Source organism: Actinoplanes sp. CA-030573, assembly GCF_050951115.1.
GTDB lineage: Bacteria > Actinomycetota > Actinomycetes > Mycobacteriales > Micromonosporaceae > Actinoplanes.
The window spans coordinates 486,610-714,601 of record NZ_CP192038.1 but is presented as its reverse complement, the minus strand read 5'-3'; the positions used below and the strand labels follow the sequence as shown (position 1 = coordinate 714,601).

Below are 227,992 nucleotides of genomic sequence, written 5' to 3'. Positions count from 1 at the left end.
GCCGCCGTCGAGCTCGAGCACCTGCTGGCGGCTTCCGGGGCGGGTGGAGCGCAGATATGCGGGCATGGTGAAGCCGCCACCGCCCAGGTGCAGGGCGTCCACCGGGCCGGCGGGCATCGAGTCGGCCACGGCAGCTATCCATTGGATGTATTCGAACTCCAGGTGCCGGGGGTTCTGGAGGTCGACGTACGAGTGGCGGGCCGAGTTCAGGATCAGCGTGCGGCCGCCGGGCACCGCGGAGTCGGTCTGCACCCGGGCGCAGTGGTACGCGGTCTCGACGTCGCAGGGGTTCGGGCCTACCGCTCCCAGGCCGGCCCCGACCAGCCCGATCGCGGCCAGTGTCGCCCTGGTCCGCGGGTTGCCGGGCAACCCCGGCCGGCCCGGCCCCGCATCCCCACCTGGCCCCGCATCCCCACCTGGCCCCGCATCCCCACCTGGCCCCGCATCCCCACCTGGCCCCGCATCCCCACCTGGCCCCGCATCCCCACCTGGCCCCGCGCCCCGGGCCGGCCCGGACTGGCGCCGCAGCCAGAGGTGCAGCGCGATGCCGCCCAGCGCCAGCAGCGCCGCCAGGGTGAGCACGATCCAGCTGGTGCGCATCGCCGCGACGAGGACGAAACCGGTGCCCAGCGTGGCGGTGATCGCGCCGAGGGTGCCGATGCTGGAGAGGCGTCCGACCACCGAGCCCGTGCGTTGGAGGTCGCTGAGCTGGAGCTTCACCACCATCGGCGTGATCGTGGAGAGCACGAACGCGGGCAGGAAGACGGCCAGCGCCGCGAGCAGGAGCACGGCGGGGGCGGCGCCGCCGCGCAGGAGGGCGCCGCCGTAGCGGACCAGCGGCAGCGTCACGGCGGTGCCGATAGCGGCGAGCAACAGGGCCGGCGCGAGCAGCACGCGGGGATCGAACCGGTCGGCCAGGCGGCCGCCGAGCCAGGCGCCGTAGGCGATGGCGGCCAGCGATACGCCGATGACCGAGCTGCTCACCTGCAGCGTCACGCCGACATAGGGTCCGACCAGGCGCAGGGCGACGATCTCCAGGACCAGGGCGGCGCCGCTCGAACAGAAGACCAGCGCCGTCGCAAGGCCGGACGGCAGCGCGCGCGGCGTCACAGTATCGACAGATGGACGTGGTTCGTGTGCACCTCGGACGGGCCGCCGCTCTTGCTGTAGGCCTTCCAGCCGGTTCCGGGCATCCAGATCTGCCGGTACCAGATCACGTACATGACCCCGAGCCTATCCGCGTTCTTCACGAAGAAGGCAGCCAGGTTGTTTCCGTAGGTCTTGTCGGCGCCGGAGGCCGCGACGTTCTGGAAGCCCGACTTGTTGGCCGAGAAGTCGCACGCCCGCCCCTTCGGGTGCTCGCCCGAGGACCGCTGCGACCAGCAGGACGTGTAGTGGGTGAAGCCGGCCGCCCGGGCCTGCTGGTAGGCGTTGAGCAGGCGGGGCGTGATGCACCCGGACGTGGTCGGGTCGTCGACCGTGCACGACTCCTTGGGCCAGGAGCCGTCGGAGTTGCGCGGTGCGGGCTTGGCCAGCGGCGAGTTGGCGCTGACGAAACCGCCGGCCGCGCCGCCGCCGCCGACGCTGCCGAGGGCCAGCTCGGCCTCCTTCTTCTTCTTGGTCAGCGCCGCGACCTGCTTCTGCTGCTCGACGATCTCCCTGTCGACGGCGGCCTTGGCGGCCTGGGCCCGGGCCACGTCGTCGCGGTACTGCTGGAGGATCTGACCGTCGATCTGGCCGAGCATGTCGATCTGCTGGATGCGCTGCAGGAACGAGTCGGGCGACGTGGAGTTGAGCAGCAGGGTCACCGTGCTGGTGCGGCCCAGCCGGTACGAGCGGTTGGCGATCTGGCCGACCTGGGACTCGAGCGCCTTGGCCGAGGCGGTGGCGTTCTTGACCGTGGCCTGGAGCTGGACCTGCCGTTTCTTGGATGCGTTCAGCTTCTGGATCGCGTCGGCCTGACCCTTGGCCGCGGACTCGAGGGCGTCGCGCAGCGTCTTGGTGCCACCCTCGTCCGGGTCGGCCAGCGCGGGCGAGGCGGCGCCTCCCACCCCGAGCACGGACACGGCGATGAGCAGCGCGAAGAAGGCGCTGAGCCGCCGCAGGAAAACCGCCGCCACGGATACCTCCCAAGAGTCAGCGGGGAGACCTTACCGTGCTACGCAAACACGCGGCAGATCGTTCAAGTCGCCGAGTAACCGCCGTCGACGAAGAGTGTTTGGCCGGTTACCGCGACGGCGCCGTCGCCGGCCAGAAAGATCGCACAAGCGCCGAAATCCTGCGGTACGCCGTTTCTGCCGATCATCGTGCGCGCCGCGTGACCGGCGACCTTGGCCTCGTCCGCGAAGACGGCCTCGGTCAGCGGGGTGTGCACGACCCCGGGCGCGATCGCGTTGCAGCAGACGCCGTGCCGCGACCAGGCCTCGGCCTGTGACCGGGTGAGCCCGACCAGGCCGGCCTTGGACGCACCGTAGGCGCCGCTGTTCCCGTACGCGCGAAAGGCCTGCTGGGAGACGACGTTGATGATCCGGCCCCAGCCGCGGGCGGCCATCCGCGGCCCGAAGGCCTGGCCGAGCAGGAACGGCGCGGTCAGGTTGGCGGCGAGGGTCACGTCCCAGTCGTCCTCGGTGAGCGCGTCCAGCGGGGGACGCCGATTCACGCCGGCCGAGTTGACCAGGATGTCGGGCTCGCCGTACGTGCCGAGGATCTGGTCGATGACGGCGGCGACGGCCGCACGGTCGGCGAGGTCCGCGGTGAGCGCGTGGCCCTCGGCGCCGAAGCCGGCCAGCTCGGCGACGACCTCGGCCATCGGCTCCGGCCGGCGCGCGACCAGCAGGACCCGGGCGCCGGCGCGGCCGAGCGCGACGGCCATCGCCCGGCCGATGCCCGAGCTGCCGCCGGTCACGACCGCGGTGCGTCCGCCGAGACCGAAGACCTCTTCGAGATAGGACGACACGCGCGGCCCCTAGAGGATCGACGGGTCGGGGAAGAGGGTGTCCCGGACGGTGTGCCACACGTCGTCGTTGGCCGCCACGAGCAGGCCTCGCTCGCTGTCCGTCGGGTGGTAGGGCGTGCCGTCGAGGTGCCGGGCCGTGCCGCCGGCCTCGCGGATGATCAGGGCGCCGGGCGCGTGGTCCCAGGGCAGGATCCGCCAGAAGAGCGCGAACTGCTGCTCGTCGGTGGCCACGGCCGGGTACTCGTAGCCCGCGCAGTGGTGACCGTTGGTGACCTCGCCCAGCTTCGGCGCGTTGGCGTTCGCGACGTCGCGCAGGTGCTGCGGCAGGTAGTGCCGGGCGACCACGCCGCGGAGCGCCTCGGCCCCGGGGTCGTCGGTGCGGGTCTTCACCCGTACGCCGTCGCGGTAGGCGCCCGATCCGGCCTCGGCCACCGTGAGGTGGTCGCCGGGCACGTCGAGGATCCAGGACGAGGTGAGCTCGCCCGCCCGGACCAGCGCCACCATCACCGCGAACGGGGTCTTGCCGGCGGCGAAGTTGTTGGTGCCGTCGACGGGGTCGACGATCCACACCGGGCCCTCGTCGCCGACCCGGTCGAGCACCCGCGGATCGGCGGCCACGGCCTCCTCACCGACCACGGTCGAGCCGGGCAGCAGCGCGAGCAGCCCCCGGGTCAGGGCCCGCTCGGACTCCTGGTCGGCGATGGTGACGAGGTCGCCGGGCGACTTCTGGTGCACCTCGTCGGTGGACAGGCGGCGGAAGCGCGGCAGCACGATGGTGGCCGCGACCTCCCGGATGAGATCGGCGACCTGATCAAGCACGCGGCGGCAACTTCACGACGCTGACGAAGAACTCGTCGATCTGCCGGATCACCGCGATGAACCGCTCGAAGTCGACGGGCTTGGTGACGTACGCGTTCGCGTGCAGCTGGTAGCTGCGCAGGATGTCCTCGTCGGCGGCCGAGGTGGTCAGCACGACAACCGGGATGCGGCCCAGATCGTCGTCCTTCTTGATCTCCTCGAGCACCTCGCGACCGTCCCGGCGGGGCAGGTTGAGGTCGAGCAGGATCAGGTCGGGACGGACGGCGTCCGCGTACTCGCCCTCGCGCCGCAGGTAGGCCAGCGCCTCGGCGCCGTCGGAGACGACGGTGAGCCGGTTGCGGACCTTGTGCTCCTCGAACGCCTCCTGGGTCATCAGGACGTCGCCGGGGTCGTCCTCGACCAGCAGCACCTCGATCGGCGTGCCGTCGGCACGCGTCGGACTCGTCATGCGGAGACCTCCTGCTTCTCTTCCGGGGAGGGCGCGGGCTCGGGCTCGGGAGCGCCGGGCAGCACCGGAAGGGTGAAGTTGATCGAAGTGCCCTCCTCGACGTCGAGGTCGAGCCAGATCCGACCGCCATGATATTCGACGATCTTTTTCACGATCGCCAAGCCGATGCCGGTGCCCTCGTACGCGTCGCGGGCGTGCAGCCGCTGGAAGATGACGAAGACCTTGTCCGCGAACTCGGCCTCGATGCCGATGCCGTTGTCCCGGACGTTGATGACCCATTCGGACCCGTCGCGGTGGGCGCTGACCCGCACCACCGGGGGCACGTCGGGGCGGCGGAACTTCAGCGAGTTGCCGATCAGGTTGACGAAGAGCGTGGTGAGCAGCGGCTCCTCGCCCTCGACCGTGGGCAGGTCGCGCCAGCTGATCTCGGCGTCCTCGCCGGCCCGGGCCTCGAGCTGGGAGCTGACCTCGGTGAGCACCCGGTCGAGGTCGACGTCGGTGAAGCCGCCGGTGATCCGGCCGATCCGGGAGAACGCCAGCAGGTCGTTGATCAGCCGCTGCATGCGCTGGGCGCCGTCGACCGCGAACGCGATGTACTGGTCGGCGCGCTCGTCGAGCTGACCCGAGTAGCGCCGCTGCAACAGCTGGCAGAAGCTGGCCACCTTGCGCAACGGCTCCTGCAGGTCGTGCGAGGCGACGTAGGCGAACTGCTCGAGGTCGCGGTTGGACCGGGTCAGCTCCTCGGCCTGGGCCTTGAGCTGGTCGTTCACCCACTCGATCTGGCCGCGCGCCTCCCGTACCTCGGCCAGCTCGGCGGAGATCTTGCGCCGCATGCCGTCCACGTCCGCGGCGAGGCTGGCCAGCTCGGGCGAGCCGCGGCTGGAGATGTGCCGGTCGTAGTCGCCGGCCGCCACCGCGCGCACCTGCTCGGCGAGCTCGACGACCGGGCGGCTGACCAGCCGGTCGAGCAGCAGCAGGAGGCCGCCACCGGCCCCGATCACGACCACCGCGGCGGCGATCTGGATCGCGACCATGGTCTGGCTCGAGTCCCGGGCGGCGGCCGCCGACTTGGCCCGCAGCACCGCGATGTCGCCCTGCATGGTCTCGATGGCGGTGCGCAGCGCGTCGAAGTCGGCGGTCGACCCGGCGGTGATCAGCGCTCGCCCGGCCTCCGGCCCCTGCGCGTTGATCGTCTGCACGACCGGGTCGGCGACCCGGGCATGCCAGGTCGCGGCCCGCTGCTTCACCACGTCGAGAGATTGGCGGATCTTGGTGTCGTCGGCGTGCAGCAGGCCCTCGATGCGGGCGATCGTCGCCTTCTCGCTCGCCTGGCCGGAGCGGTAGGGCGCCAGGCTGTCGTCCCGACCGGTGATCGCGTACCCGCGGATGCCGGTCTCCTGGTCGACGAAGGCCGTGTTCAGCGTCTCGCCGGCGGCCCGCATCGGGCTGGCCCGGTTGAGCACGTCGTCGAGCTGCCGGTTGTGCTGCGCCGCGGTGAACGCCGCGAAGACGGCCAGCGCGCCGAGCAGGATGCCGGTCGCGAAACAGAGCGCCGCGATCCGGGAGCGCAGCGTCCAGCCGCGCAGCGTCATCGTCCACCCCCGCGGGAGATCAGCAACATTGCCACGTCGTCGGCGAGCGGGCCGCCGTTGGCCTGCTCGGCCTGCCCGACCAGCCACGCCGGGAGCGCGGGCAGCGGCACGTCCCGGGCGGCCGGCTCGTCGAGCAACCCGCACAGGCCGGCCACGTCGAGCCGCTCCGTCCCGGAACCGGCGTGCCCCTCGATCAGGCCGTCGGTGTACATCAGCAGCGACCAGTCGTCGCCGGGCAGCTGCAGCTCGGAGACGGGCGCGGGCTTGGGCCGCACGCCGAGCACGATGCCCGGGCGGGCGTCGACCGGCGCGGCCCGGCCGCCGGAGAGCAGCACCGGCGGCGGATGCCCGGCCAGCCGCACGGTGGCCCGGCCGGCCGGCAGGTCGAGCACCACGGAGGCGACCGTGGCGAAGACCTCGCGAGCCCGGCGCTCGCTCATCAGCACCTGCTCGAGCGACCCGAGCACCTGATCCTCGGGCACCCCGGCCAGAACCAGCGCGCGCCAGGCGACCCGGAGCTCGACGCCCAGTGCGGCCTCGTCGACGCCGTGGCCGCAGACGTCGCCGACGATCACGTGCAGCTTGTCGTTGCCGACCTGGACGACGTCGAAGAAGTCGCCGCCGAGCAGGCCCATGGCCCGGCCCGAGCGATAGAAGGTGTGCACCTGCACGGCCTCGGTCGACATGAGCGGCTGGGGCAGCAGGCCGCGCTCGAGGCGGGCCGACTCGGCCTGGCGCAGCTCCACCTCGCGCAGCCGCTGCGCGTTCTCGTCGGCGCGCTTGCGCTCGACCGCGTAGCGCAGCGACCGGGTCAGCAGCACCCCGTCGACCTGGCCCTTGACCAGGTAGTCCTGGGCGCCCTCGGCCACCGCGGCGACCCCGAGGTGCTCGTCCGACCGGCCGGTGAGCACGCACACCGCGGCGCTGCCGGCCACCCCCAGCAGCTTGCGCAGCCCGTCGATGCCCTCGGCGTCGGGCAGCCCCAGGTCGAGCAGGATGCAGTTGACGTCGTGCATCATCGACGTCGCCTGACGCAGCGTGGTCGCCACGTCGAGATCGAACGGCGCCTCGGCCTCGGCCAGCAGCTCGCGCACCAGGAACGCGTCACCCTCGTCGTCCTCGACGAGAAGGACACGCAGGCGTTCCGGATATGCCGTAGAGCCGGTTCGCGCGCGCGGGGCGACCGACCGTTCAGTCATGCCTGTTCCCCACTCGCATACACCCGACCGGACTGCACGATGGTGTACCACCGCCGCCGAGCGCACAACTCAGCGAAGATCACGGCGCGTCCTCGGCCGCGACCCGGCGCGCATGATCGGCGATGACCTGGCCGAGGATGCCGTGCAGTCGCCCGCAGTCCGGACAGTGCAGATTCTCGTCGAGGCGACGGCTGCCGCACTCGACGCAGGTGCCGCGGTCCTCGGGGTCGTGGTAGGAGGCCAGGGCCCGGCACATCGCGCGGATCACGTGGTCGCTGACCGGGAAGACGCCCTCGCCGAGCGCGGTGCGGACACCGACGATGGCGACCGGGGCGGCCTCCGGATTCGGGTCGAAAGGGGCAACCGAGTCGATGAACTCCGCGATCACGGCGGCGGGGTCGAACGGCGTGCTCACCCGGACAACGCTATGCCACGCCGGAAACGATCTTCGGCCTACCCGGTGCGCTTAGATGTCCCCCATGAGTGACGCCGCCTCCCTGGTCCCGCACCGGGTCTATGCCGCCCTGGCCGCGGTGGCCGTGCTCGCCCTCGTCGGGCTGGCTTCCGTCTGGTCGGTACGCCCGCCGGCCGCGCACGAGGCGTCCGAGAGCGCGTTCAGCGCCGACCGTGCCTTCGCGACCGTGAAGTCGATGGCCACCGAGCCGCATCCGGTCGGCAGCGCCGCCCAGGACCGGGTCCGCGACTACCTGGTCAGCACCCTGCGGGGCCTTGGCCTCTCCCCCGAGGTGCAGGACACGGTGTCGATCGAGGGCGGCGAGCTGTCCTCGAGCGCGGGCGGCGCCGGCCTCGCGCACGTGCGCAACGTGGTCACGGTCATCCCCGGCACCGCCTCCACCGGCCGCATCTTCCTGGTCGCGCACACCGACTCGGTGCAGGTCGGCCCCGGCGGCAACGACGACGCGGCCGGCACCGCGGCGGTGATCGAGACGGCGCGCGCCCTGCTCAAAAGCCCGCGCCTGCGCAACGACGTGGTGCTGGTGCTCACCGACGGCGAGGAGGCCTGCCTCTGCGGCGCGAAGGCATTCGTCGACCAGCACCCGCTGGCCAAGAACGGCGGCATCGCGCTCAACCTGGAGGCGCGCGGCAGCACCGGCCCGGCGATCATGTTCGAGACGGCGAAGGACAACCGCGCGCTGATCGACGTGTACGCGCACGCGCCCAAGCCGGTCGGCACCTCGTTCGCGGTCGAGATCTACCGGCTGCTGCCCAACGACACCGACTTCACCGCGTTCCGCGAGGCGGGCTTCACCGGGCTGAACGCGGCCTACATCGACGGCGCGGCGGTCTACCATGCCCCGACCGACCTGCCGTCCGCGATGAACCTCGACAGCCTGCAGCACCACGGCGACAACGCGCTGGCCGTGACCCGTGAGCTGGGCGACCGCGACCTGTCGAAGCTCGCGGCCAAGGACGACGCCACCTACTTCCCGGCCCCCGGACTGCTCGTGCGTTACCCGGGCGAGCTGGTCTGGCCGCTCGCGATCCTGGCCCTGATCGCGGTGCTCGTGCTCGGCGGCCTGGCCCGTCGCCGCGGCCTCACCACCGGCCGGCGGCTGGCGGTCGGCGCGGTCGTCACGCTGCTGCCGATCATCGTGGCGCCGGTGCTGGGCCAGGCGTTCTGGACGGTGCTCAAACTCATCCGCCCGGAGTACGCGGCAATGCCGATCGACCCGTACCGGCCGGGCTGGTACCGCCTCGCCGTGCTCGCGCTCACCGCCGCCGTCGTCTTCGGCTGGTACGCGTGGTTCCATCGCAGCCGCCGGGTCGGTCCGGCGGCGCTCGCCATCGCCGGGCTGGGCTGGCTGGCCGTGCTCGGCGTCGCGCTCGCCGCCTTCATGCCCGGCGGCTCCTACCTCGGCGCCCTGCCCGCGCTGGCCGGCGCGTCGGCCGCCATCGTCGCGCTGCTGGTGCCGCACCGCCAGCGCGGACAAAACCGTCGGAATGGCCGCTGGTGGCGGGTGCCGGCGATCACGGCCGGTGCCGCGGTCGCGGTGATCGTCCTGCTGCCGGCCGTGGTCATGCTCTTTCCCGCGCTCGGCATGCCGATGGCCGGCGCCGGCGCCTTCCTGGCCGTGCTGCTCGGCCTCGCCCTGCTGCCGGTAATCGAGATGATCCATCCGGCGCCCGGCGGCCAGCGCGGGCTCGACGCGCTGCGGGCCCGCCGGCGCGGTGCGGCGCCCACCCTGGTCGCGCTTCTCGCGGTGGTGGTCTGCACGGCGGCCGGCCTCTCGGCCGACCGGTTCGACGCCCGGCATCCGGCGCTGACCCATCTGATGTACGCGCTCGACGCCGACACCGGCACGGCGCAGTGGCTGAGCGAGGAGCCGGTCGTCCAGAAATGGACCTCGCAGTACGTCTCCGGCGGCCCGCACGAGGTCAACGCGACGTTGCCCGCCTTCGGCCCCGAGGAGCTGCGCACCGGCAAGGCCGAGGCCGCCGCGCTTCCGGCCCCGAAGCTCACGCTGGAGTCGGACACCCGATCGGGTGACACCCGGGTGCTGAAGCTCCGCCTTCAGCCCCAGCGGCCGGTGCGGCTCACCTCGCTGCACGTCCAGGCCGGCGTGACGGTCACCGAGGCGACCGTCGAGGGGCGCCCGGTGAAGCCCGCCCCGCCGATCAAGGACGATCCGTGGGGCTTCGGGTTCGTCTTCCACGGGCCGCCGGCCGCGGGCGTCGAGGTCACGCTGACGGTCAAGGCGACCGGGCCGGTCAAGTTCCGGGCCATGGACGGCAGCGACGGGCTGACCGCGCTGCCCGGCTTCCACGCGCGGCCCACCGGCGTCGGCATCGTCGGCTCGCACTCCAGCGAGTTGCTCGCGGTCGCGAAGACGTACACGCTCTAGGCCATGGCAAAGGTGCTGTACTCCGCGACCATGTCGCTCGACGGCTTCATCGCCGGGCCGGGCGGTGACATGTCCTGGCTGGCCGACCACCTCGGCCCCAACGAGACCGCCGACCGGATCGTCGAGAAGATCGGGGCGATCCTGGTCGGCCGGCGGACCTTCGAGGGCGACGACCCGAACAAGGGCACCGACAAGGAGGGCGCGTTCGAGGGCGCCTGGCACGGCCCTCAGTTCGTGCTCACCCACCGGCCACCGGACGAACCGGTGCCGGGCACGACCTTCGTCACCGACCTGGCCGAGGGGGTCGCGTTGGCCAAGGACGCGGCCGGCGACAAGTACGTCAACATCCTCGGCGCCGACGTCGCCCGGCAGGCCCTGCAGGCCGGGTTCGTCGACGAGATCCTGGTCTTCGTCGCGCCGGTGCTGCTCGGCGACGGCACCCGCCTGTTCGAGGTGACCGGCGGCGCGAACATCCGGCTGGACCGGCTCAGCCAGTCGGAGTCACCGATGGCGACCGGCATCTGGTACGCCGTGGCCGGAACTTAGGGTCTAGCGCCCCCGGCCCCGGCGGCCGGTGGGAGCGTCGTGGCGGAAGTGCACGAAGAGCCGGCCCCAGTTGTCGCCGTCCTTCTCCACGCGGTGGTAGAGCTGCTTGATCTCGCGCTGGTCGAGGAAGCGCAGCACCTTCTTCTTCAACGCGCCGCTGCCCTTGCCCGGGATGATCTCGACCGTGGCCGCCTTCTTCTCGATGGCCTCGTCGATGATCCCGCGCAGGGCACGGTCGATCTCGTGGCCCTTGTTGAAGATGTCGTGCAGGTCGAGCTTGAGCTTCACGGGTGAATCCTATTCGTGCTCGGATTTGCCGAGCCATTCCTCGACCCGGTGGACGGCCTCGGTGTAGTCGTCGTGCCGCTTCATCGCGGCCGCGAGCCGCAGGTGCGGCAGCGCCTCACGAAAGCGGCCGGCCCGTTCCAGGGTCCGGCCGAGCACGTGGTGCGCGTAGTGATCCGAAGGATCATGCTCGATCAGCGCTCTGAGCTGGGCTTCGGCGCCGGCCAGCTGGGCCGAGTTGAAATACGCGCGAGCCAGCAACTGCCGGACGGCCGTGTTGTGCGGCTCGGCCTCGACGATCGGCTCGAGCAGGCGGGAGGCGCCGAGCGGGTCGCCGGACTCGAAGAAGAAGGTGGCCCTGCGGTACTCCTCGAGAAGATCCACGTGCACGCTCCCCACACGCTCGCACCCGCCGACAGAAGACAACGCTGGCACAACAAGCGGCCAACGGCGAGTGTTCCGATGATCCAAGCTTCCCGACAAATCACCGCATACGGCAACCACCCCGGCGGAGAATGCCTGCGTGGGGGACTTCTCGAGCCATGTCGTGTCCGCTCCGGCCCGCCGATTCGAACGCGCCCGTGCCGGCGCGTTCGGGGTGTTCGCCCTAGTGCTGTGCCTGATGCTGGCGGGCGGAAGCTCGTCGCCGGCACTGCGCTCGCCGGCGTTCCTGATCGCGGGGATGCGCGACATACCGTCGCCGCCCTCGGGGCAACCGTGGACGCCGGCGCCGGTCGACGCCGACGGGCTGACGATGGTGGCGAGCTCGGACGGGCAGCGGTTCGTGCTGCACACCGCGGGCGGGGACCAGACCTTCCTGCCCGGCGTCGACCTCGGCGCCACCACGCCCGGGCACGTGCCGGCCGACGTCTCGATCTCGGCCGCCCAGTACTACGCCTGGTTCGACGCGATGAGCATGCTCGGCATCCGGGTGGTACGGATCTACACGATCCACTCGCCCGCGTTCTACCAGCAGCTCGCCGAGCACAACCGCGACCACCCCGAGCGGCCGCTCTACCTCATGCAGGGCGTGGACCTGCCGGGCGGGTACATCGCCACCAGGAACTTGTACGACAAGCAGGTCACGGACTCGTTCAAGCGCGAGATCAAGGACGCCACGAACGCGGTCGCGGGCCATCTGAGCTCGTCCGGCAGGGCGTGGGACACCGATGTGACCCCGTGGCTGGCCGGCTGGATCATCGGGGCGGAGCTCGACCCGTACGCCGCAAGCGCCTCTGACCAGCGCAACCGGACCGCCCCGCCGGTGTCCGGCAAGTACTTCCGCAGCACCACCGAGGCCAGCCCGACCGAGCGCTGGCTCGCGGCCCGGATGAACGAGCTGGCCGGCTACCAGGCCGCGAAGGGGCTCACCGAGCCGATCGCCTTCGTCAACTGGCCGACGACCGACCCGCTGCGCCATCCCGAGGAGCCGCTCGGCCAGGAGGACATGTACCAGCTCGACGCCAACCACGTGCTACCGACGGCGAACTGGCCGGCCGGGACCTTCGCCAGCTACCACGCGTTCCCGTACTACCCCGATTTCCTGCGCCGGGAGCCGAAGCTGCAGCCGGGCGACGCGTACGGGAACTATCTGACCGCCCTGCACAAGCATCACGCCACCATGCCCACGATGGTCACCGAGTTCGGCGTGCCCTCGTCGATCGGCTCGGCGCACGCCGGGCCGCTCGGCCGCGACCAGGGTGACCACAGCGAGACCGAGGCCATGCGGATCGACGGCGACCTGCTGCGGCTGATCAAGGACCGCGGGCTGGCCGGCGGCTTCCTCTTCGAGTGGACCGACGAGTGGTACCGGCTGGCCTGGAACACCATCACCCACCAGGACGCGAGCCGACGCCAGCTGTGGCACGACGCGATGACCAACGAGCAACACTTCGGCCTGCTGGCGATGGATCCGGCCGGGCTCGCCGGGCACCAGACGGCGACGCTCATCGACGCCGACGGCGGCTGGCCGGCGACCCGGGTGCGCGCGCACGCCGACGAGGCCTATCTGTACCTCGACGTCCGGCTGGGCGATTCGGCGCTGGGCTCGGTGCAGGTCGGCTTCGACGTGCTGCCCTCGGTGAGCGGGACGCCGATGGCCGGCAGCAGCGACCGGCGACCGGACGCGGTGGTCGCGCTCAATCTGGTCGGGCACACCGGGCAGGCGTATTTGCGGGAGCAGCTCGACCCGATGCCGCTCGACCAGGCGGTGCCCGAGTCGCAACGAGGTGCGGCACCGGACGGCTGGCGCCCGTACGCGCTGCTCACCGACCGGGCGAAACCGATCGAGCTGCAGAACGCGGGTCTTTTCCGGTACGGCACCTGGGACCCGGGGAACGACGAGGCCGACAGCCGTACGCTGTGGCGCCTCGACGGCAACGACCTGACCGTCCGGGTGCCGTGGGCGATGCTGGCGTTCGCCGATCCGTCCTCGCGCGCGGTCGGGGTGCCCAAGGGCGGCAAGCTGACCCTTCAGACCAGTCCCGGGGTGACCGTCTCGTTCGCGGCCGCCGGCAAGGATCAGTCGGTCGGCCGGTACACCTGGAACCCGTGGAACCGGCCGCTCTACACCGAGCGGCTCAAGAAGGGCGCCGCGTCGTTCCGGGACGCGGCGCTGTCCGTCACCGCCGGCTGACCATCAGCAGCGTGGTGCCGCCGGCGACCAGCAGCGCGCCGATCGTCACCAGCAGCAGCGGGTTGTGCCCCGGCCGGTACGGGTCCGGATAGCCGGCGCCCCAGCAGAACACGTCGCCGGCCTCGGTCAGCGCGCAGGTGCTGTCCCCGTCGGCGACCAGCTGGACGACGCGACCCTCGAGGCCGACCTGGACCAGCCGGTCCCGGCAGTCCCCGTCGCAGCCGTCCGTCGCGCTCGCCGGGGCGGGCGCCACCAGGAACAGCGTCGCGACCACGGTCAAGATCGCCAATACCCGACGCGTGATCCACATGCAACCATTATGGGCGATTTATACGCTTTAGAGCGTTTTCGACACGCCACCGGTGGCCGCGGCGACCTCGGCGAGGACGGCGTGGCTCGTGATCGTGTCGGCCGCCGTGACCGTCGCATAGCCGGCCTGTTCGCTTGCCGCGCCGAGCCGGGTCGTCGCCAGGGTCTCGGGCCCGAGCGCGGCCGCCACCGCGACCGCCGCACCGAGCGCCGCCAGGCCGGTACGCCGCCGCCAACCGAGCATCTGGTGCTTCATCGTCTGCGTCATGACCACCACGATCACGGCGTCCGGTGTCATCGGGCTATGCGAGATCTTTCCGCTTCCTGTGCATCCGGGTCACAGGTGCTACACAGGAAGCGGAAAGGCGGCGCAAAGCGTGACCCGTGACAGTAGGGGCATGACGATGGCGAACCAAGAATCCGGCACCGAGCTCCGCCGCCCCGACGGCGGCCCGGTTCGAGTCCTCGTGGTCGACGACGAGCCGACGCTGGCCGAGTTGCTCTCGATGGCGCTGCGCTACGAGGGCTGGGAGGTGCGGAGCGCCGGCGACGGCCAGACCGCCGTTCGCACCGCCCGCGACTTCCGGCCGGACGCCGTCGTGCTCGACATGATGCTGCCCGACATCGACGGGCTCGAGGTGCTGCGCCGGCTGCGCGGCGAGTCGCCAGAGGTGCCGGTGCTGTTTCTGACGGCCAAGGACTCGGTGGAGGACCGGATCACGGGGCTGACCGCCGGCGGCGACGACTACGTGACCAAGCCGTTCAGCCTCGAGGAGGTCGTGGCCCGGCTGCGCGGGTTGATGCGCCGGATGGGGCACTCGCCGATGCGTACCGAATCGCAGCTGATCGTCGGAGATCTCTCGCTCGACGAGGACAGCCACGAGGTGCGCCGGGGCGGCGATCTGGTCACGCTCACCGCGACCGAGTTCGAGCTGCTCCGCTACCTGATGCGCAACCCGCGCCGGGTGCTCAGCAAGAGCCAGATCCTCGACCGGGTGTGGAACTACGACTTCGGGGGCCAGGCCAACGTCGTCGAGCTCTACATCTCGTACCTGCGCAAGAAGATCGACGCGGGGCGCGCACCGATGATCCACACGATGCGCGGGGCGGGTTATGTCCTCAAGCCCGCCGACTGAGATCCGCGCGCGCTGGCGCCGCCCGGCGAGCTGGTCGCTGCGTACCCGCATCGTGGCGATCATCATGGTGCTGCTCACCCTGCTGGGACTCGCCGTCGGCGGCACCGCCGAGATCTTCCTGAGCAAGCAGCTGTACGACCAGGTGGACACCCGCCTCGGCCAGGCTCTCCACCCCGTTCACCCGGGCGGCGGCAGCGATCCCGGCGACTATCGGTTCCCGCAGGGTCTCACCCCGAAGTTCGACAACGACCAGCCGTTCGGCGGCGCCGAGGTCGGCTCGATCACGCTCACCTACACCGACGCCACCGATGTCCACGGCGGCATCGTCGTCCCGACCACCGATACCGACGGCAACTACCGGACCAAATATGACGATCTGAACGCCGAGGCCCTGACCCAGCTGCTCGCGGTCAAGACCGACGGCACCAAGAGCGACGTCGATATCGCCGGCTACGGCTCGTATCGGGTCGTCGCCGAAACCACCGCGAGCGGACAGACCCGCGTCATCGCGCTCTCGTTGAGCGACACCCACGACGTGCTGCTGCACGTGGCCGAGGTGACCGGCGGGGTCGTGCTGATCGCCCTGGTCATCGCCGGATGGGCGGGCACGTTCATCGTCCGCGGCACGCTCGCGCCGCTGCGCCGGGTCGCCAACACCGCCACCCGCGTCTCCGAGTTGCGGCTCGACCGGGGCGAGGTGCAGCTGGCCCAGCGGGTGCCCGAGGGCGACACCGACCCGAACACCGAGGTCGGGCAGGTCGGCGCGGCCCTCAACCGGATGCTCGACCACGTCGGCAACGCGCTGGAGGCGCGGCACGCCAGCGAGATGCAGGTACGCCAGTTCGTCGCCGACGCCAGCCACGAGCTGCGCACCCCGCTGGCCGCCATCCGCGGGTACGCCGAGCTCAGCCGCCGCAGCCGGGCACCCATCTCGGAGGAGGTCGCCCACGTGCTCGGCCGGGTCGAGTCCGAGGCGAAGCGGATGACGCTGCTCGTCGAGGACCTGCTGCTGCTCGCCCGGCTCGACGCGGGACGGCCGCTGGCCCACGACCCGGTCGACCTGACCATGCTGGTCGTCGACGCGATGAGCGACGCGCACGCCGCCGGCCCGGGCCATGTCTGGCAGCTCGACGTGCCGGAGGAGCCGGTCTCGGTGATCGGCGACGGGGCCCGGCTGCATCAGGTGCTGGCCAACCTGCTGGCCAACGCGCGTACCCACACGCCCGACGGCACCACCGTCACCGTCTCGGTGCGCGCCGACCAGGAGTCGGCCGTGCTGCAGGTGCGGGACGGCGGCCCCGGGATCCCGGCCGAGCTGCAGCCGCACATCTTCGAGCGGTTCGCGCGCGGAGACAGCTCGCGCTCGCGGGCGGCCGGCAGCACCGGCCTCGGCCTGTCGATCGTGCACGCGGTCGTCACCGCCCACCGCGGTCACGTGTCGGTGCGAAGCGTCCCGGGCGAGACCGTGTTCACCGTGGTCCTGCCGTTGGTGCCGCCGGCCCTCGTCCCAACAACTGGTCACCAACTGGCCCAGCGGGCCCCGTGACCGGTTATGCTTGCCGACGTGTCTTGGACGTATCGGTGGTTTACCGGGCCGGCTCACGCCGGTGCCTCGGTTGTCACCGCATGACCTGAGACACCAGCCAGAGCCGGCCGAGGCAGCGACGACGTCGCTGCCTTTTTGTTTGCCGGCTCTCGCCCGGGCGCCGGCCCGAAATGGAGATGAACCACCGTGACCATCCCCGAGGTCCAGCGCGTCCGTGACCAGCGCATCGCCGCCGTCGTTCCGCTGATGAGCCCCGCGTTGCTGCACCACGAGCTGCCGCTGACCAGCGACCTGCACGACAGCGTGCTCGACGGCCGCCGCCAGGTCGAGGACGTGCTCAACGCCCGAGATCCACGGCTGCTGGTCGTGGTCGGCCCGTGCTCGGTGCACGACCCGGCCGCCGCCGGCGAATACGCCGGTCTGCTGCGCGAGCAGGCCGACCGGCTCGCCGACGATCTGCTCATCGTGATGCGGGTCTACTTCGAGAAGCCGCGGTCGACCGTCGGCTGGAAGGGCCTGATCAACGACCCGGCGCTGGACGGCACCGGCGACGTCGGCACCGGCCTGCGCATCGCCCGCAAGCTGCTGCTCGAGATCGTCGGGCGCGGCCTGCCGACCGCCGTCGAGTTCCTCGACCCGATCACGCCGCAGTACATCGCGGACACGGTGGCCTGGGGTGCGATCGGCGCCCGTACCGTCGAATCGCAGGTCCACCGGCAGCTCGCCTCCGGCCTCTCCATGCCGATCGGCATGAAGAACCGCCCCGACGGCAGCATCAGCACCGCGATCGACGCCATCCAGGCCGCCGCCGTGCCGCACGTCTTCCCCGGCATCGACTACTCGGGCACGCCGGCGATCCTGCACACCACCGGCAACCCGGACACGCACCTGGTGCTGCGCGGTGGCGGCGGCAAGCCCAACTACAGCGCCGCCGACGTCGAGGACGCGCTGCAGCTGCTGCGCAAGTCGTCGCTTCCGGAGCGGCTGGTCATCGACTGCTCGCACGGCAACAGCAACAAGGACCACCTGCGGCAGCCGCTGGTCGCCGACGACGTGGCCGGCCAGGTCGCCGACGGGCAGCGCGGGATCAGCGGCGTGATGCTGGAGAGCTTCCTCGTCCCCGGCCGGCAGGACCTGGGTGGCGAGCTGACCTACGGCCAGTCCGTCACCGACGCGTGCATGGGCTGGGAGCCGACCGTCCAGGTGCTGGAGCGGCTGGCCTCGGCCGCTCACAGCAGGCGCACAGTCGCCGCATAAAGGGGCGACAGCGGGCGCGTCGAGAGTTGGCGCATGACCTCGACGTTGCCCGCCGCTCCGGTGGTTGTCGCCGCCCCCGCACCGCCGGCCCCCGTCCGGCCGCGGTGGGAACGGCCCGCTTTCCTCACTCTTCTGCTGCTCACCGGCGTCCTCTACCTCTGGGGACTCGACAAATCGGGCTGGGCCAACGCCTTCTACTCGGCGGCGGCCCAGGCGGGATCGGCGAGCTGGAAGGCGTTCTTCTACGGCTCGTCCGACGCGGCCAACTCGATCACGGTCGACAAGACGCCGGCCTCGCTCTGGTTCATGGCACTCTCGGCCCGGATCTTCGGGGTCAACTCGTGGAGCATCCTGGTGCCGCAGGCGCTGATGGGCGTGGCCGGCGTCGGCCTGCTGTACGCGACGATCAAGCGCTGGTTCGGCCCGGCGGCCGGCCTCATCGCCGGTGTGACGCTGGCGCTGACCCCGGTCGCCGTGCTGATGTTCCGCTTCAACAACCCGGACGCCCTGCTGGTGCTGATGATGGTGGCCGGCGCGTGGGCGACCACCAGGGCGATCGAGAACGGCAAGACCAAGTGGCTGGTGCTGGCCGGGGCGTTCGTCGGCTTCGGCTTCCTGGCCAAGATGCTGCAGGCGCTGCTCGTGGTGCCGGCGTTCGCGCTGGCCTACCTGATCGCCGGGCCGCCCAAGCTCGGCAGGCGGATCGGGCAGCTGCTGCTCGCGGGCCTCGCGCTGGTGGTCTCGGCCGGGTGGTACATCGCGATCGTCGAGCTGGTGCCGGCCTCGATGCGGCCGTACATCGGCGGGTCGCAGAACAACAGCCTCCTGTCGCTGGCCCTCGGCTACAACGGACTGGGCCGGCTCTCCGGCAACGAGACCGGCAGCGTCGGCGGCGGGGGTGGCGGCAGCGGCTGGGGCGAGACCGGCCTGCTGCGGATGTTCGACAGCTCGCAGGGCGGCCAGATCTCGTGGCTGCTGCCGGGTGCGCTGATCGTGCTGGTGGCGGGGCTGGTGCTGACCGCGCCACGGCTGCGCACCGATCGCGGGCGAGCGGCGCTGGTGCTGTGGGGTGGCTGGCTGGTGGGGACCGGGCTGGTCTTCAGCTACATGCAGGGGATCTTCCACGCGTACTACACGGTGGCGCTCGCGCCGGCCGTGGGCGCGGTGGTCGGCATCGGGTCGGTGATGCTGTGGCGGGCCCGCAGAGAGCCGGTTGCGGCGTGGACGCTGGGCGCGGCGATCGCGGTGACGGCCTGGTGGTGCTATCACCTGCTGGGGCGCACCCCGGACTTCGTTCCCTGGTTGCGCTGGGTGGTGCTGGTCGGCGGGCTGGGCGCGGCGGTCGCGGTGGTGGCCACGCAGCGCCTATCGGCGCGGATCGGACTGGTGGCGGCGGGCGCTGCCTTGGTTGCGGTTCTTTCCGGACCGGCGGCGTACGCGGTGCAGACCGCCTCCGAGGCACATACCGGCTCGATTCCGTCCGCCGGGCCGTCCACCGGTTTCGGCGGCGGCCCGGGCGGCGGCCGCTTCGGTGGAGGCGGCTTCGCTCGCGGGGGCGCCCCAGGGTTCCCCGGCTTCCCTGGTGGGACCTCGCAAAACGGCACCGCCCAGGGCGGTTTTCCCGGCGGTGGCTTCGGTCGCGGTGGCATGGGTGGTCTCCTCGACGCCGTGTCGGTCAGCGACGAGATGAAATCGCTGCTCGAGGCGAACGCGTCGCAGTACACGTGGGTGGCCGCGACCGTCGGCTCGCAGAACGCGTCCGGCTACCAGCTCGCGACCGGCGACCCGGTGATGGCGATCGGCGGCTTCAACGGCACCGACCCCTCCCCGACGCTGGCACAGTTCCAGCAGTACGTCGCCGACGGGAAGATCCACTACTTCATCGGCAACTTCGCCACTACGGGCAGCAGCGACGACAGCTCCGAGATCGCCCAGTGGGTGGCCGACAACTTCACGGCCACGACCGTCGGCTCCGTCACGGTCTACGACCTGACCTCCTGACCGCGTTTCCACGACGGGCGGCACCCTTACCGGGTGCCGCCCGTTTTGCCGTTTTCAGACTCACAGGGCCGCCACAGGACCGCCATACGAATTGCCCAGGGGCGAGCCCGACCTTTGGTGACATGAGCCTGACGACGCTGCCATCGCACGACGCCGACCCGACCCGGCTCGACGCCCCGGTGCTCGACGTGGTCGTTCCCGTCTACAACGAAGAGATCGACCTCGAGCCGTGCGTGCGGCGCCTCCACGCATATCTCGCCACGCATTTCCCGTACCGATTCCGGATCACGATCGCCGACAACGCGAGCACCGACTCGACCGCCGATGTGGCCCGGTGGCTGACCCGGGAGCTGCCCGGCGTGGCCTCGGTGCATCTCACCGAGAAGGGACGAGGGCGCGCCCTCAAGCACGTCTGGACGAGGTCGGACGCGGCCGTCCTCGCGTACATGGACGTGGATCTCTCGACCGACCTCGGCGCCCTCCTTCCGCTGGTCGCCCCCCTGATCTCCGGTCATTCGGACCTCGCGATCGGGTCGCGCCTGGCGCGCGGCTCCCGCGTGGTCCGCGGCGCCAAGCGCGAGTTCATCTCCCGCAGCTACAACCTGATCCTGCGCAGCGCGCTGTCGGCCCGCTTCTCCGACGCCCAGTGCGGCTTCAAGGCGATCCGCGCCGACGTGGCCGAGCGGCTGCTGCCGATGGTCGAGGACACCGGCTGGTTCTTCGACACCGAGATGCTGGTCATCGCCGAGCGCGCCGGCCTGCGGATCCACGAGGTGCCGGTCGACTGGGTGGACGATCCGGACAGCCGGGTGGACATCGTCGCGACCGCCGTCGCCGACCTGAAAGGCATAGCGCGCCTGCTGCGCGCGTTCGGCTCGGGCCGTCTGCCGCTGGCCACGCTGCGCGAGCAGCTGGGCCGCAACCCGCTGCCGATGGCCGGCGTTCCGGCCGGCCTCACCGGCCAACTGATCCGATTCGCCGCGGTCGGGGTGGCAAGCACGCTGGCTTACCTGCTGCTGTACGCGCTCCTGCGCACCGCGATCAGCCCACAGTGGGCCAACCTGGTCGCCCTGCTCGTCACCGCGATCGCCAACACCGCCGTCAACCGCCGAGTGACGTTCGGCGTACGCGGCAACGACGGCGCCTGGCGGCACCAGGCCCAGGGATTGATCGTCTTCGCGATAGGCCTGTCCCTGACCAGCGGTTCCCTGGCGCTGCTCGACGCGGCGTCGGCCCATCCGGCCAAGCACGTCGAGCTGGCCGTCCTGATCCTCGCGAACTTGCTGGCCACCGCGGTCCGCTTCCTGATGCTGCGGATCTGGGTGTTCCGCTCGCGCGCCCGCTCCGGGTCCGTCGCGCCCACCCACCCGGGATTCGTCGCACCTAATCCCTCGGGCACCGGCTCGCCCGCCCACCCGGGATTCGTCGCACCTAATCTCTCAGGCACCGGCTCGCCCACCCACCCGGGATTCGGCTCGCCTGACCGCTCTCACACCCCGTCGGTCGCCCGCTCACACGGCCAGCCGCGCTCTCACCAGGCCGGCCATCCCCAGGCCTGAACGCGCCGCCCTGCCGATGCCGGCCACGCATCACCCTTCCTCTGCCCGCCCGCGCCCCGCCCGGCCATGCCGGCGACGCGCCACCCTCTCAGCCCGCCCGCGCCCTGCCCTGCCGCCACACCCGCCTTCCTTCGCACGCCACGCATCAGCTGCGGTCGGCGGCGGTCGGCGGCGATCGGCGGCGGTCAGCGGCGACGGCGGCGGCGGCGGACTACCCAGACGGCCAACGTGGACACCACGACGGTGGCGCAGAAGGCGGCGATCACGGCGGCGATCCACCAGCCGAGGACGCCGAGAACGACGGCCGCCGCCCAGATCACGGCGGCGGTGAAGATCAGCGACAAGGTCATGCCGCGCCCGGATGGCGCGGACGTGTGCTCGGCGCCGGCGGTCATGCGGGCGCAGAAATCCGGGTCGTCACGCCTCAGCTGGCGCTCCAACTCCGCCAGCCGGCGACTGTCTTCCCTGCTCAGCATGTCGCACCTCCGCTCGGGCCAGGCCTGCCCGTCGATCGAGGAAGAGCATCTCGATCGATGCCATTGTTACTCGCGCGTTGCCTTCCGGACACCTCCATGGATGCCAGTTCCCGTCAATCGCCCGATTTACGCCCAGCGGTAGCGAACCTCGCCACCATCTGTATGACGCGTCAGCCGAAGGAGATCGTTGCCTCCGGCACGCCCCGGCCCCGGGCCACCTCGGCGGCCTCGGCCTCGATCTCTTTTCGGCGGCCGGGCGGCAGCGGGACGAACGTCGTCAGGCTGAGGTCGACCCTCTTGCGGCCGGCCATCTTCGCCCGCCAGACGCCCATGATCTCCCCGTCGAGCAGCAGCACGCCCGGGTTGCCGAGCACCCGCCACACCTCTTTCTGCTGCGCCCGATCGGGCACCAGCAGGTCGCGATCGCGGGCCTGGATCAGCGGATCCATCGCCGGCAGCAGCCGCACCCCGGCCGGCGGCTCGGCCTTCACAAGATCGTCCACGGCGGACTCCGGCAGCCACGCTTTACGGCCGTCGACCCGCACCTCGGCCAGCCCGCTCGACGGCCACACGCCTTTCATCTCGGTCGTCGTGCTGCCCAGGTATTTCCCGACCTCGGCCGGAGTCGCGGGCCCCAGCAGGCGCAGATAGGTCGTGATCAGCTGCTCGATGCCATCGTTCTCGCTGGGCTGCGGTGGAGCGTCGGGAATCGGGCCGAGCATCGCCTCGCGGCCGCGCGACTCGACCTCGACGCCGCCGGCCAGACCCGGGTGCTGCCAGACGTTGCCGGCGATGTGCCGGGCGCCGCAGGACCGGCACTGGTAGGTGAGCTCGCGCGGGACCCGTTTGCTCACCTGCGTGCTGACCTCGCCGCGAGGCATCGAGTCGGTCACCACCTCGCGGAACGCCGACGCGGTGGCGGTGAACGCGGCGATGCCGAGCTTCATGCCCTCGGCGATCTGGGTGCTGCGGATGCGCGCCGACGCGTCGGCGTCGCTGACGGGCCACAGCTGTTTGACCAGGGTCGCGAGATCGGCCCGGCGATGCAGATGGGGTGCGCCGCGGGCGGCCCACACGGTGATCAAACGATCGTCGTCGAGGGCGGCCGACGTGCGGGCGGACAGGGCGACGAACTGCGAACCGGGCGAATACTCCTGGACGCCGAGGTCGAGGACGGCCAGGTCGGCGGGACGTTTCCGGGAGCGCTCGGCCAGGCCCAGAGCGGCCACCCGATATGCCATCACCTGTGCACGGTCGACGCTGACCACGGCACCCTCCCGGGATCGCTGGTGCACCCACCTCCGGGTGCGACTGCTAAGTGCGACGACCGTACCGCCGGGCTGCGACATTTTTCAGGCGATCAAGGCGGGAGCCGCCGCGCACGTCGAGCAGCTCCCACGTGTCCAGGCTGCTCGGGCCGTGCGGGCCGACCTGCAGGATCGGAGGCTCCCCGGTCAGGCGGTAGCCGCAGCGCCGGGCCACGGCGGCGCTGGCCGTATTGGACGGGTCGATCCGCAGGAGAAGGCGGGTAAGTTGCAACGTGCTCCGCGCGTACGAGCTGAGAAGTGAGAGTGACCCCGACGCGAGCCCGCGCCGTCGATCGCGCGCGCCCACCAGATAGCCCAGCTCGGCCTCGCGGAGGCCGGCGTCGACGCCGAAGAGCAGGACCTCCCCGAGCGGGCGACCGCCGTCCTCGGTGATCGCGAGCTGGATTCGCTGGCCGCTGACCCGGCCCTGGTGAGCACGCTTGAGGTAAGCGATGCCGGCCTCGACGTCGAAGGGCGAGGGCATCGGCGTCCAGCGCGCAATGTCCGGTTCGTCGAGCATCGCGACGAGATCATCGAGGTCTTCCGAGCGCCATTCGCGCAGGACGATGCCGTCGCCCGTCAGCGTGAGCGGAAAGGGAAGACGGCTGGCGGACACCTCTTGATCCTGCCCGTAAGGACCCGGTTCCGGCCAGTAGCGATGGTTATGAAGGCCATGAGTGATTCGTCATGGCACATCGCCCGCTATGCGAAGTGGACGATCGCGGACCGCCGTGCGGCAGGACGGCGGAGGAAGGAATACCTTTAGATCTCGTGGACGAGCGGACTGCGTTGGTGACGCGGCGGGGCGAGACTTACGGTGGTCGATCGCGCGAGGAGCGGGCATCGGACCGCCGCGAACGGATTCTCGATTCCGCACTGCACCTCTTCGGCACACGCCACTACGACGACGTCACGGTGGCCGAGGTCTGCGCCGGCGCCAAGGTCTCCAAACGGTACTTCTACGAACATTTCGCCGACCGTGCCGACCTCGTCCGCGCACTGCATCGCCAGCAGAACAAATGGCTGCTCACCGGCGTCGCCGCAGCCACTCCGGAATCACCCACCAGCCTCGACGAAATGCTCCAGCCCGCGGTGCGCCGCCTGCTCGACATGCTGCGCGCCAATCCGGAGCGCGCCAAGGTCATCTACATCAACGCACCCCGCATGGAAACGCGACGGCGGGGCGTGCTCCGCGAGGACGCCCAGTTCCTCGCGCACCTCTTGCGCCGGGTGGGGACTCACCCCACCAACGAGCTCCGGTACGAGCGGATGCTGCTCGCGCTCGTGGCCGGCCTGAGCGAGGTCATCATCGACTGGCTGTCCCAGGGCATGGTGGAGGACCCGGGTCCGCTCGCCGATCATCTGACCGACTACTGCACGGCCGTGCTGCAGCAGCTGTAGCCGTCTCCGCCGCGCCTCGATCAGCCCTCTGCCCGGCTCCGCGCCAGGCGCCCGCCCCACGCCGCCTACGCTGAGCCCGGCTGCTTGGCCCCGCCCTCGGCCTAGGCGCTTCTGCTTGCGGTGATCTCCATTCCGGCTGCTCGGAGGCGGGTCACCAGCGCGTCGCCGAGCGCGGTGGCCGGGGTCAGCACGCCGCCCTCGGACGGCGGCAGCGCATCGCGGTCGTGAACCAGAGCCAAGGCCGACTCGCTCAGCATGACCGCCGTGGCCGCGTAGCCGGGGTCACCCTTGGCCCGGACCCGCGCCGAGTAGCGGGCGCCCGAGGTCGTCGTCGCGAAGATGTCCATCGTGAAGTGCCCGGAGTTGCGCGCCTTCTCGCTCGGTCCCTCCCCCGGTTTGGGCAGCACCCGGTCGAGCACATACCGGGTCGGCGGCAGCGAAAGGCCGGCCATCAGCGCGCCGAGCCCGAGCCGGGTGCCGTGCGCGATCACCGGCGAGAGCGGCGAGGTGCCCACGCTCATCGCTTCGCGGTACCGGAAGGCTCGGCCGTACTCCCACTTCCTCAGCGCGTTGCTTCGCCGCACCACCCGCGTGTTGTAGGACGCCATGACGAACGGGGCCAGCATCCCCCGCAGCCGGGGGTGCACCTTGGACGCGTCGAGCACGGCGGTGTCATCCTGCCGGCCGAGGTCCGGCTCCTTCGCGCGGTCGGGGCTCAGCGAGTACGGGCTGGCCGCGATCTTGCGCAGCTTCCGATCGGTCTTGACCATGTCGAGCTGGTGTCGCATCGAGTCGATCGTGCCGCCGCTGAAGCCGCCCTTCATGCTGGTGACAACCAGCGTGGTGTCGGCGAGCTCGCCGGCGCCGTCGGCCTTGACCTGCTGATCGAGCACATGCACGCCGATGTCCGAGGGGATCGAGTCGAACCCGCACGAATGGACGATCCGGGCGCCGGTCGTGCGGGCGAGCTCGTGGTTCTCGTCGATGCTCTCCCGCGCGAACAGGACTTCACCGGTGAGGTCCACATAGTCGGTGCCGGCCGCGGCGCAGGCCCGGACGAGCGCTTTGCCATATTTGGCGTAGGGCCCGACCGTGGTGATCACAACCTTGGTCGCATTGGCGAGCTTCTCCAGGGCCGGCACGTCGGCGGCGTCGGCCACCAGGATCGGCCAGTCGACGCCCAGACGGCCCCTGACCTCGGACAACTTGCTTTCCGACCGTCCCGCAAGGGCCACGCGCGTGCCCTTCGGGGCGTGCTCGGCCAGATACTTCGCCACGAGCACGCCGACAAAGCCGGACGCACCATAGACGACGATGTCGTGATCACGGACCCGCTCGCTCATGGTCGCTGATTCTCCATCAGGATCCCGCCCCCGTCGCGGCAAGTTACCGATCGGTAATTAAAGATCGGTCGTTATCGGTCATACTCGTCATAAAGAAAGATCAAATAGGGCAATCGGTGAGAACAACGTCACCTTTCCCCTGTCGAGCTTGGCCAATGTCGTGGCCTCGTGGTTACCGTCGGCCGGTCCCGCAGTCGCGGGCACCGCGGGTGGAACGCCGAGTCCCTGCCACCGCCCGCCGGAAATCGAACGCGTGGCAGGGAGCGGGGGACCCAAGTTCCTCGGCGCGGAGATCGCGCCTCGGGGTGAAGCCGCGGAACGAGCGGCCGGGCACCTCAGCCCGAACCCGACAGCTGACCTCGTAGGCGTGGAGGTTTCTCTGTCATGGCACAGATCCGCAAGCATGCCCGCACGTCGCGGGCGCGCAAGCACGCCCGTCTCGCGCTGGGCCTCACGGCCGCCGGCGTGGCGGGCACGGCCGCTCTGCTCGGACCGGCTTCCCCCGCCCAGGCGTCCAGTGTGAACTGGGACGCCGTCGCGCAGTGCGAGTCGGGTGGCAACTGGAGCATCAACACGGGCAACGGCTTCTACGGCGGGCTGCAGTTCACCCGCGGTACGTGGAAGGCCTACGGCGGCGGCAAGTACGCCAGCACCGCCAACAAGGCCAGCCGCTCGGAGCAGATCAGGATCGCCGAGAAGGTCCTGGACGGCCAGGGCATCGGCGCCTGGCCGGTGTGCGGCAAGAAGGCCGGCTCCTCGAAGCACTACAAGGCCAAGCACACCACCGGCTCCAAGTCGTCCTCGACGTCGAAGTCTTCGCACAAGAAGCACTCGACCTCCTCGAAGTCGACCACCCACAAGACGACCAAGAAGTCGTCGAAGTCGTCGCACGTGGTGACCCGTGCGACGACCGCGAAGGCCACCGGCAAGACCTACGTCGTCCGCTCCGGCGACACGCTGTCGGCCATCGCCACCCGCAATCACATCAAGGGCGGCTGGCACACCCTCTACCAGCTGAACCATGGCATTGTCTCCAACCCGAACCTGATCTTCCCCGGTCAGCGCATCGCTCTCTGATCCACCGCTCGCGACCCGGTCGCCACTCCCCCGCGGTGGCCGGGTCGCATCCCCGCGGCATGCCTCAGCCCTTCGGTGTCACGAACTCGGGCTGGTCGAGCACGCGTAGCCAACTGCCGTCCGACTGACGGCGCACCACTTGGGCGCGCGCTCCCGCGCCGTCCTTCGGCGGCGTCGAGGTCAGCGCCAGGTCGCCACTGATCAAAGTGGGCAGCGGCGGCTCCGGCTGGAACGACGGCATCTTCGGCAGCACGTCCTCCCAGAACTTCTGGATCGCCGCCCGGCCAACGGTCTGCTGACCTGGCGGGTAGGCCATGACAGCGTCCTCCTCGTACAGCAGCGCGATGCCCTCGGCATCCTTGGCGTTGGCGCGCTCCACGAAGAGACGGGTCAGGTCTTCCGGCTTCATTGCCTTTGCTCGTTCGGTCATGCCGCCACTCTTCGCCGACCACAAGCAGAAGTCCAACGCATAGTTGTTCTCGTAGCTAGAATCCCCAGTTATGGAACTGCGCCAGCTCGAGTACTTCATCGCCGTGGCCGAGGAGGCCAACTTCACCCGGGCCGCCGAGCGCGTACGCATCAGCCAGTCCGGTGTGAGCGCTCAGATCCGTGCCCTGGAGAAGGAGCTGGGATCGCCGCTGTTCGACCGCTCGGGCCGGGTCGCCCGACTGACCACGGCCGGGAAGGCCGCCTTTCCGTTCGCTCAGGCAGCCCTCGAGAATGCCCAGGCCATGCGCGAGGTGATCGACGCGGTCAACGGGCTGGTCCGCGGTCACCTCACGGTCGGGATGGTCCGCGGCTGCGAGGTCAAGCCGCTGTTCGCGGCCCTCGCGTCGTTCCACGACGAGTACCCGGCGATCGAGCTCGAGCTCGTGGAGGATGACTCGGACTCGCTCATCAAGCGCGTGCTCGCCGGCTTCTCCGACATCGCCCTCGTCGGTGTCGCCGGCGAGCTACCGTCGCAGCTGACCGGCCACGTGATCGCCCGGGAAGGCCTGGTAGCACTGGTTCCGCCCGGCCATCCACAGGCCGGAAAGAAGGACTTACCACTGCTCGAGATCTTGTCGTACGCTCTCATCACGTTGCCCGAGGGAACCGGCATTCGCGCCGCATTTGACGAGGCGTGCTTGGCCGCGGGCAAGTTCCCAGATGTCGCGTTGGTCGCGTCGGCACCCACAGCCGTCGCCGAACTGGCGTCGCGAGGATTGGGCATTGCGGTGTTGAGCGAGTCGATGGCGTCGCTGCATCCGGGTTTGGTGGCCGTGCCGATCTCGGGGGTCGAGCTGCCGGCGCTGCTCGCTCTGGTGTGGCGGGATCGGCCTAGTCCGGCCCTGGCCGCTCTGCTGCCGCATTGCAGACGAGAGTTCGGCGAGAGCCGGACGGAGGTTGGTTGAGAACTCCACAGCGACTACCGGTCATGGAAGGACTGCCGCCACGGAAATCGGTGCCGTCGGGCAGTCATGGCCGGTTACCGTCGCGGCCATGACCGATACCTCACTCCGGCACCGCCTCCGGGCCGCGCTCCCGGCTGCCATGAAATCGCGCGACCGGGCGGCCACGGCGGCACTGCGCGCCACGCTCGCTGCGATCGACAATGCCGAGGCGGTCGTGCCGGCCGATGGCGCGTCGAGGGGGCTCGCCATCGAAGAGGCGCCGACCGGCGTCGGTGCGGCGGAGGTGGAGCGGCGCACGCTGAGCGAGGAAGAGATCGAGCGGATCGTACGGGCGGAGCTCGCCGACCGGGAGACGGCGGCCGACCAATACGAGCGTGCCGGGCACCCGGACCGGGCGGAACAGCTCCGCAGTGAGGTCCGTGCGCTGGCGGCGCACCTGCCGCCGGCCTGACCGTCCTCCCGCACGGCTCAGAACCGCCCGCACGGCTCGAAACCGCCCGCACGGCTCAGAACCGCAGGGCCTCCGCGATCGGGGTCTCGCCGGCGAACAGCTCGAAGGTGACACCAATGGTGGCGGGCGTGGTGAGGCACGCCGCGAGCACGGCCGCGACATCGTCACGGGGGATAGGTCCGCGGTTGCCCAAGGTCCGGGAGACGGTCACGAGACCCGTGCCGGGGTCGTCGGTGAGGTGACCGGGGCGGACAATCGTGTAATCGAGGCCGCTGGCCACCACATAGGCGTCGGCTTCCGCTTTGGCCTCGAGATAGGGCCGCATGGCGCCCGATGAGGCCGGGTCCTGGGCACCGATCGACGAGACCATGACGTAACGATTCACCTTCTGGTCCATGGCGGCGTCGGCGAGCTTGACGGCGCCGCCCAGGTCGACCGTGCGCTTCCGGGCGGGGCCGCTGCCCGGACCGGCGCCGGCCGCGAAGACCACGGCGTCGGCGCCCTCTACGTAAGCGGAGAGGGACGGGTCGTTCTCGAGGTCGCCGATCACCGGGACGGCGCCGACCGCGCGCAGGTCCTCGGCCTGCTCGGGCTTGCGGATAAGGCCGCGTGCGGTGTGGCCGTCGGCGGCGAGCAGCTTCAACAGGCGGAGGGCGACCTGACCGTGGCCGCCGGCTACGAGGATGTCCATCCCTCAGTCATACCCCGGCGTCCCTAAGGGCGATCACCGATTGAGGGTCGCGAATCGGCTGCATAGCGTGACCAGCGTGTCCTTCCTTAACGATCTCCTCGGCGGAATGCCTCCGATCCTGGTTTACGTGGTCGTCGGCGTGCTGGTCGCGGCCGAGTCGGCGATCGTTGCGGGCCTGGTGCTGCCGGCCGCCACGGCGCTGATCGCGCTCGGGTTGCTGGCCAACGCCGGCACCGTGCGGATCGGGCCGGCGCTCCTCGTGGCCGTGTTGGCGGCACTGGCGGGCGGGACGGCGGCCTTCCACTCGGGGCGGCGGCGTGGGCCCCGGCTGCGGACGACCCGGCTCGGGCGGTGGATCGGCGAGAAGCGCTGGCATCGGGCGGAACGGCTCTTCGCCCGGTACGGCGGGCGGGCCGTCTTCCTCGGTCAGTGGATCGTGGGGGCGCGAACCCTCATCCCCCGGCTCGCCGCGATGAACGGGGTCCCGTATCGGCGGTTCGCCGCCTGGCACGCGCCCGCGGCGATCGCGTGGTCACTGTGGATGGTCGGAGCCAGCTACCTGGCGGGTGCGTCCTACGACCTGCTCGTGGCACGGGCCGGCCACGCGGGTGGGGCTCTCGCGGTGCTGGCCGCGATCATCGTCGGATTGATCCTGGCCGGTCGGTGGGTCGGGCGGCACCCACGACCGATGCACGCGCTGGTCGGTATGGTCCGGCCGCGCACGGCCGCCACATTTCGCTCCGGCCCTGGCCCGCGCGCATTGGAGGCAGCTTCCGCCGAGGCGGCTTTGGGTGGAGCGACTTCAGCTGAGGCAGCTACCGCGAAGGCGGCTTCCGCGAACAGGGTGGCGAGCTTCTCGGGGCGGGTGGCAGCGTGGCGGCCGCGGCCGGCGACGGTTGTCGATCTGGCGCTCAGTGTGATGGCACTGTTCGGGCTGGCGGCTCTGCTCGTCGTGGTGGTGCCGGTGGTGGTCCGGTTCAGTGGGCTGGCGGATGCCGATGCGGCGATCGGTGGTTGGGCCCGTGGAGAGTGGACGTCGGACGGCTACCTGTTCGCGCTCGATGCGGCGATGTTCGCGGATCCGGGGGTGCTCTTCGCGGTGGCCGTGCTGGTGTCGGTGGGCCGGTGGCTGCTGCGGCGGTGGCGCGGGGAGAGCGAGGGGCTCCTCATGGCGGTGGGGCCGGTGCTTCCGGTGGTGGTGCTGGCGGCGGCGATCTCCTGGGCCACGCCGCCGAGCTGGGAGGTCTGGGAGACGCCGACTTCGGTGGTGTTCCCGCCGGTGAGCGAGTTCGACGGCTACATCCCGTTCGAGGCGGCCGGGCCCATCGCGTCGATGGCGGCGGGACATACCGCTCAGCTGGCCGCGGCCGTCGGGCTGTTGGCGTGGATGCTGGCGGCACACCTGCCGTGGAAGTGGCGGGTCGCGGTCTGGACCGGAGCCGCGATCTATGTGACGGTTGGCGCGGGGTCGTGGGTTTACCTCGGGTGGAGCCGCACCAGCGAAACGATTGCGGCGGTGCTGATCGGTGCGGCCTGGGCGGCTCTCAACGGTGCCATCTGGACGAGTCCGCGTAAGCGTCCGGCGCCGGAACCGGTCGCGCCGGCGCCCGCGCTTGCCGACAGCCTCGCCGTTCGCTGATCCGGCTCCCGGCAGCGGCCGTTGAGGAAACGGCGGCCGCGACCAAGAGGGCACCTTAAGTGAAGCGGCGGCTCAGGTGAGGCGGCCGACCGCGCCGTAGATGGCGACATCGGACGCCGTCGGCCGCTCGGACTCTGCGCGAGACGGGCGCCAGTCACTGACCGCGACGATGCCCGGGTCGACCAGCTCCAGACCGTCGAAGAACCGGCCGAACTCGGCGGCGTTGCGGGCGCGTGCGTCGGTGCGACCGGAGGCGAGCAACTCCTCGTGCTTGGCGACCTGCTCGGGCGGAGCGAAGTCGAGCGTCAGGTTGCTGGCGACCAGATAGCTGCCGGCGGGCATCGCGTCGAGCAGATGGCGCACGACCGTGGCGGCCTGGTCGTCGTCGTGGATGAAGTGCAGCACGGCGACCAGCAGCAACGCGGCCGGCTGGGCCGGGTCGATCACGGCCCGGAACTCGGGGTGGGTCAGGATCTCGTCGGGTGAGCGGAGGTCGGCCTCGACGTAGCCGGTGCGGCCCTCGGGCGTGCCGACCGTCAGGGCACGGGAGTGGGTCATCACGATCGGGTCGTTGTCCACATAGAGCACCCGCGACTCGGGCGCGACCCGCTGGGCGATCTCGTGCGTGTTGTCGGGGACCGGCAGGCCGGTGCCGACGTCCAGGAACTGCCGAACCCCGGACTCGGCCAGGAACTTGACGCTGCGGCGCAGGAAGTCGCGGTTCTCCCGGGCGGCTATACGCGCGGTGGGAAACGCCTTGGCCAGCAGATCGCCCGACTCGCGATCGGCGGCGAAATGGTCCTTGCCGCCCAGCCAGTAGTTGTACCGGCGAGCTGGGTGCGCCACCGAGGTGTCAATCCGATCCACGATCAAAGTTAACTACGTGACGGGTCCTCATTGGAAGATCACGCCAGGTCCGACAGCGAGACCCCGGGATCCGCGAGCCGGCGCTGGTCGACCACGGCGCCCGAGCGGATCAGGGCCTCGATCGGCTCGGTCACGTCCCAGACGTTGACGTTCATACCGGCCGCGACCTTGCCGCCGACCAGCCAGAACGCGATGAACTCCCGGGTCGCGAGGTCGCCGCGGACGACCACCTCGGCCGACGCGTCCGGCGCGACCCAGCCGGTGTACTCCATGCCGAGGTCGAACTGGTCGGTGTAGAAGTACGGCAGCTTGTCGTAGCTGACGTCCTGGCCGAGCATCGCCTTCGCCGCCGCCGGGCCGGTGTTCAGCGCGGTCGCCCAGTGCTCGACCCGAATGCGGTGCTTGAGCAGCGGATGGTCGATGTTCGCGATGTCGCCGGCCGCAAAGATGTCCGGGTCGCTGGTGGCGAGCCGCCGGTCGACGAGCACGCCGTTGTCGACCGCGAGACCGGCGTCGGCGGCGAGCCCGACGTTCGGCGTGACGCCGATGCCCGCGATCACGACGTCCGCGGTCAGGTTGCTGCCGTCGGCCAGGCGTACGGTGTCGCCGTCGATCGCCTCAAGGCCGGTTCCGAGGTGGAGGGTCACGCCGTTGGCCCGGTGCAGGTCGGCGAAGACCTGGGCGATCTCGTCGCCGAGCACGTTCCGCAGCGGCAACGGGGCCAGCTCGATCACGTCGACGGTCGCGCCACGGGTGCGGGCGGCGGCCGCCACCTCGAGGCCGATCCAGCCGGCGCCGATCACCACGACGCGGGTGCCTTCGGAGATCGCGTCCGAGATCCGCTTCGAGTCGTCGAGCGTGCGCAGGAGGAGGGCGCGATCGCCGCCGGGAACGGGGAGAGGCCGCGGGGTGGCGCCGGTGGCGAGCAGCAGCTTCTCGTACGCGATCTCGTCGCCGCCGTTAGTGCGGACGGTCTTCGCCGAACGGTCCAGGGCGGTGACCGTCGTGCCGGTGCGCAGAGTGATGTCGTGCTCGGCGTACCACTCCGCCGAGTGCACGAAGGGACTGTCCGGCTCGTCCGTCCCGAGCAGCAGGCCCTTGGAGAGCGGCGGTCGCTCGTACGGCCGGACCGCCTCGGCGCCGATGAGCGTGACCGGGCCCGCGAAGCCCTCGTCGCGCAGGGTTTCCACTGCCTTGGCGCCGGCCAGGCCGCCGCCCACCACGACGTACGTCATGGCCCCATCTTCGCAGCAGAAGCGACCGATGGAACCTTGCCGGAAGCGACGGGCGCACGGCCTGGCGCAGCCGGACGACCGCGGCCATTACGCCCGAACGTGCGCGGCCGGCCGGAGGACCGCGGCCATCACGCTCGGCTGCATGATCTCCTGGCACATGCGGGCCATCTCGGCCGGGCCGTGCGGGAAGCCCGCCTTCACCCACCAGCTGAGCAGGCCGACCAGCGCCGACGCATGGTACTGGGCGAGGATCTCCACCGGCTGGCGCGTCCCGTGCTCGGCCAAGTGATCACGCAGGGCGTCGTAGAGCAGCCGATGCAGGTGCGCGGTGCCGACCGCCTGGTAGACGCGCTGGTTGCGGTACGCGTGGGCGAAGATCACGCCGAGCGGGTCGGCTCGGTCGGTGCGGTCCATCCCGCTCAGCTCGCGTTCCAGATCGCCGCGCAGGTCGTCGAAGCAGGAGGCGAAGAGCGCGTCCTTGTCGCGGAAGTGGGCGTAGAACGTGGATCGGCCCACGTCGGCACGGTCGAGCACGTCCTGCACGGTGACCTTGTCGTAGCCGCGTTCGGTGATGAGTCCGACGAGCGCCTCCTGCAGGGAGCGACGGGTGCGCCGTACGCGTCGATCCTGGTTTCCGGCCAATGTCGCCACCTCTGTTCGGTTCGGGACGGATGACCCGGATCAACCGTTGACCCTCCTCAGCGTAATCGAACACGCTGTTCATAAGCGAACGACGAGTTCAGGAGGAACGATGCAGGTGCACATCTTCAGTCACGCCGACACCTACGACCGACACGCCGGCCGGCTGGGCGCCCGGCTCTACGCGCGGGTGGTGGAGGACGCCGCCGCGGAGGATCTGCCCGATGGCGCCCGGGTGCTCGATGTCGGCACCGGACCGGGCCGCATTCCGCGCGCCCTCAAGGCGAAACGCCCTGAGTGGACGGTCGACGGGGTCGACATCGAGCCCAAGATGATCGAGTACGCCCGGGGCCGCGACCCGGAGAACCGGGTGACGTTCACGGTCGGCGACGTAGCGGCCCTTCCCTACCCGGATGCCAGCTTCGATCTGATCGTCTCGTCGATCAGCCAGCACCACTGGGCCGACGTCGAGGGCGGCGTTCGGGACCTGCGGCGGGTGATCCGGCCGGGCGGACAGGTGTGGATCTACGACGCCCGGTTCGCGCTGGGCAAGGCGTTGCGGGCGGCGCAGAAGAGCTTCGATTCGGTGCGGAAGGAGCGGAAGTCACTGTTGATCGCCCGGCTGACCGCCCGCGCGTGACCGGCCCGGCACGAGCGGCCACTCGGGCGGGGGCGAGGTGGGCGCGGGCCAAGAAGACGGCGCGGGCTCGGCGTGAACGCGGCTCACCGGCCGGGTCGGGATGCGGACGGAGATGGACGGTTCGTCGATGACCGAGGAGGGCGAGAAAGCCGGGGTGGCGGGAGGGGACATGCGGTGCCGGCCGATCGCGCGACGATCGTCCCAGCGCCGGTCCGGGCGCGGCCAGTAGCCGGGCTGGGACGAGCGGCGGTCGCCCTCCCGGCGGCGGTCGGGGATGAAGCCGGACATCTCGATCGTGGCGCCCACCCACAGCAGGTCGGTGTCGGTGCGTACGGGCTGGGTGCGCTCGTCGGTGGCCCGGTTCTCGGCCCCAATGGTCAGCAGCACCCGGATGAACCAGACCAGCGTTGCCGCGCCGGCCACGGCTCGCAGAGTGAGGGTGACCGCGTTCTCCGTGACCAGGGCGGAGGCCAGCGTCAGGGCGGCGGCCGCGCCCAGCTGCAACTTGAGCCGCAGTGGAGACGGCGGTACCGCGGCCCGCCGAACTACCAGTTCGAGCCCCAGGTAGAGGAAGGCGTAGGCCGCCAGCGTCGCCAGCGCGCAGCCCTCGAGGCCGAACGACGGCACCAGCCAGAGGTTGAGGGTGACGTTCACAGCGGCGGCCAGCAGCGTGGCGACCGCGGCCGCGCCGGTGCGGCCGTCGGCCATCAGCGTGCGCGTGACGGCGAGCTGGCCGGCGTACGGGATCGCCGTGATCAGCACGAGGCAGACGACGAAGTGCAGGTCCTCGGGGTGATAGGAGGAGGGCGCCCAGACGCGCAGCACGAGCGGGGCGCCGCACGCGAAGCCGGCCACCACCGGCAGCATCAGGCGGTAGAGGGCGTCACGGCTCGACGCCAGCACCGTACGGCGCTCGGCCTCGTCGGAAATGCCGAAGAAGCGGGGCATCCAGGCCGAGTTGAGCACCGACAGCAGCAGCATCGGCATCGAGGCCACGTTGTAGGCGACCTGGTAGCGCGCCACCGCCTCGCTGCCCATCTGGGCCTCGATGATGAGCCGGTCGGAGACGGAGAGGACGAAGGTGCTCAGCGCCGCGGGGACCAGCGGGAGCGCGAATCGCAGCGCACGGTCGAGCACCACACGGTCGCGCCAGAGCATCAGGACCGGCGGGGCCACCGCGAGGCCGAGCAGGGCCGCCACGAACTGGGCCGCGACTTGGCCGCCCAGGAAGACCTCGGCGGTGGACCGGTAGAACTTGACCAGCCCCAGCGCGAGGGCCTCGGCCACCACCGACTGGATGAAGCTGACCGCGCCGAAGAGGGCGAGTTTGTCCAGGCTGCGCAACAGGCCCAGCGAGATGGTCGTGACCGCCGACGACCCGGCCCACAGCACCGCCCAGCGCAGCGCGGCCTGCTGGTCGCCCATCTGCAGCGCCGGCGCCCAGATCGGCACCGTGAAGTAGAAGGCGGCCGAGATACCGGCACTCACCGCCAGCGCCGCGAAGATCAGCTGGTGGGCGCCGCGCGGGTTGCCGAAGGTCGAGTACTCGCGCTGCACGGCGGTCTGCAGGCCGAGTCCGGCGAAGACGAAGAGCACCTGCATGACGGCGTTGGCCGAGGTGATCGTGCCGAACTCGGAGAGGCCCAGCACCCGGGTGGTGACCGGGGTGAGGAGAGCCGCGCAGATGATCTGCACGGCCCACATCAACATGTAGAGCGAGTCACGCCCGAAAAGCTGCGAGACGTGCCCCTTGCCGGCCGTGGGAGGAGGAGCCATCAAGCTCCCGTGTACTCGAACATGACGGTGCCGTCGGAGGAGTAGACCGTCTTCCAGAGCGGGGAGGCGGCGAACGCGTCGCGCAGGGCAGCGAAGCGGGACGGCAGGTGCAGGCCGTACTCCCAGCCGTAGTACGAGGACGTCGGCGACCAGAACGCGTACAGGCGGGAGGTGGGGTCGGTCGAGCCGGAGTAGGTGACCAGTTCCCCGGTGAGGCGCTCGACGTCGGACTGGGTCGGCGCCTGGTTGATGGTGAAGCCGTAGTCGGTGTCGATGTCGCCGCGGTAGAGCGAGATGTGGTCGTCGGGGCCGGTGATCGGTCCGCTCGGCAGGTCACCGGGGCCGATGATCAGGCAGTAGTTGACGGCGCCGGCGGTGGCCGTCTGCGCGTACATCTGGAAGCCCTCGCGATCGGCGCGGCGCATGACGTTGGATGCGTCGAGGCTGAACGTGCCGATCAGGAAGTCGGCGGTCAGCACCGCGATGATCAGGCCGCGCGACCAGGCGAGCCGGAACGGGAAGGCCTGCGCGGCCAGGACCGCCAACCACGGCAGGGCGAAGAGCGTCGCCCGGAAGATGCCCTCTTTTCCGTACGGGTGCGCCACGATGATCGCCACTCCGGCACCGGGCGCGCAGGCCAGCGCCCAGGTCGACAACGAGCGGCGACGACGCCAGAGCGTCACGAGGCTGAGCACGCCGAGGATCATGAGGCTCAGCGCCAGGCCGGCCTCGGTCGCCAGGAACACCGGCAACTTGCCGAGCCCGCTGGTGGAGCCGGGTGTCGGCGGGGCGAGGTTGCCTGTACGGCCGAGGTCCTTGAGGTCGACGAACTTGCTGAGATCGGCCCAGTTGATCGCGGCCCACAGCACCGCGGCGCCGAGGACGATGCCCGGCAGCCACCACGGCTTGATCGCGCGCAGCACGACGAGCACGCAGAGCGCTCCACCGATGATGTAGGGGCTGAGTTGATGGGTGATCGCCACGGTTACGGCCGGCACGGCGATCGCCGGGATCTTGTAACGCAGCGGCAGTGAGGACAGCGCGAAGCCGAAGATCAGGATGCCGAGCGCGAAGCCGACCGACTGCGGCGAGAAGTAGTCCTGGCCGATGGTGTCCGGCAGCAGGACGAAGAGCACGGCCAGCCAGGCCAGGTTGCGGTCCTTGATGAGCTGGCCCGCGAAGAAGCGCATGGCCGCGATCCGGTAGAGGCCGATCAGCACCGGCCAGACGATCGCCAGGTTGATCGAGTCGCGGATGCCGGCCGCCTGCGCCAGCCAGGCCATCCCCGAGAAGAAGCCGGGCCAGCCGTTGTAGACGTCGACGGTCGACTGGAGCACGTGCTGCTGCCGGATCTGCTCGACCAGCTCGACGTGCTTGGCCGCGGACTGGATGCGCGGCAGGTCGTAGAGCAGCGCCGGGGTGCCGGTCAGCACGATCAAGAGCAGGACCACGCCGATTCCGTACGCGCGGTAGATCGCCAACGAGAGAACGATCAGCGCCAGTCCGATGTACCAGAGCGGCCCGATGCGTACCAGGAATCCCCACAGCCCCGGGTCGAGGTGACGGTTCATCATGGCCGCCACCAGGCACAGGATCGCGCCGGTCCCGGCCATGAGCTCGCCCGTGCCGATCTTCGGGAGCAGCGGCCCGGAAATCGATCGAGACTCGCGAGGCAGGCTCCGCCGACTGATGGCCGAGGCGCAGCCGGCGACGTGCAGCCCGGCGGTGACGGCGCCGACGATCCAGGTGGCGAGGGTGGGCTGCCACCAGCCGGCGTCGAGCATGACCGTGGACACGATGACCAGGATGCTGATCGAGGCGCCGGTGCTGAGCGCCAGCCGCAGCGGCAGGCCGATGCGCGGCAGCAGGGCGAACGGCGCCGCGCCGATGCCGAACATGAAGTAGGCGACGAAGCCGGTCGCGCGCATCCAGTCGACGCCGGAAACCAGGCCGACGACGCCGACGAAGAGGGCAAAGAGGCTTGCCGCGGAGATGATCAGGCGGTCGCGGGCGGTGTCGTCGGAGGCGCGGTCCGGCGCGAGGACCGGCGCGGGAGCGAGGAGCGTGGTCACGAGCCCACCGCCCGGCGGGCGCGCAGGTAGAGCACCGGGCCGGCGAGGTAGCCGGCGAACTCGCGCCGCATCGCACCCGACGGCGGGGCGATCGTGTCATTCAGCCGCTTGTTGGTCTGGGTGCGGATCCGGGCGATCTTCACGACCCCGGCCGGCACCCGCATGAGCAGCTGGTTGCGGGTGGCGTTGTTCATCAGCAGCTTCATGAGGTACGCGGTGAGCCCCGTGCCGTAGCCGTACATCTGCTTGAGCAGCGATTGCTCGTCGGCCCGGTGGTGGTGCCAGACGACCGCCGACGGCTCGTAGGCGATGGCACCGCCGTCGAGCAGAACGCGTACGAAGATGTCGAGGTCCTCGCCGCCGCGGGTCAGCGTGCCCGCGCCCAGTGCCTCGTCGAAGCCGCCGATGCGCACCAGGCGCTGCCGGTCGAAGGCGAAGCTGGCGCCGGTGCCGAAGATGCCGGCCGAGAACGGGTAGAGCACGCCGTATTCGTCACGCATGGACAGGTCGAAGAACTGCGGTTCGCACCGGGTCGACCAGGAGGCGAGCCGGGCGTCGAAGTAGGCCTCGGAGCCGTTGCTGATTGCCGCCGTGCAGACGAGTCCGGTCACGCAGGCGACGTCGGGACGACGTTGGAAGCCGCGGACCAGCCCATGGATCCACCGGCTGTCGACCGCCACGTCGTCGTCGGTGTAGGCGACGTACCGCCCCCGGGCCGCCGCGAGACCAGCGTTGCGCGCACGAGAGAGTCCCGGCCGCGGCTCGCGGACGTAGCGGAACCGGCGGTCGGCGGCGGCGTACTTCTCGACCAGCGCCCGGGTCGAGTCGTCGCTCGGCGCGTTGTCGACGATGACGAACTCGACCGACGGATAGCTGACCGCGGCCAGCCGGTCGAGGCAGGCCGGCAGCGACTCGCTGCGGTTGCGGGTGCAGACCACCACCGAGACGAGGTCGTCCGCGGCGACATGGTTGGGGCACGTGCGGGTCGGCGCCGGAGCCCGCCAGCCGGATCGCTCGGCCTCCTCGGGGATCGGCGCGCCCTCTTCGATCAGGTGCGCGACCAGCGGACGGCCGAGCTCACGCCAGGCCGCGTCCCGGATCTGGTCGATGTCGCGGGGCATGCCGGTGCGCGCCAGCGTGACGTAGCCGAGCGGCTCGCCGTGCAGCCGGATCAGCACCCGCATCGCGACCTCGTCGCGCGGCGGCACCATCGACGAGGTGGCGTCGCCGGCCAGGTCGAAGTCGCAGCACCAGATGCCGGTGCCGGTGGAGGGGGTCATCGCGGTGGCTCCATCGGGGTGGAGGGTGCGAACGCGGGCGAGGACGCTGCCGGCAAGACCGAGCAGCTCACGGCGCACGAGATCACGAGGGCTGAGGGTGTACGGGTCGGCCAGCTCGCGCAGGAGCGCGGCCGGCGTGGTGTCCTGCCGTACCTCGACGCGGGGCAGGGCGAACCGGGTGGCGGGTCCGGGCTCACGGACGGTGGTGGTCAGCGCGAAGGCGGCGGAGTATCCGGCCGCGCGGACCCGGGAGCGCACCCGCCGGTCGTGCTCGCCGTGCGGATAGGCCAGGAACCGTGGGGTGCCGAGGCCGAGCCGGCCGACCGCGTGGCGCGATTCGGCGAGGTCGGCGCGCAGCTCGGCGTCGGGCAGGGTGGTGAGATGCGCGTGCCGGCGGGTGTGTGAGGCGACCTCCCATCCCGTACGCCGGAGGCAGCCCAGTTGGTCGGCGGTGAGCAGCTGCAGCTTGGCCGCTCCGCGCGCGACGTCCCAGGCGTTGTATCCGCCGATCTCGTCGCTGACCGCGCAGACGATCGCGGGGATGCCGTGCTTCTCGAGCAGCGGGGCGGCGGTGGTCAGTACGCTCTCGTAGGCGTCGTCGAAGGTCAGCAGCACGCTGCGCGGCTTGAGCGGCCGCCCGTCGAGGTGCTCGAGCAGGTCATCCCCGTCGATGAAGGTGCAGCCGGCCTCCCGCAGGGCCTCGATCTGCCGCTCGAAGAGCTCGGGACCGACGCTGTAGGGGGCGATGTGCGGATCGTCGATGTCCTCGATCGCGTGGTAGGCGAGCACCCGCACGCCGCTGCCCGAGTGCCGGACCAGGCCGCCGTGCGCGCGGGCCCCGCCCCAGTAGGCGATGTCGCGCAGCTTGGCGAAGAGGAACTCGGTGGCGAAGTCCATCCGGCCGCGGTCGACCCGCGCGACCACCCGGTCGACGACCGCCCGGAACGGCGTCGGCGGCAGCATGGACAGCGCCTTGGTCAGCCGGCCGTCGAGGGTGCGGCCCCGGTGACCGCGGTCGAGCACGGCGCCGAGGCCGGGGTGCTTGCGCGAGAGCAGGGCGTCGGAGCGGCCGGCCTGCGCCCACTGGCGGATGTTCTGGGCGGCGGTCACCACGTACCGCTGGTAGGAGACGGCGCGGGGGCTGAACCGCAGGCGGGTGCCCTCCTGCAACAGCCGGTAGACGAGATCGGTGTCCTCGCCGCCGAACGTGCCCTCGGCGGTCAGCAGACCGTCGAAGCCGCGGATTCTCGTGAACCACTCCGCGCGTACGGAAAGCTGGCCGGTGAGGAAGTCCTCGACGCCGAGTTGGCCGCCGGAGAGATCGAGGCGCTGGCGTCGCTCGGCGGCCCACCGCTCCACGCCGCGGGTGAGGATGTTGACCGGTGAGCGCTCGTCGATCCGGATGTGGCCGACGACCGCGTCGGCGCCCGCGAGCAGGGTGCGCTCGTGCTGGATGATCAGGTCCGGCTCGACGGTCATGTCGTCGTCCAGGAACAGCAGGAACTGCCCGCTGGCGGCCGCGGCGCCGGCGTTGCGGGCCGCGGCGGCGCCCTGATTGGCCTGGTCGATCACCTTGAGCGGCAACGGCAGCGCGAGGCCCCGCAGCGCCTCGACGGTGCCGTCGGTCGAGCCGTCGACGACCACGATGAGCTCGCACGGCCACGGCCGGTCCGTCGCGGCGATCGACGCCACGGTGTCCAGCAGGATATTCCGCCGGTTATAGGTGGGAACAATGATGCTGAAGCGGAACGGAGTCGCGTTCACGCCCTGATTCTCCCCGGCATTTCGCGCCATTGTGCGGTTTATCCGGCAGCCGTGGTGAGGGCGCCCCGCCGCAGCGACTCGACCGCGTATCCCAGCACCGTGCTGCCCAGCCCAAGCACGACGACGCCGGCCCGCACCAGGCCGACCGGGTCGCGCGGAGCGGCGGCGACCCCGCGCACGACGGCGGCCGGCAGCGTCTCCCGCACATAGGTGCGCTCGGCGGAAAGGCCGGCGGTGGCGCCGCGCAGCAATGAGACGATCCGCTTGGAGCGTCCCTCGTGATAGCAGCGGCGGACGAAGTAGCCGACCGTCTGCCGGGCCGCCGGCACGTGGTGGTCGACCGCGGCCGACGGGTCGAGCACGACCGTGCGGGCCGGGTCGTGCGCGGTCACCCGGATGCAGAACTCGGTCTCCTCGCAGCCCACCGGCGTGGCGCCGACCCGGCCGATGGCGTCGGAGAAGCCGCCGACCTCGGCGAAGACCGACCGGCGTACGGCCATCGAGGCGCCGATCGGGTTGCGCACGGTGGTCCGGGACTCCGGCTGCCCGCGGTAGCTGCAGCCGACCACCCAGCCGAACTCGGCCGGGAACCAGCGCGGCGGGTGGCCGCCGGCCCAGTCGGCCACGACGGCGGTGCCGGCCACCGCCACCTCGGCGTCGGCGAAGATGCCGCGCAGGGCGTCCAGCCAGCCCGGGCGGGCGACTGCGTCGTCGTCGAGGAAGGCAACCACGTCGCCGCCGGCGGTCTCGACGCCGGTGTTGCGGGCGTCGGAGAGTCCCTGCTCACCGGCGTTGGCGACCACCACCGCGCGCGGAAAATCGGCCCGGGACCGGGCGAGCAGGGCCTCGTTGTGGTCGATGACGACGACGAGCTCGTCGCCCTCGCGCAGCTGCCGCTCGACCGACTCGCACGCGCGGCGGAAGTCGTCCCAGCGCCGTTCCGTGTAGCTGCAGATGACGACGCTGATCGAGAGCATCCGGGCCGTTCCTTCCCGCCGCATTTCCGAATGGCTCCGGGAAATACGGCGGGGCGGCCCGCTTCATGAAGACAACGGCGGAACTATGTACTTTCAGTCGAAGTTCAGGCCACCGGTTCGGGTGCGCTTGAGCTCGAAGAAGTCGGGGTACGAGGCCAGCGCCACCGCGCCGTCGAAGACCTTCAGCGCATCCTCGCCGCGCGGGATGCTGGAGAGCACCGGCCCGAAGAAGGCGACGCCGTCGATGTGAATCGTCGGGGTGCCCACGTCGTCGCCGACCGGGTCCATGCCCTCGTGGTGGCTGCGGCGCAGTTCCTCGTCGTATTCGGTGCTCTGCCCCGCCTCGGCCAGCTCGGCGGGCAACCCGACCTCGGCCAGCGCCTCGCGGACGACCGCCTCGAAGTCCTTGTTGCCCTGGTTGTGGATGCGGGTGCCGAGCGCGGTGTAGAGGTCGGCGAGGACCTCGTCGCCGTGCTTGACCTTGGCGGCGGTCACCACCCGCACGGTGGCGAGCGAGCGGTCGATGAGCTCGCGGTACCACTCGGGCAGGTCGCGGTTCTCGTTGAGCACGTAGAGGCTCATCACGTGGAAGCGGAGATCGACGTCGCGCTGGCGCTTGACCTCGAGCATCCAGCGGGAGGTGATCCAGGCGAAGGGGCAGGCGGGATCGAAATAGAAGTCGACTTTCGTCACGCCTCGAACGTTACGCTCGGGCCGGGTCCTTCGCCCGATCCAATTCCGAGCTTTCCCGTTGGGCCAGTGTGATTGCTGTCGCTTCGACACCGGCCATGATCAGGTCGACGCCGAACCGGTAGTACCGCTCGGTGTCGGGCTCCTTGGCGTAGGTCGCGCCGAAGGCGACCATCATCGGGTACTTGTCGACCGGCAGGCTCTCCAGCGCGAGCCGCTTCTGCCGGCGCCACTCCCCCGCGGCCTCGACCGGCACGCTCATCGGGCAGTCGGGCTGGGCCTGCACCAGGCCGATCGCGGAGTGCAGCAGGTGCGACGCCACCCAGTACGCCTCCTCGACGTCGAAGCCGCCCTGGGTGAGCAGGGCGAGCGCGTCGTTCGAGGCGCGGATGAAGCTGTCGCCCTCGCTCTTGTCGACGGCGAACATGAGATCGGGCAACGAGGGATGCTGGCGCATCACCGTGACGAGCGTCTCCACCATCGCGCGCAGCTGCTTGTTCCACGGGTCGGAGGCCGCGCGGTCGGAGCGGACCGACGCGAGCGCGTGATCGACGATGCCGACCAGCAGCTCGTCCTTGTTCTTGAAATGCCAGTACAGAGCCATCGGCGTGACACCTAGCTCCTGCGCGAGCCGGCGGATGGTCACCGCCTCGACGCCCTCCTCGTCGCCGAGGCGCAACGCCCGCTCGGCCACGGCCGCCTTGCTCAATCTCTCGCTCGCCACTTGACAACCATACAACGTACAGGTCTGATATACGAAGTACATGTACGGCGTACAAGGACGACGTACAAGGACGTTGTACAGGGGGATCCCGTGGAGAAGAACCGCCGGTGGTGGGCGCTCGTGGCGGTGGCGCTCGGCACCTTCATGACCTACCTCGACAACAATGTGGTCAATGTGGCGCTGCCCTCGATCCAGCGAGATCTGCAGCTGAGCATTTCCGGACTCGAGTGGATCGCCAGCGCGTACGTGCTGGTCTTCGCCGGCCTGCTGCTGGCCGGCGGTCGCGTCGCGGACGTGCTCGGCACCCGCACCGCGTTCTTCGACGGCCTCGCGATCTTCACCCTGGCCTCGGTCGCCGCCGGTCTCGCGCAGAACCAGGAGATGCTCATCGGCGCCCGAGCCGTGCAGGGTATCGGCGCCGCGCTGCTGACCCCGGCCTCGTTGGCGCTGATCCCCCAGCTGTTCCCGAACCCACGCGAGCGTGGAACGGCGATTGGCGTCTGGGGTGCGGTCGGCGCGCTCGCCCTCGCGATCGGCCCGTTCACCGGCGGCTGGCTCTCCCAGCACGCCTCGTGGGGCTGGATCTTCCTGATCAACGCGCCGATCGGCGTGGCGACCGCGATCCTGACCGCGGTCAGCATCCCGGCGACCCGGCGGGGCACGGCCCGCGGCTTCGACCTGCCCGGCGTGCTCACCTCGTCGATCGCGTTGTTCGCCCTCACGTACGCCCTGATCGAGGGTGAGTCGCGCGGCTGGACCTCGGGGTTGATCCTGGCGTCGTTCGCCGTTGCCGCCGTCGCCGCGATCGGCTTCGTGGTGGTCGAGCTGCGTTCGGCCAACCCGATGATGGACCTGGGCATCCTGCGGCAGCGCGTCTTCAGCGGCGGGCTGCTCGCGATGGGGCTGTGGGCGTTCGGCGTCTTCGGCATCTACTTCTACACGGCGATCTACCTGCAGAACGTGCTCGGCTTCTCGCCGACCGAGGCGGGCTCGGCCTTCGTCCCGATGGCGCTGGTCATGGCCGTGGTCGCCACCGTCGCGCCGCGGCTCGAGGCCCGCTTCGGCGCCGGTCGCACGGTCGCGCTCGGCCTCGGCATCATGGCCGTGGCGATCTTCGGGATCTCCGGCTACGGCGAAGGCACGACCTACGCCGACCTGTTGCCGTGGTTCCTCTTCTACGGCGTCGGCGGCGGCATGCTGGTCCCGCTGAACAACGTGATCGTCGGCGCGCTGCCGGCCGAGCGGGCCGGCGTCGGATCGGGCATGCTCAACGTCTCCCGCGAGGTCTTCGGCCTGCTGGGCATCACGATCCTCGGCGCCATCCTCACCAACCGCTCGAACGCCGCCAGCGGCGCCGAGCTGCACCGTTACCTCGCCGGCTACCAGTTCTCGCTGGTGGTGGCCGCGGTCCTGGTCGCCGTCGGCGTCCCGGTGGCGCTCTGGTCACTGCGCTCGGTGCGCACCGCCCCGCCGGTTCTCGTCCAGGAGCCGCAGCTCGAAATGGTCTGAGCCGTCATCGGCCCGCGGCGCACCCCCGGCCGCGGGTCGTTGGCGCGGCCCCTTCTTTGGCGCGGCCCCTTCTTTGGCGCGGCCCCTCTTGGCCCGGCCGCCGGCTGGGCGGGACGGCTACGGTGGCTCCATGGAAGATCCGACGGCGCGGGCTCGCCGGGTCTGGGACACGATGGCGCCCCGATACGACGAGGCCATGCGGTTCTTCGAGCGCGTGTGGTTCGCCGGCGGTCGCGAGTGGGTGTGCTCGCGCGCTTCCGGTGCGGTCTTGGAGGTCGCGGTCGGGACCGGTCTCAACTTGTCGCGCTATCCCGCGGGCGTACGCGTAACCGGTGTTGATCTGAGTCCGAAGATGCTGGAGTTGGCGTCCGCCCGGGGCCGCTCGACGAATCTTGCCGTCGCCGACGCCTCGGCCTTGCCGTTCGCTCCGTCCTCCTTCGACGCCGTGGTCTGCACGCTGTCGATGTGCACGATTCCGGATCCGCGGGCGGCGATCGCCGAGATGCACCGCGTCCTGCGCCCCGGGGGAAGCCTGTTGCTGCTTGATCACGTGGGCAGCCGATGGTGGCCGGTGTGGGGGCTGCAGCGAATCGTGGAGCTCTTCACTGCGCGCTCGGGCGAGTATCAGACGCGCCGCCCGCTGCCGTGGGTCATCGAGGGCGGCTTCGAGGTGACCGAGCGCGAACGGCTCAAGCTGGGCACGGTCGAGCGGGTGGCCGCGCGCCGCTCATAGATGCCGCCGGAACCATTCGGTGGCGAGACGGTCGACTTCCCTCGCCTGCGGCGTCTGCGGAGCCGCGTCGGTGCCGGGTTCGTCGGCGAGAGCATGACCCATTTCCGGTACGACGTCCCAGGCCACAATGGCGTCATGTGCCCGGAGTGCCGGCACCGCACGCCCGACCGGCTCGACAATCGCGTCCACCATGTCGTCCGCGCCGGTGATGAACCGGATCGCGGTCCCGCTCAGCTCGCCGGCCCGGCGGACGAAGTCGATGCGATCGGCCACGGCGGCACTGTGGTCGGTCCAGCGGTAGCTCGTGCCGTGCATCGCCGAGATGGCGTCGATGCTGCTCCGCAACTGAACGACGGGGTTGATGAGGACGGCGGCCCTGACGTCGACGCCGCCCTCGGCCATCACGAGTTGCGCCGCGGCCCCGCCCATCGACCCGCCCATGACGCCGACCGGCGCGTCGGCATCGATCCGCAGCTCGTCACGCAGCGCGGCGAACGCCTTCGGAAACTCGGCGAGCGCCCCCAGCGTGACGTGGCGGTGGACGTTCATGACGGCGTCTTCCTGGATGAGGCGCCAGAGCTCGTCCGGGCCGCCCTTGGGAAGACGGCGCCCGCTCATCGGGAGTCCCAAGTAGACGCGCCAGGCGTTGAGGCCGTCGAGCGGGACCGCAGCCGAGAACGCTTCTTCGGTCCTCGGCGCGTCGAGCAGGTGGTACGCGATGATCACCCCTTCGGGCCGCTCAGCGTTGCGCCGCTCTTCCCTGCCCGATTCAACGGGACTTATGGCGACGAAAGGCACGCCCGCCGCCGTGCCGGTCAGCCTCTCCATGCCGCCTCCCGCTTGCGCCGCTTGCGTCCGCGCATCAGCGTCAGCAGCGCCGGCCCTTGCAGTCCCGCGCCGAGGCCGGCGAGCAGGCCACCGGGCAGATAGGTGTCCGTCTTGGCCGGGATGGCGTACATCATGAGACCGATGCCGGTGAGATAGACGGCTCCGCCGACGATGGCGCGGGCGAGGGTCCGCCTCCGTGGGAGACTCACCTGGGCCAGACTAGTGCGCCTCGTCCGGATAGATCTTCACCCAGTCGACATCCATCGAAACTTTCTTCGGCGTCGCTGCGTTCCGGCAGGGAATGAAATCGTTGCAGCCCTGGTCGAGCTGCAGCGCAAGGTGCATCTTCGACTCGGTGGGCAGTCCACCGTCGAAGGTCTGGCCGGTGACCCGGAAGGTCTCCACACCGTCCAGGTAGTAGACGACCCGGTCCGCCCGCCAGTCGACCGCCACCGTGTGGAACTGGGTGAAGTCGACCGGCGTCGAGCTGCCGATCTTGTCGTCGTCCTCCCCGTGATGCAGGTAGTGCAACACGGATTGCCGCTGAGGGTCGTTGACCTCGGCCACGTCGATCTCCCCCACCCGCGGCCAGTCCTCGTTCTCCAACGGCCAGAGCAACACTTCGGCGCTGTAGCCCGCCCCCTTGTCAACCCGGAAGCGAACCTCCCAGCGGCCGTACTTGAGCTGCGTGGTCGACATGAGCCCGGCCCCGACGTCCTTGCCGGCAGCAGCGTCGAAGCCGCCGGTGAGATGCAACATGCCCCCGCCCACGCTGACGGCCGCACTGCTACGCGGCGGCTCCTTGTCCGGCGAGTCATAGACGAGCCAGTCCTGCCCGTCGAGCTCCGAGCCGTTGAAGTCCTCAACAATCACCCGGGGCGCGGCGGATTGCTCGGTGGCGTCGTTCCCGACAAAGGCAGCGGTAACGCCGGCAACCACAGCCACGGCCGCAACAATCACGGTCTTGCTCATCGGATCCGCCTCCGACCTTCACCGTTGCACGGCAGGTCGCCCGAAATCCGGCGAACGACAAACTTGAAGGGTGCCCCCGGTAGGAATCGAACCTACGACACACGGTTTAGGAAGGCAGTACGGACCATCCGCTCGGACGGCCCCTGAGCAGCGACGACGCCTCGACAGGCGCTCCCGGTGCTCTACCCTTGGCACGCATTTTGCGTGCCGGATCTGAATACGCGGCCGGACGGCCGACACCCGCCTATGCATCGGCGACCGACCAAACGACACCCGCAAGAGCCGCGGCAATCCGGCCGTTCATCCTTTCCGCGTCGGCATCGAGGCATTTGGCGTAGACGGCCAGGACGACCTCCGGCGAGTTGCCCGCACGCTCGGCCACCTCGGGCACCGAGACCCCGGCGTTCAGCCAGGTCGTACGGCCGGGCCGCCAGCGGCGACGCCACCTGGGTAGGAGCAGCCCGAGTTGCCGTGCTTCCTTCCACACCCGGGAGTAGGTTGAAGCCCCGACCGGCTTACCGCCCGGGCTGCGGAACAGCGGAGCACCAGGCCGCACGCCGAATCGACGGATATGCCGCCGAAGTAGCGCGACGAGTTCCGACGGGATCGGCACCCGCCGGGTCTCCCTCTCATCACGGTGCTCAGTCCCCGGTCGTCATGCACCTCGCCGCTGTCGGTCCACCGCCGCCCAGCCGCCGGGCGGGTCACATCGAGCGTGATCGCACCCCAGCCCGCTTCGGGTAGGTAGCAGTCCGACTCCGTCAGGCCCTAGGCTTCCTCCGGCCGGAGCCCAGCGAAGTACAGACAGCCGAAGAATGCCACCAGCCGTTCGCCGCGCGTGCCGCCAATGCCCCGTCAGCCGACATAGCTCACCGACGTCAGCAGCTCCGCCGCCTGGCGAGGGTTGACGACAACCCGGCGATCAATGGCCACCAGCGTCCGTGTCCGCTTGGCAGTCACCTTCAGCTTGTCGATCGGGTTGGCGTCGAGGATCTCCAGCTCGATCGCGTACTGGAGCAGGTTATAGAAGACCGCCCGCTTGCGCCGCCGCGTGTTCGGTGCGGCAGCAGTCCCGTCGAGTTGCAGCGCGACTGCATCCAGGCCCTTGCGGACGATTTCCGCGTTCGTCAGCGCGGCAACCGGCAGCGAGGCGGCCTCCAGCCAGCGCCGAGCCGCCACCAGCTCGCCGAGGCAGCCCCCTTCGCTGCTGGGCAGCAGCAGGCATTCGCGCAGCAGCCGCCGCAGTACGGCCGTTGTTGGACGGCCCGGCTCATCGCTGGTCAGCGCCGGGACAACTATGGCCAGCGCATCCGTCATCGAGTCCCGGGACTTGGCCGCCGCAGCCGGCCATTTCACCGCAACATAGCGAACTGCGTGCGCGAGGACGGAGACGGAGGCCGGTGGCGGCTCCAGCGAGGCGGGAAGGCCCGACTCGAGGTCGAAGCCCTCACCGTTGGCTACCGCCTGCTTCAGCGCCAGAGCCTGAAGTCCTGGCCAGCCGAACTCCGCCGCGATCAAGGCCTTTGTCTTGCGCGGCTGAGCAACGCCCACGCCGGACGCGAAGATCTCGCCAGCGCGTGCGTCCAAGGCCGCTTAGCGGTCGACGTAATCCGTACGGTCCCGTCGGGACGCGCGCTCAGTGAGCTTCAGCGTCTGCGCGTCCAGCTAGCGCCGTGGCGTCGAGATGCGGAAGTATCCGATCTGAGCGACCGGATACGAAGCCTGTTCCGCCCGGCCGCCTAGGAGCAAGGGGGCCCGGCCTTGGCCGATCTGATCACCACCGCTACATCCAAGGACGAGACGGAGCGAGACGCACCTATCGCTGTCCTACCGGTCGGCAGCTTCGAACAGCACGGCGATTACCTGCCACTCGCGACCGACACCATCGTCGCCAGCCTCGTAGCCGGCGAGCTGGCGCGACAATACTCCAGCCTTCTCCTGCCACCGATCACGATCTCCTGCTCTCACGAACACGCCGGATGGCGCGGCACGGTGAGCACCAGCGCACGCACCTTGCACCATGTGGTCACAGACATCGCCGAATCGCTGGCCCTTAGCGGAGTCTCACGACTGGCCATCATCAGTGGCCACGGCGGAAACTATGTGCTTGGCAACGTGGCGCAAGAAGCCTCGGTGACAGAGCCGCGTATAGCCGTCTTCCCGCAGGCGCACGACTGGACCAAGCGCGTCAGGACGCCAACATGCTGACTGGCGGCCATGAAGATATGCATGCCGGCGAACTGGAAACTTCGCTGCTATTGGCTTACTACCCGGAGGTAGTACGGCCGGGAACGAGTCAGCCGACTGGACGGCCGATCGGCCACATCTTCTGACTGTCGGAATGGCTGGTTACACCAAGTCGGGCGTCATAGGCCGTCCATCGCTGGGTACCGCCGCCAAGGGCAGAGCCGCGATGGCGAGCCTCGTCCGATCCTTCGCGAGCACATACGCGGTGCTGAAAGAACGGGACTGAGAGCCGTTCACCGCAGGCCTGAGCCGGTGTACGCGACGAGCGCGGCAGATTTCTGCCGCGCCCCCTCTGTCTATGCCGCGTTCGCGCAAACTGCGTAGAGCGTCACTTCCGTAATTGGGCATGCGCCGTTGGACATGAAGTCGAACTCCCACGTGTCAGCGTCAACAGGGTAGCTGTTCCATGGATAAGGAAAAGCTCTTTTGTCGTAGCTATTAGACGACCAATAATTGAATTTCCATCCAGCGTTCAGCACCACTTTGCCAGTTGGGCAGTCGATTGTCTTGGTGAAGTCCGCGCTAAAGTTTAAGGGGACAGAGGAAGTCTTCTGCACAATTTCGTAACCGCTAACACCCGGCATGCCCTGCTGACCAGCGGCACCCGCAGGACCAGCAGGACCACCAGGACCAGCGTCACCTACTGGTCCCGGCGCACCGGGAGCACCAACGGCACCGGCGGGGCCCTGTGGGCCGGTTTGACTCCACTTCAGCAGTTTCTCGCTACTGGCACAGGATTGGCCCGCTTCAGGATCGATGATTCGCGTGGTGGCATTTCCCTGGGGCCTGTAACAGGCATAAATTGAACCGTCGGCGCTAGGGACGGCTGCCGTCGCCGCTCCTGCGACTAGGACTAGGCCGCCTGCGAATGCGAGAACGGTAAACAGACGTCTCAATTTGCCTCTCCATCTTTATCAGCGCGCCGCCCGCCAGACCATGGCCTTGCCTCGCTGAAGTTGATCTTCACTTGTCAGGTTGGGGACTTTAGTGCGGCGACCGGGTAGTCGGCCTCATCCGTACGTCCGCCGCGCGTGAGTAATCCGGTCAGGACCAAGACACTCCTTGGGTCAAGACCGTCTAGACAGTCGTTCGGCGGCATCGCTGAAGTCGGTGCCGGTCGGCTGCCGGCAAGTCCCGCATCACCCGAACACCAGCTCCTCCCTGTAGTCGTCGCGGCCTGACTCAGCTGTTGCTCGCCAAGGGCCATCGTCCAGCCAGCTTGACGCTCCTATTGTCGTCAAGCCACGGGCTTGGTGATCGAGGTTGTTCAGTCGCCTAGGAACATGAGTGACGTGCCTGGGGTCGTGGCGCACTGCTCAGCAAGCGCCCGGAGGCGAAGTAGGCCACGGCGTTCCGGCCCGGTGCGGGCGAGCGGACGTAGTCTGTCGATATCCGAGATCAATTGGGGCATTTTGTCTCGGGTCACGTCCAAATCACCGTGCGCGTCTACTTGGCTGAGGACGAGGAAGGTTGGGTCTGCGGCGGGCAGCAGCCGGTCGAAGTCGCCGGCCGCATCGAAGCTCCCCCCGTCAGGGTCGGGCAGCATGGTGAGCTGCTGTCCTGCTCGGTGAAGGCGCGCCTGGATTCCCATGTACGGATGATCTCTCAGGCGATGTCGTGCGGCCAGATTGTCAGCAGGTGGCAGAAGGCTTCTCGGGCGATGTAGCGCTTGAGGCACCGCATGATCTCAGTTTTGCTCTTGCCTTCGGTGGTGCGACGGGCGACGTAATCCCTGGTTGGTGGGTGACACCGCATACGGACCAGCGCGACACGCCAGAGCGCACTGTTGGCATCTCGGTCGCCGCCGCGATGTAGCCGGTGCCGATCGGTGCGTCCGGAGCTGACCGGGATCGGGGCGGCGCCGCAAAGGCGAGCGAACGCGGCTTCCGAGCGCAGCCGGCCGGGGTTGTCGCCGGCAGTGACCAGCAGCTGTCCAGCGGTGTCGACGCCGACACCGGGCAACGCGACGAGGTCGGGGGCGGTGGCCGTGACGAGGGCCGTGAGGTGGACGTCGAGGTCGTCGATCTCGGCCTGCAGAGCCAGCCAACGGCGGGCGAGGCTGCGCAGCGCTGCCTTGGTAGCGGCGGCCGGATCGGTCACCGGACCGGGCCGCAGGCTAGCGCAGCCGCGGATGCGATGTTTGCCGGTCAGCCCACGCAGCGACTGCCGGACGGCCTGCGGAGCAGACACGATGAGGGCGTCGATCTGATTACCAGCCTGGATGCGGGCCTTCATCGCGCCGCGTCGGGCAACCCTCAGGGCGCGAATCATCTCGACATGGGCATCACGTGACTTCGGAGTACCCGACGCGCGTCCGGACAGGACGGCACGGGCAGCGGCTTCGGCGTCGATGAGGTCGGACTTGCCGTTGCGGCGGCGTGTGGAACGGTCGGGGCGGTCGACCTCGATGACGGTGAAGCCGTAGTCGGTGAGGAAACGCAGCAAGCCCGAGCCGTAGCTGCCGGTGCCTTCCATGCCGACCTTGTCGACCGGTCCGAAAGACTCCGCCCAGGTCGCCAACTGGGCGTACCCGCGCGTCGTGGTCGGAAAAGATCGGGTGTCAAGGAGTCTGCCGGCTTGGTCCAACACTGCTGCCACGTGCACGTCGGCGTGCGTGTCGACGCCTACCGTCACCGTCGTCTGATCGCCCATCTTTTCTCCTTCGCCATGTCCGACAGGGCTCTCGATCGCGGGTACCGGGCTCAACGTGGGACGGCACGGGGATCAGGGACGGACCCAGGCTCCTAATCAGGTCACTACGCATCCGGTGCCAGCACCGAGAGAAGGTAATCCCGGCGGCGGGACGACGGGTCAACTTGAAGGCACGCAGCCGGTGAGAACTAGGGTCAGACCCGACCGCCGAGATCACCATGAAGATGATCCCCGTGAGAACTTTCCCTACGTCTTCAAGGCGCGACCTCCGCCGGACACGACGAATCCCCCAGCGTTCTCGCGCAGGAGACGTTGGGGGTGCACCCGATCGGGTGACCAATGGTCGACAGTGCCACGTACCGTGATCGCAAGACTCGCTAGAGGAGAAGAGGCCGATGCAGCCAGCATGGCTTGCCGCAGGCGCGGCGTGCGCGGGCGTGGTCGCTGCCTGGTGGGCGGCGATCAACGGCGTCCGCACGCTTAGGCAGACCCGAACCGACAGTCGCAACCGGAGCAGGCCGATGGTCGCTGCGGAACTTCAGCCGGTCGAATACTCCAAAGGCATGATCGCACTTGTCGTCAGGAACTTCGGCCCCACGATCGCCCGCAACGTCAGGGTGACGTTTGATCCGCCGATCCCGGACCCGACCAACCCGGCCCAGAGCCTTACGACATTCCTCAAACGCCGATACGAGAAGCCCATCCTCACCCTCACGCCCGACATGAAATTGTCGAACCTGTGGTTCATCGGACAAGCGGGCGATGACGGTCGATTCCGTAACACCGAGCCGACCCCAGAGCAGTGCACGGTGACGATCGCGTGTGAGTCGGCCGACGGGACAGCGTACGAGGACAAGTTTGTGATCGATGTCGCCCTGGTACAGGCCGAGACCTACGCCGAGCCATCGACGTCGCCCCAAGCCCGCATGAAAACTGTCGCCGACAGCCTCAAGTCCCTCGACGCTTCGGTAAAGACCATCGCCCGCGCTCAGCCACGCCCTCGTCAGGCCGACTCGTTGGCCGGACCGAGGCACCCCAGCTCGAAGAGCTGAAAGCCTCCGGCGGCCGGGGTGCTGCCCCGGGCCCCGCCAAGACCTGCCTCCGGCGGGCGCTCAGGGAAGAGGCTTCCCGTCACGCGCCGGGAGGCAATCAGACCGGACCTCGGCCGGCAAGCGGTGAAGCGTTGCTTGCCGGCCGAGGTCCGCCCCGACTGGGCTACGCCCGCGCGACGGGAAGCCTCTAGCCCTTCTTCGTGAAGGTCATGTAGACCCGCACTTCGCCTTGGTAGCTCCCCGGGTGTCTGCTGGCACGACAGACCGTTTCGCATCCAAGGCTTTCCGCGAGATGCTGCTGAAGCAGGTCCCTCTGCGCGGCCACCACATCGGCCGGGCCGATCAGGCGAACCGCCAGTAGAGGACGTGAATGGCTGGGCATAGACGTGGCTCCCCTCCCTGAGCTGGTCACGTCGGCCGAATCCCACCAAGAGGAGGCGCGCAGCCATTGCACGCATTTTGCGAGACCAGCGACAAACGGCGGCACCGAGCAGCGCCAAGCCGCACGAGGTGACACATAGCGATGTCTGCATAAATCCAGGCCACAGCCTGATACCGCTGGTCATCAGTGGTGCCCCCGGGAGGAGTCGAACCTGCGCCAGGGCAAAGCATGATGAAGTCGGACATTTTGAATCGGTCTAAACCGTTACAACGGCCGCAAAGCGGTTTGCAGGTGTCGAGTTTCGAGTGGCCTAGCTTGGTGCTTAGGCGGTACGTCGAAGAACTGCAAAATTCATGCTGTCCGGAACGCGAGCGTATCAGCGCCCGATGGGTTCTTCACCCGGCATCTCGTCGGCGGTGCTCGCCGCGGGCTCGGTGGGCCGCTGCTGCTTGGCGGCCCAAGTGAGGACGCCGAGGATTGCCTGCGCCTGTATCGGAGCGAGCCGGCGGCCTTCGTCGCCGTGGGCGACGCGGATGTCGTGGATGACCGTCGTGGGCTTCGGCACGCTTGCCAGCGTTCCATTGCAGGTTGGGAGTGGCGAGCGCCCATTCGAGTGGCGTCAGCTACGGCAATGAGTCTGGCTCCAGTCTCCATCGCAGCGCCGCCGACGACGGGTGAAGCTGTCTCAGCGTTGGGTTGTGTCCCGGCGTTGACGGTCTGACCGTCGCCGACGTCGAGGAACGTGTCGGTGTCCCCGGGTTCCTGAACGATCTGCGTGCCCAGCTAAAGGCGGGTACGTTCCGGCCGCTACCGGTGCGGGAACGCACGATCCCGAAACCGGGTGGGTCGGGCAAGGTCCGCAAGCTGGGGATTCCCACGATCGCGGATCGGCTCGTTCAGGCCGCGTTGAAACTCGTGCTGGAACCGATCTTCGAGGCCGACTTCGTGTCGGTCTCTTACGGGTTCCGGCCCAAACGGCGGGCTCAGGACGCGATCGCCGAGATCCAGTACTACGGCACCCGCGGCTATCAGTGGGTGCTGGACGCCGACATCGAAGCGTGTTTCGACTCGATCGACCATGCCGCTTTGATGGACCGGGTTCGGGTGCGGATCAAGGACAAAAACGTGTGCTGGCGCTGGTGAGAGCGTTCCTCAAGGCCGGGATCCTCACGGAACTCGGCATCGAGCGGGACACGATCACCGGCACCCCGCAGGGCGGGATCCTGTCGCCGCTGCTGGCCAACATCGCGCTGTCGGTGCTCGACGAGCATGTGATGGCGCCGTGGAAGCCGGACGGGGCGATGGGCAGCGAGTATCGGCGGGCCCGGCAGCGCCGGCAGAACGCGGCGACGTGGCGGCTGGTCCGTTACGCCGACGATTTCGTCGTCCTTGTCAACGGGACACGAGAACACACCGAGCTGCTGCGCCAGGACGTCGCGCGCGTGTTGGAGCCTCTCGGGCTGCGGCTGTCAGCAGCCAAGACCCGGATCCTGCACCTGAGCGACGGGTTCGACTTCCTGGGCTTTCACATCCAGTGGCGGCGCAAGAAGGGCTCGAACAAGTGGCACGTGTATACCTTCATCGCTCAACGGCCGATCCGGTCGCTGAAAGCGAAGATCCGCACGTTGACCAGCAGGTTGTCGCAGCAGGACCTGGGATACGTGCTGACCCGACTGAATCAGGTCATGCACGGCTGGGCCAACTACTTCCGGCATGCCGTCGCGAAGAACACCTTCAGCATGCTGGACGCGTTTACCGGGAACCGGGTGATCCGCATGCTGATCACACGGCACCGCTGGACGTGGTCGGACGTTCGACGCCGATTCACCACCGCTACCGGCAGGTGGTTACCGATCAGCGCCACAGACGTCGAACTTCGCCGCATCGCCGCCATCCCGATCACACGATACCGGTGGCGAGCGACGAGGATCCCCAGCCCCTGGCCCCTGACCGTCAACGTCTGACGACAGAGACCGTGGAGAGCCGGATGCGTTGAGAGGCGCACGTCCGGTTCGGCGAGAGGTCCAGAGAAACGGGCCGGGAGCAATCCCGGCACCGCGCTCTGGGCCTACTCAGCGGGCGGAGATCGTTAGTTAGAGGCGGCGGAGGCGGGGCGATCAGCACGACTCGGTGGCGTAGGAGTGGGACTTTCGCTCAGCCGGGCGGCAGCGGGGTGGTGGTCTGCGGTCTAGTGGTGGCGCAGGGTCCGGGAGGGTGGTTGTCCGTACGCTGCGCGGTAGCTCTGGGCGAATCGGCTGTGGTCAGGGAAGCCCCAGCGGACGGCGATCTCGCCGACGGTGGTGGTGGCCGGGTCGGCGGTTTTCAGGTCGTGGTGGGCGCGCGCGAGCCGGGCTCGGCGCAGGTAGGCCATCGGGTTGGTGTCGAGGTGGCGGCGGAAGGCTAGTTGCAGGGTGCGGATGGTGACATGGGCGGCTGCGGCGATGTCGGCGGCGCTGATGTCGCACTGCGGGTTGTCGTCGATGAAGCTGATGGCGCGGCGCAGGGTGGCGGGGTGGGCGTCACGCCGGTCCTCGATGGTGGGATCGGTGAGCATGTTGTTGGGGAAGACGGTTAGGGCGGCGGCGGCCAGTATCCGGGTCAGGCTGCCGGTGAGCAGCGGCGCCGGGTCGGCGGGCAGGTCTGCGACCGCGGTTTTGACGTAGTCGTAGGTGTCGGTCCAGCGTCGGGCGGCGGCTGCGGGGACCGGCCGGTGGTCGGTGAACCGCAGGGCCGGACTGGTGCGTGGAGGGCCGTCGGCGACCTGGGCGAGCAGGGCCGGGTCCAGGTGGGCGAGGTCCAGGTCGAGGCCGTCGATGCTGTTGTGCCACTCGCAGTCCGGTGGTAGCAGGACGAACACGTCGCCGGGGCCGGCGACCTGTCCCGGCTGTCCGGTGCTCCAGGAGGCGGTGCCTGCGCACACGTGTCCGATCGGGATGGCGCCCAGGGGTAGTCCCTGGGCATTCAACCGCATGCCGAAGGTCGCCCGGCTGAACCAGGCCTGCGGGTCGAGGGTGCTGGTGGTGATCCGCAGGGAGGGGTTGGGGTCGGTCACGGTCAGCTGTATGCGGGTGTAGACGTCGGTGAGGAGCTGCTCGGCGACCTCGACGTCATGCGTCTCGTAGACGTTTTCGTTCACCGCGGCTACCTCCTTCGCCGGTATATCGAGGCCGGTCGGCGGCCCGCGCGCGGGGGCGCGTGTCGCCCTGAATGGGCGGTTTCAGGTGCGCAGGGTGTGGCTGGGCAGGGTGCCGAACACGTCGCGGTACGCGGCGGTGAACCGGTCGGGTTCGGTGAAGCCCCAGCGGGCGGCGATCGCTTTGACGGTCGCGCCCTGTCTCGGGTCGGCGATCTGCAGGTCGCGGCGGGCGTGTTCCAGGCGTACCCGGCGTACGTAGCCCATCGGGGTGGTGTCGTAGTGGGTGCGGAACGCGTATTGCAGGGCGCGGGCGCTGGTGCCGGCTGCGGTGGCGATTTCGGAGAGCCGGAGCGGCCGCTCGGCGTGGGCGTCGATGTAGGCGATGGCCCGTCGCAGGGCGGCCGGGGCGACCCGGCCCGGGTCGTGCCGGGTGGGCTCGGTCATGGTCGTGTTGGGAAAGGTGTGCAGCGCGGCGATCGCGACGTTGCGGGTCATCTCGTCGGCGACCAGGGGTGAGGCCATCGGTGACGGGTCGTCCATCAGGGCGCCGTTGGTCAGGTGGACCACGGCCCGCCAGTACCGGTGCATCGCCGCCGAGACCGGCTGCACGGCGTCGAGGTGCAGCTGGCCCGGGAGAATGTCGAAGGCGTCCTCGGCGACCTGATCAAGGCGCTGGGTCGGCAGGCGCAGCACGCTGAGGTTGATGTCGTGCATGGCGAAACCGACCGGAACCCCTACCGGGCACGCCGCGGCCGCCCCGGGTGCGAGGGTTATCTCGCCTTCGGCCGGGGTGGTGATCGCGACTTCGCCGGCGTGCACGACGAAGAACAGCAGGTAGTCGAACGGGTCAGTGGTCTGGGTGTAGTCCAAAGTGCTGCGGATCCGGTCACCCGCGATCACCGGGACCTGACTGCTGTGCACCGCGAACCGGGCGTCACCGCTGGTACGGGCGAACCGCGAGCGCGTCCCGACGAAGGTCCGCCGCATGAACTCCGTGATCTCCTCCTCAACGGCAGAGGAGATCGACGAGCGCTCCGGCGGTGTATCGCGGGTATCGGTCACCGGCATCGTCGCCTCCCGGGAGGGTTGGACCGCAAGCTCCGTTCCATGACCTACCCCCCACGATACGCACCTTCTACCGCCCTGCACGAAATCGGCAGCCAGCCGGCATCGTGCTCCCGCTTTCGGGCGACCCGCGAGCGGGCCGGGCAGTTTGCGAAGCGCTACCGCCGGAAAGCGAAGGTGTGCCGGCGCCAGGCTTGACCATGGCGGCGGGGAAGTCGCCTCATGCGGAAGTGAGCGTCCAGCGAGCGATCCTGGCTCCCGCGCCGGTCTCGGCCGGTAACCGGTCAAGAGCCGACTTCGCCCTTCAGGCCCTGGTCGGGGCGCAGCGGCGCCGCGACCAAGCCGCCGAAGCATCTCGGCGCGCGAGCGACCTTCGTGCCGCCGTCGAGTCGGCGCACCATCGCTACGTAGCGGCTCGTCGCCGGGTCGAAGAAGCACAACAGCGCCTCGCTGTGGCGCGCCGACAACCCGCACGCACGACCGACCGGTGGCGGGAAACCGTGACAGACAAGCCGTGATACAGATGTTTCCCGAGGCCGGCGACCCGGCCGCCGTGACAGTGACCGGCCAGAACAACCATGAGACTCAGGTACGGGTGGCCGGCGAACTCGACCGGGACAACCGCCACCTGGTCACCGCAGCCGTCGATCAGGCCCTGGACGCCCGGCCATCATCGAATCTTCCTCGACCTGAGTGCGCTGACGTTCCTCGACGCCGCCGTGGTGGGCGAACTCGTCCGATGTCACGCTCACACCACCGAACACGAAGAAACGTTGCGCCTCGACGCCGTGCACGGTCTCCCGGCCAGAGTTCTGGACATCACCGGCACCCGCGCCCTGCTCTGCGAGACTGGACCGGCGACACCGGCACGTCTGCCGCCCCGCGGCCGTCACTTGCAGGCCGGGGATGCCGCTGCTGTCCGCCGCCGGTCAGCGTCTCTGATCGCCGCCGCCCACAAGCTGATGCAACGGTCTCAGCTGCTTCGTGACGACAGCCAGCAACGGCCGCTATAGACGTCGCCGATTGCCTGCGGGTCCGCTCTCCAGCCGGCTCAAGCAAGCCGCCACGTTGGCAAAGGCTCTCGCCCCTTGACGGCGCTCGTGTCTCAACGGACGACTCGGGGTCCCTCGGCTGGCCGCGGTGCGTCTTCCGGGTAGACATGAAGGACGGTCAAAGCGGTGCCATCCTCGGCGTCTGAACCGATTTTGCTGTAGTAGGTGGTCGCAGAGTTGCGGTCTGTACCGCGGCGTCGGATGCGTACGGAGCGGCGGTGTCGGCGTACGGCTTTGAGTGGCTCCGGCAAGATTTCATGGGTGGAAATCACCTAAAGGGGGAATAGGGGTGACTGCGACCTTTGGGCGATCCTGTCGATATGTGGTGTTGAGCTTTCCGAGTTGCTGCCTCATCTGGCCGCAGTCGTGGTTACCTCGGTCGACACGGCCGGCCCCGTTGTGGTCTTCCGTGCCGGCACACGGTCCGAATATGCGGCGGCCTGCGTAGGTTGCGGGGAACCGAGCGAGTGGGTCCACAGCCGATACACCCGCCGCTTGGCCGACACCTCGATCGCCGGCCGCCCGGCTCGCATCGAGCTGCAGGTTCGTCGTCTGTACTGCGAAATCCGTTGTGCCCAAAGGCGACCTTCGCCGAGCGGGTCGACGGGCTGACCGTCCGGTATCAACGCCGCACTCCGCTGCTGCAACGCCTGGTCGAGTTCGCCGGTGTCCTGCTCGCCGGACGCGGCGGTGCCCGGCTGCTACGCCTGCTGCATGCCGGCCTGTCCCGGACCAGCGTCCTGGCGCACCTGATGAAGATCCCGCTGCCCACGCCCACCGCACCCCGGGTTCTGGGCGCCGACGACTTCGCTTTCTACGGCCACACCTACGACACGCTGCTGGTCGACGAGGACACCCGGCTCCCGATCACCTTGCGGGAAGGCCGCGACGCTGAAACGCTACGGGACTGGCTGCTCGAGCATCCGGGCGCGCAGATCGCCTGCCGGGACGGCTCACCGATCTACCGCCAGGGCATCACCAGCGGCGCCCCCGGACGCCATCCATGGACACCCGCATCAAAGCCGTCGTGACCGCCTCCATGTACGACATCGGCGAAAACTACCGCAACGGGTGGCAGCACTCGTGGAGTGACGCAGACCGTCGCGCGGAGATGGACCGCCTCAACGCGCAGCGCTGGGCCGACGTCGACGCCGGCACGGTCACCTACGACCCGATCTTCTCCGCCCAGGTCCCCGAAGGCGTCGAACTCGACGCGGTAACCAGCGAGTTCTTCGACTATTACGTCAAGAGCAACGACCGCGGCTACCACCCCCACTCCCAAGGCGGTCACATCGCCGTCAGCCACCTCGGATACATGGGGTACGGCGGGCTGCGCTACCTCGAGGACATCGGCCCCCGCCCCGTCCTCATGATCGTCGGAGACCGGGCCTTCTCCCGCTGGTTCACCGAAGAGATGATGGGAAGCGATGGGCGAACCCAAGGAACTCGTCGTGGTTCCCGGCGCCCGCCACCGCGACCTGTACGACCGCCTCCACCTGATCCCGTTCGACACGGTCGACGACTTCTTCACCAAGAACCTGGCCTAACCAGCGGCAGGGCCGAGCTGGCGTACCTTCGGTGCGCTAACTGGGCAACCCGCGCCCGGCCCTGCCCCTGGTGAAACCGCTCGATTAGGCAAGGCCTCGTCACGGCGGGCAGGGAGCTCGTTCGCAGCGATCCGGCCCGGACGGTGTGCCCGTGCTGGCCCCGGCGGGAGTTCATCTGCGACGAGTATGGGGCTGGGTTGACCCTGGCCCGGACGCTCGCGAACCGTCCGGGCCAAGATCGGCCGGCCGTCGCCACAAACGGACCTAACGGATAGAACGCGCCGCAAATCCAGGCGAGGTCGCTTTGATGACCGCGAAGCATGCCGTGCATGCGCCGATAGCGTCACGAATCTCAGACCAGCGGCGTCCAGACACGAAGATCAGGACGCGGTCTGGGACATGCTACGCCAGCCGGAAGTTTGCCTCTACGCGTAGTCGCCGACCGATCACGCTGCGATTTTGCAGATCTACGTGGTGCCCCCGGGAGGAGTCGAACCTGCGCTAGGGCAGAACGGGATGAAGCCGGAAATCTTGAATCGCCCGAAACCGTTACAATGGCCGCAAGAAGTTTGCAGATCTCGAATTTCGAGTGGCCTAACTTGGTACTTGGGCGGTACGTCGAAGAACTGCTTGACAGCGTTCCATTGCCGGTCGGCAGTGGCGAGCGCCCGTTCGAGTGGCGCCGGCCACGGCAGAGAGTCTCGCCGCAGTCCCAGCACAGCGCGGCCGCCGACGGTAGACGCTGGCTCACGCGTTTGGTTGCTCATCCTCGGCGAACACTCGCTTCGCCACGGCGATCGCGGACATCGCTCGCGGCCAGCCCGCGTAGAAGGCCAGGTGCACGATCGCCTCGACCAATTCGGCTTCGGTAAGGCCATTCTGCTTCGCCAGGCGCAAGTGGCTGACGAGTTGTTCGGTGCTGCCGTTGGTCACCAGCGACGCGACGGTGACCAGCGACCGGTCCCGGCGGGCCAGTTCAGGGCGGCCCCAGACGTCACCGAACAGGACTTCGTCGGTCAGCTCGGCAAGTTTGGGTGCGATGTCGCCGACGAGGCGCTGTGCGGTCGAGGGCTCTCCGGTCGTGCTCACTGTCTTTCCTCCAACGAATCCGGCTACTGGCCTGGAAGGGTGCGTGCCGCCGCCCGCCAACGCGGGCGGCGACTTCGTGCGTAGTTGCGATATCAGCGTTCGATGAGTTTCATCTGGTCGTCGGTGTGGTGGCCGCCTTCGGCGGGCGGTAGGGCGGTGAGCGCGGCGAGCTGCTCGGTGGTGAGTTCGATGTGGTCGGCGGCGGTGTTCTCCTCGACGCGGCTGACCCGCTTGGTGCCGGGGATCGGCACGATGTCGTTGCCTTGGGCGAGGACCCAGGCCAGGGCGACCTGGGCCGGGGTGGCGCCGATTTGGTCGGCGATCTGCTGTACCTGGTCGGCGATGCGCAGGTTGCGCTGGAAGTTCTCGCCGGTGAAACGTGGGTGGTTCTTGCGGAAGTCGCTGTCGTCGAGCTTTTCCAGATCGGCGGGCGTGCGCAGCGTGCCGGTGAGGAATCCCCGGCCGAGCGGGGAGTAGGCGACCAGGCCGATGCCCAGTTCGCGCAGCACGGGCAGGAGTTCGTCCTGGTCCCGCGTCCAGATCGAGTATTCCGACTGCACCGCGGTGACCGGGTGCACGGCGTGGGCGCGCCGGATGGTGTCGGCCCAGGCCTCGGACAGTCCGATGTAGCGGATCTTGCCGTCGCGTACGAGGTCGGCGAGGGCGCCCATGGTGTCCTCGATCGGGGTGTCCGGGTCGACGCGGTGCTGGTAGTAGAGGTCGATGTGGTCGGTGCCGAGCCGCTTGAGGGAGCCGTCGACGGCGGTGCGGATGCTGTCGGGGCTGCTGTCGGCTCGGCCCGGCCCGCGGCCGGTGTGTGAGATCAGGCCGAACTTGGTGGCCAGCACCACCTGGTCCCGGCGGCCTTGCAGGGCCCGGCCGACCAGCTCCTCGTTGACGTACGGGCCGTACACCTCGGCCGTGTCGATGAGGGTGACGCCGAGGTCGATCGCGCGGTGGATGGTGCGAATCGACTCGGTGTCGTCGCTGCCGGCGCCGCTGTAGCCGTGCGACATTCCCATCGCGCCGAGTCCGATCCGAGCGACCTCGAGCTTGCCGAGTTTTCCGGTACGCATGGTTGTTCCTCCTGTGTGGTGACCGGTTCAGGCTTCGGGGATCTCGCGGCCGAAGGACTCCAGCGTGATGGCCTCCGGCTCGGGGCCGCCGCGCTTGCCGGTGTCCAGGGCGTCGATCGCGGCGAGCTGCTCGCCGGTGAGTTCGAAGTCGAACACGTCGAAGTTCTCGGCGATCCGCGCCGGCTTGGTCGACTTCGGAATGGCCGAGCGGCCCTGCTGCACATGCCAGCGCAGCATCACCTGCGCCGGGGACTTGCCGTGCGCCTCGGCGATCTCGCCGATGGTGGGGTCCTGCAGGGTGCTGGTGTGCTCGCCGTCGCGGTAGAAGGTGATCCCGCCGATCGGCGACCATGCCTGGGTGAGGATTCCGTGCTGCGCGCCGAACGCCTGCAGCTCACGCTGCTGGAAGTACGGGTGCACCTCGATCTGGTTGACCGCCGGCACGACCGTCGCGGTGTCGAGCAGCCGGGTGAGGTGCTCGACCATGAAGTTGCTGACCCCGATGGCACGGACCTTGCCGTCGGCCAGCAGCGTCTCCAGCGCCCGGTAGGCGTCCAGGGTCTTGTCGAACTCCGAGGGCAGCGCCTGGTGGAGAATCAGCAGGTCGATCTGCTCGACGCCGAGCTTGCCGGCGCTCTTGTCGAAGCCGTGCAGGGTCTGGTCGTACCCGTAGTCGCTGATCCAGATCTTGGTTTCGACGAACAGCTCGGAACGCGGGACGCCGGACTTGGCGATGGCCTCGCCGACTCCGCGTTCGTTGAAGTAGGCGGCGGCGGTGTCGATGTGCCGGTAGCCGGCCGACAGGGCGGCCTCGACGGCGGCTCGGGTCTCGTCGGGCGGGGTCTGGAAGACCCCGAAGCCGATCGCGGGGATCTCGACGCCGTTGGTCAGCCCGAAGGTCGGGACGGTGGTCATGAAGCGTTCCTCTCAGTTGCGAGGGAGCAGGCGGAGGGTGACCTCGCTCGCCTTGTCCCCTACGACGGGTCCCACGATGGCGGGCCCGTATCGGTCGTATTTGGCGTGGTAGGCCGCGTCGATGTCGGCGTCGACGTCCGAGTAAGCGGGTTCGGTGAACGTCACGTCGCGTTCCAGGCCGCCGGCGCGAATGCGGCCGGTGCCGGCGGCCACGGCGTGCCGGTACCAGCTGCCGGACGGGCCGCGCGCCGAGCGGACGTACAGCTCGTCGCCAGCGCGCACGACCCAGATCGTCACGTACGGGCGCAGGGTGCCGTCACCGCGCAGCGACGCGATTCCGATCTCCTCGGCGCCGCCGACCGCGGCCAGTTCGTCGGGGGTCCACGGCGTTGTCCGCGCTTCATCTGTCACAGCGTCTCCTCCTTACACCTCGTAGTGCCCTGATCAGGCCGGGTCATGTTCACGGGAGCGGTGGCGCAGGGTGAGGCTTGCCGCGGCGGTGCCCAGCAGCAGGACGGCGGTAACGGCGAGGCTGATGTGCAGGCCGTTGAGGAACGCGGCAGAGGAGGCGACGACCGCGCCGTAGGCGGCGACGCCGAGGGCGCCACCCAGTTGCCGGGACATGTTGAACACGGCACTGGCCGTGCCGGCCCGGTGCGACGGCACGCTGTCGAGCAGTAGCGCGGCGATCGACGGGACGGTGAACGAGCCACCGACCCCGACCGGGATCATCACCGCGGCGACCAGCAGCAACGGAGCGTCGGCGGGCAGCAGCACCAGCCCGGCCAGCCCGGCGGCCATCAGCAGTTGCCCGAAGATGATCGGCACGCCCGGCCCGAACCGGTTGGCCATTCGGGCCGCGACGGGAGCCAGGATCGGCACCAGGGCGGTCATCGGCAGAAACAGCAGCCCGGTGGTGAACGCGGATGCACCGCGTACCTGCTGGAAGTAGAGGCCTTGCAGGAACACGACGCCGTAGAAGCCGACCATGCCCAGGAACGCGACGGTCAGGGCCGTGCCGACGGCTCGGCTGCGGAACAGGTCCAACGGCAGCATCGGGTGCCTGCCGAGGGCCTGCGCGGTCAGGAACACGGCGAAGGCGAGCCCGGCCACCACGAACGCGACCAGGATCCGCACACTGCCGTACCCGAGGTGGGCGCCTTCGATGACCCCGTAGGTGAGGGCCGCGAGGGCAAGCACCGCGGTGAGCTGCCCGATCCCGTCGAACGGCGTCGCTGTGCGCGGCGAGTCGGCGGCGCGACGCAGGGCCAGGCTGGCGACGATGCCGACCGGCACGTTCAGGAAGAAGATCAACCGCCAGTCCAGCTCGGTCAGCGCACCACCGAGCACCGGCCCCGCCGCCGCCGCGATCGAGCCACCCATGCCCCAGTACGCGATGGCCCGCACCCGGGCGCCGCTGTCGTGGTAGGCGGCCCGGATCAGCGCCAACGAGGTCGGGGTGACCAGCGCCGCGCCGATGCCTTGCACGATGCGCGCGGCGATCAGCCAGCCCAGGCCCGGGGCGAGCCCGCAGGCCACGGACGCCACCACAAAGATCAACATTCCGGTTCCGTACGCCCGGCGTGCGCCGATCCGGTCGGCGAACGTCCCCGCGAACAGCAGAAGCGAGGAGAACATCAACGTGTAACCAGTGACGACCCACTGCAGCCCGGACAGGCTCCCGCCGAGGTCGCGGCTGATGTCGGGCAGCGCGACGTTGACGACCTGGGTGTCGAGGGTGACGACGGCGAAGCCGAGCATCGCCACCATCAGCGACGGAACCGGCGACGGCGCCGCACCGGCGACAGCGGATCTGGTGGGGGCGGTGGAGACGCTCGACATGCTCTCAGGTAACCCGGTACGCGCGCCGCGTGGGAGGCACTGTTCTGAGGGGTACCGCCAGGGACCCCCTCGACCTGGGCGGGATGCCTACCGTGGGGGAATGGACAACCGCAGTGAGGTCCGCGCGTTCCTCAGCTCGCGCCGGGCGAAGGTCAGCCCGGAGCAGGCGGGCATCCCCGCCTACGGCAGCCGCCGCGTCGCCGGGCTGCGCCGCGGCGAGGTCGCCGCCCTGGCCGGCGTCAGCGTCGAGTACTACACCCGCCTGGAACGCGGGAATCTCGCCGGCGCCTCCGACAGCGTCCTCGAGGCGCTCGCCCGGGCCCTGCAACTCGACGACACCGAAACCGCGCACCTGCACCACCTGGCCCGCGCGGCCGGCCCGGCCCCGGCCCGCACCCGTAAGCCCCGGACCGGCGCCCCGGTGATCCGGCCCGCGATCCGCCAGGTGCTGGACTCCATGGTCGGCGTGCCCGCGATCCTGCGCACCCACCGCTTCGATGTTCTCGCCGCCAACCCGCTGGGCCAGGCCTTGTACGCGCCCATGTTCAGCACCGCGACCCGGCCGGTGAACTCGATGCGATTCGCGTTCCTCGACCCGCACGCCTCCGCGTTCTACCCGGACTGGCAGAACGTCGCCCGGCAATCCGTCGGTGCCCTGCGGCTGGCCGCTGCCGCGAACCCGTACGACCAGCAACTGATGAATCTCATCGGGGAACTGTCCATGCACAGCGAGCCGTTCCGCAGCTGGTGGGCCGCCCAAGACGTGTTCGTACACCGCCACGGCGTCAAACGCTTCCACCATCCGGCCGTCGGCGAGCTGGAACTGGCTCACGAAGCCCTCGAACTGCCCGGCGACGACGCGCCCCTGACCATCGTCACCTACACCGCCGTGCCCGGCACCCCGTCCGGCGACGGCCTGAAGCTGCTGGCGTCCTGGGCCGCCACCGAGGAAAGCACCACCCGTACGCCTCAAGAGCTGTAACGGTTCGCTTCGGCCCTGGTCCACCCCGAGCATGTCGCGAGCCGGCCGCTGCCGCCCTTCACCTGATCGCTTCGCGCCGCCGACAGCCGGACGAAGCCCGCGAACGAGGAGCCCTGTCATGACCGCCTCGAACACCCGTCGCACCGCCGTCATCACCGGTGCGTCGTCCGGCATCGGCGAAGCCACCGCCCGCGCCCTGCACGCCGCCGGCTATCAGGTCGCGCTGCTCGCCCGCCGCACCGACCGCATCGAAGCCCTCGCCAAGGAACTCGGCGACGGCGCGCTCGCCATCGCCGCCGACGTCACCGACCGCGACGCCCTGACCGCTGCCGCGGCACGCGTGCAGGACGAACTCGGCGGCGCGGACGTGCTGGTCAACAACGCCGGCGTCATGCTGCTCGGCCCGTTCTCCGCCGAGCAGCGCGCCGACTACCGGCAGATGATCGAGGTGAACCTGCTCGGTGCGATCACCACCACCGAAGTGTTCCTCGACCAGATCCGCGACGGCGGCGGCGACATCGTCAACATCTCCTCCGTCGCCGGGCGCACCGCTCGGGCCGGTAACGGCGTCTACGCCGCCACCAAATGGGGCCTCAACGGCTGGTCCGAGTCACTGCGCCAGGAAGTGCTGCCCGACGTGCGAGTCCTGGTCATCGAGCCCGGCGTGGTCGCCACCGAGCTGCCCGGCCACATCACCCACGGCCAGACCAAAACCGCCGTGCAACAGCTCTACAGCCAGGCGCAGGTCACCGCCGGCGACATCGCCGACGTCATCGTCTTCGCTCTGCAACGGCCCCGGCACCTCGCCATGAACGAAATCCTGCTGCGCCCCGCCAACCAGGCCTGATGCCCGCTCTCAGCTTCGCGACCGTCGAGAACCTGAAGCCGGAGATCGACCACCTGCTCTACGGCGCGGTCACCGCCGTCGGGGCAGTGCTGCCCGGGCGCTCGGGAAACGTGCCGGCGGCGAAAGGACGAATCCCTCGCCGCCGGCGAGGTCGAGTACCGGTAGAGCCTGCAGCCCTGGGGTCCATCGCAACAAACGGACCTAACGGATAGAACACGCAGTAAACCAGGCGGGTGGCTCTGATGACGGCGAAGCATGCCGGGCCTTTTGCGGCTATGGCTTCATGAACCGCAGACCAGTGGCGTCCCGACCGAAATGTAGGACGCACCCTGGGCTGCTACGCCAGACGGCAGGTCGCCTCAACGCGCAGTCGCCGGCTGATCACGCTGCGACTTTGCAGATCTACGTTGTGCCCCCGGTAGGAATCGAACCTACGACACACGGTTTAGGAAACCGATGCTCTATCCCCTGAGCTACGAGGGCCTGCGGCCCATATCGTACCTACCTGGGGTTCTCAGGAGTGGCCGGGCGTCCCAGCCGCTGCCAAGTGGCGCCGTTGGACGCCGCGGGAACGATCCCCTGCCTGGTCGAAGCAGAGGCCGAACGAGCCGCGCACGCCTACTACCCACGACCGGGCGCGTTCTGCCATGGCAAGGCTTGCGGTATGCGATGCCACCACCATTTGTGTGCGGCCCGAGGCAGCGGACCGGTCGCTGCCGCCAAGGCGCGGCCCCCGTCGTCGATCGTCGCGTCGGCGAAACGGCGGTCTATCTCGGTGAGCGCGCTCGCCAACTCCTCGGGTGCCGGGTCCAGTGAATCCCGGGTTTCCAGGTCCTCGCGGTAGTACTCGGCGGGGTACCAGCCGTCCGGCGGCCAGCCCTCAATGAGCCTGGTCACCGACGATTCCCAGGCGCCCAGGAGCTTGACGGCGGGCGAGGACGACTCACGGAACCGATCGGTGATCGGGGTTGGCATCCGGTAGTCGCGGATCACTTCCGGGATGGCGGCCACCCGCAGCCCCGGCAGGGACGCGATCGGATGCTCGGCGGCATCGATGCGGTACGCCGGGATGTCGTCCGAATCCTCCTCATAGATGCGGGCGCGGGTTCGCTTGCCATCGGGACCGACGAGCCAGAAGGCGCTGGGCCGAGTCAGGTGAGCCTCGTAGGCGACCGTGACGCGGAGGCGGGTCGCGAGCCAGGAGGCGGCGGCGGGTTCGGGTGGCGGCGCGGAGACCACGGCGCTGACGTAGATGTCGAGGTGCCAGTTCAGGTCGCCGTTCAGGGGCGCAACGGTGCAATTGACCGGGGCCTCCCAGTCGCGGTCGGCGTCGCCGTCGTCGGCCACGTCCACCGACTCCGGGGGAAGGGTGAGCATCTCGGCCAGGGCCGCGGCGAGGCGGTCACGATCGAGCGGACCACTGATCCAAAAACCGTAGTTCACGGCTCGTACGTCCCGTCGTAGATCGCCTTCGCCTTGGCAACGGCGTCAGGGTTCTCGGTGAAGCGCGGGTTCCTGCTCAGCTGCGGCGCCTTGGAGAGGTCACCGCCGGCTCGGACAATCTCCTTGAGCGCCGCGTACTCGTTGCGGTCGAGCTTGACCATACCGGCGCCGGAGTCGGGAAAGGCTGTGCCGTTCGGCTCGACGCCGTACGTCCGACCGTTGATCTCGTATCTCTGCGTCTCCGGATTCCAGACGCCGTCGCCCTCGGCGATGCCCCGGACGTCCTCGATCCCAACATGCTCGTGCCCCCGCAGGAAGACGGTGTTGTCCTCCTGGACCATGCCGTTGCGGGCGCCCGTGATCGTGTGCCGTCGGTGTGGCGGGTTCAGGTTCGCACCGCGGGCGCTGCCGGTGACGTTCGGCGCGACCGGCCAGGGAGGACCGCTTTCCGGACTCGGAGCGGCCGAGGGGGAACGCCCGCCCCGCGCCGAGCTGGACCGACCGATCTCCGCATAGGCCGCGACGTCATCCTCGGCCTGCGAGACGCTGGCCGGATCCGAGCGACGACGTGGCGGCCCGGCGGAGTCGGGGCGGTGCGGGCGGCTCTCCGGATTGCCGTCCCCACCGTGTGAGTGAGACCTCGGCGCCACGGCTAGCCCGGCCGGGTCCGCGGACACGGGAGCATGACGGAAGTCTATGAAGGGCCCGCCAGCGGGCCGGGGTGGCCGTAGCCTCGGCTCCATGACGGAAACCAGGACTCTGGAAACGCCGGATGTCGACCTCGTCTACGACGTCCACGGGCCGCTGCCGCCGGCTGACGGCAAACCCGTGCTCCTCATGATCGGGCAACCCATGACGGCGGACGGCTTTGGCGCCCTTGCCGGGCACTTCGCGGACCGGACCGTTATCACCTACGACCCGCGCGGGTTGGGGCGCAGCAAGCGCAAGGACGGCCGGGACGATCTCACGCCGCAGGACCAGGCCGAAGACCTGCATCGGCTCATCGCGGCGCTCGACGCCGGGCCCGTCCAGGTGTTCGCCAGCAGCGGCGGGGCGGTCACCGGGCTCGAGCTTGTCACGCGGTATCCGGAAGACGTCAGCATGCTCGTTGCCCATGAGCCGCCCATCAATGCCGTGCTCCCCGATGCCGAAGGGGCGGACAAAGCGCGGGCGCGATTCAACGACGCCTATGAGGCCAAGGGCGAGGGAGCGGGCATGGCGGCCTTCATGGCCATGGCGGCCTGGCATGGGGAGTTCACCGACGAGTATTTCGCGCAACCGGTGCCGAACGCGGCGGCCTTCGGGATGCCGTCTGAGGATGACGGGAAACGGGACAATCCGCTGCTGTCGAAGCGGTCGTGGGCGGTCACCGGCTACCGGCCGGACGTCGAGGCGATCAAGAAGGCGCGCGTCATTGTCGCGGTGGGGGAGGAATCGGCGGGGACCTATACCGCGCGTACGGCGGAAGGGCTGGCGAAAGCGCTTGGGCAGGAGGCCGTGGTCTTTCCCAGCCATCATGGCGGGTTCCTCGGTGGAGAGTTCGGGTACGCGGGTAAGCCCGCGGAGTTCGCGGCCAAGCTACGCGACGTGCTCGACGCGGCCTGAGGTCAGGCGGATCACGGTGTCGGCCACGTCGATCACGCGCTGGTCGTGGGTGGCGACGATGACCAGCGTGCTGCGCTCGACGGCGGCTCGCATGGCGTCCAGCACCAGCGATACGTGCTCGTCGTCCTGGTGGGCGGTGGGCTCGTCGAGCACGGCCACGGCGGGAGTGAGGACCAGGGCGCGGGCCAGGGCGGTGCGCTGCTGCTCGCCCAGTGACGTGTCGCCGGCGGGGCGGGAGGCGATGGCGGCCAGGCCGAGCTGATCGAGGAGCGGGCCGGCGGACGATCGGGAAAGCAGGGCGGCGGGAAGGGAGACGTTCTCGGCGACGGAGAGAGAAGGCTCCAGGGCGAGCCGCTGCGGTAACAGCGACACGGTCGCCCAATCGGGAGTGGGGAAGGCGGCGCGGCCGGCCACCGATACGGAACCCGACGACGGCCGCATCACGCCGGCGATCAGGTGGCACAGGGTCGACTTTCCGGAACCGGAACGGCCGGCCAGTACGGCGAGCCTCGACGAGGACAGGGAAAGCGTGACGTCGCGCAGGACGACATGACTGACCGACTGGACTTCGACCAGCGTCATTCCAGAGCCCTCCGCAACTCGACGTGGTCGTCGGCGACCACGACCTCGACGCGGCGGTCGGGGAAGAGCGCCAACGCGTCGGGCGGCAGCTGCAGACGGCCCTGACCGTCGATCAACAGCCCGTCGCGGCCGGCGTCCTGGGAGCCGGAGAGGACGCCGTGGCGGAAGCGGAGCACGGTGTCGGCGGCGGCGATCGCCCGGGCGTCGTGGGTGGCCAGGACGACCGCGCTGCCGGCGTCGGCCCGGGCCCGCAACAACGCCAGGACCAGGGCGGCGGAGGAATCGTCCAGCTCGGCGGTGGGCTCGTCGGCCACGAGCAGGGCGGGCGCGCCGACCGCGGCCGCGGCCACGGCCAGTCGCTGCTGCTCACCGCCGGACATCACCGCCGGGAGGGAGCGGGCGTGGGCGACGAGATCGACCTCGGCCAGCGACGACGACGGGTCGCAGCGCACACCGCGCAGGCGGGCCATCTGCTGGATCTGGCCGAGGGCGTCCAGCTGCGGGAACAGGCTGTGGGTCGGGCGCTGGGCGACCCAGCCGATCTCGGTGCGGCGCAGGCGTTGCAGCTGGCGGCGGGTCAAACCCGAGACCAGGCGGCCCCGGTGCCGCAACTCGCCCCCGGCGGGTCTTTCCCGGAGCGCCAGTACGGCGAGGAGCGTCGACTTCCCACTTCCGGACGGGCCGGTGATCGCCGAGATGCGGCCGCCCCGCACGGCGACGTCGACACCGCGCAAGGCCTGTGTCGGGCCGGTCGGCGCCGCGTACAGCTGAATGAGATCCCGGCCCTCGAGGAGCGGGAGCTCGTCAGTCGTCACGGTAGGCCACCTCCTCGACGCCGGAGACGACGGCCGCGAGCGCGACGGCCAGAACGATGGCCACGACGACGGCGACGGCGGTGACCACCAGCGCGGAGGGTGAAAGCTCGAACGCGAACGCCGGCAGCAGCGTGGGCTGGTCGTCGAGCAGGCGGCCGCCGAGCGGGGCGAGCGCGACGACGCCGGCCACCGCGGCGGCCAGCGCGACCAGGGCGAGCAGCACGAACTCGAGCGCGCGGGCGCGGCGGACGCGGCGGCGGCCGAGGCCGACCCGGGCCAGCATGAGGTCGGTGGGGCGGCGCTGCACGGCGGTGCGCTGGGCGTAGACGGCGAGCGTGAGGATCGCGAGCAGGGCCAGGTAGCCGCCGATCGCCACCTGGTAGCCGCGGGCGCGGGCGGTCGCCACGTACGACGCGTCGGACCGCAGGTGGGAGGCCGTGTCGACGCGGTCGGGCCGGACCCCGTACGCGGAGGTCACCGTGCGGATCCCGGCCTCGCCGCCCGCGCTCCACAGCGACGCCTGGGCGACGGCGGCGCCGGGCGGCATCTCGGTGAGCGGCTTGAGGCGGGGGTCGTCGACGCCGAGGTTGCCGAGCAGCGGGTCGGCGGCGGCCACGAACATCGGGCGGCCCTTCATGCCCGGGAACGCCGCGACGCGCGCGGCCACGGTGAAGTCCTGCGACTCGAAGCCGACCTTCATGGGGAAGGAATCCAGCCTCTCCGACGCGGGGTCGGCGACGGCGATCATCCGTACGGAACGATCGGCCGCAACCGGCTCCCGCAGCAGGAGATCCACCGCCTGCCGCGCCGCCGTCAGGTCGGCGCCGGTCCCCCAGAGCGCGACGTCGCGGAACCGCGCCGGATCGATGATCAGCAGGTCCTTCTGCTCGTTGTCGATCGGGCTCAGCACGTCGGTGTGCCAGACGATCGTGTTGCCGGCCGGCAGCGGCGGCACCCGGACGCCGGCGACCGGGCCCGGGGGCGGCGGGGTGAACGGACCGGTCCGCGGCGGCGACACCGCCTGCTTGTCCAGCACGTACGAGCCGGGCAGCGGCGCCACGGCCTCGGCGCCGGCCGCCACCGCGACCCGGTCCTCGGCCATGTCGGCCGTCGAGTCCACGGCCGACAGAGCGAACAGCAGCATGCCGAGCCCGGCCGTCACGACCACGACGGCGAGTTGGCGTTCGGCGCCGCCCGAGCCGAGCCGCCGCCGCGCCAGCCAGAGCATGGCCCGTCGCGGCGTGCCGGGCAGCGTGCGGCGACGGGCCGCGAGCAGGCCGGGCAGCGTGCGGCGACGGGCCGCGAGCAGGCCGGGCAGCCGGCCCGCGACCACGCCGACGGCGGCCAGGACGAGCAGCGGCACGAGCAGGTCGATGCCGCCCGCCGGACCGCCGGCGCCGAGCAGGCCACCCGCCGCGACCAGGGCGGCGACCACGATGATGGGCGCCCACGGCGGTTGCCTTCGGACGGTGGCCGGCGGCACCGGCCGTACGCGCCGGGCTGCTGCCGCCGTGCCCACCCCCGCCACCGTGACCAGACCGGCCAGCGCGGCCAACCCCGCCGCCGTCGCCGCCGGAAGCAGCGACTCCTCGACCGCGCCGGGCGGGCCGAGCCGCACCACGAGCTGCCACGCCACCAGCCAGCCGAGCGCCGCGCCGAGGACCGCCGGGAGCAGGGTCTCGAGCAGCCACAGACCGCCCACCCGCACGGGCGCGATGCCGACGGCGACCGCGTGCCGCAGCTCCCGCTCGCGGCGCCGGGCCGACAGCAGCGCCACGGCCAGCACCGACGCGAGGCCGACGCCGGTCGCCGCCCACTCCACCGGGCGCGTCCGCTGACGTACGGTCTCGGTCGTCGCCCGCGCGGTGGCGACGATCCGCCCGATGCCGCTGGCGAACCGGAACGCCGTCGGACTGTCCCCCTCGGGCGGCTGTCGCGTCGCATAGTCACGCCGCAGCTCCTCGACCGCGGCGGCCGTCCGGTTCGCCTCGGCCAGCGTCACCCCCGGCTCGAGCGCCGCCTCCACCGACCAGAAGATCTGGTCGTCGACCGCCTTGGCCAGCGGCTCCACCGTCGCCACGTCGCCGATCAGCAGGTACGCCGGCAGCGTCTCGTATTCGGTGTCCCCCGGGGTGTCGCCGTGCCGCAGCACCCAGCGGTTGCTGCCGGGCACGTCGGCCGGCAGCCGGCCACCCGCGTCGACCGCATAGAAGCCGGCGATCGTGCTCGTCGTCCGGTGCGATTCGCCCTGGGTGCCGACCACGACGGTGAGGGTGATCCGGTCGCCCGGCCGCGCACCGAGGCTCTCGGCCATCGGCTCCGGCAGCCACAGACCGTCCTTCGTGGCCGGGGCGCCGACCGGCACCAGCTCGCCCGCCGGGTCGCCGACCACGAAGAACCGGCCGCGGTCCGTGCGGTCGCCGGCCGCGACGGTCAGTTCCCAGAACCGCGGCGTGGCCAGCTCGGCGCCGATCGAGCCGCCGGTCAGGTCGGGCGCGGTGAGGCCCGGCACCTTCCGCATGTCGCCGACCACCGCCTGCTGGTCGGCGCTCTTCGAGCCGACGTCGGCCGAGAGCCGCACGACCGCGGCATCGCTCTGCCGGGCGGTGGCCGGGATCTCGTCGCGGCGCAGCTGGAAGGTCGCGTTGTCGGAGGCCTCGGCGAACATCGGGGCGGCGGCGCCGGCGGCGGCCAGCACGAGGAAGGCGCAGAGCGTCAGTAGCGACCAGGACCGCTGGTGCACACCGGACCGGAGCGCGGCCGCGGTGAGGCGATCACCCACGTCGGCGGCCCTCCTCCGGTCTGCAGGTTTCCGGTCTCCAAGGGGAAGTTGATCCAAGCTACAACAGGTGGGAACGCTCCCGCGGCCCGCTCACGGTCGCGTGCGCAGGGCGGTCAGGACGGCGGTGATCTCGGGGCGGGGTGACGCCGGGCGGCGGACGGCGGCGACGATCCGGCGGGTCACCGGCGGGCTCAGCGGCCGGGTCGCCACCGCGTAGCGCGGATCGACGGCCAGGCTCGGCAGCAGCGCGATCGACCGCCCTTTCTCCACGTGCCGCAGCGTGAGCATGTAGTTGTTGAACCGGCCGATCACCGAGGGCTCGAACGCCGCCTCCCGGCACAGACGGGTCGCCAGCTCGGACATGTAGGAGCCGTTGACGTCGAAGGTCCAGCGCTGGTCGGCACACCATTCAAGAGCGATCATCTCGTACGCGGTGAGCGGATGCCCCGGGGGCAGGACCAGCACGATCTCATCCTCGGCGATCGGCACGAGGTCGATCGCCGGGTCGAGCTCGGCCCCCACGAAGTCGGTCGTGGTGACGATGACGTCCACGTCGCCGCGGCGCAGGGCCGGCATGCTCTCGTGCGGTTCGAGCTCGAGCAGCACCACGGTCACGTCCGGATGCCGCTCGGCCAGGGCCGTCACCGCCGGCTCGGCCACCGAGTGCACCGCGCTCTGGAAGGCGGCCAGTGTGACCGTGCCGGCCGGCTCGTCGGCCAGGCCGCGCAGCTCGGCCTCGGCCGCGTCCATGGCGGCGAGGATCTCCCGGGCCCGGCCGGCGAGCAGCACCCCGGCCGCGGTCAGCCGCACCCGGCGGCCGGTGCGCTCGAGCAGTGCGGTGCGGGTCTCCCGCTCGAGCGTGGCCAGCTGCTGGGAGACGGCGGACGGGCTCAGGTTGCCGCGCTGGGCGACGGCGCGCACGGTGCCGTACGTCGCCAGGTCGGCCAGCAACCGCAGGCGCCAAGGGTTGAGAGTCACTGTGCGGTCGAACTTAACAGCATCGGCGGAAACGTGAGATGGACCTGATGCTCGTTGGTTCCTAGCGTCGAGTCATGAGCTTCTGGGAAGACGCCGATCGTCATCTGGTCCGCTACTCCGGCGCGGGACGGTTCGTGCCCGAGATCATCGAGCGGGCCGAGGGCAGCTTTGTCTACACCGCCGACGGCCGCCGCCTGCTGGACTTCACGTCGGGGCAGATGAGCGCCATCCTCGGGCACTCGCATCCGGCCGTGGTCGCCACCGTCCAGCGGCAGGTCGCCACCCTCGACCACCTGTTCAGCGGCATGCTCAGCCGGCCGGTCGTCGACCTCGCCCGGCGGCTGGCCGGGACGCTGCCCGACCCGCTCTCGAAGGTCCTGCTTCTCACCACGGGCGCGGAGTCGAACGAGGCCGCGATCCGGATGGCCAAGCTGGTCACCGGCGGGCACGAGGTCATCTCGTTCGCGCGCTCGTGGCACGGCATGACCCAGGCGGCGGCGAGCGCCACCTACAGCGCCGGGCGCAGGGGGTACGGGCCGGCCGCGCCCGGGAACTTCGCCATCCCCACGCCGTTTGTCCCCCCGTCGGCCGGTGAGCTGGACTGGCGACGGCAGCTGGACTTCGCGTTCGAGCTGTTCGACGCGCAGTCGGTGGGCGCGCTGGCGGCCTGCATCGTCGAGCCGATCCTCAGCTCGGGCGGCGTGATCGACCTGCCGCCCGGCTACCTCGGGGCGCTGCGCGACAAGGTCCACGCGCGCGGCGGCCTGCTGATCCTCGACGAGGCGCAGACCGGGCTGTGCCGGACCGGCGACTGGTACGCGTTCCAGCGCGACGGCGTGGTGCCGGACATCCTGACGCTCTCCAAGACGCTGGGCGCGGGCCTACCGCTGGCCGCCGTGGTGACGACCGAGGAGATCGAGGCTTCGGCGTACGCGCGGGGCTTCCTGTTCTTCACGACCCATGTCTCGGATCCGCTGGTCGCGGCCGTGGGCAACACGGTTCTCGACGTCCTCACCGAGGCGCGCCTCGAGGAACGGGCGGCGGAGCTCGGGGCGTACCTCCGGAAAGGTTTGCGCAGTTTGGGGCACCCGGCCATCACCGACGTGCGCGGGCGCGGCCTGCTGGTCGGGCTGGAGCTGGAGTCGGACGAGCTGGGCGCGGCGGTCACGCGGCGTTGCCTGGAGCTGGGGCTGCACATGAACGTGGTGCAGCTGCCCGGGATGGTCGGCGTCTTCCGGATCGCACCGCCGCTGACCTCGTCATATGAGGAGCTTGACCTGGGCCTTTCGATCCTCGACCAGGCCTTAACCTCCCTTTAACGATCACACAGCGCGCGCATAGGGGACTTCCGGCGATCTTCAGTGGGTCGGATCGAACGGAAGGCACTGCAAATGAGTTCGTTGTTTTCGCTGAACAAGAAGCGCGTGGTCGCGGTGGTGGCGGCGGGCAGTCTGACGGCGCTGGGTCTCGCCGGAACGGCGCTGGCCGCGGGGGCCGATGACGCAACCCCGGCGCGGTCGGCGTCGCCGTCGGCATCGTCGGCGCCGTCGGCCACGGTGTCGGCCCGCGCCGGGCTTTCGGTGAGTGTCGCCGCCGCCAAGGAGATCGCCATCCGGGCGGCCGGCGGCGGCACGGTGTCGTCGGTCGAGCGGGAGGTCGAGCACGGCCGGGCGGTCTGGGACGTGGACGTGCTGCGCGGCGGGGTCGAGCACGACATCGACGTCGACGCGGTGACCGGCGTGGTGCTACGGCACCGCATCAAGGGTGAGGACCGGGTCGCGGGTTCGGCAACGCCGGGCGCGAGCCGCTCGGCCGACGACCACGGCGGCTCGGCCGACGACCACCGCGGCGCGGCCGACGACCACGGCGGCCGCCACGCCGAGCCGGGCGACGACAAGGGCGGGCGGCGCACCGCAGCCGGCGACGACCGAGGCCGGCACGCCGAGCCCGGCGACGACCACGGCGGCCGCGCTTCGTCCGGCGGCGACGACCGCGGCCGGTCCAAGTCCAGCGCGCGGTCCTCCACGTCCAGCTCTTCATCTTCGAGGGCCGGCGACGACCACGGCGGCCAAGCGAAGGAGCGCGGCGAAGACCACGGCGGCCACGGCAAGGAGGCCGGCGACGACCACGGCGGCCACGGCTCCGACGACTGAAAGTCTTTGTTCAGCGCGCCCGGCTCTCCCGGGCGCGCTGTTCCGTGTGCGCCAAACTCGGCTGGCGATGCCCGGTTAGCCTTTCCGACAAGTACCGAATGGCGCCTACTACTACTGAGGCTGCCGCGTACCGGGCAGGGTAAGCCGCACCATCGCCCCGCCGGAAGGGGAACTTCCCACCTCGAAAGAGGTGGCCACCTGGCGGGCGATATCGAGTCCCAGCCCGGTGGAACCGCCCCCGGAAGCGCCCCGGGAAACGGCATTCGCCGGAAAGCCCGGCCCCTCGTCCGAGACCACGAGAATCGCCCCGCCGCCCGGCCCGGGACCGAGACCGACCGCGAACGGCGTGCCGTCCGGAGTGTGCGCGAAAACGTTGCCGAGCAGAGCGTCCAAAGCGGCCGCCAGATCGTCGGCGGCGACCGCGACCGGAAGCGGCGACGACGGCAGGTCCTGGGTCAGTACGCGACCGGTGTCTTCGGCCAGAACTGCCCAGAAAGCGGCCCTGTCGGCAACCACCGCAACCGCATCGGACTGAGCGGCGGCGGGTGCGGAATCGCGGCGGCGGGCCTGCTGGATGACGGCCGTGACGGCGCGCGCTACGCCGTCGGCGGCGGACTGGACGCGGGCCGACTCGTCGGGGTCGCGCAGGGATTCGGCCTCCAGGCGCAACGCCGTCAGCGGGGTGCGCAGGCGGTGGGACAGATCGGCCACGCGTTCGCGCTCGGTGGCCAGCAGGTCCTGGATGCGGGTGGCCAGGTGGTTCAGCGCGCCGGCGACCTCGCGCAGCTCGGGTGGGCCGGACGGCTCCGCCCGGGCGGTCAGGTCGGCGCCGGCCAGGCGGTGCGAGACCCGGGACAGTTCGGTGATCGGGGCGACGATGGTGCGGGCCAGGCGGTCGGCGACCAGCAGGCCGAGCAGCACCAGGGCCAGGCCGAGGCCGGACAGCAGCAGCCAGGCCCGCCGCACACCGCTCGTGAGCTGCTCATTCGTCACGACGGTGCGCACGACCGTGACGCCGCCGGCGCCGACCACGGGGACCACCAACTCGCGCCCTGCGTCGGTGACGACGGTGAGTGCCTGGCGTCGGAGCGCGGCCAGCCGCACCGCAGGGGTGGTCGCGGCGGGCGCGCCGAGCACGCTTCCATCGGGGCGGAAAACGCTTACCGGTACGGGTTGGACCGTGACCGCCAGGCGCAGTGCGGCTTCGTCCGCGGTCAACGGGACGATCGTCTGCACCACGTCATTCGCCCTGCTCAACGCCCGATCGGCGGCCACCTGACGTACCAGCAGCGCGATCGGGACGAGAAAGGCGAGCAGCAGGAGTACGGTCGTGGCCGCCACCAGCAGCGTCAGCCGTGCCCTCACGACGCCGGCTCGCTCAGCTTGACCCCGACGCCGCGCACGGTGTGCAGGTAGCGCGGCTCCTGGGCGGTCTCGCCGAGCTTGCGTCGCAGCCAGGACAGGTGCACGTCGACGGTCTTGTCGGTGCTGCCGTACGGGACTTGCCAGACCTCGGTGAGCAGTTCGCGCTTGGTGACGACCTGTCCGGCCTTCTGCGCCAGGTGGTGAAGCAGGTCGAACTCGCGCGGCGTCAGCTCGATCGGCGCGCCGGCGAGCGTCACCTCCCGGGCCCGCGAATCGATGCGCAGCTCCCCGACGACCAGATCGGAATCGGTCGGCGACGCGCCCGGGCCGCCACGCCGCAGCACGGCTCGGATCCGGGCGTCGAGCTGCGCGGCGGTGAACGGCTTGATCACGTAGTCGTCCGCGCCGGCGTCGAGCAGACGTACCATCTCGGTCTCCTCGTCGCGGGCCGTCGCGACGATCACCGGAACCGTGCTCACCGCGCGCAACATCCGAAGCAGTTCCCGGCCGTCGAGATCGGGCAGGCCCAGGTCGAGAACGATCAGATCCGGATGGTCGGCCAGGGCCGTCTGCAGGCCGTCCATCGCCGCGGGCGACGCCGCCACCGCATGTCCGCGCTCGCGCAGGGCGCGCAGCAGGGTGGACCGGATCGCCGGGTCGTCCTCGATGAGCAGGAGTCTCGCCACGGGCGACACGCTATCGGCTGGACCCACCCGACCGGCGGTTCTTAACCCTCCCTTAGCCGTGCCGGGTGCCCGCCTTAGCGCCGGACGGGGCATAGTCGCGGTGTGCGTTTGCTCGACCGGCTGGGCCGGAGACCGATGGTGATCGTCGCCGGATGGATACTGGCGGCGGTCCTCGCCGTGCTCGTCGGCGTGGTCGGAATCGGTCTGGTCGGCGCTGGCCTGACGTCCCGCCAGGGTGCGCCGGTCAGCGAGGACGAGGTGCTGCGAGCGCTGGGCGAGTCGAGTGCACCGCCGTCTCCCGGGCCGTCTTCGGCCTCGCCGTCCTCGCCATCGCCCTCTTCGGCACCGCCGGCCGTGAGTCAGGCTTTCCCCACCCGCGGCGGAACCGTGGTGGCGAGCTGCGACCGCATCGTGTCGATGGCGCCGGCGCAGGGTTTCGCCATTCACGAGCAGCGTGAGCGGGAGGGCGAGTTCCGCGGGGTGCGCGACAACCACGATCGCGTGAAGGTCGAGCTGTCCTGCGCGAACGGCACGCCCGAGCTGAGGATCCGCAGCGAGGGCTGAAAGCGAGCGCCGATGGCCGGGAGGGCGGAGCGCCTCCCGGCCACCTCCGGGGGACGGGAGGATCAGATCTTGCCGGTGCCGGCGCTCGCGGTGACGATCGACTTGACGCTGTTGTTGGCGTCGACCGTGTACGCGTACGGGATCGCGGCCACGCTCGCGCCGTTCCTGGTCTGCGGGGTGCCGGAGTTGACCAGGTAGTTGTTCAGCAGCTTCACGTTGCCGGCGGGGGACGAACCGGTCGAGGTCACCACCGTGTTCGGCGTGTTCTCGAAGTAGTTGCGCTCCACGTAGACCCCGGCGTTGCAGGTGCTGGCCACGCCGTACGTGCCGCTGTTGTAGTAGTAGTTGTTGTAGACGTGCACCGGGTTGCCGAAACGCACCCGCGGGCCGCGCTGGTCACAGTTGCGGAAGTAGTTGTGGTGGTACGTCACGCGCAGGTGACCGGTGTCCTCGGACGCGTTGCTGTCGCTGTGGCCGAGCAGGTCGCACTTGATGTGGTCGTGCTCGTAGTTCCAGGACACGGTGACGTAGTCGGCGGCGTGCGTGATGTCGATCAGGCCGTCGTAGTAGTCGGTGCCGTGGCTGGTGTCGCTGGAGAGATCGTTGTGGTCGATCCAGATGTGGGTCGCCTTCTCGACGTGGATGGCGTCGCCGTTGCCGTTGCCGGCCGGAACCTTGGCGATCCTGAGGTTCCGGATGATGACGTTGTTGACGCCCTTGACCTTCAGGCCGCAGCCGGTGAGGCCGGAGCTCGAGCCGACCCCGATGATCGTCTTGTTGGACGCGACCGTGACGTCGGAGGAGCAGCTGAAGTTGCCGCTGACCTTGACGGTCTGCGAGGTGCCGGAGCCGGCCGCGCTGGTGAGGGCGGACAGGCTGGTCACGGTGACCGTCGTGGCGGACGACCCGCCGCTGGTGCCGCCGGCCTGGGTGGACCAGCCCTCCTGGTTGAAGGTGGCGGCGGAGGCGGCGGGCGCGTGGGCGAGCGTGGCGGCGACCGTGAGCGCCGCGGTGGCGGCGGCGCCGAGAGCGATGCGCAGGGAAGCGTGGGTGGACATCGGGACCTCCATACGGATCGGTCCAGACCGGGGGAGCGGCCCGTTCGGGGGACGGGATAGGTAAGCGCTTTCCTGAGTTCCGGAGGCTATCGATTTACATCTATGGATGTCAACCTCGGGTCAGGGAAGCGAGACCCAGGCGCCGGTCGCTACCGAGCGTTCCATCGCGTCGAGCACTTCGGCGCTGCGGATGGCGTCGGCCAGCGTGGCGCCGTACGGCCGGCCGTCCGCGATCGAGCGCAGGAACCGGTACGCCTCGATGACCTTGAGATCGTCGTAGCCCATCGCGATGCCGGCGCCCGGCTGAAACGCACCGAACTCGCCGTCGTGCGGGCCGGCGAACAGCGTACTCACCGGTTCGTCCTGATAGGCCGACCCGGCACCCACGCCGAGCTCGCCCATCCGCCGGAAGTCCCAGAAGAGCGCGCCGCGAGTCCCGTGGATCTCGAACCCGTAGTTGTTCTGATCGGTCACCGAGACCCGGCTGGCCTCGAGCGTGACCCGCGCGCCCGAAATCATCCGCAGCAGCGCGCCCACCCAGTCGTCGTTCTCCACCGGCCCGGGCGCGCCGGTCCCGCGCTCATGTCCGGCGGTGGCGGCCGCCGGGCGCGGACGTTGCGGTACGAAGATGGCCGTGTCCGCGATCAGCGAGTCGATCTCGCCGAGCAGGTAGCGAACAAGGTCGACGCCGTGCGAGCCGAGATCGCCGAGCACGCCGTTGCCGCCGCGCTCCCGCTCGAACCGCCAGCTCAGCGCGCCGTCCGGGTGGGCCGCATAGTCGCTGAGCAGCCGCACCCGCGCGTGCGTGACCTCCCCGATCTCGCCGGCCCGAAGGATCTCGCGCGCCTTCTCCACCGCGGGCGCGTTCCGGTAGTTGAAACCGACGGCCACCTGTCCCCCGCCGGCGATCGCCCGCGCGTCATCGGCCGTGAGTCCCACCGGCTTCTCGATCCAGATGTGCTTGCCGGCCCGGGCGAAGGCCTCCCCCACCTCGCGGTGCAGGAAGTTCGGCAGGGTGATGCTCACCGCCTGCACGCTCGGATCGTCGACCAGCTCAAGCCAGTCGAGGGTGGCGCGCTCGAAGCCGTAGCGAACGGCGGCCTCGTCGGCGCGCCCGGGCACGTCATCGGCCACGGCCAGCAGCGCGACGGGTTGCGCGTCGCGATAATGGTGCGGGATCCGGAGGTACGCCTGCGTGTGCACCCGGCCCATCCACCCGAACCCGACGACGGCCACCCCCAGAGGCGTGCTCATGACGCCGGCTGCCAGGCCGTTGCGGTGACCTTCCAGCCGAGGCTGCTCTCCGGCCCGGCCGGACCCTTAACGGTCATCAGCGCCACCCGGCCGGTCGGGGTTTGCACGCAGACCCGCCGGCCACCGGCCAGTTGCACCGTGCGGCTCGATTCGGCCTCGATCACGTCGACGCACGCTTCCGGCGTGCCCTTCTGCCCCGAGGGCAGCAGGGCGATCAGCGAGTCGCTGCCGTAGGAGACTGCGCTCGACCCACCGGAATAGAGCTGCATCGACGTGCCGGCATTGCGCTTCGGCCTGTCCTGAGCGAAGTCGACGCCGTTGTTGTCGAAGACGAACGCAACATCGGAGTAGACCGTCTGCCACCCGGTTGAGGCCGTGGTGGCCGCCCCGCCGGTGGCTCCGGCGGTGGCCCCGGTCGCGGCCGCCGGCGCGCTCGCGCCTCCGGCCGGGCCGGCGGTCGTGCCTCGGGGCGCGACGGTGGTGACCGGCGCGGCCGCCTTGGCCGGGTCCGGCTTGTCGTCCTTCAGCTGCGCCACGACGAACGTCAGCACCCCAACGATCGCGGTGATGAGCGCGGCGATCCCCCCGAGCATCGCGGCGATCCCGGCCCAGTTGCGCCCCGGCGGCCGCGGCTGATCGGTCATGGTCACTATCTTGGCAGTACCCGGCAACGCAGCGCACCCGCCGCAGCCCCACGCAACGCACCCCCGCAGCGCGGCGCACCTAGACACCACGCAATCAGATCGACGCGCGCGCGACGCAGATCGACCCGACCCCACGCGACGCAGACCGCCGCCGCGAGGCAGATCGACCCGGCCCCACGCGACGCAGGCCGACGCGAGGCAGATCGACCCCGGCCTGCCGCCACGCCCATCGCCCTCGCGAGGCAGATGGATCCCGGCCTAGCGGCACGCAGATCGCCCCGTGCGGCACAGATCTACCCCGCCCCAAACCCGACACAGACCGAGCCGGCCCGACGCGACGCAGATCGGCCCGGCGCAGACAGGCGCAGATCGGCCCGGCGCAGACAGGCGCAGACCGGCGCGGCACCGGCCGGGGCGGCACCGGTCGGGCCGGCACCGGTCGGGCCAGCACCGCCGGGGCGCTTTGCTCTGCTTACCTATACGTGCGGGACCCCGCCGCCATACCGAACCCCACCCGGTCACTGGGTGGGGGTGAGAGTAGGGACCGGGTACGACACTTTCGAGCCGCTATCCACCGGTGCGCGTATGGGTGAGCAGAGCAAAGGGCGCCGTCAGGCGGCTACCTCGCGGGCGCGGGCCGGTGATCGCCAGCGGGCGACGGCCCACACCAGCAAGCCGGTGGTGGCGCAGCACGCGGCCAGGATGCACGCGCCAGTCCAGCCGTAGCGGTGGTGGAGCACTCCGGTCAGGGCCGAGGAGATGGCGCCGCAGGTGAAGACGGTGGTCATGAAGACGGTGTTGATGCGGGCCCGGGCGTCGGCGCGCAGCGCGTAGATCTCGTGCTGGCTCATTACCTGGTGGGCCTGCACCGCGAAGTCGAGCAGGACGCCGGCCAGGCCGAGCACGAGCACGCTGCGGTGACCGGCGGCGGCCAGCACCGCCATCGCGGCGGCCAGGGCCAGCGCGCCGCCGCTCGCGACCGCACCGTACCCGCGGTCGGCGATCTTTCCGGCGATCGGCGCCGCCGCCGCGCCGCCGGCGCCGACCAGGGCGAAGATGGCGATCTGGGCCTGGCTCAAGCCGTGTTCGCCGATGAGCTCGTAGGCGATCGCTGTCCAATATGCGCTGAATGCGCCGAACAGCAGGCCCTGGCAGGCGGCTCGCCGACGCAGCGCCGGCTCGGCGAGCGCGAGATCCCACACGCTGCGCAACAGGGAGCGGTAACCGGCCGTATGCGAAGGCGCACGGGGAGGGAGCAGGCGCCACAGGGCGACGGCCAGAACGATCATCAGGGCCGCCGAGATGAAGTAGATCGCGCGCCAGCCCCACAGGCCGCTGACGAAGCTCGACACCGTGCGGGCCAGCAGGATCCCGAGCAGCAGGCCGCCCATCACCTTGCCGACGATCGCGCCGCGCTCCTCCTCCGGCGCCAGGTGGGCGGCGAACGGCACGAGGATCTGCGCCACCACCGAGGTCACGCCGATCAAGACCGAGAAGGCCAGGAACAGGGGGTACGCGGGGCAGATCGCGGCCAGGAGCAGCGCGGCCGCCGTGCCGCCGAGCAGCCGGGTGGTGAGCCGGCGATTCTCCACCAGGTCGCCCAGTGGCAGCAGCAGGAGCAGGCCCAGCGCGTACCCGATCTGGGTGAGGGTGACCACGACGGTGGCCGCGCCCTGGCTCACGCCGAAGTTGCCGGCGATGAGGTCGAGCAGCGGTTGCGAGTAGTAGAGGTTGGCCACGGTGAGACCGCAGGCCAGGGCGAGCAGGGGAATCAGGGCGCGGCGCACACGCACCAGTCAACTCGCTGCGGGCGCGAGCGGCTCAGTGATTCGGATCTCCCGCCCCACGAACGGGCTCGTGCGTCGCCACGAACGTGGCCACGTATTCGTCCAGTTGACGCGTTGGGTGCCAGCCCAGCTCGCCGGCCTTGGACGTGTCGGCCTGCCCGCGGACCCGCTCGCCGCGCAGGGCGGGAATCATCACATAGTCGGTGCGGAACAGCTTGGCCACCTCGAGCAGCGGCCACTCGCGGCCGGTGCCGAGCAGGTAGCCGTCGCCGGAACCCTTCTGAGCGACCAGCACGATGCCGCGGACGATGTCGTCGACGTGGGTGAAGTCGCGTGTCTGGGTGCCGGGCGAGACGACCGGCAGTGGCTTGCCGTGCCGGTAGCAGTTCTCGAAGATGCCGATCACCGTCGCGTACCGACCGCTGGTGATCTGGCCGGGGCCGTAGACGTTGTAGAAGTACGTGATCGCGTAGTCCAGGCCGTACCACGACGAGTAGTTCTTGATGTACTCGATGTTCTTGGCCTTGGTCCACGCGTACGGGTTGAGGTTCTCGTCCTGCCCGTCGTTGCCGAACTTGGAGCTGGAGCCGGCGTAGATCAGCTTCGACCCGTTGGCCGAGGCGAACTTGACCACCTCCATCGTGCCGAGGAGGTTGAACTCCCAGGTCAGGTCGTGGTCGTCGAAGGATTGGACGATGCGCGAGTACTCGCCGAGGTGGAAGACGATCTCGGGGCTGGGCAGTCCGCGCTCGGCCCAGACCTTGGCCACGTCGACCGTCGAGCCGTCGACGTAGCTCACCCGGGGATCGTTGACGTGGTTTTCCGGCCGGCCGGTGAAGTAGTTGTCGAGCGACACGATCGCGGCAGCGGGGAAGTCGGTCAGCAGCGCCTTGATGAGGTTGGAACCGACAAAACCGGCACCACCGGTCACCAGCAGTGTTTGGCTCAACGGACTTCCCAACATCGGACGGCAGGCAGAAGGCGGGGCCAAGGCTACCAACCACAGGCGGCCCCGCCCGAATCAACGAGCGGGGCCACCGTTGGGGATGGGTTACCAGGGTGACGGGGCGGGGGGCGCGACGACCGGGGGACGGTCGTCGCAGGTGATCGTGTTCGGCAGCATCCACGGGGCCAGCCAGCCGCCGTCGTTGCCGCCGAGGTCGGTCACCGAGAACTCGGAGCCGGTCGGGGGGAAGTTGAACCGGCCGCAGTTGTTGACGCCGACCGCGCCGACGTTACGGGCGTCGACGTTCTCGAACGTCGCGCCGCCGCCGACCCGGGCGCTGAGCACGCTCGTACCGGCGCCGTCGACCTTGATGTCCTTGAAGTGGACGTTGGTGATCGAGTATAGGTCCTTCACCGGCCAGTCCGCGACCTCCATGATCGCGTTGTACGTGTTGTCCAGGAAGTTGTCGCCGACCACCTGGATGTCCGCGTCGATGTTCCGCTCCAGCGCGTAGAGCCAGATCGCGCCGAGGCCGATGTTCCAGTTCAGCTCGTACGTCCCGGACCGCACCGTGGTGTTGTTCGTGAACCACAGGTGCCCGGCGAACGGCTCGGCGCCGAACCGGGAGCCGGCGTGCAGCGCGCTGCCCTCGCGGATCGGGTCGGCGATCAAATTGTTGGAGACGGTGTTGTCGGTGCCGCCGTAGATCGCGATGCCGTTGGCCAGCACCGGCGTCTGGATCGTGTTGTGGTCGAACGTGTTGTTCGCGTCCGCCTGCTTCTCCGACCACATGGCCAGCGCGTCGTCGCCGGTGTTGCGGAGGAAGTTGTTCTTCACCAGCGAGCCGGTCACGCCGATGTGGAAGTTCAGCCCGTCGGCGATCTGGTCGGCGATCACGTTGTCGGTGACCTTCACGTTCGACATCGGACCGTCGAACCAGAGGCCGACCTTGGTGTGATGGATGTAGAGGCCGTCGATCGTCGAGTCGCTCATCGCGCCGCCGATGCCGTTGACCTGGTCGGTGTCGATGCGCTCGCGGACGTCCCCCTCGATCGCGAAGCCGCTCAGGTGGACGTTGCGGGAGTTCACGCCGTAGAAGCCGACGCCGGTATGCACCGAACCGTCCGGGGCCGGGGTGGACAGCGCGACCTCGTGGCCCTTGATGATCGTGTACCAGCTGCCGGCGCCCTCGATCGTCACGTCGTCGACGATGATGTGCCGGTTGACCTGGTACGTGCCCGGCGGCACGTAGACCTTGAGCCGGTGCTGACGGGCGAAGGCGATCGCCTTGTCGAACGCGGCGGCCGAGTCACGCCGGCCGGACGGGTCGGCGCCGAACAGCAGCACGTTGGCGGCGACCAGGTCGATCTTCGGGGCGCCGACCAGCTCGGTGTCGAGCAGGTCGATCACCGTCCAGGCGGCGGCCGAGGAGGCGGTCAACCGGATCTTCTCGCCGGCCTGGTACGTGTGGCCGAGAAGCAGCCGCTGCTCGTCGTAGAAGTGGCTGGGCCGGAACGGGATCGAGATCTGCGGCGGGTTCGGCGTGTTCGGCACGCACGAGCACTCGGTGATCCACCAGTCCGGATGCAGCAGGCCGGCATTGGGGTCGTTGCTGAACGGGTACTGGTTGTAGAGCCAGGAGTACTGCGAGGTCAGGGTCATGCTCCGGGTCGACTTGCCGACCTTGACGGCCAGTGGCGCGGTGATGCCGCCGCCGGTCGGCGCGTCCGGGATGCTGTATCGCACGGTGATCGCGTTGGTGGCCTTGGGCAGCGTGAACTCGACCCACTGGCCGGGCGCCAGCTTGACCGCGGAGCGGCCGGAGGCCTCGGCCGGCAGCGTGTAGGCGGTGCGGTCGGGGCCGATCACCGTGCCATTGGTGGCGGCGGTCTCGGCCTCCTGCTCGACGAACGGGACGGTGGCGCCCCGGCCGGCGACGAGCGACGGCGCGAGGGCGGCGCGGGTGCCGGTGACGGTCGCGGGCTTCGAGGCGTACGCGGTGCCGGCCGCTCCGACCGTGAGCGCGACGCCGGCGGCTATGGCGGCAGTGAGGGCAGCTTTCGACATCCGTAGTTCTTTCTATGGGGAGCGAAGTCCCGTGACCATAAGATTGCTGTGACGTACTACACAAGAGTTAGTCGCAAATTTTCGGCAGATTGCTCGGTTGTTACGTGAAGCCATCGTTCTCTTGCGTGATCATCGCCGTGCTGGCGGCGCTTTCGGTCAGCGCTTGCAGCAAGCCGGCGCCGTCCTGGCAACGTGTGGCCGGCGTGCCGGCCGCCGACCTGCGTGCCGTGGCCGACTGCGGCGGCCGCTGGTGGGTGGCGGGCGGACGGCGGACGGCGGACGGCGGCACCAGCCCGGCCGCCTGGTCCAGCGCCGACGGTTCGGCCTGGGGCGAGGTGGTGTTCGAGCCGCTGCCGAGCAGCTACTACGGCCCACGGCAGGTGATCACGAGCATCGCGTGCGACGGCGACCGGGTGGCGATGCTCGGCGCGGTGCCGGGCGGGGCGCACGGGAATCCCCGGGTGAGCACGTGGCGGCTCGAGGGCGGGGTCCTGCGCGAGAACCAGGCGCCCTTCGAGACGTACGGCGGGGATCGCGCCGTGGACGTGTCGCGGATGGCCGCGGGACCGTCGGGGTTCGCGATCGCCGGCAACCGCAGCAGCGGCGCCGCGGCCTGGCTCTCCTCCGACGGTCGGGTGTTCACCCTGGTCGAAGGCGCGCCGGGGCTGGCCGGTCCGACGATCGCCCGGGACGCGGTGGCGCTGCCCGGCGGCCGGTGGGCGCTGGTCGGCGGCGTGACGGTGCCGAACAGCGCCGACGAGCGGGCCGCGGCCTGGGTCAGCGCCGACGGGCGGTCCTGGACCCGGTCCGACCCGCCGGCCGCGACCGGGTTCAACGAGATGCAGCGGGCGGTCCGGGACGGCGACGACGTGCTGGCGGCGGGCGCCCGGGGCACGTCGTTCGGGCTGTGGCGCTGGCACGACGGGGTCTGGACGGCCGGCAAGACGTTCGGCGGTGACCCGGGCGGGGTGCGGTCGCTGACGGTCGTGGGCGGCAAGCCGGTGGTCGCCGGGGGCGGCCTGTGGATCGACGGGGATGCGGTGGCCACGCCCGGGCCGCCGGCGGCCGTCGCCGGGCGGGGCGAGGTGTTGTTCCTGGTGACGGGGGACGGCCTCTGGCGTACGGACCTCTAGGTGTTTTCGTCAGATCCCCGCGCTACGGGCCGATACGGAACAACGTGAAAGCAGCGGACGGCGCTCAGCTCGTGCACGTCGGGCGGCAGCCCATTTTCGACGTGCACGGCGACGTCGTGGCCTACGAACTGCTCTTCCGCGGCAGCATGGACGCGGTGGCGGCGGGACGCCAGGACACGTACGCGACGAGCACCGTCATGGTCAACGCGTTCACCGAGTTCGGCATCCGCGAGGTGGCCGGCGACCGTCTGTGCTTCATCAACCTGACCCGCGACTTCCTGGTCGGCGAGATCGCCCTGCCGTTCGGGCCCGAGCAGGTGGTGCTCGAGGTGCTCGAGACCGTCCGGATGGACGACGAGGTCGTCGCCGGCATCACCGCGCTGTGCGAGGCCGGCTACCGCATCGCGCTCGACGACTTCGTCTGGGGCTCCGGCCACGAGGTGCTCTTCTCGATGGCCTCGTACGTGAAGCTGGACCTCCTCGACGGCGACCTGTCCCGTCTCGACGAGGTCGTCGCCGCCTGCCGCCGGTTCCCGAACATCCAGATCGTGGCCGAGCGCCTGGAGACCGACGAGCAACTGGCGATCGCCGAGAGATACCGGATGGAACTGCGCCAGGGGTACGCGCTGAGCCACCCCCAGGTGCTGACGGTGGCCAGCCTCTCGCCGTCCCGCCTGCGCCGCCTCGAGCTGGTGGCCGCCCTGAGCGCGGGCGAGCCCGACCTCCAGAAGATCGTCGCCATCATCGCCAGCGACCCGCCGCTGTCCCTGCGCGTGCTGCGGGCCAGCAACTCGGCCGCGGCCGGGCACACCAACCGGGTGTCCTCGGTGCGCCAGGCGGTGGTCATGGTCGGCCTGCCGCACATCCGCCAGTGGGCGCTGCTCATGGCGCTCGACGACAGCGGCGGCACCGAGGAGCACATGCTCGGCGTGCTGACCCGCGCCCGCCTGTGCGAGAACATCGCCACGTGGTTCGGCGCCTCGGCCGACGCCGCCTTCATGGCCGGCGTGATCAGCGGGGTGGGCCGGCTGCTGGCCATCTCCCCCGCCGGCATGGCCGACCAGTTCCCGCTGGCGCCCGCGATCGTCGACGCGCTGACCGCCGGAACCGGGCAGCTGGGCCGGGTGCTGCGCGCGGTCGACGCCTACGAGAACGGCGAGTTCGGCAGCTTCGACCTGGCCGGGCAGTACATGGACGCGGTCCGCTGGTCGACGCGGGCTTTGGACACTTCAGCCCGCCTGGCCGTCGCCTGACCCTGGGCCGCGCGACTCTCGGCCCCGCGACTCTCGGTCGCGCGACTCTCGGTCGCCCGACTCTCGGCCTCGCGACTTCCGGCCCCGCGACAAGGGCCGCCCGGATGATTGCGCGCCCGTTGCCCGGTTTGTACCGTCCATCGCCATGGACGGAGATCACGACTACGGCACGGTGATCGACGCGGCGCGGCTGGCCCTCGACCAGTGGTCGGCCCGGCTCGGGCCGGCGGGCCGCATCGCCATGGCCGACATGCCGGCGCTGCTGGCCGCCGTCGACCAGCACGCCGCCGAGGTGCGGACGGCGGTCGCGGACGCCTGGGGCGAGCTGAGCCCGGTGACGCTGGCGGCCTACGCCGACGGTCTCGCCGACACGGCCATGACCAGGGGTTGGTCGGCCGACGAGGTGCACGAGCGGGGCTGGGACCGGGCGTCGTGGCCGTCGGTCCGTCTGCTCGCGGTGTGCGTGCTGCACGAGTCCCTGCGCTGACCTGCATACGGAAACGCCGAGGTCGCCGCCCGGCGCGGACGGCGACCCCGGTGCCGGTCAGTCGACGCGGCGACGGCCGTCCTCGTCGGGCAGGTCGGCCTCGATCCGCTCCTTGCGCACCTCACCGCCGACGGTCTCCTGGTCGGTGACCGTCTCCTTGCCGAGGCGCACCCGCTCCACCGGGACGGTCTCGGTCTCGACCACGGGCCGCTCGGCCCGCAGTGTCACCTCGTGCTCCGACTCGGTGATGTCCGGCCCGCTGTAGGCCGCGTCGTCGTTGGCGTCGGTGATCGGCTCGCGCTCGAGGCGCACCTCCTCGCGGCGAACCGGCACCTCCACCTGCTCCCGCTCGGTCACCACGTACTTGCGCAGCCGGGCCCGGCCGGCCTCCTCGGTCCGCGTGCCCACGTCGAGCCGCTCCTCGGACCGGGTCATCGCGCCGCTGTCCCGATCGGACGTTCGGCCGGTGTCGCTCGTCCCGGCCGTCTCGTCCCCGCGGTATCCGGCCGTCTCGTCCCCGCGGTATCCGGCCGTCTCGTCCCCGCGGTATCCGGCGCTCTCGTCCCGGCGGTATCCGGCGCTCTCGTCCCGGCGGTAGTCGCCGGCCGCGTAGTCCGCCGTGCCCGCGTGCTCGGAGCCGGTCCGGTAAGCACGGTTGCTCTCGTCCCAGTCCATCCCGTAGTGCCGGTAGAGGCGCTCGACCTCGTCCCGCCGCAGCGGCTCGTCGTACGACACGTCGATGTTGGGCGCGTCCTTGACCTGGGACTTCTCCAGCGGCACGTGCACATCGTCGTCGCGGATGCCGGCGTCCTGCAGCGGCACCAGGCTCTCCTTCAGACCGAACAGGCCGGTCTTCACGCTCATCCAGGTCGGCTGTCCGGTGCCGTCCTCCCACACCTGGCCGATCTCGCCGATCTTGTCGCCGTCGCGGTCACGCACGGTCCGGCCGGTCAGGGTGTTGATCTGCTCCGTCGTGAACATCGGGGGGCTTCCTCCTGCACATAACTTCGCGGTTCATTGCTGGCTGGCACCCGGGTGTGGTCTCTTCGCTACCCACCACCCGGGCCGCCATGCACCGCCCCGACGCCGGATTTGCGGTCGCGCTCGAAGTCGCGCCGGAAGTCGTGCCCGAACGAGTTACCCGGGCCCGCCTAGCCGGTGAGCTCGGCGGCCCGGGCCAGCAACGCCCGGCGCTCCACCTCGGACGGCGCGGCTCCGGCGGCCGAGCGGAACAGCTCGGCGGCCCGGACCCGGTCGCCGGCGCGGGCGGTCAGGTCGGCCTCGACGGCCGTCGCGGCCGGGTAGCCGGCGAGGCCGGGGCGCGCCTCGGCCAGCAGCTCGAGGCCGGCGGCCGGGCCGAACGCGTAGCCGTGGGCGACCGCCCGGTTCAGCGCCACCACCGGCGTCGGCTGCCGGGCCGCCAACTGGTCGTACCAGACGGCGATCGACCGCCAGTCGGTCTCGGCGAAGGAGGGCGCCGTCGCGTGGCAGGCGGCGATGCGCGCCTGCAGGCCGTACGGGCCGTCGGTCGGGGTGCACGACAGGATCGTCAAGCCCTCGGCGATCGCGGCCCGGTCCCAGCGGGCGCGGTCCTGCTTCTCCAGCGTCACCAGGTCACCGGCGGCATCCCGGCGGGCGTGCCGGCGCGAGTGCTGCAGCAGGAACAGCGCCAGCAGCGACGGCACCTCGGGCTCGGCCGGCATCAGGGTCGCGAGCAGGCGGGCCAGCCGGATGGCCTCGTCGGCGAAAGCGGGCTCGCCGTCCGCGTCTTACCCCCGGGTGAAGAGCAGGTAGAGCACGGCCAGCACCCCCGGCAGGCGCTCGCCGAGCGCAGCACCCGACGGCACGCGGTACGGGATGCCGGCGTCCGAGATCTTGGACTTCGCCCGGGTGATGCGGCGGGTCATGGTCGGCTCGGCGACCAGGAACGCGCGGGCGATGTCGGCCGTCGGCACCCCCGCGACCGTCCGCAGGGTCAGCGCCACCCTGGCCTCGAGCGAGAGCGCCGGATGGCAGCAGGTGAAGATCAGCCGCAGGCGGTCGTCCTCGATCTCCGGCCGGGACGACTCGCCCGGGTTCCACAACATCGCCACCTCCCGCAGCTTCGTCTGCTCCACCGCGGTCCGCCGCAGCACGTCGATCGCCCGGTTGCGGGCGGCGGTCATCAGCCAGCCGCCCGGGTTCGTGGGCACGCCGTCGCGCGGCCAGCGTTCGAGGGCGGCCGCCATCGCCTCCTGGGCACAGTCCTCGGCGAGGTTCCAGTCGCCGGTCACCCTGATCAGGGTGGCGACGATCCGGGCGTACGAGTCCCAGGCAGCGCTGACGGCCGCGGCGGCATCCATCTTCTTTTTCTCAGAGGTCCGTGAAAGGCCGGATCTCGAGCCGCCCCGAGTACGCCATCGGGTGCGCGGCGGCGACGGCGAGCGCCTCGTCGAGATCGGCGCACTCGAGGATGTCGAAGCCCACGATCACCTCCTTGGTCTCGGCGAACGGGCCGTCGCTGAGCAGCACCTCGCCGCCCCGGACGCGAACCGTGGTGGCGGACGACGGCGAGACCAGCACGCTGCCGGTGACCCGCCGGCCGGCCGCGTCGTTCTCGGCCACCCAGGTGTGGATGTCGGGAATCGACGACTCGTCGGTCTCGGGCTCGGTGTCGGTGCAGACGAACATCATGTACTTCATCTCGGCTCCCTAGTTCGTGCTTTCACCAGGGTGACGAACGGCCGGACACGATCCGGACAGCCGGCCCGAGATTTTTTCTAGGAGCTTCCTCAGCGCGACGCCGCGCGGGTCTCGAGGTCGTCGACGAGGGCGAGCATCCGGCGGTACTCGGTCTGGATCGAGGCCAGGTAGAGGTGCCGTTGGGTGGCCGGCATCTCCGGGTTGTCCAGGAGCTGGTCGAGGCCCTCGCCGAGCTCCGCGAGCGGACCGCGCATCTGGTCGGCGGCTCGCGCGTATTCGGCCGCAATCTGCCGGGCGAGTGCTCCCGCTTCCAGCGCCACGAGGTCCGGGTCGGCCACGACCTGCGGCGGTTCGGCTTGCCGCGCCGGCGCGCCGAGCCCGTGGTGGGCGCCGTTCCGCACCCGTTGCGTCTCCGACATTTCGGAAATGTCGGATGCGGCGGGCGCGGCGGCAGCGGCGGGGAATGTCACGGTGTCGGCGGCGGAAGACGCGGAGGCGTCGGCCGGCGCGGAGGGCGCGACGGTGTCGGCGGCCGCGGAAGGCGCGGCGGCGTCGGCGGGCGCGAGGGAAGTCGCGGCGCCGGCTGAGCGGTGGGGTGGTATTCCGCTGGAGATCGGAGATGCGGCGGCGCCGCCGGGAGCCGGGGATGTCGCGACGCCGTCCTGGCCCGCGGCCTGGCCGTTTTCGGCCAGCCGGATCAGCGGCCGCAGCACGAGGCCGCCGACGAACCACGTCCCGACCGCGGCGACGATGGCGGCCAGCACCACAATGAGGTCAATCATCCTGACATTTCCGGAATGTCGACTTTCTAGGTCTCGCAACGGCAGCAGCACCTGCATCTGGGCGCCAGTCTTGAGCGGCTCGGCCCATGAACGCCAGTGTGACCCGTCCTCGGCGGACACGGTCGAATAGCCGTCTTTTACCGGTATCGAGAATTTTGCGGTCGAGCCCCGCTCGGCCCGCACCTCGGCGCCCTGCAACAGGCGTACGACATAGGTGCCGTCGGTCGGCAGCGACCCGTCCCTGGTCGCCGCCGTGCGCACCTGAGCGGCACGGGTCGTGAGCAGATCGTCCACGTCCGCGCGGTCACGGTGGTCGGCGTAGAGCACGACCGCCAGCCCGGCCAGCGCCACCACGAGGGCGACGACCGCCGTGACGGCGAGCGTGAGTTGTACGCGAATGGTCCTGGGCCGCAAAACCCGAGGTAGCGCCTCTGGCACGTCCCTACCCTGCCAGTCGAATCACATGGGGCGGCTAAGAATCCCAGTCTCGGGTTACCCTGTAAAGGCCCGGCCGAGAGGCGCTGCAACGGATCACCCCCGCCACGCGGTGTTCCGCCACGCTCGGCCGCCGGCTTGCTGACGCAAGGGCGCCTCCTGATGAGGGAGGAGCCCTCTTTCGTGTCCGAGAAGCTTTCCGACAAGCTGCAGGTCGTCAACGGCCTCGAGTTCGCCGTGGCGGATCTCTCCCTGGCCGAGGCCGGTCGTCACCAGCTGCGGCTCGCCGAGCACGAGATGCCGGGCCTCATGTCGATCCGCGAGGAGTTCCGCGAGTCGCAGCCGCTGCGCGGCGCCCGCATCGCCGGCTCGCTGCACATGACCGTGCAGACCGCCGTGCTGATCGAGACGCTGGTCGCGCTCGGCGCCGACGTGCGCTGGGTCTCCTGCAACATCTTCTCCACCCAGGACGAGGCGGCCGCGGCGGTCGTCGTCGGCCAGGGCACCGTCGACGCGCCCACCGGCACCCCGGTCTTCGCCTGGAAGGGTGAGACGCTGGAGGAGTATTGGTGGTGCACGATGCGCCTGTTCGACTTCGGCGACGGCCTCGGGCCCAACATGATCCTCGACGACGGCGGCGACGCCACCCTGCTCGTGCACAAGGGCGTCGAGTTCGAGGGCGCCGGCGCGGTCCCGCAGGCGACCGAGGCCGACAGCCACGAGTACTCGATCATCCTGGACACGCTGCGCGCCTCGCTCGCCGAGGACGGCCAGCGGTTCACCCGCATCGCCTCCGAGATCCGCGGCGTGACCGAGGAGACCACCACCGGCGTGGCCCGCCTCTACAAGCTGGCCAAGGAGGGCACGCTGCTCTTCCCGGCGATCAACGTCAACGACGCGGTCACCAAGAGCAAGTTCGACAACAAGTACGGCATCCGGCACTCGCTGGTCGACGGCCTGAACCGGGCCACCGACGTGATGCTGGGCGGCAAGCTGGCGGTCGTCTGCGGCTACGGCGACGTCGGCAAGGGCGCGGCCGAGACGCTGCGCGGCCAGGGCGCCCGTGTCGTGGTCACCGAGATCGACCCGATCTGCGCGCTGCAGGCCGCGATGGACGGCATGCAGGTCGCCCGGATCGAGGACGTGCTCGACCAGGCCGACATCTTCGTCACCACCACCGGCGGCACCGACATCATCACGGTCGAGCACCTGTCCGGCATGAAGCACAACGCCATCGTCGGCAACGTCGGTCACTTCGACGATGAGATCGACATGGCCGGCCTGGCCAAGGTGCCCGGCATCGAGAAGATCGAGATCAAGCCGCAGGTGCACGAGTGGCGCTTCCCGGACGGCCACTCGGTGATCGTCCTGTCCGAGGGCCGCCTGATGAACCTGGGCAACGCCACCGGCCACCCGAGCTTCGTCATGTCGAACTCGTTCAGCAACCAGGCGATCGCCCAGATCGAGCTCTGGACCAAGCCGGGCGAGTACGAGAAGCAGGTCTACGTGCTGCCCAAGCACCTCGACGAGAAGGTCGCGCGGCTGCACCTGGACGCGCTGGGCGTACGCCTGACCACGCTCACCAAGAAGCAGGCCGAGTACCTCGGCGTCGACGTGGACGGCCCGTACAAGCCCGAGCACTACCGCTACTGATCTCAAGTTTCCGGCCGGCCGAGTCCTTAGGACGCGGCCGGCCGGGAAAGATGGACCTCGTGCATCACGCCGAGGAGATCCTGCTCTTCATCCTGGCCGCCGTGGCGATCATCGTGGCGATGCGATGGGTGGCACGCCGCACGGGCCTGCCCTCGGCCGCGCTGCTGACCATCATCGGCATCGTCTACGCCCTGCTTCCCGGGCCGAACATCGAGCTCAAGCCGGAGCTGATCCTCAGCTTCGTGATCCCGCCGCTGCTCTACAGCGCGGCGCTGGACTCCTCGCTGCTCGACATCCGCCACAACCTGCGCACCGTCATCAGCCTCTCGGTGCTGCTCGTCCTGGCCACCGCGTTGCTGGTCGGCGTCGGCTTCGAGCTGTGGGTCACCGGCGCGACCCTGGCCGCCGGCGTGGCCCTGGGCGCGGCGATCGCCCCGCCCGACCCGGTCGCCGCGCTCGCCGTCGGGCGCCGGGCCGGCCTGCCCGGCAACATGATCACCCTGATCCAGGGCGAGGGCCTGCTCAACGACGCCACCGCGCTGACCATCCTCAGCGTCGCGGTCGCCTCGGTCGACGGCGAGGGTTTCTCGTTCCCGACCGCCGTCGGCGAGTTCGTCCTCGCGGCCGCGGGCGGCGTCGTGGCCGGCGTTGTCGTGGCCTACCTGGTGCGTCTGCTGCGGCATGTGCGCGAGGACCCGCTCAGCGCGAACGCCATCTCGCTGGTGACGCCCTTCGCCGCGTACCTCCTCGGAGAAAGCGTGGGTGTCTCGGGCGTGCTCGCCGTCGTGGTGGCCGGCTTGATCATCCGGCACCACTCGCCACGCTACTCGTCGGGCGCGAGCCGGCTGCAGACGACCGCGGTCTGGCGGCTGGTGGACTTCCTGCTCGAGGGCTTCGTCTTCCTGCTCATCGGTCAGCAGCTCCCGGCCGTCGTCGACCGCCTGCACGAGTACGACACCGCCACGATCTGGACGGCCGTGATCGTCTCGGTCGGCGTCGTGCTGCTTCTCCGTCCCGTATGGCTGGTGCTCACCCAGCTGCTGCCGGGCTGGATGCACTCCCGGCTCGGCGGCGAGTCGGCCACCGAGGACCACGAGCGTGAGGAGAAGCGGCTCAGCACCAAGGAGGTCGTGGCGCTCAGCTGGGCCGGCACCCGCGGCGTGATCACCCTGGCCGCGGTGTTCACGCTCAAGGACAACGTGCCCGACCGCGACCTCATGCAGTTCTGCGCCTTCGTCGTCGTGCTGGTGACGTTGCTCGGTCAGGGCCTGACCTTCGCGCCGCTGGTGCGACGGCTCGGCCTGCGCGCCAACAAGGCCGATCTGGCCCGCGAGCGCAACGAGGCCCGGTCCGCCGCCGTGCGGTCGGCCATCGACCGGCTCGACGAGATCCAGCACGAGAAGCACGACCACGTCGAGGACCGGGCCATCGAGACCATGCGCAAGCAGTTGACCGTACGGCTGGAGCGTTACCGCAAACGGCTCGACCTGCTCGAGAAGGCGGAGTCGGACGAGGTGCCCGTCTCGCCGCAGTACGAGGCGGCCCTGGCGATCCGCCGCGAGGTGATCGACGCGCAGCGCGAGGAGCTGCTGCGCTGGCGGGAAGCCGGGAACCTCACCGACGAGGGCCTGCGGGTGCTGGAGCGAGAGCTCGACCACGAGGAACGCCTGGCCGAGCGCTCGTAGCTCCGGCCGGGTCAGCCCTGGTCGAGGACCACCCAGCTGTTCCATCCGCCGCCGGGCCGCCCCACCTGCCAGGTGTGGTACGGGACGCCGTTGCGGAACGCCAGCAGTTCCAGCCGCCCGTCGCCGTTCTTGCCGACCGCGAAGTTGCCGTCGAAGCCGCTGCCGATCGCCGAGAAGCCGGAGATCCAGTTCCCGTTCGGGCTCTGCTGCCACTTACCGACCAGCGTGCCGTTCGACCGCATCGCATAGACCTCGATCCGGTTGTTCGGAGCGCCCACGTCGTCGCCGGTGATCGCGTGGATCGCCCGGAAGTCGTTCCGGATCGTCCCGTCGCCGAAGTCGTTCCAGCCGCTCCAGCCGCCGGACTGGTTCGGGTCCTGCCAGAGGTGGCACAGGTCGCCGGTGCTGGTCGCGAACAGCTCCAGCCGCTTGTCCTGGTTGGTGGCCACCGCGAGCCCGTCGGCAGCGCCGCCCGTGCACCGGGGATAGGCCGCCCAGCCGCTCCAGCCGCCGTCCGGCTTCTGCCAGAGGTGGTAGTCGGCGCCGCTGTCGCCGACCGTGAACAGCTCCCAGCGGCCGTCGCTGTTCCGGCCCAGCTGCACGCTGCCCGACAGCGGATCGCCCGGCGGCGCGCCGAAGTCACGCTTGGTCGAGACCGTGCCGCCGATCCAGGTGATCAGCGAGGCCTGCTCGTCACCGGTGACGGCGATGTAGACCCCGTACGCGTCGCTCTGCACCGACAGGTTGCCCGCCCAGCGGAAGTCGTAGACCTTCCGCCAGTCGCTCCAGCCGGTCGGCGAGTTCCCGTCCTGGATCTTGGAGTACAGGTCGCCGAGGGTGTTGATGACGAAGACCTCCAGATAGCCCTGCGGGCCGGGAGCCCGGACGACCACCGGACCGTCCCAGACGCCGCTGCTGCCGGGCTGGCCCATCGTGAGCCAGCCGGACCAGCCGTTGCTCTGGAAGTTGTGCCACAGGGTGCCGGCGCCGTCGACGGCGAACGCCTCGAGGCGGCCGTCCGCGTTCGTGCCGAAGCCGCCCAGCCACAGGCCGCCCGGCGGTGCGGCGCTCGCCGGACTTGCCACGAGAAGCGTGGCCAGAACGGCCACGACGAGCATGGCCAAGGTCTTTCGCATGAGCTCTCCGTCCCCCGTTGCGGTTTACCGAAATTCTGATTGTCGGTACGCCCGCGGAGACCCTCAATGACATTCCACTGTGGCTAAATGATGCCGTGCTGCGCATCCATTTCACGGTCGCCGACGCCATGAAGGTCCGGGTGGTGGTCCTCGGCGCGCTCGCCGAGGTGCAGCAGAGCTTCGCGAGGCTCCAGCAGCCCGCCGGCCAGGCCTTCTTCGACGGGTGGCGGAGCCGGACGGCGGCCCGCGCCCGGAGGCTGTCGCCGGACGTGCGGGAGGTGGCCCGGTTCGTCGCGCCGCCGGGCAACGGGATGGCCGATCTCTTCACGCTGGTCGGGTGCGCCGGCGAGTACGCCGAGGGCGTCGACCGGCTCTGCGGCGCGCCGCCCGCGGCTCTCCGGCAAGAGCTCACCTGCCCGCTGCTGGCCGGGGCCGAGTCGCCGTGGCTGGCCCGCATCGCCGGGGGCGACCGCGCGGCCCGGCAGCGGCTGACCCGGGCGCTCGGGGAATACCACGCGGCGGCGATCGCCCCGTACTGGCCGCGGATCCGCACCGTGCTGGAGAACGAGCGCGCGACCCGGGCCGAAGTAATGGCCCGCCACGGCGTCGGTGCCATGCTCGACGGCCTGGCGCCCGCGCTGCGCTGGTCGCCGCCGACGCTGGAGGTGCCCGTCCATCGCAGCCTGCACGTCCCCGGCGGCGACCTCGACGTCCACCTCGGCGGCCGCGGGCTGGTGCTGGCCCCGTCGGTGTTCCAGGCCGCCGACCCCGGCCTCTACCTGCCCTGGGACGACGGCCCGGCGATGCTCATCTACGCGGTCGGCCTCGACCCGGCGACGGCGCTGCGCCTGTGGCGCGACCCCGGCGACGACGGCGACCGGGCGGTGGCATCCCTGCTCGGCTCCACCCGCGCGGCCGCGCTGCGGGCCGCGACCGACGGCTGCACCACGTCGGAGCTGGCCCGGCGCCTGAACATCTCCCCCGGCGGCGCCAGCCAGCACGCGACCGTCCTGCGGCAGGCGGGCCTGATCACCAGCCACCGCCACCGCAACACCGTCCGGCACACGATCACCCACCTGGGAGCCACCCTCCTCGACGGCGCCTAGGTGAGCACGCGCAGGTTCTTCTCAGCCGGATGAGGTGCCATGTGCGGGTGAAGACTTCTGCGGACGAGGTGGCCTTCGGCCTGGCCGGCGGGTGCGTCGCGGTGATCGCGGCGGCCTTCGTGGCCGCCGGGACGTTCGCACCGGGGCAGCGCTGGGCCCGGCTGCTGGTCATGGCGCTGGTGGCCGGCATCGCGGCGGCGCGGCTGGCGGACTGGCGGGCCTGCGCCGGCGTGACCCTCTTCGCGGCGCTGGTCTACGTCGGGTTCCTCGCCGACCGGGACGGCGATCTGCTCCCGCACGGCCATGCGTGGCCCTACGCCCTGCTGATCGTCCTCGCCGCCCTGCTCGGCCGCGGTCAACGCCGGTTGCGCCGCGCGGTCTCGCGGCACCCCGTGCACTAGGCTTGATCCCGGTGTGCCGGGAAGCCTGGTCGGCGTTGTACCCCGTCGACCGCGGAGGCCCGCTTTGTCCGTTCCACGCCTGTTCGCCGGCGGAACGCGCGCCGATCTGCGGCGCATCGCCGACATCCTGCGGACCGAGACCACCGGCGGCCTGCTCATGCTCGGCGCCACATTGCTCGCGCTGGCCTGGGCCAACTCACCCTGGAAGGCGAGCTACCACCGGATCTCCACGACCCACCTCGGCGGCCTGACGCTGGCCGAGTGGGCGGCCGACGGGCTGCTGGCGATCTTCTTCTTCGTGGCCGGCCTCGAGCTCAAGCGCGAGCTGGTCGCCGGCGACCTGCGCGACCCGCGCCGGGCCGCGCTGCCGGTCGCGGCCGCCGTCGGCGGCATGGCCGTGCCCGCCGCGATCTACGTGGCGTTCAACGCGCACGGCGCCCTGCGCGGCTGGGCGATACCGACCGCCACCGACATCGCGTTCGCGGTCGCCGTGCTCGGCCTGATCAGCACCGCGTTGCCGGCCGGCCTGCGCACGTTCCTGCTGACCCTGGCCGTGGTCGACGATCTGCTGGCGATCACGATCATCGCGATCTTCTACACCTCCGCCCTGCACGTCCTGCCGCTGCTGCTGGCCCTGCTGCCGCTGGCCGGTTTCGCGCTGCTCGTCCGGCGCGGGGTGCGGGCGTGGTGGGCCCTGCTGCCGGTCGCGGTGGCCACCTGGGCGCTGGTGCACGAGTCGGGCGTGCACGCCACGGTCGCCGGCGTGCTGCTCGCCTTCACCGTGCCGGTCAAGCTCGGCATCCGCTTCGAGCACCGCTGGCGCCCGGTGTCGGCCGGCGTCGCGGTGCCGGTCTTCGCCTTCTTCGCGGCCGGCGTCACGGTCGGCGCGCTCGGGGCCTCGCTGCGCGACACGGTCACGATCGGCGTGATCGTCGGCCTGGTGGTGGGCAAGACGATCGGCATCACCGGCGCGACGTGGCTGGTCCAGCGCTTCACCCGGGCCCAGCTCGACGGCGAGCTGGACTGGTGGGACGTGGCCGGCATGGCGATGCTGGGCGGCGTCGGCTTCACCGTCTCGATGCTGATCGGCGAGCTGGCGTTCGGCGCCGGCTCCGAGCGCGACCAGCACGCCAAGCTGGGCGTCCTGCTGGGCTCGCTGCTGGCCGCCCTGCTCGGCGCGGGGCTTCTGCGCGTACGCGACAAGCACTATCGCCGGGTGCTCGAGTCCGACTCCTAGGAGGGCCGCCGGCGAAGCGGACCGGCGAGATCCCTCAACCTCCGGGCCACCGGGTCGATAGGCCGTGCTGTGTGGCGTCGAAGAAGTTCCGGGCAAGGAGCGCGGTCGGGATCGCGGCTGTTCGCCACGTACGCCGTGGCCAGCGTCCTGCCCGTCGGTGCGCTCGGCGTGCTGCTGCTGCGCGGCGTGCACGACGACGCCACCAAGCAGGGCCAGGATCAGGGCAAGGCGCAGGCGGCCGTGATCGCCGAGATGGCGATCGCACCGGCGCTCGACGACGCGGACCTGAGCCGCGGCGTCACCGCAGGCCAGCGGGACAGCCTGGCCAAGGCGACCGACCTCGCGCTGTACCACGGGTCGGTGGTCCGGATGCGGCTGCGCAACTTCAGCGGCCAGGTCGTCTTCTCCGACGACGGCTCGACCTCGGGCGGCGTGCCGGTCTCCGACCCGGCGTTCAAGGTCGCCACCATCGGCCAGTCCGCGGCCACGCTGGTCTCGGACGAGGCGGCGCCCGGCGGCCGGATCATCCGCGTGCTCCAGCCGGTCTTCGCCCGGGCGTCGGGTGAGGCCATCGGTGTTCTCGAGCTCTATCTGCCGTACGACAAGATCGACGCGCGCCTGCACGAGCAGATGGTGGTCACCTACCGGCGGCTCGGCGGCGGGCTCGGACTGCTCTACCTCGCGATGGCTTTGATCTCCTGGTCGACCACCCGGTCGCTGCGGAAGTACGCGGCCCACCAGGAGCACGAGGCCCTGCACGACGCGCTCACCGGCCTGCCCAACCGCGAGGCGTTCCGGCAGCGGGCCCTGGCCGCGATCGCCGCCGCCAAACGCGACGGCACGGGCGGCGCCGTGGTGATCGTCGACCTCAACCGGTTCAAGGAAGTCAACGACACCCTCGGCCACCACGCCGGCGACCAGCTGCTGCGCGTTGTCAGCGCCCGGCTGTCGGGCGGCGTCCGGCCCGGCGACACCACGGCCCGGCTCGGCGGCGACGAGTTCGCGCTGATCCTGCCCGGCCTCGACGCCGACGGGGTGCGCACGCTGCTGGAGAACGTGCGCGGCTCGCTCACCCGCGAGATGGTGCTCGACGGCGTGCCGCTGAGCGTCGAGGCCAGCTTCGGCGTCGCACTGTACCCGGGGCACGGCGAGGACCTGGAGAAGCTGCTGAGGCACGCGGACGCGGCCATGTACCAGGGCAAGCGCGGCGCCGCCGGCATCGTGGTCCACGAGGGCGAACGGGCGGCGGAGCCGCCGGCCGCGAACAAGGCGGCGCGCCTGGCCGTGCAGGCCGAGCTGCGACGCGCCCTGCAACGCGACGAACTGGTGCTGCACTACCAGCCCAAGGTCCGGCTGTCGGACGGCTCGGTGTCGGCGGTGGAGGCGCTCGTGCGCTGGCAGCACCCGGAGCGCGGGCTGCTGCTGCCGGCCGAGTTCCTGCCCGCGGCCGAGCAGTCGGGGCTGATCGAGCCGCTCACCGCCTGGGTGCTGCGGCGGGCGCTCGTCGATCAGCAGGCGTGGACGGCGGCCGGCCGGGACTGGACCGTCTCGGTGAACGTTTCGGCCCGCAACCTGGACTCGCCGGACTTCGCCGGGATGGTGACCGGCCTGCTCGAGGAGCTGGGCGCGTCGCCGGCCCGGCTGATGCTGGAGGTCACCGAGACCGCCATGGTCGGGGACCTCGAGCGGGCGCGCGCCGGTGTGCGCCGGGTCGCGGCCTGCGGCGTACGCATCTCGGTCGACGACTTCGGCACCGGGTTCACCAGCCTCGCGCGTCTGCGCGGCGCGCCGCTTTCCGAGATCAAGCTGGACCGTACGTTCGTGGCCGCCGTCCTCGAGGAGCCGGACAGCCAGGCGATCGTCCGCTCGGTGATCGCGCTGGCGCACGGCCTGCGCTGCCGGGTGACGGCCGAGGGCGTGGAGAACGCCGACATCGCCGACTGGCTGGCCGCCGCCGGCTGCGACGACGCACAGGGCTACCTCTGGTCCCGGCCGGTGCCGTGGCCGCAGGTGCCGGTACCGCACAAGATTCGAGCTGGAGGTGGAGTCCGATGAGGAACGTTCTGATCGCGGCGGGCGCGGTGCTCGCGCTGGCGGCCGGCGGCTGCGACGCGGCCATGGAGACCAAGACGGACGCCGCCGCGGCCGTCGACGGCGTCCAGTTCGACCAGGCCCTGCACGACAAGCTGCCGCAGGCGATCCGGGACCGGGGCACGGTCCGGTTCGTCACCGACGCCAGCTACCCGCCCATGGAGCAGTTCGCGGCGGACGGGCGCACGATCGTCGGCTTCGAGCCCGACCTCGCCGACGCGCTGGGCAAGGTCCTCGGCGTCAAGTTCGAGATGGTGACCGGCGCCTTCCAGACGGCGATCGACAAGGTCGCGGCCGGCGAGTACGACGGCGTGATGTCGGCCGTCACCGACACCCCGGAGCGGGAGAAGAAGGCCGACTTCGTCGACTACTTCTCGGCCGGCACGTCGATCCTCGTGCAGAAGGGCAACCCGCGTCACGTCGCCGAGCTCACCAACCTGTGCGGCCAGCCGGTGGCGATCGAGCGGGGCACGGTCCAGGCCGACCTGCTGCATCGCTCGCAGAGCATCTGCGGCGGCGACCCCATCAAGATCGACGAGTACAAGACGAACGCGGACGCCCTGCTCCAGCTGCGCACCGGCCGCGCGGTGGCGGTCCTCAACGACTACCCGGCCGCCAGCTTCCTGGCCTCCGACAGCCGCACCAGCAACTACTACCAGCTGGCGTCGCCCGCCCAGTACGAGCCCGGATACATCGGCATTCCCTTCGCCAAGTCGAACGGGCAGCTGCGCGACGCGGTGAAGGCCGCGCTCGACAAGCTGATCGCCGCCGGCGCCTACGACGACCTGCTTCAGCGCTGGGGCCTGACGAGCGGGGCGGTGAAGACCGCCATCGTGAATGGCGCGAAACAGGACTAGCGTCGGCTACACGCTTGTGTAGTAAGCTACACGCGTGAGTAGTGACAGCGACCTCACGGCGCGGGCCCGCATCCGGGACGCCGCCATCGAGCTCTTCACCGAGCGCGGCATCGAGGCCGCCACCATCCGTGACATAGCGCAGAAGGCCGGAGTCTCCTCCGGCCTTCTGCGTCATCATTTCGGCTCCAAAGAGGGCCTCCGCGACGCCTGCGACGAGTACGTCGTGGGCGAGCTCACCGGCCTCGGCGCCCGGTTCACCAGCTTCGGCTCGGTCGAGGGCATCACCCCGCGCATCCTGCTCTGGCAGCGCTACATCACCCGCTCGCTGATGGACGGCTCGCTCAAGGCCGCCGCCGTCTTCGACCGCCTCCTCGCCTACGGCGACGCCTGGCTGGCCGGCACCGAGCTCAAGGTGGCCGATCCGAAGGCGTTCGTCGCGCTGCTGTCCGTCATGAAGATGTCCATGTTCACCATGCAGGAGCAGCTGTCCCGTGTCCTCGGGGTCGACACCACCACCCCCGAGGGCTGGGTCCGCGTGCTCAAGGCGTCTCTCGAGATCTTTTCGACTCCGCTCCTGACTCCCGAGCAGGCCGAGTTCGCGCGAGCCCTCTTGGAGCGGTCCACCACCCCCGAGGAGTAGCCATGTCCGAGGCCATCGATGCCGAGGGACTGATCAAACGGTTCGGCAAGGTCACCGCCCTGGACGGGCTCGACCTGCGGGTCCGGACCGGCGAGGTGCACGGGTTCCTGGGGCCGAACGGGGCCGGCAAGACCACGACGATCCGCATCCTGCTGGGGCTGATGCGCCACGACGGCGGCCGGGTGCGCCTTCTCGGCGGCGATCCCTGGGGGCAGGCGACCGCGCTGCACCGTCGCCTCGCGTACGTGCCCGGTGATGTGACGCTGTGGCCGAACCTCACCGGCGGTGAGGTGATCGACCTGCTCGGCCGGCTCCGGGGTGGTCTCGACCCGAAGCGCCGGACCGAGCTGCTCGAGCGGTTCCAGCTCGATCCCCGCAAGAAGGGCCGCACCTACTCCAAGGGCAACCGGCAGAAGGTGGCGCTGGTCGCGGCGCTCGCGTCCGATGTGGAGCTGCTGATCCTGGACGAGCCGACCAGCGGCCTCGACCCGCTGATGGAAGAGGTCTTCCGCGAGGTGATCCTGCAGGAGAAGCGGCGCGGCGACCGTACGGTGCTGCTCTCCAGCCACATCCTGGCCGAGGTGGAGGCGCTGTGTGACCGCCTGACGATCATCCGGGACGGCCGGGCGGTGGAGAGCGGGACGCTCGACGAGATGCGGCACCTCACGCGTACCTCGATCTCGGCCGAGCTGACCGGCCCGCCCGACGGTCTGGCCGCGATGACCGGGGTGCACGACCTGCGCACCGAGAACGGCAAGATCCGCTTCGACGTGGACACCGACGCGCTCGAGCCGGCCCTGCGGACCCTGGTCAAGGTCGGCGTCCGCAGCCTGGTCAGCCAGCCGCCGTCGCTCGAGGAGCTGTTCCTGCGGCAGTACCGGCGAGGCGAGCGATGACCGGGACCTTCAAGATCGTACGGCTCATCCTGCGCCGTGACCGCTTCCTGCTCCCGATCTGGGTCGTCCTGCTCGGCCTGCTCCCGGCCGCCACCTACGCGTCGTTCGCGGGTCTGCTCCCGACCGACGCCGACCGGCTCCAGTTCGCCACGGCGGGCGGCGACAACGCCGGGTTCGTCGCGCTCTACGGCCTGCTCAAGGGCGACTCGCTGGCCATGCTCACGAGCTGGCGGCTCGGCTTCGTGACCGTGATCATCGGCCTGTTCGCCCTGCTCACGGTCATTCGCCACACGCGGGCCGACGAGGAGGCCGGCCGCACCGAGCTGATCGGCGCGACCGCGCTCGGCCGGCACGCGCAGCTCGCCGCCGCGCTGCTGACCACGCTCGCCGCGTCGCTGGTGCTGGGCCTGCTGACCTTCGCCGGCATGGCCGGCAAGTCCGGCGACACGGCCGGTTCGGTGGCCTTCGGGGCCGAGTTCGCCGCCGCCGGCTGGATCTTCGCGGCCGTCGCCGCGATCACCGCCCAGCTGACCAGCAGCGCCCGCTCGGCCCGCTCGATCGCCATCGCGGTGCTCGGCGCCGCCTACGCCCTGCGGGTCGGTGGCGACATCTCGGCCCTCGGCGACGGCGGCCTGTCCTGGCTGTCCTGGCTGTCGCCGGTGGGCTGGGTGACGCACATCTACCCCTACGGCCCGCTCAACTGGTGGCCGGTCGTGCTGTCGGTGCTGCTCACCGCGGCGGCCATCGGCGTCGCCTTCGTCCTGCGCTCGCAACGGGACCTCGGCGACGGCCTGATCGCGTCGCGCCTGGGCCGGGCCACGGCCGCGCCGTCGCTGCGTACGCCCCTCGCTCTCGCCTGGAGCCTGCACCGCGGCCTGCTGATCGGATGGACGCTGGGTCTCGCCCTGCTGGGTTTGATCTTCGGCGGCGTCGGCGGCAGCGTGCTCGACATCGCCCGCGACAACCAGGGCCTGAGCGACATCTTCGCCCGGCTCGGCGGTTCCGATCAGCTGGTCGACAGCTATTTCGCCGGTACGGCCGGGATAGTCGGCCTGATCGCCGCCTGCTACGCCGTGCAGGCGACGCTTCGGCTGCGCGACGAGGAGACGACGGGCCACGCCGAGGCGGTCCTCGCGACCTCGGTCTCGCGCTATGCCTGGGCCGCGAGCCACCTGCTCTTCTCCCTGCTCGGGCCCGCGCTCGCGCTGCTCGCCGAGGGCTTGGTGGCGGGCCTGGTCTACCGCGACGGCAGCGTCCGCGACATCCTGGCCGGCACGATCATCCAGCTGCCGGCCGTCTGGGTCCTGGCCGCGGTCGCGGTCCTGCTGTTCGGCACGCTGCCGCGCTGGTCCCTGGTCGCCTGGGCGGCGCCGGCGATCTGCCTGCTGATCCTGCTGGTGGGCGACACTCTGCGGCTCAGCCAGTGGGTGCTGGACATCTCGCCGTTCACCCACGTCCCACACCTGCCCGGCGGCGACGTCTCGGCCACCCCGGTGGTGACGCTGCTCGCGGTGGCGCTGCTGCTCGGCGCCGTCGGGATGGCCGGCCTCCGGCGGCGCAACATCCCGGATTAGAACAGGGCCCGGCCAGATGCGGTGATCGACGGCATTCCGGCGGTCATATCAGGACCGGGCCTCAGCCGACATGGACGTGCGGGCGGTTCTGGCGGTTCGGCTCGGCCTGGCGCAGGATCTCGCGGGTCACCGGGGCGACCTCGCCCTGCCCGAAGATCAGGTAACGGACGATGTTGGCGACCGGGCTGCCCTCGGTCCACTCGAAGTAGATGTGCGGCTTGCGGTGCGTGGTGTCGCGCACCCACAGGAGCAGCGCCGCCAGGGCGCTCGGCACCGACGAACTGGCCAGCGAGAGCACGCGGTAGCGGTGGTGCAGCACCTCACCCCGTACGTGCAGCTCGGTCTCGAAGTCGGAGGCGTCGGCCACGGTGACCTCCACGAAGATCACGTCGCGGTCGTCGGCCATGTCGTTGTCGGCCAGGATCTGGGCGATCTTGTCGCTGTACTCGCGGGCGTCGCGCTTGTCCGGCTCGTTGGCGACCAGGCGGATCTGGCGCCGGCCGCACTCGCGCAGGAAGCCGGTCGCGACCTCGTCGGCGTCGATGTGGGTGACGCGCAGCTCGAACGCGCGGTAGATCCGCGACAACAGCGAGACCACCAGGATGGCGCCGATGAAGCAGCCCGCGATCTTCACGCCGTCCGGCCGCTCGGCGACGTTCGCCACCGTCGTGTAGGCGAAGATCAACGCGATGATCGCGAAGGCCACCACCCGGCCCCGCTGCGCGCGGCGGTGTGCGGAGAGGGTCACGGCCGTCGCGGCCGAGGTGATCAGCACGAGGACGCCGGTGGCATAGGCGCCGCCCTGCGCGTCCACGCTCGCGTCGAAGACCCAGGTGATCAGGAACGCGGTGCCGGTGAAGACCAGCACCATCGGACGCACGGCCCGCGCCCAGGACGGCGCCATGCCGAACCGGGGCAGGTAGCGCGGCACGAGGTTGAGCAACCCGGCCATCGCGGACGCCCCGGCGAACCACAGGATGGCGATCGTCGCGAGGTCGTAGACGGTGCCGAACACGCTGCCGAGGTTCTGGTGCGCGAGGTAGGCCAGTGCCCGGCCGTTCGCCGGCCCGCCGGGCTCGAACTCGTCCTGCGGGATGAGGACCGTCGTCACCACGCTCGACGTGATCAGGAAGACGCTCATGATCCCGGCCGCGGTGGTGAGCAGCTGCTTGGCCCCCCGGATCCGCGCCGGCAGGTCGCCCTTGATGTGCGGCATCACCGCCACGCCGGTCTCGAACCCGGAGAGGCCGAGCGCGAGCTTGGGAAAGACCAGCAGCGCGATGCCGACCACGAGCGCCGGGTTCCCGTGCTGGGTGGTGAGCGCGTCGGTCCAGTCGCCGACGACCACCGGGTGGGTCACCACCCGCCACAGCCCGTCGGCCACCACGACGACGTTGAGCGTCAGGTAGACGCCGACCAGCGCGACCGCGATGCCGATCGCCTCGGTGAACCCCTTGAGGAAGACCCCGCCGAGCAGCGCGACCAACAGCAGCGTGATGAGCACCTCGTGGCCCTGGAAGGACGAGGGCAGGAACGGGTTCTCGTCGATGTGCGCGGTGGCGTCCGCGGCCGACAGCGTGATCGTGATGATGAAGTCGGTGGCGGCGAAGCCGAGCAGCACCAGGACGAAGAGCTTGCCCTTCCAGAACGAGAGCAGCTTGACCAGCATCGCGATCGAGCCCTCGCCGTTCGGGCTGTCGGCCGCGACCCGGCGGTAGACCGGCAGTGCGCCGAGCAGGGTGACCAGCACGAGCACGAGAGTGGCGATCGGCGACAGCACACCGGCCGCCAGCGCCGCGATGCCGGGCTGGTAGCCGAGCGTGGAGAAGTAGTCGACGCCGGTGAGGCACATGACCTTCCACCACGAGTGCGGCTTCTCGCCGGGCTGACCGTGCGGGCCCTCGTGGTGTTGCGCCGATTCGTTCAGTCCGGAGAGGAACCAGCTCCGGAGCTCGGTGGTGGTCACCGATCGATGGTTCCACCGACCCTCGGCCGCGGCCGATGATCGCGCGTCAAAAGCGCGTCAAAAATCGGCGGCCCCTCGTATGCGCCGCATAAACACCCCTGTCCGGCGGCCCGAGCGCGAGATTCGCTACCCGCATGGCTGATCTCGTATTCGTCGCGCTCACCGCGGTGCTGTTCGCGGCGCTGACCGTGCTGACCCGGGCGGTGGAACGCTGGTGAGCGCCGTCAACGTCGCCGGCGGCATCGTCGCCGTCCTGCTCGCCGCCTTCATGGTCGCCGCCCTGCTCTTCCCGGAGAGGTTCTGATGGCCGGCTGGCTCTTCGTCATCAGCCTCGCGGCCGCCCTCGTCCTGGTCCACCGGCCCTTCGGCGACTACCTGTACGAGGTCGTCGCCGGGAAGAGACACAACGCCGTCGAGCGGGGCATCTACCGTCTAGTCGGGGTCGACGCCGGCGCCGAGCAGAGCTGGGGTGTGTACGCCCGCAGCGTGCTCGCCTTCTCGGCGGTCTCCGTGCTGTTCCTCTACCTGTTCCTGCGCTTCGCCAACCCCGGCATGCCCCGGCTGCCCGGGCACCTGGCCTGGAACACCGCGGTCAGCTTCGTCACCAACACCAACTGGCAGGCGTACTCGGGCGAGTCGGCCATGAGTCACCTGGCGCAGATGGCCGGCCTCGCCGTGCAGAACTTCGTCTCGGCCGGCGTCGGCATCGCCGTCGCGGTCGCCCTGGTCCGGGGTTTCGCCCGGAACAAGGCGCTCGGCAACTTCTGGGTCGACCTCACCCGGATCACCCTGCGCGTCCTGCTGCCCATCTGCGTCGCCGGCGCGCTCGTTCTCATGGTCGGCGGGGTGGTGCAGAACCTCTCCGGCGGCACCGACGTGACCACGCTGACCGGCGCGACGCAGCACATCACCGGCGGCCCGGTCGCCACCCAGGAGATCATCAAGGAGCTCGGCACCAACGGCGGCGGCTTCTACAACGTCAACTCGGCGCACCCGTTCGAGAACCCGGCGGCCTGGACGAACTGGCTGCAGATCTTCCTGCTTCTGGTGATCCCGTTCAGCCTTCCGCGGGTCTTCGGCCGGATGGCCGGGCAGAACCGGCAGGGCTACGCGATCGTCGCGGTGATGGCGGTGCTGGCACTGGCCGCCGTCGCGCTGACCGTCGGCTTCGAGGTGCACGGCGCCGGGACGGTGCCGCAGGCGGCCGGCTCGGCGATGGAGGGCAAGGACGTCCGGTTCGGCATCCCGGATTCGGCGACCTTCGCCGCCGCCACGACGCTGACCTCGACCGGTGCGGTCAACTCGTTCCACGACTCGTACACCGCCCTCGGCGGCATGATGCCGATGGTCGACATGATGCTTGGCGAGGTGGCGCCCGGCGGCGTCGGCTCCGGCCTCTACGGCCTGCTGATCCTGGCCGTCATCACGGTCTTCGTGGCCGGCCTCATGGTCGGCCGCACGCCCGAGTACCTGGGCAAGAAGATCGGCGCCCGGGAGATGAAGCTCGCCTCGCTCTACTTCCTGATCACCCCGGCGCTGGTGCTGATCGGCACGGCGGCGGCCTTCGCCACCGGCAACAACAGCACGGCGCTCAACGCCGGACCGCACGGCCTTTCCGAGGTCCTGTACGCGTTCACCAGCGCCGCCAACAACAACGGCTCGGCGTTCGCGGGCATCACCGTCAACACCCCGTGGTGGGACACCACCCTCGGCCTCGTCATGCTCCTCGGCCGCTTCTTGCCGATGGTGCTGGTCCTGGCCCTGGCCGGCGCGCTCGCCCGGCAGCGCCCGGCGCCCGAGTCGGAGGGCACCCTGCCCACCCACCGGCCGCTGTTCGTCGGCATGGTCGCCGGCGTCACGGTCGTGCTCGTCGCCCTCACCTTCCTGCCCGCTCTCGCACTCGGACCCCTCGCGGAGGGCCTGTCATGACGTTGCTAGCCGAAAAGCCGGCGGCCGCGGCCTCGGTGAAGCCCGGCCTGATGCGGCCCCACCAGCTCTGGCGGTCGCTGCCGGACGCCGTACGCAAGCTCGATCCCCGCACCATGTGGCGCAACCCGGTCATGTTCATCGTCGAGGTCGGCGCGGTCTTCACCACCGTGCTGTCCATCGCCGGCCCGAGCGTGCCGGCCTGGGCGATCACCGGCTGGCTGTGGCTCACCGTCGTCTTCGCCAACCTGGCCGAGGCGGTCGCCGAGGGCCGGGGCAAGGCGCAGGCCGCCGCCCTGCGCGCGGCCAAGCAGGACACCGTGGCCCGGATGCGGGACGGCCGCGTCGTTCCCGCCACCGAGCTGCGACCCGGCGACGTCGTGGTGGCCGAGGCCGGCGACATCATCCCCGGCGACGGCGACGTCATCGAGGGCATCGCCAGCGTCGACGAGTCGGCGATCACCGGCGAGTCGGCGCCGGTGATCCGGGAGTCGGGCGGCGACCGCTCGGCCGTCACCGGCGGCACCCGGGTGCTCTCCGACCGGATCGTCATCCGGATCACCCAGAAGCCGGGCGAGAGCTTCGTCGACCGGATGATCGCGCTGGTCGAGGGGGCCAACCGGCAGAAGACCCCGAACGAGATCGCGCTGAACATCCTGCTCGCCGCGCTGACCATCATCTTCCTGCTGTCGGTGGTGACGCTGCAGCCGCTGGCGATCTTCTCGAAGGCCTACCAGGCGGCGGCGCCGGACACGGTGGCGATCGACCGCCACGGTGTCACCGGCATCGTCCTGGTCTCGCTGGTGGTCTGCCTGATCCCGACCACGATCGGCGCGCTGCTGAGCGCGATCGGCATCGCCGGCATGGACCGGCTGGTGCAGCGCAACGTGCTCGCCATGTCGGGCCGCGCGGTCGAGGCCGCCGGTGACGTGGACACGCTGCTGCTGGACAAGACCGGGACGATCACCCTCGGGAACCGGCAGGCATCCGAGCTGGTCGCGGTGGACGGGATCGACGCCAAGGTGCTGGCCGACGCGGCGCAGATGGCCAGCCTGGCCGACGAGACGCCGGAGGGCCGCTCGGTGGTCGTGCTGGCCAAGAACGAGTACGGGCTGCGCGAGCGGGAGCCGGGGCTGATGACGGAGGCGACGTTCGTGCCGTTCACCGCGCAGACCCGGATGAGCGGCGTCGACCTCGGCGCACGGAGGATCCGCAAGGGCGCCGCCGCCGCGGTGATGAAGTGGGTACGCGAGCACGGCGGCCATCCGTCCGAGCAGGTCGGCGAGATCGTCGACATGATCAGCGCGACCGGCGGCACGCCGCTGGTGGTGGCCGAGCACGCCGGCGGTGAGCCGGCCCGGGCGCTCGGCGTCATCCACCTCAAGGACGTGGTGAAGTCCGGCATGCGGGCGCGCTTCGACGAGATGCGCGCCATGGGCATCCGGACCGTGATGATCACCGGCGACAACCCGAGGACGGCGGCGGCGATCGCGGCCGAGGCCGGCGTGGACGACTTCCTGGCCGAGGCGACGCCCGAGGACAAGCTGGCGCTGATCCGCCGGGAGCAGGAGGGCGGCCGGCTGGTCGCGATGACCGGCGACGGCACCAACGACGCGCCGGCACTGGCCCAGGCCGACGTCGGGGTGGCCATGAACACCGGCACGTCGGCCGCCAAGGAGGCCGGCAACATGGTCGACCTCGACTCCGACCCGACCAAGCTGATCGAGATCGTGGAGATCGGCAAGCAGTTGCTGATCACCCGCGGCGCGCTGACCACGTTCTCGATCGCGAACGACATCGCCAAGTACTTCGCCATCATCCCGGCGATGTTCGCGGCCGTGTACCCGGGTCTCGGCACGCTGAACGTGATGCGGCTGCACTCGCCCGGCTCGGCGATCCTCTCCGCCGTCATCTTCAACGCGCTGGTCATCGTGGCGCTCATCCCGCTGGCCCTGCGCGGCGTCCGGTACCGGCCGTCGAGCGCGAGCGCGCTGCTGCGCCGCAACCTGTGGATCTACGGCCTCGGCGGCGTGCTCGCGCCGTTCCTCGGCATCAAGCTCATCGACCTCCTCGTCCAGTTCGTCCCCGGGATCTGAGATGCGACTTCCGCTGTGGCTCGCCCAGCACATCGCGGCGCTGCGCGCCCTGCTCGTCTTCACCGTCCTGCTAGGACTCGCCTATCCGCTGGCGTTCGTGGCCATCGGCAAACTCCCGTTCCTGTCGGAACGATCGGACGGCTCGATCGTGACCGTCGACGGCACGGCGGTGGGCAGCCGCCTGATCGGTCAGGCCTTCACCGACGCCGACGGCAACCCGGTGCGAAAGTACTTCCAGAGCCGCCCGTCGGCGGCCGGTGACGGCTATGACCCGACGGCGACGGCGGCGAGCAATCTCGGCCCGGAAGATGTGGTCGACACCGCCGACCGCAAGAGCCTGCTGACCCAGGTCTGTGCGCGGAGCCTCGCGATCGGCAGGCTGGAAGGTGTGGCCGGCAGCCGGCCCTACTGCACCTCCGACGGCGTCGGGGCGGTCCTGGCCGTCTTCCGCCGCGACGGACTGACCGGCCCGGTCACCCGCGTGGTCAGCGTCAACCAGACCGGAGCTCCGTTCCTCGCCCGCTACGACGGTGTCCCGGTCGCGCCGGCCCGGCCCGGCGTCGACTACGTGGCCGCGGGCGGTGTGATCACCCCGATCCGGGGCGACGCGCCGGCCGAGCCGGTGGTGCCCGCCGACGCGGTCACGGCCGGCGCGAGCGGCCTCGACCCCGACATCAGTCCCGCCTACGCCGAGCTGCAGGCGCCCCGCGTGGCCCGTGAGCGCGGCATGCCCGAGCGGTCGGTGCGGAAGCTGATCGCCGAGTACACCGACGGCCGGGCACTCGGGTTCATGGGCGAGCCGGGCGTCAACGTGCTCGAGCTCAACCTGGCGCTGGACCGGGGCTGAGCACGTGGCGCGCGGGGAGCTGAGGATCTACCTGGGCGCGGCGCCGGGCGTCGGCAAGACGTACACCATGCTCGAAGAGGCCCACCGCCGCGCCGAGCGTGGCACCGACGTGGTCGTGGCGCTGGTCGAGACGCACGGGCGCAAGCACACCGCGGCCATGATCGGTGACCTCGAGGTGATCCCGCGCCGGCGGTCGGCGTACCGCGGCGTCGAGCTCACCGAGATGGACCTCGACGCCGTGCTCGCCCGCGCGCCGGATGTGGCGGTGGTCGACGAGCTCGCGCACACCAACGTGCCGGGATCCCGCCACGGCAAGCGGTGGCAGGACATCGAGGCGCTGCTCGACGCCGGGATCAGCGTGCTGACCACGGTGAACGTGCAGCACCTGGAGTCGCTCAACGACGTGGTCGCCCAGATCACCGGGGTCGAGCAGCGGGAGACCGTGCCCAACGCCGTGGTCCGGGCGGCCGAGCAGGTCGAGCTGGTCGACATGACGCCGGAGGCGCTGCGCCGGCGGATGGCGCACGGCAACGTCTACCAGCCGGAGAAGATCGACGCGGCGCTCGGCAACTACTTCCGCGCCGGCAACTTGACCGCGCTGCGCGAGCTGGCGCTGCTGTGGCTGGCCGACAAGGTCGACGACCAGCTCGACCAGTACCGGGCCGACCACCGGATCGACGCCACCTGGGAGACCCGCGAACGCGTCGTGGTGGCGCTGACCGGCGGGCCGGAGGGCGGGACCCTGATCCGGCGGGCGGCCCGGATCGCGGCCCGCACCAAGGGGGCGGACCTTCTCGCCGTACACGTCGCCCGGAACGACGGGCTCGCCGGCGCCGACCCGGCCGAGCTCGCCAAGCAGCGGGTCCTGGTGGAGAGCCTGGGCGGGACCTATCACCAGGTGGTCGGCTCGGACGTGCCGCAGGCGCTGCTCGACTTCGCCCGCGGGGTGAACGCGACGCAGATCGTGCTCGGCGTCAGCAGCCGCGGCCGGTTCGCCCAGCTGCTGTCGGCCGGTGTCGGGGTGACCGTCACCGCGATGTCCGGCACGATCGACGTCCACCTCGTGACCCACGAGCGCGCCCGCACCCGTCCGCTCCGGAGCGTGCCGCCGGTTCTGTCGCGGACCCGGCGGATCACCGGACTCGTGCTGGTCCTGGCCGGCCTGCCGCTGCTCACCGCCCTGCTGCTGGCCGGGCCGCCGATCGACCTGACCAACGACATCCTGATCTTCCTGGCCGCGGTGATCGGGGTCGCGCTGGTCGGCGGGCTGTGGCCGGCGCTGCTGGCCGCGGTCGCCGGCTCGCTGCTGCTGAACTGGTTCTTCACCCCGCCGCTACGGCGGTTCACGATCGCCGAGCGGGACAACCTGCTGGCGCTGGCGATCTTCGTGGTGGTGGCGCTCGCGGTGAGCTGGGTGGTGGACACCGCCGCCCGCAAGACCCGGCAGGCCGCCCGCGCGTCGGCCGAGGCGCAGACCCTGGCCACGATCGCCGGCGGCGTCATTCGCGGCGAGCGGCTGCTGGAGCGGCTGCGCGAGACGTTCGGCCTCGACTCGGTGACGTTCCTGGAGGGCGGCCAGGTCGTCGCGTGCGTGGGCGATCCGTGCACCGACCCGCGCACGGCCGACGCCGACGTCAAGGTGGACGACGAGCACCGGCTGCTGCTGCGCGGCCACCCGCTGGACGCGTCCGACCGGCGGATCGTCGAGGCGTTCGCGGCCCAGGCCGCCCTGGCGATCAAGCAGGAGCGGCTGAGCGCGGAGGCGGCCGCGGCCCGGCCGCTGGCCGAGGCGGACCGGATGCGTACGGCATTGCTGGCCGCGGTCAGCCACGATCTGCGCACCCCGCTCGCGTCGGCGAAGGCGGCGGTGGCCGGGCTGCTCAGCGACGACATCCACCTCGACGAGCGGGACCGTCGCGAGCTGCTCGAGACCGCCGCCGTCTCCCTCGACCGGCTCGACCGCCTGGTCGCCAACCTGCTCGACATGAGCCGCCTGCAGGCCGGCGCGCTCGGCATCACCGCGATCGACGTCGGCCTCGAGGAGGTCGTCCCGCGCGCCCTCGACGACCTCGGCGGCACCGTCGGCACCCGGCTGCCGGCCGATCTGCCGGCCGTGCACGCCGACCCCGGCCTGCTCGAACGGGTGCTGGTCAACGTCGTCGGCAACGCCCTGCGCCACAGCCCGCCCGGCCGGCCGCCGCTGATCACCGGGAGCGCGCTCGGCGACGTCGTCGAGCTGCGGGTGATCGACCACGGCCCGGGCATCCCCGAGGACCGCTGGGACGACGTCTTCCTGCCGTTCCAGCGGCTCGGCGACCGCGACAACCACACCGGCGTCGGCCTCGGGCTGGCACTCTCCCGCGGGCTGACCGAGGCGATGGGGGGAACGCTGACCCCGTCGGCCACTCCCGGCGGCGGCCTCACCATGATCCTGGCCATGCCGGCAAGATCGACGCATCCTGGTGCGGGGGACGCGCGTTAGCCCGGCGTGCGTATCTCAAAGCATGTCCGCCGCGCCGCCGTCACCGGCGCCGTCGCCCTGGCGGTCTGCGCCGTGGCGCGGCCCGCCGACGCGGCGGTCGGCACGACCGCCCGGGTGGCGCCGTCGTTCAACGGCTCGGTCTACGCGATCGCCTATCACGGCGACACCGTGTTCGTCGGCGGCTCCTTCACCAGCACCACGGTCGGCGGCCGCAGCGTCGCCCGCGAGCGGCTGGCCGCCTTCGACGCCCGAAGCGGCCGGCTGCTCGACTGGGCGCCGCGGGCCGACGGCACCGTCCGCGCCCTGGCCGTCTCCGGCACGTCGGTCTACGCGGCCGGCGACTTCGACGCGGTCTCCGGCCACGACCGCGACTCGCTGGCCCGGATCGACGCCGGCAGCGGCGAGGTCGGCGACTTCGCGCACGAGGTCGACGGCAGCCCGCGCGCCCTCGCGATCGGCAACGGCCGCCTCTACCTGGCCGGCACGTTCGGCCGGGTCGACGGGGAGGACCGGCAGCGGCTGGCCGCGTTCTCGCTCTCGACCGGCGACCTCGACGACGACTGGACGCCGACCGCGGACAACACCGTCTACTCGCTGGCCTACCGCGACGCCAAGGTCTACCTGGGCGGCAGCTTCCACCGCACCGACGACGAAAGCTCGACGCTGCGGCTCTCGGCGGTCGACGCCACCAGCGGCGAGCTCGACGAGGGCTTCCGGCCCAAGCCGCCGGCCGTGGTCTACTCGATCGCGGTCGACGGCAACGGCGTCTACGCGGCGATGGGCGGCCCGGGCGGGCGGGCGGCGGCCTACTCCCTTTCCGGCCGTACGCGGTGGACGCGCACCTTCGACGGCGATGTCCAGGCGGTGGCGGTGCTGGACGGCACCGCGTACGTCGGCGGGCACTTCGACCGGGCCTGCACCACCGGCACCACCGGGGCCCACGGCACCTGCACCGACGGCTCGGCGTCCCGGGTCAAGCTGGCCGCGGTCGGCGGCGACGGCTCGCTCTCCTCGTGGGCGCCGCAGGCCAACGGCGTGGTCGGGGTGCGCACGATCGCGGTCGACCGCGCGCACGGCACGGTGGCGGTCGGCGGCGACTTCACCACCATCGGCGGCCGGGCCCAGAGGCGATTCGCCTCCTTCGGCTGATGCGACGCGCGGTCCTCTTCGCGGTGGCGCTGGCCGCGGCCGGCGCCACCGGGCCGTCGGCGCATGCGTCGACCGACCCCGACCGGCCGCCGGCCGCGCCCGCCGGCCTGGACTTCACGGTCCGCTACACCTTCGACGGTGACCGGCCGCTGGCCGACGTCACCGGGCACGGGCACGACCTGAGCCCGGTGAGCCGGCACGGCGGCTCGTTCGCCACGGTCGCGCACGACAGCGGCGGCGCGCTGACGTTCCCGGCGCCCTGCCACACCGAGCCCTGCCCGCGGATCGCCCTGCGCGCCGTCCCGGCCGACGACCTGAACCCGGGCGCGCGCCCGATCCGCTACGGCGCGTCGGTGCGGCTCGACCCGGACGAGACGACCAAGGGCGAGAACGTGCTGCAGAAGGGCTACTCGGCCCGGGGCAGCCAGTACAAGCTCCAGATCGACGGGACGGCCGGCCGGCCGAGCTGCGTGCTGGTCGGCGACGACCGCCCGAAGATCCACGTGGCGCTCAGCTCGGTGAGCGTGGCCGACGGCCGCTGGCACACGCTCGAGTGCCGCCGGGCCGGCGCCGACCTGGCGATCCTCGTCGACGGCGCGCGCCGGGGCGGCGCGACGATCCCGGCCCGCCTCTCGGTGCGCAACCAGATCCCGCTCAGCGTCGGCGGCAAGGGGTCGTTCGCCGACAACGACCAGTTCCAGGGGACGCTCGACGACGTCTGGGTCTCAATAGGCGATTGAGTAGGGCTTGCTCGAGACGTTCACCTGGCCGAACCAGGTGACCAGGTCGACGCGTACCTCCGGGGTGCCGGGCAGCCGGGGCACCGGCGCGAGATGCAGGTTGTGCTGGGAGAAGACCACCGGGCCGGTCAGGTCGACCTCGACGCCCTCGGGCACGATCACGTTGACCTGACCGAACAGGCACAGGCCGGCGATCTCGATGACGCCCTGATCGGTGATCATCTCGCGCAGGTCGAGGTCGGTCTTGCCGAAGAAGCAGCGCAGCCACAGCCGCGGCGAGCGCAGCCGCCACCGGCCGCGGCGCTTGGTCTCGCTGAAGACCGTGGTGACGCTGTCGACGGTCTGGGCCGAGCCGACGATCGGGGCCGGCGCGAGGTCGGCGGTGGCCCGCTCGATCTCCTGCGCGCTCTCGGCCGCGTAGACCGCGCCGACCCGCGCGCTGTACTGCTCGAGGGTCAGCCGGCCCTCGCCGCAGGCCCGCTGCAGGATCTCGGCGGCCCGGTCACGCTCGTGATCGGACGGTGGCATCGGCGCGGGTGAGCTCACGCCCAGCACTGTAGTGGGTGCCGGACTCACGTGACGTCCCGGCGCGTCGTGGCGACCATCCCGGCACCGGCCAGCGCGGCCACGTACAGAGCGAGAACGAGCGCGGCGAGCCACGGCGCCGGCCGGTCCGCGGTGTCGGGCAGGCCGGCCAGCGCCTGACCGAGCGAGATCGGCAGCCATCGGGCGGCGTCGCCGAGCAGCTCGGCCACCACGCCTTCGACCAGCGCGATCCAGCCGAGTGCGGCGGCGATCGCGGCGCCCAGGTTGGTGATCAGCGCGCCGACCCCGACGCCGAGCGCCGCGAACGCGATGTTCCAGGCGATCCCACCGGCGACGGTCCGCCACAGCACCGCGCTCGTGAGGTCGATCCCCGAACCCTTGGCGGCCAGCCAGATCGCGTCCGTGATCAGAGCGGTCACCGCGGCGGTGGAGCCGAGGACCGCGCCGGCCGCCGCCGAGACGATCAGCTTGTCGCGGACCACCCGGCCCCGGCGCGGCCGCGCGAGGAACGTATCGGTGATCGTCCGGTGCCGGTACTCGCCGGCGATCGTGAGGATGCCGAGCAGCAGGCCGAAGAGCGCGATCAGCCCGATGTGCGCCAACGCGTCGCGCTGCCCGGCGTCGCCGGCCCGGTCGTCCCGGCGGAGCATCAGCCCACTCACCCCGGCCGCCACCACGATCTGCGCGATCGCGAGCAGCAGCCAGCTGCTCCGGGCGGTGATCAGCTTGAGCAGCTCGGCCCTCACGCCACACCCCCGGTGAGCCGCAGGAACGTCTCCTCGAGTCCGGCCGGCTCATCGAGCGGGCCGGCGTGGCGAAGTTCCCCCTCGCCAAGGATCACCACCCGGTCGGCGATCTGCTGGACCTCGGCCAGCACATGACTGGAGACCACCACAGTGCGTCCCTCGGCACCGAGATCCCGCAGCAGCCCGCGCAGCCAGGCCAGCCCGGCCGGGTCGAGCCCGTTCCCCGGCTCGTCGAGGATCAGCACCTCGGGGTCGCCGAGCAGCGCCGTGGCCAGGCCCAGCCGCTGCCGCATGCCGAGCGAGTAGCCGCGCACCCGGCGGTCGGCGGCACCGGTCAGGGCGACCCGGTCGAGCACCGGGGCGACCCGCGACGCCGGCAGGCCGGACTGGGCGGCCGAGATGGTCAGATGCTGACGCGCGGTGCGGCCGGGGTGGAAGCCGGTCGCGTCGAGCAGGGCGCCCACCACCCGGCGCGGCTCCGGCAGGTCGAGGTAGCGGCGGCCGCCGATCGTGGCGGTGCCGGCGGTCGGGCGCACCAGCCCGAGCAGCAGGCGCAGCGTCGTCGTCTTGCCGGCCCCGTTGGGCCCGAGAAATCCGGTCACCCCGGCGGTCATCGAGCAGGTCAGATCCCGTACGGCGGAGATCGCCCCGAATCGCTTGGACAGTCCACTGAGCACGATGTCGGTCATGGGCCCGACTCTGGCCGTCCGGGGCCGCCCGCGAGTCCCCCGGCGGCGGCATCTTCGACGTACCGCGTCGGCGGTATCCCGTGGCCCGCGCTTCCGCCGTACCGTCATCTCATGCGTCACCTGCTGCGGTGGGCCGACGCCGCGACCGCCGCGGCGGTGCTGCTGGCCGCGGTGCTGACGACGAGCGCCGGCCACCACGTGCGCGATCCGCTCGCCGGCGCGCTGGCTCTGATCGCCTGCGGGGCCCTGCTCGTGCGCCGCCGGTGGCCGTACCCGGCGCTGCTGGTCTCGACCGTCGCCGCCGAGGGCTACCTGGCCCGGGTCTCCGGCGACGGTGGCACGCTGATCCTCGCCGCGCCCCTGGTCGCGCTCTACACGGTGGCCGAGACCGGAGCCCGCCGCCGGTCGCTGTGGGTCGGCGCCGCGCTGGTGCTGGCGATCGGCGTCTTCCACACCGCGGTGCGGTCGGGCCGCTGGCTCGGCGCCGAGAACATCGCGCTGGCCGCGCTCGGCGCGCTCGCGGTGGCGGCCGGCGAGGCGGCCCGCAACCGGCGTGCCTACCAGGCCGAGGCGCTGCTGCGCGAGCAGGAGCGGGTCACCGCCGAGCGGCTGCGCATCGCCCGCGACCTGCACGACAGTGTCGGCCACCACCTCGCGCTGATCAGCGTGCAGGCGGGCGTGGCCGGCCACGTCCTGCCGGCCGGGGCCGAGCCGGTGCGCGAGACCCTCGACCAGATCCGGCTGAGCGCGCGGTCGGCGCTCGACGAGCTGCGCGACGCCGTCGGCCTGCTGCGCCGCCCGGGCGAGCCGGTCGCGCCGATCGAGCCCGCGGTCGGCCTGGCCGAGCTGGACGAGCTGCTGGCCACCTTCGAGCGGGCCGGCCTGCGCATCAGCTGCCGGCGCGACGACCCGGGCGCGCTGCCGCCGGCCACCGACGTGGTCGCGTACCGGGTGGTGCAGGAGTCGCTGACCAACGTGCGCAAGCACGCCGGTCCGGTCGCCGTGCGGCTTCTGCTGCAGCGGCGCGACGCCCAGCTGAGCGTGGTGGTGGAGAACGACGGGCCGCCCGCCGCCGACGCCGAAGGGCACGGCCTGGCCGGCATGCGGGAGCGGGTGACCGCGCTCGGCGGCTCGTTCGCGGCCGGTCCGCGCCCGCTCGGCGGCTTCCGGGTGAGCTGCCGCCTGCCGGTGGAGCATCCGGCATGATCCGGGTGGGTCTGGCGGACGATCAGCCGCTGCTGGTGGCCAGCTTCGCCACGCTGATCGCGTCGGCCGCGGACATGACGGTGTCCGGCACCGCCGGCAACGGGCACGAGGCGGTCGCGCTGGCCCGGGCCGGCGGGACAGACGTGCTGCTCATGGACATCCGGATGCCGGTGCTGGACGGGCTCGGCGCGACGCGCGAGATCACCGCGGAGCTTCCGGGCGTACGCGTGCTGATCCTGACCACCTTCGAGATCGACGAGTACGTTTTCGAGGCCCTCCGCGCCGGTGCCAGCGGCTTCCTGGGCAAGAGCGCCGAGCCGCGCGAGCTGCTGCACGCGATCCGGGTCGTGCACCGCGGCGACGCGCTGCTCACGCCGGCCGCCACCCGCAGCCTGATCGCCCGTTTCCGCAGCCATCCCGAGCGGCCGCCCACTCCCTCGCCCGAGCGGCTGTCCGGGCTGACCGATCGGGAGCGGGAGATCCTGATGCTGGTCGGGGCCGGACTGTCCAACGACGACATCGCCGGGCATCTCGTGGTCAGCCCGCACACGGTGAAGACGCACGTCAACCGGACGATGGCAAAGCTGGGCGCGCACGACCGCGCCCAACTCGTGGTGATCGCCTACGAGACCGGTCTGGTCACCCCGGAGCCATCGGGCCGCGGCCGTTCGGTCATGCCTCCTCCAGCAGGATGACGTGCAGGTTGCGGGGGCCGTGCACCCCCTCGACCCGGTTGAGCTCGATGTCGCTGGTGGCGGACGGCCCGCTGATCCAGGTGAGCGGGCGACGCGGGTCGAGCCGGGCGACGGCCTCGGGCACGGAGGCCACCACCTGGTCCGGGCGCAGCACGCAGATGTGCAGGTCGGGCAGGAGCGAGATGATCCGGCGACCCTGGTCGGGCGAGGCGTCGAGCACGATGGTCCCGGTCTCGGCGACCGCCACCGCCGCCGCCGTCACCACGCCGTCGGCGGCCGCGATGCGGTCGGCCGGGAGCCCGTCGTCGACGAGGACGTCCACCGAGGACGGCAGCCATTGCTCCGGCAGTCCCGGCGGCACGACCACGGTTCCGGCCGGCACAATCTTCTCGATCGCGGCGGCCACTTCGGCTGCGCGATGAACCACCGCCTTGTAGTCCTCGAGCCGCTCCACAAGAAGGTCCAAGTCGGCCGGGACCGAGCCGCGCCGATAGTCGCGCGGGATCTCGCTTGGTGCCCGGCTGTGGACCAGCGCCGCGCGAACCCGGTCGAGAATGACGTCCTTCGAGCTCATCGCCCTCGCCACCAATCGCGGAACGTCTCCTCCGGCGGCGCCGGCAGATCGCGGCTCGCCGACCACCCGTTCAGCGGCGGTGGCAACCCGCGGCCCTTGCGGCCCGCCAGCCGGGCCAGCTTGGCGGCGTGCTGGGCCTTCTCGTAGAGCCGGGGACGGTCCATCGTGTACGCCGCCGCCGCCATCACCGCCGCCTCCGACCGTGGGTGCGGCGCCTGGTCGCGCAGGTGGACGAGGATCGACGGGATGTCGATCTTCACCGGGCAGGCGTCGAAGCAGGCGCCGCACAGCGACGACGCGTACGGCAGCGTGGCGTTGTCGTCCACGCCGGTGAGCTGCGGCGACAGCACCGCTCCGATCGGGCCGGGATAGACCGACCCGTACGCGTGCCCGCCCGTCCGCTCGTAGACCGGGCACACGTTGAGGCAGGCCGAGCACCGGATGCAGTGCAGCGCCTGCCGGCCCACCTCGTCGGCCAGCACCGCACTGCGCCCGTTGTCCAGCAGCACCAGGTGGAAGCTCTGCGGCCCGTCCCCCGGCGTCACCCCGTGCCACATCGAGGTGTACGGGTTCATCCGCTCCCCGGTCGACGCCCGCGGCAGCAGTTGCAGGAACACCTCGAGGTCTTGCCAGGCCGGCACCAGCTTCTCGATGCCCATCACGGTGATCAGCGTTTCCGGCAGGGTCAGGCACATCCGCCCGTTCCCCTCCGACTCCACCACCGCCAGCGTCCCAGTCTCGGCGATCGCGAAGTTGGCCCCCGAGACCGCCACCTTCGTCGACAGGAACGTCTCGCGGAGGTAGCGCCGGGCCGCCGCGGCCAGCACCGGCGGATCGTCGGTCAGCCCCGGTTCGACGTCCGGCATCGCGGACAGGAAGATCTCCCGGATCTCCGAGCGGTTCCGGTGGATGGCCGGCACCAGGATGTGGCTCGGCTTGTCGTTCCCGAGCTGCACGATGAGCTCGGCCAGGTCGGTCTCGACCGGCGCGATCCCGGCCGCCTCGAGCGCCTCGTTGAGCCCGATCTCCTGGGTCGCCATCGACTTGACCTTGATGACCCGCTTCTCGCCGGTCCGCCGCACCAGGTCGGTGACGATGGCGTTGGCCTCGTTGGCGTCGGCCGCCCAGTGCACGACCCCACCGGCGGCGGTCACCTTCTCCTCGAGCTGCTCCAACAGCAAGGGCAAGTTCGCCATCGTGTACGCCTTGAGCGCCGATCCCGCCGCCCGCAGCTCCTGCCAGTCCGGCAGTTCGGCGATGACCCGCCCCGACTTCCCGCGGATCGTCGTGGTGGCGTGCTGCAGGTTGCGCCGCAGCTGCGCGTTCGCGAGCGCCTCCCGAGCCGCCACCGGGAACGGCTCGTCCCCCCGCAGCTGTCCCACCCCGCGCGGCGCCCGCGCCGGCATCCCCAGGAACGTCATGCCGCCGCCCCCATCCAAGCCGGGCGCACGTGCGCCGAGCGGACCCGCGTCCTCCGGATCGTCATGCCGCCGCCTCCGTCGATGCCAGGATCTCGGCCAGATGGACGGTGCGGACGCCGGTGCGCAGCCGCGACAGCCCGCCGCCGATGTGCATGAGGCACGACGCGTCGCCGGCCGTGCACACATCCGCACCCGTGTCGAGCACGTGCCGCATCTTGTCCGCCAGCATCGCCGTCGACGTATCCGCATTTTTCACGCTGAAGGTGCCGCCGAACCCACAGCATTGCTCCGCCGCCGGCAGCTCCACCAGGTCGAGCCCCCGCACCTTCCGCAACAACCGCAGCGGCTTGTCCCCGACCCGGAGCACCCGCAGCGAGTGGCACGTCGGGTGATATGTCACCCGGTGCGGGAAGTAAGCGCCCACGTCCTCGATACCGAGCACGTCGACCAGCAGTTCCGACAGCTCATAGGTCCGAGACGCCACCGCCTCGGCCCGCGACGCCAGCCGTGCGTCGCCGCCCGCGACCATCGCATGCTGGTGCCGCACCGATCCGACGCAGCTCCCGGACGGGGCGACCACCACGTCGAACTTCTCAAAGGTCCGGATATGTCGCCGGACGAGCGGCAAAGCATCCTTCTGGTACCCGGTGTTGATGTGCATCTGGCCGCAACAGGTCTGCTCCTCGGGGAACACGACCTCGTGACCGAGCCGCTCGAGCAGCAGCACGGTCGCCTTGGCCGCGGCCGGGAACAGGGTGTCGGCCAGGCAGGTCGCGAACAATGCGATCCGCACTCGCACACCTCCCTTCAGAAGCCGACGGTCAGAGCCGTTCGGCAGCGGCGCGCCACGCCGCCGGATCGCCGCCCGGCTCGTACCGCACGATCTGCTGAGTCTGTCGCAAAACCGCGCGCAGCGCCGCAAGGTCTCCCTCGATCACGCCCGCCGCCCGCGCCTGCACCAGCACGTTGCCGAGCGCCGTCGCCTCGACCGGCCCGGCCAGCACCGGCAGGCCGCAGGCGTCCGCGGTCAGCTGACAGAGCAGGGCGTTGCGCGCTCCCCCGCCGACGATGTGCACCGCATCCACCGACCGGCCGGCCAGCTCCTGCGCCTTCTCGACCGCCCGCCGGTGCGCCAGCGCCAGACTGTCCACGATGCAGCGGGTGATGACCGCGGGCGTCGCGTCCGTGGGCAGTCCCGCCGCCCGGACCATCCGCCCCGACATATCGCCCGGCGGCAGGAACACCGCGTCGTCCAGGTCCACGACGTACCGCAGCGCCGGCTCCCGGGAAGCCGCGATCAGCAAACCCGAAATGTCCGGCGATTCCCACTCTCGCATCGCCTCCTGCAACGGCCATAGGCCCATGACGTTGCGGAGATAGCGGATCGTCCCGTCGACCCCGCCTTCATTGGTGAAGTTGGCCGCTCGCGACGCCGCCGACAGCACCGGCTCATCCAACTCGAGCCCGACCAGAGACCAGGTCCCACAAGAGATATAGGCGAAATTTCCGGCGGCCGGCACTCCCACGACCGCCGAGGCCGTATCGTGCGACCCGACCGCCACGACCGGCGTGCCCTCGAACTCACCGATCACCGAACCCGGTTGCCGGATCGGCGGGAACAGCGACGGACGCAGGCCCACGTCGGAGATCAACGGCAACGACCAGTTTCGCGTACGGACGTCAAGCAGTTCCGTGGTTGAAGCGTTCGTGTACTCCGCACCCAGCTCGCCGGTCAGCCAGTAGGCCAGCAGGTCGGGGATCAGCAACATCTGCTGCGCCGCCTCGTACTGCGGCGTGCCGAGCGACGAGACCAGCTGGTAGATCGTGTTGAACGGCAGCTTCTGCAGCCCGGTCACCGCATAGAGCCGCTCGTCGCCGACCCTCCGCGCCACCCGCTCGGTCACGCCTTCGGTGCGCCCGTCCCGGTAGTGCACCGGGTTGCCGAGCAGCGCGCCCGACGCGTCGAGCAGGCCGTAGTCGACCGCCCACGAGTCGATCCCGATGCTGTCCACCGGCCCGGCCGCCCGCAGCCCGTCGAGCACGCCGCGATACAGCGAGAGGATGTCCCAGTGGAGCGTCCCGCCCGCGCGCACCGGCTCGTTCGCGAACCGGTGCACCTCGGTCAGTTCCACGCCGGACTCGCCGACGCGGCCGACCATCACCCGCCCGCTGGACGCGCCGAGGTCGACCGCGGCGAAAGCTCTCATCGCAGGAACGCGGCCGCCACACCCGCGTCGACCGGGATGTGCAGGCCGGTCGTGTGGGTGAGGTCGCCGCCGGTCAGCGCGAAGACGGCGTTGGCCACGTGCTCGGGCAGCACCTCGCGCTTGAGCAGGGTGCGCTGCGCGTAGTACTCGCCGAGCTTCTCCTCCGGTACGCCGTAGACGGCGGCCCGCTGCGCGCCCCATCCGCCGGCGAAGATCCCCGATCCGCGTACGACTCCGTCGGGGTTGATGCCGTTCACGCGTACGCCGTGGGCACCGAGCTCCGCCGCCAGCAGGCGCACCTGGTGGGCCTGGTCGGCCTTGGTCGCACCGTAGGCGACGTTGTTCGGCCCCGCGAAGATCGAGTTCTTGCTCGAGATGTAGACGACGTCGCCGCCCATGCCCTGCGGGATCATCACCCGGGCGGCCTCGCGCGACACCAGGAACGAGCCCTTGGCCATCACGTCGTGCTGCCGGTCCCAGTCGGCCTCGGTCGTCTCCAGCAGCGGCTTCGAGATCGACAGGCCGGCGTTGTTGACCACCAGGTCGACGCCGCCGAACGCCAGCACCGCCTCCCGCAGCGACTCGACGATCGCGTCGGCGCTGGTCACGTCGGCGGCCACCGCGATCGCCGCGTCGAGCCCGCCGATCTCGCCGGCGACGTTCCTCGCCGCCTCGAAATCACGGTCGGCCACGATCACGCACGCGCCCTCGGTCGCGAGCCGCAGCGCGATGGCCCGCCCGATGCCCGAGCCGGCGCCGGTGACGTACGCGATCCGGGTCGCCAGCGGCTTGGGCTTCGGCATCCGCCGAAGCTTCGCCTCCTCCAGCGCCCAATACTCGATGCGGAACTTCTCGGCCTCATCGATCGGTGCATAGGTCGACACCGACTCGGCGCCGCGCATCACGTTTATCGCGTTGACGTAGAACTCGCCGGCCACCCGGGCGGTCTGCTTGTTAGCACCGAACGAGAACATGCCCACGCCCGGAACCAGCACGATCGCCGGATCGGCGCCACGTATCGCCGGGCTTTCCGCGGTCGCGTGCCGCTCGTAGTAGCCGCGGTAGTCGTCCCGGTAGGCCGCGTGCAGCTCCTTGGCCCGGGCCACGACGTCGTCGAGCGGCGCGTCCGGCGCGGTGTCGAGCACCATCGGCTTGACCTTGGTGCGCAGGAAGTGGTCGGGGCAGGACGTCCCGAGCGCGGCCAGCTCCGGCATCCGCTCGCTGTCGACGAAGTCGAGCACGACCGCGTCGTCGGTGTAGTGCCCGACCTGGGCCCGGTCGGTGGAGGCGAGCCCGCGCAGGACCGGGAAGAGAGCGGCCGCGCGCTCCCGGCGCTCGACGCTCCCGAGCGGGTCGTGCACGGCGGGCCCGAACGGCTGCGGACGGCCGTGCGACGCCAGGTAAGCCGCCGCCGTCTCGATGATCTCGCGCGAGTGGGCCTCGCACTCCGCGCTCGTCGCACCCCAGGCCGTGATCCCATGTCCACCCAGGATCACGCCGATGGCCTGCGGATTGGCCCGCTGGACTGCGGCGATGTCGAGCCCGAGCTGGAAGCCCGGCCGGCGCCACGGCACCCAGAGCACCCGGTCGCCGAAGATCTCCTTGGTCAGCGCCGGGCCGTCGGCAGCGGTGGCGATCGCGATGCCCGAGTCCGGGTGCAGGTGATCGACGTGCGCGACGTCGACGAGCCCGTGCATGGCAGTGTCGATGCTCGGCGCCGCCCCGCCCCGGCCGTGCAGGCAGAAGTCGAAGGCCCCGACCATCTCGTCCTCGCGCTCGACGCCCGGATAGACCCCGGTCAGCGCACGCAGCCGGTCGAGCCGCAGCACGGCGAGCCCGTTCTCGGTGAGCGTGCCGAGGTCGCCGCCCGAGCCCTTGACCCAGAGCAGCTCGGCCGACGCGCCGGTCACCGGGTCGGTCTCGGCGCCCTTGGCCGAGGTGTTGCCCCCGGCGTAGTTGGTGTTGCGCGGATCGGCGCCGAGCCGGTTGCTGCGCTCCAGAAGCTCACGGACTGCCGGGTTGGTCATGGGGTTCGCTTCCCGCTCGTGAAACGTTTCATAGATGACAGGCAGATTACGGGGGCGGGCGCTCGCGGTCAAGACGCCCAGCTCTGCTCACCTGGGCGCGCGCAGTGGTCCAGCTCCGCTCACCCCGACGCGCGTGGTGCCCCCAGCCCCTGCTCACCTCGGGCCCTACGCCACCCCACCCCGTTCAGTGGGTGGGGTGAGATTACGGCCGGGGTACGACATTTTTCGGCGCGCCGTCCACAGCGAAGCCCTCCGTTCTCGGGGTTCGCGGCGACGCACCAGCAACCGGCTCAGCGACCCGCCCAGCCCGGCATCCAAACCGCTCAGCGCCAGCCCAGCGAAACCACTCAGCCCACGCCGAACGAGACCGCGAAACCCCGCCCAGCGAAAGCCCAGCAAAGCCGCCCAGCAAAAGCCCAGCAAAAGCCCAGCAAAGCCCAGCGAAAGCCCAGCAAAGCCCAGCAAAGCCCCCCAGCCGAGTTCACCGAAACCGCGAACCCCACCTCACCGAGACCGCTTAGGAGCAATGGTCGAGGCCCGAGCCACCAACTCCGGCGTGAAGAACAACTGCTGATGCTCATGCGCCGGATTTGTCGCCTCATCGAGCACCAGGTTGGCCGCCGCCCGCCCCAACTCCTGCCGCGGCTGGCGCACCGACGTCAACGGCACCGCGGCCGCCGCCGCGAACTCGATGTCGTCGAAGCCGACGATCGCGAGGTCGTCCGGCACCCGCAGGCCCGCGCCGATCCCCTGCTGCAGCAGCCCGAGCGCGAGCATGTCGTTGGCGCAGAAGGCGGCCGTGGGCCGCCGCCGGGCCGGCAACCCGGCCAGCCGCTCCCCCGCCGACCGTCCTTCCGCGACGGTCATCGCCTCGGTCGGCAGGTTGATCAGGTCGTCGGCGGGCAGCCCCAGCTCGGCCCAGACCTCGCGCGCGCCCTGCAGACGCTCGCGCACCTGGCCGATCGACTCCGGCCCGCCGATGAACGCCACCCGCGTGTGTCCCTGCTCGACCAGATGCTCGATGGCGACCCGGCCGCCGTGCACGTCGTCGACCGCGACCGAGCAGCAGCTGCCGTCGTCGCTCTTGCGGTCGACGATCACCAGCGGCACGCCGCGCTTGGCCAGGTCGAGAAGGTAGCCCGCCTCGGGGTTGACCGGGGTGATCAGGATGCCCTGCACGCGCTGCTGGAGGAGCCGGTCGAGGTGGGCCTCCTCGCGCTCGGCCCGGCTGTTGCTGTTGCAGATGAACAGGGACAGGTCGGCGTCCTCGGCGGCGAGCTCGATGCCCTGGGCCACGTCGTGGAAGAACGGGTTGGTGCCGTCCAGCATCACGTACGCCAGCGTGCGGCTCGTCCCGGCCCGCAGCTGCCGCGCCGACTCGTTGCGCACGAAGCCCAGGTCGGCCATGGCTCGCTCGACCCGCTCGCGGGTGCGCGCGCTGACCACCTCGGGGCGGTTCATGACATTTGAGACCGTGCCCAGCGAGACGCCGGCGGCGGCGGCCACGTCCTTGACGGACGGCGTCCTGCCGTTCAGCACGGGAACCCCCCTTTGAAACGTTGAAGCAGCATCCTACGGTACGCGACCCCCGCGTCATGACCGTATTTCCGCAACGTTTCCAACCCGTGCTTGACACGTGTGATCGGGGCCACCTACGTTTGTGAAACATTTCAAACAGGGAGGTGCTCGTGGCGGAGCCCAGGGCCCTGCTCGAGGTCCGCGACGTGACGAAGTCCTTCGGCGCGGTCGCGGCCGTCCAGGGCGTCAGCTTCCCGCTGTTCGGCGGCGAGGCGCATGCCCTCGTCGGCGAGAACGGGGCCGGCAAGTCCACGATCGTGAAGATGCTGGCCGGCGTGCACCGGCCGGACACCGGCACGCTGCGCATCGGCGACCGCGACGTCGATTTCGCCGGCCCGGCCGACGCCAAGGCGGCCGGCATCGCGGTGATCTATCAGGAGCCCACGCTGTTCCCCGATCTCTCCGTGGCCGAGAACATCGCGATGGGCAACCAGCCACTGACCCGGCTGCGCCAGATCGACCGCAAGGCCATGCACGCCAACGCCGAGGCCCTGTTCCGCCGGCTGGGCGTCCACATCGACCCGACCCGGCCGGCCCGCGGCCTCTCCATCGCCGACCAGCAGCTGGTCGAGATCGCCAAGGCGCTGTCCAGCGAGGCCCGCATCCTGATCATGGATGAGCCGACGGCGGCACTGTCCGCAGTCGAGGTCGAGCGGCTCTTCGCCGTGGTGCGGTCGCTGCGCGACGAGGGCGCCGCGATCCTGTTCATCTCGCATCGCTTCGAGGAGATCACCGAGCTCTGCCAGCGCGTGACGATCATGCGGGACGGCCGGCACGTCACCACCGAGCCGATGGCCGGCCTCACCGTCGACGACATGATCCGGCGGATGGTCGGCCGCGATCTGAGCGCGCTCTTCCCCAAGCAGGAGGTCGCGCCGGGCGAGGTGATGCTCCAGGTGGAGGACCTCACCCGGGAAGGCGTGTTCCGCGACGTCTCCTTCGAGGTACGGGCCGGCGAGATCGTCGCGCTGGCCGGGCTGGTCGGCGCCGGCCGCTCCGAGGTGATGCAAGCCGTCTTCGGCGTCGATCCGTATGACTCCGGGTCCGTCCTGATAACCGGAAAACCCCTCAAGCCCGGCAACCCGCGGGCAGCCATGGCGGCCGGCATGGCCCTGGTCCCCGAGGACCGGCGGCAGCAGGGCCTGATCATGGACCTGTCGATCGAGCGCAACATCACCCTCCCCCGGGCCCGCAAGCTCGCCCGGCTCGGCCTGCTCTTCGGCGGCGCGGAAACGAGGGCGGCCGCCACCTGGGCCGGCAAGCTGCAGACCAAGCTGGGCAAGCTCTCGGACGCGGTCGGCACCCTCTCCGGCGGCAACCAGCAGAAGGTCGTGCTGGCCAAGTGGCTGTCCACCGGCCCGCAACTGCTGATCGTCGACGAGCCGACCCGCGGCATCGACGTCGGCACCAAGGCCGAGGTTCATCGGCTGATGTCCTCGCTCGCCGCCGACGGCCTCGCGATCGTGATGGTCTCTTCCGAGCTGCCCGAGGTGCTGGGCATGGCCGACCGGGTCGTCGTGCTGCGCGAGGGCCGGGTCGCGGCCACGCTGAGCCGGGCCGAGGCCACCGAGGAGTCCGTCATGTACGCCGCGATGGGCCAGGAGGCGGCGGCATGACTCCGCTCGCGCTGCGACAGAAGCCGCAGAAGACATTCCAGAGCATCCTCAAGACCCGTGAACTGGGCATCGTCCTGGCCCTGGCCGCGCTGGTCCTCTACACGACGATCAGCAACCCGCGCTTCCTCTCCACCCAGAGCATCCGCGACAACCTGCTGAACACGGCGATCCTCGCGGTGATGGCGACCGGCCAGGCGATCGTGGTGATCACCCGGAACATCGACCTCAGCGTCGGCTCGGTGCTCGGCCTGTCCGCCTTCGCGGTCGCCACCCTGATGAGCGACCACCGCGGCCTGCCGATGATCGTCGCGATCCTGGTCGGCCTCGCCGTCGGAGCGGCCTGCGGCCTGCTCAACGGCATCCTGGTCCGGTACGGGAAAGTGCCCGCGCTCGTGGTCACGCTCGGCACCCTCTACATGTACCGCGGCATCGTCTACCAATGGGCCGGCGGCTCGCAGGTCAACGCCGACGAGCTCCCGCCGCACTTCCTGAGCTTCGCCAACGACAACTTCCTCGGCATCCCGTGGCTCGTGCTGATCGCGCTGATCGTGGTCGGCGGCGGGTCGCTGCTGATGCGCAACTACAAGGTCGGCCGCGAGCTGTACGCGATGGGCTCGAGCCCGCAGGCGGCCGAGCTGGCCGGTATCAAGGTCGCCCGCAACCTGCTCGGCGCGTTCCTGCTCAGCGGCGCGCTGGCCGGCCTGGCCGGGGTCCTGTTCGCGGCCCGGTTCGGCACGGTCGACGCCAGCGCCGGCACCGGCTACGAGCTCAACGTGGTGGCCGCGGTCGTGGTCGGCGGCGTGGCCGTCTTCGGCGGAAGCGGCACCGTCTGGGGCGCCGGCCTCGGCGCGCTGCTGCTCACCGTGATCAGCAGCGCCCTCGCCGTACTCGACATCAACCAGTTCTGGCAGCAGGCCATCGTCGGCGCGCTGATCATCCTGGCCATCTGCGCCGATCGCCTGGTTGCCGTCCGCATCGCCCGCTCGCTGCGAAAGAGGGACGCGCGTGGTTAAGAAACTGGGCAGCTGGGACGCCATCATCATCCTGCTGACGGTCGTCGTCCTGATCATCGCCTCGGCCACCGTCGACAACTTCGGCACGAGCCGGAACTTCACCTTCATGGTGCTCGACCTGATGCCGATCATCCTGGTCGCGCTGCCGATGACGATGATCATCGTGACCGGCGAGATCGACCTGTCGGTGGCCAGCGTCCTCGGCCTGACCAGCTCGCTGATGGGCTGGTTCTGGAACCACGGCCTCTCGATCGAGACGATCATCCCGCTCTGCATCCTGATCGGGGCGGTCGCCGGCGCCCTCAACGGCTTCCTGATCACCGGTCTCGGGTTGCCTTCGCTGGCGGTCACGATCGGCACCCTGGCCCTCTACCGCGGCCTCGCCCTGGTCGTGCTCGGCGACACCGCCGTGGCCGACTTCCCGTTCAACTACACCGGCTGGGTCACCGGCACGATCGGGGACGGCGCCATCCCGAATGTGCTGATCCCGATCGTCATCCTCGCCGCGATCTTCGGCGTCGTGCAGCACGCGACGCCGGTCGGCCGCTCGCTCTACGCGATCGGCGCGAACGCCCAGGCGGCGCACTTCTCCGGCATCCGGGTGGCCAAAACCAAGTTCTGGCTGTACGTCGTGAGCGGTGCGATCTCCGGGCTGGTCGGCGTGCTGTGGACCCTCCGCTACTCCAGCGCCCGTGCCGACAACGGCGCCGGGCTCGAGCTCGCCGTGGTCGCGGCCGTCCTGCTGGGCGGCGTCTCGATCTTCGGCGGAAAGGGCAGCCTGCCCGGCGTCCTGGCCGGCGTGGTGCTGCTGACCGCGCTGCAGAACGCGCTGCGCCTGGAAGACGTCTCCGGGCAGGCGCTGAACATCGTCACGGGCGCCCTGCTCGTGCTGTCCGTCCTGCTTCCCAACATCGTCACCGCCGTTCGCGGCAACTGGCAGCGCCGCCGGCTCCGCCAGTCCGCCGCTCAGTAGATCTTTGGAGCCAGCATGTTCCGACACCGCTTGGCCGTCTCGATTTCCGCGGCCTCGATCCTGACGCTCGCCGTCGCCGGTTGTGGTGGCACAACCAAGGACAGCACCTCGAACTCGGGCGGCGGGGCACCGGCCTCGGCCGCGGCGAACCCGAACGCGCAACTGAAGACCGGTCTGAAGATCGCCTACCTGCCGAAGCAGCTCAACAACCCGTACTCCGACGTCGAGACCTCCGGTGGTGAGGAGGCGGTGAAGGAGCTGCAGGGCGAGTACAAGAAGGTGGGCCCGAACGACGCCTCGGCCTCGTCCCAGGTCTCCTACATCAACACCCTGATCCAGCAGCAGCAGGACATCATCGTGATCGCGGCGAACGACCCCAACGCGGTGTGCCCGTCGCTGAACCAGGCGCGGGCCGCGAAGATCAAGGTGGTCACCTTCGACTCGGACGCCTCCAAGGACTGCCGGGACGCCTTCATCAACCAGGCCACCACCGAGGGCATCGGCCAGTCGCTGGCCAAGATGGCACTCGAGCAGGCCGGCGCGAACGGTGGCGAGATCGCGGTGCTCTCGGCGACGCCCAATGCCACGAACCAGAACGCGTGGATCGCGGTGATGAAGGAAGAGCTGGCCAAGCCCGAGTACTCGAAGCTGAAGCTGGTCAAGGTCGCGTACGGCAACGACGACGACCAGAAGTCGTTCCAGGAGGCACAGGGCCTCATGCAGTCGTACCCGAACCTGAAGGTCATCGTCGCCCCGACCACGGTCGGCATCGCGGCCGCCGCCCGCTACATCGGCTCGTCGTCGTATAAGGGCAAGGTCGCCGTCACCGGTCTCGGCCTGCCCAACCAGATGCGCCAGTACGTCAAGGACGGCACGGTCAAGAAGTTCGCGCTGTGGAACCCGGCCGACATCGGCTACCTCGCGGCCTACGCCGGCGCGGCCCTGGCCAGCGGTCAGATCACCGGCGCCGAGGGCGACAAGTTCAAGGCCGGCAAGCTCGGCGACTACACCGTCGGCAAGGACGGCGAGATCGTCCTCGGCCCGCCGACCGAGTTCACCGCCGACAACATCGACAAGTACAACTTCTAGTCGATGCCGAGATACTGCTTCAACCTCCAGGTTCGCCCCGAACGGCTGGCGGAGTACGTGGAGCGGCACCAGGCCGTGTGGCCCGAGATGCAGGACGCACTCCGGGCCACCGGCTGGCGCAACTACTCGCTGTTCCTGCGCTCCGACGGCCTGCCGGCACCACCCCGACCGACGGCTTCCCGCTGCTCACTGAGGTATTTCACCTCGACTAGGAAAGATGTGACGAACCATGGCTGACCTGGCCGCAGTCAAGCGCGCGCTGGCCGCGCAGCGCATCGAGACCCCGTCCTGGGGCTACGCCAACTCGGGCACCCGCTTCAAGGTGTTCGCCCAGCCCGGCGTGCCGCGCAACCCCGAGGAGAAGATCGCCGACGCCGCGACCGTGCACCGGTTCACGGGCGTGGCGCCGACGGTCGCGCTGCACATCCCGTGGGACAAGGTCGACGACTACGCGGCGCTCACCTCGTACGCGCAAAGTCTCGGTGTTGAGATCGGCGCCATCAACACCAACGTCTTCCAGGACGACGACTACAAGCTCGGCTCGGTCACCAACCCCGACCCCGGCGTCCGCCGTAAGGCAACCGATCACCTGCTCGAGGCGATCGACATCATGGACCAGACCGGCTCCCGGGACCTCAAGCTGTGGTTCTCCGACGGCATCAACTACCCCGGACAGGACGATCTGCGTACGCGCCAGGACCGTCTCTCCGCCGCGCTGCGGGAGACGTACGATCGGCTCGGTCAGCACCAGCGGATCGTGCTCGAGTACAAGCTCTTCGAGCCGGCCTTCTACGCCACCGACATCCCCGACTGGGGAACGTCGTATGCCCACTGCCTGACGCTCGGCGATCGGGCGACGGTCTGCATCGACACCGGCCACCACGCCCCCGGCACCAACATCGAGTTCATCGTCGCGTTCCTGCTGCGCGCCGGCAAACTCGGCGCCTTCGACTTCAACAGCCGCTTCTACGCCGACGACGACCTGATGGTGGGCGCCGCCGACCCGTTCCAGCTGTTCCGCATCATGTACGAGATCGTCCGGGCCGACGCCCTCGACCCGGCCTACGGCATCGCCTTCATGCTCGACCAGTGTCACAACATCGAGCGCAAGATCCCGGCGATCATCCGCTCGGTGATGAACGTGCAGGAGGCGACGGCCAAGGCCCTGCTGGTCGACCGGGAAGCCTTGTTCGCCGCCCAGCGCGGTGGCGACGTCCTGGAGGCGAACGCGATTTTCATGGACGCCTACAACACCGACGTCCGGCCGCTGCTCGCCGAGGTCCGGGCCGACGCCGGGCTCGACCCCGACCCGATCGGCGCCTACAAGCGAAGCGGCTACGACGAGAAAATCGTCGCCGAGCGCGTGGGCGGCACCCAGGCCGGCTGGGGCGCCTGACCCAGCGTTCGCGAGGCGCTCCGCGTTACACCTGGTGGGGGTGCAGACCGGCCATTTTTGTCGATCTCTTCGGCCGATCGCCCGGGCGGCGCTGCTCTGTGGACCATGTGACGTCCCGTCGATGTCACCTCCGGAGCGCCAGCCATGCGGACCCTCTCCCTCCTTCGCGTCGCCGCCGCCGCGGCCGGAGTCGCCGGCTCGATCACCGTCGCCGCGGCGGCCTCGGCGTCTTCGGGCACGATCAGCATCAACCCCGGCAACGTCCCGGCGACGGCCGCGAGCTACGAGCAGGAGTGCAGCGACGGGCTCGGCGGCGGCCCGTACGCCGGCAAGGACGTCTGGGTCTTCAACCTCCCCGGCAACGCCGACCGTTCGGGCAGCTTCACGTCGATCTCGGCCGCCTTCGACACGAACGGCGACGGCACCAGCGACACCACCGTCCTGATCGACTCCGGCGCCGCCGACGGTGACGACATCGTCACGATCGGGCACAGCAAGGCGTACGCGATCACCGACGCCGGCTGGACGCTGACCGGCGCCACCGCCACGATCACCGGCGATGCCGACAAGTTCGTGCTGACCCACACCTGCGCGGCCCAGGGCGGCGGCACCACACCGCCGAGCACTCCGTCGACCACTCCGACCACCGCCCCGACGACGCCGACGACCACCGCGGCCACCCCCACCACCCCGGCCACCCCCACCAGCCCGGCCAGTTCCGCTACCACCGCGCCCACTGCCGGGACCCCGACCACGTCACCCACCTCGCCCACGACCGCCCCGGCCACCTCGCCCGCCGGGGAGACGCCGACCCCGACGCCGTCCGGTTCCGTCACCGCGGCCGGCGGCGCCGGAGCCGGCGGCGCGTCCACAGGCGGCGGCCTGGCCCTCACCGGCGCCAACGCCGGCGGCGCGGCGGCCGTGGCACTGGCGCTCATCGGCGGCGGCGCGGTCCTCGCCCTGCGTCGCCGGCGACGCTTCGTCGCCTGACCGGCGGCGCTTGGTCGCTTGACCGGCGGCGCTTCGTCGCCTGACCGGCCGCGTGAGGTGCTGACGGCCGGCACGCTTCGCCGTCATGCCGACCCCGGTGATCGTGATGTTGGCGGTGAGCCCGGTTTTCCAGGCGTTCACCGCGTTGGTCACCTTGCAGGCGCGGCCAACGGCGACACCCCGCGTCATGAAGTTGCCGCAAGAGGCGGACCGACCTGTGGATGACGCCCCAAAACTGTCGGACCCGAGCGGTTGACTCTCCCCCACCCAGTGAACGGGGTGGGGGAGAGTAGAGCACACACAACGGAGAACGTGCGGGCACATTGCTGAGGTGTGCGGCGCGATGAAGGCCGGCGCGGGCCACGTCATCGCGGCCGTCAGCGAGGCGGCAGCGCGTGCAGCGTCACCGCCTCGAGCCGTCCGCCGGCGATCGTTGCGGTCATGTACGTAGCGTGCGGCTGGCGGCGGCGATCGGTCGGGGAACCGGGGTTCAGCAGGCGCAGCCCGGTTGCGGCCGTCGTGTCCCACGGGATGTGGGAGTGGCCGAACACCAGGACGTCGACGTCGGGGAAGCGGGCGGCACACCGCGCCTCGCGGGCGGCTGCTGGGCCGGTCTCGTGCACCACCGCCAGCCGCAGGCCGTCGAGCGTCGCGTACGCGATCTCGGGCAGCCGCGCGCGCAAGCCGGGGCCGTCGTTGTTGCCGTAACACGCGATCAGGCGGCGGGAACGGGACTCCAACGCGTCCAGGGCCGCCTCGCTCACCCAGTCGCCGGCATGGATGACCACGTCGGCCGCCTCGACGGCGCTCCACAGTGCGGGCGGCAGGTCGCGCGCGCGTGCGGGCAGATGAGTGTCGGTGGTCAGCACGAGATCCATGGAAGCCACGGTAGAGGAAGCGCTCTCCTGGAACCGGTTCCGGAGAAACGGGCGACATTCCGGGAGTGATAGCAAAGGCCCGTTTTACTGATCAGCGGCGGAACCGGTTCCGGGAGTTCGGTTATCGACCCCGGCGCGGACCGTCACACCGTACGAAAGGGAACGTGTTAAGGCTCGCTGAGCAGGGGCGATGCCCAAACAGGCAAACCGCCATGGCGAACGCTTGTGACATCCGCAAGTCCGCGGAGGTTATCGATCGGTTCCGGAACCGTGGCCACCTCTGGACAGGGTTGCGGACCCCTACCTAGCTTCGATGACGGGGGAGCGCTCTCCCCGTAAATGTGGAGAGATCGGCCTCCCCGAGGGTGCAAGCAGTCCCCCTTGCAGTTCCCCGCCCAAGGAGAAGCAATGACCATCCCCGTCAGCTCCGCACCTCCGCGGAGACGCTCCCCCTGGCGCCTCGGCGCGATCGGCGGCCTCGTGGCCGCCGTCGTCGCCGGGTACGCCGCCTTCACCACCATCGGCGCCAGCGCCGCGGAAACCCTGCTCTCGCAGGGCAAGCCGGCAACCGCGTCGTCGACCGAGGCGGCCGGCGCCTACCTCGCCTCCGAGGCGGTCGACGGCAACCTCGGCACCCGCTGGTCGTCCGCGTTCTCCGACCCCCAGTGGCTGACCGTCGACCTCGGCAGCTCGCAGGCGATCAGCCGGGTCGAGCTCAACTGGGAGACCGCGGCGGCCAAGGCGTTCCAGATCCAGGTCTCGGACAACAACAGCACGTGGACCTCGATCTACTCGACCACGACGTCGACCGGCGGCAACCAGTCGCTGACGGTCAGCGGCACCGGGCGGTACGTGCGCATGTACGGCACGCAGCGTACGACCGGTTATGGCTATTCGCTGTGGGAGTTCAAGGTCTACGGCGGCACGCCGACGACGCCACCCACCACGACGCCGCCGACGACGGGTCCGGCTCTTCCGGGCGGCGGAAGCCTCGGCGCCAACGTGATCGTCTTCGACCCGGGCATGTCGAGCGCCTCGATCCAGAGCCAGGCCGACACGATCTTCAAGCAGCAGGAGTCGAACCAGTTCGGCACCCAGCGGTACGTGCTCGCGTTCAAGCCGGGCACCTACAACGGGCTGAACATCCAGGTCGGCTTCTACACCTCGGTGGTCGGCCTCGGCCAGAACCCGCAGGACACCCGGATCAACGGCGACATCACCGTCGACGCCGGCTGGATGCAGGGCAACGCGACCCAGAACTTCTGGCGGTCGGTCGAGAACCTGTCGCTCTACCCGGTCTCCGGTGACGACCGCTGGGCCGTCTCGCAGGCCGCGCCGTTCCGCCGGATGGACGTGCACGGCGGCGTGAACCTGGCCCCCAACGGCTACGGCTGGGCGTCCGGCGGCTACATCGCCGACTCCCGGATCAGCGGCACCGAGGGTCAGTACTCGCAGCAGCAGTGGTTCACCCGGAACAGCCAGATCGGCTCGAACTCGAACGCGGTCTGGAACCAGGTCTTCGTCGGCGTCCAGGGCGCCCCGGCGACCAGCTTCCCGAACCCGCCGTACACCACCATCGGCAGCGCCCCGGTCATCCGGGAGAAGCCGTACCTCTACCAGACCGGCGGCCAGTACGCGGTGTTCGTCCCCAACCTCCAGACCAACGCCTCCGGCGTGACCTGGGCGAACGGGAACACGCCGGGCACGTCGCTCCCGCTGAGCCAGTTCTACGTGGCCAAGCCGGGTGACTCGGCGGCGACGATCAACCAGGCGCTCGCGCAGGGCCTGAACCTGATCTTCCAGCCGGGCATCTACCACGTCAACCAGACGATCAACGTGACCCGGGCCAACACGGTCGTGCTCGGCCTCGGCTACGCCACGATCATCCCGGACAACGGCGTCACCCCGATGCAGGTGGCCGACGTGGACGGTGTGAAGGTCGCCGGCATCCTGTTCGACGCCGGACCGACCAACTCGGCGAACCTGCTGGTGATCGGCCCGAACGGCTCGAGCGCCTCGCACGCCGCCAACCCGACCACGATCCAGGACGTGTTCTTCCGGATCGGCGGCGCGGGCGCGGGCAAGGCCACCAACAGCCTGCTGATCAACAGCAACAACGCGATCATCGACCACATCTGGGCGTGGCGGGCCGACCACGGCACCGGCGTCGGCTGGACGGTCAACACCGCGGACAGCGGCCTGATCGTGAACGGCCAGAACGTCACCGCGTACGGCCTGTTCGTCGAGCACTACCAGAAGAACGAGGTCGTCTGGAACGGCAACGGCGGCCGGACGTACTTCCTGCAGAACGAGCAGCCGTACGACCCGCCGTCCAACGCGGCCTGGCGCAGTGACGGCACCGGCTACCCGGCGTACAAGGTGGCCGACTCCGTGACCAGCCACGAGGCGTGGGGCATGGGCAGCTACGCGTACTTCAACGCGAACCCGAACGTGCACTCGGCCAACGGGTTCCAGGCGCCGGCGAACGGCGGGGTGAAGCTGCACAACATCTTCACCATCTCGCTCGCCTCCGGCACGATCGACCACGTCGTCAACAACATCGGCGACGCGGCCACGGCCGACGCGGTGGTTCCGCGTACGGTCACCAACTTCCCCTAGATCGCTATCTCCCCGCTGCCGCGCGGGATCAGGGTCGTCGGGATCCTGATCTCGCGCGGCGGTCTTTTGTCGCCGTCGATGCGCTCGAAGAGGGTCAGCGCCGCGGTCCGGCCCATCCGCGCCGGGTCCTGCGCGACCACGGTCACCGGCGGGTCGAGCAGGTCGGCGAGCGGGAAGTCGTCGAAGCCGACGAGCGCGACCGTCCGCTCCCGGCCGAGCCGGCGCAGCGCCCGCACCACCCCGATGGTGATCAGATTCTGGGCCGCGAAGATGGCGGTCGGCGGGTCGGATCCGCGCAGCAGGGCGACGGTGGCCCGCTCGGCGGCGACGCTGTCGAGCAGGTCGTGCACCGCCGGTCCGGCGCGTCCGCCGAGCGCGCGCAGATAACCCCGGTGCCGCTCGCGCGCCGTCGTCAGCCGGCGCAGATTTCCCAGGTACGCGATGTGCCGGTGCCCGTGGGTCAGCAGGTGCCGCACCGCGCCGGCCGCTCCGGCCACGTTCGTCGACACCACGGTGTCGCCGAGGGCGCCGGTTGCCCGCCGGTCGACAAAAACGATAGGTCCGCGGAAGCCCGACAAATACGACTGGCTGCTCCCGGTCGGCGCGAGGATCATCCCGTCCGTCTGCCGCTGGGCGAACGCCGCCGCCAGCTCGCGCTCCCGCCCCGGATCCTCGTCCAGGCTGCCGGCCAGGACCTGCACCCCGCGCATGCCGGCCTCGTCGGCGACCGCCCGGTGCAGGGCGGCCGAGAACGGGTTCGACACGTCTTCGAGCAGCACACCGATGGTCCGGGTACGCCGGTCGTTGCGCCGCAGCAGGCTCGCGCCGAGGTGCCGCCGGTAGTCCAGCGTCTCGACCGCGGCCTGCACCCGGGCGGCCAGATCGGGCGCGACCGTGGTCTCGCCATTGACGACCCGGGACACGGTTTTGAGGCTCACCCCCGCGGTACGGGCGACGTCGTTCATGGTCGGCCGATGCGCCATCAGTCGATTCCCGTCAATGTCGATCACTAAGTGCAACATCTTGGAAACTCATTGTTGACACGCCATCTGCGCGGGCGTCTACTGCGAGACAACGTTGTCTCTCGATGCGCGCTAAATCGATTCGGAGGAGACATGCGGGACCCAACCACGTCCACGATCGGAAGGATGGTGGCCGCCGGCTGCGTGATGACGCTCGCCCTCGGATCGGCCGCCGCTTGCAACAGAGGAAACGGCGAGGACGTCGTCGGGCTGATCACCAAGACCGACACGAACCCGTTCTTCGTCACGATGAAGCGGGGCGCCCAGAAGGAGGCCCGAGCCGAGGAGCTCGAGCTGCAGACGTTCGCCGGCAAACAGGACGGCGACAACGAGGCACAGGTCCAAGCGATCGAGAACCTCATGTCGTACGGCGCCAAAGGTTTTCTGATCACCCCGAACGACTCGAAGGCGATCGTCCCCTCCATCGACAAGGCGCATGAGCAGAAGATGCTCGTCATCGCCCTCGACACGCCGGTCGATCCGCCGAACGCCGCCGACGCCACCTTCGCCACCGACAACTACCAGGCGGGAAAGCTCATCGGGCAGTGGGCGAAGGCGAAGTTCGCCAAGGACAACAAGCAGGCGAAGATCGCCATGCTGGACCTCAACGCCAACGGTGTCTCCGTCGACGTGAAGCGGGACCAGGGGTTCCTCGACGGCTTCGGCATCCAGGTCGGCGATCCCAACCGGATCGGCGACGAGAACGACCCCCGGATCGCCGGGCACGACGTCACCGACGGCGCCGAGGACGGCGGCCGGACCGCGATGGAGAACCTGCTGCAGAAGGACCCGTCGATCAACCTGGTCTACACGATCAACGAGCCCGCGGCGGCCGGCGCGTACCAGGCCGTCAAGAACGCCGGCAAGGCCAAGGACATCACCATCGTCTCGATCGACGGCGGCTGCCCCGGCGTCGACAACGTGTCCAAGGGCGTCATCGGCGCCACCTCGATGCAGTTCCCGATCAAGATGGCGCAGATGGGCGTCGACGCCATCGCCAAGTTCGCGAAGGACGGCACCAAGCCGCAGCCGACGCCGGGCAAGGACTTCTACGACACCGGCGTTCAGCTCATCACCGACGACCCGCAGGCCGGCGTGGAGGCGAAGGACTCCACGTGGGGCAAGCAGAACTGCTGGGGTTGATATGGCCACGACCACGACCACCTCCCCCGACTTCGACGTGCGCAGGCACGACTCGTTCGGGCTCCGAGTCCAACATCTCCTGCATTCCAACCCGGTCCTCGGGCCGCTCGCGGTGCTGATCGTCGCGATCATCGCGTTCTCGATCGTCAACGCCCGGTTCCTGACCGCGACCAACCTCTCGCTCGTGCTTCAGCAGGTCACGGTGATCGCCACGCTCGCCCTCGGGCAGACGCTGATCATCCTGACCGCCGGCATCGACCTCTCGGCCGGCGCCATCGCGGTCTTCTCCTCGGTGCTGATGGCGAACTTCTGCACCAAGGCCGGGATGCCGGGCGTGATCGCGCTGGTGCTCGGCCTGGCCTGCGGCACCGCGATGGGCGCGATAAACGGCGCGCTGGTCACCAAGATCAAGCTACCGCCGTTCATCGTCACGCTCGGCACGCTCACCATCTTCTTCTCGCTGAACTCGGTGGTCAGCAAGAGCGAGACGGTGCGGGGCTCGGACATGCCGGGCCTGATGACCTGGACCGGTAACTCGATCCCGCTCGGGAGCTTCCGGCTCACGTACGGGTCGATCATCATGCTTCTGCTCTTCGCCTACTTCTTCTATGCCCTTTCCCGTACGGCGTGGGGCAAGCACGTCTATGCGACCGGCGACGACGTGGAGGCCGCCCGCCTGGCCGGCATCCAGACCGATCGCGTGCTGTTCTCCGTCTACACCGTGGCCGGCCTGCTCTACGCGATCGGCGGGTGGATCCTCATCGGCCGGCTCGCCTCGGCCAGCCCCAACGTCGGCACTCAGTACAACCTCGACTCGATCACCGCGGTCGTGCTCGGCGGCACCAGCCTCTTCGGCGGTCGCGGCAGCGTGATCGGCACCCTGATCGGCGCGCTGATCGTCGGCGTCTTCCGCAACGGCCTCCAGCTGGCCGGCGTCGAGGTGGTCTGGCAGGGCTTCGCGATCGGCCTGCTGGTGCTCATCGCCGTCTCGCTCGACCAGTGGATCAGGAAGGTGAAGACGTGACCCAGCCTGTGTTGCAAGCGAAAGGGCTGACCAAGCGGTACGGCCGGGTCGTCGCCATCGACGGCAGCGACCTCGAGCTCTACCCCGGTGAGATCCTCGCGGTGATCGGCGACAACGGCGCCGGCAAGTCGAGCCTAATCAAGGCCCTGTCCGGCGCACTCATCCCGGACGAGGGCGAGATCTTCCTGGACGGCAACCGCGTTCATTTCCGTACGCCGATGGACGCGCGCGCCGCCGGCATCGAGACCGTCTACCAGACCCTCGCCGTCGCGCCCGGCCTGGACATCGCCGACAACCTGTTCCTCGGCCGCGAGCAGCGCAAGCCCGGCGCGCTCGGCTCGGTCTTCCGGATGCTCGACCGCTCGCACATGCGGTCCGAGGCCAAGCGGCACATGAGCGAGCTCGGCGTCGCCACGCTGCAGAACATCGGCCAGGCCGTCGAGTCGCTCTCCGGTGGTCAGCGGCAGGCGGTGGCGGTGGCCCGCTCGGCCGCCTTCGGCAGCAAGGTGGTGATCCTCGACGAGCCCACGGCGGCCCTGGGCGTCAAGGAGGGCAACCGCGTGCTCCAGCTGATCCGCGACGTCCGCGACCGGGGCCTTCCGGTGATCCTGATCAGCCACAACATGCCGCACGTCTTCGAGGTGGCCGACCGCATCCACATCCAGCGACTGGGCCGACGGGCCACGGTCATCACCCCGAAGTCCCACTCGATGTCCGAGGCGGTGGCCATCATGACCGGCGCCGCCGAGCCGCCGCCCGAGGCCGCGGCCTGACCGTTCCGGTAGACACGGCGAACGGCCCCGCTCGGGGCCGTTCGTCTTATTTCTTCTTGTCGTTCTTCTTGCTCTTGTTGCCCTTTTTGCCGTTCTTGCCGCCGTCGCCGATGAGCTCGCCGAGCATCATCTGGTCGCGCTCGTCGGCCACCTCGCGGGCGGTCTTGGGGTCCCCGAAGAGCATCTTGAACATGATCGCGGCCACCACGAAGACCCAGGCCCACCACGGAATGCCCGACTCCGGACCGAACAGGTTGCTGGTCACGGTGTAGGCGTCGTCCACGATCTGATTCATGACCGCTCCTCGTCGCGTCTGGGTCGGCCCCAAGAATCGGACGGCCCCACCCGCGGCTTAGCAATCTGTCCCGCCTTTTCCCCGCTCGCGCCGCCGGCGCCGCTCCCGCCCCGCCCCGCCCACGAGTCCCCACCCGGTCACTGGGTGGGGGAAGAGTAGGGGCTGGCTACGACAATTTCGCAGCGGTCATCCACAGGAATGCCACCCGACAGCGACGTGCGCACCACGTGCGGCTTCCCCGACCAGTCGCGCTGATCTGCTCCGTTTGACCCGCCCGTGTGCGCCCTGATGCGCGGCCATTTCCGGGAAGTGGACGCATCGCGGGCCGATCTAGCGGCCACTTACTGGAGATGGCGCGCTCGACGCCCAGCCGGAGAGCGGCGGCGACCCTCCACCACGACGGGCAGACACGAGGAGATCACCGCGAGGGCATACGCGGGAGATCGGCGCGGCGAGCGCATCCGGTGGCGGCCGCGGGAGCGGTCGGTGCGACCGCGAGGCTGGACAGCGGCGTGAGCGGCGCACACACTTGCCGCATGATTATTTTGATCCTGGTGCTGGCCGTCATCGCCGCCGGGGTGGTCGGTGGGGTTGTGGCGCGCCGCGGGCGGCAGCTGCCCACTCCTCCCCCGCATCCCGACTCGGGGCCGACGATCAACCACCACACCGGCGGCTTCTGACCCGACGGCCCGCCGGCGCGCCGACTCCGCGGAATCGGCGCGCCGAGCGTAAGCGGTCAGCCCAGGTCGACCTGGGGGTAGAGCGGGAACGGCGCCAGCAGCTCGGTCGCCTGCTTGCTGACCCGATCGGCCAAGGCCGGGTCGAGGTGGTACTTGGCCTTCGACCCCTCGGCCGGCGTCGTGTTGGCCAGGACCGTGTGGATCAGCTCGGCGATCTGGTCCATCTCGTCGGCGCCGAGGCCGCGCGAGGTCAGCGCCGGCGTGCCGATCCGGATGCCGGAGGTGTACCAGGCGCCGTTCGGGTCCTGCGGGATCGCGTTGCGGTTGGTGACCACGCCCGAGTCGAGCAGGGCCTGCTCGGCCTGGCGGCCGGTGAGGCCGAACGGGTGCACGTCGAGCAGCACGAGGTGGTTGTCGGTGCCGCCGCTGACCAGCTGGACGCCGCGCGAGAGCAGACCCTCGGCGAGCGCCTGGCTGTTGTCGACGATCTTCTGGGCGTACGTGGCGAAGGATGGCTGCCGGGCCTCGGCGAACGCGATCGCCTTCGCCGCCATCACGTGCGACAGCGGGCCGCCGAGCACCATCGGGCAGCCGCGGTCGACCTGCGCGGCGAGCGACTCCTGGGCGAGGACCGCACCACCGCGCGGGCCACGCAGGCTCTTGTGCGTGGTGGTGGTGACGATGTGCGCGTGCTCGACCGGGTTGTAGTCGCCGGTGAAGACCTTGCCCGCGACCAGGCCGGCGAAATGCGCCATGTCGACCATGAAGGTGGCGCCGACCTCATCGGCGATCTCGCGCATGGTGGCGAAGTTCACCTTGCGGGGGTACGCCGAATAGCCGCCCACGATGATCAGCGGCTTGAACTCGCGCGCGACCGAGCGCAGGGCCGCGTAGTCGATCTGACCGGTGGCCGGGTCGACGCCGTAGCTGCGCTGGTCGAACATCTTGCCCGAGATGTTGGGCCGGAAGCCGTGGGTGAGGTGACCGCCGGCGTCGAGCGACATGCCGAGCATGCGCTGGTTGCCGAAGGCCGCCCGCAGCTCGGCCCACTCGGCGTCGGTCAGGTCGTTGATCTGCCGCTTCTCGAACTTCTTCAGGTACGGCACCTCGACCCGGTCGGCCAGGATCGCCCAGTACGCGACCAGGTTGGCGTCGATGCCGGAATGCGGCTGCACGTAGGCGTAGGGCGCGCCGAACAGGGCCTTGGCGTGCTCGACGGCGACCGCCTCGACGGTGTCGACGTTCTGGCAGCCGGCGTAGAAGCGGCGGCCGATGGTGCCCTCCGCGTACTTGTCGGAGAGCCAGTTGCCCATGGCGAGCAGGACCGCCGGGGAGGCGTAGTTCTCACTGGCGATCAGCTTCAGGGACTCGCGCTGGTCGGTCAGCTCCTTGGCGATCGCGTCGGCGATGCGCGGCTCGACCGACCGGACCACCTCGAGGGCGGAGCGGAAGGCGGCGGATTCGGCGTTCAGCTCAGGCATGGGACCTCCCTATCACAGGTCAGAGGCCCAGGCGCACGGCGGTCGTCAGGGTGACGGGGCCGCTCCACGATGGTTCCCCATCCGAACGCGCCAGTCACGGCCCGTCGGTGAGCATACCGGCGTCGGCGGGCCAGTTCACCCCCGTCAGCTCCTGCGAGGTGTCCCACAGCCGCTTCGCCAATACTGGATCTTGCGCGGCCGCGGACGGCGAGACCAGAACCGGCTTCCCGGTGAACTCGCCCCACCCGCCGGGCCCGAAATACTCGCCGCCACGAACGGCGGGGTCGGTAGCGGCGCGGAGAACCGGTTGCGCGCCTGCCTCCGCGCTCTGGATCAACCACGAGAAGACCCAGCGCGTACGGCGTGCGGTGACGAACCGGAAATGCCAGGGACTCGTACGCATCAGGCTCGTGCGCGCCGCCCCGGGATGGGCCGCCACGCTGGTCAGCCACGGGACCCGCCGCCCGAGCTCGGCCGCGAAGAGCAAGTTCGCGAGCTTGGACATCGCGTACGCGTTCATGGCGTGATAGCCCCGCTCCCAGGCGAGATCCTCGAACCGGATGACCCCTCGTTTGTGCCCGTTGCTGCTGACCGTCACGACACGCGGCTCGCTGCCGGCGGCCAGCCGGTCGAGCAGCAGCCCGGTCAGCGCGAAGTGCCCGAGGTGGTTGACCCCGAACTGCTGCTCGAAGCCGTCGCGCGTCCGGCCGTACGGCGGAATCATCAGCCCCGCATTGTTGATCAGCAGATCGAGCCGGTCGTGCCGCTCGTGAAATTCGGCGGCCGCTCGCCTGATCACCGTCAGGTCGGCGAGGTCGAGCCGCAGCGGCTCGGCACCGATCGCCTCCGCCGCCGCATCCGGCGCGCGGCCGGCCACGATCACCGTCGCGCCCCGCCCGGCCAGCTCGCGTGCGGTCCGGAAGCCGATGCCGGACGTCGCGCCGGTGATCAGTGCGATGCGGCCGTTCTGGTCCGGGACGATACCCATGATGGCGCCTCCTATAATCGGGACGGGCATCCCGAATATACGGGACGGCTATCCCGCTTAGCTAGAGGAGGCGTCCGCCGATGCGTGCCGACGCGGAGCGCAACCGGGCCAAGGTGATCGAGGCGGCGATGGCCGCATTCGCCGAAGAGGGCCTGTCGGTGACGGTCGCCGAGGTCGGTCGCCGGGCCGGCGTCGGCACCGGCACGGTGAGCCGCCACTTCCCGACCAAGGAGGCGCTGTACGAGGCGATCGTCCTGACCCGGGTCGAGGAGATCGTCGGCGAGGCCGAGCGCCTGCTGACCGTGGCGCCGGGCGGCGAGGCGTTCTACCGCTTCTTCGCCTACATGGTCGGCCAGGCCGCAGCCAACCGGGGCCTGGCCGAGGCCCTGGCCGGCGGCGGCTTCGACATCGAGGCCGCGGCCGCCCGCACCGGCCGCGGCCTCGACAAGGTCGAGCAGCGCCTGTTGACCGAGGCGCAGGAGGCCGGCGCCGTACGCGCCGACGTCACCCGGGACGACATGAAGGCCCTGCTCGGCGCCTGCCTGGCCGCCCCCGACCGGGCGCGGATGATCGAGATCGTGACGGCCGGTTTGCGGCCCTGACGCTTTTCGGCCGCCATGACGGATCTGGAGACCAAGGTCTTCGGCCGGTTCACCGCACCTCGGCCAATGGCACGCCCGCGGCTGGTGAACGCCCGCGGTGACACCGCATCGTACGTCCCGACCAGACGTCCGGGATCCGCCTGTTGTCCGTTTCGGACCGCCTGAGGCCGTGCAATCCTTCTTGTACCAGCAGCGACAGGAGCCCGCGATGGCCGATCCCTTCACCCTCGCCGCTGTCGGGGGCGCCGTACCACGGCAGGCGCTGGACATCGGCGTTTCCGGCGAGGCCACGGTCCACGAGGTCGACGGTTACGTGGCCGTCGGCGCCGACATCGACTCAGTCGGATGAACCGAAACTCCGGCACGAACGGATCCGGAAGCGTCGTAATTCGACGCTGGTTACTGAACGAAATCGCCGACTGGGCTTCACGACCGGACAGTCCGGTGCTGATTCTGGTGGGCAAAGCCGGCATGGGCAAGTCAATCGTGTGCCGGCAGTGGATCGAAGAAAGCGCCGCAGCCGACCTCGATTCCCCCTTGGCCGGAACACTCCTGGCCGCCTATCGGTGCGATCATTTCTCGGCCGCCACCCACAGCCCTTTTGCCTTCATCGACGAATTGACGGCACAAGCCCTCCAGCATGAGGACTTCAGGATGGCCGCCGACCGGACCGCCCGGAAACAACTCCGCGACGGCGGAATACACGTGTCGGGCCAAACGATTGTCGGCCAAAATCTCGGGACGGCCGTCGGGGTCCAGATTCAAAGCCTCGCAATGCAGTCACCCTTGCGCTCGCTCCAGCTCCGGCTGTTAGAGCCGTTAGCTGAAGTCAGCCGCCCCCGAAAACCCATCATCCTTGTCGACGGCCTCGACGAAATATCGTATTGGAACGGCGTCGACTCCATTCAGCAGCTCGTGTGGAGCGGGGCGTTCGAGGCCGCCGGCGCTAGATTGGCCGTCGCCACCCGCTCGGTTACGCAACTCGGTGCGCTCCCGCCCGGCAGCGTCGTGATTGATCTCGAATCGCGCCGGGACCAATGCATCCGTGACGTTGCCGCCTATGTCGACCTGCTGATCCACTCTCGGCCGGACTGGTCCGCCGTCCCCGCGGCGCGAGTCGCCGATGAGAGCCGCGGCAATTTCCTCTGTGCGAAGTTTCTGCTTGACGCCCCGGCGGCAGGCTGGTCGAACGGCTCCGGTCAAACCGACGGGGTCGACCTTTACAGCGTCTACGAGCAGCACTTGCGGCTGTGGTCGGCGAGCCGTGACCCGGGCGTGAAGCAACAATGGCGTCAACTGGTCCGGCCCCTCCTCGGCGCGCTGGGTGCCGCACAGGCGCCCGGGTTGACAGCGACACAGCTGGCCGGAGTTCTGGGCACCTCACTGATGGACGTCGTCGATGCCCTCGACGATGCCGGGACCCTGCTGGATCGTTCCGGATCCGGTGATGCCGCGAGATGGACACTTTTTCATTCGTCGCTTGGAGATTTCTTGTCGTCGAAGTATGCGAGCCTGATCGCGGAGTCTCACCTCGCGATCGGCGTCTCGATGACCAGGAACTGGACCGATGAATGGGAACGGTGCGACGATCAATACGCCAGAGAGCAGACCGCCTGGCATTTGATGCAGGCCGCCCTTCAATCGCCCTCGCGAGAATTACGCAGATCGGCTGTCCAGGCACTGTCCGAGACCGTCACCGACCCGACATTCGTCGTCGGCGCGCCGCAGACGGTGATTCACGATCTGCTCACGACGGGCGCCGCCGATCTCGGACTCTCGCGCGACGCGGTCGACATGTTCTCGTTGCTACGCCGGAGCTATCCGTCTCTGGATGACAGCCAGAAGAGCGACCGCGCCTTCCACCTCGCCCTGGTCGCGCATCAACTCAATCTGACGACCATCGCTCAACAATTAGGCCGTCTCGCGACGAAAAGCCCCACCCTTCCCCTGTGGGCCGACTGGCGGCCCGAGTCGGATTACGATCTGCTGCTCGACCTCGGCGAACCGATCGTTCACCTGAGCGCGCTCGATGAGAATCGTCTGGTTGTGGTCGGCCGTTCGCAGCTTCTGACTCTGGACCTACCTTCCCGCAAGATCATTGCTACCATCCCGATCGGCGAAGATACGAGCTGTGTTGCCGACGCTCTGAGCGAAGACGGCAAAACCCTGGTCGCCGTCGGCACCGAGCAAGGCGTGGTCTACCTGATAGATCTCGGAATCGGCCGGGTGATTCACCGGCTGCGGCAGCACGGCGACGGCGGGGTGACATCGGTCAAATTGCTGCGCCGGCCCGGCGAGGCCGGCCAGTTCGACGTCGCCGTTTCGGCAGTGGGTGTCACAGCGTACGCGGATCTGCAGAACGGAGTTGCTAGCCTCCGGACACCGGAAGGGGCCGGGGGTGCGCTTCAGCTGTGGGACTGTGCCACCGGACTGCTCGTCGAGGAGCTCGTGCCGGGACGGGCCGAAAGTTGCTACCTTTTCGACGTCCTGGTCGCCGATGGCACATATGTGGGACTCTGCACCTCCGACCGCGCCTTCCTCGACGACAATGCGGACAACTTCCTGACCCGGCTGGGATCCGAAACCTCGCTCCAAATCTGGAATCTGCGGGAGAACACCTCTCAACCGGTGAACTTGCCCGCTGAGATCAATATCGGGGTTTTTGGTCTACTCGACGGCTCCGCTTCGGGCCGTTCCGTCCTGGTTTCTTTCCACGACGCCACGCGGTCCGAGGATTTTTGGGAGCACATGGTTGGCGTCTTCGACATCGGCTCCGAGACGCTCACCGTCCTGGGCTCGGTCGAGACGGACACGCTGAATCGCAGAGGTGTGAAATTCGACAGAGCACTGAACGTGTACTACAGCCTCAGCAACGACCGGCTTTGCCTGCACGACTTGTCCAACGGCACGTTGATCAGCGCGACGGCGGGATTCGACTCGAGGATCACCCGCACAGGGTGGATGCCGGGCACGAATCCCCATCACATGTTCGGAGCCGTCGAGGGTGAGGTACGGCTGTGGACGGTTCGGCCAGGCGTGTTTGCCGAGGTCGGCGACGACTCAACCGCGGCCGGGCGGCTCTGCGTGCTGAGTGAGCAGGAACTGGTCGTGTCCATGCGAAGTCACGTCGCTCTGTACGATCTCTCATCGGGCGAGTCACGCCGGCTGTTCCAGCACGACTACAACGGGCGATCCATCACTTCGGACTCACTGGGGGCCGCGCGCGTCCTCGATGTCGATTCCTTTCACAATCTTCGCATCGCGGACATCGACTCGGGCGAGGTCCTGGTCTATCGGCAGGACAGCCCGTGGAGACTGAACGACGGGTCGACCGCATTGCTCGTCGGCCGGTCGGCGTTCCATTTTCACCGATCGAAAGAGGGTGACGTGGGCGTGGACGTCTGGGACGAGAGTGGTTTCCGCACCGTGGAGCTGTTCAGCGTGAACCGCTTCATAACCACCTTGTCGGCCACATTCTTCGAACAGGCGATCTGGCTTGGCCTGGCCGTCCAGGGCGGCGCGATATCTGTGGTCAGGTGGGATCTGGCGGACGGGACCATCCGGGAAGTGCACCGATTCGAAGGTTCCGGTGCGGTCATGACGCTTGGCGTCGAATTGCGGCTGGTCAACCTCGACGACAGAATCATCTTGGCCACGAGCGGCAACGACGCACGATCGCCGATCACGCTCCACGTGCTGGATTCCGAGGGTCTCGTGTCGACCACTTCGACGCCCTGGAACGGGGACCTACTCGATGTCGGCATGGTAAACCGCGTGCCGTGGATATTGGCTGCGGACAAGTCCGGGATTCTCCTGGGAAGTGTCGACTCCGGCCCCGAGCTGAGATTGGACGTGGGTGCGCGCGTGAGCGATGCGCGATGGGTTCACAACAAGGTGGCCATCAGCACGTCGCGCGGATTGCTGTGTCTGCGAGTGCCGTGGAAAGCCAGCTATCCATGGCTTCGCCAAAACGTATTGCGGCGCCGGGGACTCCTCTGACCGTCCTCCTCTCATCGATGGCGCCGGATCGTGTGCGGGGGATGCACACCCGACATGGCCGACCGGCCGGCGGGCGGTGAGGCGGAGCACGTAGCCGGCGGCCTCCAGGACCGTCGACCCTCTAACCTGATCATCGTGGACGGCGTTCAGCTACTGCTCATCATCGGGGCCGGGATCGCGATCTCGGCGGTGGCCAAGAAACGCAATGTCGAGCCCGGCATGATCATTGTGGTGCTGGCGGCCGCGGCGTCCTTCATTCCGGGTGTGCCGCGGCTCGAGCTGGAGAGCGAGTTCATCCTGGCGGTGGTGGTGCCGCCGCTGCTCTACTCGGCCAGCCGGGGCGCCTCGGTGTCGGCGTTCGGCGCCAACATGCGCGCGATCATCACGCTCGGCGTGCTGCTCGTGCTGCTCACCAGCGGCCTGCTCGGGCTGGTCGCGGGCTGGATCCTGCCGTCCCTCGGTGCCGCCGCCTGGGTGCTGGGTGCGGTGCTGGCGCCGCCGGACACGATCACGACGGTCTCGCACGGCGACGAGATCGGGCTGCCGAAACGGGTCACCTCGATCCTCACCGGCGAAAGCCTGGTCAACGACGCCACCGCGCTGACGCTCTTCGCAATCGCGCTCGATGCGGTCAACGGCGAGCGCACCACGTGGGTGCACGGCGGGGTCGAACTGCTGCGGAACGCGTTCGTCGGCCTCGCGATCGGTGGCGTCTTCGCGGTGTTGACGCTGTGGATCCGCAAGCGGCTGGGCAACCCCACGCTCGAGACCACGCTGGTGCTGCTGCTGCCGTTCACCGCCTACCTGGTGGCCGAGGAGGTGCACGCCTCCGGCATCCTCGCGGTGGTCATCGCCGCCTTCTCGGTCAGCGTCAACCTCACCCTCGACCCCCGACATCAATACCCGGGCGCCTACCGTACGCGTTTGCAGGAAGAGGCCTTCTGGCCGGTGCTCGACTTCCTCCTCGAGACGTTCGTCTTCGCGTACATCGGCCTGCAGTTGAAGTTCGTCCTCCAGGACCTGATCGACGCGAAGGAGCTCACCCGCACGCTGGTCGCGACCGGCGTCCTGCTGGTGGTGGCGATCGTCTTCCGGCTGGTGGCGGTCTACCTGCTCTTCGGGCGGTGGAATCTCAGTTTCTGGATGATCAAGAGGCGGGCCGAGCGGGACGACGCGTTCCGGGCCGAGTACGAGAAGCGCCAGCAGCGGAGGCAGAAGCGCCGGCGTGGCGGGCAGCCCCTCGATCCACCCACGCAGAAGGAGACGCTGCTGGTCGGCTGGGTCGGCATGCGCGGCATCCTGACGCTCGCCGCGGCCGGATCGATCCCGGAGAACGTCCCCGGCCGGGAGGCGATCCTGGCGATCGCGCTCTTCGTCACCCTCGGCACCCTGCTGATCCAGGGCACCACGGTCGGCTGGCTGACCCGCCGGCTGCGGTTCGACCTGACCGCCGAGCGGGCCGAGGAGGAACAGATGCGCGAGCACGGCCGGCAGCTGATGGCCGGCGCGATGGCGAACCGCGACCCCGATCGCGACAAGGTCTTCGACGCGCAGCGGCACGCGCTCGGCGAGGCGGTGGCCAACCGCACCCTGACCGAGGAGATCGCCCGCGCGCTGATCCAGGACATCGACCTGCGCCAGGCGGCCCTGCACACCATGCCGCCGCGTCCGGCCGGGCCGCTGGGCCCGCCCGGCGGCGGTGAGCGGCCCTAGACGACGTCGGCGATCGGGACCGGCTGCGAGTCGGCGGACCAGGCGTCGCCGCGGCGGGCGGTCAGCAGCCGGGCCTCGCCCGGCGGCGGGCTCGGCAGCACCAGGCCGGCGTTCTCGGCTGCGAGTACGAGAGGCCGGTCCCCGCCGGCCAAGCCGATGCGCAACCACTCCGGCTCGGGATAGCGGCGCAGCGCCCGGGCGAACCACTGCTCCTGGGCCCGGCCGAGCGTGCCCTCGGCGGCACGGCCGAGGTGGCTGTCGGCCATCGTGGCGTTCAGGCCGGCCACGACGATGCGCAGGTCGGCCATCTCGAAGAGGCTCCACGGCTGCTGCTCGGTGAACGACACCCCGTCCACACCGTCGTAGAGGTTGTCAAAGAAGCGGGCATAATGCCGCCATTTCGGCCAGTACGGCGGCTCGGGCTCGATCTCGTCAGCCTCGCAGCTGTTGAAGTAGGCGCGCGACGCCGCGAGCGTGAGGTCGTCCGGGCCGGGGACCAGCGCGACCCGGTGCGGGGACAGATGCAGCATCCGCCGGAGGCCGATGACGAAGTTCAGCGCCTCGTCGAAGTCGCGGATGCCACCCGCGGCGGTGAGGTCGCCCCCGATCAGCAGCACATCGATCTCGGGGTCGGTGCCGAGCGCGATCTCGAAGTCCCCGAGCATGCGCCGCGCGGTTCCCGGGGCGAGACCCAGCCCGGCCACGTGCAGCAGTCGCACCACCGACCGCTTGGGGTCGCCGGAATGCCGGGGCGGGTAGGTCACCGGCGGCCGGGTGCGCAGTCGCGGGTGCGCCTCCGCCAGCCCCAGCGCCACCCCGTCGGCGTCGTCCGGGTCCTCGAACACCGGGTCGGAGCGGGGATAACGCGGCTGTTCGCGGGGCTTGGCCCGGCCGTTGACCGCGTCGCCGATGCGGGTCAGCAACCGGCGCCGGGCCACCGCGGGGTCGTCGACGGCCACCAGGTCGACGAACGTGATGGTGGCGAGCAGGCCGGTGATCGGGAAGTCCTCGACCCGTACGGTGATCAGGCGGTCTGCCGGGCGCTCGGGTGAGCTGCGCATCGCGGCCTGCCACTCCATCCGCGCCCAGTTCGACCGCATGTAGGCCCGCGACAGCACGGCCACGACCGCGAGCGCATCGCTGACGCCGCGGTCCATGAAGTCGATGAAGTTGGTGCCGGGCACGAAATCCCAGGCCTGGAGCAACGTCCGATAGCCGGCCAGCTCCAGCTGCCAGGCAATCCACTCGGCCCATCGGATGTCCGAAGGCGAATAGCTGATGAAGAAGTCGATCCCGGATTGACCGTATTGACCATCGTCAGCATTGCGCCTCATACCGCCAGTGTGTCCGGAGGGTCAGTCGATAGTCACCCGTCGGCGTGCAGAGATCACCAACGATCCGCCGAGACCGGGGAACAACCGGGCCATTGCGCGGGACAGGAACCAGCGGTCGCGCCCCAGCTGAAGACCCACGAAATTGGAGCGGACGGCGCGCGGCTCCATCCCGTACGCCCGAAGCAGCTGGCGTAGCAGACGCACGGTGAACGGCCGGATGTGCAGGCGCAGATAGGGATGCAGCGGAGCGACCTGGCGGGGCGCGCGTCCGAAGAGGAAGCGCAGCCGGTCCTGCAAGGTCGCCAGGTTCGGCGTCGTCAGCACCACCACGCCACCGGGCTTGAGCACCCGGGCGACCTCCGCGATCAGCTCGTCGGGCGCGAAGACGTGCTCGATCAACTCGCCGATGACGACGCCGGCCACCGAGGCGTCGGCGAATGGGAACGGCCGGGTGGCGTCGAAGCAGAGGCGGGCGCCCTTGCCCTGGTGCTCGAGCGCGGCGCGGGACAGGTCGGCCGCGATCGCCGGACGGTCGGTGAAGACGTCGTCGAGCATGGGGCGGGCGCCGGTGCCTATCTCGAGCAGCGCGCCCTCGGGGGTGGCGGGGTGGTCCACCGCGCCCTGCACGAGTTCGACGGCGAGCTTACGGCGTACGGCGTGATAGGGATCTTCCAGATAGGAATCGGTCACCGCCGGCGTGGCATAGCAGGCCACGTTGGCCTGGCGCGCCTGCATGTCGGCAAGGCGGGCGGCCACGACACACGCTGGGGGCGGCTCGTCGCCGGATGCCGCGTGTTCCTCGTTCGTTGCGGTCAGCACCCCGCCGATACTGCCACTCACCGTGCCGCCGCCCCGGCGAACGGTGCGATCCGCGCCGCCACCATCTCGGCGTATGCACTGGTCTCCTCGGCCGAGCACAGTCGGCGGGTCACCCGATGGGTCGACTGCGCGGGGTCGCCGAGCGTGAGGTCGGGCCGTTTCGGGTGGTGCTTACCGAGTACGACGGTGGCGGCCACCGAGCCATCGCCGATGACCGAGGCATGGAAGACGCCGGCCGGAAGCGAGTACGTCTGACCACCGCCCCACAGCTCGGGGGTACGCCCGTACGCGTCGACGAGCCGCTCGGTGGCGACCAGGTCATCGCCGGCGGCGGTCGACTGAGCCTCGAAGACCCGATAACGGTCACCCGCGGTGATGTCGACGGGCTGGTTGCCGACGGTGCCGTAGAGCACGTGGCTGAGCAGATCCCAGCTGTGGCAGTGGAAGGGCGAGGTGGTGCGGGGCGCCGGCTCCCGGAGCTCGGGCCACACGTGGAGGCAGATGCCTTCGTCGCCGTCGCGCAGCACGGGAAGGCAGGCGAAGCCCAGCGGATGCCACACCGCCCGCAGACCCGACCGGCCCGACATCAGATCAGCCAGAAAAAAGGACGCGACCATTTCGTGAATTTCCGCCGCCGCCGCGGCCGTCACGGCAGCATGAAGGCGCTGATAGATCACGGGAACACTCCTGAAAGACAGTCGGATTCAACTAAAATAGTGGAGCGTCGGCCTCGATCTGACGCAAGTCCGGCAAATAGGGGTCGAGGTCGCCGGGCTCGAACCGCGCCATTCCGACGATGTGCCAGAACTGGTCGGTTACCACGCCCTCGGTTTTGTAACGCCCATTCGGGGTGACCGCGACCCAGCCGTTCGGCAGCCCGAGCAGCAACGCGACCTCTGCGCCCCGCCCGTCGTCGCCGACCCGCCAGAGCCGTACGGTTCCATCCGTGCTGCTGCTGGCGATGAGCTTGCCGTCCGGGCTGTAGGCGACCGACCAGATGCGGCGGTTGTGCCCGGCCAGACGCTGCACCGGCTCGCCCGTCTCCACCGACCAGATGTCGACCGTGTGCCCGTCGCCGCCGGTGGCCAGGAACCGGCCGTACGGGTCGAACGCGACCGTCCACAGCCGGGACTCGCCCTGGTCGGCGATCGGTCTGATGCGATGCCGGACCGTTCCGTCGTCCGCATTCCAGATGACCGCCAAACCGTCGTGTCCGGCCGTGGCGATCAAATTTCCGTCCGGGCTGTAGGCCAGCGAGAAGATGCGGCCCTCGTGCTCGTGGGGGAATTGCCGATGGGCCTTCTCACGCCATTTCCAGACGTAGAGGTGGTGATCGTCGCCCGCCGCCGCTAGCTCTTCGTCGTCCGGGCTGAACGCGAGCGCCCGCGCCCGGCCGCCGCGTCCCTGCAGAGTCTGCACCGTACGGCCGGTCGCGCGGAACATGATCTGGAGAGTGTCGTCGTCGTTCGCCGTCGCGATGAACTCCGCGCTCGGGCTGAACACGGTTGCCCACACGGTATCGGTGAACAGGTCGAGCAGGCGGTCCTCCTCGATCCGGGTGCCGGGCGGGGCTGCCACCGCAGCCTCGGCGTCCCACAGGTAGACCCGGCCGTCGTTGCTCGCGGTCGCGATCTCGTCGGTCTGCGGGCTGAAGATCCCGGTCAGCAGGAGGTCGGGCTCGTGCCGCAGGGTCGCGGCGCATCGACCGGTGCCGGCGTCCCAGAGCCGAATGACGCCGTCGTTGCTGCTGGCCGCCAGCAGTTTGCCGTCCCGGCTGAACGACACGACCAGCATCCGCCGGCCATGCCCACGCAACGGTTGGCGCACCAGTTCGCCGGTGCTCGTGTCCCACAGCTTCATCGTGTAGTCGTTGCTGCTGGTGGCGAGCTGCTTGCCGTCGGGACGGAACATCATCGGCCAGACCGAGGCGTGGTGCCCGGCGAGGTCGTGGCGTATGTGTCCGCTGGCGGCTTCCCACAGGCGTACGGAACCATCGCTGTCGCCGGTCGCGAAGAGCTCGCCATCGGGGCTGAACGTGATGCGGTAGACGGCTCCCGTGTGCCGGCCCAGCTCGCGGCCCACCGGCCGGCTGGGAAGCAGATCCCACTGGCGCACCGAGCCCGACGTGTCGGCGCTGACGATCGACCGGCCGTCGGGGTGGAAGTCGAGGGCGTAGACGGCCGCGGTATGACCCTCGAGACGGTGGATCGCCTCCCCGGTCTCCGGATCCCAGATCAGCACCTTGCCGTCCTTGCCGCCGCCGGCCAGGCGGTCGCCGGCCCGATCGAAGCGGATCCAGTACGTCAGTTGACCCCGCGTCTCCAACGGGCGCGCCAGCTCGCCGGTCGTCATGTCCCACAGCCGGGAACGGCCACCCTCGTCGCCGGTCGCCAGGTAACGGCCGTCACTGCTGAACGACGCCGTCCATACCGGAGGCGTGTGTCCGTCGAGCTCCCAGCGCAGCCGTCCGGTCGTCGTCTCCCAGATCCGCACGACGCCGTCGTTGGATCCGGCTGCCAGCAGGCTCCCGTCGACGTTGAACAACATCGGCCAGACCCAGGAGTCGCAGCCGGGCAGCTCGAACAGGCAGCGACCGGTGTTGGCGTCCCACAGCCGGAGGTCGCCGAAGAGCGAGCCGGACGCCAGCAGCGCGTGCCGGGGGCTGAACATCACCACGTACGCCCGCCACCGATGGCCGACCAGAGTGCGCAGCGGCGCGCCGGAGACGGCGTCGCAGATCAGGATCGAGCCGTCCTCGTTGCCGATCGCCAGCAACGCGCCGTCGTTGTTGTACGCGACCGGCCGCGGCAGCCGGCCCTCCTGGAAACCGAAACGCACCCCGATCGACGGGGGCAGGAACGCCGTCTCGACCTGCACGTCCGGGCTGGGCACCACGGCGGCGCCGCCGGCCCGGGCCTGTTCCAGCAACTCCGGGTCGGCCACCACGTTGACCAGCACCGCACGATCCCAGGCGATGTCGTCGGCGAGCGCGCCGGTCAGATCGGTGCCGAGCAGGCGGGCGTCGGTGAGCCGGGCGCCGGTCAGATTGCCGGCGATGAGCTTGGACTTGGTCAGCTGCACACCCCTCAGGTCGGCGCCGGTGAGGTCGGCCCCGGTCAGGTCGGCCCGGTCGAGCACGGCGCCGGCGAGCCGGGCGTCGACCAACTTGGCGTGCCGCAGGTCCATGTTGCGCATCCGGGCGCCGCCGAGGTCAGCGCCCGTCAGGTCGGCCCGCGGCCAGGACCGGTCGGACAGGTCCTCGTTGCTCAGCAGCGCGTGGCGCAACGTCAGCACCTCGGACAGATCGATCCGGGCGAGCACCCGGGCGGCGTTGTTCCGGGCGATCTCCCCGGCGCCAGAGCTCTCCGCCCGCGTGGCGGTCGCCCACCGGCGCAGGATCGCCGCCTCGGCCAGGCCGCAGAGGAAGTCGATGGTCAGCGCCGACAGCACATGCCGGTCGAGGTGCGCCAGAGGCGCATCGGGGTCGGCCGAGAGTCGTTCGGCGATCCAATGAGCCACGAGCCATTCCCGCACCGATTCGTGGATGAAGTTGAACATGCCGTCCTCGGTGCGCACGAGCAGGCTGCCCGACCCGACCGTGTAGACGATCTGATCGGCCGAGAGATGGCTGTCGGCCAGGTTCACCAGGGTGCGGGCCACGTCGCCGAGCTCCTCGACGCCGAGCGACGGCTGGTTCGACTCCCACATGCGCAGCGCCAGCGTGGTGACGGCGGTCCAGAGATCCTCCTTACCGAAGCCGAGCAGCGCGCCCGGGACGGCCTGGGTGCGGCTCTCCTCGTGGGCCAGCCAGTCGTCGAGGATGTGCTGGTAGAGACCGGCCGGGCTGACCTGCAATCGGCTCTCGGCGACAGCACGCAGGCGGTCCTCGTCGAGTTCGGCGATGAAGGTCAGCATCCGCGGGTTCTGCGCCAGCTCCGCCAGACCGGCGATCTCGCCGAGCAGCCGGAAGCGCCGTTCGGCCGCGGCCGTGTCGCCGCCGTACCGGTTGGTGAGCAGGATCCGGATCTGCTCGTCGGACAGGTCGGCGAGCGAGTAGATGCGGCGCTGCGGCAGCTGACGGACCCGGGCGCCCATCGCCGTCATGATCTGATCGTGCGTCTGGAAGTGCTGCGTGCGGCCGGCCACCACGATCTTGGCGGAGTGGGTCACGCCCGAGATCAGCGTCTGCAGATGGTCGCCGGCCCGTGCGTAGGTGGCGCGGAACACCAACTCGTCGAAGCCGTCGAAGATCAGCACGAGGCGGCCCTCGCGCATCATGTAGCGCAGCGCCCGCATGTCGAACTCGTCGTGCAGGTTAGCCAGGTGAGCCGCGACGTGCGCCTCCAGCGTCTGGGCCTTGTCGAGCATCCGCAGGTCGATCAGGATCGGCGTGAGGTGCGGGTGCGTCTGCGGGATGCGCCGGGCGAGCTCGTGCAGGGCGAAGGTCTTGCCCCGGCCGAAGTCGCCGAGCAGCAGGATGAACCGGCCGTCGGGCGCGTTGACCTGGGCGAGCAACTCCTCGACCACGTCCTTGCGCTCCACCGCGGCCGGGTCGAGGACGTCGGTGTAGCGGTGCGGCACGTAGTCGTCGGGTCGGTACTCCGGGTCGGCGGCGAGCTGCTGGGTCTGCGCGGTGACGTAGTCGGTGAAGTCGACCAGACCCTGGAACTGCAGGAAACTCCGCAGCGTGATGTGCCGGCGTCCGGCGTACTGGCGCAGGTCGTCGGACGGGCTGACGCCCTGGTAGACCAGGATCGGCGGCTCGGTGCCGGAGTAGTTGACGACGGCCTGGAACTCGTCGATCCGGGCTTCGTCGAGCCCCGGGCCGACCCACGCGCCGATCCGCATCTGATGGGAACGGCCATCGTCCTGGTAGGTCACCCGCAGGTAGGGCGGCCGGGACTTGATGCGCTGAACAACGGCGTCGGCGTTGCGCACCAGGCAGACGTCCGCCACCTGGTCGAGCAGGACCTGCCGGGCATCGCGCGGCCGGGTGCCGTCGTCGTCGCCGGTCTCCCCGGGCTCCCAGCCGGCGCCGGGCTGCCGCCAGATCGGCTCGTGCACCTGGCGCTGACCGGCCTGCCCGGCGAGCGAGCCGAACGTGCCCTGTGCCTGGTCCCAGTCCTCGGCGATCTCGGCGGTCGTCCGGCCCTCGTCGTCGGCCACCCACGCCTTCTGGTCGAGGTCATAGCGCCGCACGGCTCGCAGCAGGCCCGCCGGCGAGATCTTGATGATCTGATACCGGGCGGCGGCGTGCCGCCCGGCGTCGTAGGGGACGCCGACGCCCAGCGCGAGCGTGCCGGCTGTCAGGCGCCCGGCCCGACCGCTACCGTGGCCGTGCAGCACCAGGTTGAGGTGGTTGCCGAGCTCTCGGCTGAGTACGCCGGCGTCGGTCAGCGCCGCGTTCGGGCCGACCGTCTCGTCGAGCGGGTTGTGGTGCAGGAGCCCGATCCGGAACCAGCCCTGCCGTTCGTAGGCGGCAAGCTGCTCGGCGAACCAGACGGCCTGTTCCTCATCGATGGCGCCGCTGTGCTCCCCGCGCTCGGGAGTGTCCCTAAGCGTCGAGTTGAGCCCGGCCACCACGACCCGCAGGTCCCGCATCTCGAAGAGGCTCCACGGACGCTCGGCGTGCATCCGCATGTCGCGGCTCTCGTCCGGCCATGCGTCCAGCAGCAGCGCGAAGCGCTGCCAGTTGCTCCAGTACGGCGCCCGGGGCTCGATGTCGTCGGCGATGCATACATTGAAGTACGCCTGCGTCGCGGGGAGGTTGACGTCCTGCTCGCCGGGCACGATCGCGACGCGGTCAAAGGTGATCTTCAGGTCGGTGAGCAGGCGCTGCAGGAAGGCGCGCACCAAGTCGTACTCCCGGGGCCGGCCGGTGCGGCCGAGATCGCCGCTGATCACCACGATGTCCGGCTGAAGGCCTTCGGCCCGTAGGCCGGCCAGGTCGGCCAGGAGCCGGTCGGCGAAGTCGGCGTGCGCCGTCTCCTGCCCATGCTGGTCGGGCGCCATGCCGAGGTCCGAGAGGTGCAGGATGGTGACGGCGGCCTCGGTGGTGAGCTCCTCGAGTGTCACGCCGAGCGCCGCGGCGAAGACCATGGCCTCGTCCATGTCGATGCCCCGACGGCCGCTCTCGATCTTGGCGATGACCTCGCGGGTCAGCGAAGACATGCCGAGCTCGGTGCAGTGCTCGGAGAGGATACGAGCCGACCATTTTCGCTCTGTCCGGTACCGGCGGATGTTGGCGGCGACGATCGCGTTCAGGGCCCGGCGCGCCATGGCGGCTCCTCACTCCGGCGACTACCTCACCATACGACGCACTGTTCCATATGAGAACAGATTTTGCGGGGCGTGTTGTGCAGTATCCGAAGGCGAACATGATCAGCGAGTTGGTCCGGTGCAGAACAAGATCGACCGTCGCGTCGCGAAGTTGTGACGAGCCGAGGGGGTTGAGTGGGGGCGCCGAGACTTGTAGCCTCAAGGAAAGTTGGCCCTGGATAGGAACGTGATCCCCCCGAGGGGGCCGCAGTTGATCCGACGCTCCGCAGGTCACGGTACCCCGCTGAAAGATCAGCGGGACATCCGTGCTGCCCGGAGCTCGGCCGAATCCGCGAAGTTGCCCATGGTCCGGCCTCGCATGGCCGTGCCGGCCCCCGCGAGCGGCCACGCCGACCCGACTGTCATCGACGTGGTGACGGTCGCGGCGGCCACCGGCCAAGAGATCGCCACCCGCGGCGAGAAGGCGGTGGCCAAGCGGGCGAAGAAGGCCAAGAAGCCGAAGAGCACCAAGAAGGCGAAGAAGCCGAAGAACGCGGGGAGCAACGAGCGGGCCGCCGCGCGGAAGTACAACCTGCAGAAGCACAGCCTGCCCAAGGACGACCCGAACGCGTTCTACACGCTGGACTGGGGCACGACTTGGCGCCGCGTCGTGCTCGACTGGCTCGGGCCGGCCATCCTCCTGGTCATTGCCTCGGTGCTCACCATCGTCGCCTGTGTCCTCGCCGACGATCTCGGGCTCGACGTGTCGACCGTGCTCAAGGCGATGGGTCTCGCCACGTCAAGCGTGATGGCGGGCGCGATCGCCAGAGTGCGGCTCAGGAAGAAGAAGCGCGAGAACAACGACGTCGGGAACAACGAGAAGTCCAACGATAACGAGACAGCCGAGAATAAGTCGCCGGACGACAAGAGTTAGGCGGTCGTAGCGACTCGAGGGTCACCGGCGGGCGTAGGTTGGCATCGAATGACGCCTATTCAACGACGGCGCTCGGCGAAATAGGGCGCGCCCACGAATCCGCCCACCACGCCGGCCATCGCGGTGGCGGCGAACAGGACGATCACGATCTCTTGCTTGTCACTTGCGAAAAGGCTGGCCGCGCCGACTCCGATGAGGAGGGCCGCGGCGGAGGTGAACGCGACGCCGGCTATGACGGAAGGAAGCCTTCTCTGCTGTCTCGGCGCGGTCACGGCTCAGACGATAGCGCTTTTATCGCGGACGCCAAGGGGCCAAAGGTCGATTTATGGATCAACTAACGTCGGACTCATCCGATTCGGATGATGGGTGGCCGATCGACTACGGTCGGCCACCCATCGAGCGATCAGGGTGCGTTGTAGACGTGGACGTAGTCGAAGCGGGCCGTGGCGCCGGTGCCGCCCATGGAGACGAGGCCGATCTTCAGGGCGGCGGGGCGGGACAGGGTCCAGGCCGTCGCCCAGGTCCAGGTGACGCCGTCCCGGCTGGAGGCGGCCCGGGCCACGCCGTTCCGGTAGCGGATGCGCAGCCACATCGTCGGCGCGGCGGGACCGCCGAACGACGGGCCCGAGGTCACGGCGCCGGTCGAGGCTCTGGTGTCCTCCTTGGTGAACTCCGTCTGCTGGAGATACGTGGTCGCGACGCCGGCGAGCGGCAGCACCGAGTGGGCGAGCTTCACGAAACGGTCGTCGTTGTCGTACAGGACGATGCCCGCCTGCTGCGCCGGGCGTACCGGGTCGAAGGTGATTTTGGTGTCCACCACGAACGAGCCGGGCGGCGCGGCACGCAGCAGGACCCCGGCGTTGTCGGCGCCCAGCGCGAGATCGCCGGCCTGGGTGGGTCGCACCAGCGCGCCGTCGCTCACCGTGGCGGTCGCGTCCGGCCGCACCCAGCTCCACGCTGAGCCGATCGCCGTGCCGTCGAAGTCGTCCGAATAGGCCGGCAGCAACGCCCCGACCGCGGGATCGGCGGCCCGGGCCGTGACCGGCGTGTAGAGCGGCGCCGCGCCCAGGTTGTCGACCTCGGCCGCGCCCGACCGGGATACCGCGCCGATCTTGCCGCCGGTGAACGACGACGGCAGCGTCAGCGCGAGCGTGGCCACGTCGTCGAGCAGGCGGTCGGCCGAGACCGACACGGTCAGCGCGGTGCCGCGACGGGTGATCACGAGCGTGTGCCAGGACTGGTAGTTGAAGTTTCCCGGGAGGGCCGCCGAACCGCTCACCGGCCCGTCGACGACCAGCCGGTGCGAGACGCTGTCGAGCCACGCGGTGATCGATCCGCAGGAGATGCCGGCGGCACTTCCGCGAACGTCGCCCTCGAGACGGACATCTCCGGAGACGGCGGCGGCGCTGACCGAGGCTCCGGCGGCCGATGCGACCAAGCGGCCGGAAGACCATGTGAAACTGCCCGAGAACCCGGAAGCCGACGAATCGAAGGTGCTCCCCACCGACCAGGCCGTGGTGGGTGCGGCCACCGCGGCGGACGACGCCCCGGCTCCGGCCCGCACCACCGGCCACCCACCGATCCAATCCAGCCGGTCGATCATCAGCGGCCGCTTGGTCAGGTTCAGCGTCGCCCCGTTGGCCCCGGTGATCGGCGGGAAGTCCGGGTCGGCCTGCGGAATCGCGTGATAGACCAGCCAGTCCTGCCCGGCCAGGTCGGTCGCGATCGCGTTGTGCCCCGGCCCGACCCACCCGTTCCCGGTTCCGGCCAGCACGATCCCGTCCTTGCTGGTGAGGTCGGTCAGCGCGATCCCGCTCGGCGTCGTGAACGGCCCGAGCGGCGACGTCGACCGCCCGACCTTGACCGTGTAGCCGCTGAACGCGCCGTCGCAGCAGCCGCCGTCGGAATAGAAGAGGTAATAGAAGCCGTCGCGGTGGACGACGAAGCCGCCCTCCATCCGCCGCCCGTGCCCGATCTGGGTGACCGGCCCGTCGAGCGCTGTGCCGTCGGCGTTCATCCGGGCCACGCAGATCGTGTCGTAGCTGCCCCAGTAGAGGTAGTACGAGCCGTCGGTGTCGGTGAACATCGCCTGGTCGATCGTGCCGCTCGGGCAGCCGCTGGCGGCCGGCACGATCTGTCCCCGGTCGGTCCACGGCCCGGCGGGGTTCGAGCTGGTCACCAGCCCGATGCCGCCGACCGAGAGGGCGTACGTGAGGTGGTAGGTGTTGTTGTAGAACCGGACGTCCGGCGCCCACGGCCGGGTCGCGGCCGGCCACCACGAGGGCTTGGCGGTCAGGGCGAATACGTCGCCGGCGTAGGTCCAGTGCACGAGGTCGGCGGAGGTCAGCGTGGGCAGGATGTGTTCGCCGGTCTCGCCGCGGCTGTTGAAGATCGGGTTGGTGGTGCCGTAGGCGTACCAGCGCCCGTCTTTCGCCTTGATGATCGCGGGGTCGGGGAAGGTGTCGACGGTTCCGGCGCTGACCGGGTTGGTGAAGGTCGCGGCATCGGCGCGGGCCGGGCCGGGTGCGGCGACGCACGCCGCGATCAACATCAGGACAGCGGCCCACGTACGAGCCATCCGTGGCTCCTTTTCTCAGAGAGCGACCGTGCGGAACCCGGTGTTGCCCGTCGAGGAATCGGGCGTGTTGGACGACCGGGCGGCGTTGCGATAGCGATTGCAGTACGAGTCGTGGCACAGGTAGGAACCGCCGCGGATCACGCGCGCGGCGCCGAGTGCCGGCCCCCGGGGATCGTCGGCGGGCGACGTGGCGTAGTAGGTGGGCGAGAACCAGTCGGCGCACCATTCCCAGACGTTGCCGATCGGCTGGTAGAGGCCGTACTCGTTGGGGGCGAAGGAACGGGCCGGCGCGGTCGTGACCCAGCCGTCCTCCGCCGTGTTCGACACCGGGAAGTCGCCCTGCCAGATGTTGCAGGGCCAGTCCGCCGGGAGGTCGTCGCCCCAGGGGTAGCGGAGCGACGGCCGGCCGCCGCGCGCGGCGCATTCCCATTCCGCCTCGGTCGGCAGGCGGCGCCCGGCCCAGGCGCAGTACGCGCGGGCGTCGTTCCAGCTGACGTGCACGACCGGGCGGTCGTCCGCGGCGGTCGATCCCGGTCCGCCCGGATGCCCCCAGTCGGCGCCGGAGACCGCGAGCCACCACGGCGTCCCGGCCATCGTCCCGACCACCGTCGACCGGTCGTGGACGGCCAGGTGGAAGACCGCCGACCAGCCGAAGCTCTCGGCCTCGGTGCGATATCCGGTGTCGTCGACGAAGGTGCGGAAGTCGGCGACCGTCACCGTCGTCGCGTCGATCCGGAAGGCGTCGAGGCGGACCGGGTGGACCGGTTGCTCGCCGTCCGGGCGGGCGCCGTCACCGTGGGCGTCACCCATCGCGAAGGTCTGGGCGGGCACCTCGGCCTGCGCGATGCGGTGCCCTTTGCTCTGCTCACCAATGCGCGCCTCATCGCTCTGCTCACCAAGGCGCGCCGCGAGCGGCGTCGGGGTGAGCAGAGCGGGAGCGGCGGGCTTCCGGCCGGAAGACGGTGAGCAGCATTCCTTCATGCGCCCACCGGCCGCGGCTGGCTGGGGTGCGGCTGGTCGCCGACCCGGGCCTGCTCCCGCCACATCGCGACCTTGAGCTCCGCACGGATGGCGCGATATTCCGGAAGCTCGTAGACGTTGCGCAGCTCGGCCGGATCGGCGACCAGGTCGTAGAGCTCCCACTCCGGCGGATAGGTGCCCCAACCGCAGCCGGGGATGCCCATCCCGTCGTTGTAGAAGTAGATGAGCTTGTACCGCGCGGTCCGATAGCCGTAATGCGCCGGCGCCTTGTGGAAGACGTCGTCATGCTCCCAGTACCGGTAGTAGACGCCGTCCCGCTCGAACGTGGTCAGATCCCAGAAACTCCGACCCTGCATGCGGGGATGCGCGGGAACGCCGGCCGCCTCGAGGATCGTCTGCGCCCAGTCCACATTGGTGACCATCTCGGTGACGACGCCGGGGACGACGCGCCGCGGGTAGGACATCACCAGCGGCATGCGCAGCGATTCCTCGTACATGAACCGCTTGTCGAACCATCCGTGGTCGCCGAGGAAGAAGCCCTGGTCCGACGCGTACATCAAGAGGGTGTCATCGAAATCGCCACGCTCGCGCAGAAAGTCGACGACCCGGCCGACGTTGTCGTCCACGGAGTCGACGCAGCGCAGATAGTCCCGCATGAACCGCTGGTATTTCCAGAGCGCCTCCTCGTCGTAGGAGAGGCCGTCCGGTGGCGGTTCCTTGAGGTCTTCCAGGGTCAGATGCTCGGCGATGCGCATGGCGGCCCGGCGCGCCGAAGACGTACGGGTGGCATAGTCGTCGCCGAATGTCGGTGGCAGCGGGACCGGGTCGTTGTACCGGTCGTCGAATGCGGCCGGCGGGATCCACGGGCGGTGCGGGGCCTTGTGGTAGATCAGCGCGCAGTACGGCCCCTCCCCGGCGGCGATCCAGGTCAATGCCAGGTCGGTGATGATGTCCGTCGCATAGCCCGTTACCTGCCGCAAGCCCGATTTGTCGAGGAAGTTGGGATCGAGATACTCGCCCTGCTCGATCAGGACGTCCCAATAGTCGAAGTCCTCAGGGTTGTGGCCGGGACCGTCACCCATGTGCCACTTGCCGATCATCGCGGTTCGATACCCGGCGGCCTTCAGCGCGCTGACAAAGGTCGGCTGGGACGCGTCGATCGGGGTGACCAGCGTGGTCACCCCGTTGACGTGGCTGTAGGTGCCGGTCAGGATGCTGGCCCGCGACGGTGAGCACAGCGAGTTGGTGGCGAAGCAGTTGTCGAAGCGCAGGCCGAGTCGCGCGATCTCGTCGATCCGCGGCGTCGTGTTGACCACCGAGCCGTACGCGGAGATCGCGTGCGCGGCATGGTCGTCGGTCAGGATCATCACGATGTTCGGCCGGCGAGCCTCGGGCGGACTCATCGGTACGACGCCTCGTCGAGCCCGCTCTGCGTCGGGTCGTGGTCGACCTCGCCGATGTCGTACATCGAGGTCATCCAGTGGTAGAAGCGGTCGTCACGCTCCTTGAGCAGGGAGTAGAGCCGACGCATCATCCGGCCCCGGACGGGCTCCATCTCCGGGTGGCGATAGACGTTGAGCAGCTCGTCGGGGTCGTTCGCCAGGTCGTAGAGCTCGTTCGTCGAGTCCGGATTGACGACCAGCTTGTAGCGGTCCTCGCGCAGCATCCGTTGCGGGTACGGGAAGTGGTGCCCGTGGAACTCCCCGACGATGTCCGGCTGCCATGCCGGATTCTCGCCTTTTATCAGGGGGACGAGGCTGCGCGAGTCGACGGCCTCCGCATGATCGACTTGGGCGAGGTCGAGGATCGTCGCTGTGCAGTCGAGCAGCGAGACGAACTCGTCCCGGACCTGTGGCGGCGCGCCCGGTGTCCGGATTATGCCGGGAGTGCGGTAGATGTCCTCGTACATCGCCGGGCCCTTGTCGTGCAGCCGATGGGACCCGGTGAACTCCCCGTGGTCGCACGTGAAGAACACCGAGGTCGCATCGGTCAGGCCGAGCGCGTCCAGCTCGCCGAGGATCCGCCCGATCTGCTGGTCGATCAGTGTCACGTAGCCCCAGTAGACCGCGATCAGCTTGCGGGTCACCTCGATCGGCATCGTGTCGAAGGTCCAGTGCGCGCTGTAGTTGCGCTGCACCGGCGGCTTTCCCTCGAACGTCTCGGCGATCGACTTCGGCAGCTCCACCGCGGCGGGGTCGACCATGTCGAAATACGAATCCGGGACGATGTACGGCAGGTGCGGCCCGAAGAAGTGGGTGGCCAGATAGAACGGCTTCCCGTCGGAGGCGTATCGGCGGAGCATCTCGATCGTCCGGGTCGCCATGTAGTGCTCGAACGTCGCCTCGACCGGCTGCTTGAGGCGCGCGGCGAGGAGATTGCCCGGACCCCCGTTCGGCAGCGTGCCACGGATGCGGTCGGTTATCTCGTACGGCGGAAGGTCGTGCTCCTTGAGATAGGCCAGATAGTCCTCATGCTCGACCGGGTTGTGCCAGCCCGGAAGATGCGGCCCGTCGAAACCGTAGTCGGCCGGCGCCTTGACGGTCCCCGCGTGCCACTTACCGATCAGCCCGACGTTGTAACCGCGCTCGCGCAACGCCATCGGGAAGGTGAACGTGCCGTCCGGCAGGTCCTCCTGGTAGCCGACGTTGCGCTCGTGGTTGGCCAGCACCTTGTGCCGGAACGGCGCCTGCCCGGTGAGCAGGCTGGCCCGGGCCGGCGTGCAGATCGCGGTCGGCGTGTACCACCGGTCGAACCGCGTGCCGGTCGCGGCGAGCTCATCCAGGTGGGGGGTGCGGGCCTGGTTGTTCCCGTACGCCCCGAGCGTGTCGACCCGGTGCTGATCGGTCATGAGGAAGAGGAAGTTCACTTCGCGGCCGATCCCGCTCCGGTGAAGACGTCGCCGAGGTAATAGGTCTTCGGGTCCGGGTTCTGCGGCAGCTTGCCGGCCCCGACGAAGTAGTCACCCATGCCGGTCAGCCACTTGCCGACGGTCCCGTCGGCGGTGTAGCCGTCGAGGGTCTTCGAGTCGAGCATCTGGCTGTTGGCGGCGTCGGCCTTCACCGCGTCCGGCGTCTGCTTGAGCATGGTCGCGGTGAGCTGGATCGTCTGGTCGGGGTTGGCGGCCCGGTAGTCCATCGCCTCGCGCAGCACCGCCACCACCTTGCTCACCGTGTCCGCCTTCTTCGCGACCGCGTCGTTGCTGGCCACGAACGCGGTCGGGAACGAGACCTTGGCGGCGAAGTCGGCGTCCTTGGCCAGCTCGACCAGGTCCGGCTTCTTCTGCTTGATGTTGTTGAGCAGCGGATACCAGATGCCGGCCGCGTCGATCTGGCCCGCACCGAACGCGGTGACGATCGTCGCCGGGTCCATCGGCACGCGCTGGATGTCCTTGTTGGTCAGCCCCGCCTTCTGCAGCGCCAGCGTGAGGATCATGTCGCCGCTCGTGCCCTCGGGCACGCCGACCTTCTTGCCTTTGAGCTGGGCCAGGTCGGTGATCCCGGGCTGGGCGACGACCCGGTCGGCGTTGCCGAGCGAGTTCAGCGCGACGATCTTCGCCTTGCCCGAGGCCGGCAGCCAGACCGCGCCCGGGCCGATGTAGCCGAAGTCGAGGTCGCCGGCGTTGAGGGCGGTGACCTGCAGCGGGCCGTTGGTGAAGACCTTGGTGCTCACCTCGATGCCGTGCTTCTCCCACAGCTTCTGGTCGGCGGCGACGGCGAGCAGGCTGGTGCCGTTGTAGTCGCCGATGTAGCCGAAGTTGACCTTGGCTTTGGCGCCGCCGGACGTGTTGTTGTCATCGGATGATCCGCACGCCGACAGCGCGAGGAGAGAGGCCGCCGCGAGGGCGGCAACGATGCGCTTCATGCAACTGGCTCCTGGTGGTAGACGGCGCTCCAGACACGGTTGCGGAGAGCCGTGAAGGCGGGACTGAGCCGAAGCTCTTCGGTGCGGGGGTAGGGCAGGTCGACGTCGATGACCTCGACGATCCGACCGGGCCGGGCCGCCATGACGACGACCCGGTTGGCGAGGAAGACGGCTTCGTCGACGTCGTGGGTGATGAAGACGACCGTGCGTTTCTCCCGGCCCCAGGTGCGCAGGAGCTGTTCCTGCAGGCGGACTCGGGTGAGCGCGTCGACGGCGCCGAACGGCTCGTCCATGAGTAGGATCGAGGGATTCACGGCGTACGCGCGGGCGATGGCACACCGTTGCTTCATCCCGCCGGAGAGCGTCCGCGGCAGCGCGTCGGCGAAGTCGTGCAGGCCGACCAGGTCGATGAAGTGCTGGGCGCGGTCCCGGCGCTCGGCTCGGGGCACGCGCGCCGTCCGCAGCCCGAACTCGACGTTCTTGCGGACGGTCAGCCACGGGAACAGCGCATATTGCTGGAAGATCACCCCGCGGTCGGGACCGGGCCCGTCGATCGCCTTGCCGTCGACCAGCGCCTGGCCGCTCGTCGGCGTCTCCAGGCCGGCCAGGATGTTCATGAGTGTGGTCTTGCCGCACCCGCTCGGCCCGACGATGGTCACGAACTCGTTGTCCCCGATCGTCAGCGACACGTCGCCGAGCGCGACGAAACGGTCATAGGTCTTGCCGACGCGGTCGACCGTGATCATCGGCGCTCCTGCCAGTTCGTCAGCCGGCGCTCGGCGAAGAGCAGGACCCGGTCCATCAGCAGGCCGAGCACGCCGATGCTGATCAGACCCACGAAGATCGTCGGGAGGTCGTAGTAGAGCTGCGCGCTCTGCATCCGGTAGCCGAGCCCCTCCTGCGCCGCGATCAGCTCGGCCGCGACCAGGGTCGCCCACGACGAGCCGAGCCCGACCCGCATGCCGACGAGGATGAACGGGGTCGAGGCCGGCACCACCACCCGCGCGAAGATCGTGCCGTCCTTGGCCCCGAGCACCCGGGCCGCGTTGATAAGCGTCTTGTCCACCCCGACCACGCCCTGGAACGTGGCGATCACGCAGGCCAGGAACGAGGCTAGGAAGATGACGAAGATCTTCGGGGTCTCGCCGATGCCCATCAGCACCACGGCGAGCGGGATGATCGCGAGGGGCGGGATGGTGCGGAAGAACTGGACCCAGGGCTCGATCAGGCCGCGCACGATCCCGTACCAGCCCATCAGGAAGCCCACCGGGACCGCGAGCACGACGCCCAGCACGAAGCCGGAGAGCACGCGCCCGAGGCTGGCGAGGATGTCCGCCTCGAGCGTGCCGTCGCGCAGCAGCTCCCATCCGCGCTCGGCGACCTGGGGCGGCGCGGGGATGTCGAACCCGGCGAGCGAGAAACCCCACCAGACGCCGATCCCCACCACCAGAGAGATCAAGTTCCAAGCCCATTTGGGTACGCGGCGACGGCGCTCCCGGTTGTCCGGGGCGGCCTGCGCGACCGCCGCGTCGACCTGCACCAAGGTCATGAGGCACTCCCAGTCGGGTAACCGTTCAGCAGCGGGGACTGCCGGAAGCTGGCCGCGATCGCGCCGCGCGCGCCGTCGTCGTCGCCGAGCCGGGCCGCCCGGATCAGCGGACCGGTCCCGCCCACGTTCTCGGCCGCGACCACGGCACCGGCGCGGCTCACGATCTCGGGGACGGCGTGCGCGAGCGGGCCGCCGATGACGATCTGCTCGGGGTCGATGATCAGCGCGGCGCCGGCGAGCACCCGGCCCACGGCCTCGGCGACCCGTTCCATGGCGGCCCGCACCCGCGGCTCGTCCCGGCGGTCGCGGAGCTCGGTCAGGTCGCGTACGCCCGCGGCTTGCAGGGCCGGCGGCACCGCCGCCACCGTCTCCAGGCACCCGCGCTTGCCGCAGCGGCAGAGCCCGCCCGCCGCATCGGCCTTGACGTGCCCGAACTCGCCGGCCACCCCGCCCGCGCCGGCCACCAGGCGGCCACCGACGACGAGACCGCCACCGATGCCGTCGGCCAGCCGGATGTAGAGCACGTCGCGGGCCTCGGCCAGGATCGCCTCGGCGAGCGCCGCGAACCGGGTGTTGTTGTCGACCACCACCGGCGCGGGAACGTCCCGCCTCTGGTCGCCGGCGCCCGCCGATCCGCCGAACCGCCCGGCGAACGCGGCCAGCACGTCTTTGCGGGCCGCGCCGGCCGGAAAGGGACCGGCCACGCCGACACCGATGCCCTGCAGAGCGGCCAGCGTGAGACCTCGCTCGCCGCGGACCCGCTCCACCAGCGCGACCCCGGCCGCCAGCCGGTCGGGCCAACTGCTCTCGGCCGGGTACGCCGTCACGCCGCTCGCGATGATCTCGTGTGCCGCGTCGGCGACCGCCACGCGTACCCGGGTGTGCCCGAGATCCACGCCGAGGAACTGACCCGACCGCGGATCGAGCGCGAGCAACTCGGCCGGGCGCCCGCTGCCGGCCCGCCGCGGGGCGTCGGTGTTGACGACCACGATCGCGCCGCGGGCCAGCAGATCGCCGGTGATCTCCGAGAGCGTGGTGCGGGAGAGGCCGGACCGGGCCGCGATCTGCGCCCGGCTCAGGCCCCCGCGCTCGCGCAGGATCGCCAGCACGCGCTCCTCGTGAGCGCGCCTGACCAGCGCATGTACGCCTACCGACCCGGACATGCCGCCACCGTAGGCGGGCCCGAATTTTTCCGTCAACGGTCCGGCAGAATTATCTCTGCAAAACCGGTAGGAAAACTTCTTCGTTGCCTCTCAGCCGGGGACAAGTTGTCCCCGGATGAGCGCGACCTTCCGCGGGTTTCCGATTCGGGCCAGTCTTGATCTGTCACCACGGGAGGCTGATCGCATGGACCGGGCGCAACTCGCCGACTTTCTCCGGACACGCCGCGAGGCGCTCCAGCCGGAGGACGTCGGGCTGCCACGCGGGCAGCGGCGGCGCACCGGCGGGCTGCGCCGGGAGGAGGTCGCGGCGCTGGCCGGCATGTCGAGCGACTACTACGGGCGGATCGAGCAGCAGCGCGGCCCGTTGCCGTCGGAGCAGATGCTGGCGGCCATCGCCCGGGCGCTGCACCTGAGCCTGGACGAGCGGGACCACCTGTTCCGGCTCGGCGGGCACCCGGCCCCGCAGCGGGCGCTGCGTGAGGATCACGTCGGCCCGGGCACGATGCGGATCTTCGACCGGCTCGAGGACACGCCGGCCATGGTTCTCTCCCGCCTCGGCGAGACGCTGCTGCAGACCCCGCCGGCGGTGGCGCTCTTCGGTGATCAGACCCATTTCACCGGGCTGAGCCGCTACAACGTCTATCGCTGGTACACCGACCCCGCCGCGCGGGCGGTCTATCCGGTCGAGGACCACCCGACGCACACCCGGGTGTTCACCTCGTCGCTGCGTTCGGCGTATGCGGCGGCGCCCGGCGGCCGGGCCGCCGAGATCGTCGACGCCCTGCTCGCGGTCAGCCCCGAGTTCGCCGAGGTGTGGGCCGCGCACGAGGTCGGGATCACGCACCCGGACCGGAAACGGATCCTGAACCCGGCACTGGGCGAGCTCTCCCTCTACTGCCAGACCTTGTTCGACCCCTCGCAGGAGCAGGTGCTTCTGGTCTTCACCGCCGTACCCGGGTCGCCCAGTTACGAAAAGCTCCAGTTGCTCGCGGCGACGGTGTAGTTGCATCCGTTTTAAATGGAGAAAGGCGTCACCATGCCCAAAATTGCCCTTATCACCGGCGGCAACCGCGGACTCGGCCGGGCCACCGCCGAGGCTCTGATCGCGGACGGCGTCGAGGTCATCTACACCTACCGGCAGGACCCCGGCGAGAAGATCGACGCTGTCGCCCTGCCCCTGACCGTCGGCGACCTCGACTCGTACCCCGCCTTCGTCCAATCCCTGCGCGAGGTCCTGACCGACCGCTTCGGCCGCGCCGACTTCGACTTCCTGATCAACAACGCCGGCGTCGGCATCGGCGGCAAGTTCGCCGACTTCTCGGTGGCCGACTTCGACGAGCTGGTGAACGTCCACTTCCGCGGCATGTTCTTCCTGACCCAGTCGCTGCTGCCGCTGATCGCGGACGGCGGCCGGATCCTCAACCTGTCGACCGGCCTGGCCCGCTTCACCGGCGAGGGGTTGTACGCCGCGTACGGCTCGGTGAAGGGTGCGGTCGAGGTCTTCACGCGTTACCTGGCCAAGGAGCTGGGGCCGCGCCAGATCAGCGTCAACGTTGTGGCCCCCGGCGCGACCGGAACCGACTTCGGCGGCGGCGCGATGCGCGGCAACGACGAGGTGCGCCGGCACATCGGCAGCCAGGTCGCGCTGGGCCGGATCGGCGAGCCCGAGGACATCGCCGGCGTCATGGTGGCGATGCTGTCCGACAACACCAAGTGGATCACCGGCCAGCGCATCGAGGCGTCGGGCGGGATGCTGCTTTAGACAATTTCGCGACATGCCGATGTCGGTTCCGTAACTCATTTTTCTTGCTTGTTACACAACGCATCGACAAGACTGACTGCGTCGGACGCACCCCGCCGCCGATCCCCCTCCGGATCACCTCGGTCTTTCCCCGGACCGATCCCGGCGCGGCGGCGGAGGTGCGCCCCGCCCCATAACGCGGAGGTGCGCCCCGCCCATAACTGGGTGGGGCGACGATGAGGCCCGCCTACGACATTTCCGCGGGCGATATCCACAGGCCGGCTACGACCCCACCAACCGCAACGAGACCCAGAGCGCGCCCACCCCCGCAAGCAGCGTCAGCGGGACCGTGAGCGCCCCCAGGCGCAGGAAGTCTCCGGCCTCCGGGGCGGCGTCGCGCGTATGCAGGATCTGCCGCCACAGCAGCGTGGCCAGCGAGCCGACGTACGTGAGGTTCGGCCCGACGTTCACCCCGATCAGCACCGCCAGCAGCAACGCCGGTGAGGAGGAGACGGCCGGGACCAGCACCAGGGTCGCCGGCAGGTTGTTCACGACGTTGGCGAGCAACGCCGCCAGGCCGGCCACCGCCAGCAACTGCCACGGGCCCTGGCCGGACGGCACCAGCGTGTCGACCCAGCGGTCCAGCCCGTGCTCCCGGACCGCCAGCACCACCACCCCCAGCGCCAGCACGAAGGCGCAGAAGCCGGGGTTGGCCTCGCGCACCAGGGTCGCCGGCCGCACGCACAGGGGCACCGCGAGGGCGAGCGCACCGGCCGCCGCGATCCACGCCGGGTGCACGCCGACGGGCTGGGCCACCCCGAAGCCGGCCAGCGTCAAGGCCAGCACGATCAGCGCGTAGCGCGGCGCCGGGGGCACGTCACCGCCGGCCACCGGGGACGCGGGCGCTCGCAGGTCCTCGCGGAAGAACAGGCGGAACAGCAGGTATTCGGCCACGACCACGGCCACCCAGGGCAACGCCATCACGGCCGCGAAGCCGAAGAACGTCAGGCCGCTCGCCGCGAACGCCAGCAAGTTGGTCAAATTGGACACGGGGAGGAGGAGCGAGGCCGAGTTGGCCAAATGCGCCGAGGCGTACGCGTGGGGCCGCGGCCGGGCTCCGGTGCGTGCGGCCGTGACCAGCACCACGGGGGTCAGGAGCACCACGGTCGCGTCCAGGCTGAGGACGGCGGTGGTCAGCGCGGCCACCACGAAGACGGCGGTCAGCAGGCGGGTGGGACGGCGGCCACTGACCCGGGCGGTGAGGGCTCCGGCGTACCGGAAAACGCCGTGCTCCCCCGCGAGAAAGGCGAGCAGCAGGACCGCCGCCAGGAAGCCCACCGTGGGGCCGAGCTCGCGCACCTCGGCCCAGGCGTCCCGCCACGGCAGCAGGCCGGTGACCACGACGAGCAGGGCGGCCGGCACCGCGGCGACGGCTTCGGGAAGCCCGCGCGGGCGGCCCACGGCGAACGCGAGCACGCCGGCGAGCAGCGCGACCGCGAGAAGAAGGCCCATCTAGGCGCCGAACAGCTCCAGCGCGCCGGACACCTTGAGCACCCGGGCGACCAGGCCGCGCGCGTTGACCACGCGGAAGCCGGCGGGCCGCTCGCGGGCCGCGTTGTATCCGTCGATCAGGGCGCCGAGCGCCTCGGAGTCGATGAAGGCCACCGCGCCGAGGTCGATCACCACGTCGCCGTGGGCGAGCGCCGCGAGGATCGCGTCGCGCAGGTCGTCGCGCGCGGTGATGTCCAGCTCACCGCGGATGCACAGGAGCGTCGCCGACCCGTCGGCCGTCCGCTCCTGGCCGATCTTGTAGGAGTCCGCCACGGGGCATTTTTACCAGCACCTCGCGGATTCAGCTCGGGAAGCTGGCCCAGACGTGTTTCGTGACGTCGGTCGAGTACCACCCGACGTCGAGCGCGAAGTCCCGGGCGAGCTGGAGGCCGAGGCCACCCTTGCCGAGCGGCCGGTCGGTCGCGAGCCTCGGCGCCGCCTCCGGATCGCGGTCGGCCACGTCCAGGATCAGGCGATCCTCTTCGCGGAGAAGCCGCACCACGGTGGGCGGTCGGCCGTGCCGCAGCGCGTTGGTGGCGAGCTCGGTGGCGACCACTGTCATCCGGTCGGGAATGTCGCCGAGATCGGATCCCCCGGTCTCGGTCAGAACGGCCCGCAACGAGGCGCGCAGCTGCCGCAAATCGCCGAAGCCGACAAGTGTCCACCGGCATAACTCCGCTGCCGACGGGTACGGAACCGACGTGTGCAGCGTGGTCATGGCGTCCATCTTGCCCGGCCGGCAGGAGGCCGCGCACTGGCCGACCAGCGGGCAGGGCATCGTCCACGCAGGTGACCGGGGACTCTGGACGATGACATTCGTCTAATGATCACTCTGTATTGCTTGCCATCACGCAAAGTCACTCATACTTTCGGCTAGTCTTTTCTCCCCCTCTCAGCTAGGGTCTTGGTAACCGAACGGCCTAGTGTGCTCAATCGGGGGCGGTCGGATCGACCGCCCTCGACGCAGATAGGGACACCCGACCGACCGGGTCCAGCGATGGACCGGCTCTCCGGGAAGGTGCCAGGGAGGACCACAGCATGACCGTCACCGAGACGTCGCAGATCACGCCGGCCACCAAGGCCGGTGCCGAGGCCCCGGCGGACAGCGCCGCCGAGCTGCTCAACGCGATGGCCGCGATGCCGATCGGCCATCCTTCGCGAGCCGCCCTGCGGGACAGCGCGATCGAGGCGTGGCTGCCGCTGGCCCGCCACCTCGCCAACCGCTACTCCGGCCGCGGCGAGCCCACCGACGACCTCATCCAGACCGCCACCGTCGGCCTGATCAAAGCCGTCGACAAGTTCGACCCCGAACGCGGCGTCGACTTCGCCGGCTACGCCATCCCGACCATCATCGGCGAGATCAAGCGCCACTTCCGCGACCGCACCTGGAGCGTCCGGGTCCCCCGCCGCCTCCAGGAGCTGCGGCTGGCCATCACCGAGGCCAACAGCACCCTCACCCACAGCCTCGGCCGCTCCCCGACCGTCGCCGACATCGCCGCCCATCTGCAGGTCACCGAGGAAGACGTCCTCGAAGGCCTGGAAGGCGCCCGCGCCTACAACGCCACCAGCCTCTCCACCCCGATCAGCGCCGACGGCACCACCGAGCTCGGCGACACCCTCGGCGGCGAGGACGGCGAGTACGAGCTCGCCGAGACCCGCGTGGCGCTGGGCCCGGCCCTGGCGACGCTGGACGAGCGTGAGCAGAAGATCCTCACCCTGCGGTTCTACGGCAACCTGACCCAGTCGCAGATCGCCGACCAGATCGGCATCTCCCAGATGCACGTGTCGCGGCTGCTGACCAAGGCCCTCACCAAGCTGCGCGGGCAGCTGGCGGGCGACGAGATCTGATTCCCGAAGTCCCCCAAGGACAGCGAGGGGCCGGCCCGGTTCGGGCCGGCCCTTTGCTACGTGAAGGATCAGGCGAAGGGTGCGTAACCCGCGAACGACGTGGTGCTCAGCGTGATGGTGCCCAGCAGTTTGGTGCCGCCACCGCGGTAAAGCAGCGCCTTCGAGTCGCTCTTGCGGATGGCGAAGATGTCGGTGTATCCGTCACGATCAAAATCACCGACACCGACCACATCCCGTACGTCGTTCCAGCCACCGCCGAGGGAGAAGCGCGCCTTGAGCTTGGCGCCCGCGTCTCCTGGGTAGACCCAGAGCGTCCCGGTCGCGTTGTCGCGGGCCACGAAGTCCATGTACCCGTCGCGGGTGAAGTCGCCGACGCCGGCGAGCTCGCTCCGGCCGCTGAAGACGTTCGCGGCGAGCAGCTTCCGCGGACCGATTTTCTGGCCGGCGAGCCCCGGGTACAGGTAGAGGTCCGAGCCGTCGATGCCGGCCAGATCGGGGAAGCCGTCCTTGTTGAAGTCGCCGAGGGCAGTGATCTCGCGGACGGTGTTCCACGCCATCGCGATCACCTTCCGGGCGCCGAACCCGGTCGTCGTTCCGGGGTAGAAGTAGAGCACGCCGCGGGTGTCGCGGGCGATCAGGTCTTCCTTGCCATCGGTGTTGAAGTCGCCGACGCGGACGAACGCGTTCATCGCGTTCCAGCCGCCACCCAGGTCCTTGCGCGTGTCCGTGTTCAGCGTCCCGCCGCTGCCGGTGACGAGGTACATGTCTCCATGGGCGGTGTCCCGCGCGAGCACGTCCGACCAGCCATCGTTGGTGAAGTCGGCCATCTTCGCCGCCGGCAGCGGGGCGAAGTCGACGTAGTCGTTGTCGATGTTGATCGTGACGCCGCCGTACGTCTCTTGATGGCCGCCCTTGTACTGCTTCATGCGGCGGTGGCCGGCCCACATCGTCGACGGGATGTTCGGGTCGTCGGTGGTGACCTTGCCGTCCCAGCGGGCGAAGTCCATGTAGTCCGGCGGCGTGTATCCGCTCGCCGAGTAGTTCGCGACCTGATCGACGACGCCCGATCCGGCACTGGAGTAGAAGCCGGAGAAGTAGCCGAGATCGTGCAGCGCGGTTGTCCAGCCGTTCATGAAGTCGAGGACGCCCCGGCGGCAGATCGCGTCGGCGGTGTTGTACGCCTCGACGTCGTAGATGATCACGCTCTGCTTGGCCAGACCGAGGCCGGCGGCCTTGGCGGCGGCGTCGGCGGCGGCGGCACGCCCCTGGACGGTGGCATTCGCATTGTCGATCAGCGTGCGGTTGCCAGTGCTGCCGGTGCAGGTCGCCTGCGGTCCGACGTAGATCGGCAGCAGCTTCCACCCGGCCGTGACCTGGGTCTTGACCCAGTCGGCGGTGAGATTGGGCTGTGCGCAGCCGCGGTTCACCCCGCCGATGTAGATGCCGATGCCCTTGTACGGCGACGAGGCCTTCCACGCCGCCATCGACGCACTCGCGGGCGCCGCGCAGGCGTCGAACGCCGATCCGGTGAAGGACCCGGGCTGGACCGTGCTGTAGGCCGCCGCGGCGCCGGCATTGGTCTGCGCCAGCGTGAACGAGGCCGCGCCGAGGACGACGGCCAGGAAGCCGGCCTTGATCGCCGTCTTGCGGCTCGCCGGGACGGGCCTGCGATGCCCCGGACGATGTACCCGATCCCCCATGATCACCCTTCTCGGCAGGAAGCGACCACCGAGCAAACCAAGCGATCATGGAGAATGCCTCGGCCGAACGGCTCACCTTAGGCGAGCCGTTCGGCCGAAAACGATCGATCAATACCAATAGCGGCGGCCGCCGACCGGGCGGCCGACCGAGCCGAGGATCCAGAACACGGCGCCGACGATCAACAGGATGATCCCGATCGTGGTGAGGATCGAGATGTGGGCAAAAATGCCGATCAACAGCAGCACGAGGCCGACGATCAACATGGAACCGCTCCAATCAGCGGGGGGATTGTTCCGCTGGCCGGAGCGATACCCATCGCTGAGATTCGCCAACCATCGCCCCCGCCCGCCCCGCTGCGGAGCCGGACCGCAGCCGCGCCGCCACGTCACACGTGGAAAGGACCTTTGACCACAGAAGTGACACCGCAGGTTTCGGCGGGCCCGCTCCGGCTACCGTGTTAGCCGATGCCACCTTCATCCGAACTCCCGGGATTCCTGCACGGAGTCGCCCCGATCCTCGATCGGTGGGGTTACCTCGCCGTCGCCGCCATGATCGGCGTCGAGAGCTTCGGGGTGCCGGCGCCCGGTCAGACGATCATGGTGGCGGCCGCGATCTACGCGGGCGCCGGTCGCCTGAACATCTTCGGGGTGGCCGCGATCGCGTTCGTGGCGGCGGTGCTCGGCGACAACGTCGGCTACTGGATCGGGGTGCGTGGCGGCCGCAAAGCCGTGCACCGGTGGGGCAAGTACGTCTTCCTGACGCCGGAGCGATTAGCCCGGGCGGAGGGTTTTTTCGCCCGCCGGGGAAGTCGTATCGTTGTCATCGCTCGCTTCATCGACGGTCTCCGGCAGTTCAACGGCGTGATCGCGGGCATCACCGCGATGCCGTGGCGCACGTTCCTGATCTACAACGCGATCGGCGCGGCGCTGTGGGTCGGTTGGTGGACGAGCATCGCGTATGCGCTCGGTAACCATCTCGTCGAGATCATCGAGCACGCACACCGATACAAATGGTGGGCGATCACCATCGTCACCATCGCGGTGATCGCCTACATCACCTTGCACCTCCGGCACGTCAAACGTCGGCGCGCTCGCACCGCCGCGAGTGTCGTCGAGGAGCCCCACGGCTGAGACGAGGCGCGGGGCGGGCCGGGGTGCGGACGAAAGGAGAGTTCGTGACCACCCCTCAACTCGACCGTCGTCGCGCTCAATCGGCCGCCGCCGGCGCCGCCGCGGAAAAGGCCCGGCATGCCGTCACGGAGCTGGACAACCGGCTCAAGACGAACGCCGACATGACCAGCCAGCAGGCTCAAGCCCTGCGTAACGCCGAGGCCGAGGCCCGGCGTCTCAAGCGCTCGCTCAAGACCCAGGAGCGCGACCGGGCCCGCCTGGTCAAGGCGCGCAAGAAGGCCGTCGCCCGGGCGGCGAAGGCCAAGAGGCGCGCCGCCGGCGCCGAGACCAAGTACGACAAGGCGGTCCTGGCCGACCTGGTCCGCCGCGAGAAGCAACGCGACCGCGCGGAGGCCGCCCCCGTCGCCGCGATCACCGCCGCCCCGAGTGCCTCCGCCACCGAGGCCGCCGCCACCCAGCCCGCGACCACTCAGGCCTCCGCGGCCGAGGCGCCGGCGCCGACCGCCACGCCGGCGATCTCCGCTGGCGCTGCCGCCAGGACAGGGTCCGGCGCGGGCGCCGCCAAGGCGGCAGCCGGCGCGGGCGCCGCGGGGACGACCTCGGCCGCCCCCGCGGTCAAGAGCACGCGCGCGGCGGCTCCCGTGGCCAAGGCGACACCCGCCCGCGGCACCGCCGTGAGCCGGGCAACCGCCGCCCGCAAGACGGCCGCCGCGGCCGAGACCGGCGCGGCCGCGGAGACCACGGCCTCCGCCGCGAAGTCCACCCGGACGACGACCAACGGCCGTGCCACCGCGGCGCGCAAGGCGACCGCCGACACGACCGCGCGCCGCGCCACCTCCCCACGCCGCACCACCGGTCGCTGACCACCACCGGCGCGCCGCGCCGTTCCCACGCCGCGCCACCGGCCGCTGAGCACCACCGACGCGCCGGGATGGCCGGCCCGGCGGCGGCGCACTGAGACGAAGGCCGCTCGCGGTAACCATCCCGGGGGCGGCCTCTTCGCGTCAGACTTGGGCCCGAACCCCGAGACCAAGGCGGAGGAACGGTGGCGGACATCAACCCGGCGGAGATCGGCGCGATCCTCTTCGACATGGACGGGACGCTCGTCGACTCGGATCGCGCGGTCGAGCGGTCCTGGCTGTCGTGGGCCGGCGAGTACGGCGCCGACGGTCCCGCGGCGTACGAGATGGCGCACGGGAGTCCGAGCGAGACGACCGTGCGCAAGCTCCTCCGCGACGCCGATGAGGAGGAGATCCGCCGAGCCTCCGCCCGCCAGCTCGAGCTGCAGTACGACGACCTGTCCGACGTCGAGGCCACCCCCGGCGCCCACGACCTGCTCGCGCTGCTGGCCGCCGAGGGACTGCCGTGGGCGGTCGTGACCAGCGCCGACGGCCGGCTCGCCAAGGCCCGGCTGGACGCCGCCGGCATCACCCCGCCGGTGCTGGTGACCACCGATGACGTGACCGCCGGCAAGCCCGACCCGGCCGGCTACCGGCGCGCGGCCGAGCTGCTGGGCGTCGCGCCGGAGAGCTGTCTCGTGGTCGAGGACGCCGAGGTCGGCCTGGAAGCGGCCCGCCAGGCCGGGGCGCACACGGCGGCCCTGCGCGGCCTCGACGGCGACCTGCGGCTGACGGAACTGGCCGAGCTGACCGCGTGGCTCAGAGAGAATCCAGGAACTCGGCCGTAGGCACGAAGAACAACGAACCGGTCACGGCGGTCGAGAAGTCCAGGATCCGGTCGTGGTTCCCGTACGGGTTGCCGAGGAACATGCGGCGCAGCATCTGCTCGGGCACGTCGGGGTCCGCGGCGTACGCGATGTAGTAGGTCCCGAACTCGCCGTCCTTGATCGAACCGAACGGCATGTTGTCCCGCAGGATCTTCAGCTCGTTGCCGTCCGGGTCGTCGATCGTGTTCAGCTCGACGTGCGAGTTCGAGGCCTTGTCTTTGAGCTCCACGTTGTCGAGCTTGGTCCGGCCGATCGCCGCCTCCTGCTCCTCCACCGTCAGCGCGTTCCACGCCACCAGGTCGTGCCGGTACTTCTGAACGAGCACGTAACTGCCGCCCGCGTACGCCGGATCCTCGTCCCCGATCAGCACGTGCGCCGCGGCCTCGTCGCCCACCGGGTTCTCCGTGCCGTCGACGAAGCCGAGCAGGTCCCGTTCGTCGAAGTACTTGAAGCCGTGCGTCTCGTCGACCACGTCGGCCACCCCGCGCAGCCGGTCGGCGATCTTGCTGGCCAGCTCGAAGCAGACGTCCATCTGCCCGGCCCGGATGTGGAAGAGCAGGTCACCGGGGGTGGAGGGCGCGGTGTGCACGCTGCCCTTCCAGGACCGGAACTTGTGCAGCCCGGCCGGCCGCGGCGCGGTGAACAGCCGGTCCCACAGCTCGGCGCCGATCCCGGTGACGCAGGACAGCTTCGCCGCCGGCAGCCGGAACCCGACCGTACGCTGCAGGCCGCTCACGTCCGCGAGCAGCTCCCGCACGGTGTCCTCGCCGCCCGCCCGGACGGTCAGGACCAGGAAGATCGCGGCGTCGGTCAGCGGGGCCAGCACCGCCTGCGAGTTCACCATCGGGCCGAGCGAGCGAGGCGCTGTCATGATCCGCAGGATACGGCGTCCGGCGACGATAATGGACCGATGAGTAACCGGGTTGACGTTGTCATCGTGGGCGCGGGGCTGTCCGGCATCGGCGCCGCCTACCGCCTGCAGACCGAGTGCCCGGGCAAGAGCTTCCTGATCCTCGAGGGCCGCGACGTCAGCGGCGGCACCTGGGATCTCTTCCGCTATCCCGGCGTCCGCTCCGACTCCGACATGTTCACCCTGGGCTATCCGTTCCGGCCCTGGCGGCACCGGCGGGCGATCGCGTCGGGCGAGACCATTCTGCGGTACGTGCGGGAGACGTCCCGGGCGTACGACATCGACCGGAAGATCCGCTTCGGCCGCCGGGTGGTCTCGGCCCGCTGGTCCACGGAGGACGCCGCCTGGACGGTGCGCACCGGCAACGGCGAGACGTACGAGTGCTCGTTCCTCTACCTCTGCACCGGCTACTACCGCTACTCGGCCGGCCATGACGCCGGCTTCCCGGGCCGGGCGGACTTCACCGGTCGCGTCGTGCACCCCCAGCACTGGCCGGACGACCTCGACCACGCGGGCAAGCGGGTCGTGGTGATCGGCAGCGGCGCGACCGCGGTGACGCTGGTGCCGGCCATGGCCGAGACCGCGGAGCACGTCACGATGCTCCAGCGCTCCCCGACGTACATGATCAATCTGGCCAACGGCGATGCCGGCGCCGGCGCCCGCCCGATGAGCCGCGCCGTCGCCCGCCTGGTTCGCACCCGCAACGTCCTCGGCACCGCCCTGCTCTACCAGGCGTCCCGGCGCTGGCCCGCGCGGATGGGCGGCTTCCTGCGCCGCCAGGTGGCCGGTCAGCTGCCGCCGGGCGTGCCGGTCGACCCGCATTTCACGCCCGCCTACGCGCCCTGGGACCAGCGCCTCTGCGTGGTGCCGGACGGCGATCTCTTCGCCGCGATGCGGTCCGGGACGGCGTCGGTGGTCACCGGGACGATCGAGACCTTCACCGAGAAGGGCGTACGCCTGACCGACGGCACCGAGCTCGAGGCCGACATCATCGTGACCGCGACCGGCCTGACCATGGTGGCCCTCGGCGAGATCGAGGTGGATGTCGACGGCGATCGGGTGGCGAGCGGCCGGGTCGGCGTCTACAAGGGAATGATGCTCGAAGGGGTGCCCAACCTGGCCTGGTGCGTGGGCTACGTGAACGCCTCCTGGACCCTGCGGGCCGACCTCACCTCGCGGTACGTGTGCCGGCTGCTCAACTACATGGAGCGGCACCGGATCGAGATCACCACGCCGGTGGTGCCGCCGGGGACGGCGTTGCTCGACGAGCCCGCGATGGCGCTCTCCTCCGGGTACGTGCGGCGGGCCGCGGGCGTGCTCCCGCGCCAGGGCGGCCGCCGGCCGTGGCGGATGAGCAGCAACTACCTGACCGACATGCCGGCCATGCGCTTCGGCCGGATCGACGACGGCAACGTCCGGTTTGCCCGGCGGAAGGGCTGACATGCAGCGATTCGCCTTCGCCGGGCGCACGTGCCTGATCACCGGCGCGGCCAGCGGGATCGGCGCCGCCCTCGCCCTCGACCTGGCCCAGCGGCGGGCGGTGCTGGCGCTGGTCGACAAGGACGCCGAGGGCCTGGAGCGCGTCGCCGGGATGGCCCGCGAGGTCGGCGCCGGGTCCGTCACCCCGTACGTCATCGATCTCAGCGATGGCGGCGACCGGCTGGACCTGGCCGCCGAGATCGCCTCCCGGCACGGTGGGGTGGATCTTCTGATCAACAATGCCGGCGTCACGCTGACCGGCACCTTCGAGCAGAACCGGATCGCCGACGTCGACTGGCTGCTCGAGATCAACCTGCACGCCGTGATCCGGATGACCAAGGCGTTCCTGCCGCAGCTGCTGGCCAAGCCGGGCTCGCACCTGGTCAACATCTCCAGCCTGTTCGGACTGATCGGCCCGCCCGGCCAGGTCGCCTACGTGACCAGCAAGTTCGGCGTGCGCGGGTTCACCGAGGCGCTGCGGCACGAGATCGGCCCGCGCGGCGTCGGGGTGACCGTCGTGCATCCGGGCGGCATCAAGACCAACATCGCGGCGAACGCCCGGATCAGCGGCGCCGACCCCGACGGCGAGCAGGCCGAGCAGGCCCGGCAGTTCGCCGAGGCGGCGCTGACCATGCCGCCGGCCGAGGCGGCCCGGCAGATCGTGGCGGCCATCCAGTCGCGCAAGCCGCGGCTGGTGATCACCAAGGAGGCCCGGGCGGCGGACTGGCTGGTGCGGCTGACGCCGAACCACTGGTGGACGATCAGTCAGCGCTTGGCCGAGCGCCGTCGCATCAAAACCTAGAAGACGGCCAGGCGGCGGCGGTCGAGGCCGTCGATGGTGGTGAAGTCGCCTCCGGCCTCCAGGGTGCCGGTCGCCCTGTTGACGCTCAGCACCCGTACGCCGATCACGCCGTTGCCCTTCGGCGCCCACGCCGCGAGCGCGCCGGTCGCGGTCACCGCGGCCAGCTTCAGCCGCGGCTCGGAACCCTCGGCGCAGGACCCGTGCGCGCCGTTGCGGCTGGTCCGGCAGGCACTGTCGAAATGACCGCCGACATAGGTCACGCCGCCGGCCACCGCGATCGCGGCGGCATCCCCGTCGAAGACCTGCTGCCAGCGCAGGACGCCGGTCGGCCCGTACGCGATGGCCCGCCCGCCGACCCCGGCGGTGGCCACGTAGATCCCCGCCGGGTCCAGCGCGATCGCCCGCACCTCGGCCGGCACCTTGGCGCGGAAGCCCAGATCGACCGCGCCGGTCACCCCGTGCACCGCGGCCAGCCGCAGCGTGCCGCGCTCGTCGTCGACGAAGTGGAACGCGCCGCCGAGGTAGATCCGGTTGCCGTGCGCGACCAGCGCGTGCACGGCGTCGTCGGTGGCCGGCCGCCATTCGGGGTCGAGCCGGCCGGTCGACAGCGAGAAGGCGGCCAGGTTGGCCCGCCGCTTGCCGTCCACGTCGCTGAAGCTGCCGCCCAGGTAGAGCCGCCCGTTCCCGATCACCAGCGCGTACGCGGTGCCGGTCAGCGTGTGGTGGAACGGCAGCACGGTGCTCGCGACCGGGCTGAGCCGGGCCAGCGAGTCCCGGTCGTGCCCGCCGACCGCGTGGAAGTCGCCGGCGGCGTAGATGCTGTCGGCGGTGGCGGCCAGCGCCCGTACCGTGCCGTCGGCCGGCGGCGCCCAGCTCAGCAGGGCCCCGGTGCGCGCGTCGAAGGCCGCGAGCCGGGAGCGCGGATAGCTCCGGCCGCCGTAGGTCGCGGCGGTGAAGGCGCCGCCGACGTAGACGACCGGCCCACTGTGCGCGATCGCGTACACCCCGCCGTTGAAGGTGGGAGCGGCGCTCATCGCTCGATCCCCGCCGGCCGTCGCCCGTGCCGGCAGGCCGAAGAGAAGGGTGGCCAGCGCGACGAGGCCGGCGATCACGAATTTGGGCACAAATCTCTAACCGTCGTGGACGCGGGAAAGTCTCGGCGCTTCGGCCTCCGCTTCCTGCTCCGCCGTGGCCTGCGCCTCCAGCGCCGCCTCGACGTCGGCGGCCCGGGACTGGGTGCGCAGGCCGAGCATGTTGAGCCACTCGACCAGCTGGAGGTGCACCGCGTCGGCGCCGTCCAGCTCGGGCCGGGCGATCGGCCAGCGTGCCGGGTGCACCAGCACCGCCTCGGTCTGCCAGCCGCCGAGCCCGCCGTGCGAGCCGACCAGCTCCTCGAACGCGGCCACCTCCTCGGTGACCGGGTCCACGCAGCTGACCAGCACCAGGTCGCCGACGTGCTGCGACTCCTGGTGACGCAGCAGGTCGGCCCGGGCGTGCGGGCCGTACGGGATGAGCGGGTCGACCCCCTCGACGGTGTCGTCGCGCAGCCGGTGGATGCCGGATGTGCCGATCGCGACCGGGCCGTCCTCGTCCCGCACCACGACCAGCCCGACCCCCGGGTGTGCGGCCAGTCCCGGGATCAGCCGCGGGTGCGCCCGGTCGATCTCGGTCCGGCTAAGCCGGTGGTCGAAGCGGGTCAGGTACAGCAGCGAGAGGTTGCCCGAGGAGACGACCAGCAGCGGCGGCTCCTCCCCCGGTGGCGGGTCCGCGTCCGGCGGCGGCTCCTGGGCGCGCTCGGCGGTCAGCCGGCCCACCAGCTCGTCGAGGGTCTCGCCGTAGCGCTGCCGGAAGGTCGCGCCCTGGCTCTGCCCGTGATCGGAGAGCACCACGATGTGGTAGCGCCGGGCCGCCTCGGGCGCGAGCCGCTCGAGCACGCCGAGCATCCGGTCCAGGCTCTCCAGCTGCCGCATCGACTCCGGCCGGGCCGGGCCGGCGTGGTGCGCCACCTCGTCGTAGTCGACCAGGTCGCAGTAGATGGCCGGGGCGCCGCGGGCCATCTGCTCGGCGATCAGCGAGACGTTCACGTCGCGCAGCAGCATCGAGGCCGGTCGCAGGGCCAGGAACGCGCCGGAGCGGCTGACCCGGGGCAGCAGGTTGCGGCGGCGCTGGAGGCGGGCCTGGTGCAGCTCGGTGAAGACCTCGCCGACGCCGAGCACGAGTGCCCGGGTGAAGCCGTACGGTGAGGCCATGAACGCCGCCCAGCCGCGGGCCGACCGCCCCGGCAGCGCCGCGTGGCTCACCGTGAGCAGGCTGACCGAGGCATCGCCGCTGAACGCGTTGCCGATGCTCACGCCGCCGTCGCGCAGCAGGCCGCGACCGTCGCTGAGCCGGGGCTCGATGATCGCGGCGTCCCGCGGCCGGTTCGAGACCATCAGCTTGCCGGTGTCCTTCTCGTACCACCGGAAGCCCGGAATCTGCCGGGTCGCGCCGTGCAGGATGCCGGCCTGCGAGGCCGGGGTGGTCGACGGCAGCCCGGTGTGCCAGCCGCGCATGGTGTGGCTGCCCGAGCGCAGCCAGTGGCCCAGCGTCGGCAGGTTCCCGGCCCGCACCGCCCACCGCAGCACCGGCTCGGAGAGGCCGTCCAGCTGCACCATCAGCAGCCCCGGCTCGGTGCCCGGGCGCGGCCGGCGCAGCGTCAGCAACGGCCCGCCGGCCTGGCGCGCCTGCCGCCGGCGCACCCCGCGCATGAGCCGCTTGGCCTCCTTGACGAAGGTGTCGTCGGTGCCGCTGTCGAGCATCCAGTCGATGATGGCGGCGAAGACGACGGCCAGGATCGCGGCGATGACCAGCGACGGGAGGCCGCTGATCCGCTCGGCCGGGTCGAGCTCGAGCGCGATGACGATGACCGCGATCTGGGCGACCACGCCGAGCAGCATCGCGCCCCAGCCGCCCAGCGCCACGATGCCGACCAGCAACAGCGGCCGCAGCACGGCGCCGACGGCGGCGACCACCAGCACGAGACCGAGGGTGTCCACGATGTCGGCGCTGGCGACCCCCGGCATCAACCAGAGCGTGGCGGTCAGCACCACGAACGTGACCACCGCGCTGCGCAGCACGGCGCGCAGCCGGTTGACGATCCGCCGCGGGCTGAACAGGGCGCGAAGCTCCGCGCGCACGTCCCGGACGGGCGGCGGCGGGGGTTCGAGCGGGCTTACGGCCACGGGAAAACGATCGCACAGGGGTCGGTGGCGGGTGCCGATGGTGCCGGGAATCACCCGTACCCGATCGAGGGAAAGACAAGCCGTTTCGCCCCGCACGCCGGATAGCTTCGGCCCGGTGCGCCGTCTGCTGGTACTTCTGCTGCCGCTCGTCTTGTTCGCGTGTTCGGCGCCGTCGCCGCCGGTCGCGAGGACCGCCTTGAAGACCGTCGGCTACTTCACCGACTGGGGCGTCTACGGCCGCGACTTCCAGGTGAAGGATCTCGACACGAGCGGGGCGGCCGGCCGGCTCACCCACCTGGTGTACGCGTTCGGCAAGGTCGACGGGGGCCGGTGCGCCGCCGCCGACACCTGGGCCGACTACCAGAAGACGATGCCGGCCGCGGACAGTGTGGACGGGGTCGCCGACCAGCCCACCAGCCCGCTCAAAGGCAACTTCGGCCAGCTGCGCAAGCTCAAGGCCCGGCACCCCGGCCTCCGGGTGATCTGGTCGTTCGGCGGGTGGAACGGCTCCGGCGGCTTCACCGCCGCGGCCCGCGACCCGCAGGCGTTCGCCGCGTCGTGCAAGTCCCTGGTCGGCGACGCGCGGTGGGCCGGCGTCTTCGACGGCGTGGACATCGACTGGGAGTACCCGAACGCGTGCGGGCTGACCTGCGACTCCAGCGGCCCGTCCGGGCTCGATCGGGTGCTCGGCGCGCTGCGCTCGGCGTTCGGCCCGCGGGCGCTGATCACGGCCGCAGTCCCGGCCGACCCGGGCAAGCTCGGCAAGACCGACTATCGGGCGGCAGCCCGCTCGGCCGACTGGCTGGGCGCGATGACCTATGACTACTTCGGCACCGGCGCGGACGGTGGCGGCGACGACGAGTCCGACCGGCATCGCGTCGAGCCGCACGCGGCGCTCAACGCGTACGCCGGGATCCCGCGCCAGTCGGCGAACGCCACCGCGACCATCGACGAGCTGCTCGGCGCCGGCATACCTCCGGCGAAGATCCTGCTCGGCATCCCCTTCTACGGCCGCGGCTGGACCGGCGTCACGGCCGACCCACCGGGCGCCGGCGCGACCGGCCCGGCCGACGGGCGCTACGAGAAGGGCCTGGAGGACTACGAGATCCTGGCCACGCGCTGCCCGCCGACCGGCACCGTCGGCGGGACGGCCTACGCCCGCTGCGGCTCCCAGTGGTGGTCCTACGACACCCCGCAGACCATCAAGACCAAGATGGCGTACGCCCGGAAGAAGTCCCTGGGCGGCGCCTTCGCCTGGGAGCTGTCCGGCGACACCCCGCACTCGGATCTGCTCAACGCCGTGGCGTCCGGTCTCGCCGCGCAGCCCTGAGCCGCACTGCCCTGAGCCGCACAGCCCTGAGCCGCACTGCCCTGAGCCTCACCGACCGGCGGCCGGGCGGCGTCCCCAGGCCGAGATCAGCGGCGCGAGGGTCAGGTCGAGCTCGCCGGCCTCGACGGCGGCCAGGTGCGCGTCGATCTCGGCATCGTCGGCCAGGCCGGCCGCCAGCAACTCGCCGCGCACGTGCCGGATGGTCGCCGCCTCCAGCCGGTCGCAGGCCGGCCCGCCGACCGGGAACGAGCCGGCCGCGGCGACATCGACCAGCCCGGCCGCCCGCAGGGCCCGCGGCAGCGTCCGGCCGTAGCGCAGGTCCGCACCTCGGCGGGTCAGCAGCTCCCGGAACGCCTCGCGCAGCCGGTTGGCCCGCCGCTGCGCGGGACCGCTGTCGTCCAGGCAGGCCAGTGGCTGCAGAGCGGTGTCGGCGTCCTCGATCAGCAGCCGGCCACCGGGACGCAGCGCCGCCACCATCGTCGCCAGCGCCCGCTCGCGGTCGGGCACATGCACCAGCACGAGCCGGGCGTGCACCAGATCGAACGTGCCCGGCTCCGGCGGCGGATCGGCGGCAACGTCATGCCGGCGCACCTCGTAACCGGCGTCCCGACTTAGCCACGACGTGTCGATGTCGGTGGCAAGGACGTGCCCGCTCGGGCCGACCGTCGCCGCGAGCGCCTCCGGGATGCCGGGGCCACCGGCGCCGACCTCCCAGCAGCGCCAGCCGGCCTCGACCCCGAGCCGATCGAGATGCCCGCGCGTCACACCGTCGAACAGCTCGGCCAGCCAGGCGAACCGCTCGCCCGCCTCGGCGCGCGCGTTGTCCAGCAGGTACCCGCGACCGGGAGAGGAAGTCACCACTCCATGATGAACCTCTAACCGATCTCGACCCAGACGTTGTCGAGCGCGCCGTTGAACTGGTCGTTGTCGGCGTAGGCGCCCTTGCCGCCGATGCTCAGCGGGCGGCCGTTGGTGACCGAGAGCTTGGCCGGGATCGTGGCCACGCCCCGCCGGACGCCGTCGACCAGCACCTCGAGCGCGGTGCCGGCCCGGTGGCAGGCGATGGCGTGCCAGCGCCCGTCGGCCACGCTCACCGCGCTGGTCACCATCCGGATGGCCGGCTTCTTGTCGTCGACCAGCACGCAGCTGGGCCGCCCGGCGACGCCGTCGACCTGCAGCTTCCACTGGCTGCTGGTGGTCGAGTAGCCCTTCTGCACGACGTTCTGGCCCTTGCTGGTCTGCCCGGGAAGGATCAGGACATCGGCGCCGTACGCGATGTCGCGCGTCCCCGGGTTCAGATCGGCCGAGCTCGGCGTCTGCAGCGCCACGTGCGGGCAGACCCGGGCGGCGCAACGAGCCGGGAAGGCCAGCGCCGTACCCTGGCCGTGCACCACCGAGCGGACCACCCCGCCGTGGCCGGAGATCACCGACAGCGTGTGCCCGTGCCCGGACTCGTCGAGGATCGCGCCGGACCGCCCGTTGAACGTATAGCGCGCGGTGACCACGCCCGGGTCCGGCACGGCGGTCGCGGCCGCCGCCGGGCCGGGCACGGCGACGACCGCGAGGAGCACGCCGAACCACCTGGATCGCATGCCTGAATTATCACTTGTGACACTTATGTCCGTCAGGACATCCGGCCCGCAAACCGGCCGATCATGCCTGGCTGAACGGCTTAACCCAGGTGTGCGCCGGCGCCCTCGACCGGCAGATCCGACTTCCGCACCTTGATGAACACCGCGGAGACCACGGCGGCCAGCAGGATCATCGCGGCCGCCCAGGTGAACGCGGCCGAGTAGCCGTCGATCTGGGCGAGCAGCCCGATCTGCTGCCCCTCGGCCGGCGACTTCGCCGACGGCAGGTGGCTGGTGACGTACGCGGTGATGGCGCTCGTCGCGATCGTGTTCAGCAGCGCCGTGCCGAGCGAGCCGCCGACCTGCTGGGTGGCGTTCAGCGCCGCGCTCGCCGCGCCCTCGTCGTGCTCGGGCACCCCGACCAGGGCCAGGCTCGAGAGCGGCACGAAGGTGAAGCCGAGCCCGAGGCCGAGCAGGACCTGGGCCGGCATCAGGTGCGCCCAGAACGACGTGTCGAGGTCGATGAAGCGCAACCAGATCATGCCGGCCGCGGCCAGGATCGGCCCGACGATCATCAGCGGCTTGGCGCCGATCCGCGGGAGCAGGTTGCTGGCCACGGTGGCCGAGATCAGCACGCCGACGGTCACCGGCAGCGAGGCGAAGCCGGCCTTGAGCGGCGTGTAGCCCAGCACGTTCTGCTGGTAGAGGGTCAGGAACAGGAACGCGCCGAACAGGCCGGCGCCGACCAGGGCCGAGGTGATGTAGGCGCCACCGCGGTTGCGGTCGGCCACGATCCGCAGCGGCAGCAGCGGGTTGCGGGCCCGGCGCTGCAGCCACACGAAGATCGCGATCAGCACCACGCCGGCGGCGATGAACCCGAGCGTGACCGGCGAGCTCCAGCCCTCGTCCGGCTTCGCGGCCTCGGTGAAGCCGTAGACCAGCGAGGCGAGACCGAGCGTGACCACGACGGCGCCCGGGATGTCGTACGTGGTGTCGCCGTGCGCCCGACTCTCCGGCACCAGCGGGATGGCCAGGGCGAGCGCGACCAGCGCGACCGGGATGTTGACCAGCAGGCACCAGCGCCAGTTCGCGTACTCGGTGAGCACGCCGCCCAGCAGCAGGCCGACCGCCGAGCCGCCCCCCGCGATCGCGCCGTAGACGGCGAACGCCTTGGCCCGCTCCCGGGCCTCAGTGAACAGCACCGTGAGCAGGGCGAGCGAGGCCGGGGCGAGCAGCGCGCCGAACGCACCCTGCAGTGCCCGCGCCGCGAACAGCATGGCGCCGCTGGTGGCCAGGCCGCCGAGCGCCGAGGCGGCCGCGAAACCGACCGCGCCGACCATGAACGCCCGCTTGCGGCCCCAGTAGTCGGAGATCCGGCCGCCGAGCAGCAGCAGACCGCCGAAGGCCAGCGTGTAGGCGGTGATGACCCACTGCCGGTCGGCGTCGGAGATGTCCAGCGCCTTCTGCGCGCTGGGCAGTGCGATGTTCACGATGGTCGCGTCGAGGACGACCATGAGCTGAGCGATGGCAATGACGCCGAGCGCTACCCAGCGTTGCGGGTGCGGCTCACCCGACGGTTTCGCATTCGAAAAAGGCCGTTTGAGCTGCGAAGTGAGACGCTGCTCCCACCATTTACGTGACCTACGTCTCCGGTTTCTCGCTGTCCAGCGGAACGGCCTCGCCGCGAATGAGTCCGAGCTGGACGCCCTGCCGGCCGAGGATCGAGTCGAGCAGCCAGTCACTGGCCACCCGCACCCGGTTCCCGGGCATCGACAAAAGGTGATAACCGCGGGTGACCACCTTGGCCGGCAAGCCCTTGATCGGCACGCGCAGCGGGTTGGCGGCCGAGTCGAGGCCACCGAGATCGACGACGAAGCCGAGATCGTGGTGCTTGTACGGACGCCGCCGCCCGCGGCCGTAGGAGGCGGCGATGTTCCGCGCCGCGGTCACACCGTGCCGGACGGCGTGCTGCGCGGTCATTCCGGTGAGCCGGCCGGGCATGGTCAGGTCCGGCACCGCGGCGGCGTCGCCGATCGCGTAGACATCGGGATAGCCGGGAACGGTGAGGAACTCGTCGACGACCAGCCGGCCTTCCCGGGTCTCGAGCCCCAGATGCTCGACCAGCGGGTCGGGCCGCACTCCGACGCACCAGATCAGCGACCGGGTCGGGACGAACTCCCCGGTGGACAGTCGCACGCCGTCGGCGGTCGCCTCCTGCACGCTGGTCCCGGTGAGGACCTCCACGCCGCGCCGTCGCAGCACCTCGTCGGCGGCGTCGGCGAGCCGGTGGTCGAGCGACGGCAACACCCGGTCGGCCGTCTCCACCAGCAGCCAGCGCGGCCGGCCGTGCAGACCCGACCATGGCTTGGCCAGGTCCTTCGTGTAGAGCACGCCCTGCGCCGCGACCTCGGTGCCGGTGTAGCCGGCGCCGACCACGACGAACGTGCACCGCGCCGTGCACTCGGCGTCGCTGCTCGCGCCGGCCGCCATCTCGATCTGCCGGGTGATGTGATCGCGCAGGTAAAGGGCCTCGTCCACGCCGCGGAAGCCGTGCGCGTGCTCGGTCAGGCCGGGCACCGGCAGCAGTTTGTTGACGCTGCCGGCCGCGATGACCAGCCGGTGATAGCCGATCCGCCCGGCGCCGCCCTCGGGGTCGGTGTAGCTCACCGTCCGGCCGTCGAGATCGAAGCCGTCCACCTCGCCGAGGATCAACCGCACGCCGGGCAGCGCCGCGTTGATCGAGACGGTGACCCGCCGGGGCTCGAGCAGCCCGGTCGCCACCTCGGGCAGCAGCGGCAGGTAGAGGAAGTAGTCGGTCGGGTTGATGATGACGATCTCGGCGCCGCCGCGGGACAGCTTGGCGAGGTGCCGGGCGGCGGTGAAGCCCGCGAAGCCCGCGCCGACGATCACGATCCGGGGACGTGCCATGCCGGTCCTCCGTTCCTGCACGCGTGAACCCGACGCTAGCGAATGACGGGGCCGCCGCGTATGACGCCGAACTCATGACCGTTCGGCCGATCCTCGAAATCGACCGAACGGCCGTCGCCCGCCGGGCGACATATTGGCGTCTGAGTATGTGCCGGGCGGTGCCCACACGGGGAGGCATCGAACGGCGGCCCACGGATTGCTGGGGCGATCATGGCGGGAGGGGGGAGACGTGAGTGCCATCGCGGTGGTTGAACCGCGTGGGTACGCTCACGTTTCCCGCCACCCCTCGATCGGACACCTGGGATTGGACGCCCGAGAGGCCGACTATGCGCATTTCGTCCGCACGCGGACGCACGCATTGTTGCGCTCGGCGTACCTTTTGACCGGAGATCAACACTTGGCGGAAGACCTGGTGCAGGAGGCACTCGCGCGTACGCACCGGGCCTGGCTCCGCCTGGAGAGGCCGGAGCACGCCGAGGCGTACGCCCGCAAGGTCATGTATCACGCCCAGGTTTCCCTCTGGCGGCGTCCGAAGGTCGCCGAGGTCCTGCCGGGCGAGATCGAGTCCGGCGACGCCGGCGACGCTGGGTCGACCGAAGACGTGGCCGAGGCCACCGTCCAGCGGGTCGCCCTGCGCCGGGCGCTGCTGGCGCTCACCGCCAAGCAGCGTGCCGTCATCGTGCTGCGCTACTTCGAGGACCACACCGAGGCCGAGGCCGCCCAGCTGCTCGGCGTCTCGGTCAGCACCATCAAGACGCAGACCGCCCGGGCCCTCGACCGGCTTCGCACGCTCGTGCCCGACCTACGGGTTCTCACTTCGGAGCAGCAGCGATGACCGATCCCCTGCGCGACTCGCTGCACGGACTGGCCGACGTGGTCGAGCCGGTCGACCTCTACGACCGGGCCGTCCGCCGCTCGCGCCACATCGCCCGCCGGGAGGCCACGGTCGGCACGGTCGCCGCCCTGCTCGCGATCGGGCTGCTCGCCAGCGGCCTGTGGCGCATGCCGGACGATGACGCGCACGAGGCGCCGCCATTCGCGCTGCGCTCCTCGCCGGCCCACATGATCGACCCCGAGCCGGTTCCGCTGCCCTCGGTCACCCACCGCGCGCCGACGCCGACCCACCACCACAGCAGCGCCCCAGCCAAGCCGGAGAAGCGCCGCAAGAACCAGCCGCCGGCCGCCCGGACCACCCCCAAGCCCGAGTCGCGCGCGCTCGCCGACCTGCCCGGCCACCTCTTCTACCAGCAGACGACGCCGGAGCCCGACATCGTGCGGCTGTCACCGTCCGACGGCGGCATCGAGACCGTGCTGCCCAAGGCGCCGTCCGCGGTCGGCATCTCGCCCGACGGCCGGAGCATCGCGTACGCGGTGGGCGGCACACTGCTGATCGCCCAGACCGCCAAGACCCGAGGCGGCCAGGCACCCCCCCACGCGGGACAGGCCGGCGACGAGCAGGCCGAGCCGGTCGCCACCGGGGTGAGCACCGCCGCCCAGGCCCCCGCCTGGTCTCCCGACGGCGACCGGCTGTTGGTCAACGCCAGTACCCCGGCCGTCCTGCAGGTCGGCTCCCGCACGCTCACCCCGCTCGCCGCCGGCCTCGCGGACGGGCGACACTTCCGCTGGTCGGGCGACGGCACGAAGCTGGTCTACGCGACCACGTACTGCGGCCTGAAGGTTGCGGCCGGCGGCACGGACACGACGGTCCCGGTCATCGGCGACCTGCGCCCGATGGACAATCCGGACGGGCTGGCGGCCTGCAAGCCGACGAGCGTCGATGCGACCGGCGACCACGTCACCGTGCAGCTGCAGACCACCGGGCAGCTCGGCGGCGGCGACGGGCCGGAGATCGGCGACGCGGTGGTCGACACGGTCACCGGCGACGTGCTGCCGCTGCCGGTGACCGGGAGCGTGGTCGGCGTGATCTTCGCCCCGGACGGCAACCTGCTGGTGCGCACCCGGCACGACGACGAGACGCGGCTGTCGCTGTTCACCCCGTCCGGCAAGCTCCTGGTCCAGGCGGTCGAGCCGGCCGCCGTACGAGATCTGAACCTGCTCGCCTACACCCGCTAGAGCTAGCCCTTCTTCCGGCCGAACAGCTTGAACCCCCGCTTCTTGGGCTCCGGATCGCGGGTGGCCTCGCCGTTGAGCACCGCCAGCCGATGCTGGGCCACCGAGTTCTCCGGGTTCATCCGCAGCGACGTGAGCAGCGCCTGCCGGGCCTGGTCGAGGTGGCCGAGCGACTCCAGCGCGACCCCGTGGGTGAAGTAGTAGTGCGGCTCGTTCGGGTCCAGCCCGATCGCCGTGCGCGCGGCCTGCTCGGCGTCGGCGAAGCCGCGGTCGGCCGCGAGCAGCGCCCACGCCACCCGGTCGTGCCACTGCGGGTTGACCGGCTCGACCACCACCGCGCGGTAGGCCATGGTGACCGCCTCGTCGTGCCGGCCCATCTGGCTCAGCGCGCGGCTCGCCGTGGCCAGCGCCCGCGCGTTCTCCGGGTCCAGGGCGACGGCCTTGGTCGCGGCGTCGAGCGCGACCGCGTTCTCGTCCAGTGCCAGCCGCAGCCGGGCCATCAGGTTCCAGCCCTCGACCGAGGAGGGATCGGCGGCGAGCACCGGCTCGAGCGCGGCGACCGCCTGCGCGGGGTCCATCCGCTCGAAGAGCGCGACCGCCCGGGCGATGCCGAGCTCGGTCCCGGTTTGCGCCTCGGTGCCGGCTCCGGCTCCGGGTTCGACGCGCCGCCCGGCGGCCGACTGCGGCCCCGATGCGGGCTGGGCGGAGTCGGGAGGCACGAGGATATTGTCGGTGCTTTACCGGATTTGAGGGCGCAATTCGCCATTCCCGGCCGTGATTTCGCCGGTGTTGTCGCCATCGGCGCGCCGGCTCAGCGGGGCGCGCCACGGCGGGCGCGGCGGCGGCGCACGATCACGACGAGGCAGCCGACGGCGGCCGCCACCAGCACCAGCGCGGCGATCGACATCCACCAGCGGGCGTTGGTGGCGGTTACCTCGAGCACGATCGCCGCGAGCATGAAGACGATGACCGCCCACCACAGCGCGATGGTCACCCGGTCGGCGGGCGTGCCGATCCCGGCCGCGCGCACGTGCGCGTTGGTGGCCGAGACGGTGAGCAGCCGGACCGCGAATCCGCCGACCGCGGCCACGCCGAGCAGCCACGGCAGCCAGCCGGCCGGGGCGACGGTGGCGGCCAGCAGCAGGGCGAGGCAGACGCCGGCCCCGATCGCGGCGATCCGCTGCCGGCCCTGGGTCAGCACGGTGACCAGGTACGCCCGCAGGGTGCGGTCGAGCCGGGCCACGAAGTAGGCGGCGAACGCCACCGGCACCAGGGCCGCCACACCGGCCAGCACCCGCGCGCCGCCGACCGAGAACGCGGTCATCCGCCAGCCGACGTAGGCGAGGATGGCCAGCAGCACCGCGGTGTAGACCAGGAACCGGCGCAGGGCCACGTCGAGCATGAACCGGCTGGCCTGCTGGCGCGGATCGGCCCGCAGCGCGCCGGCCAGGCCGCTCGCGCCCCGGGCGAGCCGGCCCAGCGCGAACGGGTTGCGGTGCACGACGTCGAGGGTGGCGAGCTCGTGCTGGGCGACCGCGTTGTCCGGCTCCAGGGCGAGCGCGTCCCGCAGCGCCTGCCGGGCCCGGTCGGGGTAGTCGAGCTGCTTCATCACCATCGCGTACGTGATGCGGAAGTCGGCCTCGTTCGGATCGAGCTGCACCGCCTGGCGTGCCGCGTGCTCGGCCTCGACCCCGCGCCGGCCGTCGCCGAGCAGCGCCCAGGCCAGCCGGTTGTGCCGATAGGCGTTCTCCGGCTCCAGCCGCGCGGCCCGGCGGGCCACCTCGATCGCCTCGTCGTGCCGGTCGAGCCCGGTGTAGGCCCGGCTCAGCGCGCCCAGCGCCTCGGCCGACTCGGGCGCGACCAGCACCGCGTGGTGGGCGGCCTGGTACGCCAGGTCGGGCTTCTTGAGCGCCAGCTGCGCGTGCGTCATCAGCACCAGGGCGCGCACGTTGTCCGGCTCGGCGACCAGCACCGGGCCGAGCAGCTCGGCCGCGGCCCCGGCGTCACCGCGCTGGAACTGCGCCGCCGCCATCGCGACGGTCGTGCCGGCGTCGGTCATCGGGACCTCACGGCTGCGACTGGGTGGGCAGCCAGCCGGCCGACCGGGTGTGGTCGTGCGGTTCGAAGTACGGCATCACGGCGAACGCGCGGACCGGGAACGTGCCGACGCCGCTGATCCGCGGGGGCGCGGCGGTGAACCGGGCGCCGGTCGGCGGCAGCTCGGCCAGCCCGGTGAGGTGCTCGACGATCGGGATGCCGGCGGCCAGCAGCGCGGTGTGCGCCGGCCGCTCGCCGCCGCTCGCCGCCGACGTGTCGTCGACGTTGACCGAGTCGATGCCGACCAGCGCCGCCCCGCGCTCGACCAGCAGGCGGGCGGCGTCCGGAGCGAGGTAGGGCGCGTCCACCGCGTACTGCGGGGTGCCGAAATGCCGGTCGCCGCCGGTGTGCAGCAGCACCGCGTGCCCGGCCAGGTTGAGCGGCTCGAGGTCGTCGGCCTCGACCGTCCGCCGGCCGGTGCCGACGATGCGCACGACCACGGCCGGCAGGTCCGCGAGCCGTTCGAGCGGCAGGCCGGCCAGGTCGGCGCCGTCGGGATAGCGGTGGCGCGGGCTGTCGAGGTACGTGCCGGTCGGACCGACCATCTCGATCCGCTCCATGCTGAACTCGGTGCCCGGCGCGTAGCGCGAGCGCGAGTCGGACCAGGTCAGGTGCGGGCTGATCACCGGGGCGGGGAGGCCGGGGTACGTGGTGAGCCCGTCCGCGATCACGTGACTGAGCTCGACGTACCGGGTGCGGACCGCCGACCGGACCCCGACGGTCACGGCCGGCTCGGCGAAGACGCGAACCGAGTCGAGATCGACCCGCTCGACGTCGCGCAGGCCGAGCGACGCCACCAGCAGCATGGCGATCTCGGCGTGGGTGACGTCGGCGTGCGGCACGTCCACGCACAGGCCGCCGGCCCGCACGCTGCCGCCGCCGACGAGGGTGACGGCGGCGTCGAGCTCCGCCCGGTACTGCAGCACGGCTGGTCCCCTATCGCAGTTCGATGATGGCTTCCACGATCAGCCAGATGCCGAAGATAGCGAAGAGCGCAGCGGCGCCGTACTTGATGACCTTCTCCGGCAGGTGCCGGCCGAGCAGGCGGCCGACCAGGATGGCCAGCGCGTCGGCGGCGACCATGCCGAGCGTCGAACCGAGCCAGGTGCCGAACCAGCCGTGCTGGGTGGCCAGCGTGATCGTCGCGAGCATCGTCTTGTCGCCCAGCTCGGCCAGGAAGAACGCGCCGCCGACGGCGAGGATGGCCGATCCGGTCGTCCGGTCGGCCTTGTTCTTCTCGTCCTCGGTCAGCTCGTCGCCGCGCAGCGTCCAGGCGCCGAAGACGAGGAACGCGATGCCGGCGATCAGCGAGATCCAGCCGGTCGGCAGGGTGGCGCCGAGCCCGTAGCCGATGCCGACCGAGACCGCGTGCACGACGGCGGTGGCCACGGTGATGCCGATCAGCACCGGCACCGGCCGGAAGCGGGTCGCGAAGGTCAGCGCCATCAGCTGCGACTTGTCGCCGAGCTCGGCCACGAAGATGACCGCGAAGCTGAGCGCGAAGGCCGCCAGAATTCCGTTCACAAAAAACTCCCGGTTATCAGGCCGGGAGGAGGTGCGCCGGGCGACCTCGACCCGGCCGTCGTTTCAAGACAGCCAAGTCGAAGGTCTCGCTCGCCCCCTCGCGGAGGCCGCGCGGCCGGACGCCCCTCATGCGACGTCAGTATGTCGACCGCGACATTGGGAGCTACTCCCCTTCGCAGGATCGATCATACCCGCCTCATCCGGGCATCCGGCCGGACGTGTCCGGAGTCACCGGCTCGTGAGCAGCTTTTCCACCTGGACCCGCAGGTCGGCGGCTCGCTTGGCGGTCGCGTCGCCGCCGCCGTTGGCCGGGTTCGGCTTCGGGATCGCCGGGCAGCGCTTGTCCGAGCGCTCACCCTTCAGCCGCTTCGGCAGCTTTCCGGTGGCCAGGTAGGCGGCGATCGTGTCGTCGACACACTCGTCGCCGAAGAGCGAGCCGGCGTGCGTGGTGCCGTTGACGCCCTCGATCAGCGCCGAGCGCGGGAACCGCTTGCGGGCCTCGAGGGCGCCGTCGAACGGGGTGGCCGCGTCCAGCGTCTCGCTCATCAGCAGGATCGGCGCCACGGTCTCGCCCGAGACGGTCGTCGGGATCCCCGGCTTGCCAGCCCAGTTCCGGCACGGCGCGTTGTACCAGGCGTTGGCCCAGGTCTCAAACGGCGCCCGGCGGTGCACCGCCCAGTTGTCCGAGCGCCACTTCGTCCAGCTCACCGGCCACTGCGCGTCGGTGCACTGCACGCCCAGGTAGATCGCGTACCCGTTGTCGGCGCCCTTCTCCTGCGGGTTGTTCTTGTCGTAGAGCTTCTTCAGCAGCTGCGGGTCGTGCTTGCGGACCCACGCGCTGAACGCCTGCGCGATCTCCTCCCAGCCGAAGACGTAGTAGCCGGCCTGCAGGAAGACATCCGTGAGCTCGGACGGGCCGATCACCCCGGCGGCCGGCTCGGCGGCCAGCTTCGCGCGCTCGGCGTAGTAGCGCTTCTCCACGGCCCGGCCGGTGCGGCCGAGGTGGTAGATCCGGTCGTACTTCGCGACCCAGTTGAAGTAGATCTTGATGTTGCGGTCGAACGCGATGTCCTGGTCGAGGTTCGAGTCGTACCAGACGCGGGACGAGTTCACGACGCCGTCGAGGACCATCCGGCGGACCCGCGACGGGTACGTGGTGGCGTAGACCTGGCCGAGATATGTCCCGTACGAGAAGCCGTAGAAGTTGATCTGCGTGGCGCCCAGCACGAGCCGGATGCTCTCCATGTCGCGCACGCTGTCCTGGGTCTTGAGGTGGTCGAGCAGCGGGCCGCCGGCCTTGGCGCAGTCCTTGGCGTAACCCTCGGCGCGCTTGAGCCACGCCGTCTCGATCGCGGCCGTCCTCGGCAGGTAGTCCGGCCGCCGGTAGCCCGCGTAGTCGCTGTCACAGCTCAGTTGCGGCTTGCTGGCGCCGACACCCCGAGGGTCAAAACCGATCCAGTCGTACGCGTCACCCGCGCCCTTGGGCACCAGCGAGCCGAGCACCGCGAGGCCCTGGCCCTTCGCACCCGGCCCGCCCGGGTTGACCAGCATGATCCCCTGGTACTTGTCGTCCGGGACGGTGTGCTTGATCCGGGAGATGGCCAGCTGCAGGGTCGGCCCGTCCGGGTTCTTGTAGTCGATCGGCACGGTGACGAAGCCGCACTGGGCCTTGCGCGCGACCAGCGACGGGTCGCTGCACGTGCCCCAGGTGAGCTGCGGGTCCCCGCTCCGGCGCCGCGCCTGGTCGGCCTGGGCCGGATTCGCCGCGGCGCAGGTCACCGCGAGGGCGGCCGTGACCGCCGCCGCCAGAAGTCTTCTCATGTCCGCCTCTCGTGTCCGATTCGCCCCATATGCTGCGGCGTGGACGGCCACTTCGGGGACCGCCCACGCCGGGGTGACACAAGAAAGACTGTTCGGATTACCGCGTTCGGCATCACCCGGCGGCCCGCGCCGCGCGCCGGCGTAAGCAGAGCGGCTCTGCTCACCTCCGGTCAGCGCGGCCGCCGCGGCCCTTACGACCGGCGGAGGCGCTGGGCGCCGAGCGCGACCGCACCGAGGGCGGCCACCACCAGGCCGTAGACCAGGGCCGTCGGGTGCAGGCCGAACGACGTGGCGGCGAACCCGGCGACCACGGCCGGCAGGCTGAACGCGGTGTAGGCGATGACCAGCGCGACCGCGAACAGCTCGCCGCGCTCGTGCGGGGCGGCCAGGACGGCCAGCGTGCCGAACGAGGCCAGCGCCGAGGCGCCGAAGCCGATGCCGGAGACGACCGTGCCCGCGGCGGCCAGCGTGACGCTCTCCCACTCCAGGCCGGCCACGCTGATCACCGAGCCGGCCGTCAGGAACGCCCCGGCCAGGGCCAGGACGCGCGGGGTGGGCAGCTTCCGCATCGCGTACGAGGTGATCGCGCCGGTGCCACAGAGCAGCGTGACCACCAAGCCGCCGACCAGGTGGTTGGTGAGGCCGAAGACACCGGCCGCGACCGACGGGCCGAGCGACAGGTAGAGGCCGCCGATCGCCCAGCTGGCGATGATGATCGGGGCGAGCGCGAGCACGTCGGCGCGCAGCCGGGCCGGGACGCCGAGCTTGGGGGCGAGCGAGGCGACGGCGCCGGGGCGGCGGGCCGAGGTCTCCGGGATGCGGGCCACCACGAACGCGGCCAGCAGCATGGCGACCAGCAGGAGGGCCCAGACCAGGTGGGTGGGCTCGGGGGCGAACTGGACCAGGGCGCCGCAGCCGAGGGCGCCCACGGCCAGCCCGGCGACCGGGGCGATGCCGTTGATCAGGCCGGCCCGGCCGGGCGCGTGCGGCGGGTTCAGGTCGACCAGCGCCGCGCCGAGCGTGGTGAGCGCGGCCCCGGTCGCGATGCCCTGCAGCAGCCGGGCCACCAGGAGCACGGTGACGTCGCCGGCGGTCAGGAAGAGCGCGAACGAGGTCACCTCGAGCGCGATGGCGGCGGCCAGCACCGGCCGGCGGCCGACGTGGTCGGAGAGGGCGCCGAGCACCAGCAGCGCGCCGATCAGGCCCAGCACGTAGACGGCGAAGACCACCGTGAGCGTGGTCGCCGAGAAGCCCCAGAGGTGCTGGTAGACGACGTAGAGCGGGGACGGCGCGGCGGAGGCGGCCGCGAAGGTCACGAAGATGGCGGCGATCGCCGCGAACGCGACCGGGCGGGACAGCCGGCGGCTTCGGCTTTGCACAGCCGGCCGGGTGTCGGCAACGGTGGTCATGAGGCGATTCCTCCCGACGGATGAACAGACAGGTCTGTCTGCTTAGCCGAGACTAGACAGACCTGTCTGGTATCGTCAACTCCATGTCCGCCGCATCACCGTCCACCACCCGCCGGCCGTCCGCTCGCGAGCGCCTGCTCGCGGCGGCCGACGAGCTGTTCTACGCCGAGGGCGTGCACACCGTCGGCATCGACCGCATCATCGAGCGGGCCGGGGTCGCCAAGGCCTCGCTCTACAGCTCCTTCGGCAGCAAGGAGGAGCTGGTCCGGGCCTATCTGGAGAACCGGCACGAGATCCGCCGGAACCGGATCAGGGCCGGCCTCGAGCGCTTCGACAACCCGCGCGACCGGCTGCTCGGCGTCTTCGATGTGCTGGCCGAGGTCACCGCCACCCCCGGCTTCCGGGGCTGCGCCTTCTACAACGCCAGCGCCGAGTCGGTGGCCGAGGGCGGCGCGGTCGAGCAGGTGTCGAACGCGAACCGGGCCTGGACCCGGGGCCTGTTCACCGAGCTGGCTCGGGACGCCGGGGTCGCCGACCCGCCGGCCCTCGCCGACCAGCTCATGATCCTTTACGACGGCGCCTCGGTCGGCGCCCGGATGGACAAGCACTCGGCGGCCGCCGCGCTGGCCCGGGGCGTGGCCGCGCGGCTGGTCGACGCCGCTCTGGCCGGGGAATGAGGGTGCCCGCCGAACCGGCGGGCACTCTCCACTCCACCAGGTCGCTCTACTTGGTGCCGACCTCGACGTCGTCGAGCGGCTCGGCCACTCCGGTCGCCGGGGACAGCGGCTGCGCGTCCGAGACCTCGGACTTCACCTCGGACTCGCGCGCGACGAACCCGCCCGCCGGGCCGCCCGCGACCCGCTCGGCGGCGACCGCCGGCGCCGGCTTCCGGCTGCGGAACAATGAGGCGACCGCGCCGACCACCAGCAGGCCGATGGCCATCCAGAAGACGATCACCAGGCCGTCGTGGAACGGCTCGGCGATCAGCCGCGGGAAGAACTCGAGGCCGGTCAGGTTGGCCGCGTTGGCGGCCGGCAGCGCGCCGAGCACCTGCGGACCGAGCAGCTCGCCGATCGGGTTATACCCGAGGAACGCGGCGAACAGCGTGCCGACCGGCGGCAGCTGGGCGATCGCGTCCGCGGTGGCGGCCGGTACGCCCTGCGCCGTCAGGCCGCTGGAGAGGGTGGACGGGAGCGAGCTCGCCAGGCCGGCCACCATCAGCGAGAAGAAGATGCCGATCGAGAGCACCTGGCCGGCGTTCTGGAAGGTGGCCCGCATGCCGGAGGCGGCGCCGCGCATGTTGGCCGGCACGCTGGACATGATCAGTGACGTGTTCGGCGCCGCGAACAGGCCGCCGCCGAGGCCGTTCACGAAGATCAGCGCGGCGAACACGAGGTAGTTGAAGTCACCCGGCAGCGCCAGCAGCCCGAGGAACGAGGCGGCCATGACCAGCAGGCCGCCGGCCGCGAACGGGCGCGGCCCGAACTTGTCGGACAGGTAGCCGGCGAGCGGGCCGGCGGCGAGGAAGCCGATCGTCATCGGCACGAGGTAGATGCCGGCCCAGAGCGGGGTGGACTCGTAGTCGTACCCGTGCAGCGGCAGCCAGATGCCCTGCAGCCAGATGATCAGCATGAACTGGAGACCACCGCGAGCCACGCTGGCCAGCAGGTTCGCCGCATTGCCGGTGGTGAATCCGAGGTTCTTGAACAGCTTGAGCGGGAACATCGGCTCGGCGACCTTGGTCTCGATGATGCCGAAGGCGACCAGCACGGCCGCGCCGCCGATCAGGCCGAACAGGACCCACGGATTGGTCCAGCCCATCGTGTGCCCGCCGTACGGCTGAATCCCGTACGTGATGGCGGCGAGGACGGCCGTCAGCCCGACCGCGAAGGTCGCGTTGCCCCACCAGTCGATTTTCGCGGGCCGGCGCTGGCCGGTGTCGTGCAGCGACCGGTACGCCCAGATGGTGCCCAGCACGCCCAGCGGGATGTTGACCCAGAAGATCGACCGCCAGTCCCACTCGGCGAGCACACCACCGAGCACGAGACCGATGAACGAGCCGGCCAGGGCCGAGACGATGTTGACGCCCAGCGCCATGCCCCGCTGCTCGGCCGAGAACGCGTCGGTGATGATCGCGGCCGAGTTGGCCATCAGCATCGCGCCGCCGACCGCCTGCAGCACCCGCCAGCCGATCAGCCAGATCGCGCCGCCGCCCCCGTCGAACGGGTCGAGCGACAGGATGATCGAGGTGATCGTGAAGATCGCGAAGCCGGCGTTGTAGATCTTGACGCGGCCGTACATGTCCCCGAGCCGCCCGAGCGTGACCACCAGGACGGCGGTGACGAGCATGTAGCCCATCAGCATCCAGAGCAGGTAGCTGACGTTCCCGGCCTCGAGCGGGTTGAGGTGGATGCCCTTGAAGATCGCCGGCAGTGAGATCAGCACGATCGACGAGTTGATCGTGGCCAGCAGGTTGCCGAGCGTGGTGTTCGACAGCGCGACCCATTTGTAGCGCGGGTGATCCACAGTGAGCACGCGGGTGACCTCTTAACTTGTCTGTTACTGGGAGTCGTTCAGCAGCTCGCTGAGCCGGTCGAGCGCGGGCAGCGCGGCCACGATCGCCGCATGGTCGTTCTCGGGAAGCTGCTCGAGCAGGGCGGCGAGCGCTCGGGTGCGCCCCTCGCGCCGGCGGGCCACGGCCGACCGGCCCTCCTCGGTGATGCTGACGACCACCGCCCGGCCGTCACCGGGATCGCTGCCCCGGCGGGCCAGGCCCTCCTTTTCCAGGCGGGTGACCAGCTGCGTCATCGCGGGCTGGCTGACACCCTCGGGCGCGTGCAGCTCGCACAGCCGCTGCGGGCCGTTGCGCTCCAGGCGGCGCAGGGTCGACGCGGCGGTCAGGCTCAGACTCTCGCGCGGGGTGAGCCGGCGCAGCACCTCGTAGAAGCGCTCGAAACCGGCCGCGATGGCCGCGTCCTCGTCCGAGATGGTGACTGTCTGCCGCACTCCGTTTTTATATCACTGGCTTATACAACTTTTCCCGGCCGAGTGATGAAGCACTCATTGCCGCGGAACACGCAATTCGCCCAAACGTGCCGCGTTGCGCTGTCGTCCGCAGCGCGGCCCGGGTGACAGCATGCCGTCATGGACGAGCAGACCTTCTGGGACCTGGTCGACCGGCTCGGCCACGACCCGGCCGACTTCGACCGACTGGCCGACGAGCTCTCCGACCACGGCGCCGCGGACATCCGGGACTTCGCCGACCACCTGGCCCGCGCGCTGCACGCGCTGGACACACCCGCCCACTACCGCGCGGTGGCGACCTCGGGGGCTTCCTTTCTGGGCGTACGCTGCGCGGCCGTCGCCGCCGGCGCCACGGCGTACCGGCGGGTGCTCAGTGCCCCGTCCGCGCTCGCGTCCTATGCCCACCGACCGGGAAGCCAGCTGCTGCCCGTCGCCGAGCGAGCGTTCCGCACCTCGACCCGGGGCGACTGGCAGCACCGGACCGCGGTCAGCACGCGTACCGGATCGAACGTCGCCGCCTGGGGCGACTCCTGGCTGCACCCGCAAATGGGCACCACCACGACCACCGCCGAGGGTCGCGCGCCGCAGGACTACATGGTCGCGCTGCGGCACGTGGCGCTCACCCTCGACGGCGACCCGACCTGGCGCTCGTGGTGGCGGCAGTCCGGCCTGTCCGCCTGCGAGCTGGGCATCGTGGCCGAGGGCAAGCTCGACCACCTGCGGCCCAGCGCCGACATCCGCCGCTGCGGAGACAGCCTGCGGGCCAACTTCACCTGCGCGCTGCCGACCGAGGGCATGGACCTCTCGGCGCTGGCCGCGGCCGAGGTGCGGGCCATGTTCGAGGTCATTCGCCAGGCGATGTCGATGCCCGGCCTGCCGCCCACTCCCCCGGTGCCGACGCTGCCGGCCGACGTGCCCGAGGTTCCGGTCACCACCAAGCCGCTGCCGGAGCTGCCGGCCGAGCTCGAGCCGCAGGGCTATCTGACCCTGGCGCAGATCCAGGAGTTCTTCGGCTGAGCCGTTCTGCGTCCGCCTTGACCTTCACCTTGGGGGAAGCCACACGGTAGGTCGTGCCGGTCACCGGGATCGGCACGAGGAGGATGACGGCGTGGATCTGCTGACGATCGGCGCGTTCGCCCGCGCGGCGCGGCTGACCCCGAAGGCGTTACGCCTGTACGACGACCTGGGACTGTTGCCGCCCGCGGCGGTCGACCCCGAGTCCGGCTACCGGCTGTACGACCCGGAGCAGCTCGCCCACGCCCGGCTGATCGGCCGGCTGCGCGAGATCGGCATGCCGCTGGCCGACATCCGTACGGTGTGCGACCTCGACCCGGCGGCCGCGGCCGACGCGGTCACCGCCTACTGGCGACAGGTCACCGCCGGCAACGCGACCCGGGCCCGCCAGGTCGCACTCCTCGTCGAGCACCTGGGAAAGAGGAGCGCCACCATGTCCCTCCGCTACGCCGCCCGCGTCGACGCCGGCCACGCTCGCGACACCAACGAGGACGCCGCCTACGCCGGCGACCGCCTGCTGGCCGTGGCCGACGGCATGCGCGGCCCGGCCGGCGGCGCCGCGAGCGCCGCCACGATCGAAGCCCTGCGCACCCTCGAACCGTCGGACGAGCCGGCCGCCGCGCTGCTCACCGCCCTGACCGTGAAGCTGAACGAGATCGACGGCGACCTCCGCGCCACCTCCGGCGTCACGACGCTGACCGCCCTGGTCCGCCGCGGCACGCAGCTCGCCCTGATCCACATCGGAGACAGCCGCGCCTACCTGCTGCGCGGCGGTGAGCTGACCCAGCTGACCCAGGACCATACGTGGGTACGCGACCAGGTCGACCACGGCAAGCTGACGCCCGCCGAGGCCGCCGCCCATCCGCAGCGCGCGTTGCTGACCCGGGCCCTGGGCGCCGGACCGCAGCCGGTCGAGGCCGACCTGGCTCTGCGCACCGCCCTGCCCGGCGACCGTTACCTGCTCTGCTCGGACGGCTTGTCGGCGTCGGCGCCTCGCGACGCCTTGCTGGCCGCCCTGTCCTCGGGCGCCGCACCCGACGAGACCGCCGACCGCCTGGTGGCACTGGCCCACGAGGCCGGCGCCCCCGACAACATCGCCGTGGTGGTGGCCGACGTCGCGCAGGCTTAGCCGCTCAGCCGTGGTTCTACTCCGTGGGGAAGAGCAGCTCGTCCAGGGCCGACTGGGTCAGCGGCTCGGCGAAGTAGTACCCCTGCCCCAGCTCGCAATTGCCGCCGGCCAGGGACGTCAGCTGGCCCGCGTGCTCGATGCCCTCGGCCACCGTCGACAGCTGCAGCGCCCGGCCCAGCTGGATGATGCCATGGGTCAGCGCGGCCGCGGTGGGCTCGTCGACCACGTCGTCCACGAAGGACTTGTCGATTTTGATGATGTCGACCGGGAACTGGCGCAGGTAGGCCAGCGACGAGTAGCCGGTGCCGAAGTCGTCGATCGCCAGGCGCACGCCCAGAGCCTTGATGGCCTTCAGGCGGTCCAGCGTCTCGGGGCGGTGGTCGACCAGCAGCGACTCGGTCAGCTCGAGGACCAGGCGGTCGGCGGGCAGGGCGCTCGCGTCCAGGGCCGACTGCACCACCTGGGGCAGCACCGCCTGCTCGAGCTGTACGGCGGAGATGTTGACGCTGACCGTGAGCGGGCGGCCGGCGCGGCGGGCGTTCCAGTCGGCGATGCGTCGGCAGGCCTCGCGCAGCACCCACTCGCCGATCGGGACGATCAGGCCGGTCTCCTCGGCCAGCGGGATGAAGTCGACCGGTGGGACCACGCCCCGGGTCGGGTGGTTCCAGCGGATCAGGGCCTCGACGCCGGTGATGTCGCCGCTGGTCAGGTGGACGATGGGCTGGTAGCGCAGCTCGAACTCGTGCCGCACGACGGCTCGGCGCAGGTCGGCCTCGAGGTCGATGGTGAGCTGGAAGGCCTCGCGCAGGGCCGGCTCGAACACCTCGAACTTGTCCTTGCCGTGCTTCTTCGCCTGGTACATCGCCAGGTCGGCGTCGACCATCAGCTCCGGTACGCCGTGCTCGCCCGGACGGCTGTAGGCGATGCCGATGCTGGCGCTCACGTACGCCTCGGTGCCGTTGATCCGGAACGGCTTGCGCAGCTCCTCGAGCAGCCGGGACGCCACCGGCGCGGCCTCGCCGGCGTCGTTCAGGCCGGGCAGCAGCACCGCGAACTCGTCGCCGCCCAGGCGCGCGGCGGTGTCGCCGTCGCGCAGACACGAGCGGATGCGGTCGGCCACGCCGATCAGCAGCACGTCGCCGGCGGCGTGGCCGAGCGAGTCGTTGACGACCTTGAAGCGGTCGAGGTCGATGAACAGGACGGCGGCGCCGCGGGAGGTTGCCGCCAGGGCCTCCTCCATGCGGGTCTGGAACAGCGAACGGCTGGGCAGGCCGGTCAGCGAGTCCAGGAACGCCTGGTTCATCGCCTCCAGCGTGCGCGCGTCGGTCAGCGCCAGGCTCAGGTGCTCGGCGAACGCCCGCAGCGTCTCCTGGTCGGTCTTGTCCCAGCTGCGGGCCTGGCTGTACATGCCCACCGTGAGGCAGCCGACGGCGCGGCCGTTCTCGTGCACGGGGGTGGCCATGACGGCGTGCAGCTGGGCCTTGGCCATGGCCGGAATGACGATCGGGGAGATCGTGTAGTCCTCGACCATGACCAGCTCGTCCCCGAGGACGGCCAGCCCGGAGACGCCGGCCGCGACCAGCGGCACGCGCTGGACCTCAGCCTGGACCGCGACCGGCACGCCGCTCGCGGCGGTCATGCTGCCGGTGGCCGGGTCGTCCCGGTCGACCAGGTTGAGCGTGGCCATCTCCACGTCGAGCAGCTCCCGGGCCGACGCGGTGACGAGGCCGAAGATCTGGTCGAGGGGTAGCCGGCGCGCTATCGCCCGCTGGATCTCGGTGAGCTTCTCGAACAGGCGCTGCCGCTGCTGGAGGGAGTCGAGCAGGCGGTCGTTCTCCTCGGCGTGCCGGCGCTCGGACTCGAGCGTCCGCAGCGAGCTGAGGCTGAGCTCGAGGACGCGGGCCATGCCGCGCAGCAGGCAGACCTCCTCGGCGGTGAAGGCGACGGTCGCCGGCTCGCCGCGGCGGCCGAGCACGAGCAGGCCGGCGTCGTCCTCGCCGATGGTGGCGAAAGTGACCGAGTACGGGTGGCCGGCGATCTCGACGGCGCCCCGGCGACCGGCGGCGATCTCCAGCAGGGCGTACGCGGGCACGTCGTCCTCGGCGACGCCGATCGCGGCGACCACGCCCTCGTCGATCAGCAGCACCGCCAGGTCGGCACTCAGCGCGCGGGCGGCGCAGTCGACGGCAGCGTGGTACGCGGCCGGACCGCCGGGCCGGTCGGCGACCACGGAAAGGAACTCCGTCAGTTGCTGCGTCGCTAGCACGGTTCTCCAGTCGGCCGCGCCTCGCGGCACTTGAGCGAAAGCCCGTTGCGCACACCGCGGGCAGGAAGCGGTCACGGTTCCGCACGAAACGGTCAGGCAATTTGTCGGTTGCCGACGGTTAGAGCCCGTATTGTGCCGCATGGGCGCGTGGCTCAACCGGGCAAGACCACAACAAAGTTGCCCGGTCAGTGATGCGGACCACAGGTTTCTCCGGTGTTACAAATAGTCCACGGTTAACCGGCGCCGGAGGTGCGTTTTGAATGCGGACGAGCGACAGCACCAGATCGTCGCCCTGGCCCGCCGCGCGGGCGAGGTCAATGTCGCCAAGCTCGCCGCCGAGTTGACCGTCTCCGCCGAAACAATTCGCCGCGATCTGCGGCTGCTGGAAAAGCACGGTCTCATCCGGCGTACGCACGGCGGGGCGTATCCGGTGGAGACTGCGAAATTCGAGACCGACCTGGCCATCCGGACCACGCGCGGGGTACCGGAGAAACGCCGGATCGCGGCCGCGGCGGCCGCCCTGATCGGCGACGCCGAGACGATCTTCATCGACGAGGGCTTCACTCCGCAGCTCATCGCCGAGGAGCTGCCCACCGACCGGCCGCTGACCGTGGTGACCGCGTCGCTCAACACCGCGGCCTGGCTGGCCGCGTCCACGCCGGCCACGGTGCTGCTGCTCGGGGGCAGGGTACGCGGCCGGACGCTGGCCACCGTCGACCACTGGGCCGCCAACATGCTCGCCGGCTTCGTGATCGACCTGGCCTTCGTCGGCGCCAACGGGATCTCCCGGGAGGCCGGGCTCACCACCCCCGACCCCGCGGTCGCCGACATCAAGTCGCACGCCGTGCGGGCCGCACGCCGGCGGGTCTTCGTCGGCATTCACACGAAATTCGGCGTGCGCACGTTCTGCAAATTCGCCGAGATATCGGATTTCGAATCACTGGTCACGGACACCGCACTGCCGGTCTCCGAGGCGCACCGCTATGCCCGGCTCGGGCCACAGGTGATCCGGGTCTAGAAGCGTAACTCCCCCCATAACCACGCCGTTTTCGAATAAAACGGAGGATCCACCATGCCCAGAAAACTCGCGATAGCGGCGCTCGGCCTGTTGCTGGTCACGGCCGGCTGCTCGGGCGCCGGCTCGACCGGCGGCAGCAGCGGCGGCGGCGGCGGCGACAACACGATCACCGCCCTGATGGTCGGCAACCCGCAGATGGAGGACATCCAGAAGCTGACCGCCGACAACTTCACCAAGCAGACCGGGATCACCGTCAAGTTCACGATCCTCCCGGAGAACGAGCTTCGCGACAAAGTCACCCAGGACGTGGCGAACCAGGGCGGCCAGTACGACGTGGCGACCGTCGGCGCCTACGAGGTGCCGATCTGGGCCAAGAACGGCTGGCTGCACGAGCTGTCGACCCAGGCCCAGGCCGACGCGTCGTACGACGCCGGCGACCTGCTCAAGCCGATGGTCCAGTCGCTGACCGGCGAGGACGGCAAGATGTACGCCGCACCGTTCTACGGCGAGTCGTCCTTCCTCATGTACAACAAGCAGATGTTCGCGGCCAAGGGCCTGACCATGCCGGAACACCCGACGTGGGCCCAGGTGGCCGACTTCGCGGCCAAGCTCAACGACAAGGGCAAGGGCGTCGCCGGGATCTGCCTGCGCGGGCTGCCGGGCTGGGGCGAGCTCTTCGCGCCGCTGACGACGGTCGTCAACACGTACGGCGGCACCTGGTTCGAGAAGGACTGGACGCCGAAGGTCAACGCGCCCGAGTTCACGGCGGCGACCAACTTCTACGTCGACCTCGTGCGCAAGTACGGCGAGTCGGGCGCACCGCAGTCCGGCTTCACCGAGTGCCTGAACACGTTCGGTCAGGGCAAGGCCGCCATGTGGTACGACGCCACCTCGGCCGCCGGCACGCTCGAGGACAAGAACGCCAGCAAGGTCGCCGGCAACGTCGGCTACGTCTACGCGCCGGTCAACAAGACCGAGTACTCCGGCTGGCTGTGGACCTGGGCGTGGGCGATGCCCAAGACCACCAAGAAGGCGGACGCGGCCTGGAAGTTCATCTCCTGGGCGACCAGCAAGGACTACGAGAAGCTGGTCGGTGAGAAGCTGGGCTGGTCGCGGGTTCCGTCGGGCAAGCGCACCTCGACGTACTCGATCCCCGAGTACAAGGATTCGGCGAAGGCGTTCGCCGACGTCACCCTCGGCTCGATCGAGCACGCCAACCCGCAGAACCCGGGCCTGCAGCCCCGGCCCGCGCTCGGCGTGCAGTTCGTCGGCATCCCCGAGTTCGCCGACCTCGGCACCAAGGTGTCGCAGGAGGTGAGCGCCGCGATGACCGGCAGCACAACGGTCGAGAAAGCCCTGGCCGACGGCCAGAAGCAGGCCGAGAACGTGGCGAAGAACTACAAGTAGATGACTACCACGGTGACCCGGCCGGACGTGCGGGCAGTACCGCCCGTCCGGCCCAACCAAGGCAAAGAGCGCTGGATACGCCGGGCGCCGCTGCTCCCGGCCCTGATCTTCGCGATCGTCATCACCCAGATCCCGTTCCTCTACACCCTCTACCTCTCGACGCTGCACTGGAACGCGCTCAAGCCGGGCAAGCACGAGTTCATCGGGCTGGACAACTACGTCACCGTCCTGACCGACGCCCGGCTGCGCGCGGCCCTGGTCAACACCGTGGTGCTCACGGCCGGCGCGGTGATCTTCTCGATGATCCTGGGCCTGCTGCTGGCGCTGCTGCTCGACCGCAGCTTCTTCGGGCGGTCGGTGGTGCGGACGCTGCTGATCACGCCGTTCCTGGTGATGCCGATCGCGGCCGCCCTGCTCTGGAAGCACGCCATCTTCAACCCGGCGTACGGCCTGCTCAACGGCATCTTCGGCGGCTCGACCGACTGGATCTCGTCGTACCCCAAGGGCGCCGTCATCACCACGCTGGTGTGGCAGTGGACGCCGTTCATGATGCTGATCCTGCTGGCCGGCCTGCAGTCGCAGTCGAACGAGGTGATCGAGGCGGCCCGGGTCGACGGCGCGAGCGCGTGGCAGATCTTCCGCCGGATGACCCTGCCGCACCTGCGCCAGTACCTCGAACTGGGCGGGCTGCTCGGCTCGATCTACCTGGTCAACACGTTCGACGCGATCTTCAGCATCACCCAGGGCGGTCCGGGCACGGCGACGACCAACCTGCCGTACGAGATCTACCTGACCACCTTCCGCAAGTTCGAGTACGGCGAGGCGTCGGCGGCCGGCGTGATCGTGGTGATCCTGACGATCATCGTGGCCACGTTCGCGCTCCGGGTCATCTCCAGCCTGTTCAAGATGGAGGAGAACCGGTGAGAGCTCGCCTGAACAACACGATCTGGGGCACCGTGGCCTGGATCGCCGGGATCGTCTTCGTCTTCCCGGTGATCTGGATGGTGCTGACCAGCTTCAAGCAGGAACAGGACGCGGCCAGCAACCCGCCGGCCTGGGTGTTCACACCGACCCTGCACCAGTACGAGCAGGTCTTCGACCGCAACATCACGCCGTTCCTGCTGAACTCGCTGATGGCCAGCGTCTTCTCCACGCTGCTCGTGATCGCGCTGGCGACGCCCGCGGCGTACGCCCTCTCGCTCAAGCCCGTCGCGAAATGGACCGACTCGCTGTTCTTCTTCATCAGCACCAAGATGATGCCGGCCGTCGCGGCGCTGCTGCCGATCTACCTGCTCTCCAAGCACCTCGGCATGCTCGACAACATCTGGACGATGGTCATCCTCTACACGGCCATGAACCTGCCGCTCGCGGTCTGGATGATGCGGTCGTTCCTGCTCGAGGTGCCGCGCGAGGTGCTGGAGGCGGGCGAGGTGGACGGCGCGTCGCTGCCCACCTCGATCCGGAAGATCATCATGCCGATCGTGTCGCCCGGCCTCGCGGCCACGGCGCTGATCTGCTTCATCTTCGCCTGGAACGAGTTCTTCCTGGCGGTGAACCTGACCGCGACCAACGCCGGCACCGCGCCGATCTTCCTGGTCGGGTTCATCTCCTCCGAGGGCCTCTTCTTGGCACGGCTCTGCGCGGCGGCCACGCTGGTCTCGTTGCCGGTGCTCATCGCCGGCTGGCTGGCGCAGAACAAGTTGGTACGAGGCTTGTCGATGGGAGCCGTCAAGTGAGAGCAGCCGTCGTCGTGACCCCGGGAAAGATCGAGATCGCCGAGGTGCCGGACCCGTCGCCGGGCCCGCTCGAGGTGGTGGTCAGGCCGGCCGCCGTCGGCATCTGCGGCACCGACCTGCACATCATGGACGGCGAGTTCGCCCCCGCGTTCCCGATCGTCCCGGGGCACGAGATGGCCGGCGAGATCGTGGCGGTCGGGTCGGAGGTGACCGGCTACGCCGTCGGTGACCAGGTCGCCGTCGACCCGTCGCTGTACTGCGGGCACTGCTACTACTGCAAGCGGGCCCGGGGCAACCAGTGCGAGAACTGGGGCGCGATCGGCGTGACGGTGACCGGGGGCGCGGCCGAATATCTGGCCGCGCCGATGGCCAACCTCTTCAAGCTGCCCCCGGCGTTGGCAGCGCGGGATGCGGCCCTGATCGAGCCGCTGTCGTGCGCGGTGCGCGGCTTCGACGTGCTGCCCCGGCAGATGGCCTCGGCGTACCTGATCTACGGGTCGGGGACGATGGGGCTGATGATGATGGAGCTGGCCAAGCGGGCCGGCGCCGAGTCGGTGTCCATCGTGGACCTCAACCCGGAACGGCTGGCGACGGCCGAGCGGCTCGGCTGCTCGGCCGCGGTCACCTCGGCCGACGAGCTGGACGCGCCGCGCGGCTTCGACGTGGTCATCGACTGCACCGGGGCCGAGCCGGCCATCAAGGACGGTCTCCGGCGCGTCGGGCGGGGCGGGACGTTCCTCCAGTTCGGGGTGGCGGCCTACGACGCGCGGGTGGCGATCGAGCCGTACGAGATCTACCGCCGCGAGATCACCATCACCGGCTCGATGGCGGTGCTGCACAGCTTCGACCGCGCCGGGCGCATGCTGGCCGCCGGCGTCCTCGATCCATCGATCTTCGTCTCGCACCGATTCCCGCTGACCTCGTACGGGACCGCGCTCGAGCAGTTCCGCCGGGGCGAAGGCCGGAAGATCATGGTCGAACCATGAGTGAGTGAACCGGTACGTGTAGTTGTTATCCGGGCCGCCATCAGGCTCAATGGATCTGTGGGTACGCCCGATGAGTCGTCGCACCCCCTCGCCACGGGCCGCATCGGCGCGGCCGCCGTCACGTTCTTCGCGCTCGCCGCGACCGCGCCCCTCGCCGTACTGATCACCGTCGTGCCCGCCGCCTACGCCCGTGGCGGCGGGCCGCTGGTGCCGCTGACCTTCGTCGCGGTCGCGATCGTCCTGCTGGTGTTCGCGGCCGGTTACGCGGCCATGGCGCACCGGGCGCCGTACGCGGGCGCCCTCTATGCCTATGTCGCCCGCGGTCTCGGCCGGCCCGCCGGCGTGGCCGCGGCCGGGGTTGCGCTCGCCGCCTACACCGCCCTGCAGCTCGGCCTCTACGGCGTCGCCGGGGTCGCGGCCGCGCCGCTGGTGCGCAGCTGGTTCCACGTCGAGGCGCAGTGGTGGATGGTCGCGGCCGCCTGCTGGCTGATCGTCGCGCTCGCCGGCACGGTCCGGATCGAGATCGTCAGCGGGCTGCTCGCGCTGCTGGTGCTGGCCGAGATCGCGGTCGCGGTGGGCTTCGCCACGGCCAGCCTCATCGAGCCGGTCGGCCCCCGCCTGCCCGATCACCTTCCCGCCGTCGACCGGCCCGCGCTCGGCCTGCTGCTGGCGGCCGGGGCGCTCGCCTTCGCCGGCTTCGAGACGACCGGGACCTACGCCGAGGAGACCATGCGCCCGCGGAAGGAGGCGGGCCATGCGACGTACGCCTCGGTGGTGATCTTGGGTCTTGTTCTGGCCGGCACCGCGTGGTCGGTGAGCGTGGGCGCGGGACCGGCGCAGATCACCGCCCTGGCCCGCACCCGCGGCTCCGAGCTGCTCTTCGACCTGGCCGGCGCCCGCCTCGCGCCGTGGGCGGTCACGACCGGCCGGGCCGTGCTGCTCGCCGCCCTGGTCGCCGCGATGCTCGCGCTGCACAACGCGATCGCCCGCTATCTGTACGCGCTCGGCCGCGAGCGGGTGCTACCGGCCGCCCTCGCCACCACCGCGCGCCGCACCTCCGCCCCGCGCACGGCGTCGCTCGTCCAGTCCCTGATCGCCGGGCTCGCCATCGCGGTCGCGTACCTGGCCGGGGTGCGCTCACCCGGCATCCTCGCGCAGCGTCTCACCGTCGCCGGCGGGCTCGGCGTCCTCGTGCTGCTGCTCGCCACCTCGCTCGCCGCCCTGCTGCACCTCAACCGGGTGCCCGGCGGCGAGGGCGCGTGGGGACGGTTCCTGGCTCCGATCCTCGCCACCGTGGCTCTCGGTGCGCTGGCATGCCTGGCGTTCCGGAACCTCCCGTCGCTGCTCGGCGTGCCGTCCGAGTCCGCACTCGTCTGGCTGACGCCGGCCGGGATCGCCGCGGTGGCGGGGGCCGGTCTCCTGCACGGCGTCGTGCTGCGCGGCGCCCGGCCGGTGCTCTACGCCGGCATCGGCCAGGGCGGCACGGCCGTGGTCGTGACGCCGGCGCCGACACCACAGCTGCCGCGTCCCCGCGACCCGGGGGCGCACCGACCGGAACGGGTGAACCGCTAGGGAGGAGCCGGATTTGTCGACCTATTCGCTGATCTCCTATCCGCCGCTGGTGCTGCGGCGGCGACGTCGTTTGGAGCAGGAACGATTCCGGGCACTCGGAATGGACTCGGCAACCGGCAGATATCGGCACAACGAGGCGGAGACGGCCATCCTCATCGAAAAGACCCTGGGCGTACGGCTGACCCGCGCCCCACGCTGGTCGCGAGCCGACTGGTTCGACGAGCACAACGTCTCGTACGACGCCGTCGGCCCCTTCGCCGCCGGCCGTTTCGACCAGCAGTGGCGGCGCTTCTCCCAGCAGATCGTGCTGCACCTGCGCAAGGCCGAGGTGGTGCCGGTCGACGTCTCGCTCTTCACGTACGACCAGGTGGCGATCGTCGAGCACTTCATCGCCGACCGCGGCCTGGCCCCCCGAGTCTTCACCCTGGGGCACTCATGGCTGCGCTGATCATGGTCCGCGACGACCGCGACTGGCAGTCCTCGAACGGCCTCTTCGACTGGACGCTGGAATACCTGATCCCGCGCCTGTCGGATTACAAGACCGCGTCCCTGCTCCGCGAGATCATCGACGAGAACCTGGGCAACCTGTGGATCCCCGACCTGCCGGTGGAGGCCCAGGAGGAGGTCTACGCCGTGCTGCGGTCCGGCCTGGTCTCCGCCGCGGCGCACGAGCTGCCGCCGGCCGCCGTGGACCAGCTACGTGAGCTGGTCGCCCTGACCTATTAGCTTCTCCACGCCGGCGGGCGGGCGGCCCGATCAGGCCGCGGGCGGCCCGCTCAGGCCGCGGCCGCCTCCGTCAGCAACGCGCCGAACTCGTCGGCCGGCAGCGGGCGCGCGAAATAGAAACCCTGCGCCGACGAGTAGCCGAGCGAGAGCAGCCGCGCGGCCTGGTCCGGCGTCTCCACGCCCTCGGCGATCGTCGCCAGCCCGAGCGAGTCGGCCATCCGCTGCACGGTCGCCGCGATCGGCGCGCGGCCGTCCGCCTCCTGCGTGAACGAGCTGTCCAGCTTCAGCTCGTCCACGGTGTCGTGCAACATCGCGAGCGTCGAGTGCCCCGTACCGAAATCATCGAGCGACACGCGTACGCCCAAAGCTCGCAGCTCCGCCAGCGTGCCCACCTCGTCCTCGCCGTCCACCGGCAACGTCTCGGTGATCTCGAGGGTGATCCGGTGCGGGTCGACGCCGAACTCCGTCAGCAGGTCACCGACCTGCGCCGCGAAGCCGGGCTCGCGCAGGTCGCGCGCCGAGACGTTGATGTTGAGCACCGAGAGCGACTCCCAGCGGGCCAGCTGGCTCACCGCGGTCCGCAGCACCCACCGGCTCAGCGGCACGATCAGGCCGGTGCGCTCGGCCAGCGGGATGAAGGCCGGCGGCGCCATCGTGCCGTGCACCGGGTGGGCCCAGCGGACCAGCGCCTCGGCGCCCAGCACCCGGCGGTCGGGCAGCGCCACGATCGGCTGGTAGACCAGGTAGAGCTGATCTTCGTCGATCGCCTCGCGCAACTCGGCGCCGAGGCCGGCCGGATCCGCGCCGGCGTGCGTCATGAGGGGCGTGAAGTGCAGCGACGCCGTGCCCGCGATGGCCTTGGCCGCGTACATGGCGATGTCGGCCTGGCGCAGCAGCACGCTCGCGTCGTCGCCGGAATGCCCGTCGGCGATGCCGATGCTGGCCCGGATCGGCAGCTCGTGACCGTCGGCCAGGACCGGCGCCCGGAGCGCCTCGATCATGCGCTGGGCCGCCAGGTCGGCGACGGCCGGGTCGGCGCCGTCGAGCACCACCACGAACTCGTCGCCGCCGAGCCGGGCGACCGTGTCTTCGACCCGGATGCAGGCGTTGAGGCGCTGGGCGACGGCGATCAGCAACAGGTCGCCGATCTCGTGGCCGAGGGTGTCGTTGACCTCCTTGAAGTCGTCCAGGTCGATCAGGGCGACCGCGACCGGCCGCTCGCCGGGCATGGTCAGCGCCCTCTGCAGCCGCTCGTGGAACAGCGTGCGGTTGGGCAGCTGGGTGAGAGCGTCGTGGGTCGCGCCGTGGTCGAGGCGGCGCAGCAGACGGCCGTTGTCCAGGAACGCGGTGAGCTGGCGGAGGACGACCAGGGCGGTCAGGGCCACGGAGCTGATCACGATGACCTGCCGGTCGTCGGCGTCCCGGGGCAGCGCCACGGCGAGCAGCAGCCCGTCTACGGCGGCCACCGCCACGTACGGGAGAACGCTGAAGCTGCGTTGCCGCGGAGTGCGCACCCCACGACGCGGGGCGACGGCGGCCCGGCGCTGGCGGTCGGCGGCCCAAGCGCCGAAGAAGTAGATCAACGGGAGGTCGACCATGTCCGGGAACAGGTGTGGGTCGATCGACTCGACGAACGGCCGGAACGTGGGCGCGATCGCGCCGACCACCACGGCCAGGCCGATCAGGCGGAGCGAGCTGCGGTCGATGAACACCGACGGCCGGGTCATCGTCACCTTGGCCACGGCGAAGGCGGCCAGCAGCGCCATCACGGTGAGCGCGAGCGACATGTAGAGCCGCCGCGGGTCGTCGGCGCCCAGGGCCTTGCGGGTGGAGAAGTGCCAGGCGAAGAGCGCGCACGCGAGCATGACCGTGCCCGCGTCGAGCACGACCCGGACCAGCTCACCCCGAGTCTGGCTGCCGAACGGCAACCGCAGCATGGCGTACATGATCACCGAGATCGCCCCGGCGCAGAAGATCATCTGGCCGACGCTGAAATGCGGGCCGGCCGGATCGGCAGCGGTGACGATGTCGTACGCCTGGCTCAAGCTCCCACAGCCGACCAGAACCGCGACCAGGCCGATGTGCCGCCACAGCCGGCGGGTCGCGGCGGGCAGATGGCTCGACCGGGCGGTACGGAAGCCGGCCGCGGCCAGCAGGGTGGCGCCGACCGGACCGGGCAGCCACAGCAGCGCCCACGGCAGCACCGGATGGACGAGGTTGATCAGGAATAGGACCATCGAGACCAACGCCGTCAAGGCGGAGGCGCGCAACAGGCGGCTGGACGCCCAAAACCGTGACCAGAGCACGCCGTTGCATCGGCGGTGTGAACGCCGAGGTGAGAAGAGGCCAGGAATTGCCCTGTGACGAAGACCCCGGACAGCTTCCGTTCGCCGGGCGTTCACCCGCACAAAGAACGTTTGCTCGATGTTCGTCCGTTTGAGCGTCGTGGTGCCGGTGTACCGCGTGGAGGCGTACCTGGTCGAGTGCCTCGACTCGATCCGCGCGGGCCTGACGGCCGGGGAGCACGCGCGGCTCGAGATCATCGCGGTCGACGACGCGTCGCCCGACCGGTGCGGCGAGATCCTCGACGACTACGCGAGCGACCATCCGGGCGTACGCGTGCAGCACCTTCCGGAGAATGTCGGTCTCGGCCTGGCTCGCAACGCCGGGTTGGCCGAGGCGACCGGCGACTACGTCTGGTTCGTCGACAGCGACGACCGGCTGCCGGCGGGCTCGGTGCGTGCGGTCCTGGCGGCGCTCGACGCCGATCGCCCCGATGTGCTGCTGGTCGACCACCTGCGGGTGCGCGAGGACGGCCGGGCCAAGACCGACCCCAGCTCGCACCTGCTGGCCGGCGAGCCGACGCTGGAGCGGATGCTCGGCGTGCAGCACACGGCCTGGAACCGGATCGTCCGGCGGGAGTTCCTGCTCGCCAACGACCTGCGGTTCGGTCCCGGGTGGTACGAGGACGTCTCGTTCAGCCATCCGGTGCTGCTGGCCGCCGATCGGATCGCCGCGCTCGACCGGGTCTGCTACCACTACCGGATCGGCCGGCCGGGTGCGATCACGGCCACCCGCAGCCACCGTCACTTCGAGGCCTTCACCCAATACGACCTGGTGCAGGAGTGGATGGCCGCGCACGAGGTGCGGCCCGAGATCAGGAGCCGGCTCTTCACCCTGATGATCAGCCACCTGCTGGTCGTGGCCGGCAACGACAACCGGATGCACCCCGGGCACCGGCGCGACTTCTTCCGGCAGCTGACCGCGCTGTACCGGCGCCACCGGCCGGACGGTCATCGCCCGAGCGGCCTCAAACACCGGTTGGTGGCGGCCGGCGCCTACCGTGCGTACGCCCTGCTCCGCGCCGGTTACCGGTTGGCCGGGCGGCGGCGGACCCCCTCGTCGGCCCCGGAGGTCGCCTCCCTGTCACCGACGTCACGAGCCGCGTCCATACTCTGAGGCGCGCTCCGGCGCCGGCCGAGAGCCGACCTGGTTACCGTTGGCCTCGGTAACCGTCTGGACCGAGAGAGGGAGATAATGGCACAGTTCGGACCCGACAAGCGGCCGTACATCGTCGCGGAGATGTCCGGGAACCACAACGGCTCCCTCGACCGGGCGCTGGCGCTGGTCGACGCCGCGGCGGACGCCGGCGCCGACGCGATCAAGATCCAGACGTACACCGCGGACACGATGACGGTGGACGTCAAGCACGAGCGGTTCCAGATCTCCAAGGGCCACGACCTGTGGGGCGGCGACTACCTCTACCAGCTGTACGAGCGCGCGCACACGCCGTGGGAGTGGCACCAGCCGATCTTCGACCGGGCCCGCGAGCGCGGCATCACCCCGTTCTCCAGCCCGTTCGACCGGACCGCGGTCGAGCTGCTGGAGAAGCTGGACGCCCCGATGTACAAGATCGCCTCCTCGGAGATCACCGATCTGCCGCTGATCCGCCTCTGCGCGAGCACCGGCAAGCCCGTGATCATCTCGACCGGCATGGCGTCGGTGAAGGAGATCGCGGCCGCGGTCGAGGCCGCCCAGGGCGCCGGCGCGACCGACGTCACGGTGCTGAGCTGCACGGCGTCGTACCCGGCGCCGCCGGAGGAGACCAACCTGCGCCGCATCCCGGTGCTGGCCCAGATGCTCGGCCTGCCGATCGGCCTCAGCGACCACACGCTGGGCATCGGGGTGCCGGTCGCGGCGGTGGCGTTCGGCGCCTGCCTGATCGAGAAGCACGTGACGCTGGACCGGGCCGACGGCGGCGTCGACTCGGCGTTCTCGCTCAACCCGGCCGAGCTGAAGCTGCTGCGCGAGGAGTCGGAGCGGGCCTGGCAGGCGCTCGGCACCACGCACATCGGCCCGACCGAGCACGAGAAGGAGGGCCTGCGCTTCCGGCGCTCCCTCTACGTCGTCGCCGACGTCAAGGCCGGCGACAAGGTCACGCCGGAGAACGTGCGCTCGATCCGGCCGACCGGCGGGCTCGAGCCCGACATGATCGGCCTGGTCCAGGGCCGGACGTTCACCGCCGACGCGGCCAAGGGCACGCCGCTGACCTGGGACATCATCTGAGGTTTCGCGAGGGAAGGGGCTCCGGCTTCCGCCGAGAGCCCCTTTTCGATGGTCAGCGGCGTCCGCGCAGCCTTCGATACACCAGCCGCGCCGCTCCGACCAGCTTGCCGACCGGTGTCGTGCGGTAGAACGAGATCTCCCGGTCCATCCGGCTGAGCGAGTTGTCCCGGGACTGGATGATCGTCTCGGTCCACTCCATCATCGCGAGCAGGTGGCCGGCCTGGTAGCGCTGCCGCCAGAGCGCCTCCTCCAGCTCGCGGAAGCCGGCGATGTCGACCATGGCCGTGCCCGGCTGCACCGCGAGCAGGGCCAGCAGGCGGTCGTGCTGCTCCGCCGGCGTGAGACCGTGCTCGGCCGCCTCCAGCGCCACCTGCAGCTCGGCCGCCGCCCGGATCTGCTCCTCGGTGGCGCCCCGGCCGACCATGCCGAGCATCGTGTTCGCCAGATCCACGGCGCTGGACGTGATCGCCCACGGGTGCGGCTGGGCCGAGGTGATCAGCTGAACGCCGAACTCCCAAAAGGCGCGAACCACGGCGATCTCGTACGCCACCGGCTCGATCGGCTCCCAGCGGGCGGGCAACAGCGTCGGCCCGTCCGGGGTGACGAAGACGTCGGCCGGCCCGGCCACCGCGACCGGGCCCTCGAGCCGCCCGTCGACGGCCTGGGCGCGCAGCCACGCGTCGAACTGCGCCAGCTCGATCCGCAGCCCGCGCAGGTCATGGGTGGCGCACAGGTGAAGCAGTCGCTCCTCGAGCACGTACCCGGTGTCGGCCGAGGTCGCCACCGGATCGGCGATGCGGCGCAGTCCGGCCCGCTCGACCGGCCCGTCCAGCGGCTGAAGCACGGTGGTGCGGATCTCCCCGTCGGCCGCGGTCACCTCATAGGTGAAGGCGCCGTGTGCGTCACCCACGACCAGGTCGTGCCGCTCCACCGGCCGCCGGCCGCCGGCCGCCGGCACCGCCGCGGTCGCGGATTCGCCACCCGAACCGGCCGCCGCGATCGGGGATCCGCCCGAACCGGCCGCCGCCGCGACCGCGGACTCGCCCCCCGAAGCGGGCGCCGCCGTGATCGGGTTCTCCGCGGCCGCGCCCGGCGCGCGGGCGATCACCAGCCAGGACGGCGCCACCGCGTCCTCGGCGCCGGCGTTCAGGGCGCGCCGCATGAGCCGGCGCGGGTCGCTGAGCACCGGGCGTCCGCGATACGCGAAGGTGAGCGCCCGGGAGAGCACGGTGCCGAGCCGGGGCCGCAGCGGCGAGTCGATGTTGCCGAGCAGGTCCGGCCCGATCAGCACGGTCGGCGCGGCCGGCTCCGGGAACGCCGCGTAAGCCACGTCGACCACCAGGCCGGCGCCGGCGAGCCGGTCGGCGAGCTGCTCGCGGGAGGCCGGGCGTTGGGCGTCGTGGTCGTCCAGCGGGTACCACGCCGCGTCGTCCGCCTCGCGCGCGCCGGCCTCGAGCCGCACGGTGTGGTGCAGGCCGAGGTGGTTGTCGTGCATGAGCAGCAGGACGCCCTCGGGCCGGACCGCCTCGACCAGCCGGTCGAGCAACTCGGCGGTGGACAGCTGCTCGCCCTCGGCCGAGTTCAGCCGCTCGATGCCGTCCACGGCCACGACCAGGTCGAACTTGTCGGCGATGTCGAACTTGACGACGCTCCCGGCGATCACGGTCACGGCCGGGTGGTCGACGGCCGCCCGCTCGGCGTCGCCGAGCGAGCGCAGCAGCCAGGTGACCGACGCGCCGGCGTCGACCAGCGCGGCGACCAGCTCGTCGCCGGTCGGGCCGGCGACCAGAACGGCTTGCCCGGGGGCGGCGAGCGTGCCGAGGAGGTGGCGGAGCACCGCGCCACGCGGCCGCGGCGGGGTACGCCGCGGGTCGCTGTCGGACCAGTTGAACATCTCGCCGCCGATGCGCCGCAGGTTGGGCACCGGCGAGGCGGCGAGGGCGGCGGCGTAGTCCGTGCCCTGCGCGGGGATCAGGGCAGCGGAGTCGGACATGCTTCTACCTCTCGTCAGAGCACGCGGTGTGCCCCTCGGGTCGACGCGGGACCGTATCACCCAAGCGTAAAGGAGGGGTGGATCCCACGGACCCGCAGCGGCTCCCGTCTATTGCCCGATTTGTCCAGCAAGCGACACCGGTGAGTGCGGCCACACTACTCCTGCCCCACCTCGCGGTTGTTGCCACCCGGAACAACATTCCGCCACCCGAGTCGCCTACAGTGGACGTTCACAACGCGAAAATCTTTCGGAAGGCGCCGAGGTCGAGCCCCTGCCCCGGGCTCCCCGGACAGGCCGGGGCGGACGCCGCCACGTCCCCCCGGCCGCGCGCAGCCGACCCGGCGCGGGGTATGCCCCCATCTCGCGCCGGGCCGGCGTGCGGGCAGCCACGCCTGCACAGCTCCGCGCGGCAAGGGCGTCCTCGCGGTGCAGGCCTCCTCGCCGACCCGCTCGCCGCGGCGGAGGCCAGGCATGCGACGGCAGCAGCACCCGGCCGCGGAGCCGGATACTCTACGATCGTTTCATGAAACAAGAATCAGCGGCGCGCATGACCATCCGCGATGTGGCGGCCAGTACCGGGCTCTCGATCGCGACCGTCTCGCGCGTGCTGAACGGCCGGGACAATGTCGCGGCCGGCACCCGTGAGCGTGTGCTGGCGGCGATGGCGGACCTTGGCCGCAACGCGCCCCGGCGCCGGGCGGGCTCGGCGGCGCCGAGGGCGGACAACGGTGT

General features: G+C 70.5%; 203 protein-coding genes, 1 tRNA gene, 3 pseudogenes and 2 riboswitches (2 of these 209 running past the window's edge). Of the genes and pseudogenes, 94 read left to right on the top strand and 113 right to left on the bottom strand.

The annotated features are described in order from the left end of the window. The 8 genes from ACQP2F_RS03295 to ACQP2F_RS03260 form a co-directional block, all read right to left on the bottom strand. On the bottom strand, positions 1-996 hold the 5' portion of the coding sequence (locus ACQP2F_RS03295) for a fused MFS/spermidine synthase (RefSeq protein WP_433307327.1). It extends 510 nt beyond the left edge of the window; only the first 996 of its 1,506 coding nucleotides appear in the window; its start codon is at positions 994-996; its stop codon lies off the left edge, out of view. A gap of 110 nt (positions 997-1,106) precedes the next feature. Next, complete coding sequence (locus tag ACQP2F_RS03290) at positions 1,107-2,120, bottom strand: coiled-coil domain-containing protein (protein WP_433300494.1); 1,014 nt, start codon at positions 2,118-2,120, stop codon at positions 1,107-1,109. Between the two features lie 62 nt (positions 2,121-2,182). Then, positions 2,183-2,956 (bottom strand): SDR family NAD(P)-dependent oxidoreductase, encoded by a 774-nt coding sequence (locus ACQP2F_RS03285; RefSeq protein WP_433300493.1) that lies wholly within the window; start codon positions 2,954-2,956, stop codon positions 2,183-2,185. Positions 2,957-2,965: 9 nt separating this feature from the next. Next, positions 2,966-3,775, bottom strand: a complete 810-nt coding sequence (locus ACQP2F_RS03280) for an inositol monophosphatase family protein (RefSeq protein ID WP_433300491.1) — start codon at positions 3,773-3,775, stop codon at positions 2,966-2,968. Beyond that, a complete protein-coding gene (locus tag ACQP2F_RS03275) occupies positions 3,768-4,223 on the bottom strand; it encodes a response regulator (RefSeq protein WP_433300489.1) in 456 nt (151 codons plus the stop codon). Before ACQP2F_RS03275 ends, ACQP2F_RS03280 begins: the two co-directional genes overlap by 8 nt. Beyond that, positions 4,220-5,815 carry a sensor histidine kinase gene (locus tag ACQP2F_RS03270; RefSeq protein WP_433300487.1) on the bottom strand — a complete coding sequence of 532 codons (1,596 nt, stop codon included), beginning with the start codon at positions 5,813-5,815 and terminating at the stop codon, positions 4,220-4,222. The genes ACQP2F_RS03275 and ACQP2F_RS03270 overlap by 4 nt, the downstream gene beginning before the upstream one ends. Then, positions 5,812-7,014, bottom strand: coding sequence for a PP2C family protein-serine/threonine phosphatase (locus tag ACQP2F_RS03265; RefSeq protein ID WP_433300486.1), 1,203 nt, complete (start codon positions 7,012-7,014; stop codon positions 5,812-5,814). The genes ACQP2F_RS03270 and ACQP2F_RS03265 overlap by 4 nt, the downstream gene beginning before the upstream one ends. A gap of 79 nt (positions 7,015-7,093) precedes the next feature. Beyond that, on the bottom strand, positions 7,094-7,429 hold the full coding sequence (locus tag ACQP2F_RS03260) for a hypothetical protein (RefSeq protein ID WP_433300484.1): 336 nt from the start codon (positions 7,427-7,429) through the stop codon (positions 7,094-7,096). Between the two features lie 64 nt (positions 7,430-7,493). Here ACQP2F_RS03260 and ACQP2F_RS03255 point away from each other — a divergent pair, with 64 nt between their 5' ends. Together ACQP2F_RS03255 and ACQP2F_RS03250 are read left to right on the top strand one after the other, a co-directional pair. Continuing rightward, complete coding sequence (locus ACQP2F_RS03255) at positions 7,494-9,878, top strand: M28 family peptidase (RefSeq protein WP_433300482.1); 2,385 nt, start codon at positions 7,494-7,496, stop codon at positions 9,876-9,878. A 3-nt stretch (positions 9,879-9,881) separates the two neighbouring features. Then, complete coding sequence (locus ACQP2F_RS03250; RefSeq protein ID WP_433300480.1) at positions 9,882-10,424, top strand: dihydrofolate reductase family protein; 543 nt, start codon at positions 9,882-9,884, stop codon at positions 10,422-10,424. A gap of 3 nt (positions 10,425-10,427) precedes the next feature. On the opposite strand, the gene ACQP2F_RS03245 is transcribed toward ACQP2F_RS03250, so the two are convergent. Together ACQP2F_RS03245 and ACQP2F_RS03240 are read right to left on the bottom strand one after the other, a co-directional pair. Continuing rightward, positions 10,428-10,712, bottom strand: a complete 285-nt coding sequence (locus tag ACQP2F_RS03245) for a Smr/MutS family protein (protein WP_263022203.1) — start codon at positions 10,710-10,712, stop codon at positions 10,428-10,430. Between the two features lie 9 nt (positions 10,713-10,721). Next, on the bottom strand, positions 10,722-11,093 hold the full coding sequence (locus ACQP2F_RS03240) for a tetratricopeptide repeat protein (protein WP_433300478.1): 372 nt from the start codon (positions 11,091-11,093) through the stop codon (positions 10,722-10,724). A gap of 139 nt (positions 11,094-11,232) precedes the next feature. On the opposite strand from ACQP2F_RS03240, the gene ACQP2F_RS03235 reads away from it, so the two are divergent. Continuing rightward, on the top strand, positions 11,233-13,344 hold the full coding sequence (locus ACQP2F_RS03235) for a hypothetical protein (RefSeq protein ID WP_433300476.1): 2,112 nt from the start codon (positions 11,233-11,235) through the stop codon (positions 13,342-13,344). On the opposite strand, the gene ACQP2F_RS03230 is transcribed toward ACQP2F_RS03235, so the two are convergent. Together ACQP2F_RS03230 and ACQP2F_RS03225 are read right to left on the bottom strand one after the other, a co-directional pair. Further along, positions 13,331-13,654 (bottom strand): hypothetical protein, encoded by a 324-nt coding sequence (locus ACQP2F_RS03230; protein WP_433300474.1) that lies wholly within the window; start codon positions 13,652-13,654, stop codon positions 13,331-13,333. The two genes, ACQP2F_RS03235 and ACQP2F_RS03230, sit on opposite strands and share 14 nt — an antisense overlap. Before the next feature lie 27 nt (positions 13,655-13,681). Then, on the bottom strand, positions 13,682-13,951 hold the full coding sequence (locus tag ACQP2F_RS03225; protein ID WP_433300472.1) for a hypothetical protein: 270 nt from the start codon (positions 13,949-13,951) through the stop codon (positions 13,682-13,684). 106 nt (positions 13,952-14,057) lie between these two features. Between ACQP2F_RS03225 and ACQP2F_RS03220 the strand changes: the two genes are divergently transcribed. The 5 genes and pseudogenes from ACQP2F_RS03220 to ACQP2F_RS03200 all read left to right on the top strand — a co-directional run. Then, positions 14,058-14,789, top strand: a complete 732-nt coding sequence (locus tag ACQP2F_RS03220; RefSeq protein WP_433307326.1) for a response regulator transcription factor — start codon at positions 14,058-14,060, stop codon at positions 14,787-14,789. Then, positions 14,767-16,335, top strand: coding sequence for a sensor histidine kinase (locus ACQP2F_RS03215; RefSeq protein ID WP_433300470.1), 1,569 nt, complete (start codon positions 14,767-14,769; stop codon positions 16,333-16,335). The genes ACQP2F_RS03220 and ACQP2F_RS03215 overlap by 23 nt, the downstream gene beginning before the upstream one ends. 186 nt (positions 16,336-16,521) lie before the next feature. Beyond that, positions 16,522-17,592: a 3-deoxy-7-phosphoheptulonate synthase gene (locus tag ACQP2F_RS03210; protein ID WP_433300468.1), complete on the top strand. Its 1,071-nt coding sequence runs from the start codon at positions 16,522-16,524 to the stop codon at positions 17,590-17,592. Between the two features lie 33 nt (positions 17,593-17,625). Continuing rightward, positions 17,626-19,593, top strand: a complete 1,968-nt coding sequence (locus ACQP2F_RS03205; protein WP_433300466.1) for a glycosyltransferase family 39 protein — start codon at positions 17,626-17,628, stop codon at positions 19,591-19,593. A gap of 122 nt (positions 19,594-19,715) precedes the next feature. After that, a pseudogene (locus tag ACQP2F_RS03200) lies at positions 19,716-20,909 on the top strand (glycosyltransferase); the annotation flags it as partial. 428 nt (positions 20,910-21,337) lie between these two features. Here ACQP2F_RS03200 and ACQP2F_RS03195 read toward each other — a convergent pair. The 3 genes from ACQP2F_RS03195 to ACQP2F_RS03185 form a co-directional block, all read right to left on the bottom strand. Beyond that, a complete protein-coding gene (locus ACQP2F_RS03195) occupies positions 21,338-21,628 on the bottom strand; it encodes a DUF3040 domain-containing protein (protein WP_433300464.1) in 291 nt (96 codons plus the stop codon). 170 nt (positions 21,629-21,798) lie between these two features. After that, entirely contained in the window at positions 21,799-22,869 is a 1,071-nt protein-coding gene (locus tag ACQP2F_RS03190) for a DNA glycosylase AlkZ-like family protein (protein WP_433307324.1), read from the bottom strand. A 73-nt stretch (positions 22,870-22,942) separates the two neighbouring features. Continuing rightward, a complete protein-coding gene (locus ACQP2F_RS03185; protein ID WP_433300462.1) occupies positions 22,943-23,551 on the bottom strand; it encodes a GNAT family N-acetyltransferase in 609 nt (202 codons plus the stop codon). Between the two features lie 155 nt (positions 23,552-23,706). On the opposite strand from ACQP2F_RS03185, the gene ACQP2F_RS03180 reads away from it, so the two are divergent. Next, positions 23,707-24,336 carry a TetR/AcrR family transcriptional regulator gene (locus ACQP2F_RS03180; RefSeq protein WP_433300460.1) on the top strand — a complete coding sequence of 210 codons (630 nt, stop codon included), beginning with the start codon at positions 23,707-23,709 and terminating at the stop codon, positions 24,334-24,336. A 101-nt stretch (positions 24,337-24,437) separates the two neighbouring features. Here the strand turns inward: ACQP2F_RS03180 and ACQP2F_RS03175 are convergent, their stop codons facing one another. Continuing rightward, a complete protein-coding gene (locus ACQP2F_RS03175; RefSeq protein WP_433300458.1) occupies positions 24,438-25,679 on the bottom strand; it encodes a saccharopine dehydrogenase family protein in 1,242 nt (413 codons plus the stop codon). 226 nt (positions 25,680-25,905) lie between these two features. Further along, positions 25,906-26,062: riboswitch (cyclic di-AMP (ydaO/yuaA leader) on the top strand. Position 26,063: 1 nt separating this feature from the next. On the opposite strand from ACQP2F_RS03175, the gene ACQP2F_RS03170 reads away from it, so the two are divergent. Continuing rightward, positions 26,064-26,756, top strand: coding sequence for a transglycosylase family protein (locus tag ACQP2F_RS03170; RefSeq protein ID WP_433300456.1), 693 nt, complete (start codon positions 26,064-26,066; stop codon positions 26,754-26,756). Positions 26,757-26,820: 64 nt separating this feature from the next. Here the strand turns inward: ACQP2F_RS03170 and ACQP2F_RS03165 are convergent, their stop codons facing one another. After that, positions 26,821-27,165, bottom strand: coding sequence for a YybH family protein (locus tag ACQP2F_RS03165; protein ID WP_433307322.1), 345 nt, complete (start codon positions 27,163-27,165; stop codon positions 26,821-26,823). A 91-nt stretch (positions 27,166-27,256) separates the two neighbouring features. Between ACQP2F_RS03165 and ACQP2F_RS03160 the strand changes: the two genes are divergently transcribed. Continuing rightward, positions 27,257-28,150: a LysR family transcriptional regulator gene (locus ACQP2F_RS03160; protein WP_433300454.1), complete on the top strand. Its 894-nt coding sequence runs from the start codon at positions 27,257-27,259 to the stop codon at positions 28,148-28,150. A gap of 88 nt (positions 28,151-28,238) precedes the next feature. Next, positions 28,239-28,601, top strand: a complete 363-nt coding sequence (locus ACQP2F_RS03155) for a GatB/YqeY domain-containing protein (RefSeq protein WP_433300452.1) — start codon at positions 28,239-28,241, stop codon at positions 28,599-28,601. A 55-nt stretch (positions 28,602-28,656) separates the two neighbouring features. Here ACQP2F_RS03155 and ACQP2F_RS03150 read toward each other — a convergent pair whose 3' ends face one another. Then, positions 28,657-29,292 (bottom strand): SDR family oxidoreductase, encoded by a 636-nt coding sequence (locus ACQP2F_RS03150; protein ID WP_433300451.1) that lies wholly within the window; start codon positions 29,290-29,292, stop codon positions 28,657-28,659. A gap of 76 nt (positions 29,293-29,368) precedes the next feature. On the opposite strand from ACQP2F_RS03150, the gene ACQP2F_RS03145 reads away from it, so the two are divergent. Then, positions 29,369-30,931 carry a VTT domain-containing protein gene (locus ACQP2F_RS03145; protein WP_433300449.1) on the top strand — a complete coding sequence of 521 codons (1,563 nt, stop codon included), beginning with the start codon at positions 29,369-29,371 and terminating at the stop codon, positions 30,929-30,931. A gap of 72 nt (positions 30,932-31,003) precedes the next feature. Here the strand turns inward: ACQP2F_RS03145 and ACQP2F_RS03140 are convergent, their stop codons facing one another. The 3 genes from ACQP2F_RS03140 to ACQP2F_RS03130 form a co-directional block, all read right to left on the bottom strand. Next, complete coding sequence (locus tag ACQP2F_RS03140) at positions 31,004-31,798, bottom strand: SAM-dependent methyltransferase (RefSeq protein WP_433300447.1); 795 nt, start codon at positions 31,796-31,798, stop codon at positions 31,004-31,006. Between the two features lie 38 nt (positions 31,799-31,836). Then, the gene (locus ACQP2F_RS03135; protein ID WP_433300445.1) at positions 31,837-33,033 is read right to left on the bottom strand and encodes an NAD(P)/FAD-dependent oxidoreductase; all 1,197 of its coding nucleotides are present in this window, start codon (positions 33,031-33,033) and stop codon (positions 31,837-31,839) included. A gap of 87 nt (positions 33,034-33,120) precedes the next feature. Further along, positions 33,121-33,675, bottom strand: coding sequence for a TetR/AcrR family transcriptional regulator (locus tag ACQP2F_RS03130; RefSeq protein WP_433300443.1), 555 nt, complete (start codon positions 33,673-33,675; stop codon positions 33,121-33,123). A 109-nt stretch (positions 33,676-33,784) separates the two neighbouring features. Between ACQP2F_RS03130 and ACQP2F_RS03125 the strand changes: the two genes are divergently transcribed. After that, positions 33,785-34,312 (top strand): class I SAM-dependent methyltransferase, encoded by a 528-nt coding sequence (locus ACQP2F_RS03125; protein WP_433300442.1) that lies wholly within the window; start codon positions 33,785-33,787, stop codon positions 34,310-34,312. Here ACQP2F_RS03125 and ACQP2F_RS03120 read toward each other — a convergent pair. The 6 genes from ACQP2F_RS03120 to ACQP2F_RS03095 all read right to left on the bottom strand — a co-directional run bounded on the left by ACQP2F_RS03120 (position 34,277) and on the right by ACQP2F_RS03095 (position 43,595). Further along, positions 34,277-36,088 (bottom strand): lipopolysaccharide biosynthesis protein, encoded by a 1,812-nt coding sequence (locus ACQP2F_RS03120; protein ID WP_433300441.1) that lies wholly within the window; start codon positions 36,086-36,088, stop codon positions 34,277-34,279. The two genes, ACQP2F_RS03125 and ACQP2F_RS03120, sit on opposite strands and share 36 nt — an antisense overlap. Beyond that, the gene (locus ACQP2F_RS03115; protein WP_433300439.1) at positions 36,088-38,160 is read right to left on the bottom strand and encodes a hypothetical protein; all 2,073 of its coding nucleotides are present in this window, start codon (positions 38,158-38,160) and stop codon (positions 36,088-36,090) included. Before ACQP2F_RS03115 ends, ACQP2F_RS03120 begins: the two co-directional genes overlap by 1 nt. Then, on the bottom strand, positions 38,157-41,204 hold the full coding sequence (locus ACQP2F_RS03110; RefSeq protein ID WP_433300437.1) for a glycosyltransferase: 3,048 nt from the start codon (positions 41,202-41,204) through the stop codon (positions 38,157-38,159). Before ACQP2F_RS03110 ends, ACQP2F_RS03115 begins: the two co-directional genes overlap by 4 nt. A 38-nt stretch (positions 41,205-41,242) precedes the next feature. Continuing rightward, positions 41,243-42,181: a glycosyltransferase family 2 protein gene (locus tag ACQP2F_RS03105; protein WP_433300436.1), complete on the bottom strand. Its 939-nt coding sequence runs from the start codon at positions 42,179-42,181 to the stop codon at positions 41,243-41,245. Between the two features lie 93 nt (positions 42,182-42,274). Continuing rightward, the gene (locus ACQP2F_RS03100) at positions 42,275-42,874 is read right to left on the bottom strand and encodes a mycothiol-dependent nitroreductase Rv2466c family protein (RefSeq protein WP_433300434.1); all 600 of its coding nucleotides are present in this window, start codon (positions 42,872-42,874) and stop codon (positions 42,275-42,277) included. Between the two features lie 10 nt (positions 42,875-42,884). Further along, positions 42,885-43,595 carry a TetR/AcrR family transcriptional regulator gene (locus ACQP2F_RS03095; RefSeq protein ID WP_433300433.1) on the bottom strand — a complete coding sequence of 237 codons (711 nt, stop codon included), beginning with the start codon at positions 43,593-43,595 and terminating at the stop codon, positions 42,885-42,887. A gap of 90 nt (positions 43,596-43,685) precedes the next feature. On the opposite strand from ACQP2F_RS03095, the gene ACQP2F_RS03090 reads away from it, so the two are divergent. Together ACQP2F_RS03090 and ACQP2F_RS03085 are read left to right on the top strand one after the other, a co-directional pair. Next, entirely contained in the window at positions 43,686-45,104 is a 1,419-nt protein-coding gene (locus tag ACQP2F_RS03090; protein ID WP_433300431.1) for an MFS transporter, read from the top strand. A gap of 196 nt (positions 45,105-45,300) precedes the next feature. Continuing rightward, positions 45,301-45,837, top strand: a complete 537-nt coding sequence (locus ACQP2F_RS03085; RefSeq protein ID WP_433300429.1) for a class I SAM-dependent methyltransferase — start codon at positions 45,301-45,303, stop codon at positions 45,835-45,837. Here ACQP2F_RS03085 and ACQP2F_RS03080 read toward each other — a convergent pair. The 5 genes from ACQP2F_RS03080 to ACQP2F_RS03060 form a co-directional block, all read right to left on the bottom strand. Next, entirely contained in the window at positions 45,832-46,665 is an 834-nt protein-coding gene (locus ACQP2F_RS03080) for an alpha/beta hydrolase (RefSeq protein ID WP_433300428.1), read from the bottom strand. The two genes, ACQP2F_RS03085 and ACQP2F_RS03080, sit on opposite strands and share 6 nt — an antisense overlap. Continuing rightward, on the bottom strand, positions 46,653-46,874 hold the full coding sequence (locus ACQP2F_RS03075; protein ID WP_433300426.1) for a hypothetical protein: 222 nt from the start codon (positions 46,872-46,874) through the stop codon (positions 46,653-46,655). The genes ACQP2F_RS03080 and ACQP2F_RS03075 overlap by 13 nt, the downstream gene beginning before the upstream one ends. A gap of 10 nt (positions 46,875-46,884) precedes the next feature. Next, positions 46,885-47,637 carry a glycoside hydrolase family 16 protein gene (locus tag ACQP2F_RS03070; RefSeq protein WP_433300424.1) on the bottom strand — a complete coding sequence of 251 codons (753 nt, stop codon included), beginning with the start codon at positions 47,635-47,637 and terminating at the stop codon, positions 46,885-46,887. 244 nt (positions 47,638-47,881) lie between these two features. Continuing rightward, entirely contained in the window at positions 47,882-48,250 is a 369-nt protein-coding gene (locus ACQP2F_RS03065) for a hypothetical protein (protein WP_433300422.1), read from the bottom strand. A 242-nt stretch (positions 48,251-48,492) separates the two neighbouring features. Continuing rightward, on the bottom strand, positions 48,493-49,224 hold the full coding sequence (locus tag ACQP2F_RS03060) for a hypothetical protein (protein WP_433300421.1): 732 nt from the start codon (positions 49,222-49,224) through the stop codon (positions 48,493-48,495). A gap of 174 nt (positions 49,225-49,398) precedes the next feature. Here ACQP2F_RS03060 and ACQP2F_RS03055 point away from each other — a divergent pair. Further along, positions 49,399-50,110 (top strand): annotated as a pseudogene (locus ACQP2F_RS03055) (creatininase family protein). 1,041 nt (positions 50,111-51,151) lie between these two features. Here the strand turns inward: ACQP2F_RS03055 and ACQP2F_RS03050 are convergent. Both ACQP2F_RS03050 and ACQP2F_RS03045 read right to left on the bottom strand, forming a co-directional pair. Next, positions 51,152-51,475 carry a hypothetical protein gene (locus ACQP2F_RS03050; RefSeq protein ID WP_433300419.1) on the bottom strand — a complete coding sequence of 108 codons (324 nt, stop codon included), beginning with the start codon at positions 51,473-51,475 and terminating at the stop codon, positions 51,152-51,154. A gap of 14 nt (positions 51,476-51,489) precedes the next feature. Further along, on the bottom strand, positions 51,490-52,536 hold the full coding sequence (locus tag ACQP2F_RS03045) for an IS110 family transposase (protein WP_433300417.1): 1,047 nt from the start codon (positions 52,534-52,536) through the stop codon (positions 51,490-51,492). Positions 52,537-52,931: 395 nt separating this feature from the next. On the opposite strand from ACQP2F_RS03045, the gene ACQP2F_RS03040 reads away from it, so the two are divergent. Beyond that, positions 52,932-53,588 (top strand): hypothetical protein, encoded by a 657-nt coding sequence (locus ACQP2F_RS03040; RefSeq protein WP_433300415.1) that lies wholly within the window; start codon positions 52,932-52,934, stop codon positions 53,586-53,588. 758 nt (positions 53,589-54,346) lie between these two features. Here ACQP2F_RS03040 and ACQP2F_RS03035 read toward each other — a convergent pair. Beyond that, a complete protein-coding gene (locus tag ACQP2F_RS03035; protein WP_433300413.1) occupies positions 54,347-54,535 on the bottom strand; it encodes a hypothetical protein in 189 nt (62 codons plus the stop codon). Between the two features lie 248 nt (positions 54,536-54,783). Here ACQP2F_RS03035 and ACQP2F_RS03030 point away from each other — a divergent pair, with 248 nt between their 5' ends. Then, complete coding sequence (locus ACQP2F_RS03030) at positions 54,784-55,113, top strand: reverse transcriptase domain-containing protein (protein ID WP_433300412.1); 330 nt, start codon at positions 54,784-54,786, stop codon at positions 55,111-55,113. Continuing rightward, positions 55,098-55,934, top strand: coding sequence for a group II intron maturase-specific domain-containing protein (locus tag ACQP2F_RS03025; RefSeq protein ID WP_433300411.1), 837 nt, complete (start codon positions 55,098-55,100; stop codon positions 55,932-55,934). The genes ACQP2F_RS03030 and ACQP2F_RS03025 overlap by 16 nt, the downstream gene beginning before the upstream one ends. A 224-nt stretch (positions 55,935-56,158) precedes the next feature. Here ACQP2F_RS03025 and ACQP2F_RS03020 read toward each other — a convergent pair whose 3' ends face one another. Further along, a complete protein-coding gene (locus ACQP2F_RS03020; protein ID WP_433300409.1) occupies positions 56,159-57,106 on the bottom strand; it encodes a helix-turn-helix domain-containing protein in 948 nt (315 codons plus the stop codon). 81 nt (positions 57,107-57,187) lie between these two features. Beyond that, a complete protein-coding gene (locus ACQP2F_RS03015; RefSeq protein WP_433300407.1) occupies positions 57,188-58,174 on the bottom strand; it encodes a helix-turn-helix transcriptional regulator in 987 nt (328 codons plus the stop codon). A gap of 575 nt (positions 58,175-58,749) precedes the next feature. Here ACQP2F_RS03015 and ACQP2F_RS03010 point away from each other — a divergent pair. The 3 genes from ACQP2F_RS03010 to ACQP2F_RS03000 all read left to right on the top strand — a co-directional run bounded on the left by ACQP2F_RS03010 (position 58,750) and on the right by ACQP2F_RS03000 (position 60,254). After that, on the top strand, positions 58,750-59,184 hold the full coding sequence (locus tag ACQP2F_RS03010; protein ID WP_433300405.1) for an STAS domain-containing protein: 435 nt from the start codon (positions 58,750-58,752) through the stop codon (positions 59,182-59,184). Positions 59,185-59,589: 405 nt separating this feature from the next. Continuing rightward, a complete protein-coding gene (locus tag ACQP2F_RS03005; protein WP_433307320.1) occupies positions 59,590-59,835 on the top strand; it encodes a transposase family protein in 246 nt (81 codons plus the stop codon). Further along, the gene (locus tag ACQP2F_RS03000; protein ID WP_433300403.1) at positions 59,793-60,254 is read left to right on the top strand and encodes a hypothetical protein; all 462 of its coding nucleotides are present in this window, start codon (positions 59,793-59,795) and stop codon (positions 60,252-60,254) included. The genes ACQP2F_RS03005 and ACQP2F_RS03000 overlap by 43 nt, the downstream gene beginning before the upstream one ends. 1,263 nt (positions 60,255-61,517) lie before the next feature. Here the strand turns inward: ACQP2F_RS03000 and ACQP2F_RS02995 are convergent. From ACQP2F_RS02995 to ACQP2F_RS02975, 5 genes are all read right to left on the bottom strand, one after another. After that, positions 61,518-61,859 carry a carboxymuconolactone decarboxylase family protein gene (locus ACQP2F_RS02995; RefSeq protein ID WP_433300401.1) on the bottom strand — a complete coding sequence of 114 codons (342 nt, stop codon included), beginning with the start codon at positions 61,857-61,859 and terminating at the stop codon, positions 61,518-61,520. A 92-nt stretch (positions 61,860-61,951) separates the two neighbouring features. Continuing rightward, on the bottom strand, positions 61,952-62,935 hold the full coding sequence (locus tag ACQP2F_RS02990) for an aldo/keto reductase (RefSeq protein ID WP_433300400.1): 984 nt from the start codon (positions 62,933-62,935) through the stop codon (positions 61,952-61,954). 27 nt (positions 62,936-62,962) lie between these two features. Further along, entirely contained in the window at positions 62,963-63,850 is an 888-nt protein-coding gene (locus ACQP2F_RS02985; protein WP_433300398.1) for an aldo/keto reductase, read from the bottom strand. A gap of 12 nt (positions 63,851-63,862) precedes the next feature. Then, entirely contained in the window at positions 63,863-64,261 is a 399-nt protein-coding gene (locus ACQP2F_RS02980; protein WP_433300396.1) for a DUF2255 family protein, read from the bottom strand. A 33-nt stretch (positions 64,262-64,294) separates the two neighbouring features. Further along, a complete protein-coding gene (locus ACQP2F_RS02975; protein WP_433300394.1) occupies positions 64,295-65,692 on the bottom strand; it encodes an MFS transporter in 1,398 nt (465 codons plus the stop codon). A 100-nt stretch (positions 65,693-65,792) separates the two neighbouring features. Here ACQP2F_RS02975 and ACQP2F_RS02970 point away from each other — a divergent pair, with 100 nt between their 5' ends. Beyond that, complete coding sequence (locus ACQP2F_RS02970; RefSeq protein WP_433300392.1) at positions 65,793-66,674, top strand: helix-turn-helix transcriptional regulator; 882 nt, start codon at positions 65,793-65,795, stop codon at positions 66,672-66,674. A gap of 118 nt (positions 66,675-66,792) precedes the next feature. Beyond that, positions 66,793-67,521, top strand: a complete 729-nt coding sequence (locus ACQP2F_RS02965; RefSeq protein ID WP_433300390.1) for an SDR family oxidoreductase — start codon at positions 66,793-66,795, stop codon at positions 67,519-67,521. A 410-nt stretch (positions 67,522-67,931) separates the two neighbouring features. On the opposite strand, the gene ACQP2F_RS02960 is transcribed toward ACQP2F_RS02965, so the two are convergent. The 3 genes from ACQP2F_RS02960 to ACQP2F_RS02950 form a co-directional block, all read right to left on the bottom strand. Beyond that, positions 67,932-68,004 (bottom strand) — tRNA-Arg (locus ACQP2F_RS02960). A 138-nt stretch (positions 68,005-68,142) separates the two neighbouring features. Continuing rightward, positions 68,143-68,898, bottom strand: a complete 756-nt coding sequence (locus tag ACQP2F_RS02955) for a hypothetical protein (RefSeq protein ID WP_433300388.1) — start codon at positions 68,896-68,898, stop codon at positions 68,143-68,145. Positions 68,899-68,960: 62 nt separating this feature from the next. Next, the gene (locus ACQP2F_RS02950) at positions 68,961-69,305 is read right to left on the bottom strand and encodes a hypothetical protein (protein ID WP_433300386.1); all 345 of its coding nucleotides are present in this window, start codon (positions 69,303-69,305) and stop codon (positions 68,961-68,963) included. A gap of 400 nt (positions 69,306-69,705) precedes the next feature. Between ACQP2F_RS02950 and ACQP2F_RS02945 the strand changes: the two genes are divergently transcribed. Next, positions 69,706-70,569, top strand: coding sequence for an alpha/beta fold hydrolase (locus ACQP2F_RS02945; protein WP_433300385.1), 864 nt, complete (start codon positions 69,706-69,708; stop codon positions 70,567-70,569). On the opposite strand, the gene ACQP2F_RS02940 is transcribed toward ACQP2F_RS02945, so the two are convergent. From ACQP2F_RS02940 to ACQP2F_RS02925, 4 genes are all read right to left on the bottom strand, one after another. Further along, entirely contained in the window at positions 70,543-71,151 is a 609-nt protein-coding gene (locus tag ACQP2F_RS02940) for an ATP-binding cassette domain-containing protein (protein WP_433300383.1), read from the bottom strand. The two genes, ACQP2F_RS02945 and ACQP2F_RS02940, sit on opposite strands and share 27 nt — an antisense overlap. Continuing rightward, the gene (locus tag ACQP2F_RS02935) at positions 71,148-71,966 is read right to left on the bottom strand and encodes an ATP-binding cassette domain-containing protein (protein ID WP_433300381.1); all 819 of its coding nucleotides are present in this window, start codon (positions 71,964-71,966) and stop codon (positions 71,148-71,150) included. Before ACQP2F_RS02935 ends, ACQP2F_RS02940 begins: the two co-directional genes overlap by 4 nt. Further along, entirely contained in the window at positions 71,956-74,748 is a 2,793-nt protein-coding gene (locus ACQP2F_RS02930) for a hypothetical protein (RefSeq protein ID WP_433300379.1), read from the bottom strand. The genes ACQP2F_RS02935 and ACQP2F_RS02930 overlap by 11 nt, the downstream gene beginning before the upstream one ends. Positions 74,749-74,838: 90 nt before the next feature. After that, complete coding sequence (locus ACQP2F_RS02925) at positions 74,839-75,726, bottom strand: LysR family transcriptional regulator (RefSeq protein ID WP_433300377.1); 888 nt, start codon at positions 75,724-75,726, stop codon at positions 74,839-74,841. A gap of 74 nt (positions 75,727-75,800) precedes the next feature. On the opposite strand from ACQP2F_RS02925, the gene ACQP2F_RS02920 reads away from it, so the two are divergent. Both ACQP2F_RS02920 and ACQP2F_RS02915 read left to right on the top strand, forming a co-directional pair. After that, on the top strand, positions 75,801-77,045 hold the full coding sequence (locus ACQP2F_RS02920; RefSeq protein ID WP_433300375.1) for an aspartate aminotransferase family protein: 1,245 nt from the start codon (positions 75,801-75,803) through the stop codon (positions 77,043-77,045). Between the two features lie 72 nt (positions 77,046-77,117). Then, the gene (locus ACQP2F_RS02915; RefSeq protein ID WP_433300373.1) at positions 77,118-77,879 is read left to right on the top strand and encodes a PepSY domain-containing protein; all 762 of its coding nucleotides are present in this window, start codon (positions 77,118-77,120) and stop codon (positions 77,877-77,879) included. A 111-nt stretch (positions 77,880-77,990) separates the two neighbouring features. Here the strand turns inward: ACQP2F_RS02915 and ACQP2F_RS02910 are convergent, their stop codons facing one another. Continuing rightward, positions 77,991-79,244: a HAMP domain-containing protein gene (locus ACQP2F_RS02910; protein ID WP_433300371.1), complete on the bottom strand. Its 1,254-nt coding sequence runs from the start codon at positions 79,242-79,244 to the stop codon at positions 77,991-77,993. After that, the gene (locus ACQP2F_RS02905; protein WP_433300369.1) at positions 79,241-79,930 is read right to left on the bottom strand and encodes a response regulator transcription factor; all 690 of its coding nucleotides are present in this window, start codon (positions 79,928-79,930) and stop codon (positions 79,241-79,243) included. Before ACQP2F_RS02905 ends, ACQP2F_RS02910 begins: the two co-directional genes overlap by 4 nt. A 102-nt stretch (positions 79,931-80,032) precedes the next feature. Between ACQP2F_RS02905 and ACQP2F_RS02900 the strand changes: the two genes are divergently transcribed. Beyond that, positions 80,033-80,494, top strand: a complete 462-nt coding sequence (locus ACQP2F_RS02900; protein WP_433300368.1) for a hypothetical protein — start codon at positions 80,033-80,035, stop codon at positions 80,492-80,494. A 62-nt stretch (positions 80,495-80,556) separates the two neighbouring features. Here ACQP2F_RS02900 and ACQP2F_RS02895 read toward each other — a convergent pair whose 3' ends face one another. From ACQP2F_RS02895 to ACQP2F_RS02870, 6 genes are all read right to left on the bottom strand, one after another. Continuing rightward, positions 80,557-81,552, bottom strand: coding sequence for a pectate lyase family protein (locus ACQP2F_RS02895; protein WP_433300366.1), 996 nt, complete (start codon positions 81,550-81,552; stop codon positions 80,557-80,559). 120 nt (positions 81,553-81,672) lie between these two features. Further along, the gene (locus ACQP2F_RS02890; protein ID WP_433300365.1) at positions 81,673-82,806 is read right to left on the bottom strand and encodes a Gfo/Idh/MocA family protein; all 1,134 of its coding nucleotides are present in this window, start codon (positions 82,804-82,806) and stop codon (positions 81,673-81,675) included. After that, positions 82,803-83,450, bottom strand: a complete 648-nt coding sequence (locus ACQP2F_RS02885) for a hypothetical protein (RefSeq protein ID WP_433300364.1) — start codon at positions 83,448-83,450, stop codon at positions 82,803-82,805. Before ACQP2F_RS02885 ends, ACQP2F_RS02890 begins: the two co-directional genes overlap by 4 nt. A gap of 611 nt (positions 83,451-84,061) precedes the next feature. Next, positions 84,062-85,243: an MFS transporter gene (locus tag ACQP2F_RS02880; RefSeq protein ID WP_433300362.1), complete on the bottom strand. Its 1,182-nt coding sequence runs from the start codon at positions 85,241-85,243 to the stop codon at positions 84,062-84,064. 28 nt (positions 85,244-85,271) lie between these two features. Next, positions 85,272-86,186 carry an NAD-dependent epimerase/dehydratase family protein gene (locus tag ACQP2F_RS02875; RefSeq protein ID WP_433300361.1) on the bottom strand — a complete coding sequence of 305 codons (915 nt, stop codon included), beginning with the start codon at positions 86,184-86,186 and terminating at the stop codon, positions 85,272-85,274. Between the two features lie 102 nt (positions 86,187-86,288). Next, entirely contained in the window at positions 86,289-88,250 is a 1,962-nt protein-coding gene (locus ACQP2F_RS02870) for a glycosyl hydrolase family 28-related protein (RefSeq protein WP_433300359.1), read from the bottom strand. A gap of 125 nt (positions 88,251-88,375) precedes the next feature. Between ACQP2F_RS02870 and ACQP2F_RS02865 the strand changes: the two genes are divergently transcribed. The 3 genes from ACQP2F_RS02865 to ACQP2F_RS02855 all read left to right on the top strand — a co-directional run bounded on the left by ACQP2F_RS02865 (position 88,376) and on the right by ACQP2F_RS02855 (position 91,123). Further along, positions 88,376-89,383 (top strand): hypothetical protein, encoded by a 1,008-nt coding sequence (locus ACQP2F_RS02865; RefSeq protein ID WP_433300357.1) that lies wholly within the window; start codon positions 88,376-88,378, stop codon positions 89,381-89,383. Positions 89,384-89,427: 44 nt separating this feature from the next. Continuing rightward, positions 89,428-90,636 carry an EAL and HDOD domain-containing protein gene (locus ACQP2F_RS02860; protein WP_433300355.1) on the top strand — a complete coding sequence of 403 codons (1,209 nt, stop codon included), beginning with the start codon at positions 89,428-89,430 and terminating at the stop codon, positions 90,634-90,636. Positions 90,637-90,781: 145 nt separating this feature from the next. Further along, positions 90,782-91,123, top strand: coding sequence for a DUF6401 family natural product biosynthesis protein (locus ACQP2F_RS02855; protein WP_433300353.1), 342 nt, complete (start codon positions 90,782-90,784; stop codon positions 91,121-91,123). A 57-nt stretch (positions 91,124-91,180) separates the two neighbouring features. Here the strand turns inward: ACQP2F_RS02855 and ACQP2F_RS02850 are convergent, their stop codons facing one another. The 4 genes and pseudogenes from ACQP2F_RS02850 to ACQP2F_RS02835 all read right to left on the bottom strand — a co-directional run bounded on the left by ACQP2F_RS02850 (position 91,181) and on the right by ACQP2F_RS02835 (position 95,001). Next, positions 91,181-92,104, bottom strand: coding sequence for a DUF2382 domain-containing protein (locus ACQP2F_RS02850; RefSeq protein ID WP_433300351.1), 924 nt, complete (start codon positions 92,102-92,104; stop codon positions 91,181-91,183). Positions 92,105-92,274: 170 nt separating this feature from the next. Continuing rightward, a pseudogene (locus ACQP2F_RS02845) lies at positions 92,275-93,465 on the bottom strand (RNA polymerase sigma factor). A gap of 10 nt (positions 93,466-93,475) precedes the next feature. After that, positions 93,476-93,805, bottom strand: a complete 330-nt coding sequence (locus tag ACQP2F_RS02840; protein WP_433300349.1) for a YciI family protein — start codon at positions 93,803-93,805, stop codon at positions 93,476-93,478. An 89-nt stretch (positions 93,806-93,894) separates the two neighbouring features. After that, positions 93,895-95,001, bottom strand: coding sequence for a hypothetical protein (locus ACQP2F_RS02835; protein ID WP_433300348.1), 1,107 nt, complete (start codon positions 94,999-95,001; stop codon positions 93,895-93,897). Positions 95,002-95,184: 183 nt separating this feature from the next. Here ACQP2F_RS02835 and ahcY point away from each other — a divergent pair, with 183 nt between their 5' ends. Next, positions 95,185-96,675, top strand: coding sequence for an adenosylhomocysteinase (gene ahcY / locus ACQP2F_RS02830; RefSeq protein ID WP_433300346.1), 1,491 nt, complete (start codon positions 95,185-95,187; stop codon positions 96,673-96,675). 50 nt (positions 96,676-96,725) lie between these two features. Continuing rightward, positions 96,726-98,360 carry a Na+/H+ antiporter gene (locus ACQP2F_RS02825; protein ID WP_433300344.1) on the top strand — a complete coding sequence of 545 codons (1,635 nt, stop codon included), beginning with the start codon at positions 96,726-96,728 and terminating at the stop codon, positions 98,358-98,360. Between the two features lie 11 nt (positions 98,361-98,371). Here ACQP2F_RS02825 and ACQP2F_RS02820 read toward each other — a convergent pair whose 3' ends face one another. Next, on the bottom strand, positions 98,372-99,496 hold the full coding sequence (locus tag ACQP2F_RS02820; protein ID WP_433300342.1) for a hypothetical protein: 1,125 nt from the start codon (positions 99,494-99,496) through the stop codon (positions 98,372-98,374). Between the two features lie 95 nt (positions 99,497-99,591). Between ACQP2F_RS02820 and ACQP2F_RS02815 the strand changes: the two genes are divergently transcribed. The 8 genes from ACQP2F_RS02815 (at position 99,592) to ACQP2F_RS02780 (ending at position 108,298) form a co-directional block, all read left to right on the top strand. Beyond that, positions 99,592-100,602, top strand: a complete 1,011-nt coding sequence (locus ACQP2F_RS02815; RefSeq protein ID WP_433300341.1) for a winged helix-turn-helix domain-containing protein — start codon at positions 99,592-99,594, stop codon at positions 100,600-100,602. Between the two features lie 47 nt (positions 100,603-100,649). Next, positions 100,650-101,003 carry a hypothetical protein gene (locus ACQP2F_RS02810; RefSeq protein ID WP_433300340.1) on the top strand — a complete coding sequence of 118 codons (354 nt, stop codon included), beginning with the start codon at positions 100,650-100,652 and terminating at the stop codon, positions 101,001-101,003. 64 nt (positions 101,004-101,067) lie between these two features. Continuing rightward, complete coding sequence (gene nhaA, locus ACQP2F_RS02805) at positions 101,068-102,240, top strand: Na+/H+ antiporter NhaA (RefSeq protein ID WP_433300338.1); 1,173 nt, start codon at positions 101,068-101,070, stop codon at positions 102,238-102,240. 135 nt (positions 102,241-102,375) lie between these two features. After that, positions 102,376-104,295, top strand: coding sequence for a putative bifunctional diguanylate cyclase/phosphodiesterase (locus ACQP2F_RS02800; RefSeq protein ID WP_433300336.1), 1,920 nt, complete (start codon positions 102,376-102,378; stop codon positions 104,293-104,295). Next, positions 104,292-105,188, top strand: a complete 897-nt coding sequence (locus tag ACQP2F_RS02795) for an ABC transporter substrate-binding protein (protein ID WP_433300335.1) — start codon at positions 104,292-104,294, stop codon at positions 105,186-105,188. The genes ACQP2F_RS02800 and ACQP2F_RS02795 overlap by 4 nt, the downstream gene beginning before the upstream one ends. Before the next feature lie 34 nt (positions 105,189-105,222). Further along, positions 105,223-105,828, top strand: coding sequence for a TetR family transcriptional regulator (locus tag ACQP2F_RS02790; RefSeq protein ID WP_433300334.1), 606 nt, complete (start codon positions 105,223-105,225; stop codon positions 105,826-105,828). Positions 105,829-105,830: 2 nt separating this feature from the next. Next, positions 105,831-106,724 (top strand): ATP-binding cassette domain-containing protein, encoded by an 894-nt coding sequence (locus ACQP2F_RS02785; protein WP_433300332.1) that lies wholly within the window; start codon positions 105,831-105,833, stop codon positions 106,722-106,724. Further along, positions 106,721-108,298, top strand: coding sequence for an ABC transporter permease (locus ACQP2F_RS02780; protein WP_433300330.1), 1,578 nt, complete (start codon positions 106,721-106,723; stop codon positions 108,296-108,298). Before ACQP2F_RS02785 ends, ACQP2F_RS02780 begins: the two co-directional genes overlap by 4 nt. A 61-nt stretch (positions 108,299-108,359) precedes the next feature. On the opposite strand, the gene ACQP2F_RS02775 is transcribed toward ACQP2F_RS02780, so the two are convergent. Further along, positions 108,360-110,264 (bottom strand): amino acid transporter, encoded by a 1,905-nt coding sequence (locus tag ACQP2F_RS02775; protein ID WP_433300329.1) that lies wholly within the window; start codon positions 110,262-110,264, stop codon positions 108,360-108,362. A 214-nt stretch (positions 110,265-110,478) separates the two neighbouring features. Between ACQP2F_RS02775 and kdpF the strand changes: the two genes are divergently transcribed. The 7 genes from kdpF to ACQP2F_RS02740 are packed head-to-tail and all read left to right on the top strand — an operon-like array spanning position 110,479 to position 119,504. Next, complete coding sequence (gene kdpF, locus ACQP2F_RS02770; protein WP_433300327.1) at positions 110,479-110,568, top strand: K(+)-transporting ATPase subunit F; 90 nt, start codon at positions 110,479-110,481, stop codon at positions 110,566-110,568. Then, positions 110,568-112,193 (top strand): potassium-transporting ATPase subunit KdpA, encoded by a 1,626-nt coding sequence (kdpA, locus tag ACQP2F_RS02765; RefSeq protein WP_433300325.1) that lies wholly within the window; start codon positions 110,568-110,570, stop codon positions 112,191-112,193. The genes kdpF and kdpA overlap by 1 nt, the downstream gene beginning before the upstream one ends. Next, entirely contained in the window at positions 112,190-114,286 is a 2,097-nt protein-coding gene (gene kdpB, locus ACQP2F_RS02760; protein WP_433300323.1) for a potassium-transporting ATPase subunit KdpB, read from the top strand. The genes kdpA and kdpB overlap by 4 nt, the downstream gene beginning before the upstream one ends. Before the next feature lies 1 nt (position 114,287). Beyond that, entirely contained in the window at positions 114,288-115,133 is an 846-nt protein-coding gene (locus ACQP2F_RS02755; protein ID WP_433300321.1) for a potassium-transporting ATPase subunit C, read from the top strand. Between the two features lie 4 nt (positions 115,134-115,137). Then, positions 115,138-117,615, top strand: a complete 2,478-nt coding sequence (locus tag ACQP2F_RS02750; protein ID WP_433300319.1) for a DUF4118 domain-containing protein — start codon at positions 115,138-115,140, stop codon at positions 117,613-117,615. A 6-nt stretch (positions 117,616-117,621) separates the two neighbouring features. Beyond that, on the top strand, positions 117,622-118,764 hold the full coding sequence (locus tag ACQP2F_RS02745; RefSeq protein ID WP_433300318.1) for a hypothetical protein: 1,143 nt from the start codon (positions 117,622-117,624) through the stop codon (positions 118,762-118,764). Next, positions 118,764-119,504 (top strand): LamG-like jellyroll fold domain-containing protein, encoded by a 741-nt coding sequence (locus tag ACQP2F_RS02740; protein WP_433300317.1) that lies wholly within the window; start codon positions 118,764-118,766, stop codon positions 119,502-119,504. The genes ACQP2F_RS02745 and ACQP2F_RS02740 overlap by 1 nt, the downstream gene beginning before the upstream one ends. Here ACQP2F_RS02740 and ACQP2F_RS02735 read toward each other — a convergent pair. Genes ACQP2F_RS02735 through ACQP2F_RS02725 form a run of 3 tightly spaced genes read right to left on the bottom strand, consistent with a single transcriptional unit; the run spans position 119,490 to position 121,485 of the window. Then, positions 119,490-120,050 (bottom strand): DUF1707 SHOCT-like domain-containing protein, encoded by a 561-nt coding sequence (locus ACQP2F_RS02735; RefSeq protein WP_433300315.1) that lies wholly within the window; start codon positions 120,048-120,050, stop codon positions 119,490-119,492. The two genes, ACQP2F_RS02740 and ACQP2F_RS02735, sit on opposite strands and share 15 nt — an antisense overlap. Before the next feature lie 26 nt (positions 120,051-120,076). After that, positions 120,077-120,796 carry a hypothetical protein gene (locus ACQP2F_RS02730; RefSeq protein ID WP_433300313.1) on the bottom strand — a complete coding sequence of 240 codons (720 nt, stop codon included), beginning with the start codon at positions 120,794-120,796 and terminating at the stop codon, positions 120,077-120,079. Then, positions 120,793-121,485, bottom strand: coding sequence for an ATP-binding cassette domain-containing protein (locus ACQP2F_RS02725; RefSeq protein WP_433300312.1), 693 nt, complete (start codon positions 121,483-121,485; stop codon positions 120,793-120,795). The genes ACQP2F_RS02730 and ACQP2F_RS02725 overlap by 4 nt, the downstream gene beginning before the upstream one ends. 111 nt (positions 121,486-121,596) lie before the next feature. On the opposite strand from ACQP2F_RS02725, the gene ACQP2F_RS02720 reads away from it, so the two are divergent. Together ACQP2F_RS02720 and ACQP2F_RS02715 are read left to right on the top strand one after the other, a co-directional pair. Next, on the top strand, positions 121,597-122,691 hold the full coding sequence (locus ACQP2F_RS02720; RefSeq protein WP_433300310.1) for a sensor histidine kinase: 1,095 nt from the start codon (positions 121,597-121,599) through the stop codon (positions 122,689-122,691). After that, positions 122,688-123,386, top strand: a complete 699-nt coding sequence (locus ACQP2F_RS02715) for a response regulator (RefSeq protein ID WP_433300308.1) — start codon at positions 122,688-122,690, stop codon at positions 123,384-123,386. Before ACQP2F_RS02720 ends, ACQP2F_RS02715 begins: the two co-directional genes overlap by 4 nt. Here ACQP2F_RS02715 and ACQP2F_RS02710 read toward each other — a convergent pair. The 6 genes from ACQP2F_RS02710 to ACQP2F_RS02685 all read right to left on the bottom strand — a co-directional run bounded on the left by ACQP2F_RS02710 (position 123,364) and on the right by ACQP2F_RS02685 (position 131,154). Further along, positions 123,364-123,960 carry a LutC/YkgG family protein gene (locus tag ACQP2F_RS02710; RefSeq protein ID WP_433300306.1) on the bottom strand — a complete coding sequence of 199 codons (597 nt, stop codon included), beginning with the start codon at positions 123,958-123,960 and terminating at the stop codon, positions 123,364-123,366. The two genes, ACQP2F_RS02715 and ACQP2F_RS02710, sit on opposite strands and share 23 nt — an antisense overlap. Beyond that, positions 123,957-125,381: a lactate utilization protein B gene (locus ACQP2F_RS02705; protein WP_433300305.1), complete on the bottom strand. Its 1,425-nt coding sequence runs from the start codon at positions 125,379-125,381 to the stop codon at positions 123,957-123,959. The genes ACQP2F_RS02710 and ACQP2F_RS02705 overlap by 4 nt, the downstream gene beginning before the upstream one ends. Before the next feature lie 61 nt (positions 125,382-125,442). Next, positions 125,443-126,174: a (Fe-S)-binding protein gene (locus ACQP2F_RS02700; RefSeq protein WP_433300303.1), complete on the bottom strand. Its 732-nt coding sequence runs from the start codon at positions 126,172-126,174 to the stop codon at positions 125,443-125,445. Positions 126,175-126,202: 28 nt separating this feature from the next. Further along, a complete protein-coding gene (locus ACQP2F_RS02695) occupies positions 126,203-127,588 on the bottom strand; it encodes a rhamnulokinase (protein ID WP_433300301.1) in 1,386 nt (461 codons plus the stop codon). Beyond that, positions 127,585-129,615 (bottom strand): bifunctional aldolase/short-chain dehydrogenase, encoded by a 2,031-nt coding sequence (locus tag ACQP2F_RS02690; protein ID WP_433300299.1) that lies wholly within the window; start codon positions 129,613-129,615, stop codon positions 127,585-127,587. The genes ACQP2F_RS02695 and ACQP2F_RS02690 overlap by 4 nt, the downstream gene beginning before the upstream one ends. A gap of 504 nt (positions 129,616-130,119) precedes the next feature. Next, complete coding sequence (locus ACQP2F_RS02685) at positions 130,120-131,154, bottom strand: LacI family DNA-binding transcriptional regulator (RefSeq protein WP_433300297.1); 1,035 nt, start codon at positions 131,152-131,154, stop codon at positions 130,120-130,122. 149 nt (positions 131,155-131,303) lie between these two features. Between ACQP2F_RS02685 and ACQP2F_RS02680 the strand changes: the two genes are divergently transcribed. From ACQP2F_RS02680 to ACQP2F_RS02645, 8 genes are all read left to right on the top strand, one after another. Beyond that, the gene (locus ACQP2F_RS02680; protein WP_433300295.1) at positions 131,304-132,809 is read left to right on the top strand and encodes a sugar ABC transporter ATP-binding protein; all 1,506 of its coding nucleotides are present in this window, start codon (positions 131,304-131,306) and stop codon (positions 132,807-132,809) included. Further along, positions 132,806-133,822: an ABC transporter permease gene (locus ACQP2F_RS02675; RefSeq protein WP_433300293.1), complete on the top strand. Its 1,017-nt coding sequence runs from the start codon at positions 132,806-132,808 to the stop codon at positions 133,820-133,822. The genes ACQP2F_RS02680 and ACQP2F_RS02675 overlap by 4 nt, the downstream gene beginning before the upstream one ends. Then, on the top strand, positions 133,815-134,795 hold the full coding sequence (locus tag ACQP2F_RS02670) for an ABC transporter permease (protein WP_433300291.1): 981 nt from the start codon (positions 133,815-133,817) through the stop codon (positions 134,793-134,795). Before ACQP2F_RS02675 ends, ACQP2F_RS02670 begins: the two co-directional genes overlap by 8 nt. Positions 134,796-134,810: 15 nt before the next feature. After that, positions 134,811-135,884: a rhamnose ABC transporter substrate-binding protein gene (rhaS, locus tag ACQP2F_RS02665; RefSeq protein ID WP_433300289.1), complete on the top strand. Its 1,074-nt coding sequence runs from the start codon at positions 134,811-134,813 to the stop codon at positions 135,882-135,884. A 3-nt stretch (positions 135,885-135,887) separates the two neighbouring features. After that, on the top strand, positions 135,888-136,121 hold the full coding sequence (locus ACQP2F_RS02660; protein WP_433300287.1) for an L-rhamnose mutarotase: 234 nt from the start codon (positions 135,888-135,890) through the stop codon (positions 136,119-136,121). Next, positions 136,114-137,280, top strand: a complete 1,167-nt coding sequence (gene rhaI / locus ACQP2F_RS02655; protein ID WP_433300285.1) for an L-rhamnose isomerase — start codon at positions 136,114-136,116, stop codon at positions 137,278-137,280. The genes ACQP2F_RS02660 and rhaI overlap by 8 nt, the downstream gene beginning before the upstream one ends. 144 nt (positions 137,281-137,424) lie before the next feature. Next, positions 137,425-138,270 carry a hypothetical protein gene (locus tag ACQP2F_RS02650; RefSeq protein WP_433300284.1) on the top strand — a complete coding sequence of 282 codons (846 nt, stop codon included), beginning with the start codon at positions 137,425-137,427 and terminating at the stop codon, positions 138,268-138,270. An 85-nt stretch (positions 138,271-138,355) separates the two neighbouring features. Next, positions 138,356-138,526, top strand: a complete 171-nt coding sequence (locus ACQP2F_RS02645; RefSeq protein WP_433300282.1) for a hypothetical protein — start codon at positions 138,356-138,358, stop codon at positions 138,524-138,526. Between the two features lie 121 nt (positions 138,527-138,647). On the opposite strand, the gene ACQP2F_RS02640 is transcribed toward ACQP2F_RS02645, so the two are convergent. Beyond that, positions 138,648-139,148, bottom strand: coding sequence for a metallophosphoesterase family protein (locus ACQP2F_RS02640; RefSeq protein WP_433300280.1), 501 nt, complete (start codon positions 139,146-139,148; stop codon positions 138,648-138,650). A gap of 408 nt (positions 139,149-139,556) precedes the next feature. Between ACQP2F_RS02640 and ACQP2F_RS02635 the strand changes: the two genes are divergently transcribed. Next, positions 139,557-141,767 (top strand): galactose-binding domain-containing protein, encoded by a 2,211-nt coding sequence (locus ACQP2F_RS02635; RefSeq protein ID WP_433300278.1) that lies wholly within the window; start codon positions 139,557-139,559, stop codon positions 141,765-141,767. Here the strand turns inward: ACQP2F_RS02635 and ACQP2F_RS02630 are convergent. Continuing rightward, on the bottom strand, positions 141,764-142,732 hold the full coding sequence (locus tag ACQP2F_RS02630; RefSeq protein ID WP_433300276.1) for a LacI family DNA-binding transcriptional regulator: 969 nt from the start codon (positions 142,730-142,732) through the stop codon (positions 141,764-141,766). The two genes, ACQP2F_RS02635 and ACQP2F_RS02630, sit on opposite strands and share 4 nt — an antisense overlap. 150 nt (positions 142,733-142,882) lie before the next feature. Between ACQP2F_RS02630 and ACQP2F_RS02625 the strand changes: the two genes are divergently transcribed. Genes ACQP2F_RS02625 through ACQP2F_RS02615 form a run of 3 tightly spaced genes read left to right on the top strand, consistent with a single transcriptional unit; the run spans position 142,883 to position 145,729 of the window. Beyond that, positions 142,883-143,932 carry a sugar ABC transporter substrate-binding protein gene (locus ACQP2F_RS02625; protein ID WP_433300274.1) on the top strand — a complete coding sequence of 350 codons (1,050 nt, stop codon included), beginning with the start codon at positions 142,883-142,885 and terminating at the stop codon, positions 143,930-143,932. A gap of 1 nt (position 143,933) precedes the next feature. Then, positions 143,934-144,956: an ABC transporter permease gene (locus tag ACQP2F_RS02620; RefSeq protein WP_433300272.1), complete on the top strand. Its 1,023-nt coding sequence runs from the start codon at positions 143,934-143,936 to the stop codon at positions 144,954-144,956. Further along, positions 144,953-145,729 carry an ATP-binding cassette domain-containing protein gene (locus ACQP2F_RS02615; RefSeq protein ID WP_433300270.1) on the top strand — a complete coding sequence of 259 codons (777 nt, stop codon included), beginning with the start codon at positions 144,953-144,955 and terminating at the stop codon, positions 145,727-145,729. Before ACQP2F_RS02620 ends, ACQP2F_RS02615 begins: the two co-directional genes overlap by 4 nt. 46 nt (positions 145,730-145,775) lie before the next feature. On the opposite strand, the gene ACQP2F_RS02610 is transcribed toward ACQP2F_RS02615, so the two are convergent. After that, the gene (locus ACQP2F_RS02610) at positions 145,776-146,024 is read right to left on the bottom strand and encodes a hypothetical protein (RefSeq protein ID WP_433300268.1); all 249 of its coding nucleotides are present in this window, start codon (positions 146,022-146,024) and stop codon (positions 145,776-145,778) included. A 536-nt stretch (positions 146,025-146,560) separates the two neighbouring features. On the opposite strand from ACQP2F_RS02610, the gene ACQP2F_RS02605 reads away from it, so the two are divergent. Next, entirely contained in the window at positions 146,561-146,704 is a 144-nt protein-coding gene (locus ACQP2F_RS02605; protein ID WP_433300266.1) for a hypothetical protein, read from the top strand. Positions 146,705-146,760: 56 nt separating this feature from the next. Here ACQP2F_RS02605 and ACQP2F_RS02600 read toward each other — a convergent pair whose 3' ends face one another. After that, a complete protein-coding gene (locus tag ACQP2F_RS02600; RefSeq protein WP_433300265.1) occupies positions 146,761-148,185 on the bottom strand; it encodes a glycine hydroxymethyltransferase in 1,425 nt (474 codons plus the stop codon). Positions 148,186-148,203: 18 nt separating this feature from the next. Beyond that, positions 148,204-148,293, bottom strand: a riboswitch (ZMP/ZTP riboswitch). Then, positions 148,280-149,173, bottom strand: coding sequence for an oxidoreductase (locus tag ACQP2F_RS02595; protein WP_433300263.1), 894 nt, complete (start codon positions 149,171-149,173; stop codon positions 148,280-148,282). (Overlaps the previous riboswitch by 14 nt.) Positions 149,174-149,253: 80 nt before the next feature. Between ACQP2F_RS02595 and ACQP2F_RS02590 the strand changes: the two genes are divergently transcribed. From ACQP2F_RS02590 to ACQP2F_RS02575, 4 genes are all read left to right on the top strand, one after another. Continuing rightward, on the top strand, positions 149,254-149,775 hold the full coding sequence (locus ACQP2F_RS02590; protein ID WP_433300261.1) for a TetR/AcrR family transcriptional regulator: 522 nt from the start codon (positions 149,254-149,256) through the stop codon (positions 149,773-149,775). Positions 149,776-149,983: 208 nt separating this feature from the next. Next, entirely contained in the window at positions 149,984-150,124 is a 141-nt protein-coding gene (locus ACQP2F_RS02585; RefSeq protein WP_433300259.1) for a hypothetical protein, read from the top strand. Next, entirely contained in the window at positions 150,121-153,774 is a 3,654-nt protein-coding gene (locus ACQP2F_RS02580; RefSeq protein ID WP_433300257.1) for a YncE family protein, read from the top strand. The genes ACQP2F_RS02585 and ACQP2F_RS02580 overlap by 4 nt, the downstream gene beginning before the upstream one ends. A 135-nt stretch (positions 153,775-153,909) precedes the next feature. Further along, on the top strand, positions 153,910-155,487 hold the full coding sequence (locus tag ACQP2F_RS02575) for a cation:proton antiporter (protein WP_433300255.1): 1,578 nt from the start codon (positions 153,910-153,912) through the stop codon (positions 155,485-155,487). Here ACQP2F_RS02575 and ACQP2F_RS02570 read toward each other — a convergent pair. The 4 genes from ACQP2F_RS02570 to ACQP2F_RS02555 are packed head-to-tail and all read right to left on the bottom strand — an operon-like array spanning position 155,484 to position 163,919. Beyond that, positions 155,484-156,821 (bottom strand): toll/interleukin-1 receptor domain-containing protein, encoded by a 1,338-nt coding sequence (locus ACQP2F_RS02570; RefSeq protein ID WP_433300253.1) that lies wholly within the window; start codon positions 156,819-156,821, stop codon positions 155,484-155,486. The two genes, ACQP2F_RS02575 and ACQP2F_RS02570, sit on opposite strands and share 4 nt — an antisense overlap. 21 nt (positions 156,822-156,842) lie before the next feature. Beyond that, entirely contained in the window at positions 156,843-157,640 is a 798-nt protein-coding gene (locus ACQP2F_RS02565) for a methyltransferase domain-containing protein (protein WP_433300251.1), read from the bottom strand. Between the two features lie 17 nt (positions 157,641-157,657). Beyond that, positions 157,658-158,317, bottom strand: coding sequence for a hypothetical protein (locus ACQP2F_RS02560; RefSeq protein WP_433300249.1), 660 nt, complete (start codon positions 158,315-158,317; stop codon positions 157,658-157,660). Positions 158,318-158,348: 31 nt separating this feature from the next. Further along, complete coding sequence (locus ACQP2F_RS02555; RefSeq protein ID WP_433300247.1) at positions 158,349-163,919, bottom strand: pentapeptide repeat-containing protein; 5,571 nt, start codon at positions 163,917-163,919, stop codon at positions 158,349-158,351. A 358-nt stretch (positions 163,920-164,277) separates the two neighbouring features. On the opposite strand from ACQP2F_RS02555, the gene ACQP2F_RS02550 reads away from it, so the two are divergent. Further along, positions 164,278-164,832 (top strand): hypothetical protein, encoded by a 555-nt coding sequence (locus ACQP2F_RS02550; RefSeq protein ID WP_433300245.1) that lies wholly within the window; start codon positions 164,278-164,280, stop codon positions 164,830-164,832. A 59-nt stretch (positions 164,833-164,891) separates the two neighbouring features. On the opposite strand, the gene ACQP2F_RS02545 is transcribed toward ACQP2F_RS02550, so the two are convergent. The 9 genes from ACQP2F_RS02545 to ACQP2F_RS02505 all read right to left on the bottom strand — a co-directional run bounded on the left by ACQP2F_RS02545 (position 164,892) and on the right by ACQP2F_RS02505 (position 174,964). Beyond that, positions 164,892-165,104, bottom strand: a complete 213-nt coding sequence (locus tag ACQP2F_RS02545) for a hypothetical protein (RefSeq protein ID WP_433300243.1) — start codon at positions 165,102-165,104, stop codon at positions 164,892-164,894. 131 nt (positions 165,105-165,235) lie between these two features. Beyond that, complete coding sequence (locus ACQP2F_RS02540) at positions 165,236-167,410, bottom strand: family 43 glycosylhydrolase (RefSeq protein WP_433300241.1); 2,175 nt, start codon at positions 167,408-167,410, stop codon at positions 165,236-165,238. A 15-nt stretch (positions 167,411-167,425) separates the two neighbouring features. Further along, positions 167,426-168,391: a formylglycine-generating enzyme family protein gene (locus ACQP2F_RS02535; protein WP_433300239.1), complete on the bottom strand. Its 966-nt coding sequence runs from the start codon at positions 168,389-168,391 to the stop codon at positions 167,426-167,428. Beyond that, positions 168,388-169,794, bottom strand: a complete 1,407-nt coding sequence (locus ACQP2F_RS02530) for a sulfatase family protein (RefSeq protein ID WP_433300238.1) — start codon at positions 169,792-169,794, stop codon at positions 168,388-168,390. Before ACQP2F_RS02530 ends, ACQP2F_RS02535 begins: the two co-directional genes overlap by 4 nt. After that, positions 169,791-171,239: a sulfatase-like hydrolase/transferase gene (locus ACQP2F_RS02525; protein ID WP_433300236.1), complete on the bottom strand. Its 1,449-nt coding sequence runs from the start codon at positions 171,237-171,239 to the stop codon at positions 169,791-169,793. The genes ACQP2F_RS02530 and ACQP2F_RS02525 overlap by 4 nt, the downstream gene beginning before the upstream one ends. A 14-nt stretch (positions 171,240-171,253) precedes the next feature. Continuing rightward, positions 171,254-172,252 (bottom strand): aliphatic sulfonate ABC transporter substrate-binding protein, encoded by a 999-nt coding sequence (locus ACQP2F_RS02520; RefSeq protein ID WP_433300235.1) that lies wholly within the window; start codon positions 172,250-172,252, stop codon positions 171,254-171,256. Further along, on the bottom strand, positions 172,249-172,998 hold the full coding sequence (locus ACQP2F_RS02515) for an ABC transporter ATP-binding protein (protein ID WP_433300233.1): 750 nt from the start codon (positions 172,996-172,998) through the stop codon (positions 172,249-172,251). The genes ACQP2F_RS02520 and ACQP2F_RS02515 overlap by 4 nt, the downstream gene beginning before the upstream one ends. Continuing rightward, a complete protein-coding gene (locus ACQP2F_RS02510) occupies positions 172,995-173,801 on the bottom strand; it encodes an ABC transporter permease (RefSeq protein WP_433300231.1) in 807 nt (268 codons plus the stop codon). The genes ACQP2F_RS02515 and ACQP2F_RS02510 overlap by 4 nt, the downstream gene beginning before the upstream one ends. After that, positions 173,798-174,964 (bottom strand): ROK family transcriptional regulator, encoded by a 1,167-nt coding sequence (locus ACQP2F_RS02505; RefSeq protein WP_433300229.1) that lies wholly within the window; start codon positions 174,962-174,964, stop codon positions 173,798-173,800. The genes ACQP2F_RS02510 and ACQP2F_RS02505 overlap by 4 nt, the downstream gene beginning before the upstream one ends. A 184-nt stretch (positions 174,965-175,148) precedes the next feature. Here ACQP2F_RS02505 and ACQP2F_RS02500 point away from each other — a divergent pair, with 184 nt between their 5' ends. Both ACQP2F_RS02500 and ACQP2F_RS02495 read left to right on the top strand, forming a co-directional pair. Next, positions 175,149-175,967, top strand: coding sequence for a helix-turn-helix transcriptional regulator (locus tag ACQP2F_RS02500; protein WP_433300227.1), 819 nt, complete (start codon positions 175,149-175,151; stop codon positions 175,965-175,967). 33 nt (positions 175,968-176,000) lie between these two features. Continuing rightward, positions 176,001-176,726 carry an SDR family NAD(P)-dependent oxidoreductase gene (locus tag ACQP2F_RS02495; RefSeq protein WP_433300226.1) on the top strand — a complete coding sequence of 242 codons (726 nt, stop codon included), beginning with the start codon at positions 176,001-176,003 and terminating at the stop codon, positions 176,724-176,726. Positions 176,727-176,987: 261 nt separating this feature from the next. Here the strand turns inward: ACQP2F_RS02495 and ACQP2F_RS02490 are convergent, their stop codons facing one another. From ACQP2F_RS02490 to ACQP2F_RS02480, 3 genes are read right to left on the bottom strand one after another with little or no spacing between them, the layout of a single operon-like run. After that, positions 176,988-178,217: an SLC13 family permease gene (locus ACQP2F_RS02490; RefSeq protein WP_433300224.1), complete on the bottom strand. Its 1,230-nt coding sequence runs from the start codon at positions 178,215-178,217 to the stop codon at positions 176,988-176,990. Next, on the bottom strand, positions 178,218-178,529 hold the full coding sequence (locus ACQP2F_RS02485; protein WP_433300222.1) for an STAS domain-containing protein: 312 nt from the start codon (positions 178,527-178,529) through the stop codon (positions 178,218-178,220). A 28-nt stretch (positions 178,530-178,557) separates the two neighbouring features. Next, positions 178,558-178,974, bottom strand: coding sequence for an ATP-binding protein (locus tag ACQP2F_RS02480; RefSeq protein ID WP_433300220.1), 417 nt, complete (start codon positions 178,972-178,974; stop codon positions 178,558-178,560). Positions 178,975-179,294: 320 nt separating this feature from the next. Between ACQP2F_RS02480 and ACQP2F_RS02475 the strand changes: the two genes are divergently transcribed. Then, the gene (locus ACQP2F_RS02475; RefSeq protein WP_433300219.1) at positions 179,295-180,104 is read left to right on the top strand and encodes an RNA polymerase sigma factor SigF; all 810 of its coding nucleotides are present in this window, start codon (positions 179,295-179,297) and stop codon (positions 180,102-180,104) included. A 68-nt stretch (positions 180,105-180,172) separates the two neighbouring features. Here ACQP2F_RS02475 and ACQP2F_RS02470 read toward each other — a convergent pair whose 3' ends face one another. Together ACQP2F_RS02470 and ACQP2F_RS02465 are read right to left on the bottom strand one after the other, a co-directional pair. Beyond that, positions 180,173-181,804: a glycoside hydrolase domain-containing protein gene (locus ACQP2F_RS02470; protein ID WP_433300217.1), complete on the bottom strand. Its 1,632-nt coding sequence runs from the start codon at positions 181,802-181,804 to the stop codon at positions 180,173-180,175. Between the two features lie 108 nt (positions 181,805-181,912). Next, entirely contained in the window at positions 181,913-182,068 is a 156-nt protein-coding gene (locus ACQP2F_RS02465) for a DUF6131 family protein (RefSeq protein ID WP_433300215.1), read from the bottom strand. 201 nt (positions 182,069-182,269) lie between these two features. Between ACQP2F_RS02465 and ACQP2F_RS02460 the strand changes: the two genes are divergently transcribed. The 3 genes from ACQP2F_RS02460 (at position 182,270) to ACQP2F_RS02450 (ending at position 184,622) form a co-directional block, all read left to right on the top strand. Next, a complete protein-coding gene (locus ACQP2F_RS02460; RefSeq protein WP_433300214.1) occupies positions 182,270-182,935 on the top strand; it encodes a DedA family protein in 666 nt (221 codons plus the stop codon). A gap of 44 nt (positions 182,936-182,979) precedes the next feature. Next, positions 182,980-183,798 (top strand): hypothetical protein, encoded by an 819-nt coding sequence (locus tag ACQP2F_RS02455; RefSeq protein WP_433300213.1) that lies wholly within the window; start codon positions 182,980-182,982, stop codon positions 183,796-183,798. Between the two features lie 182 nt (positions 183,799-183,980). After that, a complete protein-coding gene (locus ACQP2F_RS02450) occupies positions 183,981-184,622 on the top strand; it encodes an HAD-IA family hydrolase (RefSeq protein WP_433300211.1) in 642 nt (213 codons plus the stop codon). Here ACQP2F_RS02450 and ACQP2F_RS02445 read toward each other — a convergent pair. Continuing rightward, on the bottom strand, positions 184,594-185,532 hold the full coding sequence (locus tag ACQP2F_RS02445; protein ID WP_433300209.1) for a Dyp-type peroxidase: 939 nt from the start codon (positions 185,530-185,532) through the stop codon (positions 184,594-184,596). The two genes, ACQP2F_RS02450 and ACQP2F_RS02445, sit on opposite strands and share 29 nt — an antisense overlap. A 39-nt stretch (positions 185,533-185,571) precedes the next feature. On the opposite strand from ACQP2F_RS02445, the gene ACQP2F_RS02440 reads away from it, so the two are divergent. Both ACQP2F_RS02440 and ACQP2F_RS02435 read left to right on the top strand, forming a co-directional pair. Continuing rightward, complete coding sequence (locus ACQP2F_RS02440) at positions 185,572-187,011, top strand: flavin-containing monooxygenase (protein WP_433300208.1); 1,440 nt, start codon at positions 185,572-185,574, stop codon at positions 187,009-187,011. A gap of 1 nt (position 187,012) precedes the next feature. Continuing rightward, positions 187,013-187,852, top strand: a complete 840-nt coding sequence (locus tag ACQP2F_RS02435) for an SDR family NAD(P)-dependent oxidoreductase (protein WP_433300206.1) — start codon at positions 187,013-187,015, stop codon at positions 187,850-187,852. Here ACQP2F_RS02435 and ACQP2F_RS02430 read toward each other — a convergent pair. Both ACQP2F_RS02430 and ACQP2F_RS02425 read right to left on the bottom strand, forming a co-directional pair. After that, on the bottom strand, positions 187,849-188,976 hold the full coding sequence (locus tag ACQP2F_RS02430) for a hypothetical protein (RefSeq protein WP_433300204.1): 1,128 nt from the start codon (positions 188,974-188,976) through the stop codon (positions 187,849-187,851). The genes ACQP2F_RS02435 and ACQP2F_RS02430 overlap by 4 nt on opposite strands. A gap of 6 nt (positions 188,977-188,982) precedes the next feature. Continuing rightward, positions 188,983-191,073, bottom strand: coding sequence for an alkaline phosphatase family protein (locus ACQP2F_RS02425; protein WP_433300202.1), 2,091 nt, complete (start codon positions 191,071-191,073; stop codon positions 188,983-188,985). A gap of 115 nt (positions 191,074-191,188) precedes the next feature. Here ACQP2F_RS02425 and ACQP2F_RS02420 point away from each other — a divergent pair, with 115 nt between their 5' ends. After that, positions 191,189-192,403, top strand: a complete 1,215-nt coding sequence (locus ACQP2F_RS02420) for a glycoside hydrolase family 18 protein (protein ID WP_433300201.1) — start codon at positions 191,189-191,191, stop codon at positions 192,401-192,403. Positions 192,404-192,451: 48 nt separating this feature from the next. On the opposite strand, the gene ACQP2F_RS02415 is transcribed toward ACQP2F_RS02420, so the two are convergent. The 4 genes from ACQP2F_RS02415 to ACQP2F_RS02400 form a co-directional block, all read right to left on the bottom strand. Further along, positions 192,452-193,261 carry a methyltransferase domain-containing protein gene (locus ACQP2F_RS02415; RefSeq protein ID WP_433300199.1) on the bottom strand — a complete coding sequence of 270 codons (810 nt, stop codon included), beginning with the start codon at positions 193,259-193,261 and terminating at the stop codon, positions 192,452-192,454. A 17-nt stretch (positions 193,262-193,278) separates the two neighbouring features. After that, positions 193,279-193,995: a LamG-like jellyroll fold domain-containing protein gene (locus ACQP2F_RS02410; RefSeq protein WP_433300197.1), complete on the bottom strand. Its 717-nt coding sequence runs from the start codon at positions 193,993-193,995 to the stop codon at positions 193,279-193,281. A gap of 80 nt (positions 193,996-194,075) precedes the next feature. Next, positions 194,076-195,488, bottom strand: coding sequence for an MFS transporter (locus tag ACQP2F_RS02405; protein ID WP_433300196.1), 1,413 nt, complete (start codon positions 195,486-195,488; stop codon positions 194,076-194,078). A 127-nt stretch (positions 195,489-195,615) separates the two neighbouring features. Continuing rightward, positions 195,616-196,902, bottom strand: coding sequence for an NAD(P)/FAD-dependent oxidoreductase (locus ACQP2F_RS02400; RefSeq protein WP_433300194.1), 1,287 nt, complete (start codon positions 196,900-196,902; stop codon positions 195,616-195,618). 304 nt (positions 196,903-197,206) lie between these two features. Between ACQP2F_RS02400 and ACQP2F_RS02395 the strand changes: the two genes are divergently transcribed. Further along, positions 197,207-197,737, top strand: coding sequence for a SigE family RNA polymerase sigma factor (locus ACQP2F_RS02395; RefSeq protein ID WP_433300193.1), 531 nt, complete (start codon positions 197,207-197,209; stop codon positions 197,735-197,737). After that, positions 197,734-198,975 carry a TolB family protein gene (locus ACQP2F_RS02390; RefSeq protein WP_433300191.1) on the top strand — a complete coding sequence of 414 codons (1,242 nt, stop codon included), beginning with the start codon at positions 197,734-197,736 and terminating at the stop codon, positions 198,973-198,975. The genes ACQP2F_RS02395 and ACQP2F_RS02390 overlap by 4 nt, the downstream gene beginning before the upstream one ends. Positions 198,976-198,977: 2 nt before the next feature. On the opposite strand, the gene ACQP2F_RS02385 is transcribed toward ACQP2F_RS02390, so the two are convergent. From ACQP2F_RS02385 to ACQP2F_RS02360, 6 genes are all read right to left on the bottom strand, one after another. Then, the gene (locus tag ACQP2F_RS02385; protein WP_433300189.1) at positions 198,978-199,691 is read right to left on the bottom strand and encodes a tetratricopeptide repeat protein; all 714 of its coding nucleotides are present in this window, start codon (positions 199,689-199,691) and stop codon (positions 198,978-198,980) included. Between the two features lie 92 nt (positions 199,692-199,783). Further along, the gene (locus ACQP2F_RS02380) at positions 199,784-201,031 is read right to left on the bottom strand and encodes a tetratricopeptide repeat protein (RefSeq protein ID WP_433300187.1); all 1,248 of its coding nucleotides are present in this window, start codon (positions 201,029-201,031) and stop codon (positions 199,784-199,786) included. Between the two features lie 7 nt (positions 201,032-201,038). Beyond that, positions 201,039-201,995 (bottom strand): cyclase family protein, encoded by a 957-nt coding sequence (locus ACQP2F_RS02375; protein ID WP_433300186.1) that lies wholly within the window; start codon positions 201,993-201,995, stop codon positions 201,039-201,041. A 10-nt stretch (positions 201,996-202,005) separates the two neighbouring features. Next, the gene (locus ACQP2F_RS02370; protein WP_433300184.1) at positions 202,006-202,593 is read right to left on the bottom strand and encodes a TMEM165/GDT1 family protein; all 588 of its coding nucleotides are present in this window, start codon (positions 202,591-202,593) and stop codon (positions 202,006-202,008) included. Between the two features lie 228 nt (positions 202,594-202,821). After that, positions 202,822-204,414: an alpha/beta hydrolase gene (locus tag ACQP2F_RS02365; protein WP_433300182.1), complete on the bottom strand. Its 1,593-nt coding sequence runs from the start codon at positions 204,412-204,414 to the stop codon at positions 202,822-202,824. Positions 204,415-204,605: 191 nt separating this feature from the next. Then, complete coding sequence (locus ACQP2F_RS02360) at positions 204,606-205,823, bottom strand: MFS transporter (protein ID WP_433300180.1); 1,218 nt, start codon at positions 205,821-205,823, stop codon at positions 204,606-204,608. 83 nt (positions 205,824-205,906) lie between these two features. Between ACQP2F_RS02360 and ACQP2F_RS02355 the strand changes: the two genes are divergently transcribed. After that, on the top strand, positions 205,907-206,500 hold the full coding sequence (locus ACQP2F_RS02355) for a TetR/AcrR family transcriptional regulator (RefSeq protein WP_433300178.1): 594 nt from the start codon (positions 205,907-205,909) through the stop codon (positions 206,498-206,500). Positions 206,501-206,546: 46 nt separating this feature from the next. On the opposite strand, the gene ACQP2F_RS02350 is transcribed toward ACQP2F_RS02355, so the two are convergent. Both ACQP2F_RS02350 and ACQP2F_RS02345 read right to left on the bottom strand, forming a co-directional pair. After that, positions 206,547-208,358, bottom strand: a complete 1,812-nt coding sequence (locus ACQP2F_RS02350; RefSeq protein WP_433300176.1) for an MFS transporter — start codon at positions 208,356-208,358, stop codon at positions 206,547-206,549. 24 nt (positions 208,359-208,382) lie between these two features. Beyond that, positions 208,383-208,829 (bottom strand): MarR family winged helix-turn-helix transcriptional regulator, encoded by a 447-nt coding sequence (locus ACQP2F_RS02345; protein WP_433300174.1) that lies wholly within the window; start codon positions 208,827-208,829, stop codon positions 208,383-208,385. A 138-nt stretch (positions 208,830-208,967) separates the two neighbouring features. Here ACQP2F_RS02345 and ACQP2F_RS02340 point away from each other — a divergent pair, with 138 nt between their 5' ends. Both ACQP2F_RS02340 and ACQP2F_RS02335 read left to right on the top strand, forming a co-directional pair. Further along, positions 208,968-209,864: a DUF4240 domain-containing protein gene (locus ACQP2F_RS02340; RefSeq protein ID WP_433300172.1), complete on the top strand. Its 897-nt coding sequence runs from the start codon at positions 208,968-208,970 to the stop codon at positions 209,862-209,864. A 91-nt stretch (positions 209,865-209,955) separates the two neighbouring features. Then, on the top strand, positions 209,956-210,990 hold the full coding sequence (locus ACQP2F_RS02335; protein ID WP_433300171.1) for a MerR family transcriptional regulator: 1,035 nt from the start codon (positions 209,956-209,958) through the stop codon (positions 210,988-210,990). A gap of 16 nt (positions 210,991-211,006) precedes the next feature. Here ACQP2F_RS02335 and ACQP2F_RS02330 read toward each other — a convergent pair whose 3' ends face one another. After that, on the bottom strand, positions 211,007-213,256 hold the full coding sequence (locus ACQP2F_RS02330; RefSeq protein ID WP_433300169.1) for a putative bifunctional diguanylate cyclase/phosphodiesterase: 2,250 nt from the start codon (positions 213,254-213,256) through the stop codon (positions 211,007-211,009). Positions 213,257-213,512: 256 nt separating this feature from the next. Between ACQP2F_RS02330 and ACQP2F_RS02325 the strand changes: the two genes are divergently transcribed. The 8 genes from ACQP2F_RS02325 to ACQP2F_RS02290 are packed head-to-tail and all read left to right on the top strand — an operon-like array spanning position 213,513 to position 220,701. Continuing rightward, entirely contained in the window at positions 213,513-214,274 is a 762-nt protein-coding gene (locus ACQP2F_RS02325) for a DeoR/GlpR family DNA-binding transcription regulator (RefSeq protein ID WP_433300167.1), read from the top strand. 54 nt (positions 214,275-214,328) lie between these two features. Then, positions 214,329-215,681: an ABC transporter substrate-binding protein gene (locus ACQP2F_RS02320; RefSeq protein WP_433300165.1), complete on the top strand. Its 1,353-nt coding sequence runs from the start codon at positions 214,329-214,331 to the stop codon at positions 215,679-215,681. Next, positions 215,682-216,605, top strand: coding sequence for a carbohydrate ABC transporter permease (locus tag ACQP2F_RS02315; RefSeq protein ID WP_433300163.1), 924 nt, complete (start codon positions 215,682-215,684; stop codon positions 216,603-216,605). Further along, on the top strand, positions 216,602-217,417 hold the full coding sequence (locus ACQP2F_RS02310) for a carbohydrate ABC transporter permease (protein ID WP_433300162.1): 816 nt from the start codon (positions 216,602-216,604) through the stop codon (positions 217,415-217,417). Before ACQP2F_RS02315 ends, ACQP2F_RS02310 begins: the two co-directional genes overlap by 4 nt. After that, the gene (locus ACQP2F_RS02305) at positions 217,414-218,403 is read left to right on the top strand and encodes a zinc-dependent alcohol dehydrogenase family protein (protein ID WP_433300160.1); all 990 of its coding nucleotides are present in this window, start codon (positions 217,414-217,416) and stop codon (positions 218,401-218,403) included. Before ACQP2F_RS02310 ends, ACQP2F_RS02305 begins: the two co-directional genes overlap by 4 nt. A gap of 57 nt (positions 218,404-218,460) precedes the next feature. Next, positions 218,461-219,975 (top strand): APC family permease, encoded by a 1,515-nt coding sequence (locus tag ACQP2F_RS02300; protein WP_433300158.1) that lies wholly within the window; start codon positions 218,461-218,463, stop codon positions 219,973-219,975. 13 nt (positions 219,976-219,988) lie between these two features. Beyond that, entirely contained in the window at positions 219,989-220,423 is a 435-nt protein-coding gene (locus tag ACQP2F_RS02295) for a hypothetical protein (protein WP_433300156.1), read from the top strand. Further along, positions 220,411-220,701, top strand: a complete 291-nt coding sequence (locus tag ACQP2F_RS02290; RefSeq protein WP_433300154.1) for a hypothetical protein — start codon at positions 220,411-220,413, stop codon at positions 220,699-220,701. The genes ACQP2F_RS02295 and ACQP2F_RS02290 overlap by 13 nt, the downstream gene beginning before the upstream one ends. 50 nt (positions 220,702-220,751) lie before the next feature. Here ACQP2F_RS02290 and ACQP2F_RS02285 read toward each other — a convergent pair whose 3' ends face one another. Continuing rightward, the gene (locus tag ACQP2F_RS02285; protein WP_433300152.1) at positions 220,752-222,938 is read right to left on the bottom strand and encodes a putative bifunctional diguanylate cyclase/phosphodiesterase; all 2,187 of its coding nucleotides are present in this window, start codon (positions 222,936-222,938) and stop codon (positions 220,752-220,754) included. A 187-nt stretch (positions 222,939-223,125) separates the two neighbouring features. Between ACQP2F_RS02285 and ACQP2F_RS02280 the strand changes: the two genes are divergently transcribed. Both ACQP2F_RS02280 and pseI read left to right on the top strand, forming a co-directional pair. Beyond that, a complete protein-coding gene (locus ACQP2F_RS02280) occupies positions 223,126-224,160 on the top strand; it encodes a glycosyltransferase family 2 protein (protein WP_433300150.1) in 1,035 nt (344 codons plus the stop codon). Between the two features lie 78 nt (positions 224,161-224,238). After that, positions 224,239-225,267 (top strand): pseudaminic acid synthase, encoded by a 1,029-nt coding sequence (gene pseI / locus ACQP2F_RS02275; protein ID WP_433300148.1) that lies wholly within the window; start codon positions 224,239-224,241, stop codon positions 225,265-225,267. Between the two features lie 52 nt (positions 225,268-225,319). Here pseI and ACQP2F_RS02270 read toward each other — a convergent pair whose 3' ends face one another. Further along, entirely contained in the window at positions 225,320-227,260 is a 1,941-nt protein-coding gene (locus tag ACQP2F_RS02270) for a hypothetical protein (RefSeq protein ID WP_433300147.1), read from the bottom strand. Between the two features lie 523 nt (positions 227,261-227,783). On the opposite strand from ACQP2F_RS02270, the gene ACQP2F_RS02265 reads away from it, so the two are divergent. Continuing rightward, on the top strand, positions 227,784-227,992 hold the beginning of the coding sequence (locus tag ACQP2F_RS02265; RefSeq protein ID WP_433300145.1) for a LacI family DNA-binding transcriptional regulator. Its footprint extends 823 nt past the window's final position; the window shows 209 of its 1,032 coding nt (coding positions 1-209); it begins with the start codon at positions 227,784-227,786; the stop codon falls past the right edge of the window.

Excerpts from the sequence above, each read along its gene's own strand:
- ACQP2F_RS02885 (WP_433300364.1), bottom strand. The coding sequence starts at position 83,450 with ATGACCGATCAGCCGCGGCCGCCGGGGCGCAACTGGGCCGGGATCGCC.
- ACQP2F_RS02705 (WP_433300305.1), bottom strand. The coding sequence starts at position 125,381 with ATGACGTTCCTGGGGATGCCGGCGCGGGCGCCGCGCGGGGTGGGACAG.
- ACQP2F_RS02595 (WP_433300263.1), bottom strand. The coding sequence starts at position 149,173 with ATGGGTATCGTCCCGGACCAGAACGGCCGCATCGCACTGATCACCGGC.
- ACQP2F_RS03080 (WP_433300428.1), bottom strand. The coding sequence starts at position 46,665 with ATGGAGAGGCTGACCGGCACGGCGGCGGGCGTGCCTTTCGTCGCCATA.
- ACQP2F_RS03215 (WP_433300470.1), top strand. The coding sequence starts at position 14,767 with ATGTCCTCAAGCCCGCCGACTGAGATCCGCGCGCGCTGGCGCCGCCCG.
- ACQP2F_RS02475 (WP_433300219.1), top strand. The coding sequence starts at position 179,295 with ATGACCGTCACCGAGACGTCGCAGATCACGCCGGCCACCAAGGCCGGT.
- ACQP2F_RS02965 (WP_433300390.1), top strand. The coding sequence starts at position 66,793 with ATGACCGCCTCGAACACCCGTCGCACCGCCGTCATCACCGGTGCGTCG.
- ACQP2F_RS02470 (WP_433300217.1), bottom strand. The coding sequence starts at position 181,804 with ATGGGGGATCGGGTACATCGTCCGGGGCATCGCAGGCCCGTCCCGGCG.
- ACQP2F_RS02820 (WP_433300342.1), bottom strand. The coding sequence starts at position 99,496 with ATGCGAAAGACCTTGGCCATGCTCGTCGTGGCCGTTCTGGCCACGCTT.
- ACQP2F_RS02400 (WP_433300194.1), bottom strand. The coding sequence starts at position 196,902 with ATGGCACGTCCCCGGATCGTGATCGTCGGCGCGGGCTTCGCGGGCTTC.
- ACQP2F_RS02620 (WP_433300272.1), top strand. The coding sequence starts at position 143,934 with ATGGCCACGACCACGACCACCTCCCCCGACTTCGACGTGCGCAGGCAC.
- ACQP2F_RS02435 (WP_433300206.1), top strand. The coding sequence starts at position 187,013 with ATGCAGCGATTCGCCTTCGCCGGGCGCACGTGCCTGATCACCGGCGCG.
- ACQP2F_RS02285 (WP_433300152.1), bottom strand. The coding sequence starts at position 222,938 with ATGGTCCTATTCCTGATCAACCTCGTCCATCCGGTGCTGCCGTGGGCG.
- ACQP2F_RS02780 (WP_433300330.1), top strand. The coding sequence starts at position 106,721 with ATGACCGGGACCTTCAAGATCGTACGGCTCATCCTGCGCCGTGACCGC.
- ACQP2F_RS02320 (WP_433300165.1), top strand. The coding sequence starts at position 214,329 with ATGCCCAGAAAACTCGCGATAGCGGCGCTCGGCCTGTTGCTGGTCACG.
- ACQP2F_RS02645 (WP_433300282.1), top strand. The coding sequence starts at position 138,356 with ATGCCGACCCCGGTGATCGTGATGTTGGCGGTGAGCCCGGTTTTCCAG.
- ACQP2F_RS03070 (WP_433300424.1), bottom strand. The coding sequence starts at position 47,637 with ATGAGCAAGACCGTGATTGTTGCGGCCGTGGCTGTGGTTGCCGGCGTT.
- ACQP2F_RS02855 (WP_433300353.1), top strand. The coding sequence starts at position 90,782 with ATGGACGGAGATCACGACTACGGCACGGTGATCGACGCGGCGCGGCTG.
- ACQP2F_RS02740 (WP_433300317.1), top strand. The coding sequence starts at position 118,764 with ATGCGACGCGCGGTCCTCTTCGCGGTGGCGCTGGCCGCGGCCGGCGCC.
- ACQP2F_RS03085 (WP_433300429.1), top strand. The coding sequence starts at position 45,301 with ATGCGGTTCTTCGAGCGCGTGTGGTTCGCCGGCGGTCGCGAGTGGGTG.
- ACQP2F_RS03105 (WP_433300436.1), bottom strand. The coding sequence starts at position 42,181 with ATGCTCTCGATCAGCGTCGTCATCTGCAGCTACACGGAACGGCGCTGG.
- ACQP2F_RS02525 (WP_433300236.1), bottom strand. The coding sequence starts at position 171,239 with ATGACCGATCAGCACCGGGTCGACACGCTCGGGGCGTACGGGAACAAC.
- ACQP2F_RS02950 (WP_433300386.1), bottom strand. The coding sequence starts at position 69,305 with ATGGTCCAGGAGGACAACACCGTCTTCCTGCGGGGGCACGAGCATGTT.
- kdpA (WP_433300325.1), top strand. The coding sequence starts at position 110,568 with ATGGCCGGCTGGCTCTTCGTCATCAGCCTCGCGGCCGCCCTCGTCCTG.
- ACQP2F_RS02640 (WP_433300280.1), bottom strand. The coding sequence starts at position 139,148 with ATGGATCTCGTGCTGACCACCGACACTCATCTGCCCGCACGCGCGCGC.
- ACQP2F_RS02590 (WP_433300261.1), top strand. The coding sequence starts at position 149,254 with ATGCGTGCCGACGCGGAGCGCAACCGGGCCAAGGTGATCGAGGCGGCG.
- ACQP2F_RS02635 (WP_433300278.1), top strand. The coding sequence starts at position 139,557 with ATGACCATCCCCGTCAGCTCCGCACCTCCGCGGAGACGCTCCCCCTGG.
- ACQP2F_RS03220 (WP_433307326.1), top strand. The coding sequence starts at position 14,058 with ATGGCGAACCAAGAATCCGGCACCGAGCTCCGCCGCCCCGACGGCGGC.
- ACQP2F_RS02625 (WP_433300274.1), top strand. The coding sequence starts at position 142,883 with ATGCGGGACCCAACCACGTCCACGATCGGAAGGATGGTGGCCGCCGGC.
- ACQP2F_RS02990 (WP_433300400.1), bottom strand. The coding sequence starts at position 62,935 with ATGCGTACCGGAAAACTCGGCAAGCTCGAGGTCGCTCGGATCGGACTC.
- ACQP2F_RS02970 (WP_433300392.1), top strand. The coding sequence starts at position 65,793 with ATGGACAACCGCAGTGAGGTCCGCGCGTTCCTCAGCTCGCGCCGGGCG.
- ACQP2F_RS02915 (WP_433300373.1), top strand. The coding sequence starts at position 77,118 with ATGAGTTCGTTGTTTTCGCTGAACAAGAAGCGCGTGGTCGCGGTGGTG.
- ahcY (WP_433300346.1), top strand. The coding sequence starts at position 95,185 with ATGAGGGAGGAGCCCTCTTTCGTGTCCGAGAAGCTTTCCGACAAGCTG.
- ACQP2F_RS02465 (WP_433300215.1), bottom strand. The coding sequence starts at position 182,068 with ATGTTGATCGTCGGCCTCGTGCTGCTGTTGATCGGCATTTTTGCCCAC.
- ACQP2F_RS03270 (WP_433300487.1), bottom strand. The coding sequence starts at position 5,815 with ATGACGCTGCGCGGCTGGACGCTGCGCTCCCGGATCGCGGCGCTCTGT.
- ACQP2F_RS02600 (WP_433300265.1), bottom strand. The coding sequence starts at position 148,185 with ATGCCTGAGCTGAACGCCGAATCCGCCGCCTTCCGCTCCGCCCTCGAG.
- ACQP2F_RS02365 (WP_433300182.1), bottom strand. The coding sequence starts at position 204,414 with ATGAGAAGACTTCTGGCGGCGGCGGTCACGGCCGCCCTCGCGGTGACC.
- ACQP2F_RS02460 (WP_433300214.1), top strand. The coding sequence starts at position 182,270 with ATGCCACCTTCATCCGAACTCCCGGGATTCCTGCACGGAGTCGCCCCG.
- ACQP2F_RS02610 (WP_433300268.1), bottom strand. The coding sequence starts at position 146,024 with ATGAATCAGATCGTGGACGACGCCTACACCGTGACCAGCAACCTGTTC.
- ACQP2F_RS03170 (WP_433300456.1), top strand. The coding sequence starts at position 26,064 with ATGGCACAGATCCGCAAGCATGCCCGCACGTCGCGGGCGCGCAAGCAC.
- ACQP2F_RS02480 (WP_433300220.1), bottom strand. The coding sequence starts at position 178,974 with ATGACCACGCTGCACACGTCGGTTCCGTACCCGTCGGCAGCGGAGTTA.
- ACQP2F_RS02495 (WP_433300226.1), top strand. The coding sequence starts at position 176,001 with ATGCCCAAAATTGCCCTTATCACCGGCGGCAACCGCGGACTCGGCCGG.
- ACQP2F_RS02785 (WP_433300332.1), top strand. The coding sequence starts at position 105,831 with ATGTCCGAGGCCATCGATGCCGAGGGACTGATCAAACGGTTCGGCAAG.
- ACQP2F_RS02290 (WP_433300154.1), top strand. The coding sequence starts at position 220,411 with ATGGCTGCGCTGATCATGGTCCGCGACGACCGCGACTGGCAGTCCTCG.
- ACQP2F_RS02690 (WP_433300299.1), bottom strand. The coding sequence starts at position 129,615 with ATGACCAACCCGGCAGTCCGTGAGCTTCTGGAGCGCAGCAACCGGCTC.
- ACQP2F_RS03045 (WP_433300417.1), bottom strand. The coding sequence starts at position 52,536 with ATGGGCGATCAGACGACGGTGACGGTAGGCGTCGACACGCACGCCGAC.
- ACQP2F_RS02660 (WP_433300287.1), top strand. The coding sequence starts at position 135,888 with ATGCCGAGATACTGCTTCAACCTCCAGGTTCGCCCCGAACGGCTGGCG.
- ACQP2F_RS02975 (WP_433300394.1), bottom strand. The coding sequence starts at position 65,692 with ATGTCGAGCGTCTCCACCGCCCCCACCAGATCCGCTGTCGCCGGTGCG.
- ACQP2F_RS03040 (WP_433300415.1), top strand. The coding sequence starts at position 52,932 with ATGCAGCCAGCATGGCTTGCCGCAGGCGCGGCGTGCGCGGGCGTGGTC.
- ACQP2F_RS03230 (WP_433300474.1), bottom strand. The coding sequence starts at position 13,654 with ATGTGGATCACGCGTCGGGTATTGGCGATCTTGACCGTGGTCGCGACG.
- ACQP2F_RS02535 (WP_433300239.1), bottom strand. The coding sequence starts at position 168,391 with ATGAAGGAATGCTGCTCACCGTCTTCCGGCCGGAAGCCCGCCGCTCCC.
- ACQP2F_RS02650 (WP_433300284.1), top strand. The coding sequence starts at position 137,425 with ATGCGGACCCTCTCCCTCCTTCGCGTCGCCGCCGCCGCGGCCGGAGTC.
- kdpB (WP_433300323.1), top strand. The coding sequence starts at position 112,190 with ATGACGTTGCTAGCCGAAAAGCCGGCGGCCGCGGCCTCGGTGAAGCCC.
- ACQP2F_RS02890 (WP_433300365.1), bottom strand. The coding sequence starts at position 82,806 with ATGAGCACGCCTCTGGGGGTGGCCGTCGTCGGGTTCGGGTGGATGGGC.
- ACQP2F_RS03275 (WP_433300489.1), bottom strand. The coding sequence starts at position 4,223 with ATGACGAGTCCGACGCGTGCCGACGGCACGCCGATCGAGGTGCTGCTG.
- ACQP2F_RS03195 (WP_433300464.1), bottom strand. The coding sequence starts at position 21,628 with ATGCTGAGCAGGGAAGACAGTCGCCGGCTGGCGGAGTTGGAGCGCCAG.
- ACQP2F_RS03165 (WP_433307322.1), bottom strand. The coding sequence starts at position 27,165 with ATGAAGCCGGAAGACCTGACCCGTCTCTTCGTGGAGCGCGCCAACGCC.
- ACQP2F_RS02520 (WP_433300235.1), bottom strand. The coding sequence starts at position 172,252 with ATGAAGCGCATCGTTGCCGCCCTCGCGGCGGCCTCTCTCCTCGCGCTG.
- ACQP2F_RS02510 (WP_433300231.1), bottom strand. The coding sequence starts at position 173,801 with ATGACCTTGGTGCAGGTCGACGCGGCGGTCGCGCAGGCCGCCCCGGAC.
- ACQP2F_RS02720 (WP_433300310.1), top strand. The coding sequence starts at position 121,597 with ATGCGTCACCTGCTGCGGTGGGCCGACGCCGCGACCGCCGCGGCGGTG.
- ACQP2F_RS03050 (WP_433300419.1), bottom strand. The coding sequence starts at position 51,475 with ATGGGAATCCAGGCGCGCCTTCACCGAGCAGGACAGCAGCTCACCATG.
- ACQP2F_RS03150 (WP_433300451.1), bottom strand. The coding sequence starts at position 29,292 with ATGGACATCCTCGTAGCCGGCGGCCACGGTCAGGTCGCCCTCCGCCTG.
- ACQP2F_RS02725 (WP_433300312.1), bottom strand. The coding sequence starts at position 121,485 with ATGACCGACATCGTGCTCAGTGGACTGTCCAAGCGATTCGGGGCGATC.
- ACQP2F_RS02895 (WP_433300366.1), bottom strand. The coding sequence starts at position 81,552 with ATGTCCACCCACGCTTCCCTGCGCATCGCTCTCGGCGCCGCCGCCACC.
- pseI (WP_433300148.1), top strand. The coding sequence starts at position 224,239 with ATGGCACAGTTCGGACCCGACAAGCGGCCGTACATCGTCGCGGAGATG.
- ACQP2F_RS02675 (WP_433300293.1), top strand. The coding sequence starts at position 132,806 with ATGACTCCGCTCGCGCTGCGACAGAAGCCGCAGAAGACATTCCAGAGC.
- ACQP2F_RS02360 (WP_433300180.1), bottom strand. The coding sequence starts at position 205,823 with ATGACCACCGTTGCCGACACCCGGCCGGCTGTGCAAAGCCGAAGCCGC.
- ACQP2F_RS02840 (WP_433300349.1), bottom strand. The coding sequence starts at position 93,805 with ATGAAGTACATGATGTTCGTCTGCACCGACACCGAGCCCGAGACCGAC.
- ACQP2F_RS02940 (WP_433300383.1), bottom strand. The coding sequence starts at position 71,151 with ATGACGCTGGTCGAAGTCCAGTCGGTCAGTCATGTCGTCCTGCGCGAC.
- ACQP2F_RS02530 (WP_433300238.1), bottom strand. The coding sequence starts at position 169,794 with ATGAGTCCGCCCGAGGCTCGCCGGCCGAACATCGTGATGATCCTGACC.
- rhaI (WP_433300285.1), top strand. The coding sequence starts at position 136,114 with ATGGCTGACCTGGCCGCAGTCAAGCGCGCGCTGGCCGCGCAGCGCATC.
- ACQP2F_RS02270 (WP_433300147.1), bottom strand. The coding sequence starts at position 227,260 with ATGTCCGACTCCGCTGCCCTGATCCCCGCGCAGGGCACGGACTACGCC.
- ACQP2F_RS02340 (WP_433300172.1), top strand. The coding sequence starts at position 208,968 with ATGGACGAGCAGACCTTCTGGGACCTGGTCGACCGGCTCGGCCACGAC.
- ACQP2F_RS02870 (WP_433300359.1), bottom strand. The coding sequence starts at position 88,250 with ATGTCGAAAGCTGCCCTCACTGCCGCCATAGCCGCCGGCGTCGCGCTC.
- ACQP2F_RS02500 (WP_433300227.1), top strand. The coding sequence starts at position 175,149 with ATGGACCGGGCGCAACTCGCCGACTTTCTCCGGACACGCCGCGAGGCG.
- ACQP2F_RS02825 (WP_433300344.1), top strand. The coding sequence starts at position 96,726 with ATGGACCTCGTGCATCACGCCGAGGAGATCCTGCTCTTCATCCTGGCC.
- ACQP2F_RS02555 (WP_433300247.1), bottom strand. The coding sequence starts at position 163,919 with ATGGCGCGCCGGGCCCTGAACGCGATCGTCGCCGCCAACATCCGCCGG.
- ACQP2F_RS02945 (WP_433300385.1), top strand. The coding sequence starts at position 69,706 with ATGACGGAAACCAGGACTCTGGAAACGCCGGATGTCGACCTCGTCTAC.
- ACQP2F_RS03010 (WP_433300405.1), top strand. The coding sequence starts at position 58,750 with ATGAGACTCAGGTACGGGTGGCCGGCGAACTCGACCGGGACAACCGCC.
- ACQP2F_RS02605 (WP_433300266.1), top strand. The coding sequence starts at position 146,561 with ATGATTATTTTGATCCTGGTGCTGGCCGTCATCGCCGCCGGGGTGGTC.
- ACQP2F_RS02585 (WP_433300259.1), top strand. The coding sequence starts at position 149,984 with ATGGCCGATCCCTTCACCCTCGCCGCTGTCGGGGGCGCCGTACCACGG.
- ACQP2F_RS03160 (WP_433300454.1), top strand. The coding sequence starts at position 27,257 with ATGGAACTGCGCCAGCTCGAGTACTTCATCGCCGTGGCCGAGGAGGCC.
- ACQP2F_RS03175 (WP_433300458.1), bottom strand. The coding sequence starts at position 25,679 with ATGAGCGAGCGGGTCCGTGATCACGACATCGTCGTCTATGGTGCGTCC.
- ACQP2F_RS02380 (WP_433300187.1), bottom strand. The coding sequence starts at position 201,031 with ATGACCGACGCCGGCACGACCGTCGCGATGGCGGCGGCGCAGTTCCAG.
- ACQP2F_RS02710 (WP_433300306.1), bottom strand. The coding sequence starts at position 123,960 with ATGAGCTCGAAGGACGTCATTCTCGACCGGGTTCGCGCGGCGCTGGTC.
- ACQP2F_RS02445 (WP_433300209.1), bottom strand. The coding sequence starts at position 185,532 with ATGACAGCGCCTCGCTCGCTCGGCCCGATGGTGAACTCGCAGGCGGTG.
- ACQP2F_RS02515 (WP_433300233.1), bottom strand. The coding sequence starts at position 172,998 with ATGATCACGGTCGACCGCGTCGGCAAGACCTATGACCGTTTCGTCGCG.
- ACQP2F_RS02405 (WP_433300196.1), bottom strand. The coding sequence starts at position 195,488 with ATGGTCGTCCTCGACGCGACCATCGTGAACATCGCACTGCCCAGCGCG.
- ACQP2F_RS02410 (WP_433300197.1), bottom strand. The coding sequence starts at position 193,995 with ATGCGATCCAGGTGGTTCGGCGTGCTCCTCGCGGTCGTCGCCGTGCCC.
- ACQP2F_RS02355 (WP_433300178.1), top strand. The coding sequence starts at position 205,907 with ATGTCCGCCGCATCACCGTCCACCACCCGCCGGCCGTCCGCTCGCGAG.
- ACQP2F_RS02505 (WP_433300229.1), bottom strand. The coding sequence starts at position 174,964 with ATGTCCGGGTCGGTAGGCGTACATGCGCTGGTCAGGCGCGCTCACGAG.
- ACQP2F_RS03135 (WP_433300445.1), bottom strand. The coding sequence starts at position 33,033 with ATGACGTACGTCGTGGTGGGCGGCGGCCTGGCCGGCGCCAAGGCAGTG.
- ACQP2F_RS02315 (WP_433300163.1), top strand. The coding sequence starts at position 215,682 with ATGACTACCACGGTGACCCGGCCGGACGTGCGGGCAGTACCGCCCGTC.
- ACQP2F_RS02550 (WP_433300245.1), top strand. The coding sequence starts at position 164,278 with ATGGCCGTGCCGGCCCCCGCGAGCGGCCACGCCGACCCGACTGTCATC.
- ACQP2F_RS02850 (WP_433300351.1), bottom strand. The coding sequence starts at position 92,104 with ATGTTCACGACGGAGCAGATCAACACCCTGACCGGCCGGACCGTGCGT.
- ACQP2F_RS02280 (WP_433300150.1), top strand. The coding sequence starts at position 223,126 with ATGTTCGTCCGTTTGAGCGTCGTGGTGCCGGTGTACCGCGTGGAGGCG.
- ACQP2F_RS02540 (WP_433300241.1), bottom strand. The coding sequence starts at position 167,410 with ATGGCTCGTACGTGGGCCGCTGTCCTGATGTTGATCGCGGCGTGCGTC.
- ACQP2F_RS02985 (WP_433300398.1), bottom strand. The coding sequence starts at position 63,850 with ATGACCACCGTCCCGACCTTCGGGCTGACCAACGGCGTCGAGATCCCC.
- rhaS (WP_433300289.1), top strand. The coding sequence starts at position 134,811 with ATGTTCCGACACCGCTTGGCCGTCTCGATTTCCGCGGCCTCGATCCTG.
- ACQP2F_RS03120 (WP_433300441.1), bottom strand. The coding sequence starts at position 36,088 with ATGGCTCCTCCTCCCACGGCCGGCAAGGGGCACGTCTCGCAGCTTTTC.
- ACQP2F_RS03015 (WP_433300407.1), bottom strand. The coding sequence starts at position 58,174 with ATGCCGGTGACCGATACCCGCGATACACCGCCGGAGCGCTCGTCGATC.
- ACQP2F_RS03205 (WP_433300466.1), top strand. The coding sequence starts at position 17,626 with ATGACCTCGACGTTGCCCGCCGCTCCGGTGGTTGTCGCCGCCCCCGCA.
- ACQP2F_RS02920 (WP_433300375.1), top strand. The coding sequence starts at position 75,801 with ATGAGCTTCTGGGAAGACGCCGATCGTCATCTGGTCCGCTACTCCGGC.
- ACQP2F_RS02695 (WP_433300301.1), bottom strand. The coding sequence starts at position 127,588 with ATGAGAGCTTTCGCCGCGGTCGACCTCGGCGCGTCCAGCGGGCGGGTG.
- ACQP2F_RS02440 (WP_433300208.1), top strand. The coding sequence starts at position 185,572 with ATGAGTAACCGGGTTGACGTTGTCATCGTGGGCGCGGGGCTGTCCGGC.
- ACQP2F_RS03250 (WP_433300480.1), top strand. The coding sequence starts at position 9,882 with ATGGCAAAGGTGCTGTACTCCGCGACCATGTCGCTCGACGGCTTCATC.
- ACQP2F_RS03190 (WP_433307324.1), bottom strand. The coding sequence starts at position 22,869 with ATGGCATATCGGGTGGCCGCTCTGGGCCTGGCCGAGCGCTCCCGGAAA.
- ACQP2F_RS02715 (WP_433300308.1), top strand. The coding sequence starts at position 122,688 with ATGATCCGGGTGGGTCTGGCGGACGATCAGCCGCTGCTGGTGGCCAGC.
- ACQP2F_RS03265 (WP_433300486.1), bottom strand. The coding sequence starts at position 7,014 with ATGACTGAACGGTCGGTCGCCCCGCGCGCGCGAACCGGCTCTACGGCA.
- ACQP2F_RS03225 (WP_433300472.1), bottom strand. The coding sequence starts at position 13,951 with ATGACACCGGACGCCGTGATCGTGGTGGTCATGACGCAGACGATGAAG.
- ACQP2F_RS02755 (WP_433300321.1), top strand. The coding sequence starts at position 114,288 with ATGCGACTTCCGCTGTGGCTCGCCCAGCACATCGCGGCGCTGCGCGCC.
- ACQP2F_RS02955 (WP_433300388.1), bottom strand. The coding sequence starts at position 68,898 with ATGCTCACCCTTCCCCCGGAGTCGGTGGACGTGGCCGACGACGGCGAC.
- ACQP2F_RS02580 (WP_433300257.1), top strand. The coding sequence starts at position 150,121 with ATGAACCGAAACTCCGGCACGAACGGATCCGGAAGCGTCGTAATTCGA.
- ACQP2F_RS03125 (WP_433300442.1), top strand. The coding sequence starts at position 33,785 with ATGCAGGTGCACATCTTCAGTCACGCCGACACCTACGACCGACACGCC.
- ACQP2F_RS02390 (WP_433300191.1), top strand. The coding sequence starts at position 197,734 with ATGACCGATCCCCTGCGCGACTCGCTGCACGGACTGGCCGACGTGGTC.
- ACQP2F_RS02570 (WP_433300253.1), bottom strand. The coding sequence starts at position 156,821 with ATGAGGCGCAATGCTGACGATGGTCAATACGGTCAATCCGGGATCGAC.
- ACQP2F_RS02795 (WP_433300335.1), top strand. The coding sequence starts at position 104,292 with ATGAGGAACGTTCTGATCGCGGCGGGCGCGGTGCTCGCGCTGGCGGCC.
- ACQP2F_RS03155 (WP_433300452.1), top strand. The coding sequence starts at position 28,239 with ATGACCGATACCTCACTCCGGCACCGCCTCCGGGCCGCGCTCCCGGCT.
- ACQP2F_RS03255 (WP_433300482.1), top strand. The coding sequence starts at position 7,494 with ATGAGTGACGCCGCCTCCCTGGTCCCGCACCGGGTCTATGCCGCCCTG.
- ACQP2F_RS02630 (WP_433300276.1), bottom strand. The coding sequence starts at position 142,732 with ATGAACGACGTCGCCCGTACCGCGGGGGTGAGCCTCAAAACCGTGTCC.
- ACQP2F_RS02490 (WP_433300224.1), bottom strand. The coding sequence starts at position 178,217 with ATGGGCCTTCTTCTCGCGGTCGCGCTGCTCGCCGGCGTGCTCGCGTTC.